Raw genomic sequence first — 222,062 nt, 5'->3', positions numbered from 1 at the left:
TCCGCACGACCGCCGAAGTACTGCCCGATCAGCTCAGCGGTGACTGCCTGTCCACCGGCGTCGGACACCAACTGCGAACACGCCCCCGCCAACGCCCGCAGATCGTGCCCGACTGCGTCAACCAGCGCCGTCGCCGCCCGCTCGTCCAAAGTCCCGCCGTGCAAGCGGATCTCACCCGCCACGAACTGCGGCAACTCCCACGCCTTCGGCGCGGTCGCCACGACCTCGTTGACTGATGCCTTCCGCAACTTGTCGAGGACGGCCTTGCCCTTCTGTCCGCCCGAGTGCACCAGCACGACGAGTACGTCGTCCGACGTGGCGCCGGCGTACTCGATCAGATGCGGCACCATCTCGCTCGGCAGATTCTCCAGCGCACGCAGCACCATGACTCGCTCGGTGGCGAACAGCGACGGCCCGGTGAGCTCCGCGAACACCCCGACATCCAGCGTGGACGCGTCGACGTCAGTCACCTCGATCTCGGCATCGCCGTTCGACGCCGCGCCTTTGGACACTGCCGCGATCGCGGAACGCACCGCGCGATCCGCCAGGAACGCCTCGGCACCGGTCACCAGCAACACATCGCCCAGCTTCGGCGCAGAACCCCTACGAGCAGCCACCCCGTCAGCATCCCACGCCCCACCGACCACCCCCGCTCCGGGGAAACTCTGTGGAGGCGTCCTGCCTCGACCAGTGAGGATGGCGGCATGAGTCGCATTGAGCGGGACAGTCTGCCGTCGCCGGTACGGCGAGAGGTCGGCGGGAGCGCGATCACTCCTGTCGACGCGCTGATCGTCGTGGACATGCAATCCGCCTCCGTCTCGGGTGAGAACGCCGTACCCGACGCTTCTCGACTTCTCGACCGCACGACCCAGCTGCTCGACCGGGCTCGGGAGGCCGGCGCGGTCGTCGTACACCTCCAGAACGACGGCCCACCCGGCGCCGACGACGAGCCCGACACCCCTGGCTGGGAGCTGTATCTCGCCGTCGAACCTGGCCCCCGTGAGCACGTGATCCGCAAACCCCGCGACGACGGCTTTGACGCCACGTCACTCGGCCAGATCTTGATCGCCGGCGGCGTGCGCTCGGTTGCCATCTGCGGAGTGATGTCCGAGATGTGCGTCTACGCGACCGCCCGCACTGCGCTCGCCCGCGGCTACCGCGTCGTCCTGCCGTACGACGCGCACGGCACCTACACCATCCCGGCGGTCCCGGGCGTCAGTGAGGAGATCCCCGCCCACGTCGTCTCCCGAGTCGCCGCCTGGTCCCTCGGCGACCAACCCGAGAACACCATCCCCACCACCGCCGTCACCTTCACCTCCTAGACCCGGACGGGTCGTCGCCCGTGGTGATGAGACCAGACCGAACACCATCCCAACCGCCGCGGTCACCTCCGTGTCCCTGGCCCGGACGGGTCGTTGCCGTAGTGATGAGACGAGACCCGAACACCATCCCAACCACCGCCCTCACCTTCACCTCCTAGGCCCGAACCCGTCGTTACCCGTGGTGGTGAGGGCCAGGTGGTTGTCGGGGTTGGTGACGGTCAGGGTCCCGGTGGTGTTGGTGGTGGCGGTTCGGGTGGATTGGTGGGACAGGAGGGTGAGGGTCCGGGGCGCGGGGTGGCCGTAGTCGTTGTTGCGGCCGGCGGAGATGAGCGCCAGGCGAGCGTTGGTTGCCGCGATGAAGGTGGGGTCTTGCTGGGCCGAGCCGTGGTGCGGGACTTTGAGGACATCGGCACGGAGGTCGTCGCCGGTGGCGAGGATGGCTCGTTGGGATTCGGGTTCGAGGTCGCCGGTGAGGAGGATTCGGAGGTCGGACAGTTCGACCATCATGGCGATGCTGGCGTTGTTCTCCGGGGAACCTTCATCGGTCGACGTCGCGGAGGACGTACCGGGCGGAGGCAGCGCCGGTACGCGCGCGGGCCAGAGGGTCGTCCAGCTGATCTGACCGACGACGCGTTTCTCGTGGTAGGTCACCGTGCGCAGGTTGATGCCGTGACGCGACGCGAGGTCGGCGACACGGTCGTACTCCGCGCGCGGCGAGAAGTACGGCGTCACCTCGATCTCGTCGATGCGCCGATCCTTCAGTACTCCGGCTAGCCCGCCGACATGATCCGCGTGGAAGTGACTCAGCACGAGAACCGGGATGTGCTCGACCCCGAGATCACGCAGGCACCGATCCATTGCGGCCGGATCCGGGCCGGTATCGACGACAACCGCCGTACGCTCGCCTGCTCGCAGTACCAAGCCATCGCCCTGACCCACGTCGCACATCACGAAGAGCCAGTCGTCCGGCGGCCAACCCAGTGAACCGACTGGACGCAGTACGACGACCGCGAGCACAACCACCGCGAGGACCATGGCGATCGGGCGGGCCAGGATGCGGTGCAGCCCGAGTACGAGCGCGAGACAGAGCAGGGTCAGTACGGCGACGCCGACCGCAGTGGCCGGCCAGGGGTTCGCCGCGCCGGGGAGACCGGCGCCTTCGCGCGCAACGAGGATGATCCACCGGGCCGGCCAACCCGCTGCCCAGCCGACGAGTCGAGCTGCCTCCGTGCTCGCGAGCGCGACGCCGGCCGCGGCGAACCCGAGGATGGTCGCCGGGCCGACGGCGGGACCGGCCAGCAGATTGGCAGCGACCGCGACCATCGACACCTGACCCGACAGCCACGCGACGACCGGCGTACACGCGAGTTGTGCGGCGAGCGGGCACGAGATCGCCTCGGCCAACCACCTCGGCAACCACTTGGCCAACGCGTCGCGCCAACCAGGACCGAGCAGGACGATCCCAGCGGTCGCGAGCACCGACAGCGCGAACCCTGCTGATCGCGCGAGCGACGTGTCGAGGAGAAGCAGGACGATGACTGCGACCGACAGACTGCGTACGGCGCGCCGCCGCGCTCCACCACTCGTCATCGCGGCCAACGCGATCAGCCCCATCGCGCCCGCCCGGAGCACGCTGGGCTGCGGTCTGGCGAGGATCACGAACACGACGACCGTCATCACACCGATCACGGTCAGCCCGCGAGCGCGTACTCCGATCAGTCGCGAGCACGGGAGGATGAATGCCAGCAGCAAGGTCAGATTGGTGCCCGACACCGCCGACAAGTGCGTGAGGCCGGTCGTCTGGAAGTCCACTGTCAGGTCGGCGGGCAGGCCGGACACGTCACCCATCACGAGCGCCGGCACCAGTCCGCGTACGTCGTCCGGTCGGCCGGCGACGGATTCACGGAGGCCGGCGCGGACCTTCTCTGCCGCGCGTAACCACCAGGGCGGCTCGTCGACGATCCGCGGTGGTGAACGGACCGAGAGCATGGCAGCGACGTCCGAGCCGGCCTCGACCGTCTCGAGGCGACCATTGGCGTCGACATGTTGGCCATACCTGACCTGTTGCCACTGCGTCGTACCGATCACGAACACCGGAGTACGCACGCGGGTCACACTCCCCCGCGCCCGCACCTCCACGATCGTTGCCTTCAGCACCACATACGGAGGCCGCCGGCCACCCGGACTCTGCCGGACCGACGGATCCCCCTCAACCTTCAGCCGCACCCCCACCGTCGCGCTGTCCGCCGCCAACCCTCGCACCGGCCCAGCCCGAAGACTCGCCACCTGCAGACCAGCCGCAACCCCCATCCCCGCAACAACAACCAGCACCCCCACACCCGCCCACCCCATGCGCGCCCACACCGCACCGCCAACCCGCGCTGGTCTGCCTGCCCGCGCATGCCAGAGCTGACCCAGGCGGGGCCACGATGGCCGGCGCGACGTGATGTGGTTGGTGGGAGCTGGTCTGCGGAGGATCAGGCCGAGTGCGCAGGCGACAGTCAGCGCAACCGCGGCCGTGATCAGGCCGGCAAGCGGGCGGTGTCCGACGAGCAGAACCGCAGCGAGCCAGCCCGCGCCGGCCGGCACCAACAACCGCGCGTCAAGCGGCTCACCACCCACCGGAGCGGGCGACTCACCACTCTCCGGCGAGGCATGCGGACCACGGACGTCCGCCGAGGCATGCGGACCATCGACCTCCGCCGAGGTAGGCGACACACCAGGCTCCGGTGCAGCAGGCGGGTCACCAGCCTTCGGCGAGGCAGGCGACTCATTGGCTTGCTCGGTGGCGGCGCGCTGAGCGTCGAGTGGATCGGCGGGATGGTCGTCGGCAACGTGCCCGTCGGAGAGGGGGTCTGCGGCGAGCCCGTCCGCGAAGGGGCCTGCGGCATGCCCGTCGGCGAACGGGTCGACGGCGTGCCCATTGGCGACGGGGTCAGAGCTGCGCCCGTCGGCGAGAGGGTCGGCGGTGGATGGCTCGGTGTGGGGGGTTGGTGGGGGGTCAGATGCGGACATGAGGTTTTAGGGATTCGAATTTCTTGGGGCCTACGCCGGGGACCTCTTGGAGTTGGTCGATGGTGGTGAAGGGGCCGTTCTGCGTGCGGTAGTCGAGGATTCGCTGGGCTAGGACGGGGCCTACGCCGGGGAGGGCGTCCAGTTGGTCGAGGGTTGCGGTGTTGAGGTTGACGGGCGAGTTGGGTGGTGCGGTGGGGGCGGATGAGGTGGTCGCGCCTGGTGCGGTGGTGGATGGAGGTGGTGCGGGTTGGCCGACGATGATTTGCTCGCCGTCGGTGACTTGGCGCGCGAGGTTGAGGGTGGTGAGGTCGACGCCGGGGAGTGGGCCGCCGGCGAGGGTTAGTACGTCGGCGACCCGCGAGCCCACCGGAGCACGGACCAGGCCGGGGCGGCGGACCTTGCCGGCGACGTCTACGACCACGACGCCTGCCGTTTGGCCAGGGACGCCAGGTGAGCTTTGGGAGGGCTGTGCGGCACCCGACGACGGCTGGCTGCTTGGCTGGCCGGAGCCGGGTGTCGGTTGTGCGGCACCTGGCGACGAGCCGGTAGTTGAGGCACCTGGTTGGGTGACGGGTGAGCCTGTGGTGGCGGTGGATGGGCGGGTGTCGGGGAGGGTCTCCGGGCGGGCGCGGAAGACGGACCAGCCGGCCCAGGACAGTCCAATGGCCAGTACGGCGGCCAGAACCATGACGTGCCGTGGGGACAGGGTCCAGCGGGCATCTCGTAGTCGCTCGGGTCGGACCGATTCGGGGATCCATCCACCTCGCACCTCCTCATCACGCTCCTCCAGGTGTTCGTCGGGTGCGTGCTCCGGTGGGCGGGCGCCGAGACGTGCCAGCGCACGCTCACGCGCGCCCGGGGCGGGCGTCGGAGCACGACGGAAGACCTTCACGCCAGAGAAAGTACGAGTCCGCGAACCTCCTGGAACTCCGAGTTGAAACCTGTGGACAACCCACTCACCGGGCGCCGAGGTTCAAGCTGGCGCCGGCGGGGTTGTGGCAGTCGTTCGGTGTGCGGTCGGCGCTGGGTGTTCACGCTGAGGCCGGGGCCGTGCGTCGGTGAGTGTCTTGCTCGCGCTACCGGGCCGAGTCCGATGGCTGGGGACACCCTCTCGGGAGCGAGGACATCTCATGACATGTCCTGGCTCTCGATTTGCTGTCCTAGGTCCCGATGGGCAGCCCAAGCCTGACGCTGCCCACTGCGGGAATCCCCGCCCGGGCCGGGCTGCGGCCGGGTGGGCTAGCGGGGGGCGATTACTACGGCGAGGAGGCCGGGGCCTACGTGGGCTCCTATTACGGCGCCTACTTCTCGGAGGACTATTTCTTCGGCTTGGGGAAGGCGGTCGGCCAGGCCGTCGGCTAGCGTTTGGGCCTTTTCGAGGTTGGCCAGGTGGTGGACGGCTACCTGGACGGGGGTGTCGCCGGCGCGTTGGACGGCTATGTCGGCGAGGCGGGCGATGGCTCGGGAGGAGGTGCGGACCTTCTCGAGGGGGACGATGCGGCCGCCACTGATGGTGAGGAGCGGCTTGACGGCGAGCGCTGTGCCCAGCAGTGCCTGGGCGGCGCCGATGCGGCCGCCACGGCGCAGGTACTCCAACGTGTCGACGTAGAAGTACGCCGAGATCGACTTCATCCGGGCGCGGGCCGCGGCCTCGACGCCGGCCTGGTCCTCTCCCGCGGCGGCTGCGGCGGCCGCTGCGAGCACCGGGAACCCGAGGCCCATGCCGAGCGAGCGGGAGTCGACCACGCGGACCGGGATCGGCGACTCCTTGGCGCCGATCATCGCGGCCTCGAACGTCCCGGACATGTCGCCGGAGAGATGGATCGACACCACCGACTCCGCCCCGTCCTTCGCGCACGTCGCGTATGCCTCGGCGAACGTGTGCGGCGCCGGGCGGCTGGTCGATACTGGCGTGAAGGTCTTGAGCGCCTCCGCGACCGCATCGGCCGAGGTGGCGCCGTCGTCGTACGACGTCCCGCCGATGACGACCTGGAGTGGTACGACGGTCAGCGGGTGGCGAAGCACCTCGAGCGTGGACAAGCCAGCCGTGGAGTCGGTGACGACGTGCACGCGGGCTGACATGCAGCGAGGTTACCGGACAGTTTAGGGCGTGTCTCCCGGTCCCACGCCGTCGCGACCAGCTGCTTGGCACGGCACCGACGCCCTTGTCGGCGCGCGGTGCCAGACTGCGGAAGATGAAGGAGACAGCGGCCGAAGTCAGCGCGTTGCAGGAGCTTCTGGATCAGGCGTACGAGCGTTCGACGGAGCATCTGCGCAATATCATCACGGACCCGCGCCGGCTGGACGCCGACGACCTGGTGCGGGTTCTGACCGGCATGTGCACGCTCAATCTGGCCACGGTCACCGCGCAGGGCGAGCCGCGGATCAGCGCGGTCGACGGGCACTTCCTGCACGCGCGGTGGGTGTTCACGACGTCCGGGTCGGCGGCGAAAGCGCGACACCTCAAGGCCAGACCGGCAGCCAGCCTCTCGTACGTCGACGGCGAGCGGATCGGCGTGTTCAGTCACGGCGACGTGGAGTTCCTGACACCCGAGCACCCGGACTTCGCGGAGATCGAGGCACATCTCGCCAACCACTACGGCAGCTCCCCGTCGAGCTGGGGTGACGACATCGTCTACTGCCGCCTCCAACCGAGCTGGATGGTCGGCTACGCCTTCGACAAGGCGGCGGTTCTGCACGACGCGGAGAAGAACTACGACGCGGAGAAGAAGTAGAACCAGCGAGGTGAAGGCCAACCCCGCCAGGGCCTTCACCTCGCTCTCGCAGTGCTGACTCCCCCTCGGCGTCAGCCCACTGTCGTCCCCACGTACGTCAGCGGACCGCCCCCCGCCCGTCAGCGTGCGACTTCCTCATGGCGCCGGAGTGCTGGCTCCCCCTTCTTGCCAGCTCGGCCGGCGTGGCTGTGTCAGGTCCCCGGCGAGCTACTCCCCGTACCGGTCCCGTGTGGACCGGCCTGACCGCGAGCTCGTCGAGGTCCCGGGAGGCCCCAGCGGCCGACCCGCCGGCGGGTGACCAAACCCGTCGGATTCCCCGTGTCAGCCGGGCTCCGGCACTCGTCCCCTGTGTCGTGTGCCTGGCCCGTTGCTGGGACCCCGCCCCGGGTGTGGTGCCCTGACGGCGCACGGCACCCGGTTCAGGCAGGACAGATCCGCACACGGCAGCACCCCGGAGCTCTCGACAGCCGATCGGCGCCCCCACCGCCCGGCCGCCGGATGCCCTCCGCGTCGCCTTCCCCAAGCTTGACGGGAGTCCGGCGCTGCACCATGGCCTCTTCATGGTTCACCACCCTTTCCCCTGCCTGTACTGCCCGGCGTCGGTCTCTGCTTCGTGGAACCTGTCCTACGGCTGTAATTCTTGGTCCGGCAGCCATGTCAGGACGAGGCAGAACAACCGGCAGTTACCCGGCAGCTTCAGCGGATCCGCGTCATGAAGGAGCAGTCAGGACGAAAGCGCGGCGAGTACGTCGTTCGCCAGCCGCTGGACCGCGGCCGCGGGATCAGGCTCCGGCCACCCATCGGCGACGGACGCACTGTCGCAGGACTCCTGCAGGACCGCCCACGCGGTCGGCAGCATCGGCGGGTCCATAGATCGCTGCCACGCCAGCAGTTGGCCGCACAACGAGTCACCCGCGTCCGCACGCCCGAGCGCGTGCAGGACGGCGACAGCCTCAGGCAGTACTTCGAGCAGGTACACGACCCGGCCTTCGACCAGCAGCCGGTTGACCGCGTCCCGGATGCACACCCGGGCCTGCTCCACCTCACCGGCGTCACGGGCCAGACGTGACCGGTAGAGCATCACCAGATAGTCGAAGTACCCGCGGTGTCCGCGGATGTCGGCGTCTGCCTCGTCGAGCAGCGCCCGCGCCTCGTCGTACCGGCCGGCCTGGTATTCGACCATGGCCAGACAGCCGGCCACCTTGGTGCGCTCCGGATCGTCTGAGGCCTGACTGTCCCGGGCAAGCAGGGCGAAGCGCCGCGCCTCGGCCAGGTTGCCCAGCTCGAGCTCTACGCGGCTGAGCGCTATGTACGCGATCTCGTCCGGATACACGCCCGGGTTGACCAGTGCGGCCTCCCAAGCGAGCAAGAGCTCCTTGGCTTCGGTCAACCGGCCCCAACGCAGCAGAGCGAGCCCACAGGTGGCCTGGACCGTCGCAGCCCGCTGCACATCGCCATGCTTACGAGCGTCCTCTACCAGCGCCGGGATCTCGGCCAGGATCTGGGCGTCCAGCAGATGCGAGCCGGACGACACCCAACCGCTCCGTGCGAGCAGCCCCATCTCGGTCTCGCCCGGGATCAGACCCCGTGCCTCGCCGTAGTTCCGGCGAGCGCCACGGATGTCACCGGTCAGGCTGGACAGCCGCCCGGCGATCGCGCGGAGTCTGCCGCTGACTTCCTTGTCCGCCACGTTGTCGGCGCACAAGGTCGCCCAGCGGATCCCACTCTCGGCCACGCTCGCCTGGTACTGCCACGCGATCCGGAAGCCCAGCACGATCCGCGCGGCCACGTCCCACTGCCCGAGCTCGGCAGCCCGCTCCAGCGCCACCTCGAACACAGCGGAGTTGGCATGGGCCGCCCGATACCGCCGATCCCGGTCCGGCGACGACCACGCGCCCTCCAGCCCAGACACGTACGTCGAACACCACGCGACCGCGCGGTCCCGGAAGGCGATCAGGTCATCGCCTTGCGAGGACAGACCGGCGTACGCGTGCTCCCGGATCGTCTCCAGCAGCTTGTAGCGAGCGCCGTACAGCTGCTCGAACTCGTTCACCGGCTGCAGCAGCGACTTCTCCACCAGCTCGGCCAGCAGCATCGGTACGTCGGCCGCGTCGATCGGATCGCCCGTGCAAACCCCGGCAACCGCGTCGAGCGTGAACGGCGAACCGAGCACCGACGCCCGATAGAGCAGCTGCCGCGCCGCATCGGACAGCGCGTCGACACTCCACGCGATCGTGTCGGCCAGCGTCCGCTGATGTGGCGCACCGAACCGCCGCGGCCCGGACAGCAAGCGGAACCGGTCGTCCAGCGCGGTCAGTATCGTCTCCACCGACAGCGACCCGGCCCGCGCGGCCGCCAGCTCCAGCGCCAGCGGCAGTCCGTCCAACCGCTGGCACAAGCGAGCCACCGTGGACGCGTTCTCCGGGGTCAGGACGAACCCGGGCCGCACCCGCGCCACCCGCCGGCAGAACATCTCCACCGCCGGACTGGCCACGATCTCGTCGAAGTCCTTGTCGTTCCTCGGTACGCCGAGCACCTGCACCCGGCGGACCACTTCGTCTGGCAGGCCGAGCGGGATCCGCGACGTGACCAGTACGCCGATACCCGGGAAGCTGCGGACCATCCGGTTCGCGACTGTGGCGACCCCGTCGAGCACATGCTCGGCGTTGTCCTCCACGATCACCAGGTCCCCCGGCCTGCGCCCGGACAGTACGTCGTCGAGGTCCGACGTACCCGGCGCGGTGCCGAAGGCGTCCAGGATGGCCGACGGTACGGCGGCGTCGCGCTGGACCGTCGTGAGGTCGACGACGACCACCGTCGTGTCGACGCCCGAGAACCGGTCGGCCGCGGCCAAGGCGAGCTCGGTCTTGCCGACACCGCCCGGACCGACGAGCGTGACGAGACGGTTCTGGCGCAGCAGCGTCTCCAGCTCGAGGAGCTCCTGCTCACGGCCGACGAGACCATCAGGGATCGGCCTGGTGCCGCGCCAGCGCAAACCCGTCGGCGCGGGATCGGCGACCGAGACGACCGGGCGTGCGACACCGTGCCCGGCCGCGGCGAGGAAGCGATCGGTATCAGCGCTCTGCAGTCCGAGCGCGGACGCGAGCAGCCGGACCGAGTCCTTCCGGGGGCGCGCTACCCGACCGGCCTCGATCTCGCGGATGGACCGCACGCTCAACCCGGCGCGATCGGCCAGCTCCTCCTGGGACAGACCCGTCTGGACCCTCAGGTCGAGCAGGAGATCGGCGAAGCTCCGCCGACCGTCAGCCCGGCCATCCGCGTCCGACACAGCCCGTCACCCCTCTTGAGGCCTCACGTTCCTGTCACAACATAGCGTGACAGCGGCCCGCGCGCGGGGCGGAACCGAGGCGCGGGATGCGGCCTGGATCACACCAAATTGTTGATGGAGGCAACAAGTTGATTCAGGATGAAATAGCTGAAAGGGCAGAAACCCCGCCCGGGGTGGACTTCGCCAAACGTTTCAAGCAGTCGCCTGAACCGAGATGGATTCATTTTCACCGGTGTAGAGAGAAAGCACCCCGGTCCAGTCGTCGATCCGGGCGCGGGTGTCCGCGCGACCGGAATCGGCATTCAGCACGCTGCCGTCACAAATGCCGCGGGTGGCGCGGATCAGGAGTTCGGTGCCGAGTCCCGCCCACTGGGCCCGAAGGGTGTCAAGCGCTGCCATGCAGGCAATTCAAGCGGAGTCGTGTTTCGCAAACGTAACGCGATCCGCAACATCACAATAAGTCACCAATGTCCGCACCAATTGAGTTACCCGGTAGTCCGTTAACCGGGGAGCCAGGAAAGGCGGACCTGCCGGCGCGGATTGTCCACATTGGTGTCGACCAGGCAGATCGACTGCCAGGTGCCGAGCATCATCCGCCCGTCGAGCACCGGAACCGACGCGTACGGCGGGATCAGCGCGGGCAGCACGTGGTCACGCCCGTGCCCCGGCGTACCGTGCCGGTGCCGCCAGCCGAAGTCGGGCGGCAGCAACTGCTCGAGCACCGCGAGCAGGTCGGTGTCGCTGCCGGCCCCGGTCTCGAGGATCGCGATCCCGGCCGTCGCGTGCGGGACGAACAGGTGCAGCAGTCCGTCGCCCTGGGCCTGATGGGCCTCGGAGGCAACGAACTGCTCGCACAAGCTCGTCAGGTCGAAGACGACCTCGGTACCGCCGGTCGCGACATCGATCAGCTCAGAGCGCATCTGTGCAGCGTAGTCCGTGGGTGGAACTCCAGCTGTCAACGAGATGCCTCACAGCCGCCGGACGCGCAGCACCCCGGTAGACATCGGGAGGGTGAACTCGCCGCGGGCAGTCTCCGGTCTGCTCGCGAGAAAGGCGCGAATCCGGCTCAGCGTGGACTCTTGTTCCTGTTCTGGCATGACCAGCACCCCCGCGCGCGTCGCGATGGTCGCAACGAGAGAGTCGGCGGTGCGGCGCTGCCCGTGCGGGAACTCGGCCTGCTCCGGCGAGCCGAATCGGGCGGCCGCACCGGTCTTCGGAAGGTGCGCGCCGGCGGTCTCGGCGCGCCAACTGGCGGGCGTGTCGCGCGGGCCGACGGCCGCGCTCCCGCTGACCCGCGCGAGCCCGGCGACCCACTCGACCCGGTCGTCCATGACGTTCCACAGGCCGGCCAGGATGCCGCTGGGTGCGAGGATCCTGGCGATCTCGGGTCCCGCGACAGCCATGTCGAACCAATGCATCGCGTTGCCGGCCAGCACGGCATCGACGGACGCGTCCGGCAGCGGTATCGCCTCGGCGCTACCAGGCAAGGCCCGGACAGCCGGCAGCGAGCGGTGCACTCGGTCAGCATCGCTGGGTCGGGCTCGACTGCAACGACTTCGGCGCCCAACGCGACCAGCGTGGCAGTCAGCTTGCCGGTTCCAGCGCCGAGGTCGAGCACGCGCGGGCCGGGTGCGGGCTCGAGCGCCCAGCGCACCGCGGCCTGCGCGTAGTCCGGACGGTGCTCGGCGTACGCGACCGCCGCTGCGCCGAACGATGACGCGTGAAGCAACCGTTCATCCTGGTTCACGCCGTCACCGTATCGGTACTCGAGTTCTAGGCGGGGACGATGTTGACCAGCTTCGGCGCGCGGACGATGACCTTCCGGGTGCCGCGGCCGTCCAGGGCCTTCTGGACCGCGTCGGACGCCAGCGCCAGCTGCTCCAGGTCGGCGTCGGAGATGTCCGGCGAGACCTCCAGCCGGTCCTTCACCTTGCCGGCGATCTGGACCACGCAGGTGACCGTGTCCTGGACCAGCAGCGCCGGATCAACCTTCGGCCAGCCGGCCTTCGCGACCGTCGGCTCGTGGCCCAGCTCCTCCCACATCTCCTCGGCCGTGTACGGCGCGACCAGGCTCAGCAGGACGGCCACCGTCTCGACCGCCTCGCGGACGGCCGGGTCGGCCGCGCCCGGGCCGGCGTCGATCGCCTTCCGGGTCGCGTTCACCAGCTCCATGATCCTGGCCACCATCACGTTGAACCGCATCGAGTCGATCAGCTCGGCCGCGTCCGCCACCGTCCGGTGGGTGATCTTGCGCAGCGCGACGTCACCGGTCGACGGATCCGAGCCCACCAGCGCCTCGACCGATCCCGCCAGCCGCCAAGCCCGCTGCAGGAACTTCAGCGAGCCGCCCGGCGACATGTCGGCCCAGTCGATGTCATCCGACGGCGGACCGGCGAACACCATGGTCAGCCGGACCGCGTCGACGCCGTACTCGTCCAGCTGGTCGCCCAGGTTCACACCGTTGCCCAGCGACTTGCTCATCGCCTTGCCCTGGTTGATCACCTGGCCCTGGTTCAGCAGCCGGGTGAACGGCTCGACCACGGTCAGCAGGCCCATGTCGTGCAGCGCCTTGACGAAGAACCGCGCGTACAGGAGATGCAGTACGGCGTGTTCCTTGCCGCCGACGTACTGGTACACCGACATCCAGCGCTCGGCCGCGGCCGGGTCGAACGGGCCCTCGACGAACTCCGGCGACAGGTAGCGCAGGAAGTACCAGGACGAGTCGACGAAGGTGTCCATCGTGTCCGTGTCGCGCTCGGCCTTGCCACCGCACTTCGGGCAGTCGACCTCGACCCACTCGCGGTCGGCCGCCAGCGGCGAGACACCCTTCGGCTGCAGGTCCGCGCCGCGCAGGTCGGGCAGCTCCATCGGCAGCTGGTCGTCCGGGACCGGCACCTCGCCACAGGACGGGCAGTGGATGATCGGGATCGGGCAGCCCCAGTACCGCTGCCGGCTCAGCAGCCAGTCGCGCAGCCGGTAGTTGATCGTCCGCTCGCCCAGCCCCTTGCCCTCCAGCCAGTCGATGATCCGCGACTTGGCGTCGGCGACGTCCAGCCCGTCCAGGCTGATCTCGTCGTTGGCGCTGTTGATGGCCGGGCCTTCACCCGTGTACGCCTTGCCGTCGAAGTCTGCCGAAGGCTCGACGGTCCGCACGATCGGCAGCTCGAACTTCTCCGCGAACTCCCAGTCCCGGGTGTCCTGGCCGGGGACCGCCATGATCGCGCCGGTGCCGTAGTCGGCCAGCACGTAGTCGGCCGCCCAGATCGGGATCCGCTGCCCGGTCACCGGGTTGATCGCGTACGAGCCCAGGAAGACGCCGGTCTTGTCCCGCTCGGTGCTCAGCCGCTCGATCTCGGTGGTCGCCTTCACGGCGGCCAGGTACTCGTCGAAGGCGGCCTGCTGGTCCGGCGTGACCAGTTCAGCGGCCAGCTTGGCGTCCGGCGCGACCACCATGAAGGTGGCGCCGAACAGCGTGTCCGGACGGGTGGTGAAGACCTTGATCGGCTCGTCGCGGCCCTCGACCTGGAAGTTCGCGAACGCGCCCTCGGACCGGCCGATCCAGTTGCGCTGCATCAGCAGGATCTCTTCCGGCCACTGCAGCAGCTCCATGTCGTCAAGCAGCCGCTGGGCGTACTCCGTGGTCTTGAAGTACCACTGGGTCAGCTCGCGCTTGGTGACCTCGTGCCCGCACCGCTCGCACCGGCCCTGGATGACCTGCTCGTTGGCCAGCACGGTCTGGTCGTGCGGGCACCAGTTCACGTACGACGCCTTGCGGTAAGCCAGCCCGCGGTCGTAGAACCGCAGGAACAGCCACTGCGTCCACCGGTAGTACTCCGGGTCGGACGTGTGCAGCCGGCGGGACCAGTCGAAGCTGATCGCGTACCGGCGGATCGACTCGGCCTGGGTCTCGATGTTGGCGTAGGTGAACGTGGCCGGGTGCTCGTTGCGCTTGATCGCCGCGTTCTCGGCGGGCAGCCCGAAGGAGTCCCAGCCGATCGGGTTCAGGACGTCGTACCCCTGCTGGAACCAGTAGCGCGACAGCACGTCGTGCAGCGCGAACACCTCGGCGTGCCCCATGTGCAGGTCGCCGGAGGGATAGGAGAACATCGTGAGCGCGTAGCGCCGCTCGGCCGTGCCGTCGTCACGCGCCTTGAACGGGTCCAGCTTCTCCCAGACCGGGCGCCACTTGGCCTGCATGGCGTTGAAGTCGTATCCGCCCCGGTCGATCGGGGCGTCATCCACCTGCTCGCTCACGGTACTACTCCCACATTCGTGTGTTGTTGAGCCTAAATGTGCCAGAAGGCGTCCCAGGACATGAAAAAGCCCCTCGCGCAGGAGGGGCTGCCGCACTGACCGGCGCATCGACGCCTCGATGCCAGTACGGCTAACTAAGGAGCAGGCTCACTCGCATGGGCCCAGGATAGCACCGGCTGTCAGGACCAACGGGCAGTCCTCCGCAGGGACAGCGCGCAGCAGGTGCCCTTCTGGACGGGCTGGTGGCTCTGGGCCGGCAGTCGTACCGTCTGGGCATGGCGGCGGTGGATGACTACTTCGACAGTCTTGATGCAGACCGGCGCGCTGCCTTCGAGCGAATCCGTGCGCTGGCACTGGATGAGGCACCAACCGCCGAGCAGGGGACGGGTTACGGCATGGCAGCGCTCAAGTACCGCGGGAAGCCACTGCTCGGCTTCCGCGCCGCCGAGCACCACCTCAGTATCTTTCCGTTCAGTCCGGCGGCGATCGATGCTGTGCGCGAGCAACTCACGGCCTTCGACGTGTCCAAGGGGACGATCCGCTTCACCGTCGGAACCTCGCTTCCGGACGACGCTGTGCGCGGCCTCATCCGTTGCCGGATGGCCGAGATCGCCGGCTCCGGCCGCTGAGCCGACGGCCGGCGCAGGTCGAAGCCTCCCTCGGCCCTAAACGAACTCAGTGCCGCCGGTACGCCGGTGTTCCCCCGGTGTGCGCCCGTAGTGTCGCCGGAACGCAGTGGAGAACGGGCGCACGTCGGAATAGCCGCAGGACCGGGCTACCTCGGTCACTGTGACGGCGGGGTCGAGTAGGAGCTGTGCGGCGAGTTCCAGCCGCAGCCGGCGCAGGGTCGACATGATCGACGCGCCGGTCTGCTGCTGGAACAGCCGCTCGGCATGGCGTTCGGACAGGTGTGCCACGGCTGCGACGTCCCGGACGGTGATCGGCCGAGACAGGTTGTCGCGGAGGTGCCGCTGCATCGCCTCGACCACCACGAGGCCGCGGTCGCGCACCACTGGTTCGACAGCGAGGTCATCGTCGAGAGCGAACGCGCGAGCGGTCTCCATCACCAGGGTGGAACCGAGAGCAGCCAGTGCAGTGCTGTAGCCGGACACAGGTGCCGCTGCCTCGGCCGCGAGTGCTGTGATCAGGGCGGGAAGTGAGCCCGTCCGCTCCGATATGACGGGTCCGTCCGGACGGGTCAGCCCCGACCACCATCCAGGTTCGTCGGTGCCGGGACGGAACGTGAAACCCCAGAAGGCGATGCCGAGGGGTGTATTGCGGCTCGACTCGATCTCGTGGACGTCGCCCGGTCGGGCGATGAACACCGAGCCGGGCTGTACGTCGTACTGCGTCGATCCGTTGTTGAAGCGGCCCTCGCCCGAATACGCGAGGCAGACCTCGTGGAACGAGTGGCTGTGCCAGTAGTTGCGCCAGTACTCCGGCCGGTAGTGACCCCAGCTGAGGAAGTCCGCGCGGAACCCGTCGACCTCGCAGGACTCCAGCAGTCCGGCGAGGTCGACGAAGCGGTCCGCAGCAGCGACATCCGCGAGGGTCAAACAGCACTCCTGCCGGTTGGGTCGACTCCTCGCAGCATCATGCCCTGCCCGAGCGACCAGTCGTGCGTCTTCACCATCGGCGGGTCCGCCGGGTCGCGGTACTGGATCAACCAGGTCGTCCGGGCCTCGTCGCTCACGTTCACCCCGGACCCGTGCACGGTCAGATAGGTGAAGAAGAGTACGTCGCCCGCCTCGGCCGGCTGCGGTGTCGCGGTGTCGAACGGTACGTCGGTCAGGTGGTACGAGCCCTCCGGGTCGTGCTCCCGCGGACCGTCCTTGTGGCTACCCGGGATCACCCGGATGCAGCCCTTCTCGACCGGCGCGTCGTCGAAGTGGAAGATCGCCGCACCGACCCGGTGGTACGTGTGCGGGAAGAACGGGTGGTCCTGGTGCAGCGGGAACGGCGAACCGTTCTCCGGCGGCTTCACGAACAGCTTGGTGTGGTGCAGTTGCACGTTGTCGACGCCCATCACCGCGGCGGCCACGTCGGTGAAGCGCGGGTCCACCAGCAGCTTGGCGAACTCGGCGTCGTAGAACTGCGCGTCGTGCAGATGCTGCAGCCGGGTCGCGCCGTCGGACAGCCCCATCGCCGACTTCCAGGTGGGGTCGTCGTGCCGGTTCAGCTGCGCCAGCAGGTCGTGGCTGCGCTGCCGGTAGTGCGCCGCTTCTTCCTTGCTGAGCAGCCCTTTCACCAGCACGAAACCCTCGTCGGCGTACTGCCGGGCCAGGGACGACAACTCGGGCTTGTCAGAGGTGATCGTCATCTCGAAGTTCCTCCTGATCGGGTACTTCGAGCGTAGGAAGATCGGCGCCCGGACGGCAGGACCGCGCCGGACGCCGATGTTCGTGAAACGGACAGGGACGATGTCAGTTACGTCCGAAGATTCGAGTCCCATGACCCACGCATCTTCGGACGCTACGCACTCAGATCCGGACCTCCGCGACGACCGGGCGGTGGTCGCTGCCGGTGGGCTTCATCACCCAGGCCTTGGTCGGGGTGACGCCGCGCACCATGATGTGGTCGATCCGCGCCATTGGGAATTTGGCCGGCCAGGTGAACCCGAACCCGTGACCGGCGGCCCCTTGAGCCGAGCGCAGTCCGGCGGTCAACGGGGCCAGGCTGCGGTCGTTCGCCGTACCGTTGAAGTCGCCCATCACGATCACGCCGGCCAGCTTCTCGTCGGCGATCTGCCGGCCCAGCGCCTTGATGGTGTCGTTGCGCTGGTTCGAGGTGAAGCCGCTGGTGCCGACCCGCACCGACGCGAGGTGGGCGACGTACACCGCGACCTTGCCCTCCGGCGTGCTGACCTCGGCCCGGAGCGCGCGCGTCCACTTGAAGCCGACGTCGACGGACTCACTCTGCGCGACCGGGTACTTCGACCACAGGGCGACCGTGTCCCGGGAGACCTCGTACGGATACTTCTTGGCGAACTCGGCCTTGTAGACCTTCATGTCCGCCGTGGTGATCTCCTCCAGCGCCATCACGTCCGCGTCGGCGGCGATCAGGTCCTGGGCGGTCGTCTTCGGGTCCGGGTTGGCCGCGTCGACGTTGTGGGACAGGACCCGCAGGTCGTACGCGCCGCCACCACCTTTACCGGGGATCAGCAGATCGCCGAACATCAGTCCCCACACCACCACGGGGACCAGCAGCGCGACTCCCGCGATGGCGGACCGTCGTACCACTGCGGCCACCGCGAGGATCGGTACGGCGACGCCGACCCAGGGCAGGAAGGTGTCGAGCAGGCTGCCGAGGTTGCCGACGGAGTTCGGGACGTAGCGGTGGAAGAGCAACGGGAGCGCGGTCAGGATCGCGAGGACGGCGATCAGCCAGCCGCGACGCCACATACTGCCCTTCCGACGGCGTCGGGAGGCGCCGCGCCGAGGCGACGGCGTGCGAGTGGCGACTGCGGTCTGGCGGTCCGGCATGCAGCGATTGTTGCGGACACTTGGCCCGGACCAAAGTCCATGCCGGGTCGAACGGGCCGATTTCATCCGTCCGAAGGACCGATCGGACCGTAATGATGAGGATTCCGTGAGATAGCTGGTGCCTTCGTGGTACAGCGCCGACAATGCCGGTATGCCGCCTGTGCAGACCACTGAGCCGTTCGTCGTGAAGCGACATGGGCTCGGCACGACGAAGACCTTGCTGTACCTCGGCACGCTGGTGTTCGGCCTGATGGTGCTGCTCACGCTGGGCATCGTCGTGATCCAGCTCATTCGCGGCGCATCGGTCCGCGCGCCACTCGAGGCGGTCTGGCTGTCCTGGGGCGGCATGCCGCTGATCTTCGCGGTCGGACTGCCGATCCTGCTGCTGGTCGGCGCGATCACCGCCCTCGAGGAACGCCGGGAGGCCGACGAAGAGGACGTTCTCCTGACGGTCGACGACACCGGGATCTACCTCGGCGGCGAGCAGCCGCAGGCCATCCCGTGGTCCGAGGTGCACGGCATCTGCCGGGTCGAGCGGCACTTCGACGGCGACGGCGGCGAGTCCTGGCATCCGTATCTGATCGTTCTCCGGTACGACGACGACGCGTTGCCCCGCAGCTCGAAGGCGTGGGGCCCGGGCCGCCCCTGGCCGGGCACCTTCGAGATCCTCGGCCGCCCGCTCCCCTTCGACGAGCTGGCCGCGGCCGTCAGCCGGTGTGCTCCTGCCGTCACGGTCACCGACCGCGGTCGCGTCCTCGACTGATCCCTCCCCCTGGGTTAGCGTCGCGACCACGACCGCCGACCGCGGACTGCGCCACGGAAGGACAGTGAGATGGCCAACCTGATCTATTCGGCGATCACCTCCCTCGACGGGTACGTCGAGGATGCCGACGGAGGGTTCGAGTGGGCGGCACCGGACGAGGAGGTGCACGCGTTCGTCAACGAGCTGGAGCGTCCGATCGCGACGTACCTGTACGGCCGGCGGATGTACGACACGATGGTCTACTGGGAGACCGCGACCGATCACTCGGGAGCGTCGCGGGAGTACGCCGAGATCTGGCGAGCGGCGGAGAAGGTCGTGTACTCACGAACACTGCACGCGGTGACGAGCGCCAGGACGCGCATCTGGCGCACCTTCGAACCCGATGCGATCCAGCGCCTCAAGGAATCCTCCGCGGCCGATCTCAGCATCGGCGGCGCCGACCTCGCCGGCCAGGCTCTGAACGGCGGCCTCGTCGACGAGTGCCACCTGTTCATCGCTCCGATCATGGTCGGCGGCGGCAAACGGGCCCTGCCGAACGACCTCCGGCTGCGCCTGGAACTCCTGGACGAACGCCGCTTCACCAGCGGCTTCGTCCACCTCCACTACCGCGTCCTCTAACTCTTCGAACCCAGCCGCTTTTCCAGGTCGGTCAGGACGTCCACCGCGCCGAGCGGGCCGAGGCCGAGGAACCACACCTCGTCGTCGACGCGCGCCACCTGGCCGTTCTTGACCGCCGGCAAGGCTTTCCAGAGGTTGCCGTTGACAACGGTGTTCTCGGCGGTGGTGTCCGGCTTGCCGTAGCTGGAGTAGAAGATCCAGTCACCGACGGCCTGCCCGATGTTCTCCTGCGACACCTCGACGGCGAGATCCTGCACGTCCTGGATCTTCGGCCGCGGCAGCCCGATGTCCTTCAGGATCACGCCGATGAACGACAGGTTGCCGTACAGCCGGATCTCGCCCGGCCGGAACCGCACCAGCGAGATCGCCGGCGACCCCTGCACCTTGGACTTCACGTCGTCGGCGCGCTTCTGGTAGTCGTTCAGGATCCCGGTGGCCTTGTCCTCCTCACCGACCGAGTCCGCGACCAGCAGGAAGTTCTCCTTCCACGGGAACCCGGGCCGGATGCTGAAGACCGTCGGCGCGATCGCGCTGAGCTTGTCGTACAGATCGTTCGCCCGCAGCTTGCTGCCCAGGATCAGGTCCGGCTTCAACGCGGCGATCGCCTCGAGGTTCAGTTCACTGATCCCGCCGACGGTCTTGATCCCCTGCGCCTTGTCGGCCAGGTACGACGGAACGCCGGCCTGACCGGCGGTCGTCGCCATCCCGACCGGCGTGATGCCGAGCGCGAGTACGTCGTCGAGCTCGCCGCTGTCCAGGACGACGACGCGCTCGGGCTTCTTCTCCAGCTTGGTCTCGCCCAGCGCGTGCTTCACCGTCCGCGGGAACTGCCCCGGCTGCGCGTCCGACCCGAGCTTGGCGGTCTCCTCGTCGGCAGTCTTGAACAACCGCCCGCCGGTCGCCACGTCCTTGTCACCGACCCCCGTGTCGGCACTCCCGGTGTCCTTGCCACCACACCCCGCCAGCACCAGCAGCGCGGCCACCACGCCAATTCCGATCAGCTTCTTCACAGCCGCTGACCCTACAACAACTTTGGTTAGGCATCCCTAACTAGGCCCACCTTGTGCACGGCTCAACCATCAGAGCGCCGCGACAATGGTCGAGCCGTGCTCAAAGTGGGGTTGAGGGGATGAGGGGGCGTTGGTCGCCGGGCGCCAGGGTGACGGTGCGGATGTCGTCGGGGGTGAGGGCGATGCGGTGAGTGCCGGCGTGGGTCGCGTGGACCGTCGCCGTCGTCAGTACGCCGTCCTGCCAGGTCACGTCGAAGGTGAGACCGCCGCGGGCACGCAGACCGTGGAACGACCCGTCCGGCCAGTCAGCCGGCAAGGCCGGCAGCACGCGGATGACGTCGGTGTGGCTCTGCAACAGAAGTTCCGGAATGCAGCCGGTCATGCCGAAGTTCGCGTCGATCTGGAAGATGTCGCCGTCGCGGTGCAACAGGTTGTCCGAGACCAGTCGGCTCAGATAGTCCTGGATGACCGCAGACGCCTTCTCGGGCTCGAGCAGCCGCGCCCAGAGCGCCACCAGCCAGGCCGCCGTCCAGCCGCCGTTCGTCGCGCCCGCGGTCCGCAACTCGAGCGAGGCACGGGCGGCCGCTGCCCAGTCCGGCGTACGCGTGGGATCGATCTCGGCGCCCGGGTAGAGACCGTAGAGATGCGATTGGTGCCGATGCTGCGGCTCGGATGGCTGCCAGTCCGTCGGCCATTCGAGCAACCGGCCGTCGGGCGTCGTACCGATCTTCGGCAGTCGCTCGCGGGCGGCCGCCGTCCGAGCGGCGAGGTCGGAGGTGATCCCCAGGACGCCTTCCGCTTCGGCCAGGTTGGCGAACAACTCCCGGATCAGCCAGATGTCGTACGTCGAGGTCAGGTCGACCGATGCCTTCTCACCGGTCGGCAGGATGAAGTGATGCTCGGGCGCGGTCGACGGGATGAACTGCAGCGTGCCGTCACCGTCTTCGACGAGCATCGACCGCACGAACTCCGCGGCGCCCGCGATCAGTGGGTACGCACGGTCCCGCAGCCAATCCACGTCCAGGCCGAAGCGGTAGTGCTCCATCAGATGCGCGGTCAGCCAGACACCACAGGTCGCACACATCGACCAGACGGGGTCGTCGCCACCTTCACCCACCGGCCAGGTCGCGCGCCAGATGTCCGCGTTGTGGTGCGACACCCAGCCAGGAGCGTCGTACAGGATCCGCGCGGTCTCCGCACCCGACTCCGCCAAGCCCTCGAGGAGATCGGTGAGCGGATCGAAGCACTCCCCCAGCCCGGTCAGGTCGGCGGGCCAGTAGTTCATCTGGGTGTTGATGTTGCTGGTCCAGTCGCTGGCCCACATCGGCCGCCGGTCCTGGTTCCAGATGCCTTGCAGGTTGGCGGCCTGCGTCCCCGGCCGCGACGACGCCATCAGCAGATAGCGACCGAAGTTGAACGTCAGGGCGACCAGGTCCGGATCGTTGCCGCCGGCAGCGACCGCCTTGATCCGCTCGTCGGTCGGCAGCTCCACCGCGTCGCCCAGGTGCAGCTCCGCGCGTTCGTACAGTCGCAGGTGATCTTCGAGGTGACGCTCCCGAAGCTTCTCGAGGGCAACCGCATCCAGCAGGGCGGTTGCCTCGCGCAACGCCACGCGCGGGTCGCGACCGGGCGGCACCGACCAGCCTTCGAACGTACTTGCCGCCGACACCAAAACGGTCAGACTGTTGGCACCACGGACGGCGACACCCTCTTCCGTCACCGACACACTGCCGCCGTCGTTCACCGCGCGCAGCGCGACACCGAATCCGATGCCGCGCCCTTCCTCGTAGCGGATCGGGTCCGGGCTCTGCCGGTACTCGATGGTGAGATCCGACGGCGCGTGCCCGACGACACCATACGATTCCTTCCCCACCCCACCGCCCCGGTCGATGCCGTCGGCCACGTCCACGCGGACCGGATGCGCCCCGGCCAACCGCAGGTCGAGGTCGATCGCACCCGGCCGATCCGCGCTGATCGTCCACACCATCACCTGGTCCGGCGCGGACACGTAGGTCTCGCGCCGGAACCGTACGCCGTCGAGGGTGTACTCGACGGCGACGATTCCGGTGCGGAGATCCAGACTCCTGCGGTACTCCTGTGGTTCCCCGGCCGAGCTGATCAAGAGGTCGGCGAGCGGCTGGTACGACTCGACGAGCGGGCCCTGCAGCGCCCGGGTCCGCTCGGTCGCCGCCAGCCGATCACCGTCGGTCAGCAACAGCCGCCGTACGTCGGCCAGCACGGCCGGACCGTCCGTCACCTCGAGCTCGCGAGGACCGTCGCCCGACCAGACGTCGTCGAGGTTGAGGGCGACCCGTTCCTCGCCGACCCGGCCGAACACCTTGGCACCGAGGTGACCGTTGCCCACCGGCAACGCCTCGAACCAGTCCGGCGCGGGCCTACGGAACCACAGTTCATGTGTCATGGGGCCTCCCGGCCTGGACTGAGGAGTGGAGGGAGCGAAGCGACCGGAACGACGAGGGAAGGCCGGGAACCAAGGCCCCATGACACGCCGGCGCCGGAGGCCCGGCCAAAAGCACCGCTACTTGCTCCCGGACTTGTACTTGTCGTAGGCCTGCTGGTTGATCTCCAGGTACCGCGGCATGCCGGTGCTGTCGAGACCCTTCACGAAGGCGTCCCAGTCGGTGTCGATGTTCTTCGAGCCGGTGATGAAGGCCAACTGGTTCTGGTTCACGTAGCTGTTCAGGTTGGTCTGCAGCGTGGCCAGCTCACCACTGAGGCTCGGGTCCGGCCACACGAAGGACTGCGGGAACCACTGCGACTTGTCCTCGTGGCCCTCGTACTGCTTGGTGGCCTCGAACAGCCGGCGCTCGAGACCCGCACCGGTGTAGATGTCCTTCGGCACGACCTGCGCGTTCCGGTAGGCCAGCGTGTTGTTGTACTGCGCCAGCGCGCCCCAGTTGATGTTCTTCGGCGCGTTCTGCACCGGGTTGTACATCGGCTTGGTGCTCGCGTCGAGCGCGATCTCACCGGCCTTGGGCTTGTTCCAGCCGACACCCTCCGGACCCATGGTGGCGGTCATCTGGCCCTCGTCGGTGAAGATGTAGTCCAGCATCTTGATCGCCGCGACCTGGGCCTCCTTGCTGGCCTTGTTGGTCAGCATGAACGTGTAGCCGGTGGAGGTCGGGTGGTTGTACCCGGTGTAGCTCTTACCCTCCGGACCGGTCAGCGGCGGCACGGAGTCGTACTGCTTGTCCCGGCCGTCCTTCGAATCCAGCTGGACGAAGATGCCCGGCCAGAGCACCGGCACCGAGCCGAGCACGACCGCCTTCGGGTTGTTGCCCTGGGCCTGCAGCGCCTGGGCGTTCTGGGTGAACGCGGCCTGGTCGATCAGGCCTTCCTTGTAGAGGGAGGCGATGTACTTCAGGCCTTCCTTCCACTGCGGCGAGGTCACCGGGGTGACCACCTTGTCGCCGTTCAGCGTGAGCAGCGAGCGGACGCCGTTGTTCGCGCCGACCGGGTCGTAGGCGAACGCGTTCATCAGGTACGCGATCAGGCTGCTGTCCTGCGGGTCGGTCGTCATCGGGATCTCGTCGGCCTTGCCGTTGCCGTTCGGGTCCTTGGTCTTGAACGCCTCGAGCACCTTGCGCAGGTCCTCGGTCGTCTTCGGTACCTGCAGGCCGAGCTTCTTCAGCCAGGCGCTGTTGATCCACAGCTTGTCCGGGTAGGTGCAGTGGTAGCAGTCGGCCCACTCGGGGAGCGCGTAGATGTGACCGTCCGGTGCGGTCGCCATCTCCTTGTACTCCTTGTTGGAGTCCAGCACCTTCTGGATGTTCGGCGCGTTCTCCTTGATCAGGTCTTCCAGCGGTACGGCGACGCCCTGCTGGCCGAGCTTCAGCACCTCGGCCTGGGTGAACGCGTCGATCCACGGGATCAGGGAGAACAGGTCCGGGTAGTCGCCACTGGCCAGCGCGATCTGCCGCTTCTCCTTGGCCGGCCCGCCGTCGTACGTCGTGGTCTGCCAGCGGAACTGGATCTTGAACTTGTCGCTGATGATCTTGGTCACCGCGTTGGTGTCCAGGTTGGTGTTCTGGTCGGCCGGGGTGAAGGTGTCGATGATCACCTTGCCGTCGGACGAGGTCTCGTTCGCCGCCCCCTTGGCCGACTTGTCCGAACTGCACGCCGCCAGGGCGAGCGCACCGGCCGCGGCCAGCGCAACGACCTTGCTCACGGATGAGCGCATTGCTGTGTTCCTCTCTGAAGTGGGCTTTCAGCCCTTGACCGCGCCGACCATCACGCCCTTGGTGAAGTGGCGGGCGACGAACGGGTAGATGATCAGTACGGGCAGACTCGAGATGACGATGAGCGCGTACTTGAGGACGTTGGCCAGCTGTTGCTGGTCGAGCTGCTGGGCCAGGTTCTGGGTGGTCGAGCCACCCGCGACGGTGTTCAGGATCAGCACGTTGCGCAGCACGATCTGCAACGGATAGAGGCTGGGGTCCTTGAGGTAGACGAGTGCGTCGAAGTAGCTGTTCCACTGGAAGATCGCGTACATCAGCGCGATCACCGCGATCACCGGCTTCGACAGCGGCAGCACGATCGACCAGAGGAAGCGCAGGTCGCTGGCCCCGTCGATGGTGGCCGCCTCGTACAGCTCGTCCGGGATGGTCGAGCGGAAGAACGTCCGCGCGATGATCACCTGCCAGACCCCGATCGCGCTCGGGATCACCATCGCCCACCGGGTGTTCAGCATGCCCAGGTCCTGCACCACCAGGTACGTCGGAATCAGGCCGCCCGAGAACAGCATGGTGAAGATCAGCACGCTCATGATCACGTTGCGGCCGAAGAAGGTCCGGCGGGACAACGGGTAGGCGATCGCGATCGTCAGCGTGACGCTGATCAGCGTGCCGCCGATCGCGTAGATGAACGAGTTCAGGTAGCCCTGCATGATCTGCGGGTCGCCGAAGGCCACCTTGTACGCCTTCAGGCTCGGCTCGATCGGCCAGAGCAGCACCCGGCCGCCACTCACCGCCGACGCGCTGCTGAACGAGTTGGCGATGATGTAGATCAGCGGGATGGTGACCACGAGCAGCGCGATCCAGAGCATGATCTTGACGCCGATCAGGAAGATCCGGTCGGTCGTCGTCTCCTCGATGGTGGTGCGCTCCGACCGCTTGTCCGCCGTACGCCGGAAGCCCTGCAATGTGATGCTCATCCACGTCCTCGCTTCGCTCCGGGCGCGGATGAGACACGAGGCGCTCTGTGCTTGATGATGAACTCACTTTGTTCGTTCATGACCACAGTCCGTTCCCTGTGATGCGCTTGGCCGCGAAGTTCACGCCAAGCAGGAGGAAGAGGTTGATCACCGAGTTGAACAGCCCGATCGCCGTCGCCATGCTGAAGTCGGCGTTCAGCAGGCCGGTCTTGTAGACGTAGGTCGCGATGATCTCCGACTGGGCCAGGTTCAGCGGGTTCTGCAGCAGGAAGGCCTTCTCGAACCCGATCGACATGATGTTGCCGACGCCGAGCACCAGGATGATCACCGCGGTCGGCATGATCCCGGGCAGGTCGACGTGCCGGATCCGCTGCAGCCGGCTGGCCCCGTCGATCCGGGCCGACTCGTGCAGCGCCGGGTCGATGCCGGACAGCGCGGCCAGGTAGATGACCGCCGAGTACCCGGTGGTCTGCCACACGTCCGACCAGACGTAGATGTGGCGGAAGTAGTTCGGGTTGCCGAGGAAGTCGACCGCGGGTACGCCGAACAGGCCGATCGCGTCGTTGACGAACCCCAACCGGGGCGACAGCACCAGGATCGTCATCGAGACGACCACCACGGTGGAGATGAAGTACGGCGCGTAGGTGACCAGCTGGGTGACCTTCTTGAACCGGCCGTTGCGGATCTCGTTCAGCGCGATGGCCAGCACGATCGGGATCGGGAAGCTGGCCAGCACGGTGTAGGCGGCCAGGAAGAACGTGTTCTTCACCAGGGTCCAGAACACCGGGTTCTGGAAGAACAGTTCGAAGTTGCGGAACCCGACCCAGTCACTGCCCCACGGGCCCTTGATGGGGCTGTAGTCCTTGAAGGCGATCACCGCGTTGGTGATCGGGATGTACTTGAAGATGACGAAGTACGCGAGCGGTACGACGATCAGCAGGTAGAGCTGCCAGTGCCGGCGCAGGCTGCGGCGGGCCGCGGTCCGGCGGCTGGTCCTGGGGATGTTCCGGGCGGTTTTCACCGCCTCCCGGGGTGCCGGTGCCGGCGGCGCCGGTTTGACCTCGTAGGTTGCGCTCACTCCGCATCCTTTCCCTCACGCGCTGGAGTGGAACCGATATCCGATAGGATCTCGGGTTTCGCTACCCCGGAGGATGACACAGAACCCCCGGCAGCGGAAGACTCTCCGGCCCCGTCGATACCGGACGGTGACCGATCGGCTCAGATCCCTTCAGTACAAGGGATTTCCCGCATTGCCATGGGCAACCAAGCGTCGGAAAACGCCGAATGATCCGATGGCACGCCACCGGATCCAGGCACATACCGATTCCGCCCGGGGTCGCTCTGAGCCACCGACACCGGACCGAACCAGAATTTATTTCCTCTGTGAACTATATTGCAGTCAACCCGGCGGAACCCGTCCATGTCAAGACCCGACATGCCCGAGCCGGCGGTCGATCGCCGGCTCGTCGAAGCGACCACTCCGCTGCCCGGTCCACAGCCTCTGTGTGCAGCAGCCGCGGTAGCGCAAGATGTTCTAGGCGTCGAAGGCGTGCAGGCCGATCAGGAGGCTGGTGGTCCTGCTCCAGGGGTACGGCGCAGTGGCGGCGCCTTCTCGTGACGGGCGGCCACGTCGATAGCCCAGTGCGCCAGCGCGTGGAGTGCGTCGGGATTGAGTTCGTGCCAGCGATGCCGGCCGACCAGGGTGGTCCGCACGAGGTCCGCGGTCTGCAGGATCTTCAGGTGCTGCGAGACGGCGGGCCGGCTGATCGGGAACAGTTCGGCCAGTTGCCCGGTCGTCGCCGGCCCCTGCGCCAGCCGCGCCACGATCCGCCGCCGCGACCCGTCCGCCACCGCGGTCAGTACGGCGCCCACCTCGATCGTCATGCCGCCCCCATCGACCCGTAAGCCAGACCTTACGCGTAAGAATCTACTTACGCAATCAGGCGAAAACCTGACCCGACCATCACGGGGGAACGGCCGGGCCAGGCACTACCGATGGTACTCCTGATCACCAGCAGTGGTCGGGTAATTCGGAGGCGGACGCGCCGGGTCTTCGCCTACGCTGAGCGCCATGCAAACCCGCTCCTGAAAGCGCACCTCCGCAGCTCGACCGCAGCATCGCCGGTGAGTCGCCGTCGTACGTAACGTCAAGCGTTTGACCCACCCCGGGGTCGCGCTTCGTCATGCCACGCACGCTTTCGGGAGCAACCCACGATGTCTCTGCCTGCCTACAGGTCCGCCGACCCTGCGCGGACCTATTTCGCCTACAACGGCGCCTGGGCGTTTCTCTCCGCGCTCACCTTCACGCTCAGCATGGTGTACTACATCCGCGACGCCGGACTGGACCCACTCCAGATGGTCCTGGTCGGGACCACCCTCGAGCTCGCCTGCTTCCTGTTCGAGATCCCGACCGGCCTCGTCGCCGACCTGTACAGCCGCCGGCTGTCCGTCATCATCGGCGTCGCCCTGATCGGCGCCGGCTTCCTGCTGCAGGGACTGGTGCCGGCGTTTCTAGCGATCCTCGCCGCCCAGGTGCTCTGGGGCCTCGGCTACACCTTCACCTCCGGCGCCGACCAGGCCTGGATCACCGACGAGATCGGGACCGAGCGCGCCGCGATGGTGTTCGTCCTCAGCCAGCAGATCAGCCTGGCTGCGAAGATCGCCGGCACGGTCACGGCCGGTGCGCTCGGCCTGATCAACCTGCCGCTCCCGATGACGCTGTCCGGCGCCGGGATGATCCTGCTCGCCCTGACCCTGGCTGTCTTCATGCGGGAGCAGAACTTCCACCGGACCCCGCCCGAGGAACGCGAGACCTTCCGGCAGATGGCCGAGACGTTCAAGCACGGACTCGGGGTCGCCCGGCGGCGTCCCGTCGTACGGACGCTGGTGGTGATCAGCCTGATCTCCGGACTGTCCAGCGAGGCGTTCGACCGGCTGTGGTCGGTGAAGATCCTGAATTTCGACTTCCCGACCGTGTTCGGCACGTCGGATCCGGCGTTCTGGTTCACGGTCCTGGCCCTGATCGGGACCCTCCTGTCCTTGGTCAGCTCGGTCGCGCTCAACCGGCTGTCGCCGGATCGCATGAGCGCCACGCATCCGAACGGCGTACTCGCGCTGCTCTCCGGCTTGCAGGTGGTCGGAGTGATCGCGTTCGCGCTGCTCGGTCACCTCTGGCTGGCCCTGGCTGCGATGTGGCTCAACACGATCGCCGGCACCCTCGCCTACCCGATCGAGTCCGCCTGGCTCAACCGGCACGTCGACTCCCGGTCTCGCGCGACCGTGATCTCGATGGTGTCCCAGGCGAACGCCATCGGCCAGGTCGTCGGCGGTCCGCCACTGGGTGCCCTGGCCGGCCGAACGTCGCTCCGCACCGCACTGCTGGCATCGGGTCTGATCCTGACCCCGATCCCGGCGCTCTACCTCCGCCTCCGCCCGGCCCCCTCCGAGCGAAGGCAGCCGGATCCGGTGTGAGGCGGACCGCCAGCACTCATCAATGTCGCTCCGGCGAGCAGGGCCCCGCTCACGACCGGCATTCCGCCGACATTGATGAGTGCTGGCGGTCCGGGCCGGCCCGGTCAGTCGTCGATGCGGACCTCGACCTGGCGGCGGTCGTACGACGATTTGATCAGGCTGGCGATCGTGGTGACGAAGAGGGTGCCGACGATGAAGCCGAGCGACGTCAGGATGCCGATGTGCGGCAGGTGGATCGCGCCGACGTCGTCGATGTGCGAACCGTGCAGCGCCTCGATGATCAGCTTCACGCCGATGAACGCGAGGATCACCGACAGGCCGACGTTCAGGTAGATGATCCGCTCCAGCAGGCCACCGATCAGGAAGTACAGCTGGCGCAGACCCATCAGCGCGAAGGCGTTCGCGGTCAGCACGATGTAGGCGTCCTGGGTGAGCCCGAAGATCGCCGGGATCGAGTCGAGCGCGAAGATCACGTTCGCCATCCCGATCGACGCGATCACGATCACCAGCGGCGTCACCAGCCGGCGGCCGTCGATCCGGGTGGCCAGCTTCGGGCCGTCGTAGTCGTGCGACAGCGGCAGGATCCGGCGCAGCGCGCGCAGGGCGGCGTTCTCCTGGAAATCGGCCTCGTCGTTCTCGCCCTCGAGCGCCAGCCGGACCGCGGTGTAGACCAGGAACGCGCCGAAGATGTAGAAGACCCAACTGGCCGCCGAGATCGCCGCCGCGCCGGCCAGGATGAAGATCGCCCGCAGGATCATCGACACCACGATGCCGATGTAGAGCACCTTGTCCTGCGCCAGGCTCGGTACGGCGAACCGCGCCATGATGATCACGAACACGAACAGGTTGTCGACACTCAGGCTGTACTCGGTGATGTACCCGGCGACGAACTCACCGCCGCTCTGCCCCGGACTGAACACGAACAGCCCGACGGCGAACAGCCCGGCTAGGCCGACGTAGAACAGCACCCAGCGGGTCGCGTCCTTGATCGTCACCGTGCGGTTGCGCCGGGCGATCACGACCAGGTCGAAGGCGACGATCGCGAGCAGCCCGATGATCGTGAGTATCCACACGGCAGGGGACATGGCTGAAACCACGATAAACCTCCGGACGACGGCGTACAGCTCGGTCCGGAGGTCTCTTCCACCCGGAATCTCCGGGCCGGCAGCACCGGTTCGGCCGCCCAGGCCTCCCGTGATGACGACACTGCCGTGGTCGGGCCGGCGGTAGCCGTGGCCCGAGAGGAATACTCCCCTCCACAAACGCACCCGAGTGTATCCGGATCCGATGAATGCCACCGTGCACCAGGTCACAACCGGCGCGCTCACCTAAATCGTATACCGCATACAGACTCCAGCGCCAGAGCCCAACCCTCGCAGCCACCTGCGCGGGGATGAACTGGTGGTGAGAAAGTTTCTGGTTTGGCTGAGGGCTGGGAGATTTCTGATCTTCGGAGTACAAAGAGGTGCTGTAGGTCTTACCGCCCCTAGACCTGGAGGAAATCGTCATGGCCGGACTCAACGGCGAAGTCTCATGGTTCTGTTGCGGAAACGCATGGGGACCCTGCGCGAGCACCGGGCACGGTGCATGCGGCACCTGTAATTCGGGGAACTTCCAGCACGCATGGCCGAACACCTCGGACGCGTGCTTCGCCATCACTCACCCCGACACCTGCGGGGTCACCGGGATGTCCCGGCGTACCTGCGGCTTCCGGCACGCCACGACCAACCGGTGCAACGGCGCACGGGTGGTCACGTCGATCGCGGACTGCGGTCCGCAGACCGACCTGTTCTGTGGTGAACGCTCCTGCTGCGGCGGGACGTGCTCATCCAACCGGATCCTCGATCTGACGCCGGCCGCGTTCTCCGCGATCGCGAGCCTCAGCGCGGGTCTGATCCCCGGTGCGATCGACGTCGGCTGAGAGGAGAGCTGAGATGACTTCCACGATGGACCGCCGCTCCCTGCTCACCCGCGCCGCACTCGGTGCCACGGGCCTGGTCGCCGCGACGGCGATGGGCTCACTCGCCCCGGAGACCGCGTTCGCCGCGGCCTCGCAGTTCCCCGAACCCGGACAACCGGACCCGAACTTCGCCGAAGGCCTGATCACCGGCCGGAACTCCGATCTCCTGCAGGTCAACGGATCCGACGGCCGGCTGCACCGGATCCAGCTGACCGGCGTGACCAGTGTCTGGAAGCTCCGGCCGACCACGATCGACCAGGCCCGGATCGGCGACGGCCTGTACGCGCGCGGCGTACTGATGCCGGACGGCACCCTGGCCGCCGAGTCGGTCTGGATCAACATCGTCAACCTCACCGTGAGCATCACCTCGATCGGGCGCTCGGCACTGCAGCTCGACCACCACGGCGAGAAGGTCGTCGGGTACGTGCAACCCGGGTTCACCGCCGCCGCCTACAACGGAACCCCCGCGGTGTCGGACCTGTCGATGCTCAAGGTCGGCCGGCACGCCCAGGTGATCGGCGCCTGGCGACCGGGGACGAACGCGATCGACATCGCGACGATCTACACGTCGAACTGAGCGGGAGGCCGCGATGTTCGCACAGCAGGTGGCGGCCGCCCAGCCGCTACTGATCGGACTACTCCTGCTCTGGTCGGCGTACGGCAAGTTCGCGGGCGCGGAGCAGGCACGTCGTACGGCGTTGCCGCGCTTGGTCGGCGAGTCACGCGCGGTCCCGGCGTACCGCTTGGTCGGTGTCGCCGAGGCCGTGATCGGTACGGCGCTGTTGGTGCCGCCGGCGTGGACCGTCGAGGCGGTCGCGGCGGTCGCGCTGGCCGTCGGCTTCACCGGGTACCTGGTCTACGCCAAGATCGTCGTCCCCGAGGCGTCCTGCGGCTGCATCGGAACGTCGGCCAGACCCGTTGGCCGGCGGGCGATCGGTCGCGCTTCGTTGCTACTAGCAACGGCCTTGGTGGCGACTACTGCCAGTGCCGGGTGGTGGTCGGCCGGGCCCGCGACGGCCGTGCTGGTGCTGGAGGCTGCCGTGTTCGTCATGCTGTCCGCCGAGCTGGATAGATATTGGCTACTGCCGTTGCGCCGGCTGCGGGTGCGGGTTTCGCATCCACTGGCCGGCACGGCGACTGACGGCGTACCGCTGGCGGCCACGCAACGGCGGCTGCTGCTCAGCCCGGCGTACCGCGCGGTCGACGGGCTGCTGCGGTCCGATATCCGCGACTACTGGGACGACGAGGACTGGCGGTTCGTCAGCTACACCGCCAGGTATGACGGCCGCTCGGCGACCGCCGTGTTCGCCGTACCGCATCACGACTCCACGCCGGAATCCGTCCGGGTCGCCGTCGTCGACGAGACGTCGGGTCAGACCCTCTACCGCCCCACGGTGCTCGCCACCGCCTAGGACGCACGCGAAGCCCTCGCGGAGCGGTCGCTCCGCGAGGGCCCTCGCGTATCCCGCGGGTGCCGGCCTTTGTCAGCGCAGGGCGTGCCGGTCCACCCAGGCGGAGATCTCGGTGCCGATCTCCTTGGGACGGTCTTCCGGCGCATGGTGACCGGCCTCGCCACCATCGACGATCTCGAGCGCGGCAATGTTGGCGGCGCACCACTCGGCCAGCTTCGCGCCGATCAGCAAGGTCGGTGAACCCTCGAAGGTGATCAGCAGCTTGGGTACTTCGGCGCTGCGGCCGAGCCAGTCGTCGTACCGGTTGATGCGCGTGATGAGTTCGGCCGGTTCGCCGCCGAGCGGCAATTGGCGGGCCCAGGCGAGGAGCGGCCGGCGGGACTCGGGCGTCGGATACGGAGCCAGGTAGGTCTGCAGATCCACGTCGCCGACCGGGGTGAGGACGCCGCCGGTGAAGGCTTGGCGGACGAAGAGGTTCTGCTCGAGGACGAGATCCTCACCGGCTCCCGGCGTACGGATCAGCTGGGATCGCTCCCGGGCCTGCGGCGTCACGTCCTCCCAGGCCATCGGCTTGACGATGCTTTCCAGGAAGGCGATCCCCAGGACGCGTTCCGGACGCCGCGACGCCCAGTCGAAGGCGAGCGCGCCACCCCAGTCGTGGCCGACCAGGATGACCCGATCGAGACCGAGCGCGTCGAACCACGCGTCCAGGTAGCGCGCGTGATCGGCGAAGCTGTAGTCGAGCTCAGGCTTGCCGGAGCGGCCCATGCCGATCAGGTCGGGGGTGAGCAGTCGCCCGCTGCCGACGTACGGCAGGACGTTGCGCCAGATGTGGGACGAGGCGGGATTGCCGTGCAGGAAGACGATCGGCGTGCCGCTGCCGGTGTCGCCGTAGTGGATGGTCGAGTCGAGTACTTCGATATCGGGCATGGTCGTCCCTTTCAGAGTTGGGTGTCGAGCAACTCGGTGAGATCCGCGACGAAGCCCTTCGTGCGCTCGCCGCGGCGACCACCGAGCGGCGCCAGGAGCTTGTCGAGCAGTGCGGCGACTTCCGCGATGGCGGGCTGGATGGTCTCGCGCCCCTTGTCGGTCAACTCGAGCCGCATCGTGCGGGTGTCGGCGGTATCGCGGGTGCGCTGGATCAGGCCGTCGGCGTCGAGACTGCGAGCCAGCTTGGAGACATACAGCGCCTCGAGCCCGGTGTGGTCGGCCAACTCCCGCTGACTCGGCACTCGCCCGGCCCGCTCCATCCCATAAAGGGATGCCAGCATCACGTACTGCGCGTGCGTCAACCCAACCGGCGCCAACGCCCGATCAACCGCCACCCGCCACTTCATGGACAACCGCCACACCAAATGCCCCGGCGTCGGCTCACTCGTCTTGCTCACACCAAATACTGTACATGGCTATTAAGTACATGGCTACTATCTGCCTCGGCCTGCCTGGCGACGGGCGGGATCACGAGTCGCGGCCGAAGTCGGCGTACGACGGGTGGCCGGTGGTCAGGGCTTGTTGGGCCAGGGCCAGGCGGCGGGTCATGGAGGGGCGGAGGCGCGGCGTTGCCTCGGTGAGGGTGAGGAACTGTGCGGTGCGGACCTCGGTGGGGTCGAGGGTGAGTTGGTCGCCGTCGAGGATGCCGCCGTCGAAGATGAACGCGAGGGCGTCGGTCCAGGGACCCAGGACGGGGACCCAGTCGACGACGAGGAGGGCGCCGATCTCGCGGTCGAGGCCGATCTCCTCCTTCACCTCGCGACGACACGCGTCGTACGGCGATTCGTCGTACTCGGCGATCCCGCCGGGGATGTCGAGGGTCGGCTTGTAGGTGGGTTCGAGGAAGAGGATGCGGCCGGCGGGGTCGCGGATCAGGGCGCCTCCGGCGACGGTCTTGCGCGGGAGGCGGGCCGCGATCCCGGGGTTGAACTCCTTCTCGGGCTCACCTTCGGCGACGAGATCATCCTGTCGGTTCACGCGCCTAGTCTCGTACAACCACTGCGAGGAGGCTGGAATGCTCCGAGGACGTACGGCGAAAACCCGGCCGGTCGTCCCTTCTGCCTCTACGCCAACGGCCGAGGCAGTCGCTCTATACCTGACCGAGGTCGCGCGTCATCCAGATCGTGTCGCCGCGCTCGGGATCCGCGGTGACACGATCGCTGCGGTAGAAGTCGAGCTTCTCCAGCACGCGGAACGACGCCGCGTTCCAGTCCCGCACCGTCGCCCAGAGCCTTTGGCGTCCCGTGTTCGCCGCGGCCTCGACGACGGCCCGGGCGGCTTCGGTGGCGTACCCGTGACCGTGGGCACGTTGGGCGAGCTCGTACGCGATCTCCGGTTCGTCGAACGATGCGCGGCCGACGGTCAGTCCGCAGTACCCGATGAACTCGCCGTTGTCCCGCCGCTCGACCGGAAGCAGCCCCAGCCCGGGCTCGGCCGCCAGTGGGTTGTCCGCCAGCCAGCCGCGGATCTCCTCCACCGTCGGGCGTCCGTCCGCGTCGATCCGGCGTAACGCACGCGGATCCCGCTCGGCCCAGAGCCCGCGATACTCCTCCGCGTCCCCTGGGCGCCACCTGCGCAGCCGCAGCCGTTCGGTCTCCAGTTCCGCCGGGAACGCTCCGAAGCTCGACACCACCTCAACCTAGCCCAGCCGGCCCTCACCAACTGACGCGGATCCAATCGATCAGTTTTCAAGAAGCGGGAGCAGTGGGCGGGTCGTAGCGTGAGGATTGTTCACACCGGAGCTCATAGACAGGACCCTCCAATGGCTGCCACGCGGAAGACCACGACAACGTCGAAGCAGAAGTCGTACGACGGCTTCACCCCCGAGGAGCGGGATGCGATGAAGGAGCGCGCCAAGGAACTCAAGGCCGCCCGCGGCAAGGCGGAAGACGAGACCGCCGTACTGGAGAAGATCGCCGAGATGAGCGACGCGGACCGCGCGATCGCCGAACGCATCCACGCCATCGTCAAGGCCAACGCTCCCGAACTCAGCCCGAAGCTCTGGTACGGCCAGCCCGCCTACGCCAAAGCCGGCAAGGTCGTCTGCTTCTTCCAGCCGGCCGACAAGTTCGGCACCCGCTACTCCACCTTCGGCTTCAACGACTCCGCCCACCTCGACGACGGCACCATGTGGCCGACCGCCTACGCCCTCACCAAGCTCACCCCCACCACCGAGAAGCAACTCACCATCCTGATCAAGAAGGCCGTCAGCTGAGCCAGTTGACCCGGTGGTAACCAGAGGACGCTACGAAGCCGTTCTGCCCTCGTCGCCTGACCCTGAGGGACGAACGCGACGTCTAGCTCAAGTCGGTCTTCGTCCAGACGCCGAACCACTGCTCTGCGTCGAACTCCTTGAAGCGCTCGACTTCGGCAAAGCCCAGGCGCTCGGCCAGCCGAACCGAGGGTTCGTTGGCGGACTGGGTACAGAGCACGACGGGCTCGCCGGGCAGAACCTCCGTCACCCACTCCAGCGCAGCGCCGACGGCCTCAGTCGCATAGCCGCGACCCCAGAACTGAGGGAGGAACGTGTAGCCGACCTCCACTTCCCCACCGTCGGCCCGCACGTGCCCGGGCCGGGTCGGGTCGCGCCGGTTGATGGTGACGGCACCGATGAAGCTGTCCTCGGTCTGGACGGCGAAGGTCCCGACGTACCTGCCCGGCACCTCGGGGACGGCCTCCTCGAGTTCGGACCGTGACCGCGCTCCGCCGAGGTAGCGCCGTACGTCGTCCGACGCGAACAGGTCGATGAAGCCGGGGCGGTCGCGGGCCTCGGTCTCGCGGAGCAGCAACCGCGCTGTCCGGATCGGCGTCGGCGGCCACGGAACGTCTGCCAGCTCAGTCACGGCGTAAACCTTAGACGCCGACCTCCCGCCGCAACCTCCTGAGGCAGCTCAGTCTGGTACCGGCCTCACTTGCCGCCGAAGGTCTCCAAGAGCTCCTGACGCTCGGCATCGGTGAGGTTCGTGTCGATGAGCTTGCTGTGCATGCCGTGGAATCGTTCGCCCACCCGGTCGAGATCGCCGTGCTCGGTGACCACGAAGAGGGCCGAGGTTCCCGGTGTCACCTCGGTGCGGATCTTCTGGAGCTGCTCCTTGGTGATGCCGCTGTCCTGGGTCATTTTGCTGATCGCGCCGATCGCGGCCCCGGCAACGCCACCGATCACGGGCACGAAGAAGAGGGCACCGAGGAGGACTCCCCAGAAAGCTCCCCACCCGGTCCCGCGCCACGTCTCTTCGTGCGATTGCTTGGTGGTCGGGTGCGAATCCTCCTTCGGCCACGAGACGACCGCGTGGTCGAGGATCTTCACCAGCCCGTCCCGCTCGCAGCCCTTGAGGACATCGGCGGCGTGCCCGGCTCCATCCGGCCCATCGAACTTCCACACCGTAAAGGCGGTCATGGTGCACTCCTTGCCTTGATCAACCTGGCGCCCCTCGACTCAGGCACCCCAGTTCCTGCCTTGTTCTCGTCCAACCCGGCCACTCACCCGCAGCCGAAGTGCGCACCCACGGCACCGCTCCCATGGTGTCCGCCAGAACGCACGGCAACGTCACCCCACCAGGATGAATCTGACAACCAGCCGCCCTCGTCGGTTCAGCGGATGGTCGAGGCCAACTGTCGGTAGGTGGTGACGAGTTCGGACCAGCGCGACTCGGTCTCGGTGGACTCCTGGTGGGCGATGTCGGCAGCGAGATTCTCGGCGTGGATCTGCCAGCCCGCGCCGAAGTACTCGATCTTGTCGAGGGGCAGGCCGCGGATCTCGATGGTCAGGACGGTCTGTGGGCCGGCGGCGGTGAGGGTGGCTTCGACGGTTTGCTCGAAGGGTGGTGGGCCGTTGCCCCGTCGCGCCGACTCGTCCGACTCCCTGGTGGTGATCCGGAGTCGCCGCGGTGGTTCGCAGGTGTCGACGCGCCCGATGCTCTCCAGGTCGGCGGACTCGAGGTACAGGGTGAAGGCCCCGCCGAGGCGCAGGTCACCTTCGACCTTGCCGTACCACCGGGCCAGTCGCTCGGGGTCGGTGATCGACGACCACAGGTCGTCGATGTCGGTGTCGTACCGGTCCTCGACGCGTACGACGCCCGTACCGTCGGCCACTCCCAGGCGGCCCAGGACGCGACTGCCCGGACCTGCATTGCTCGTCATCTGTTACTCCCTTCGCTTACCCCTGGCGATCTCGGTGTGGAGGGCGTCCAGCCGCTGCTCCCAGAGACTGCGATAACGCCCCAGCCATTCGTCGAGCTCGGCCAACGGCTCGGACCGCAAGCTGTAGACCCGCCGCTGCGCCTCCTGCCGGCTGTCCACCAGCCCGGCCTCCCGCAACACCCGCAGATGCCGCGAAACCCCGGGCCGAGCAATCGGCAGGAGCGCCGCCAACTCCCCCGCGGTAGCCGGCCCCGAAGCCAAGGCCTCTACCAAGGTCCGTCGCCCATCATCAGCCAACGCCCGCAAGACAGCTTCCACTCCTTGAATGTAACCATTGGCGTACGTAACCGTCAAGGTACATAAGTGCGCGGTTGTGTCCTCTGACAGCTCCGTCTACTCGACGAACCTCCGGCTCAGGTCACGCCAGAGGCCGGTCTCCCGATGGGAAACCGGCCTCTGCGGTCGTGATGTGCCAGCACCTTGGTGCCGCTCGTTCGGTCCACTTAGGGCTGGAACAGTTTCCATTGCCCCTCGGAGACGACCTCGACGGCGCCGTCGACCACCTTGATGGCGGTCTGGTCGTCGATCGCGTACGTCGGCGCCGGAATCCGGGCCGCCCACTTCTCTGCGTTGGCCAAGGAAGCGTCGAGATGGTGCTCGTGCTCCAGGTGCGGGATCACCGCAAAGTCGACGAGTCCCGCTCCCTGTCCCGTGACCAGGATTCTGTCGACGTCACCCTGGGGTGTGGCGAAGACGACGTCCTCCGACTTCAGCGGTCCATCGGTCCCGCGGGGCGGTTCGGTGAAGGTCTCGACGAAGGTGGAGGCAGCAGCGATGCTCCCGGCGCTCACCCCCACGTAGACCGCCTCGGAGCGCAGCGTGGGCAGGAGATCGGTCAGACCGGAGCGCCGCATCCAGTTGGCGAGAAACAGAGGGTCGCCGCCCCATACCAGCAGGGCGTCGGCGTCCCGGACCGTTGGCCCCCAGGCAGCCTCCTCGATGCTCGGCAGCACCGACAACTCGAGGAGCCCCAACGACTTCCAACCCAATGCAGCCAACGGCGATGGCCCCTTGCCGGAGATCGCCCGCCACGCCATGCCGGCGCCGCCGGGGAAGGGGTAGATGGCGGTGGGGATGAAGAGGGCGTTGGACTCGGCGATCGGTTTGCCCAGCAGGTCAACCAGTGCGTCGTGGATGCTGCTGTTGGTGATCCCGCCCGATGTGAGGAGAGCTCGCATGTTCTACCTTCCTGAGTTGCCATCTCGTGATGCCTGAAAGTGGCGGGGCCGTGCGTACCGCGTCAACACGTCTCCGTGGATCAGATCTCCGGGTCGTACATCAACTCGCGAACATCCTGCGCACAGCGGCAGGCGACCGCGAACTTCCCGGCCCACTCCAGCGCCGCCTCCCGGGCCGGTACGTCGACGATCGCAAAGCCGCCGATGAGCTCCTTGCTCTCCGGGTAGGGGCCGTCGGTGACCACCCCGTCCGTGCCCACCACGGCGGGCTTCATGGTGCCGTAGTCGAGCCCGCCGGCGAAGATGAACACCCCGGCGTCCTTCGCCTCCTGGACCACCGCGTGAGCGGCCTTGCCCACCTCGGGGACGTCCTCCTCGCGGATGTGGTCCATCGAACCGTTCTCGAACGTGATCAGGTACCGCGCCATATGGCCACTCCTTGTCCCGGCGGCCACCTCCGGCCGCCTCTCACCCCTGCAACGAACGGCTCGCCCCGGATCCGACAGGCTGCCGGCAGAAACTCCTCACGCTACGTCGATCTCTCGGCCCACCGACCAGTGAACCCGTGGATCCGCGGCGGAGTCGAGCACGAGTCAACCGGCTGGCGCAACCGAGGACCACACGCCGAACCACTGCTCAGCGCCGTACTTCTCGAACCGCTCCACCTCGGTGAACCCCAGCTTCGCCGCGAGGCGCATCGAACGGTCGTTGGCGGTCTGGGTGTACAGCACGACCGCCTCGCTGGGAAGCGCGCCGGCAAACCAGTCGAGTGCCGCTGCGCACGCCTCGCCGGCGTACCCGCATCCCCACGCCTCCGGCAGGAACATGTAGCCGAGCGCGACCTCCCCGGAATCCGGACTGACGTGAGCGGGACGCTCTCCGTCGCGCCGATCGAGCGTGACCATGCCGATCATCGCTCCGTCGAGATCGACCACGAAGAGGCCAGGGCGCCGCCTGGGCACCTCAGGCACCGCGCGCTCGAACTCATCACGCGGTCGAGCGCCACCGATGTAGGTGCCCACCTCCGGCGAGACGAACAGTTCGATAATCGCCGCACGGTCACGGGCCTCGGGCTCCCGGAGCACGAGCCGCTCGGTCCTGATCGGGGCAGGTGGCCAGGCGACGGCTCCAAGCTCCATCATGGCGGGCAACCTACCAACTGATTGGCTCCCCGCCCTCGGCGCGCTGGAGCAACTCCCGCTCATGCCGGTGGCCGCGCACCGGCCAGGCTCCCTAGCGGAAGTTCTCGGGTGGCTGGAGTCCGAAGCGTTCGCACAGCACAGCGACATCGTGTCGGTCGATCTCGCGCGGCTCGTATCCGGTGTGGTTCTGCAGGGCGAACTCGGGACGTTCGCAGTGAACTGAGATACCTGCAATCTCACCCTCACCGGAAAGATCATCGCGGGTGAACATGAACGGCGCTTTGAGACTGCCATAGTGGAGTCGGCCGTCGCTCAGAGTCTCGTACAGGTGCAGATCTACGCGACGACTGTGGCCGTCATGCAAGACGAAGTTCCAGGGACGGTCGCCGGGCCAGGGGTAGATCCGATCGACTCCTTGGTCGGCGAAGGCTGCGACGAGACCTTCGAAGTCGTCCGCGTCTACCCAGACGTCGAGATCCAGATGTTCCCGAGTCTGTTTCCCGACCAGCGCGTCGACAGCCCAACCCCCGCCGACGCATGCTGCGACTCCGTACCTTTGCAAGGCAGTAATCAAAGTGCGCACCGTTTCCGGCGGCATAGCGTATTCGGTCACGCCCCAGAGTCTCAGGCGAGGCAACTCCGCTACCGCCGTCGCACCCATCCGGTCGTGCCGCGTTTGGGAACGCTCGGCCTCTCCCGAGTCATTGCCCGCCGCAACATCTAGCCCAGCATGCTGCCCTGAGGACGGCACGGGGTCAGCCCGGGAGATCCTCCGGGCGCTTTGCGGCAAGCTCGCCGTGCAGCAGTCCGGTGGACTGGCCGACCTCGATGAGGTATCCGTCCGGATCCCGCATGTAGCAGCGGATCTCTGCTCCGCGGTCTATCGGTGGCGTGACAAACTCTGCGCCCTTGGCCTTCCACTCCTCGTAGCGGGCCTGGATATCAGCGACCCGCAGGTTGAGGAAGATCGAGGTCGTGTCGCCGGGCTGGTAGTCGACCACCGAGATCCCTGGCTTGTCGGGGGTGGGCGGCCCGCCGGGGTTCATGATGATCCACGAGTTGGCCAGCTTGACCATGCACGGGTTCTCCTCCAGGACGACGGTGCCGCCGAGGACCCGCGAGTAGAAGTCCCGGGACCGAGCGACCTTGCGGACGGTGATGAACAACGTCATCACGATGCCCTCGTCTGGCGCGGGGAGATTGGCGAAGTCGATCCGGTCCGCGGGGTCCGTCATGATTCCTCCATTCCGGCGCCATCGACTTGCCGAACGCCGGTCCTGAACACAACCCTCCCCTTGATGATCGCTGAGGCTGACGGGTTTCGGTATCTCACCGTCCTTCCAGGTTCTTGCCGACGTGCTGCCTAGGCCGCGTCACGCAGGCGGTGTAGCGTTCGACAGAGACGTGGCAACCGGCTTGATGTCGATTGCCCGCCGCCGCGGGTGTGCGATCACCCCCGGTGATCGTGCTCCAACGTCAGGAGGTGAGACCCATGGACGCAGTATCCGTAATGGGTGCTCCCGTGCGAGGCACGACCGCGCGACTGCGGTAGTCGTAGCTGGGAGCGCCCGCCAGGCAATTTGCGAAAGGCGACTCCCATGAACACAACACCTTCTTCGACTCAGCGAAGCACAACGACCACTTCCGATGGCATCGACGTGAGCCGTACGCCGGGGCACGGGAATTGGCCCATGCCCGAGCAGCATGTCGACGCCACAAGAGAGGCCGGCAACGCGAACAAGCGAGCCTTGGTTCTCGCCGGCGGCGGAGCGGCAGGCAATGCGTGGGAGCTCGGTCTCATCGCCGGCCTGTCCGATGCCGGGGTCGATCTCACCGAGGCCGATCTCATCATCGGTACGTCGGCAGGATCGACGGTGGCTGCCCAGATCACCAGCGGTACACGGCCGGCCGAACTCTATGCCGCCATCATCGCCGAGGTGCCTCCGCCACACGCCGGATCGGACCGGGGACGCGCTCCGAATCTCTCGGCGCTGAACTATCTGGAGTGGTCGAACGGAGTCATCGGTTCTGCTGAGGATGCGTCCGACATGCGCCGCAGGATGGGCGCCGCGGCGCTCGACTTGGACGCTACCGACGGCTCTGGCCAGACGCGCTGGCGCGACATCGTCGCGGCTCGGCTTCCCAGCCGGCACTGGCCGCAACAGCCTGTACTAATCACGGCTGTCGATGCGCATACTGGGGAACCGGTCGTGTTCGACCGCCGCAGCGGAATCGATCTGGTGGACGCCGTCGCCGCCAGCACCAGCAACGGCTTCGGTGCCGTCCCTCCCTACCGCATCGGCGAGAACCGATACATCAACGGCGGCTATCGACGCAGCGAGAACGCCGACCTGGCGGCTGGATACGGGCTGGTGCTGGTGCTGTCACCGTTCGGCGGCAGGTCGCGGATGCCGCTGGAGTGGGGTATGGATCTCGCAACCCAAGTCGACGAGCTGCGCGCAGGGGGCAGCAGGGTAGAGACCGTCTTTCCGGATGACGGTGCGGGTTATGTGTTCGACGCCAAGGCGACGGATCCGTCAACGCGCCCGCAAGCCGCGCGAGGAGGCTACGCCCAAGGCCAAGCCCTCGCCGAGCAGCTCGCCGAAGCCTGGCGCTGACGCCCGAAACCCTCGAGGACACTGCGGGAAGGCGTTATGTTCGGGCGGCCGTTGAGAAAGATGATCGAACGTATAGAGGTTCGCATCAGCGCGTGATTCCTCCCGCAGTCAGACGGGCGGCGTGGGCAGCCGGGCGACAGTCGCGAGGCCTCGTTGTCTCTGGGAGTGGCCGCTTAGCCTCCGCGTTTCACGGAAATTGGTGTGACACGTGAGGTAGAAAGGCGAAAGTGCCTTGTCTGTAAGGGAAAATTGGGCTTGTCGAAGGTCCAAGAGTCCCTGGCAGGAAGGCACTTTCAGGTGAAGCGTAGCAAGGGTGTGCGCCGGTTCAAGGTGTCCGCGGATGGTAAGGGGCTCGTGTCGCACGCCGGGACTGCGTTGCTGCGGGAGTTGGCGTCCGAGACCGGACTGGTGGCGGGGTGGACTGCTGCGCTGAGCGACGCCTACCGGTTGCCGCCGACACACGCACCGGGGCAGGTTCTGGTGGATCTGGCGGTCACGATCGCCGACGGCGGCGACGCGCTACGACATCTGCGGACGCTGCGGGATCAGGCCAAGCTGTTCGGTCCGGTTGCCTCCGACCCGACCGCGTGGCGGGTAGTGGACAAGGTCGACGCCGCCCGACTCGACCTGCTGCGGGCCGCACGCGCGCAGGCGCGGGAACGAGCCTGGGCCGCTGGTGCCGGACCGGATCTGGCGCAGGTGTTGCGGCTGTGTTTCGACTCCAGCCTGCTGACCGCGCACTCGGAGAAAGAGAACGCCGCACCGACGTGGAAGAAGGGGTTCGGCTTCCACCCGTTGCTGTGCTACCTGGACCGCCCAGACACCTCCGGCGGTGAGGCGCTGGCCGGGATACTGCGGCCAGGCAACGCCGGCAGCAACACCGCCGCCGACCACGTCGCGGTACTGGACCTGGCCATCGCCGCGCTACCGCCGCAGGCGCGGCCACGGCCCGGTGACGCTCACGGGCCGCGGTTGTTGGCCAGTGCCGACTCGGCCGGCGCGACCCACGTATTCGCCGCCGCGCTACGCGACCGTGGGATCGGGTTCTCGCTGGGCTTCTCGGTCGACGAGAACGTACAACAAGCGATCCTGACCGTTCCCGAGGCGGCCTGGGCACCGGCCTACAACGCCGACGGCCAGCCACGCAGGGGCGCCTGGGTCGCCGAGATCACCGACCTACTCAACCTGTCCACCTGGCCCGAGGGATCCCGGTTGATCGTCCGCCGCGAACGCCCCCACCCCGGCGCCCAGCTGACCTTCACCGACATCGATGGTCACCGGTTCACCGCCTTCCTCACCGACACCCCCCACGGCCAGCTCGCCGACCTCGAGCAGCGCCACCGCGGCCACGCCCGGGTCGAGGACCGGATCCGCTGCGGCAAGGACACCGGCATCAGGAACCTGCCCTGCCACGCATTCGCCGCCAACGCGTGCTGGCTCGAACTCGCCCTCACCGCCGCCGACCTGCTCTGCTGGACCCAGGCCCTGTGCTTCACCGGCACCCTCGCCCGCACCGAACCAGCCACCTTCCGCTACCAGATCCTGCACGTCGCGGCACTGCTCGTCCGCACCGCCCGCGGACGACACCTCCGACTCGACATCGACTGGCCCTGGGCCCGTGAACTCGCCACCGCATTCGGCCGGCTCCGCGCCGCACCCTGGCCAGCCACCTAGACACAACGACCCGCCCCAACAACCCAAGGACTCGGAACCCCGCCCACGGCGCGCCAGCCGCGCCCCACCCATGCCACCAACCCGATCAGCAACCCCAGACCACCGACACTCAGGCCCAACAGCGACACACCGAAGACCCATGAAACTTCGAGGTTAGGCCCTTCTGCCTACGCGGCGCCTGACCTCCGGCTCTACCGGCGGGTTTAGCAACCGGATCAGACTAGAAGTGGACCTTAGGAGGCAGTCATGACAACAACGATGCAAGATCAGTCTTCAGTCCGGTCCCCTCGTGGAGGCTGGGCTTCACGGATCCTTGTTCGCGAAATGTGGGCCACGCTGGCGATCGTCGCGATGTGGGTGGCCGTGCTGTTCGTTGGCGTGTATGGAGGCGATGCGACCTTCCACAGCGTCGATTCGAGTTTCAGCACCATTCCCTCAGGGGTCTTTGTCGCCCTGTTCGCCGCTATCGGCACCGGCTCCGTCGCCAAGCGAGTGTTCGGGCGCAAGTCGGAGTAGCGGCCAAGGCAGACGCAAACCGAGGCACCCGTCAGTTGGCGGTGGCTGAGTCGTCCAGCAGACCGAAGTGGTGAATCGCCCTGCGTTTCGTGGAGGCTCGGTTAGTTGCTTCCGGCCCCGGTGAGGGCGTGGTTCTCAGGGTAGTTGTTGAGCTCGTCCACTGGGAGTAGGCGTCGGAGCTTCGGCGCACCGGGTCGTGGTGAATCGCCACACAACACTGGGATTCCCCCCGGCCGGGAGGCGCCGGCGCGAGTCCCGGGGTCAGAATGTGGCGATCGGGTTGACCGGGCTGCCGGACGTACCGGCGAAGCGGACCGGCGCGACTGCGAGGTGGAAGTCCCACTGGCCGAGCTCGGCGGCTGTCGTCGCGCACGCCTCCAGGTCGCAATTGTCGAGCAGCCATAGACCCATCGCGACGAGGCTCACCGCGTGAACCGGCATCAGTACGTCGTCGTACCCCGACGGCTGAACGTCCTGGGGGGTGTCAGCGGCGATCAGCGCGACCTCCCGTTCCTGCAGCCACGGCAGGCAGGACGCGTGCCAGCCCGCCTGCGTGAAACCGCCGGCCACACCAGCCTCGTGCCGAGCGCGACCGTAGCCGGTCCGCAGGAGTACCGCATCGCCGGATCGCACCCGCACACCCTGGCGACGCTCGGCCTCCTCGAGATCGTCGGGAAACACGCCCTGCCCCGGTTCCAGCCACGGCACATCGCGGACCCTCGCAATGTCAAGGAGGACACCGCGCGTGATGATCCCGTTCGCCGCCGCCGTGACGGCCGCCCACGCCGATCCCGTTGCGGCGTCGAGCAACGAGTGCGACCGCCCGTTGTACATCGTGCCGTCCCAGAAGATGTGGCACGGCGAGTCGACGTGGGTGATCGTGTTGCCGTGGAAGAAGATGCCGAGCCGTTCGTTCGAAAAGCCCCAGCGCCGATCGTTGCGGAAGGGCGCCGGCATGTTCTCGGCGCCCGGCATGTCGGCGGCGCACGGGCACGTCGTCGTCGACCGCTCCATTTCTTCCGGTACGGCGACCTCCCATCCGCAGGACACGCTCCGGCCGTGGCGCACGGCCCGCGCCGCCGCCAGCCGGACCTCGTCGGTGATGTGGTTCAGAGTGCCGAGCTCGTCGTCGTCGCCCCACCGTCCCCAGTTCGACAGCGTGTCGAAGTACCCGAGAACTTCGTCCTGTGTGGGCATCGGTCGCCCTGCCGTCATCCCAGCATCGACTCCTCCAGTCACGCGGTTCGACGCACCGCAGGGCAGGGCATCCCGCCCTCCCTTTGACAGGCCAAGGCCCGCTGAACGGGCATGACACTACATCGATAGGCAAGCAGCCGGTCACGAGGTAGGTGCGGCACCTCTGACCTGCGGTGGAGCTTAGGGGATTCGAAATCCTGACCTCCCCCATTCTACAGGCGAGGGTCATTGTCCCGCTCGTCGCCGTGAGCCTCGTATGCCTTGTTGCGCAAGGGATTGCCGCTCCCCGGTTGGCGCTAGTCGGGACTCGTTGAGGACCGTTGTTGAGCGTGTTCGGCTCCCAAATCTCTCCCACTTGGCTGGACGATCCGGTGTCCTGCCGACACGGTTTCGAGTTCGGTGGTGGTGCGGTGGGCGGAGCGGCGGAGTTTGCGGTTGATGAGTTCGGCGAACCATTGTTCGACCAGGTTGAGCCGCGCCCGGCATGACTGGCCCATTCACACCGTGTCGGCGTACGTCTGGTCCTCGTGACGGGCCCGGGCGGCTTCGATGTCGGGGACGTGTTGTTCGGCCCAGAGTCGTACGGCGCGGAGCGGGACGAGGAGGGAGCGTCCTAGTGGTGTCAGGGCGTATTCGACATGCGGCGGGTTTTCGTCGTACTCGTGCCGGTTGATCAGGCCGTCGACTTCGAGGGAGCGGAGGGTCTCGGTCAGGACCTTCGGGGTGATGCCTTGGATGTGTGCTTTGAGGTCGGTGAAGCGGCGGGGGCCGTCGGCGAGGGCGTTGACGACGAAGACGGTCCACCGGGCGCCGATGCGGTGCAGCACGGTTCGGCTCGGACAGGTCGCCGCCATCACGTTGTACGCCTTGCCCATGGGTGCTCCCAGTTCCGTTGAAGATACCGGTATCGAATCCATACCGTGAGATCCGATCCTACGAGAGGGAGTGACGAGAGTGGAACGGATCCTGCCTGCACGGTGATCGTGTGCCGGATCGCCGCCGCCGACATTACCTTGCGGGTGCCGGTAAGGACGCGTCCCGGCTGGACCGCCCACCTTGACGCCGATTCGGGCTCTGATAGGCGCCACCAATGCTCTCGCACACCTCCCAGATTGGGTCGCCGCCCGTCTATCTAGCCCGGGACTTTCATGCCAGTTGGCTGTGAGGATGTGTCGTTGAACTGAAAGGTGCTCCTGACCAGCGACGATGTGGTTTGTCTAGGACCATGTCGTGCGGGATCGAGGAGCACCTTCCAGGTGAAGACTACCGGGTTCTACCCCTGTGTTCGGGTTGATGCGGCGGGATCGGCGGTGGTGTCGCGGGCAGGAGGTCTGCTGCTCACCGACGCGGTCCGGACCAGCGGGCTGGGCGCTGAGTTGTCGCGGGCGTTGGCGCCATGGCGCAAGCCGTTGGCAAGGCACGACCCGGCCAAGGTCGTGTGCGATCTGGCGGTTGCTCTCGCGTTGGGTGGGGACTGCCTGGCCGACGTCGCGGTGCTGCGCGGCGGGCCGGCAGTGTTCGGCCTGGTGGCCTCGGATCCGACGGTGTCGCGCACGATCGACGCGTTGGCCGCTGATGTCGAGCGGGTGTTGAAGGCGATCGGCACCGCCCGCGCCGCGGCGCGGGCGAGGGTGTGGGCGCTGGCCGGCGAGCATGCCCCGGACGCTGGGATCGACGCGGACAGCCCGATCGTGATCGATACCGACGCGACCTTGCTGACTGCCCACTCTGACAAGCAAGGTGCCGCGCCAACGTTCAAGCGGGGCTACGGGTTCCATCCCTTGTGGGCGTTCGTCGACCACGGCGCTGACGGGACCGGTGAACCGCTGGCAGTGATGCTGCGGCCTGGAAACGCCGGGTCGAACACTGCTGCCGATCACATCGCCGTGGTCCGCGACGCACTCAAGCAGTTGCCGTCGTACCGGCCGGGAACCCGGCCCGGGCGCCGGGTGCTGATCCGCGCCGACTCGGCCGGCTGCACCCACGACTTCCTCGACTGGGTGGTCTCACAGCGCATGTCGTACTCGGTCGGGTTCACCCTGCCCGACGACTTCGAGCAGGCGCTGCCGCGGATCCCGAAACGCGCGTGGACCCCGGCCTACGACGCCGACGGCAAGGTCCGCGACGGTGCCTGGGTCGCAGACGTCACCGGGCTGCTCAACCTGTCCACCTGGCCGAAGGGGATGCGGGTGATAGCGCGCAAGGAACGCCCGCACCCCGGCGCGCAACTGCGGATCACCGACATCGACGGACACCGCATCACAGCCTTCGCCACCAACACCGCCCGCGGACAGCTGGCCGACCTCGAGCTACGGCACCGCCGCCGCGCCCGCGCCGAAGACCGGATCCGGTGCGCGAAGGACACCGGGCTCACCAACCTGCCGCTGCACGAGTTTGCCCAGAACCAGATCTGGTGCGCCATCGTCTCGCTGGCCTGCGAGCTGACCGCCTGGATGCAGATGCTCGCCTTCACCGATGCCTCCGGCAACCACCACGAAGCCCGCCGGTGGGAACCCAAACGCCCACGGCTGCGGCTGTTCTCGACCGCCGCGCGGATCGCCCGCACCGGCCGCCGCACCCTCGTCCACCTCGCCCGCCACGGAGCCTGGACCGACCTCCTACTGACCGCGATCACACGACTACGCCAGCTCGCCGTCCCCGGCTGAGCAGCCGCCACACCCTGCCCACCAACGACCAAGGGACCCCCAACCGGCCGGAACCGGCGTCCACCGAGACGACACCCGGCAAACCGTCACACCCAACTGCAAGAATCACACCCAACACGGGACTCCAACACCCGCGCAGCCGAACTCATCAGGCCGATGAAAGATCCGGGCTAGTGCCGCACAGGAGCTCCGAGGCAGTAGTGATCCGCGGGTTGGCTTGACATGGCAGAACAGGTTAGACAAAGGAGAACCGTAATGACCAGAACGAGGAGAATCGTCGCTACGCTCGCGGCCGCGGCCTCGCTCACCGCAGCAGCGACGACGCTCGGGAGTAGCCCTGCGAGTGCGGCAACGGACTTCTACACCGTATGCAGGCACGATGACGACAAGAATGTGTGGCAAGCCATCGCTTACGACCAAGACGACCACTACGTCGGCCTGGCCATGTTCTACACAGACCCCTACGGCCGCAATCCGGGCGAGGCCTTGTATGCGACAGACTCGTATGCCGACGGCTGGGGCGTAGTAGCGCACCTCAGTACGGGCCGCACCGCCAGCACCCTGGGACACAGCGCCGGGTACACGACTCCACCCGTCACGGGGGATTTGCCGGAAGACCACAAGTACGGCCTGTGGGTCGAGATGGTCCATTCGGGAGGCGACACGAGGATATCCATGGCAAGTTGTGACGCCTGGTCGTAACGACTCCCACTGCATCCCTGCGCTCGCCAGGCTGACCATCCTTGGCCCGCGAGGAACTGACCGCGAAACTCCGCTGGTGTATCCACGGATCGCGCATCAGCCCGCGGACTGGCAGTCCGACGGGAGCAGAGCCGCGCAGTTGCTGCGGGTACCGGACTACGGCGGTGGCGTCGATCGCGGTGAGCAGCTCGTACCGTGACACGGCGGCACCGGCGAACACCAGCACGCCACCATCGGCCGCTGGCCAATTTCGACGTGGGCCGGCGTTGCCAGCTCGGGATCGGCCGCAGAGTTCCGCAGCTCGAGTGGGTGTAGCTGTGTTCGGTGCGCAGGTCGTCCAGCGCGCGCTGGACGACGCGGGATGTGGTCCGGTACCCGCATTGGGCATACCGCGCGTTACTCGGGGGGCGTTGGCAGCGGACCGGGCCGAGATCGCGCTTGTTCGGGGGGATCAGGTTGCGGGCTCGGCTGACTGGGTCCGGGAGAGTCGGATCAGGCGGGCGCCGAGAACTGCGATCCAGAGGAACAGCACCGTCACGAACACCCGCTGCAGCAGTCCGTTCCACGAGCCGGCGACGCCGGTGATGAACAGAACCAGCAACACGAGGCCCAGTACCGCGGTGATGAGGCAGTAGGTACGTAGGTCGCGCCACGACTGGTCGCCGCGGAAGGCACGGGCGAACACCAGAGCTGCGGCCACAAGGGCGAGGAACACCACGAGGCTGACCAGGTCGTGGGTGACGTGATGCCAAGACGCTTCGCCGGCGTCGACGCGGTCGGCGCACGCCGCTAGCTGGCTGCTGCAGTCGTTGCGGGCCAGGCCGGCGACGATGATACCGACGCCGGCGACTGCAACGAGGATCGAGCCGACCGTCGCGGGCCTGCCGTTCAACGCGCCTGCAAGTCCGGCCCCCAGCGCGACGATCCCGACGCCGAGCAGCAGAAAACCCGTGACCATGATCCATGCGTTCTGGGCGTCCAAAGCCGCTAGCGCGCTGATGTCCTCCCGCCGGAGGCTGTATTCGTCCTGCACTACAGCGCCAACTATCCACGCGATGGTGAAAGCGATCGGGCCCATCACGGCAAGCCGCCCCAACAACAGACGACTACCCACACTCCTCATGCACCGAACGCTACGCGCCTCGTATCCCCACGGCGCCCTATTGTCCGTGGCCGATCCGGTCAACCGAGGCCGACAATCCAGGGCGGGTGCGCGCATGGGGCGGAATGATGCAGATCATCCAGGCCGTGCCGCGGTATCCGCGTGGCTGGCCGGAGGGGTATGCGGCGGCCCGGGGATCAGCCGCCGCTGCCGTACGGACGGGTGATGATCTCCAGCCAGTGCCCGTCAGGACCCTGCCAGTAGAGGCCGCGGCCACCGTCCGCGTGATTGATCTCTTGCGGTTGGCGCTTGAAGGGATCGGCCCACCACTGGCGGCCGTCGTCCCGCAAGCGACCGAGGATGAGGTCGAACTCCTCCTCACTGACAAGGAAGGCGTAGTGCTGCCCGTGGATCTCGCCCTCGGTGTCCATGAAGTCCAGGCTCGCCGCGTTGTCCAACTTCAGCTCGGCGAACGGGCCGTACGCTCTCGCCTCCGGCAGACCGAGTACCTCGCCGACATCGCGAGCAGCAGCCCATCGGTCCTTCACGTGCACGATCGTGTGGTTCAGCTCGATACTCATCGGGCTCTCCTGGGGTGCCGGTCCTCAGCTGGCGCGTGCTCACCACTCTGCACCCCGAACCAGTTCTCGTGAAGACCTCCACGTTCCACGCCTCCGCAGGAGCCATGGTCCTGCCACATCGAGCGAAACTGGCCAGGACTGTCGGGGCGACAATGGTCTGCGGAGAACGGGAGGCGATCCGGGGTTCCGTCACTCGCCGGAATCCGGATCCGCGTTCGACAGGTCCGTGTCGTTCGAGCGTCCGGGCTTGCTACGTTGACACCATGACCAGGTGGGCCGCGGGGCGGGCGTGAAGGCGGTCGTCTACGACCGGTACGGGTCCCCCGATGTGCTGCAGGTCGAGGACATCCCGGTACCGTCGCCCGCCGCCGGCCAGGTGCGGGTGAAGATCGCCGCGACCTCGGTCAACCTCAGCGACTGGGAGTGCCTGCGCGGCTCGCCCGCGTACGCGCGGATCGGCGGGTTGCGTGTCCCGGCTCGCCGGACGCTCGGATCGGACATCGCCGGGCTGGTCGACGACGTGGGGGAAGGGGTGAACCGGTTCCGACCCGGAGACGAGGTGTACGGCGACAACCTCAGGCTGAAGGGTGGCTTCGCGGAGTACGCGCTCGCGCCGGAATCCGCACTCGCCCACAAGCCGGCCCAGCTCACGTTCGCTGAGGCGTCGACCATCCCGCAGGCGGGCGCGATCGCCCTGCAGGGCACGGATCGGGCCGCGCCGGGTCGCCGAGTGCTGATCAACGGCGCCGGCGGAGGGTCGGGATCGTTCGCAATCCAGCTCGCCAAGCGGCTCGGTGCCCACGTCACCGGGGTCGACAACGCCGCCAAGCTGGACTTCATGCGGTCGGTCGGCGCGGACGACGTGATCGACTACCACCGCGACGACTTCACCCGGACCACCCAGCCGTACGACGTGATCCTCGACCTGGTCGCGCACCGATCGGTGTTCGCCTACCGGCGTGCGCTGGCACCCGGCGGCACCTATCGATGGGTAGGCGGGTCTGTGCCGACGCTGCTACGCGTGCTCACCGCCGGCTGGCTGGTTGGGCGGCTCACCGGTCGCGCTATCGGGATCCTCGCCGTCAAGGAGGGTCCGGCCCAGTTCGACCCGCTGGCCGCCCTCTGCGCCACGGGGGACATAAGGATCCACATCCACCGCACGTTCACACTCGAGGAAGTTCCCGCCGCGCTTGCTCACGTCGGCGAGGGACGCGCCCTCGGCAAAGTGGTTGTCGACCTCTCCTGACGCACCTCGAACGCATCCGTACCCCGGCGCCTCGCCCGCACGCCCGCCGACCGGGCCGCCCGCCCGCCCGCCCACCGGCATGATCGCAAATCACCGTCAGCGGCAAATGAACGCGTCACAAGCGACGACCCAGCGACGCTCGTTTCTGACCTAGCATCGACCACTTGAGACTCGAATCCCTGAACGGCCACTACGTCGACCTGGCTGCGACCGGCTATCAGTTCGCTAGCGGCCAGTCGAGGTCGGAGCAGGCCGACTGGGACGCCAACTGGCTGATGATCCGCGGCAAGGTCTGGGACGGTGACCAGTCGTGGGAGTTCCACGACCCCTGCATGACCACGTGGGAAGCGCGAGAGCTCGCGTCCTGGCTGCGCGGTCTGGGCGACGCGAATCCAGCGACGGTCGCAGCCGCTGATCGCGAGGAACCGCAACTCTGCCTTACGGAACCGAATCTGATGTTCACCCTGAACGGGGCGTCTCAAGGCATCACCACGCTGGACATCTACCTCAACGCAGAATCGCGCCCGCCGTCGGGCTCGAACGACGATGACGACGGACTCGGACACCAGGTTCGGGCTAACCATCCCGCAGGCCGACATCGCGGCATCCGTGAGCGGCTGGGAAGAGGACCTCACCCACTTCCCCGTGCGGTGACGTGGCCGCGCCACTCCGTACCAGATGATGTCGGCGGCCATCCCGAAGTGCACTCATTTCGGCATGACCGTGCGGCCTGCTCGGTGGCGGAGAGCACCGGATCCTCATTCGCCGACGAACCACAGGTGACGATGAACGCGCTCCAGTGTGATGGCGACTAGTCGTTCGAGTTCGTCAGCATGGCCAGTTCCGCGTCGCTGCGAAGGTGACGGCGCGGATCGCAGCCTGAGCGGTCAGGCTATGCCGTCGGCCGGCGGCGTGACCCATCACGACGCACAGGAAGGGCGCTGGGCCACTCCGATAGCAGTCGGCGGCTATGCGGGGAAGGCCTTCCAGTGTCCTTCGGAGATGACCTCGACGGTGCCGTCGGTCACCTTGATGGCGGTCTGGTCGTCGATGGCGTATGCCGGACCTGCGATGTCGGCGGCCCATCTCTCTGCATCGGCCATGGTGTTCTGCGGCATCTGCTCGTGGTCCAGGTGCGGGTAGATCGAGAAGTCGACGACCCCGAGCGTGCGGTCGTCCAGGGCAGAAGGCCAGTTGACGAAGTCGTCACCGATCCGCGGTGTCATCACCATGCTGCCGGCACTCAGCCCCACCCAGACGGTCTCGGGCAGCGACGACATGACCTCCGACAGCCTTGACTGCCGCATCCAGTGGCACAGGTACGTCGCTTCGCCGCCGTCCACCAGCAGCACGTCGGCGTCTCGGACCCACGGCACCCACCGCTCCTCGCCGATGCTTGGCAGTGCGGTGAGCTCCAGGAGGCCCAAGGACGCCCAGCCCAGGCTGGTCATCATGTGCCACGGAGGCTCGCCGGCGACGAAGCTTCGCACCGAGGCGGGCCCCAACATCGGGTGGCCCCACTGCGCCGTAGGGATGCAGAGCGCACGGGACTCGGAGATCGGCTTGCCCAGCAGATCGACCAGCGCATCGCGGATGCTCCCGTTCGTAACGCCTCCGGATGTGAGAAGGAGCTTCACAACACCTCCCGAGTTGAGTGCGACGGATTCGGGTGGCATAGAGACCGTGGACGCGTCATCGCCTGACTCCTTGTCTTGCCTTGTCTTGTTGTCTTGCCCTGTCGTGGCGCCTCGAGTGTTCGCCTTTCACCTGTTCCACGAACGCTGCGCTCCGGATCCGACACCCTACTGTCGGATATGGGTCGCGAATCTGTTGGCAGATCACAGGAGCCACAGACTGGAACCACACCTCGGCCCGCTACCCGGCACCGCTGAACTGGCAACGCGCTGGCCGGGCAGCCGTCCGGGGCAGAGCCCACCGAGGCTCCCGTTCGGGCTGTGGTGACGACACCCGATCAAGATGCCGGGAGAGGACCGTGCACGAGGCCCATCAGCGTGACGGGAGGCGATCAGTTCTCCCACTAACGGAAACAGGTCAGGAAGCGAAGTGCTTCCTGACCTGCGATTGCTGCTGGTGGAGCTTAGGGGATTCGAAGCCCTGACCTCTTCCATGCCATTCACACATAACCCCTGGAGGGCCACGGCTGCGGGCCCGCGACCGTCCGTCAACGTCCATGGATGTCCGGCCGCACGCCGCCCCGTTGTCACTCAGTTGGTCACTCAGATTGTGATCCGCCAGTGGATCCGCGACACGTGTCCGCCACCTGATTCACGACAGGCTAGATGGCTGGCCAACGCACCTGAGTGGCTGGCCAACGCACGCACATGCCGATGTGCGGGCGTTACGACTTTGCTAGTCGCTCGACTGCACGGAGCAGACCAACGAGATGCGACAGCTCATGCCAGGCGGTCTCGGGCTCCACCTCGCCTGCCTCGCGAAGGTTCTCCAGATCGTCACTCAGTTGGCCCACCGTTAGCGACGCAGGCTCCCGGGTCATGTCGAACGCTTCGTCCACGGGGAGATGCCAGTAGTGGTCGTCCGCCAGAGCCACGTCTGCGCCAAGTCGCTCCTCCGCTGCGATCAAGGCTCGACTGAGTGCGGCGCGGAGATCTTCCATGCGGATAACGAGTGGTTCGGGCATGCCCGAAGCCTTGCAGACCACAGGTGCGCAACGCCCGCTCATGCCGATGTGGCGCAGCTGTTGTCGGTCAGTCGTCAGATGCGACTCGCGTCCTTGCCTCTGACACGAGCTCGGAGTATCGGGAATCGAAGGGCTCGCTTAGCTCCCTCTCCAGGAGCGCTGACAGGTTCCACAGCGCAACTTGCTCAGCTTTGTGCTGCGGCGCACCGACATGTTTGTCGTCCTCCCAGCGGTGGAGCAGGTCGAACAGGATCAGTGCTTCGTCGCCGATGAGCGGGAAGGCAGGAGCGTGCGCTGAGGAGGGCACGCGTGAGCCGGACCCTCGGCGCGCCGAGTCCTGTGACTTCCTGCAAGACTCTCGGGCATGACTGGTTTTGACGGCGAAGTCGCGGCGTTCCGGCGGCGATTGGAAGCCGCAGGTTTGGGCAGATTCGCGGACCCGCTCGTTCGGATGGCGCGGCCCAGCGTCCGGCTGGTCGCTGACGCTGTGCTGCCCGTTGAAGCACTCGCTGCCTCTCGGTTGGGTGGAGCGCCAGACTTGCCCCCCGCGATCACCTGGCCACGCAATGACGACGAGCCGCTGAGCTTCATCGCGCAGGTGAACCTTGCCGATGTGGCGGCGTACGATTCCGAAGGCGTCTTGCCGAGAGCTGGCCTGCTGTCCTTCTTCTACGACGCGGTCACGCAAGATGCATGGGGATTCGATCCGGCCGACCACGGCTCGGCCGCGGTCATCTACACGTCTGCACACGTCGCCACGGAACACCGCGAGCCGCCTGCCGACCTGGCGGATGACGGCGTGTTCCGGGCGCTTGGTCTGCGACCGGTGCAGAACTGACGTTCGCTCCCTGGGAGTCGTTCGACGTCGAATCGCTGGGTATGAGTCGCGCTGAAGGTTTCGCCTACGCCGATCTCTTCGACAGCGAGGACGCGACGATCCACCGGCTTCTCGGGCATGCCGATCCCGTGCAGGGCGACATGCAGGTTGAGTGCCAGCTCGTCACCAACGGGCTGTACTGCGGCGACTCAACTGGCTATCAGGACCCGCGGGCGAGTGACCTACGAGGCGGGGCGGCAGAGTGGCGGTTGCTGCTGCAAATCGACTCGCAAGACGAGGCCGAGATGATGTGGGGAGACGTCGGGCGCATCTACTACTGGATCAAGCACGCGGACCTCCTGAGCCGGGACTGGGACCTGAGTTGGCTCGTCCTCCAGTGCGGCTGAACGTACGGAACTGCCGCGATCCGCTCGCACCGATGTGCCGTGCCGGGTCAGTCACCTGGCCGTAGATTGGTGAGATGGGTAGGTCACCTCATTGGGCCAAGACGCCACAGCAGAGCGTCCAAGAGGAATGCACTCGGCGCGGCGTAGCGTCAGTCGTCGCCGGTTGCGTCGACCTGCTGAACGGAAAGCCGGCAGACGACGACCTGGTCCTGGCACTCGGCGGACCCCCTGCGGACTGGGTCCGTACCGGCGAACCTTCCGGTCCGCCGTACTGGCTGCGGGTGTGGGCCGCCCGGGGACTGTTGTACGCCTGGGACGACGCGGCCGGCCCAGCAGTTTTGAAGGCGCTTCATGATGACGCGTGGCGGGTGCGGGAGATGGCTCTGAAGGTGGTTGCCCGGCATCGTCTGCAGGCAGCGTCCGAGCAAGTCGATGAGCTCCGGAGTGACCCGTCTGCCCGAGTGCGCGCTGCAGCCTCTCGCGCAAGCCGAGCCCTCGGCGGCGATTGATCCGTACGGACACGTCGGGTCTTCGACGCAGTGACATGCCGCTGTTGGTGAGTGCTCCAGGACGGCCGTGTCCCGGCAGCGGTGCGAGCTCGGCAATGTGATCATGGGCTCGTGGGCCAGAAGAAGTCGCGACAGTTCGATGAGATCAGCGCCCGTGGTGACGGTGATCCGGAATCCAGCGGCGGTTGGCAGCCGTGGCCACGGCCGGTACATGACCGCGAGTGGGTCGACGTCGACGGGAGTGCCTGGCGGATGCGCGGCGGCCCGCTGGATGCCAAGCAGGCCAGACGGCTCATGAAGCGCCCAGACGTCCATGTCGCGCGCGGCTACGAGCTCAATGTGGCCGAGGTGCGCGGCGCCGAGCGCGATGCCTTACTGGCACGCGTGGAAGAGTTCTTTGCCGGGAACGCGCCTCCCTATAGCGAGTTCGTACTAGGCGGCTTCCGCGATCAGTACCACCGGGTCACGCTCATGGTTCAGGAGAGCTGCTGACACCAACGTCCTCATCTGCCGGCGAGAGTGATTCGATGTCATACCGATGAGCGGAGATATGAACCATGGGCCTGAAACACTCCGACGGTGACTGACGAGCGACCGTCCTCCGCGGATCCGGGTTGGACCATCCGGCACTTCTCGCAGTCGAACCCGTCCGGAAGCGGCTCTGGTGACGTAGCAGCGCTGCTGCGCAGGGTCGCCGATACCCTGGACTCGCTCGGCGATGTTCAGGTGGAGGACCTGACTTTCAAGTCGAACGTTACTGCCGATGAGGACGACCTGATCATCACCGTCTACTACGAAGCTGCACCGCGCCGGCGTTAGTCAACGGATCTTGGCGGATCTGCCGCATTCCGCGCGCTCATGCCGATGAGCGGACTTGCTGGTTGTCAGGCCTCGGGACAGAACTCGAGAGCGCGAAGGACCCGATCACCCACTTGCATCCGGTCCGCCAGGGCGAGCATGTCGGCCCGCTCATCTCTGGTCAGAGGCGCTCGTCCTCAGACAGAACGTCGGCCATCTGCTCAAGGGCTATGCCGAGTTCGTTTGCGTCGATGAACTCAGCAATCAGCGTGACGTCCTTACCTGGGAGTCGGTCATCCAGCCGGATCTGGAGGCCGTGCATCAGCCCAGCGATCTCCTCGTAGTAGGCGCGATCCATGGCGGAATGGTGTCAGACAACGCACTGACATGCCGCGACGGGCGCGCTCGCTCGCAGGGTCTACCCAGACATCGCGAACGGCTGTAGCCGGTCTTGTGAGGGCCATGACGACGGAGGCCTGTCGGTGTAGTAGACGTACTCGAGGTAGCTCAATCGCCCATCCTCGACGAACAAGATCACGTCTCCCACTGGCTCGTCTGCCAGCGGCGTCACCTGCAGTTCCGCTGGCGCAGGGCCGTCGGCGACCGGAGCCTGCGGGTGATCGCGGCTCGCGTCGAGATGGATACTCGGACATCCGCAATCGCAGCGGCCGACCACCTGAACGTCGACGACCTGGTCTCGCAGCTCCCGAACACCACGGAATTCACTGTTGAGGAGCTGATCGAGCACTGCGCGCTCAGTTGCGTCGAGCGCCCGCGACACTTGCGATTCCATACCAGCATTGTCCAGGGCCAGCGCCGGGAACGTCCGCTCGTGCCGCGATCCGCACGCGGGCATCGGCCACAATTCCGGCATGGGCTGCGAGGAGGGCGGGCTCGTCAGATGAGCGGCGGGCCTGACACTCTTATCACCGAGACGGGATCCGCATGAGCGCGTGGCTATGACCTGTGGGTTTGCGTGCAGGGGTTGCTGGATTTGCGCACTGATCGGTGAAGAGGCCCACGGTGTCGAGGTATCGCGTAGACGTTGCGTGCAAAGCAGTTCAGCGGCACATTGATTGGCAAGGGGCTTGCCTTGAGACTCGTGGATCGGTGCTCGTGATCTCGGTCTCTTCGCCTCGATCTGAATAGATCGAGCTTGCGGCGTGTGGTCAGGAGGTCACCGTGGCGTCTGCCGTCGCGTTGTCCAGTGTCGTTGGAAGTGCGTTGTGCCCCTTGGGCGGCAGGTCCCCGCCACGGAGCACATACCATTCACCCTGCAACTCGTATAGCCCGGCGTCACCTGCTACGAGATAGCGATTCGGAGCAGCATCGTCTGCACCGGTGCTTGGGACGAGAAACACTAGATACTCGCCGCCGGACTCGACTATCTTCGACGCGTTACCGCGCTGGCCGACGACGCCCAGCTGCCTAAGTTCGACATCTGAACCCGCCACCTTGCCCCAGATGACCTTGGTCACCGCGAGCTTGGTGATCGTCGTTGGAATTCCAGCGATTTTGCCGGAGCTCTGTTTCCTGGCGGTGGCCCGGACTATCGCGGTACTGACCGCGCGCAGCTCGGCGAATGTCGCAAAGGTCTGCACGTGACAGACGTAGAGCCGGTGTTCTGGCTCGTTGGTTGCACCTGACCCCACCGTCTGCGGCACCGAATTGCCTCCACTGCCAGTTGACCCTGACCGGGCGCCGTAGATCGGTGCTGTGACCGCACCGTTCGAATTCCGCGCCCGGCTCGACACATCCTCGCCGCCGAAGACCCGCTACCCACCAACCTACGCGACGCACTCGCCCAGATCACCCCTGACCACAGCGCGCACTAACCTGATAAGACTCAGGTCACGCGCGGACAAGGGACGCCAAGAATCGCGCTCTTCTGCCGCGCGGCGGACGGTCCGTCGGATAATGCTGCGCGGAGGGGGGCTCGTCAGATGACCGGCGGGCAGGGCAGTTGGCACCCCGGCGCTGGAGACTCGCGTTGCTCGTGCTCGAACTCGTAGAAGCATTCGCCACACATGCCGTCGCATTCGTTACCCGAGCCGGGATGCTCCGCCCAGGGATGGCCGCAAGCGCCACAGTCACCGAGGGCGGCGAGGCGCCTTGCGAGTTGTCGTCGTTCTCGCCAACGCTCAAAGAGTCGCGTCACAGGTTCAGGATGCCTGATCGAAACGCCCACAACTGCCGCGTTCCGCGCGCTGTCATGCCGATGAGCGTGTGCACATGAGGTCGCCCGGTTACCCTCGTCTCAGTCCCACCTTGCCTCACCGGTACGTCACCGTGATGACGATGACATGACTCAACCCGAAGTCGACGAGATCGAGCGTCGACAGGCGAACCTGCGGTACCTACTCAATCAATGGGACCCCATCGGAGTGGCCGATCTCGTCTCTGACGAGTACGACTGCCTGCTGGCGCCGCTGTGGAGGCTGCTGCTGCAAGGGGCCTCACGAGCTGAGCTCAGTGAGTTCCTTTGGTACGACCTCAAGGATCACTTCGGACTTGACCCCGAGGGCTGTGAGGTCGATCGATTCGCAGACCAGCTCGCCGCATTGCCGGCCACCTGGGTGGACCCTGTCTAACGCACTATCATGCCGCGATCCGCGCGGACATGCCGAATTGAGGACGTTCGTTGATGCGAGAAGGACTCAGCGTGAGCGTTCGGCGCGCCGGGTCAATCGTCGTAGAGCGAGTAATCCGTTGCGCTCGGCTTCGCGTCGTCGACACCGATCGCCAGTAGGTCGGCCGGGCTGAACGTCAGTTCCGCGCGGTCGCCGAGCATCGCCGTGACGAGCGCGTCGAGCATCTCCAGGTGGGTCTCCCGCGACTCGGCTGTGAGGGCATCGATGCGCTGGCTGGCCGCCATGACATGCTGGCCGTCCGACCCTGCTTCGTCGATCTTGCGGACCAGGAGGCCCGCCTCCAGGAAACCGGACCACGGAGTGCGCAGGGCGAGAAACGAGTCGGCGGTCGCGGAAAACAAGCTGAACAGCACCCGGTCGTTGAAGGTGCCGATGCCTTCCGGATGCAGGTGCAGGCCGAAGAGTTGCTGAAGCCCGTCGAGCATCGCTGCGTAGTGCGCCTTCAGCGCCGCGTTGAAGGTCGACGACTCGGGATAGTAACCACCGAATCCCCGATCCTGCGCGCCGAGGTAGACGCGGACGAGGTCACGCCGGTTGTACAACGGTCCTCCTACGATGGATCCCGAACGCTACCTCGTCCGCCGTCCGCCGTCCGCCGGGGATGCCTGCGGTGCGACCGGACACACCATCTATTCGCCCCATTGCGCCCCGCTCCTCCAGCACGAAACCGGCCGGCCCAAACGCGCGCATCTGCCGCGATCCGCGCGACTGCCCATGACCGGACGAGTCGTGCGGACACCTGGATAATCGCCCCATGGCGAAGTGGCTCTGTCCGTGCGGCAACCAGATCAGGTCCAGCGGCGCGATCCCAAACCCGCAGGAGTGGCACCTTCTTTCTGACGCCGGTCTAAGCGAACTCTTCGACGATCACGTTCAGGACGTCAGCCCCGAAGACGTCGAAAGGCGAAGCCGATACGCGTACAGATGCGATCAGTGCGGACGACTTCACGTCTTCTGGGACGGCCTTGGCGAGTGGCCGCCGACCATCTACTCACCGGAGAGCACCTGAACCGACTCCCTGGGCCAACCACCGCGGATGCCGCGCTTCGCACGTTCGGATCTGCCGCGTTCCGCGCGGTTATACCGAGATCGGGACGCCATACTCGCGCCCCCGAGCGCAGCGCTCTAAGGCCGCTGATAGCCGCTGTCGGGATGGAGGCGTCCGACCAAGCCGCGAGTACCGGCTAGCGTCGTCCACGTGTGCTACGCAGATACCTTCTGCGCTAACCAGAGGAATGACGATGACACCTGCGCACCTTGCCGTCGAGAACGAGGACCTGCCGAGGCTGCGGGAGCTGCTCGATGGCGGTGTCGACGTCGAAGAGATCGATGGTGGTCTGACCCTGCTCCAGCACGCGGTCGACGTCGAAATCGATGCACACACTCAGACGGGCGACCCGCTTCACGTCGACGTCACGGCGTACCTCCTCGCCCGAGGCGCAGATCCACTTGCGTCGCCTGTAGGCGGCGGGTTGGGCTCTGCTCTCCACATGGCTCTGCTCCGCGGTCACTGGCTTGCAGTCTCGCTGATCGAGGCCTTCGCCGCGCGCAGGGCGTAGATCCAACGCCCTCATCTGCCGCAGACAGGAAGGCGCGGTCATGCCGAGTTTAGGACGTTCCTCCGGGTCTTGATCGTCCTCCGCCGCGGCCCGGCTAGCGCGCGGTCCGGTACCGTCTGGCTATGACTGGTTGGCAGAGTTTGCGTGTGGATCTGCGCCGGTTACGTGAGGAGTCACCGGGTGCGCTCGTGGTTGGACCCAACCCCGACAGCGAGCGGCGTGAGCCGCCGATCCGCATCCAGTTGGCCGCCTGGGCAACCGACATCGCGGCCACGCTGAACGCCAAGTACGGGAGCCTCCTGGATCTAGAGGTCGGGGCAATGACCTTTCCGGCCAGACAACTGTGGCTGAGCGAGGACCTACCCCAGCTACGCGGAGCACCCGCCGAATCCGCCGGCCTCGACGTGGAACCCCTGCCTCCATTGTCGGTCCGGACCGGCCGGTCCACGCACGAGGACGTGCTGGTCACCAATCGAACCGCGCACGAGCAGGTGCTTCTCACCACCGGGGGTGCCCTGACCTCAGCGGTGACCGACACTTCCGGCAGCATCGTCGGTCTGTACGTCGGCCCACGCAACGCGTCCCGCGTGGGCTTTGCGATCGAACCTCACCAGAGCCGCCCTGTGCCCGTCTTGATCGGAACAGCCTCAATGGTTCCCGACCTGGGGTACGCCGTCCCGCCAGGACAATGGCGGCTGGTCATCGAGCTACACACCGACAGCGGCAACATGCTATCGACGCCGCTGGACATCACCATCACGCCGTAAACAGCACGCGGCGCTCTTACCAGCGCCTCACCGGGATATACGCCGCCCCCGCAGACCTTGCCCCGTCCTGGGTCGCAACCAAGAAAACGCACTGATTTGCCGCCGAGAGTGAGCCGCTCCATGCCGATGAGCGGACTTACGGGCGGTAGTCCTCGAACTCCCAGTAGCCCAACCTGCCAAGGCGTTCGCCGATCTCCGACCAGGACTCGGCTTCGACCGCCTGCACCCTCGCCGCGAGCCAGGCGCAGAGCGCACGTACGTCGAAGTCTTCGAGATTGACCACCAGATGGTGCCGTGCGTCGTAGATACCGCCGACCTCACGACATGTTTTGGCCAACCACTCCGGAGAGCAGACGGTCACGTCGAAAGACTCCTCGCTCGCCGGGCAGCGTCGAAGGGTCGGGATCAAGGTCGAGTCTCTTGAGGATCGCTCGCATGCGGCTGATCCTGCCTTACCAGACGTCCGCTCATGCCGCTGTCCGCGCTCGCTGATGCCGATGTCGGCGCGCGCCCTTGTCGTGTGCGGCGGGATTCCGGGCCTTAGGGTCATGGCCATGCCCTTCGATCTGCGTTCGCCGGTAACCGAGGGAGAGTTGGCTCGGCTCGATGGGCGACCCGAGGTGATCCAATTCAGTTCCGCGTTGACCGAAGCCGACTACGTCCTGCTGGGCGAATGGTTCGCTGACCAGCCCGCAAAGACGCTGCGCGCCTACGGTTCCTACGACGGCACGATCACGGACCTGGACTTCCTTCGCTACTTCCCATCCGTACGTTCGTTCCAAGCCGACGCGCTCTATCACTCGCTGGCGAACATTGACGGGCTCAGCTACCTACCGGAGGACGTTCGCTTCATTGGCCTCGGACAGACGAAGAAGAAGCTGTCGCTCGCGCCGCTGGCCCGCTTCCGCACGCTCCGAGGGATCTACCTGGAAGGACAGTCCAAGGACCTCGAAGTCATCAGCGACCTGCGCGAGCTTCGAAGTGTCACTCTCCGCTCGATCACGCTCCCGGACCTCTCGCTGCTCGCGCCGCTACCGAATCTCCGTGCCCTTGACTTGAAACTGGGCGGCACCAAGAACCTGGGTCTCTTGCCGGATCTCAGGGCCCTCGACTACCTCGAACTGTGGATGGTGAAGGGACTGTCTGACCTGTCGCCCATCGCCCAAATGCCGCGCCTCGAGTACCTGTTCCTTCAAGGGCTCCGCCGGGTCGAGACGCTGCCCGTCATGACAGAACTCGCGAACCTGAGACGCCTCTGGCTCGAGACAATGAACGGCCTCACCGATCTTGCGCGGATCCGTGAGGCCCCCAGGCTGCGCCAACTTGCCGTCGTCGACATGAGCCACCTGCAACCCGAAGCCTTCGTTCCCCTTGCGGGACATCCCACACTCGAATCGGTTCGCTTCGGTCTCGGCAGCAAGCGAAAGAACGATGCTGTCGAGCGGCTTATCGGCCTACCTCGGGAAGGCGACTGGCGGAAGCCACTGGCCGACTGAAAACGCCCGCATCTGCCGCAACCCGGTCGTCTCTCCCGGCGTCAGCAGGCATGCTATGCGGCGTGGATGGACTCGGCCGCGCGAAGGCAGACCTAGAGCACGGTGACGCGCGCAAAGCGCGTGACCGTCTTAAGGGGCTGGTCGTGACGTACCCCCAAAACCAGGAGGTGCGCAGTCTCCTTGCTGAGGCATATCGGCGCGACCGACAGTGGCCCGAAGCGGGGAGGTGGGGCTACCTAATCGGTCCTGCCGCCACCGATCGGGAACGTCGGGCATTCGAGAATCACAGTGCCTTCGGCTGGTACCCCCGGATCACGGAGGCGCGGCTGCGACGGCTGCTTCAAGTCGACGACCTCGCAGCGGTGGCGGACGAGACCGGTCGCGCTCTCTTGCGAGACCTTCCGCATAAGCGCAATCTGCCACGCAAGGACGGGCCGCTTGCCGCGATTCGTCGTTACCTCGCCACCCAGCGGTCGAGGCAGATCTGGCGCTAAACCGCCCTCGGACTGGTGCCCCTTGGCCCCGGTGACAGACGATGAGCGGGCCGTGAATCCAGGGCGCGACGGTCCAGGCTGCTCGCGCCATTAAAAAGGGTCCGAGCCTACGCACTCATCTGCCGCAGAGAGTGAAGCGCGCTCATGCCAGTGTCAGGATGTCCTGGAGCCTCCGGTTTACCGTGCGGCTCATGCCTACCGGGGATGGCTCAACACCCACCAAGACCTCCGAAAGGCCGCATCATCTTGGCGTGCCATCACTGAACCCGTTTCAGAAGCCGCTGATCCTGATCGGTTACTGGAGCGGCGGCTACGCAGACGGGGGTTGGCCGGACGTCAGAGACTTCGTTGATCAGGACTGGGACGAGGACGAGCGCGTTGACGTCGGCATCTACCTGAGGAATGGCTTGGTCGCGCGGGCGTGGCTGGGCTTTTCGCGATGCCGCCTCTGCGACAACGCGGCCAACGGCAACCTCGACCTGACCGACGGCATCTACATCTGGCCTGAGGGACTCGCCCACTACGTATTCGACCACCATGTGCGGCTTCCTCCTGAGTTCGTCGAACATGTACAGGCCAGAAACGAACTCGCAGACGACGTGCACGTCGACGAACGCTGGTGGCGAAGCGTAGCCCCGCCCGCTGGATGAGCCCTCACGTGAACGCTCGGATTTGCCGCGGATAGTAAGGCGCAGTCGTGCCGATGAGCGTGCGTCGACGTCCTACGCTGCTGTGTGTGGCGAACGTCCTGGCGAAAGAGATGCGCCTCCACATGGCCGAGCCCTTCCCCGACTCCGTGGAGAAGGGCCTGGACTACGGGGAAGTGGATGCCGTCATGATCGGTGCCGACATCTACGGCTGGGCAAGCGAGACCGGTTCGCTCTCCGAACTGGACCGGTCTCGCTTGTTGCAGGCCGCCGACGAACTTCAGCGCACCATTCAGGCATTTCCGCCAGACGCTTAGCCGTACTATGAGCGCATCCTCCGGATCGCCCGCCTGGCACTCGCCGTCTGACCGAACGCACGCTCATGCCGCCGAGAGTGAAACACGACCATGCCGATGATGGTCCGCGGCTGCTCGATGCACTCAGGGCGCATATCGCTACGGGTGCCGGACCGGGTTGTCAGGCAGGTCTGAGCGCTGGGCGGAGGCGGAGCAGTCCCGCGGGCAGACTGTCGGCCCATTCGGCCATCTCGGCGATGACCCGGAACAGTTCGGCCCTGATGAATGGCTGAGCCTGCGCGTCCGCGCCAGTGCCGAAGGATTCCAGGCGCCACTGCCGCCAATGGGCCTGCAGGACGTCGTTGACCTCGTCGAGTTGAGCACGGGTGAATCGGCTGGGCACCACGCAGAGCTGATCTGGCAGGTTCGGGGACAACTGCTGCGTCACCGCGTCGACGTCGGTGGTGGCGACGACGAGGACTTCCTGGTCCGCGGAGGGACGGAAGATCACCGGGTGGACGATGGCCCCGGACGATTCCAGGTCGCCGAAATCCAGGTCCCAGACCACTGCGTCGTGCCGCCAGCCGCCGGGTGGCGGCGGACACGGTAGGTCCGTCCAACCCGCACTCGGCTCCCGAGCAGAGATGTCCGGTGACTGTGCCTCGACCTCGATGCTCTCGTCGCACCATGTCCCGACCACCGAGACGTAGCCCGGGGCTCGGTTCGGTACCCAATCGGTAGGTATTGCCTCGACGTCGCCCCCGATCAGCCGAATCGAGAGGTCTGACTTCCAGCCCGGCGGTTTGGAGATCAGATCATGGGTGCGGGCCAGGTCCAGCCAATCACCGTCCGGACCGGCGACGTACTGACCCCAGGTCCGGACTCGATCCCCTGCCTCGAACACCAAATCCCTGGCCGCCATGAATCCATGGTCCTCTTCGCACCAGCTGGGTTCGGAACGACCCGAAGCCGCCAAGCCCGCCCCGCCTCTACTCGGCCGCAAAGTGACCGCAATTGCCGCGGACACTGAACGCCCGGAACTGCCGAAGAGAGGGCGTTTCTAACTTCTCGACACTCATACATGAGAGCGTTGTTTGATGAAGTGGTTCCGCCGCGCGAAGCGCCGGCCCGAGGAAGAGGGCTGGGAACGCATCCAGGACGAGGTTCGCCGGGCCAGGCAGTCTCGTTTCGAGCAGACAGTGACGCAGCACGATCTAGTCGATGCAGTGTCACAGATACTCTTCCGAGCCGATCCTGTCGAGATCAACTTCGAGACCAACACGGATGAGTACGACGCCGAGGCGGAAACCATCGTGATCGGCCTGCCGAGCACTCGTGGCCCCGACGACGTGAAGGCGCTGACGCACGAGGCCTTTGTCCACTGGTTTGACGCACAGACAGCTGGTCCCATCGACTGTTACGCCGCAGTCGCTCTGGAGATCTGGGACCTGTGGCGACGCCACCATGGCCGCTTGGACTGAAAACGGCCAATAGACGCACTAATCTGCCGCCGACAGTGCGCTCAGTGGCCGATGTGAGGGCGATCCAGCACTACGATTCTCCTGCTGTCGGAACTACGGACCGATAGTGCACGTGGTTGCGTGTCAGGCACTCCGGACCCCACGCAGCGCGACGTGCTCTCGGCCCCATCGTTGCCGCTGCGTGCATCCGCACACGCCGCGGACAGTAGTGCGGACATGCCGAGAACAGTGTGCCAAGTCCGCGGGCTCGACCGCCTAGACCGCCGACCTAGCTGCCAGGAGCGCTCTCTTCGGAATACGGGCCTTCACGCAGGGCATGGGCAAGGCGATTGAGAACCTCGGGGACGGTGAAATCCCAGCCAATCAGTCGCGGTCCCGTCCAGTTGATCCCTATCTGGTAGCCCTCATCGCTGAGTTCGGGCAGCGCCCTGCTTCTCCACGCCTCCAAAGGGAGGGAGACGGCGCGCAGGCCGCTGCCCCAGATCTCAGCCGCTCGCTGAGCTCGAGCCTGCGAGGACCAATACGGGCACCCCACCAGACAATCCGGTGACATGTAGCTCCCGGAAGAACGCCGCCGCCTGGCTTGCACTTTGACTCATGCGCAGGACGCTAGCAGCACCGAGATCGACCCTGGGATGACCTGATCCTCATCCTGCCTACGCATCGGATCTACTCGCACTCGCACTGATCTGGCCGCGATCCGCGCGCCTGACGACCTGCATCTTTCCGGCGCGCAAGCGCTCCGTTTGATCCTCGCGCGGGCGCTGGCGGCTCGGGCAGAACAGGACCAAATGCTCTGTGCGCCGGCAGCCGCGCGAGTGAGCCTGGAGCTGTCGGACGGGCCCAAGGAACGTGGTTTTGGGCGAGAACCATGGAGATGCGGCCGGCCCCGTCGCGAAGGAGAGATCAATGACGGATCGAGCAACGTCGCGGGTCGTCGGAACCTTGTTCCTCGTAGCCACCATCGCAGGCCTGATCGGGCTGCCCCTGCAAGAGTCCGTCGTGGGCGGCGACCACGACCTGAGCGCAGTATCGGCACACTCGGACCGGCTGGCCACCGGAGTGCTGCTTCAGCTCATCATGGGCATCGCGGTGGTGTCGATCGCCGTCGTGATCTACCCGGTGCTCCGCCGACACACCGAGCGCCTCGCGATGGGCTACGTCGTGGCTCGAGCGCTCGAGGCCGTGATCTACATCCTCGGCGGGGCCGGGCTGTTGGCCCTGATCACCGTAAGTGAGGAGTCTGTCGCCGCAGCCGACGGCACTCCGTACGCGGCGCTCGGCGACCTGGTGCTGGCGCAGAGGGACTGGGCTGGGCACGCGATCCTGGACGCCGCCGTGTTCAGCATCGGCGCACTCGTCCTCAACACCGCGTTCTTCCGCTCCCGCCTCGTTCCCCGGTGGCTGTCCCTGTGGGGCCTCGCTGGCGCTGCGGCCTACCTGACCGCGGGACTGATGGTCATGTACGGGCTCGAGCCGCTCTCCACTCCGCAGGTCGTGCTGGAGGCGCCCTTGGGTCTGCAGGAGATCGCCCTGGCGCTCTGGCTGATCGTCAAGGGCTTCGACACCCAGGCAGCGGCCCGCACCGTCGCCTCGAATGCCGGCCTGACCACGTACTGATCCGTTTCCACGGCGAACCGCCCTGTCATGCCGCATTCCGCTCATGCCGATGTGCGTAATGCGCAGAACCTTCTGTGGGGCGCGACCGAGGGCTCGGACGTTTGGTCACGTCCGCCACTTGATCGAGCCGCCCATGCTCGGCCGGTGTGGCTCGGGCACCGGCTCGCCGGCGAAGGTGCGCCGGATTGCGTCGGCGAGCAGTTCCCCGGTGACGCGCAGCCCATTGCCTGGGGTGGAGTCGTCGAATGCGCCGCGGTAGGCCAGCTTGCCGTCGGCGTCGTAGAGGAAGAAGTCCGGAGTGCAGGCGGCTGCGAACTCACGCCCGACCTGCTGCCTGGAGTCGACCAGGTACGGAAACTTCCATCCGGCTCGCGTGGACTGCTCTGCCGGCCGGCCGGGCGCGTCCTCGGGATAGGCAGTGATGTCGTTGGTGCAGATGCCAACCGTGTTCAGCCCAGGGAACAAAGCGACCACCCTGCCGAGCCTCGATGTGTCGGACGGAGGGGCACTGGTTGCACAGGAAACAGACGAGCGCCGGCGACCCGGACAGCTCGGTGCTGGAAGAAGGCGCACCATCGACGTCGAGGAGCGCGAACCTCGGGCGTGAGGTGCCCAGCGGCACCATGGTCGACTCGACAACCATGTCTCCAGCCTCGCTGGCGGCGAGGTCGAGAGCGGCGAGACGCTCGGGGTCGGCGGCGAGTGACTCGGGCAGCGAATGGTCGGTCACGGAGTCGGCCAGCCAGAGTCATGCGCCGTCGCCATCGCTGATGCGTAGCGTCGTAGTCCGCCAAGGTCGGTCACCACGATCTGGCGCCGGCGGGTTGCGATCAGCCCTTTGGTTCGCAACGTGCTGAGTCCACGAACGGCAGAGTCACGCGAAGTAGACATCAGGCTGGCCAACTCCTCCTGAGTCAGATGGATGCTGATGTCGATCACGGATCCGTCGGATGTGCCGTAGCGGTCCAGCAGTTCGACCAGGAAACCGGCGAGGCTGCGCGAGACTCCCATCGAGGCTGAGGCCTCGCGACGGCGATCGGCCGCCCGCAACCGGCTGATGATGACACGCACCATCACCAGCAACATCTGCGGATGCGTCTCGAGGGACGCCATGAACTCGTCGGCCGGGATCACGCGGCACTCGACGGGCAGCACAGCGACATTGCCCGCTGCCCGTTGCGGCGTTCCTTCGATCACCTCGAACTCGCCCAGAAGGTCGCCCGCCCCCAGGACGGCCAGCACGATCTCGCGACCGTCCGGCGTGTCCAGGGTGACCTTGACCAGGCCCGAAAGAGTGAGGAAGACGGTGTCGCTGTGGTCACCCTGGACGATGATCCTCGCTCCTTTGCGGAAGCGTTTCGGATGACCGAGCCGAAGCAGGAACGCTCGGTCAGCCGGTTCGAGCCCGCCGAGAAACGAGCGGTGGTCGACCACCTCCCCGCTTGCCATCCATCCAGCCTAATGCCGCAGATGCCCCGTTCGCTGTGCCTCATTTGAGGCGGACGCAGCCCGACGCCGGGAGCATCGTGGATGGGTAGTTCTCGCCGGATCCGCCTTGTAGACCGGATCCGCCCTGTAGAGAAGGTGAGAATCATGAATCGGAAGCCACACTCCATCTGGCGAACGACCACCGCGGCAATGTCGGCGGTTCTCCTCAGCGCAGCCCTTCCAATCGCACCGATCGCTGCAGACGCTCAACCCGAGGACCGCGGGCAGGGACCCCGGCCTGCCGCCGGTGGATCCCGCCCCGCCGTCCTCGCGCCCATCGCTGCAGACACTCAACCCGAGGACCGCGGACAGGGACCCCGGCCCGCCGCCGGTGGATCCGGCCCCGCCGTCTATGTCCTCGACGGCCGGGTCGTCGCCATCAGGCGGGATCCGTTGCCTCCGGGGGCATACGGCGGCCAAGGCGTCGACTATTCACCTGACATGACGGCTTGGAATCTCGGTCCCTCATGCGGCCGATGAGCGACGAAGCGACGCAACAGGAGGCGCGAGATGACAACCCAGCACATCGCATCGAGACCCTGATCACCGGAGCCGGCCAAGCCAGCTTGCACCAGATGAGCAGGGGATCGGGCAAATGAAGGAGTACGCGGTGCGGGGAGGCGGCGGCCGGCTGCACGTGCGCGAGTGGCGCAAGGCGGACGGACCACCGATCCTGTTCATCCATGGCTGGTCGCAAGCCATCTCTGCTTGCAGAAGCAGTACAAAAGTGCGCTCGCCGACGAATTTCGACTCGTTGCCTATGACCTCCGTGGTCACGGCACTTCCGAGGGATCGCTCGACAAGCACCGGGCGCGGGAGCGTCCGAGGCCGGGTCCGGATCAATCTGCGCTCACTTCTTGAGGTGGACGTGCCACCGCTCAAAGCACGACGGCGGTGAGCCTGCCCGGCGCCCTGGGCACACTGATATGCCGCGATCCGCGTCGTCATGCGATGACAGGGTGTCACTCAAGTCGGAGTTCTGACGCGGCTGCAAAGCGCAGAGGCAACGCGACCAAGTTGGCTGCCTCGCGGATGGTGCGGCCAAGTGCGGATACCTCCAGAGCGACGGTTGGCGCCGACACAAGCCCGTACGGCCCGTGGTGAACTCGCCAGTCGTAGGCGAAGAGTCCGCGCTCGCTCATCGTGAACCAGTCGGAGTAGTCGCCCGAACGGTTGCTCGGGTCCCTCCGATCTTCCGCGGCTCCTACGACGGGATGGGCATCGAGCTCCGAGACAGCGCGCTCGACGAGCGACCGCTGAGCGAGCACCCGTGCGGGTATCGGGCCGTACCCCGCACTCGACAGGAGAGCGACCGATCCGGTCGCGTCGACCGCGAGAAAGTCCCATTCAATTCCCCAGAGCGGGCCCCGCTCGTCAGTTCCGGTCATGGCCGAATGGTAGGTCCCACACCCGGGATAATGCTTCGTCGCAGACTCGGCCATTGCCTCAAACGCACTCTCATGCCGCAGACAGGGAACGCCGCAAGAGGATCCACCACCGGACAAACGGGTAACCCGTTCCCGCTGGGATGCCTTCGGGTCAGTTGGCGAGCGGCCCGCAATGAACGCCGAGCTCGGCCTGCCATACGTTAAGACCAACCGCATCTGCCCGGCGCTGCCACCCAGAACCTCACGGAAGGATCAACGCCTAGATGTCCGTGGACGAAGCACAGTTCTACCCCGACCTCGACGCTGACGCTGACGCTGACGAGCGAACCACCCTCAGCCAGTTTCTTGATCAGTATCGTCATCGGGTGCTCACCCGATTCGGGAGGCTGACGGACGAGCAGGCGCAAACCAAGTCCTTGCCGGCAACCGATCTGACACCAGGCGCTGTGGTGAAGCATCTCGCGCACATGGAGGACCACTGGTTCATCGCGCGCGTCGGCGGCGGTGATCTGCCTGAGCCCTGGGCGTCCGCGCCGTTTGACACGCAGCCGGAGTGGGACCTTGAGTCCGCGGCCGACGACACCGTCGGGGAGATCGTCGAGCTCTACCGTGCCGCGTGCTCGCGCAGCCGCGGCGTCGCAAGTCAACTTCCTAGCCTCGACACGGCCGCGCCCCGGCCATCATTCGGCAAGAGTCCGTGACGCTTCGCTGGGTGATGGTGCACATGCTGGAAGAGACCGCATGCCATGTCGGCCATTTGGACCTCTTAACCGACCCGCTATCCGCACGCGGCGCCCGATAGGCGTTCCCAACTGGACAGGACCGGCCGAACGGGCGCGAGATGTCCTTGGCCCACGGCCAGCACCGTCTCAGATAGGTGGTTCGGTGAAAGCTCGATTGTCGGGGGCTAACCGCACCCGAGGTGTGCAGCTCTCGGAGACTTAGCCTCCCGTTTTGCCTCCCAGGTCATGCAAGAGGCCGGTCTCCCCAGTGGGAAACCGGCCTCTGACCTGCGGTGGAGCTTAGGGGATTCGAACCCCTGACCTCTTCCATGCCATGGAAGCGCGCTACCAACTGCGCCAAAGCCCCGCGGTGTCTTGCGACTCCGGAAGTTTAGCGGATGAGTGGCATCGAAGAAAAATCGGGTCGGGTACGTCGGTGGCAGCCGCCGAGGGCACCTGGTAGACGGCCAGACTTGCCTGCAGTCACGTCCGTCCAGGCCGCCCATCCCGCCCCACACGCACGCCCATCCCACGCACTAGACCTCACCCGCCAACCACAGCAAGCCGGACAGCGATCCGCGGCCGAAGGATGCCAATAGGACAGCCACCGCGAAGCGGTTTCGTTTGCACACCCGACCAGGCTCCATCCCGCGCCGGCCACAACACACCGGACGAGGCTCCGCAGCAGCAGCCGCCGCAGGCGGCTGCTGCGAGCGGTCTCGCTTGCGCACACAACCACGCCTCTCCGCGCCGAACACAGCACGCCCGACACCGGTCCGCGCCAACCGCCGGAGGCAGCCAACAGTCAGCGACCGCGAAGCGGTGTCCTGTGGGTGGTCCGCTCAGCGTTGGGGGTCGTCGCTCATTACTGGTTCGGGGAGGGAGCCGGCGTTCCATTCTTCGATTCGCCAGCCGAGGCGGCCGGGGAGCAGGGAGACCCAGTTGCAGTTGGCGAGGCCGCCGAAGGCGGGCCAGTGGGCTTGGGGGATGCCGAGGAAGAGGCAGATGCCGACGCGGGCCGCGAGGCCGTGGGTGGCGATGACGATGGTGTCTTCCGCGGTGCCCTCGGCGGCGACCCGGCCCAGGGCGTCGCTGAAGCGTTGGGCGACTTCTTCGACGGTTTCGCCGGCGGTGCCGCGGCGTTGGGGTTCGCCGGAGCGGATGCGGGCGGCCGCTTCGGGGTTGATGGCGGCGAGTTCGGCCATGGTGAGGCCGGCCCAGTCGTCGACGTCGATCTCGCGGAGGGCCTCGTCGTACTCGATCTTCAGACCGGTCAGCAAGGCCAGTTCACCCGCGGTGGCGGCGGCACGCTGGAGGTCGCTGGCGAACAGCCGGGTCGGCGCCAGCGACGCCAACCGCAAGGCCGCCTCACGGGCCTGCGTCAGGCCGACATCATCCAAAGGAATGTCGGCTTGGCCCTGGATCTTGTCCTGCAGGTTCCACTCGGTCCGGCCGTGCCGCCAGACGATCAGCCGTCCCGCCGTCATTCTGAGGCAGCCCCCGGTACCGGCGACGGCAGCGGGATGACCGGGCAGTCGCGCCAGAGGCGCTCGAGGGAGTAGAAGCTGCGCTCCTCGTCGTGCTGGACGTGGATGACGATCTCCAGGTAGTCGAGCAGCACCCAGCGGCCTTCCCGGGCGCCTTCGCGGCGGACCGGCTTGGCGTCGAAGTCGACCCGGAGCTTCTCCTCGACGGCGTCGACGATCGCGCGGACCTGGCGGTCGTTGGAGGCGGACGCGACCAGGAACGCGTCGGTGATGGCGAGTTGCTCGGAGACGTCGAAGGCGAGGACGTTCTCCGCCTTCTTGTCGTGGGCCGCCTCGGCGGCCGCGGTGAGCAGCTCGATGGCGCGTTCGCTGGCTGGCATGTGGTTCCTAACGGTTGGTATAGAGCTCACGCTTGGCGATGTACTGGACGATGCCGTCCGGGACGAGGTACCAGGTCGGGTTCCCCTTGGCGACCCGCGCGCGGCACTCGGTCGACGAGATCGCCAGCGCCGGCACTTCGAGCAGGGTGATCCGATCCATCGGCAGCTGGTCCAGCGGCAACTCCAGTCCCTCGGTCCCGGGTCTGGTGCAGCCGACGAACTGGGCCAGTTTGAACATCTCGTCCACGTCGCGCCAGGTGAGAATCTGGGCGAGCGCGTCGGCGCCGGTGATGAAGAACAGTTCGGCGTCCGGATAGAGCTCGGACAGGTCGCGCAGGGTGTCGATCGTGTACGTCGGACCCGGCCGGTCGATGTCGACCCGGCTGACCGAGAACCGCGGGTTGGACGCGGTCGCGATCACGGTCATCAGGTACCGGTCCTCGGCCGCGGACACCACCCGGTCGGATTTCTGCCACGGCTGGCCGGTCGGGACGAAGATCACCTCGTCCAGATCGAAGTACGCCTGCACCTCGCTGGCCGCGACCAGGTGGCCATGATGGATCGGGTCGAACGTGCCACCCATCACGCCCAGGCGCCGGACCCGCTCGACAGAAGCCATGTCAGCCAGTATTCAGCCGCTCAGCTGTGCGGCCGGCCCTTGCCCATGATGACGGTGACGAGCAGCAGCAGGACGAGCACGGTCAGGGCGAACCCGCCGTACCACCACGGCGAGATGTGCGAAGCCTGAACGGCTTCTTCGAGAGCCGCCACCTGCGGCACGAGGAGCGAGAGCATGAGGCAGAGCCTATCTCGTGACCACCTGGAGAACAGCGACCGGTGGCCTCAGGAATGACACTGGAGGCACACCGGCCGCATTGTTGAGGTCAGCTGTGGCGGATGTGACGGGTCAGCAGCCGGCGCCAGACGGACGGCCCGGCGTGGGCGCGCCGGGACTGCGCGGCGACGCGGTGCAGCTCATCGATGTGGGCACGGGCAACATCGGGGGTGATCATGATTCCTTCACTGGGTTGGTACGTCGAGGTCGGGGCGGGCTGTCCCCGACACTTGAAATTATACGGTTTGCCTTACACTCTCACAAACGAATTAAAGGTCCACAAGATTCCCCGCCTTCGAATCTGTGGCAAACGGGAGGATTCATGGACGCGATCGATCGGCAGCTGATCGAGGCACTCCGGCTGAACGGACGCTCGAGCTGGGCCGAGCTCGGCCGGGTGGTCGGGCTGTCCGGGCCGAGCGTCCAGGAACGGGTGAGACGGCTGGAGGAGCGCGGCGTACTGCTCGGCTACCGCGCGGTGGTCGCGCCGGCGCAGGTCGGGCTCGGCACCAGCGCGCTGATCGGGCTGTTCCAGCGTGACGATGTGGAGACCGACGACATCGTCGAGCAGGTGCGGGAGATCGTCGCGGTCGAGGACTGCTGGTTCGTCGCCGGCGATCAGGAGCTCGTGGTGAAGGTCCGGGTCGCCGACGTCACCCAGCTCGAGGCGGTGGTCGGCTCGCTGCGCAGGGTGAACGGCGTGGTCAGGACGCGGACGACTGTCGTGCTGTCGACTCGCTGGGAAGGCCGGCCCGCTCCCCTGCCGGACTGATCACGAGTACGGCGCCTGCCGCGAGGGCGAGCGCGGCCGCCACCGGGAAGAGCAGCCCCGGGGTATGCTCATACGCGGCGCCACCCAGGGCGGGAGCGAGGAACATCCCGCTGATCGACGCGGCGGCGTACAGGCTGGAGTAGCGCCCGACCATGCCGGCTGGGGCTGCGTCGGCGACATGCGCGGTGGCGGTCGGCTTGTAGAGCATCTCCCCCGCCGTGATGACCACGATCGCCAGCGTCGCCCCGACGAGCGCCGGCCAGATCCCGAGGACGGCCAGCCCCACGCCCACCAGCGCGAACCCGACCGCGATCACCCGGGTCGAGCGGTGACCTCGCAGGCGGACGGCCAGCGGTGCCTCACAGCACACGATGACCACGGAGCTCAGCCCGATCAGTACGCCGTACGCGACCGCCGGCGCACCGGCGTCCCGCAAGAGCAACGGCATGGTCGCGAACACCTGGCGGTACACGGTGTCGACGACCACGATCGTTGCCAGCAACACCAGCACGGTCCGGTCCCGGAGCAGCACACGCCAGACGCCCACTCCCGCGGGTGACGACGTACGGCGAACGCCCGGCACCCACCGCCAGATGACGGCCGCGAGGACCAGGCTGGAGACTGCATCCACCACGAAGACGAGCGAGAAGTCGTACGTCGCCAGCAGTCCACCGAGCGGCGGCCCGATGGTGAAGCCGGCGTTGCTCGCAGTTCGAGACAGGGCGATCCCTTCGCGGCGGCGCTCGGACGGGAGTGCGGTAGCGACGAGGGCGCTCAGGTTCGGGCGACTCGCGCCACCACAGAGTCCGGCGAGTGCAGCGACCACACCGATCCATCCAGCGGGGACGAGCGGCAGGGTCAGACAGGTCACGGCCCAGGCCAGTTGGCTCGCGACGGCGGCCGTACGCAGGCCGAAGCGGTCGCCGAACCACCCACCGCCCAGATTGCCGCCCAGCAGACCCACGCCGTACGCCGCTGCCGCGAAGCCGGCCTGTTGCGCCGACATCCCGCGATCCTCGACCAGGTACAGCGTGAGGTAGATCCACGCCAGCGCGCCGGCCGAGCTGACCACCTGGCCGACCATCACCGCCTGGAGCCACCCGGGTAGTTCGGCGATGCGACGCCAGTACATATCAGCCCCCCAGGTAGAGTGAGTTCCTATTAGGAACTTATAAGCCCGGCTAGCGTGGTGGCAACCGGATTGGGGGGCGACGTGCGGCGGAGCAGCTTCTCACCCGAGCCGGACTGTGCGATCGCGCAATCCCTCGGCGTCATCGGCGACGGCTGGGAACTGCTGATCGTCCGCGACCTGGCCCGCGGTCTTGACCGGTTCGATCAGCTCGCCGACTCGTTGCACATCTCCCGCAAGGTCCTGACCGAGCGACTGACCGGCCTGGTCGACACCGGGATCGTCGAGCGATCGGCGTACCAGGACCGTCCGGCCCGCTATGCCTACCGCCTCACCCCGCGCGGCCGGGCACTGCTGCCGGTCCTCGTCGCGCTCCAGGACTGGGGCGACCGCTGGCTGCTCGGCGACGGCTCACTCACCGGCACGAACGACGCCGACGAGCCGCCCGCCCACCGGATCCACGAGCTCGTCGGACAGCGCGTCCCCCAGCTCAGCCTGCCTTCGATCGCGGGTACGGCGCTCGACGTGATCGACCCGGATTCCCGCGCGACCGTCCTGTTCGGGTACCCGGCGACCGGCCGGCCGACGCCGCTGCCGGACGGCTGGAGCGAGATCGCCGGCGCCAGCGGCTGCACGCTGGAGAACCGCCTCTTCGCCGCCCGGTACGACGAGTTCGCTGCCAACGGAGTCGCGGTCCGCGGGGTCAGCACGCAACGCACGGACGAACAGCAGGCGTTCGCCAACGCCGAGGAGATCCCACACCCGCTGCTGTCCGACCTCGAACTGGAGCTGACCGCCGCGCTGCGGCTGCCCACCTTCCGCGCCGGTGGGTACGAGCGACTCAAACGCGTCGTACTCGTGATCGGCGACGACCGCGTCGTCAAAGCCGTGCGGTATCCGGTCACGGACATCGCGGACGCGGTCGACTGGGCACTCAAGACTGCCTGAAGAACGCCTTGACCTCGGCCGCCACCCGCTCGACCGCCTTGGCGCTGCCGCTCGGATTGATTCCACCCGGGTCGCTGGACGAGCCGTGGTCGAGGCCGTCGAACTCGATCCGCCGGCAATGCGGAAGCACCTTCTCCAGGGTGTCCCGCCACGGCTTCAACGCCGGCAACCCCTTGCTCCCACCCATCAACAGCACATCCGCGGACACCGAGCGGAAATCCTCGAAGGTCCCGGCGAGTTCGGCGATCAGCGTGCCCTCGTAGTGGATGGTCGGCGCGAGCTTGCGCATCGTGATGGCATCCGCGCCGGCCTGCCGCTCATCCTTCACCAGCATCTTCTCGGTGATCCGCGTCATCAGCGGCCGCGGGATCACCTTCAGGAACGCCGGCGCCAGCTGCAGCCCGTACATGCTGGTCACCATCGCGCCGGCAAGGTTGCCCTCGGCAACCTCACGGTCGAACCGGACGAGCCACTCGCGATGCGGCGTCGGATTGTCGACAATCGCAGGCTCATACACTGCGATCTTCTGCAGGCTCGGCAGCGTGCGAGCCGCTTCCAGCACGACCGCGCCACCTGCGCTCACGCCGAACGCCTGCTCGGCGCCGGCGGCAGTCAGCACTGCCTCGAGGTCTTCCACCTCGGTCCGCACGGTGTGATCCGGCCGATGCGGACCGGACAGGCCGCGGCCGCGCCGATCCGGGAGGTAGACGGTGAAGTCGCCGGCCAGCGCCTCGGCGAACAACGTGTGGCTGCGCGCCGACTCCATGCTGCCGTGCAGTACGACGACCGCCGGTCCGTGCCCCGTCTTCCAGTAGCCGATCTCGGTGCCGTCGCGGGACTCCACCGCACCCTGGCTCAGTTCTGCTGTTCTCATGAGATCGATAGTCACACATCATCTAGTTTCATTGCAACTAGTATCTCTGAACCCGTATGCTGACACCATGACCATCCGACGCTCACCACTCGCCCTCGCGATCCTCGGACTGCTCGAGAACGGGCCGATGCATCCCTATGGGATCCAGCGGCTGATCAAGCAGTGGGGCAAGGACCAGGTGGTCAACGTCGGTCAGCGGACCAGCCTGTACCGGATGATCGTGCGTCTCGAGGAGGAGGGCATGATCACCGCCGGCGCGACCGAGCGGGACGAACGCTACCCGGAGCGCACCGTGTACCACCTGACCGAGGACGGGCGGACGATCTGCCGGGAGTGGCTGGCGGAGATCCTCACCACCCCGCGCAACGAGTTCCCCGAGTTCCCGGCCGCGCTGTCGTTCGTGATGCTGGTGACGCCGGAGACGGCCGGTGAACTGCTCGGCGAGCGCCGCGATCACCTGTCCGAGCGGATCGCCGTGCTCGACGCCGAGCTGGTCCTGGAGGGCGAGCCCATCCCCCGGTTCGCCCTGCTCGAGACCGAGTACCAGCGGGCGATCGCGGTGGCCGAAGCGGAGTGGATCGATCGGATTGTCGACGATCTGACCACCGGAACGTTGACCTGGAAGCCCGGACCGGTGTGACCGTCGAGGTGTGGTGGGCCCGGATCGATCAGGCCCGCGACGAGTTCGCCGTTGATCTCGACGAGGACGAGCAGCGGCGGTTGGCGGCGTACCGGCGGGACGAGGACAAGGCGCGGTTCCTGCTCGGCTGCACGATGGTCCGGCGGTTGCTGGCGGCACGGTTTTCGTTGCCTGCGGCAAAGGTACGGCTGGATCGGAGCTGCCCGGACTGCGGGAAGCCGCACGGCAAGGTCCGCGCTGACGGCGTCGAGCTGTCGGTGACGCATTCCGGCGGGCTGGTCGGCGTCGCGATCGGCGATCACCCAGTCGGACTCGATGTGGAGAAGGTCGACCCCGGTATCGACATCGACGCGGTCGGCCCCCTGTGCCTGGCTCCTGAGGAAGTGCGGGGGCTGGCGCAGTACGACGGGATCGCACGAGCAAAGGCGTTCACGCAGGTGTGGACGCGGAAAGAAGCAGTGGTCAAGGCGACCGGAGTCGGGGTCCGGGCGGACCTACAGACAGTTGTCGTCGGTCCGCTGGACCAGCCGGCGGAGGTGTGGGAGTGGGCCCAGCACACTGGGCAGCTGACCGACCTCGAGGTTGGCGCCGACCACGCTGCGGCGCTGGCGGTACTTCGCGCCGAGCCGCTCGTTGTCCGGGTGAACGACGCGACTCAGGTCCTGATCTGACCTTCGCCGGTGACGACGTACTTGGTCGACGTCATCTCCGGGAGGCCCATCGGGCCGCGGGCGTGGAGCTTCTGGGTCGAGATCCCGATCTCGGCGCCGAAGCCGAACTCGCCGCCGTCGGTGAAACGCGTGCTGGCGTTGACCACGACCGCGGCCGAGTCCACCGCCTGCACGAACCGGCGGGCGGCGGCCTGCGAGCGGGTGATGATCGCGTCGGTGTGACCCGAGCTGTAGCGGCGGATGTGCTGCACCGCGGCTTCCAGCGAGTCGACCACTGCCGCGGACAGGTCCAGCGAGTTGTACTCCAGGCCGAAGTCGTCCTCCGTCGCGGCGACCACATCCTTGCCAGCGGCAACTACCGCCGGGTCACCGTGCACGGTCACGCCGGCCGCGGTCAGCGCCGGCAACGCGGTGGCCAGGAACTCGTCGGCCACGGACGCATGCACCAGAAGGGATTCGGCCGCGTTGCAGACACTCGGCCGCTGGGTCTTGGAGTTCAGCAAGATCGCCAGCGCGAGCCCCAGATCCGCGTCGGCGTCCACATAGACATGGCAGTTGCCGACGCCGGTCTCGATCACCGGCACGGTCGACTCGGTGACCACGGTCTGGATCAGCCCGGCACCACCGCGCGGAATCAGTACGTCGACCAGCCCGCGTGCCTGCATGAGCTCCTTCACCGCGGCCCGATCCGTCGGCACGCCCTGAATCACATCGGCCGGCAGACCAGCTTCGGTCGCAGCGTCCCGCAGTACGGCGACGATCGCCTCGTTGGACGCGGCGGCGGAGGATGAACCGCGGAGCAGGACCGCGTTGCCGGACTTCAGGCAGATGCCGGCCGCATCGGCGGTCACGTTCGGGCGGGCCTCGTAAATGATCCCGATCACGCCGAACGGGACGCGCACCTGGCGGAGCTCCAGACCGTTCGGCAGGGTGTAGCCGCGGACGACCTCACCGACCGGGTCGGTCAGCCCGGCCAGCTGCTCGAGTCCGGCAGCCATTCCGTCAACCCTGGCAGGGTTCAGCGCCAGGCGGTCCACCGTGGACTCCGGCGTACCGGCTTCCCGGGCCGCTGCGACGTCCTTCGCGTTCGCCGCCACGACCGTGTCGGTGTTCGCTCGCAGGGCTGCCGCCATCGCGTGCAGCGCCGCGTCCTTGGTCGCCCGCGAAGCGTCCGCCAACGCGTACGACGCCTCCCGCGCCCGCCGGGCCAGCTCGATGATCTCACTCACACCCTCATCGTATGGCCCCGGCCGTCGTCGCTGCCCCGACCTCGCCAGATAGCGGACTCCCGCGTCAGGGCTGTTTCGGGACCGTCGGGCCGGCCTCGCGGCGGGCCATCCGGCGGCCGATGATCTTGAACAGGGCACGGAGGGTCAGGAGCGCGACCACGCCGACCAGTTGTCCGCCCAGGATGACTCTGGTGACGTCGACGGCCGGGGACCAGGAGACTTTGCCATCACGGATGACGTACACCCCGACCGGCCGGGCCGACAGACCGAGGCCGCCACCGGCGCCTTCGGCTTCACGCCCGCCGGCGTCCTGGCCCTTGCCACCGCCTCCGCCGCCGCTGATGCGCGCTACCGGCAGCACCGTCACGCCATCCTTCTCGATCGGCTGGCCGAAGACCGTTCCGGCTTTGACTCCGTCGATCACTCCTTGCAGGATTTCGAGGACACCGGTGTTCTCGGCCGATTTGGCCATGTCGTCCACCTCCAAGCGGGACAGCTGCTTCAGCGGTGCAGGAACTTGAGTAGGTCGTAGAAGACGAAGGCCGGCCAGACCAGGGCCTGGAGGATGCCGACGATGACTCCCCAGAAGCTGTCGGCTTGTTGGATGTAGTACACGAGGGCGCCGATCAGACCTAGTCCGTACACCGCGTCTCCGCCACCGGCGCCCCGGTTGCCTTTTCCGCTCATACGATCGAGCTTTGTGAACATCTGCCCGCCGGGCCAGGGTCGACCGTCACAAATGGGCAGGACCTTTGGGCTACAGCAACACCAGGTCGTCGCGGTGGACGACCTCGCGTTCGTAGGCGGCGCCCAGTTCGCGGGCCAGGTCTCGGGTGGAGCGGCCGAGGAGGTCGGGGAGTTCGGTGGCGTCGTAGTTGACCAGGCCGCGAGCGATGACGGCGCCGGACGGGGAGACCAGGTCGACCGGGTCACCGGCGGAGAAGGTGCCTTCGACGGCGGAGATTCCGGCCGGGAGGAGCGACGTACGGCGTTCTGTCACGGCTCGGACCGCTCCTTCGTCCAGGCGCAGTACGCCCTGGCCGGAAGTGGCGTGGGCCAGCCAGAGCAGGCGGGTCTTGCGGCGGCGGCCGGTCGGGTGGAACAAGGTGCCGACGGGCTCGCCACGCAAGGCCTCGCCGACGCGAGCGGCCGACGTCAGGACAACCGGAATGCCTGCCTCGGTGGCGATCGCGGCCGCCTCGACCTTCGTCTGCATGCCGCCGGTGCCCACTCCGGACGACCCGTTCCGGCCGATCCGCAGCGGCGCGAGATCCGCGGGGCCACGGACCTCCGCGACCATCGACGTACCGGGCTTGCGCGGATCCCCGTCGTACAGTCCGTCGACATCCGACAGCAGCAACAACAGATCGGCGTGGACGAGATGACTCGTGAGCGCCGCCAACCGGTCGTTGTCGCCGAAGCGGATCTCGGTGGTGGCGACCGTGTCGTTCTCGTTGACGATCGGTACGACGCCCAGCTCGAGCAACCGGGCGAACGTCCGATAGGCGTTGCGGTAGTGGCTCCGCCGGGTCACGTCATCGACCGTCAGCAGCACCTGACCGACACGCAGACCATGCTCCGCGAAGGCATCGCTGTACCGCGCCATCAGCAGGCCCTGGCCGACGGATGCCGCCGCCTGTTGCGTCGCCAGGTCGCGCGGTCGCGACCGAAGACCCATCGGAGCCATACCGGCGGCGATCGCGCCGGATGAGACGAGGACGACCTCGGTGCCCTCCACCCGCCGCGCCGCGACGGCGTCGACGAGCAACTGGAGCCGCACAAGGTCGATCCTGCCGCGCTGGGTCAGCGACGACGAGCCGACCTTCACGACGATCCGCGTGGCCTTCACGGCCTCCGCGCGAGGTTTCATCAGGCGTCCTGATCTATGTCCCTGGCTTCGAGCTCGCGTGCTTCCTTGCGCGCCAGCTTCGCCGCCTTCTCCGCTGCTCGTTTCGCCTCGGCCGGGGACAGGTCGACCTCGTCCTCGACCCAGCCCTGCCCGTACTCGGACCGATCCCCCGACGCCCGGTGGGCGTGGTATTCGGTGTCCTTCGCCCGCCGCCGCTGCACCGCGGGACGGGGCTCCTCCAGCCGGTGGTCCTCACCGCGCCGGGCCAGGATCTCGGCCCCGGCCTGGACCTCGGGCGCGAAGTCGAACACGATCGCGTTCGGTCCGTCACCGATGACGACCGCGTCACCCTCCATCGCGCCGAGCTCCAGCAACTCCTTCTCCACGCCGAGCCGGTTCAGCCGGTCGGCCAGGTAGCCGGTCGCCTCCGCGTTCGCGAAGTCGGTCTGCCGGACCCAGCGCTCGGGCTTCTCGCCCTGCACCAGCCAGCCGCCGTCCTCCGGCAGCTTCTTCACCTTGAACTCGGGTCCGCCCTGCACCTGCGGCCGGATCACGATCCGCGTGGTGTCGGGCTTCTCCTCCTCCGCACGCCGCCGTACGACGATCTCCGCCATCGCGAACTTCAAGGCCTCCAGGCCTTCGTGCGAAGCGGTCGAGATCGGGAACACCCGCAGCCCGCGCTGCTCCAGCTCGGCCTGCACCATCTCGGCGATGTCCCGTGCGTCGGGTACGTCGATCTTGTTCAGGGCAACGAGTCGCGGCCGGTCCTCGAGCCCACCGTGCGCCTGCAACTCGGCCTCGATCGTGTCCAGGTCGCTGAGCGGGTCGCGGCCCGGCTCGTACGTCGCGCAGTCGATGACATGTACGAGCGCCGCACACCGCTCCACGTGCCGCAGGAAGTCGTACCCGAGCCCGCGTCCCTCGCTCGCCCCTTCGATCAGGCCGGGTACGTCGGCCACCGTGAAGGTGACGTCACCCGCGACCACGACGCCGAGGTTCGGGATCAGGGTGGTGAACGGGTAGTCGGCGATCTTCGGCCGGGCCCGGCTGATCGACGCGACCAGCGAGGACTTGCCGGCACTCGGGAACCCGACCAGGCCGATGTCGGCGACCACCTTGAGCTCGAGGACGAGCGTACGCTCCTCGCCGTCCTCACCGAGCAGGGCGAAGCCGGGGGCCTTCCGGGCGCTGCTGGCCAGGGCCGCGTTACCGAGGCCGCCCTTGCCGCCCTGCGCCGCGACGAACTCCGCGCCGGGTCCGACGAGGTCCGCGAGTACGACGCCGTCCGCCGTACCGATGACCGTGCCGTCGGGGACGCCGAGTACGACGTCGCCACCGTTGCTGCCGGCCTGGTGATCACCCTTGCCCTGGGCACCGTTCGTGGCGGTGCGGTGGCTGGAGCGGTGGTAGTCGACGAGCGTGGTGACGTCGGGGTCGACGCGCAGGATCACGCTGCCGCCGTCGCCGCCGTTCCCGCCGTCCGGGCCGCCGAGGGGCTTGAACTTCTCCCGGTGCACCGAGGCGCAGCCGTTTCCGCCGCGGCCCGCGGTGACGTGCACCGTGACCCGGTCGACAAAGCTGGGAATCGCCATCGGTGTTCTCTACTTCCTGTTGGATGTTACTAACACAGCAGAAGGGCGGGTCCGCGGTATTCCGCGACCCGCCCTTCTCAGAGCTTCGACTACGTCCGGGTGGCGGTGTTACTCCGCCGGGGCCGGGACGATGTTGACGACGCGACGACCGCGCCGGGTGCCGAACTCCACCCGGCCCTCGGCGAGCGCGAACAGCGTGTCGTCGCCGCCACGGCCGACCAGGTCGCCCGGGTGGAAGTGCGTGCCGCGCTGACGGACGATGATCTCGCCGGCGTTCACCAGCTGGCCGCCGTACCGCTTGACGCCGAGCCGCTGCGCGTTGGAGTCGCGCCCGTTACGGGTGGACGCGGCGCCCTTCTTGTGTGCCATTTCTGATCAGCTCACTTCTTCTTCGCGTCGATCGCGGTGACCTTGACCTGGGTGTAGTGCTGACGGTGACCCTGGCGCTTGCGGTAACCGGTCTTGTTCTTGTACTTGAGGATGTGGATCTTGGGACCCTTGGTACGGCCCAGGACCTCGGCCGACACGGCCACCTTGGACAGCGCCGCGGCGTCGGTCGTCACGGTGTCGCCATCGACGACCAGGACCGCCGGCAGGGACACGGTGTCGCCCACCGCGTCCGTCAGGCTGTCGATCTCGATGACATCGCCGACGGCGACCTTCTGCTGGGTGCCGCCACTGCGCACGATCGCGTACACCGTGGATCTCACTCTCTGCTGGTTCGGAAGTTCTTACGGGGGCCTGCACAGACCTGCTCGCGGCCCACACAAACATGGCACGCGGAACGCGCGCCGAAGCTCAAGTTTACGGGTCCCCTCACAGGCGGGTCAAACCGGGTCATCCGCCTGCTCAGGGACTCGTGTCACATCTGCTCAGCTGCTGGTCGTAACGAGTTCCGGAGCGTCGGCTCCGGGGCTGCCGGCGTCACCCTCGCCGGCGGACTCGCCACCGGCGGCCTGGGCGCCCTTGCCCCGGCCGCGGCTGCTGCGCCGCCGCCGCGTGCTGCCGGACTTGGCGGACCCGTTCGGGGCCGCCTCGGCGGGCTCTGCCGCGTCGGTGGGGACAGTCGTGGCCGTGTCGGCGGGCGCCGGGAAGCCGGTTGCCTCCGGGCTGGCCTGCTCATCGGCCCTGGCGGACACCGGGTAGCCGGTCGGCTCCGGCGTACCTGCTCCGGCTTCGGCCACCGCGCCCTCGTCGGTCCCGGTCGCTTCTTCGTCCTTCTTGGCGGAGGCGGCAGCGATCTGGGCGAGGCGGTGGGCGGCGTCGCCGTTGTGCTGCGACGCCTCCTCGGTGTGCTCGTCCTCGGCGCGGCCCTTGCCACGGCCGCGGCGGCGGGACGACTTGCGGGGCTCCTCGGCCTGCGCGGCGGGCTTGTTGTTGTCCTGGCCGTTGCGGCTGTCGCGGCGGCGGGACTCCTTCGGCTCGTCGTGCAGGATCAGGCCGCGGCCACCACAGTGGTCGCAGTTCTCGCTGAACGCCTCGAGCAGACCGGTGCCGATCCGCTTCCGGGTCATCTGGACCAGGCCGAGCGAGGTGACCTCGGCCACCTGGTGCTTGGTCCGGTCGCGGCCCAGGCACTCGACCAGCCGGCGCAGCACCAGGTCGCGGTTCGACTCCAGCACCATGTCGATGAAGTCGATCACGATGATGCCGCCGATGTCGCGGAGCCGGAGCTGCCGGACGATCTCCTCGGCCGCTTCCAGGTTGTTCTTGGTGACGGTCTCCTCGAGGTTGCCGCCGGAGCCGGTGAACTTGCCGGTGTTCACGTCGACGACCGTCATCGCCTCGGTCCGGTCGATGATCAGCGAACCACCCGACGGCAGCCAGACCTTACGGTCCAGCGCCTTCTTGATCTGCTCGTCGATGCGGTAGTTCGAGAAGACGTCCCCGTCGCCCGACCACTTCTCGACCCGGTCGGCCAGGTGCGGTGCGACGTCCGAGACGTACTCGCGCACCTGGTCGTACGCGTCGTCACCGGAGATCACCAGCTTGGTGAAGTCCTCGGTGAACAGGTCGCGGACCACCCGGATCAGCAGGTCCGGCTCACCGTGCAGCAGCTGCGGTGCCTGGCCGCTCTTCGACTTCTTGTCGATGTCGTTCCAGTACTTCTGCAGCCGGCTGACGTCGGCGGTCAGCTCTTCCTCCGACGCGCCCTCGGCCGCGGTCCGGACGATCACGCCGGCCTCGTCGGGGACGATGTCCTTGAGGATGCCCTTCAGGCGGCTCCGCTCGGTGTCGGGCAGCTTGCGGCTGATGCCGCCGTTGCCGCCGCGCGGCACGTAGACGACGTACCGGCCGGGCAGGCTGATCTGGTTGGTCAGCCGGGCGCCCTTGTGGCCGATCGGGTCCTTGGTCACCTGGACCAGCACGGCCTGGCCGGACTTCAGCACCTGCTCGATCTTGCGCGGCCCGTTGGCCCCGCCGAGCGTGGCCCAGTCGACCTCACCGGCGTACAGGACCGCGTTGCGGCCCTTGCCGATATCGATGAACGCGGCCTCCATGCTGGGGAGCACGTTCTGCACCCGGCCGAGGTACACGTTGCCGATCAGCGAGACCTGCTCCTCCTGGGCGACGTAGTGCTCGACCAGGACGTTGTCCTCGGAGACGGCGATCTGGGTCAGGTCGCCACGGGCGCGGATCACCATGGTCCGCTCGACCGACTCGCGCCGGGCCAGGAACTCGGCCTCGGTGACGATCGGGGCCCGGCGGCGTCCGGCGGCGCGACCCTCGCGGCGGCGCTGCTTCTTCGCCTCCAGGCGGGTCGAGCCCTCGACCGCGGTGATCTCGTTGACGGTGTTCTTGCTGCGCGGCTCGCGGACCCGTACGACGGTCTCGTCGGGGTCGTCCGCGGCTCCGGCGCCCTCCTCGCCCTTGCGGCGGCGGCGACGCCGACGGCGCCGGGACGAGCTGCCGCTGGCGTCGCCGTCCTCGTCGGAGTCGGCGGAGCCGTCGTGCTCGTCATCCGAGCCGGCCTCGGCCTCGGGCTCGTCCTGGTCGTCCTCGTCGGACTGCTCGTCGGCGGTGTCCTCGGCGTCGGTGTCACCGGACTTGCGGCGGCGACGGCCGCCACGGCGCCGGCGGCGACGACGTGTGCCCTCGCCACCGTCCTCGCCGTCCTCGGACTGCGCGTCGGCGTGCTCGTCGGTCTGGACCGCCTCGGCGGTCTCGTCCTCGTCGGTGACCTCGACCGTTCGCTGACCCGAACCGGTTGCCGCGCTGCCCGCGCGGGAACGCCGGCTCGGCTCGGCGGGAGCCTGGTCGCCCTCGCGGGGCTCGTCACCCTGTGCTTCGGCGTCGCGGGCCTCGGTGTCGCGGCCACGCCGGCTGCGGCGACGGCGAGTCGTCGTCGGCTGCTCGTCGGCGCTCGGCTCGGCACCGGTGGTCTCGACAGCCTCCGGCGTTGCCTCGACCGGGCTGGTCGCGGCGGCCTGCGCGGGGGCCTGAGCCGGCACGTCGACCGGCGCCTGGAACAGCACCGGAGCAGCGGCCGGCGCGCGGCGGCGCGTACGGCGGGTGGTCGGCTCGTCGGCCTGGTTGGTGTCCTGGCCGGCGGTGTTGTCGGTGGACGGGGTGCTCGGGGCCTCGTCGGTGGAGGCGGACGGGGCGTTCGAGCCGCGACGCCTGGAGCCTGACCGCGTCGCAGCGGGCGCCGCGCCGGGCTCAGCGTTGGTGTCAGCGTGCGCAGTGTCGGTGCCAGCGGTCGCGTCGCTCTCAACGGCGGCGGAGCCGGCGCCCGTGTCGGCCTGACCGTCGGCCGTGCCGGTCTGGCCGGAGGCTGTCGTGGTCTGGCCGGAGGCTGTGGTGTCGGTGGAACGTCCGCGGGAGCGGGTGCGCCGGGAGGAGCGGGACTCGCTCGGCGCGGAGGCGGCGGCCGGGGTTTCCGCGTCGGCGACCGGGCCGTCGGTGACAGGGCTGTTCTCAGTCCGGAGATCGGTCTGCGTGGCCTTCTTCGCGGTGCGCTTGCGGGTGGTCCTCTGCGCGGTCGCCGGGGCGTTCTCGACGACCGGGCCGCCGTCGGCCAGGGTGGTCTCCGGCGCGTCGGTCTCGATCAGCTCCGGGAACGCGTCCTGCGCGGCGGCCTTCTTGGCCGGGCGCTTGGTGACGGTCTTCTTGGCGGCGGTCTTCGCCGCGGCCTTCTTGACCGTGGTCTTCTTCGCGGCAGCCTTCTTGGCAGCCGTCTTCCTGGCCGTGGCGGGCGCCGGATCGGCGACCTCGCCGTCGGACTGGGTGGGGACCTCCGCGGCGGTCTTCTTGACGGTGCGCTTCGCGGTGGTCTTCTTCGCAGCGGCCTTCTTCGCGGTCTTGCGCGCTCCTGGCTGCTGCTGGGCGGTGGCAGCCGGATCGGCTGCTTCGGTAGTCGGCTCGCTGTCGAGCATGTAGTGCGGGTCTCCTCAAGCCCTCCGACGCATCCTGCGACCCCTGTCACGGGTCCGGCGCGGCCACAGAGCGGTCACGGTTCGCCGTCCGGCACAGTTTTCTCGGTGCCGGCGCGGCGGAAGCCTGCTGGATCCGCTCCGCCCGTGCTCAGGGCTCGGAGGGAGCGGCGGCGTCGCCCTCCGCTGTGTGCGTCTGGTGGTCTTCCGCCTGGCCGGTCGCGGTCGCCTGGGTGGCGTCGCGGTCACGAGCGAGCGGGTCGTCCACCGTGCCGGAGGCCGCGATGAGCGGGCCCTGGGCGAGCCTGGTCAAAAGAGCCGGGCCCGTCACCGGGAGCGTCGCTACGTCGAGCACGCCGGCGAGAACGTCGTCGGGTCTCACGGCCGGGGTTCCGTGCCGTAACACCACTTGCAGTATCGCACACGTCGCAACCGACCCCGGTTCGTGCGCGACGGTGAGTCGCAGAACGGCGTCTCGACAGTCGAACGAGCGAAGCCCGCGTTTGGTCATGCGCTCGACCAGAATTTCCTCCCGGGCCAGGAACGCCGCCACTGCCTCGGCAGCCGCCTCCGGATCCACACCGGGCAACGCGATCAGCCACTCGCTCGCCTCCAGCCGGTCGGCCAGCGACCCGGGGCCGGCGACAACCACCTCGAGGACGTCGAGACCGGGTGGCAGCGCCTCGTCCAGGGCGGCCCGGACCTGCCCGGCGTCCCGCTCCTGTGTGAGCGAGATCTCCAGATACTCCGCCTCGGACGCGGCTCCGGTCGGCGCGGCACCGGCGTACGAGATCTTCGGGTGCGGGCTGAAGCCGTGCGAGAACGCCACCGGCAGCTCCGCCCGGCGGACGGCGCGCTCGAACGCCCGCTGGAAATCGCGGTGTGAGGTGAATCGCAGCCGTCCGCGCTTGGCGAACCGGACCCGCAGTTTCTGGACCGCGGGGAGCTGCTGCGACGGCGGAGCTTGAACAGGTGGCACCCGGGCATTGTCTCAGGCGGCGGATGTGCCGGTGAGGTAGAGGGCCCAGCCGAGGAGGCCGAAGGAGAAGGTGGCGAGGATGGTGCGGATCAGGTTGAACATGCGCCACTTGGACTCGTCGAAGGCCGCCCGAGCGGCGGCCACATCGATGGTGTTCGGGTCACCGGCCGCCCTGAGCGCGTCATTGAGCGGGACGTTGACGGCGATCGTCAGGATCATCGTGATCAGGTAGAGGACGAAGGCGACCGCGATCCACGGCAGCGCCTTCTCCTTCAGGCTGAGCAGGCCGGCCAGCAGCGTGAACAGCAACGCGCCGACGAACCCGAGCCCGAGGAACAGCGGATTGACGATGGCCCGGTCGACCGCCTGGAACGCGCCGACGAAGGTCTTGTCGTCGGTCTTCGCCAGCCCGGGCATGAAGGCGTTCGCGTAGATCGCGTACACCCCGGCCACCAGCCCGGTCGTCATCGTGGCCAGCAGCAGGGACGCCACCCGCAGTCCGTTCATCTCGCTCCTTCCAGTACGGCGGGACCTCCCCGCACCGGAAACCTAAGGGACCGAAACGTGCACGGACATGTCAGCGAAACTCACGCCCATGTCCGCGCAACTCACAACCCCACACACTGACCGGACCGCGGTCCGGATACCTGGTTCTGCGCCTGCAAATCAACCGGCGCAGGCGTGTTGCCAGAGCAATTCAGCGGTCCCGTCACCGCGTTCCCGGCCAGTACGGCGGCCTCCGTCGTACTGGACCTGGTCACGGACACCAGGCCCTGGACCGTGGTCCCGACGACCACGACGCTCCGGGTCACCCCGTCGATGCTGACCGGTCCCCCGATCGTGCTCCGCAACAACTGGAGGTCGGCCGCCCGGTCCGCCCGGACCGGGCCGACGACACGAGAGTCGGTCGCGACCACCGACGCGCCGGCACCGACCAGGACCGGGCCGTTGATCGTGGCACCGGCCAGGCAGGTGACCCCGGATCGCACGTACAGCGGCCCGTTCCGGACACCCGTCACGGTCGTCATGCACTTAGGGGCCGGGCGCAACAACGTGACCGCGAACCGGCGCGGTGTCCCGATGTTGCCGGAGGCATCGATCGCCCGGTACTCGACCTGATGCCGGCCATATCCGGGCGGTACGTCGTCCCACGGCACCACCCGCGGTACGCCGAGCTTGCCGTAGACGAGCTGATCGATCTCGGTCCCCTCGGCGGTGAATCGGAACGGCGCGGACGCATCGGTCGGCCAGCCGTAGTAGTTGTACCAACCGTCCCCGTCCACCCGGAACTCGGGAACGACGTACCCCGGGCTGTCGTCTGTCGCGGCCAGGCCCATGGTGAACGTGTCGTTGTAGATGTACTCCGGGCCGGTCGCCTTCTGCACAGTCAGGAGCGGTTTGGACATCGTCGACTGCACCACCGGCTCGACCCCGTCAACCTGCCACGTCAGGGTCTCCGCACCCACCTGGGCCGTGAGCGTGTGGCGGCCGGTCAGCTTCAACGACTCCGGATCGAGGTCCCGGTCATTGCCGGCGGTGGCCATCTCGGCTCCATCCAGCCGCCATGCGATCCCAGGCTGCGCGGTGTCGGACTGCGTCGTCTCGGCGTACACCACCTCGTCGGCGCTGACCGGATGCTCGGTCGAGGTCGACCCGGTGAACCGCACCGGCTCGGTGGAGGGCTTCGCGGACAGCGTCGTGTTGACCGTCCACGAGCGAGCGGCCGTCGGACGTACGGCGGGATCTCGTATGAACGTCGTATTGTCGACAATCGACGCCGTCAGCGTGTGCAGGCCCGGTGCGAGCTCGAGAGTCGAGAGGTCGACCGCACGGCGGTTCGCGGTCGGGAGCGCCGTACCGTCCAAGGTCCAGGTCACGTCGAGCTCGTGGTCCACCGGATGCAGGGTCTGCAGCCAGACGACCTGGTCGGCGGCGACTTGCCCGACCGGCGTACTGCTTTGGAAGAGCGACGCACGGGCCGAGATCCGCTGCGTCATCCGTTCCCGGGAGATCTGGTCGAAGTAGTACCCGAGTGCCTTCATCATCGAGTGCGCGCTGGGTCGCCACACCCCGGAGCCGGCGTACATGCCGCCCTCGTAGCGACCGATCGTGCCGCCGGACTCGGACGGCTCGCCGAGCCACCGGAACCACTTCTGCTGCTGGTCCCGCATCTGCTGCTCGGTCAGCAAAGTGTGATGGATCGAGGCAGGCTCAAGCCCTTCGTACGGAGCTCCGCGCTCACCGCGGGCGTAGTAGTCGTACTCGTCCTGCAGGCCGCCGAGCGAGTGGCCGAGCTCGTGCGGCGTGATCAGAGCGGACAATGCGTTGCCGCCCGACGCCGTGGCATACGTCCCGCCGGCGCCGCCGTACGTGTTGCTGTTGCCGATAGCAAGGATCTGCCGGTTGGCGGACGTGGTGCCGGGGACGAGATCGGCGTACTGCGTCGCCGCGGCCGAGCTGACCGTGAGCAGTCGCTGGACGCTGCCCGGGTTGCAACCGCCCCAGAAGCCCATCTGCAACGGGGTGTCGACCTTGGGCGAGGTGAGGCCGGGATCGCAGTCGACGCCGCTCTCGGGGGAGGCGATCTCGACGGCGTACACGTTGACGTAGTTGCGGTACGACTTGAACGGCTCGATGCTCCAGAGGATGTTCAGGTGCTTGCCGACCTGCTCGCGGAACTTCGGCAGCTCGGCCGCGGTGTAGCCGTCGCCCATCACGACCAGGTTGAACCTGGACGCCGCCGGGCCGGTCACCTGGATCGGGACCACGGTCGCCGCCGGGGCGTCCGCCGTACCGGATCCTTGCGCGGCTGCCGTCGTACCGGCGCCGGCGAAGACCGCCGCCAGCAGCCCGAGCATCGCTGTCAAAGCCTTGGTCCGCACAAGTCCTCCCCAGCCGGGCGACGCTGCCGTCAGCAGCTTACGAAGGTCGGCCGCCGGGTGTGAGGAGTTCCCGCGTGGCGACCAGCGAGCCAACCGTGCCTTTGTGCGGCATCATGAAGGCTCGGGGAACTGTGAGGAGAGGACATCGATGACGGAACCGGCGCAGTCGCCGCGGCCCGAGCCGGGCCGGGTCCACCCGGTGGACGACTCCGGTGAGGGCGACGGCAAGGGCATCTACTTCCTGCTGAAGAACGTGCTGCTCGGCCCGCCGGTCAGGCGCATCTTCCGGCCGATCGTGGTCGGCGCCGCGAACGTCCCGGAGACCGGCCCGGCGATCATCGCCAGCAACCACCTTTCGTACTCCGACTGGATCTTCATGCCGCTGGTGGTCCGGCGCCGGGTCACCTTCGTGGCGAAGTCCGACTACTTCACCGGCGCCGGGATCAAGGGCCGGTTCCAGCGCGGGTTCTTCAAGGGCACCGGCCAGGTGCCGATCGACCGGTCCGGCGGGTCCGCGTCCGAGGGCGCGATGCGGGCCGGGATGAAGGTGCTGGAGCGTGGCGAGCTGTTCGGCATCTACCCCGAGGGCACCCGGTCGCACGACGGCCGCCTCTACAAGGGACGTACGGGCGTCGCCCGGCTCGCGCTCGAGGCCAAGGTGCCGGTGATCCCGTGCGGCGTGATCGGCACCGACGTGGTCGCCCCACCCGGCAAGGTGGTCGCCTCGTTCGCCTCCCCCACGATCAAATTCGGCGAGCCGCTGGACTTCTCTCGCTATGAGGGGATGGAGAGCGATCGGCTGATTCTGCGGGCCGTCACCGACGAGATCATGTACAAGATCATGGAGCTGTCCGGCCAGGAGTACATCGACATGTATGCCACCAAGGCCAAGTTGCTGGAGGGTCGGGCGGTCACCGGCGCACCGAAGAAGGTCCGCAAGACGGACACCTGATCCGTCTGCTGAGATGTCCGGGGTCTAGGCTGGTAGACCGTGGACGGACCGATCGCATACCAGGGTGAGCCAGGCGCCAACTCGGCAATGGCGTGCACCGAGATGTTCCCCGACCGCGAGCAGCTGCCGTGTACGACGTTCGAGGACGCGCTCGAGGCGGTCAGCAGCGGTCGCGCCGGGCTCGCGATGATCCCGGTGGACAACTCGATCGCCGGCCGGGTGGCGGACATCCACCACCTGCTGCCGGAGTCCGGGCTGCACATCGTCGGCGAGCACTTCCTGCCGATCCACTTCCAGCTCCTGGCCGTCCCGGGTACGTCGCTCGACCAGATCCGGACCGTCCGCAGCCACGTGCACGCGCTCGGCCAGTGCCGCAAGATCATCCGCGAACACGGCTGGTCCACAGTGGTCGCGGACGACACCGCCGGCGCCGCCCGCGAGGTCGCCGAACTGGCCGACCCGACCGTCGCGTCGCTGTCCCCCCGGGCCGCCGCGGAGCTGTACGGCCTCGAGACGCTGGCCTCCGACGTGGAGGACGAACACCACAACACGACGCGATTCCTGGTGTTGTCGCGGGAGCCGGAGATTCCGCCGGTCGGCTCGGGCCCGATCATCACCAGCTTCGTCTACCGCGTCCGCAACGTGTCGGCCGCGCTGTACAAGGCGCTCGGTGGGTTCGCCACCAACGGCGTCAACATGACCAAGCTGGAGTCATATCAGCTCGGCGGCATGTTCTTCGCGACGCAGTTCTACGCCGACATCGAAGGGCACCCGGAAGAGCCGAACGTGGCTCTCGCGCTGGAGGAACTCGCGTTCTTCTCGGTCGAGGTCCGGATCCTCGGCGTCTACCCGTCCCACCCCTTCCGCGCCCAAATCGCCGAACCCGCCGCCAACCGCGCCCTCCGCCCCCACCACTAAGCCTGCTGGGGGTCTGACCCACGGGCGCATCGGCTGGGAGTGCGACGTAGGGTGCGCGGGTGCAGATCGTCAGCGTGGATGGGCGTAATCCTGAGGTCTTCCGGCGGTTCTTCGAGGTGCGGGACGCCGTACGGCGGGAGGAGCTCGAGTTTCCGGTAGGGCTCGGGCTACAGGAAGCCCGGGTGCTCTTCACCGGTGATCACTCGGCCGCGCGGTCGGACGGGTTGGGGCTGGTCGACGGTGACACGTGGGCCGGGATCGCATGGCTCGACTGGTGGTTGCTCGACAACACCGACACCGTCGACGTGGAGCTCGCGGTGGTTCCCGCGTACCGGCGGCGTGGTGTCGCGACCCGGCTGCTGGACGCGGTGATCGAACGAGTCCAGGCCGACGGGCGGCGGGTGCTGTCCGGGATGAACTCCGCGGGTGATCCGGTGACGGGTGAGAGTGTTGGTACGGCGTTTGCCGCGGCGCGGGGGTTTGTCCGGAAGCACGCGGAGCTGCAGCAGGTGCTCGAGCTTCCGCTGCCTTCCGAGCAGTTGGCGGCGTTGGACCGGCCGGTGCCGGGGTACGAGCTGGTGCAGTGGCGCGAGCACATGCCTGACGAGTGGCTGGAGCAGTTTGCCGTCCTGCTGACGGGGATGACGGAAGATGTGCCGACCGGCGATCGGACGATCGAGTCGACTCGCTGGACGCCCGCGCTGATCCGCGAGGCCGAGGCCCGGCGCGTTGCCCAAGGCCGCTTCGCCTACACGACGGCCGCCGTCCACACCGCGTCCGGCGAGCTGGCGGCGTACACCCAGATGGGCGGTACGCCGGAGACGCCGGACCGGCTGAGCCAGTACGACACCTACGTCCACCCGACTCACCGCGGCCGCCGCCTAGGTATCGCGGTCAAGGTCCCCAACCTCCGCGCCCTCCAGTCCGGCCTGGACCACTCCGCCGTACTCCACACCTTCAACGCCCCCGAAAACACCCCGATGATCGCCGTCAACGAAAAGCTCGGCTTCCGCCCCGCCGCCCAACGCACAACCTGGGAACGCACGCTCTGACTCCCGGGGGTTGGGACACCTGCTGGGGTACTGAGACAAGGAATAACCTGTCGCAGCCCACCATCACCTGTCCCAACCCCCGACGACAGCCTGTCGGTGCGGCCGGCGTGTGAGTCCTCGGGCGCCACTTGAGGATTCAAGCAAATCTTCAACGCTCACAGGGGTTTCGACGGATTTCACTGTCCGCAGCGCGAAGGGGTTGTGCGCGGGCGGTGATGAGAGCAAGGTAAATAGTGAGCAGTGACTTGGGGGCCGACTGCTCGGTGGGGGAGGCGGGACGTGCCGCCTTCGATCGAAAAGGGCGGGCTGGGGGAAGAACCTCTTCGGTCCGGGACCGTGCGCGGTTCCGACCTGCTCGTGCGCCCCCGCTGGAAGGGGGAGAGATGCCGAGAAAGGCCAACGGGCGAGCGGACAAGCACCGCGATGACGACCACCGGATGCCGGGTGAGGTGCCGGCCGCCGAGCAGGTCGCGAACGGACAGCCCGCGGCGAACGGCATGCCGATGTCCGGAATGACCGGAGCACCGGCCTCGGGCGCCGCCGACATGAGCGGCGGCCAGCCCAGTGGAGCAGGAATGTCGGGCGGCGGCCAACCGGCCGGCGACGGCATGAGTGGCGGCGGCAAGGCCGGTGGTGCCGGCATGAGTGGCGGCGGCCAGGCCGGTGGTGCCGGTATGAGCGGCGCGGACGGGCGCACCGAGTTCCCGACCCAGCGGCAGTGCGGTGTGATGGACGTGCACCGGCGGCTGCTGACGACGTCACCGGAGTACGCTGCGGCCCGGTCGGCCATCGAGACCGCGACGATCGCCTACGTCTCCGGACCGGACCGTTTCAGCGGGATCGCCCGCATCCCGTGTGTCGTGCACGTGGTCTGGAACACCGCGGCCCAGAACATCTCGCAAGCCCAGATCGACAGCCAGATCGACGTCCTGAACCGCGACTACCGGGCCACCAACCCCGACACGAGCATCGTGCCGTCGGTCTTCAGCGGCCTGATCGCGGACACCCGGGTCGAGTTCTTCCTGGCGACCGAGGACCCGAACGGGAACCCGACCACCGGTGTCACCCGGACCCAGACCAGTACGGCCAGCTTCGGCACCGACGACAAGGTGAAGTCGTCGGCGACCGGCGGTATCGACCCGTGGCCGGCCGACCGGTACCTGAACCTCTGGGTCTGCCCGCTCGGCGGCGGCCTGCTCGGGTACGCCCAGTTCCCGGGCGGTCCGGCGAACACCGACGGCGTGGTCATCCTGCACAGCGGGTTCGGCGCCAACGGTACGGCGGCGGCGCCCTTCGACCTGGGCCGGACCGCGACCCACGAGGTCGGCCACTACCTGAATCTGCTCCACCAATGGGGCGACGACGGCACGGGCTGCAGCGGCAGCGACGAGTGCGCCGACACCCCGAACCAGGCCGGCCCGAACTTCGGCGTACCGACGTTCCCGCACGTGACCTGCAGCAACGGGCCGAACGGCGACCTGTTCTACGACTACATGGACTACACCGACGACCGCGGCATGGTGATGTTCACCAACGACCAGGTGGCCCGGATGCAGGCCTGCCTGGACACCGTGCGCAAGGGTCTGCCGATCTTCGGCAGTGGCTCCAGTACGCCGGAACCGGCCGGCTCGGTGGTGGCGTGGGGCGCGAACCGGCTCGACGCGTTCGTCCTCGGCACCGACCTGGCGATGTATCACAAGTGGTGGAACGGATCGGCCTGGGGACCGTCCGTCGCCGGTTACGAGTACATGGGTGGTATCTGTATGAGTGCTCCTGAAGTCGCGTCCTGGGCGCCGAACCGGCTGGACGCCTTCGTCCTCGGCACCGATCACGCGCTGTACCACAAGTGGTGGGACGGCTCGAACTGGGGACCGAGCGTCACCGGCTACGAGTACCTCGGCGGCGTCTGCATGAGCCCGCCGCGGCTGGCCACCTGGGGCCCGAACCGGCTGGACGCGTTCGTCCTCGGCACCGACCGCGCGCTGTACCACAAGTGGTGGGACGGCTCGAACTGGGGACCGAGCGTCACCGGCTACGAGTACATGGGCGGCATCTGCATGAGCCCGCCCGAAGTCGTTGCCTGGGGCAAAGACAGGCTGGACGTCTTCGTGCTCGGCACCGACAACGCGGTCTACCACAAGTGGTGGGACGGGGCGAACTGGGGACCGTCGGTCACCGGCTACGAGTACCTCGGTGGCGTCTGCGCTTCGCCACCGCGGGTCGTCGCCTGGGGCGAGAACCGGCTCGACATGTTCGTCATCGGCACCGATTCCGCGCTGTACCACAAGTGGTGGGACGGCTCGGCCTGGTCGGGCTGGGAGTACATGGGCGGCGTGTGTACGACGGCGCCGACGGTCGTCTCGTGGGGCTCGGACCGGCTGGACGTGTTCCTGCTCGGCACCGACTCCGCGCTGTACCACAAGTGGTGGGACGGGTCCGCGTGGGGACCGTCGGTCACCGGCTACGAGTACATGGGCGGTGTCTGCACCGACGAGCCACGTGTGGTCTCGTGGGACCAGAACCGGCTGGACGTCTTCGTCACCGGCACCGACAAGCAGCTCTGGCACAAGTGGTGGGACGGCTCGAACTGGGGACCGTCGGTCACCGGGTACGAACCGCTCGGCGGCGTCATCAGCGACTTCAGGGTGACCATCCCCGAGTCGATGCCGGCGACGACACCCAGCGGACAGGCGGTGGGAGTCTGAGCACCGAACCGGTCGGGCGGTGGACGCACTCGTTCGAGGAGGACCACGACGGGATCAGCGTCTATCGCCGCGACGACTTCGCCTTCCCGCCGGCCCGCGGCCGGCGGGGGGTGGAGTTCGGCCCCGACGGGACGCTGATCGAGTACGCGATCGGCCGGGGCGACGCCCCCGAAGCCCGCCCGGCCGGCCGCTGGGACGCCAGTGGCCGGCTGGACCGAAGCTCCGGGGGCACCGGCCAAATCGTCAAGTCCGAGCCCGACCGCCTAGAGATCACCTGGCAGAACTGACATGACTACAGCACCTGTGCGATATCTCGTCGTACCGACTGCCGATGCCGCCGATGGGGCGCAGTCGGCGCGGTTCGGCGACAAGACCATCCTCTGGGTGCCGGCCGAGCAACGCCTCGGCCGGGCCTCGCGGACCGCACCCGGCCTGCTGCTCGTCACGCAGGTGGGCCGGAGCTTCCAGGACGACTACCCCGATGTCACGCCGCTGCTCGACCGCGGCCGGCACCTGGTGATCTCGTCCGCCGACAAACCCCGCCGCCGGTCGAACCACTGCTGGCGGGTCGAACACCTCCGCGCCGGTACGACGATTGTCGACAATCCGATCGTCTCCGCGGCCCGGGCCGATCCGGCCGTCGCGGCGCTCGTCGGTGAACTGTCGCCCGCGTCGTACCAGTCGGACCTGACGTGGTTGGCGAGTCTGCCGACCCGGCACTCGCTGAGTACGACGTTCACGCAGGCGATGGACTTCGCGGCCGACCGAATGGTTGCCCTCGGCTACACCGTGAGCCGGATGCCGATCACCGTGGGCGCGGGCCATTCGGCGAACCTGATCGGCGATCGGGCCGGGGCCGGATCCACCCGTGGACTCGTGATCGTCACGGCCCACCTGGACTCGATCAACATCGCCGGCGGTCCGGCCGCGGCCGCCCCTGGCGCGGACGACAACGGGAGCGGCTCGGCCGGCGTGCTCGAGCTCGGCCGGCTGTTGTCGACGCGGTCGTGGCAGCACGACATACGACTGATCCTCTTCGGTGGCGAGGAGGAGGGACTGTTCGGCAGCAAGCAGTACGTCGCCGCGCTGCCGCCGGCCGAGCGATCCCGCGTCCGGGCCGTGCTGAACATGGACATGATCGCGACCCGGAACACCGCGATGCCGACCGTGTTGCTCGAAGGTGCGCCCGTGTCGTCGAGTCAGATGACGGCCCTGGCGACGGCGGCCGCGACGTACACCGGGCTGAAGGTGGAGACGTCGCTGAACCCGTTCGCGAGCGACCATGTGCCGTTCATCAACGCCGGGGTCCCGGCCGTGCTGACGATCGAAGGCGCGGACAGCGCGAACGGCCACATCCACTCGGCGAACGACACGCTGAACTTCATCGACTGGTCGCTGGCCGCCGAGATCCTCCGGATGAACATCGCCGCGTTGGCCGGCTGGCTCGAACTGGCGGCCGCGGTTCGGCCCAGACCAGCCGGCTCAGTGGTCTCCTGGGGCCCGGACCGGCTCGACGTCTTCGCGGTCGGGATGGACTCGGCCCTGTACCACAAGGCATACGACGGTAGCTGGCACGACTACGAGTCCCTAGGAGGTGTTGTCCTAAGCTGACACGCGTGTGGAGTCCGAATGCGCGTGACCTTGGCGGCCTTCCGACCCGATACGGCGTACCGACCCGCGAGCGGGCGCTGTTCCGTTCGGAATCGCTCGACGACCTGGAGGCCGACGGTCGGGCTGCTTTCGATGCCGTAGGTGCCGGACTGGTTCTCGATCTGCGCTCCGATGGGGAGATCAGGCAACCACATCTGCTCGACGGCTCATCGTCGTACCAGCGCATTCCCTGGATCGATCCGGTCGCCGATGCGGCCCGCGACGCGTCCGCCGAGGCGGGCATCGCGGACATCTACCGTGGGAGCCTCACGCGCAACAAGGAGCACATCGCACGGGCCTTCCGGGCCGTTGCGGAGGCGCCGGCCGATCGGCCGGTCGTGGTGCATTGCCGCGCGGGCAAGGACCGCACCGGCTTGATGATCGCCATCCTGCTCGACCTGGTCGGTGTGCCGCGGGCCGTCATCGCCGAGGACTACGCGCTCAGTGAAGCCCGGCTCGGCCTGCAGAACGGCCCCGAGATGTCCCGCTCCCGGCCGGAGACCATCCTCGCCTCGCTCGACCACCTCGATCGCGAGTACGGCGGCGTCCGCGGGTATCTGACCTGGTGCGGGCTGACCCAGGCCGAGATCCACCGGCTCGCGACCCGGCTGATGCCGGTCGACGTTCGGGCTGTGGTGTTCGACTTCGACGGGCTGTTGATGGACACCGAGACGACGATGGTGGAGAGCTGGCGGGCCGAGTGGGCGCATCACGGGCTCGAGCTGGAGCTCGAGGAGTTCTGGCCGGGGCACGGCGGTGACATCACCGAGGACCGGTACGCCATCCTGGCGGCCGCGGTCGGCTCCGGCTTCGATCGTGCCGCGAGCCACGCCCGCCGCACCGCCCACCGGAACGCGATGCACCAGGACCTCGACTTCCGGCCCGGGATCCGCGAGTGGGTGATGACGGCGCGGGAGCTGGGTCTGAAGGTCGCGATCGCGAGCAGCTCACCGCGTCCGTGGGTGCAGGGTCATCTGGAGCGCGTGGACGCGGTCGAGCTCTTCGATCTGGTCGTTACCGGGGACGAGGTCGAGGCCCACAAGCCCGATCCGGCGATCTATCTGCTGGCCTTGCGTCGTCTCGGCGTACCGGGTGACGAGGCGATCGCGGTCGAGGACACCGCGCACGGGGTCGCGGCGGCGCAGGCGGCCGGGATGGTGGCGGTCGCGATCCCCAACCCGTTCGTGGATGCGGTCGCCGTCGCGGCGGCCGACCTGGTTCTGGGCAGCGCTGACGAGGTGTTGCTCAGCGAGCTGCTTCTTTCCGTGGGATCGAAAGGGGTCGACCGCGCGGTAACCGAGTGACCTATTCTGCTGACACTCTGTAAATTTCCAACCGGAGGGATATACGGATGCGGAAGCTTGTTGGGGCTATGGCGGCCACGGCGGCGGTTGCGGCCGGGATGGTGATGGGGACGCCGGCCCAGGCGTCGACCGCGGGGACGCAGGCCTGTGACCTGGTGACGGCGCAGTCCGTCGGGTACAGCGCGCTGATGCTGTACGTCGCGGTCGGGCTGGAGGGCTGTTCGAACAGCGTCACCGAGGTCCGGGTCGAGCTGCAGAAGGGCCCGAGCGCCACCGGCCCGTTCACCACGGTCGCCGAGACGTACGCGTACTCAGGTGGCGGCGCCTGGTTCGACGAGGGCACCGGCTGCGGCTACTACGTCGGCGTAGCTCACTGGCAAGACCAGACCGAGACGACCCCCACTCCGGCGTACTACTGCAACTGACGGGTCGAGTTTGATGGGGTTGACGTCCGAGTTTGTGGGTTGGCACCTCGTATTTCGGGGCGCCAACCCACAACTTCGGACGTCAACCCACCAAATGCGGTGGGGCGTCGACCCGTGAAAGGCGGGTTAGACGACGGACAGGGGCAGGAGTTTCTTGCCGGTGGGGCCGATCTGGATCTCGGTGCCCATCTGCGGGCAGACGCCGCAGTCGAAGCACGGGGTCCAACGGCAGTCCTCGACCTCGATCGCGCCGTCCTCCTCGAGCGAGTCCTGCCAGTCCTCCCACAGCCAGTCGCGGTCCAGGCCTGAGTCGAGGTGGTCCCAGGGCAGGACTTCGGCGTACTCGCGCTCTCGCGTGGTGTACCAGGACAGGTCGACCGGCTCGTCGGCCAGCGCCTTCTCGGCGGACTCGACCCAGCGCTCGTAGGAGAAGTGCTCGCTCCAGCCGTCGAACCGGCCGCCGTCGCGCCAGACCGCCTCGATGATCCGGCCGACCCGGCGGTCGCCGCGAGACAGCAGGCCCTCGATGATGCCGGGCTTGCCGTCGTGGTACCGGAAGCCGATCGCCTTCGCGTACTTCCGGTCCGACCGGATCGCCGCGCCCAGCTTGGCCAGGCGGGCGTCGGTCTCCTCGACGCCAAGCTGCGAGGCCCACTGGAACGGCGTGTGCGGCTTCGGCACGAAACCACCGATCGACACGGTGCAGCGGATGTCGTTGCGGCCGGAGACCTCACGGCCGGTGGCGATCACCCGCTTGGCCAGGTCGGCGATCGCCAGCACGTCCTCGTCGGTCTCGGTCGGCAGGCCACACATGAAGTACAGCTTCACCTGCCGCCAGCCGTGGCTGTACGCCGCCGCGACCGTGCGGATCAGGTCCTCCTCGCTGACCATCTTGTTGATCACCTTGCGCATCCGGTCCGACCCGCCCTCGGGCGCGAAGGTCAGGCCGCTGCGCCGGCCGTTGCGGGAGAACTCGTTCGCCAGCGTGATGTTGAACGCGTCGACCCTTGTCGAAGGCAACGACAACGAGACGTTGCTGCCCTCGTACCGGTCGCCCAGCCCCTTCGCCACTTCGGCGATCTCGCTGTGGTCGGCCGAGGACAGGCTGAGCAGGCCAACCTCCTCGAACCCGGACTGCTTCAGCCCGTTCTCCACCATGTCGCCGATCGTGGTGATGCTGCGCTCGCGCACCGGCCGGGTGATCATGCCGGCCTGGCAGAACCGGCAGCCGCGGGTGCAGCCGCGGAAGATCTCCACCGAGTACCGCTCGTGCACGGTCTCGGCCAGCGGAACCAGCGGCTTCTTCGGGTACGGCCAAGCGTCGAGGTCCATCACGGTGTGCTTGGCCGTCCGCCACGGGACGCCGTGACGGTTCGGGGCGACCCGCTTGATCCGGCCATCGGTCAGGTACTCGACCGTGAAGAACTTCGGGATGTAGACGCCACCGGACGCGGCCAGCCGCATCAGCACCTCGTCGCGTCCGCCCGGGCTGCCCTCGTCTTTCCACTCCCGGATCACGTCCGAGATGGCCAGCACGATCTCCTCGCCGTCACCGAGGACGGCGGCGTCGATGAAGTCGGCGATCGGCTCGGGGTTGAACGCGGCGTGCCCACCGGCCAGCACGATCGGGTCCTCGTCGGTCCGGTCGACGGCGTACAGCGGGATCCCGGCCAGGTCGAGCGCGGTCAGCATGTTGGTGTAGCCGAGCTCGGTCGAGAACGACAGCCCGAACACGTCGAACGCCCGGACCGGCCGGTGACTGTCCAGCGTGAACTGCGGGATCTTGTGGTCCCGCATCACCTGCTCCATGTCCGGCCAGACGGAGTACGTCCGCTCGGCCAGGATGTGGTCGCGCTCGTTCAGCACCTCGTAGAGGATCTGGACGCCCTGGTTCGGCAGGCCGACCTCGTACGCGTCCGGGTACATCAGCGCCCAGCGCACGCTGACCGCGTCCCAGTCCTTGCTGACCGAGTTCAGCTCACCTCCGACGTACTGGATCGGCTTCTGCACGCTAGGCAGTAACGCCTCCAGGCGCGGGAACAGCGATTCGACAGTCATCGGGCACTTCCGGTCGAGGAGCAGAGCGCCTACCAGACTAACGCCGCCCCTCCCGTACGCCGGAATCGCGCTCAGCCGAGGTGAGTGAGCAGCAGCGGGTTGATGACGACCGGGTGGGAGTAGGTGACGAGGTGGGCGGCGTTCTCGATGATCTCGAGGTGGGCGCCGGGGATCTGCGTGGCGAGGGGTACGACGGTCTCCGGCGGGATGGACGTGTCGGAGTCGGTCGTGATGAGGAGGACCGGAGCCGTGATGTCGGCCAGGCCCGGCAGGAGGTTGGTCGACCCCAGTGCCTCGCAGCAGGCGGCGTACCCCTCATCAGGAGTGTCGAGCAGCATCTGGCGGACGGGGGCGAGGTCGGCGAACTCGGGCAGGAACCACCGCCCCAGCGTCGCGTCGGTGATCGACTTCGTCCCCTCGGCCCGGACCTGCGCCGCACGGTCGGTCCACATCTGCGCGTTCGCGGCCGGGTTCGCCGGCGGGCACAACAGCACGAACCGATGGAACCGCTCGGGCGCGTTCTGCGCGAGCCACAGCCCTACCGCGCCGCCCAGCGAGATCCCGACGTACGACGCCTGCTCGACCTCGAGGCTGTCGAGCAACTCGATCACGTCGCCACCGAGATCGTCGATCGTGTACGGCCCAGTCGGCACCTCGGACTTGCCGTGCCCGCGGTGGTCGAACGCCACCACCCGGAATCGCTGTGACAGGACCTCGAGCTGCGGCGCCCACATCGCGGTCGTCGCCCCGAGTGACGGTCCCAGCAGGACCATCGGTGCGTCGGCGGGGCCTGTCGCCTCGTAGTTGAGTCGCATACCCCCACCTTACGGAGGATGGACCGATTCCTTTCCGCATCCCGACCGGTCGATACACGCAAACCGTTCACGGAAAGGCTGCCATGACCAGCTTCAGTGTGTTCCTGCCCTCCGGATTCGCCGGCGAGCTCGCCGGACTCGACCCCACCGACGGATTCCGCCGGATCACCGCGGTGGCCCAGGCCGCCGACGAGCTCGGGTTCCACGCCGTCTACGTTCCCGACCACCTGCATCCGATCCCGCCTTCGCAGGCACCGGTGTTCGAGGCCTGGACGATGATCACCGCGCTCGCGGCCGCGACCGACCGGATCCAGCTCGGCCCGTTGGTGACCTCGAACAGCTACCGCAACCCCGCGCTGCAGGCGAAGATCGCGTCCACGATCGACATCGTCAGCAACGGACGGGTGATCTTCGGGATCGGCGCCGGCTGGTACGAGCCGGACTACCTCGGCTACGGGTTCGAGTTCGGCTCGGCCGGGGACCGGTTGCGCCGACTGGACGAGGCGGTGCAGTTGATCCGCCGGTTCTGGACCGAGGAGTCGGTCGACTTCGAGGGCAGGTACTACCGCGCCTCCGGCGGACTCAATCAGCCGAAGGGGATCCAGCAACCGCACATCCCGGTCCTGGTCGCGGGCGCTGGTGAGCAGAAGACCCTACGGACCGTGGCGCGCTGGGCCGACGCGTCGAACATCATCGACTCCCCCAAGGTCCTGCGGCACAAGTACGACGTACTGCGCAAGCACTGCGCCGACGTCGGACGCCCGTACGACGACATCCGGCGGACCGCGACGACGTCGTACATCCTGGGCGCCTCGGACGCGGAGGCCCGGGCGAGAGTCCCCGCCGGAGCCGAGTTCGCGTTCCCCGGCGATCTCGCCTCGTACGGCCTGATCGGCACCGAGTCGACGATCCGGGAACGGATCGCCGCCTACGAGGACGCCGGGGTCCACGAACTCGTCGTGGGGTTCGAGCACGGCTTGGACGTGGACGAACTACGGCGCTTCGCCGACCTCTTCTTCTGAGTCGGCCGAGTCCGCTAGCGATAAAGCGGCAGCGCGCCCGTGAGGGAGTCGACGACCGGGCGCGCTCCGTACAGGGCGACGCCGAGGTACTCGATGTCTTCAGGCTTGGTGCCACTGAGGGTGGTGGACATCTGGTCGTAGGTGCGCGCTTGCTGGGCGATCTGGTGCATGTCGTGCACGGTGACCCCGTCGCGCGCGGCTGCCTGGGTGCGGAGGTCGTGGAGTTGCTCGGCGGCGGCCCCGCAGTACGGGGATCGGGTGGGCGCACATCCCGGAGTGCGGCTCGCCGGAGGCGTCCGCGGTGTCCGAGCCGACCACGTTGTCGTGGTGGTGGCCGAGGCCGACCCCGAGCAGGGCGGCGGTGTTGAGGGCGACGCCGACCGGCGCCTCGGCCGCGATCACCACGACCATCTTGTTCGTCTGCACGGCGGTAAAGCTAGCCTGCCGCACGGGCATCCGCTCGCTGGTCCGAACATCGTTCGGCAGATCTGGGAAACTTCCCCCCATGGACGAACTTGATACGGCGCTGCTGCGGATGCTGCAGAACGACGCCCGCCGGACCAACCGCGACATGGCGGCCGAGCTCGGGATCGCGCCGTCGACCTGTCTGGAGCGGATCCGCGGCCTGCGCGACCGCGGCGTGATCAGCGGGTACCACGCGGAGGTCGATCTGACTGCGATCGACCGGTCCACCCAGGCGATCATCTCGATCAAGCTGCGCCCGCAGGCGATGGCCGTCGCCGTCGCCTTCCAGGACTACGTCAACGAACTGCCCGAGACGCTGGCGATGTTCATGGTGTCCGGCGCCTCCGACTTCCTCGCCCACGTCGCGGTCAAGGACACCCAGGCACTGCGCGACCTCGTCCTCGCGCTGGCCAAACGCCAGGAGATCGCCGACATCCGCAGCTCGGTGGTCTTCGAACATCACCGCCGTACGACGATCATGCCGCTGCCGGACCGCTTGTCCGGGTGAGAGACGGCGTGGTGGCGGTCAGGCGGCCTTGAGGACCTGTTGGGCCTTGGTGACGGCGGCTTCGGTGGCGGCGTCCAGTTCACCTTGGCCGGCCAGGACGCCGACCGAGACGACGACGTCGTTGACGCCGGTGGTGGCGGCCGTGTACTCGAGACCGCGCTTCGGGCCGCTGGTGCCGGTCAGGCGGAACGCAAACGGGCCGGTGCCGAACTGGGGCGCGCTGATCTTCTCGACCTTCATCGACGTACTGCCCACGCCCTCGGTCTTGAGCGTGACCTTCGAGCAGGAGTCCACGGCATCCTCGTAGGTGCCCTGAAGGTCGGCGACCTTGTCCGCGGTGCCCATCGAATCCAGTCCGAAGTCGATGTACGGGCCTTCCTGGCTGCCGGAGAACGACCGGGTCACGCTGGCTTTCGACCCGGGGGCCTTGGTGGCGTTCAGGTATTTGATCAGGGTCTTGCAGCGGCTGCTCGGCGACGAGAACGGTTTCGCGTTGTCGTCCGGCTCGTCCTTCTGCTGTGTGAACCCGGTCGGGAGATCGCTCAGCACGAGCAGGGCCTTGGTGAGCTCGGCAGCCGTCCGGGTGACCGACTCGCCGGGTGTACCGCTCGGTGCCGACGAGGTCACGCTCGGTGCCGGTGTCGTTCCGGCCGGAGTCGAGGCGGCCGATCCGCTCTTCTTGTCAGCTCCACCGCAGGCGGTGAGGGACAGGGCGAGGGCGGCAGCCAGAGCGAGCGGGAACGACACAAACCTGGTCATGGGGCCTCTCGGACTGGACTGAGGAGCGCAGGGAGCGAAGCGACCGGAGCGACGAGGGAAGGCCGAGAGGCAAAGCCCCATGACCCGCCGCGCCGGAGGCGCGGCATTCAGCAGAGTCATGGGGCCTCCCGGACTGGACTGAGGAGCGCAAGGAGCGAAGCGACTGCAGCGACGAAGGAAGGCCGGGAACCAAGGCCCCATGACCGCGCGGCGCCGAACACCCGGCCATCGGCAGAGTCGGGCAGGCAGCAGAGTAGCTGACATGTCAGCTCTGTCTGGGGAGGCTGGTCAGAAGCGGTGTGAGCGGAGGTGAATGTTCTGCAACAGGCCGACGGCCAGCAGGCAGGCGAACATCGACGAACCGCCGTACGAGACGAACGGCAGCGGCAGGCCGGTGACCGGCATGATCCCGAGCGTCATCCCGATGTTCTCGAACGCCTGGAACGCGAACCAGCAGACGATCCCGGTCGCCACCAGCCGGCCGAACGCGTCCCGCGCGTTGATCGCGATCCGCAGCCCGCGGAACAGGATCACCGCGAACAGCACGATGATCGTGCCGGCGCCGATCAGCCCGAGCTCCTCCCCTGCGACCGTGAAGACGAAGTCGGTGTGCTGCTCGGGGACGAACGCGTTCTGCGTCTGGCTGCCGTGGAACAGCCCCTGGCCGAAGACCCCGCCGTTGCCGATCGCGATCCGGGCCTGGTTCACGTTGTACCCGATCCCCTGCGGGTCCGAGGACGGGTTCGCGAACGCGATGAACCGGGACAGCTGGTACTGCTTCAGCACCTGCAGCTTGATCGCGATCGCCGCGACCACCACCCCCGCGGTGAGCAGGCAGAGCATCCATCGCTTCGGTACGCCGGACACCGCGACGATCCCGAACACGATCGAGCCGAGCACCATCACCGTGCCGAGGTCGGGCTGCAGCATCACCAGCACCACCGGTACGGCGGCGACCGCGATCGCCTGCGCGACGTCGATCGTCCGGGCGGTCTCGTTGCGGTCGGTCTCCCCCTTCTCCGCGATCAGCAGTGCCATCCCGACGATCACCGCGAGCTTGGCGAACTCGCTCGGCTGGATCGACATCCACGGCAATTGGATCCACGACCGCGATCCGTTGATCACCGCGCCGACCCCGGGCACCAGGACCAGGACCAGGCCGACGATCGAGGCGGCGTAAAGGACCGGAGCGAGGATGCGGACGCGGCGGTGGTCGGTGATCGCGGCGCCGATCGCGAGCATCAGGCCGATGGCGAAGTTCATCGCGTGCCGGACCAGGAAGGCGTACTGGTTCCCGTCGGTGAGCGACGTCCGGGCGTGCGTCGCGGACCAGATCAGCATCGCGCCGATGAACGACAGCGCGACGACGGCGAGCACGAGGACCCAGTCCACCTGCCACACGGTCGACCGGCGGTCCATCCGCGGCCGGGTCCGGATCGGGGTCAGCAGCGCCATCTCATGCCCTCACTGCTTCGGCTTGGTCTGGCCGGCGGGCGGCACCGGCTTGATGTTGTACAGGGTCTCGTAGATCTTGCGGACCGCGTCACCGCCGGCGCCCGAACCGGTGCCGGCCTGGCTGATCATCATCACCACGGCATAGCGATCCGTGTACGACGCCAGCCACGAGGTGGTCTGCTTGCCGTAGACCTCCGCCGTACCGGTCTTGGCCCGGACCGGCACCTGGTCGACCGGGAAGCCGACGAACTTCCACGCCGCCGTACCGGTCTTGACCGTCTGCTGCAGCGCGCGGTCGATGTAGGTCAGCGTGCTCTTCGGGACCGGCAGCTTCGTCTTCACCGTCGGCTTGATCTCGTGTGACTTGCCGTTCGCGCCGATCCAGGACTGGACCACGCGCGGCTCGTACACGGTGCCGCCGTTCGAGAGGGCCGCGTAGACCGTCGCGAGTTGCAGCGGGGTGACCGTGGTGTCGCCCTGGCCGATCGCGAAGTTCACCGCGTCACCAGCGCGATACTTGTAGCCGTCGACACAGAACTCGCGGGAGAACTGCTTCAGGAACGCCGATGTTCCGGCCGGCGGTTTGCTCGCCAGCTTGCAGTAGTAGTCCTTCTGCGAGTCGTAGTAGGTCTTCTTCCATTTCCGGTCCGCGATCCGGCCGCTCACCTCGCCGGGCAGGTCGACCCCGGTCGGCCTGCCGAGGCCGAACTTCTGCGCCATCTCGACCAGCGGGTCGTGCGTGCTGATGTCGCTCGAGTTGCCGCCCTCTTTGAGCCAGAGCGCGTAGGCGATCCGGTAGAAGAACGTGTCGCACGACAGCGCGAGCGCCTGGTCGAAGCCGATCATCCCGTACGACGCGGACTCGTAGTTCTTGAAGCGGCGGTTGCCGACCTCGAAGTACGGCGAGCAGTCGAGCCGGGTCTTCGGGCTGTACCCGGCGCCGAGTGCGGCCGAGGTGGTGATCGGCTTGAACGTCGACCCCGGGGCGAGCTGAGCCTGCAGTGCGCGGGAGACCAACGGCGTGCCCGACTTGGTTGAATACAGCGCATCCAGCTCGCGCTGGCTGATGCCGCCGACCCAGACTCCCGGGTCGTAGCTCGGGTAGCTCGCCATCGAGACGATCCGGCCGGTTTTGGTGTCCATCACGACCGCGGCACCGGAGTCGGCGACGTACTTCTTCTTGGTGATCGGGTCGTACTGCTTCCGCGCGGTCATGATCGCGTTCTTCAACTGGGTCTCGACGGACGCCTGGATCCGCGCGTCGATCGTGGTCACCAAGGTCGCGCCTGGCACCGGAGCGGTCTGCTTCTGGATGCCGGTGGTGTATCCGACCGCGTCGACGATGACGTCCTTCACGCCCGGCGTCCCGCGGAGCAACTGGTCGTACGTGCGCTCGACACCGGCCCGGCCGACGAGGTCCGAGCGGTGCGGGACCGAGTCCTGACCGGCCTTGTCCAGGCCCTCGAGCTCTTCGGTCGTGATCGGCGACAGATAGCCGAGGATGTGGGCCGCGTTCACGTGGTACGGCGCCGGGTACGCGCGCAGCGTCTGCGATTCGGCAGCGATCCCGGGGAAGTCCTCGCGGCGCTCCATCACCTCGATCGCGACCTGCTCGCTGACGTCCTTCGCCACCGGGATCGGCTGGTACGGCGTCCCGTTCCAGCAGGCGGGCGGTTTCGACGCGCCGGGCTCGCCGCACAGCATGGTGCGTGCTTTGAGGTCCTTCGGCTTCTGCTTGAGCACTTTCGCGAGCCGCGTGATCACGACGTTCTGCTGGCTGTCCGGGAGTTTTGCGAGCACCGATCGGTCGACGGTGATGACCAGCGACACCCGGTTGCCGACCAGCGTCCGGCCCTGCGAGTCCACGATCGTGCCGCGCGGCGCGGGCACCAGCACCTGGCGGGTGTGGTTCTGCGTCGCCGCCTGGCTGTAGTCCGCGTTGGACATCACCTGCATGTACCAGAGCCGCCCGAACAGCGTGCACAGCAAGGAGAAAACCAGCACCCCGATCACGAACAACCGCAGCCGTGCCTTGAGCGGAGCCTCGAACCCGTCCCAACTCATGGCACCACTCGTCTGCTGCGTTCGCGCGCTGGAACCACGCGACCCAGAACCCACATGACGAGCGGGATCACCACGATCGCGCCGACCACGTCGTACCCGGCGGCGATGCCGAGGCGGACGCCGAACTCGCCCCAGACGACGGACGGGTCATGCAGCAGCGAACCCGTGGCCGAGTACAGGAACAGGGAGACCGCGGTGCCGAGTACGACGGTCAGCGCGACGGCGAGCGGCCCGACCGGACCGGTGGACGTCTCACGGCGGATCAGACCCGCGACGTACCCGGCGATCGCGAGGGACAACGCCCAGCGCCCCGCCGTGTGATCGGCCGGTGGTACGACGTCCAGCAGCAGACCCCCGGCGAAGCCGGCGATCGCTCCCCATTCCGGCCCACGCGACAACCCCAGCGCGATCACGACGATCAGCGTGAGGTCGCAGGTGACGCCGGCGACCGCGATGTTGGACAGCACCGAGGTCTGCACGGTCACGGCCAGCATCAGGAAGAGGGCGGCCAACCCGATACGTACAGCGATCACGTCAGTTCCCCTTTCCTGCTGGAGGTTTGAGTTGGGTGCGCGGTGCCCGGGCCGGTGGTCCGGTCACCACGCCGACCGTGTCGATCCGGGTCGGATCGACGTACGGCTTGATCGTCGCGGTGGACCCGAGGGAGCCCTCGTTCGGCGTGACGGAGGTGACGACACCGATCGGGACCCCCGGCACGTACGGCGCGTTGCCGCTGGAGCCCCAGGTGACGATCCGGTCGCCGACCTTCGGCCGCGCTTTGAGGTCGACCAGCTTGTAGTCGAGGGTGCCCGCCACCTCGCCGCGGCCGGAGACGAAGCCGAGCGCCATCGTCGCGTTCAGCCGGCCGCCCACGGTCGAGTTGCGGTCGCCGATCAGCAGCACGGTCGCGGTCCCCTGGGTGGTCCGCACCACCCGGCCGACCAGACCGGTCCCGTTCAGCACGGTCATGTCGACGTGCACGCTGTCCGCCGTACCGGCGTCGATCGTGACCGTGTGGTTGAAGCTCTGGGCACTGCCGATCCCGATCACCCGGGCCGGCGTCATCGCGTACGCCGGCGCGAGCTTGAGCAGCTGGTCCAGCTCCGTGGCCCGGTTGCGGGCGTAGTCGGAGGTGTTCAGCTCCCGGGTCAGGTCCTCGTTGTCCTTCTTCAGTTTTTCGTTCTCTGCTTTCAACCTATCCATTTCCGCGAACCGGTCGCGGAGGTTGTCCACAGGCTGCCGGGCCGAGGTCGCGGTCGACTCGAGCGGGCCGAACACGCCCGCCGCGACCTCGCGCAGCGGCTCCACCGGCGAGCCGGCCGAGCGCCGGGCGTCCAGCACGATCAACGTGAAACAGGCCAGTACGACCAGGACCAGCACGGTCCGGCGGCGGCGGACCCCGCGCGGCGTGCCGGCTGAGCGGAGCGGTGCACCGGCCGAACGGAACGCGCTCCGGGCCGGAGTACCGAGGTCTTTGAGCATCGGTGGAACCTCAGCGCCGGTTGTCAGTTACCAGAATGCGGTTCAGCGTCTCGATGTTGTCGACGCACTTGCCGGCGCCGAGCACGACGGCGTCCAACGGGTTCTCCGCCACGTGGATCGGGATACCGGTCTCGTGCCGCAGCCGCTCGTCCATGCCCTTCAGCAGTGCGCCGCCGCCGGTCAGCACGATGCCGCGGTCGACGATGTCGCCGGCCAGCTCCGGCGGGGTCTTGTCCAGGGTGGCCTTGACCGCGTCGACGATCGCGGTGATCGGCTCCTCGATCGCCTGCCGGATGTTCGACGACGAGACCTTCACGGTCCGCGGCAGGCCGGACACCATGTCCCGGCCGCGGATCTCGCTGTCCGGCCCGTCGGTGGTCGGGAACGCCGACCCGATCGTCATCTTGATCTGCTCGGAGGTCGCCTCGCCGAGCATCAGCGAGTACTCCTTCTTGCAGTAGTTCACAACTGCCTTGTCGATGGCGTCACCGGCCACCCGGATCGACTGACTGGTGACGATGCCGCCGAACGAGATGACCGCGACCTCCGTCGTACCGCCGCCGATGTCGACCACCATGTTGCCGGTGGCGTCGCGGACCTCGAGGTTGGAGCCGAGCGCGGCGGCCATCGGCTCCTCGATGATGTAGACCTTGCGGGCCCCGGCCATGTACCCGGCGTCGCGGACCGCGCGCTGCTCGACCGCGGTGATCCCGGACGGCACGCAGACCACGATCCGCGGCTTGGCGAAGTACCGGCGCCGATGCACCCGCTGGATGAAGTAGCGCAGCATCTGCTCGGCGGCGTCGAAGTCGGCGATCACGCCGTCCTTCAGCGGGCGGATCGCGGTGATGTTGCCGGGCGTCCGGCCGATCATCTTCTTCGCCTCGTGCCCGAACGCGACCGCCTCGCGCGGTTCGTCGGTCCGGGTGGCCACCACCGAGGGCTCGTTCAGTACGACGCCCCGACCGCGGACGTAGACGAGTGTGTTCGCCGTCCCGAGATCGACCGCCATGTCGCGGCCGAGCATGCTGTTCGCCACCGCGGCACCTCCCACTCGGTCCCCGATCAGGCTAAGCGCCGCCCGCGCCCAGCCCATGGACCGACACGACCCGTCCGCCCAGGCACGTATCGTATCCGTTTCTTCACCAGCAGTCCCCAGCGGGCCGCGGACCCCTTAGATCATGGGAGGTCGGGGAACCAGATCTTGATCTCGCGGGCGGCGGACTCCTCGGAGTCGGAGCCGTGCACGAGGTTCTCGCGGTTGGACAGCGAGAGGTCGCCGCGGATGGTGCCAGGGGCGGCCTTGCGGCCGTCGGTGGCGCCGTTCAGGGCGCGGACCACCTCGATCGCCTCGTCTCCTTCGAGGATCAGAGCGACCAGCGGGCCGCTGATGACGAAGTCGCGCAGCGGCGGGTAGAACGCCTTCTCGACGTGCTCGGCGTAGTGCTGGTCGGCCAGCTCAGCGTCGATCGTGCGCTGGTCCATCGCGACGATCCGGAGCCCCTTGGCCTCGAACCGGCCCAGCACCTCGCCCACCAGGCCACGGCGGACCGTGTCGGGCTTCAGCAGGACCAGGGTGCGCTGCGACATCTGTCAACTCTTTCTCGAAGTAGGTCGGGGCGCCGAGCCTAACCGCTCTGTGCTTCCTGTGCCTTCTTGGCTTCCTCGATGCGGCGGCCGAGGACGATGGCGGCCACCCAGAAGCCCGCAAAGGCGAGCCCCAGCACGAACATCACCGGTACGACGAAGCCGAGGCCGACCGCGCCGACCTGGACCACCGACCCGAGGATGTAGCCGAGCTGGAAACGCAGCAGACCGGCGGCGATGATCGCCAGTACGGCGAGCCCGATGCAGACCGGCACCGCCACCCCGGGCCGGACGTCGGCAACCGAGATCATCACCGGAGTGACCAACGCGAGCAGCAACGCCTCGAAACCGAGCACGATCGAGGCGAGCGACCTCATTGCTCGTCCTTCGGTTTGCGGACCAGCAGGGTGCGCGCTTCGCCGGCGGTGATGACGGATCCGGTGATCAGTACGCCGCCCGTCCCCATGGCGATCGCGTTCTCCTCGGCCAGCCGGATCGCGTCGTCGATCGCGTCGATCAGATGCGGCCGGACCAGCACCCGGTCCTCACCGAAGATCTCCATCGCCAGCTCTCCCAGCTCCTCGGCCGGCATCGAGCGTTCGACGAAGCTGTTCCGGGTGCACACGACCGTCTCCATGATCGGCTCGAACGCCTCCAGAACGCCGTACACGTCCTTGTCCTTCATGCAGCCGAGGACGCCGATCAGTGGCTGGAACGCGAACGCCTCGGAGACCGTGGCCGCGGTCGCCTCGGCGCCATGCGGGTTGTGCGCGGCGTCGACGATGATCGTCGGGCTGGTGCGGACGACCTCCATCCGGCCGGGGCTGGTGACCTGGGCAAAGCCAGCCTGGAGCAGTTCGGTGGTGACGCGGCCTTCAGCCTGCGGGCCGGCGCCCAGCAGCGCTTCGACGGCAGCGACCGCGGTAGCCGCATTGTGCGCCTGGTACTCACCGTGCAGGGGGACGTAGATCTCGTCGTACTCTCCGCCCAGGCCCTTGATGTCGATCAGCTGGCCGCCGACCGCGACCGAGCGGCCGGTGACGCCGAACTCGATCCCTTCGCGGGCGACCTGCGAACCGACCTCGGCGGCCTTGGCCAGCAGCACCTCGAAGACGTCCAGGCTCTGCTGCGACATCACCGTCGTACCGCCGGGCTTGATGATGCCGGCCTTGTCCCGGGCGATGGTGACCGGATCCGCGCCGAGGATGTGCGCGTGGTCGACCGCGACCGGGGTGATCACCGAGACGGTCCCGTCGGCGACGTTGGTGGAGTCCCAGGTGCCGCCGAGGCCGACCTCGATGACGGCCACGTCGACGGGCGCGTCCGCGAAGACCGCGAACGCCATCGCGGTCATCACCTCGAAGAACGACAGCGGATGTTCCTGCTCGGCGTCGACCACGTCCAGGTACGGCGCGATCTCGGCGTACGCGTCGACGAAGAGTTGCTCGCTGATCGGTTCGCCGTCCAGGGTGATCCGCTCCCGGACCGACTCCAGGTGCGGGCTGGTGAACCGGCCGGTGCGCAGGCCCGCCTCGCGGAGCAGGGTGTCGATCATCCGCGCGGTCGAGGTCTTGCCGTTGGTCCCGGTCAGATGCACCACGGGGTAGGCCTTCTGCGGGTCGCCGAGCAGCTCGACCAGCCGTTGGATCCGGTCCAGCGTGGGCTCGATCTTGTGCTCCGGCCATCTTTGCTGAAGCCGTGCCGATACCTCGGCGTAGGAAAGGTCGCTCATCAGAACACCGAGTCTAGTGAGCGCTGTGGATAACCGGTCGGAGCACCCCTTGACAACCACTACGATTGTGCGCATGAGCCTGACGTCCCGTGTTCCAGACAAGCCCAGCCTCGAAGGTCTCGAGGAGAAGTGGGCTGCCGTATGGAAGGAGCAGCAGACCTACGCCTTCGACCGCACCGCCGAGCGCGCCGATGTGTACTCCATCGACACGCCCCCGCCGACGGTCTCCGGGTCGCTGCACGTCGGGCACATCTTCAGCTACACCCACACCGATCTGGTCGCCCGCTTCCAGCGGATGCGCGGCAAGAAGGTCTTCTACCCGATCGGCTGGGACGACAACGGCCTGCCCACCGAGCGCCGGGTCCAGAACTACTACGGCGTCCGGTGCGACCCGTCGCTGCCGTACGACCCCGACTTCACCCCGCCGGCGAAGCCGGACCCGAAGCGTCAGCTGCCGATCTCCCGGCAGAACTTCGTCGACCTGTGCGGTGAGCTGACCCACATCGACGAGCAGGCGTTCGAGGCGATGTGGCGGCAGGTCGGCCTGAGCGTCGACTGGTCGTACCTCTACACCACGATCTCCGAGGACTCCCGCCGTACGTCGCAGCGCGCCTTCCTGCGCAACTTCGCCCGCGGCGAGGCGTACCTGTCCGAGGCGCCGACAATGTGGGACGTCACGTTCCAGACCGCGGTCGCGCAGGCCGAGCTGGAGGCGCGGAACTATCCCGGCTTCTTCCACCGGATCGCGTTCCACGCGCCGCACGGGCCGGTCTATATCGAGACGACCAGGCCGGAGCTGATCCCGGCCTGTGTCGCACTGATCGCGCACCCGGACGACGAGCGGTACCAGGGCTTGTTCGGCAAGACCGTGACGTCGCCACTGTTCGGCGTCGAGCTGCCGGTCCTCGCACACGAGGCGGCCGAGCCGGACAAGGGAGCCGGCATCGCGATGTGCTGCACGTTCGGCGACCTGACCGACGTCCAGTGGTGGCGCGAGCTGCAGCTTCCCACCCGCACGGTCATCGGCCGCGACGGCCGACTGCTCCGCGAGACGCCGCCGTGGCTGGAAGGCTCGGAACTGTACGGCGAACTGGCCGGCAAGACCGTGTTCAGCGCGCGTGAGCTGATCGTCGCGAAGCTGCGCGAGAGCGGCGACCTGGACGGTGAGCCGACGCCGACCCAGCGGATGGCGAACTTCTACGAGAAGGGCGACAAGCCGCTGGAGATCGTCTCGACCCGCCAGTGGTACATCAAGAACGGCGGCCGGGACGCCGAGCTCAAGCAGGAGTTCATCGACCGGGGCAACGAACTGGCCTGGGTCCCGGACCACATGCGGCACCGATACCTGAACTGGGTCGAGGGGCTGAATGGTGACTGGCTGATCTCCCGCCAGCGCTTCTTCGGCGTCCCCTTCCCGGTCTGGTATCCGCTCGACGCCGAGGGTGAGCCGGACTACGACCACCCGCTAATGCCTTCAGAGGCGGAGCTCCCGATCGACCCGACCTCGCAGGCACCGCGTGGGTACGACGAATCCCAGCGCGGCAAGGCCGGTGGGTTCGTGGCGGACCCGGATGTGATGGACACATGGGCCACGTCGTCGCTGACGCCGCACATCGTCTGTGGCTGGGAGCGGGACGAGGACTTGTTCCGCCGGACGTTCCCGATGGACCTGAACACGCACGCCCACGAGATCATCCGGACCTGGCTGTTCTCCCGGATCGTCCGGGCCCACTTCGAGAACGGCTCGCTGCCGTGGGCACGGTCGATGATCTCCGGCTTCGTCGTCGACCCGGACCGCAAGAAGATGTCCAAGTCCAAGGGCAACGCCGTCGTTCCGTCGGAGATCCTGGAGAAGTTCGGCTCGGACGCGGTCCGCTGGCGGGCCGCGATGGCCCGGCCGGGGCTGGACTCGCCGTTCGACGAGTCGCAGATGAAGGTCGGGCGCCGGCTGGCGATCAAGGTCCTGAACGCGTCGAAGTTTGTCCTCGGGTTCGGCGCGACGACGGTGGACGCGTCCGCGGTCACCGAGCCGGTCGACCTGGCGATGCTGCAGCGGCTGCGGTCGGTGGTCGCCGACGCGACGGCCGCCTTCGAGCGCTACGACTACACCGGCGCGCTCGAGGTGAGCGAGCGATTCTTCTGGACCTTCTGCGACGACTACGTCGAGCTGGTGAAGGAGCGCGCGTACGGCGGTCAGGGTGAGGCCGCCGCGGCGTCGGCGAAGGCGGCACTGGCCGTTGCGTTGTCGGTTCAGTTGCGGCTGCTCGCGCCGTACCTGCCGTTCGCGACCGAAGAGGTGTGGTCGTGGTGGCAGGAGGGCTCGATCCACGTGGCTTCGTGGCCGACGCCGGACGCCGATCTCGTGGTCGCCGATCAGGAGCCCGAGGTCCTGGATGCGGTCTCCGAGGTGCTCGCGGGGATCCGCGGCGCCAAGTCGGAGGCGCAGGTCTCGATGAAGACCGAGGTCAGCAAGGTCGAGGTCACCGGGCCTGCCGCCCGGCTGACGCTGGCCGAGCGGGCCGAGCCCGATCTGCGGGCGGCCGGGCGGATCACCGGCGAGATCATCTGGCACCCGGACAGCACCGACGCGATCAAGGTCGTCGCCGCCCTCTGAGCGCACCCGTTTCGCCCGGTGCCCGCCCCCTTCCGGGGAGGTGGGCACCGGCCGTTCGGCGCCACGAGAGATGCTGGACTAGTCCCCTGCTCTTGAAGAGCCAGGGCCGAAGACCGCGAACCGAACGACTACGCTACGGAGCGGATTTGTCTCGATGTGGAACCATCGGGTCCGAACCGCGCGACCGCACGTCCGAGGAGCCAGCCCCATGAGCGACCCCACCACCCCGGCCCGCCCAACCCCCGAGGCTCCCGCCACCCACGCTTCCGAACCCGCGGACAGCACCACAACGAACGCGAAGCCGGCAGACGAGACCACCGCGACGGCTGCGGAGATCACGACCGAGCTGGCGCCAGTTCCCGCGTCGGGGAACGCCGGGGACGAGACGGCAGCAGCCGAGCCGGCCGCCGGGAAGGCAGGGGCGACCGGGAGCAGAGAGACGGTCACCGGCGAGTCGAGCGCCCTGTCGGTCTCGCTCGGATTCTCGTGGAGCCGCTTCAGGGTGAAGAAGCAGGTCGAACGACAGCTGCCGGAGAACCCACGCAAGGCGTCGCCTGCTGGCGCCAAGGCCGAGGCTGAAGAACTCCCTGCCAGGAAGCCCGAGGGTGGCGATACTGATGCGCCGAAGAAGAAGTGGTGGCAGCGTATTCGACTGCGGGGGCCTTGGCTGACGGTCGGTGTCGCGCTGGTCGCGATCATCGTGCTGGCATTGCTGGGGTACGTGTGGGGTCTGGGGCCGCTCAACCGGCTGAACACGGCGCGCGGGATCACCCCGCCGGCGAAGCTCGCGGGGCTGGACCGGATCACCGATCAGGAGATCCGCGGCCAGTTGCAGCTGGATCAGACCCGGCAGGCGTTGAGCCGGATCAACGACGGGAAGCAGGCGACGGTCGAGGCGTACGGGACCATCGACGGCAACCGGATGTTCGTGGTGATCGCGCTCCGCGGCAAGGTCGACATCAACAAGACCGTCGCGGACTCCGGCGCGACCCCGGACAAGGTCAAGAAGGTCGGCAACTCCACCTGCGTCGAATCCACCGGCAACCTCCCCACCCAGTGCTACCGCGGTTCGAACACGCTGACCGTCATCGCCCAGTCCGCCAACGAGGGCGTCGCCGTGGATCAGGTCGCCCCGGTGGCCGAGGAAGCCTTCGACGCGATGAAGTGAGTCAGCCCAGCAGGCCTGCGATGGCGATCATGATCGGGATGGACAGCAGCGTGCTCAACAGGACCACACTCCGTGCGAGCGTGCGGCTGCTGCGGTAGTGAACGGCGTACACATAGACGTTCTGCGCGGTCGGTAGCGCGGCAAGCAAGGTCGGCGCCAGCAGGGCCGCGCCGTGGAGGTCGAGCACCCAGCGCCCAACGGCGTACGCCGCAAGCGGCTGCACCATCGTCTTCAGGAGCACGGCCAGTACGACGTCCCGCTGCAGCGTGATCGAGTCCTTCGTGCCGGCGCTCAGGCTGAGTCCATAGGCAACCAGAGCGACGGGCACGGCCGCAGCGGCGATGAGGTCGATCGGGCGCATCACGAGGGTCGGGAGGTGCACCCCCAGCGCGGCGCACAGCAGCCCGAGCAGGGACGCAACAGTCAGCGGATTGCGGAACGGACGGGCCACCACGGTCCGCAACGACACCCGCCGGCCGGTCCCCTGCCGATCACCGTCGAGTACGGCGAACGCGATCGGCGCCATCACCAGCAACTGGAACAACAGGATCGGCGCGACCACCGCGCCCACCCCGAGCACGTACGCCGCCACCGGTACGCCGAGGTTGCCCGCGTTCACGTACGACGACGCGAGTACGCCGATCGTCGCCTCGGATCTCGTCCGTCGCCAGATCAGCGCGGCCACCAGCAGGAAGATCACCTGGACCACGAACAGGCTGGCCACGTTGGTCACCAAGACGACCGAGAAGATCGAATGCAGGTCCGCCCGGGCGACGGTCGTGAACAGCAACGCCGGCGTCGCCACGAAGAACGCCAGCCGGGACAGCACCAGCTCGTCCTGAGCCCGCAGTACGCCGAGCAGCCCGACGACGTACCCGAGCACGGCCACCGAGACCAGCGCAACGAAGGCACCGACGACGGCGGACACTTCAGGCGCTCAACGGCTTCGGCACGGCTGGATCGTATAGGAACGGTTCACCCCGAACCCGGGGCCGGTTTCACCGGTTGGACCCTCAGCACGCACCGTGTCCGGACCGGCACGTGTCGATGATGCCGGCCATGGTCGCGCGGAAGTGTTCACGGTCGGGAGCCCCGAGTGGCTCGAGCAGCTGGTTCAGCGCGTCGCTGACGTCGGCATGGAAGGCCGTCGCCGCGCGGTGGCCGGCGTCGGTGAGCGTCACCTGAACGGCCCGCCGGTCGCCGGGAACCCGCGAACGCTCGGCCAGCCCACGCTTCTCGGCCCTGTCCATCAAGCCGGTCAGCGCGGCCTTCTCGACGCCGAAGCACTGCGCCAGCTCGGCCATTCCCTTCGGACCACCGAGCAGGACGCAGAGCAACCTGGCCTGGACCGGCGTCAGGTCGTGCCGTTCGGAGAGGCTCGCGTAGATGCCCTGCACCACGCCCGTCAGCTGCAGCAGCCCCGCGGCGGCATCCATCCGGTCCGCATCCAGGTCGACCGCGTGCAGCAGCGGCGCAGCCGGGCGCAGGTCCCTCGCGGCGCGAGCCCGCACCGGACCGCCGGGCGTCTCCGTCTCACTCACATCCACTAAGGTACATGGCATGTATAGTTAACATTGCGTACAGTACGCGGCGTTAACTATCGAGGAGAAGCGATGTCTTTCAGCGACGAGGAGCTCGCCTACCTGCGATCCCAGCAGCTGGCCCGGATCGCAACCGTCTCCAGCGACGGCCAGCCGGACGCCGTACCGGTCGGGTTCGAGTACGACGGGACCCACCTGTTCATCGGCGGCATGGACCCCGCCAGGACCCGCAAGTTCCGCAATGTCCGCGACGGGAACACCAAGGTCGCGGTCATCCTGGACGACCTGGCGTCCGTCACCCCGTGGGTCCCGCGCTACCTGCGCATCTACGGCAACGCCGAACTCGTCGAACGCGAAGGCCGCTTCGGCCCTGGCGCCTACCTGCGCATCACGCCGACGGTGTCGTGGAGCTTCAACCTCGAAGGCAAGCCGTTCACTCACGACAACCGCGTCACCACGACCCGCACCGTCCACGCAGCCGAGGCGGTGAACGGCCGATGAGCTTCGACACCCAACCAGGCACGCGCGGCGCCCGCCAGCCGAAGGGGCGCATGATGAGCTGGATGAACCGCCTGATGGCTCGGCGGGTCCGTCGGCGCGGCGCCAAGTTCCTGGGCTTCAACGCGATGGCCCTGACCACAGTCGGTCGCAAGAGCGGTCTCGAGCGGACGACGCCGGTCGGCTGGTTCCCCGGGACCGACGGGAGCTGGCTGGTGGTGGCCTCCGCGGCCGGCGCACCAGGCAACCCTGACTGGTACTACAACCTCGCCGCCCACCCCGACCAGGTCCGGATCGACGTTGACGGCAAGACCGTGGACGTACGCGCGGAACAGTTGCACGGACCGGAGCGCGCGCAAGCGTGGGACCAGATCACGACCGCCGCACCGCGGTTCGCGCAGTACCAGGTGAAGACCGACCGCGAGCTTCCGGTCATCCGGCTGGTTCCGCGGCACTGATCCATCGCCTGGCACGATCCGACGAGTCCATGAGGAACTCCGGGGGCGGCCGAGGTTGACAACGAGGGCGAAGCGCCGTGCGTGCAAGGAATTCTGCACCTTTGAGGCCAGCTGGTCCTATCGGCACGGCACTTCGTTGCCGCCGAGGCTCAAACAGCGTAGGTGCAGTGTTCGGCCGCGCCTGCGAAGTTCAGATGGAAGCATGCCCGCGCGAGATAACCGGGTCCGTCCCAGTATTCGCCCGTACTGGCCAGGTCCGCGGCCCCGGACAGGTTTTGGAGGATGGCGGTTCCCGCGACCGACGACCAGGTCGCGCCGTTGGTGGTCGAACGCTCGAGCACCATGGTGCAGTTCCAGCCCGCGTGGTCGTTGTAGTAGAACGCTCGAGCATAGTTGTTGGAATACAGCTGCACCTCTGCGCGGCAATAGCCGGCAGCAGTGTCCTGCTGAACCTCTTGCCACGTGCTGGTGCCGCCGCGAGTCTCAGCCTGGGCAGCGGTCTGGGTGCCGACCAGGATGGCTGTCACGCCGACGGCGACGGACGAGGTGCGAAGTACTCGTCTACGCATGCGGTACGAACTCCGTTTCTCTGACGTCCATCGTCTCTCTCCCACGAGAGAAACTTTGAGATTCGGATTGTACGGATCCCGTAGGGTCACCCGACTGGCCGGGTTCGAGGACACATCGTCCGGCTCACGCCGAGGCACTGAACCGTAACCTGTCAGATGCTGCCCAGTCAGCGGCTGGAGTGGAAAGATTCCACCACCGGACCCGACGATGGACAGCATGACTACTTCCGCTCGAGTATTCCGGGCTGCGCTGGGTGCGGCCGCGGTGTTGGGTGTGGTGACGGCCGCGATGGTGCCGTCCGCCGGTGCGGCTCCGATCGATGGGGTTGGTACGGCGGCTGTGCTGGTGCCGGCCGGGCAGGGGCTGCCGATCGGGGACGCGGATCTGGTGGAGACCCGGACCAGCCAGGTGCTGGCTCGCGGGGTCACGCTGACGCGGATCGTGCGTGGGACCGACCCGGCGCCGGCCGACCAGATCAACACCACGCCACGCGGCCCGTGGGTCGTCAATGTGCTCACCATCGACCCGGCGAAGTCGAAGGGCCACCTCAAGACGACGTACGGTCCCGACCTGGCCCGCGTCGAGAAGACCTCGGACCTGGTGAAGTCGGCGGGCGCGCTCGCCGGGGTGAACGCGTCCTTCTTCACCTTCACGGCGGACCCGCTGTACCCGGGTGACCCGGTCGGCCTCGGCATCTCCGACGGCAAACTGCTGAGCGAGCCCCTGACCGACCCGACCGAGGCCAACCTTCTGATCGATGCCAAAAGCAACAAGGTGGTCATGGGCCACCTGAGCTGGTCCGGCACGATCCGGAACCGCTCCACCGGCGCCGAACTCCCACTCGAGTTCGTCAACCACCCGCCGGTGATCCCGGCCGCCTGCGCCACGCTGCCCGACCAGACCACGTGCACCACACCGGGTGATGTCGTACTGTTCACCCCCGAATTCGCTGCGGCGACTCCGGCCGGCGCTGGCGTCGAGGTGGTGCTGGATCGGCGTGGATGCGTCGTACGGACGGCGACCGCGCGCGGCACGACCCTGACTCCGAGCCAGACCTCACTCCAGGCGACCGGCCAGGACACGGTCGCGCTCCTGAAGGTCAAGGGCTGCGTCCGCACCGACCTGAAGGTGTCGAACGAGAACGGCGACAAGGTCCCGCTCCACAACGGCCTGTACGGCGTGACCGGTCGCTACCGCTTGACGGCGAACGGCGAGATCGTCGTACCGGGCGGCACCGGCAGCTTCTTCGACCGCAACCCGCGCACGATCGCCGGTACCACGTGGGACGGCAAGGTCGTGCTCGCGACGATCGACGGCCGGCAGACGACGAGCGTCGGTACGACGATGAACGAGACGGCCGCGGTCGCGAAGGCGCTCGGTCTGCGGAACTCGATCAACCTGGACGGCGGCGGCTCCACCGCGATGGCGCTGCAGGACGGGACGGTGGTCAACCACCCGAGCGGCACCGGTGGCGCCGAACGCGCCGTCGGCGACGCGATCGTCTTCGTCCCCGGCCGGTAACACCAGTACCTTGAAGGGGTGCGACTACGGCTCGGGCTGTGGACGACCGTCCTCTTCGTGACGGCCGGGTGCGGTGGTGGCCAGGCGAAGGAGCCCGCCACCACCGCCCCGGCCAACATCACCGTGACCAGTACGGCGTTCCGCGACGGCGGCCCGATCCCGCGCAAGTACACCTGCGAAGGCGACGGTGTCTCTCCACCGCTCGCGTGGACCGGGCTGCCCGCCGGCACCGGCGCGCTGGCGATCGTGGTCGACGATCCGGATGCACCACGCGGCACCTTCACCCATTGGGTCGTGCTCGACCTCGAGCCCACGACCGCGTCGATCGCCGAAGGACAGCTACCGCCCACCGCGAAGCAGGCCGCCAACTCAGCCGGCAAGTCCGCGTACTACGGTCCCTGCCCACCGAGTGGAACTCATCACTACCGCTTCACGATCTACGCGTTGTCCCAGGCAACCGGACTGCCCGATGGCACCAAGCTCGACGAGGCACTCAAGGCGATCGACTCCAAGTCCATCGCCCGCGGCCGCCTCACCGCGCTGTTCGCCCGCTAGTAGCCGTAGCCCCCACCACCCGTGGATGACGGCGCCTGCGTCGGCGCCGCGGCCGTGGTGGTCGCCGCGTGCCAGGTGAAGGCGGTGCCGGCGAACGCGTCCTGCACGTTGTTTCCCTTGCCTTGCCCCGGCCCGTTGTCCAGGTTGAACGTGTACAGCGGCTTGCCTTGGTACGTGAGCTGGTCGTTCCCAGTGTCGGTCCGCTTGACCACTCCCAGTCCGGGCATCTCCTTCGCCGCATCAGCGGATCCGGCGACCGGCATCCAGAAGCTCAAGCAGCCCGCCGTGCATCTGATCGTGCCGCCGGCCTCCTGGTCGGCGAAGTACAGCGTCTTCCCGGCCGAGTCGACCAGGGTCTGACCGACGCCGTCGACCGCCCGCACGGAGACGGCGCCGCTCTCGGCGGGCGGCGGGTTCCCGGCCGCCTGGTTCGCGCCGCCACCCCCGCACGCGGTCAGCGTCGCCAGTCCGACTATTGCTCCAAGCAACAATTTCCCAGATTTCATCCGAGGTCACTCCTCTCCCTGACGAGTACGCATTCGAGGGCCGGGAGGTTCAGTTGAACCCTTGACGGCTTTTCCGCGTATCTGTCGGGTGTGGATGACGACACGGTGATCCGCGCGCTGTACGACAGGTACCGGCGTCCGTTGTTCGGCTACGTCCTGCGTTCGGTGGGCGGAGATCGCCAGTACGCCGAGGACATCGTGCAGGAGACGATGACGCGGGCGTGGAAGCACTCGGCCGACCTGGATCCTGAGCGGGCCGGCCGCTGGCTGTTCACGGTCGCGCGCAACCTGGTCATCTCCGGACAGCGCAAACGCGTCGCCCGGGTGACCGAGGTACCGATCGAGGACCGCGAGTTCCCGGCGCTCGGTGACGACATCGACCGCGTGCTGCAGGTCTGGCAGGTGGTCGAGGTCCTGCACGGCCTCAGCCACGACCACCGGCAGGTGATCATCGAACTGTTCTACCGGCGGCGCACCGTCGCCGAGGCGGCGGTCGTCCTCGGGGTTCCGCCCGGGACGGTGAAGTCGAGGAGCTACTACGCGCTGCACGCGTTGCGCGCCGCCCTGGAGGAGCGAGGAGTGACCGGCCCATGACGTGCCCGGAGACCATCACGATCGGCGCCTACGTCCTCGGTGCACTCGATGCGGCGGAACGGCGTACCACCGAGCAGCACCTCGAGACCTGCGCCGCTTGTCGCGAGGCCCTCCTCCAGTTCGCCCAGCTGCCCGGACTGCTGCACGTCGTACCTGTCGAAGACATCGAGTCGCACGAGCCGGAGCCGCCACCACTGCAACTGCGGAAGCGGCCGGTCCGTCGCAGGTGGCTGCTGGCGGCCGCAGCCGCGGTGATCGTCGGCGGTGCGCTCGGATGGCAGGTGATCGACCACCCGGACTCGACGACCTGGACGGCGACGAACGGCGTGGGCGGCATCGACACCACGGCCGAGCTGACCAGTCATGGCTGGGGCACCGACATCGAACTCCGAATGACCCACCTCAAGCCCGGTGAACACTGCATGCTGATCGTGCACGGCCGGGACGGGACCGTCGAGACGGCCGGCTGGTGGGCGGCCCCGAGCAACTACCGGGCCGACGTGCCGGCCAGTACGTCGATCCCGCTGCACGACATCGACCGGCTCGAGGTGGTCACGGCCGGGGACGCCGTGCTGAGCACGGTGTCCCCGGCGACGCGGTGATTCACCAACTGTTGTTGGAGATTCCAGTGCCCAGGACGACCTGGTCGTAGGTGTTGCCGTCGTTGTCGTCGGTGTAGGCGACGGCCACTTCGGCGTACGGCGAGACCGCAACCGTCATCTGCTCCTGGCGGCCGGCCGTGACGGAGCTGAGCTGCTGGGACGACAAGCGGCCCGTGTCAGTGCCGTCCGTACCGAAACCGCGGACCCAGACATCGAGGTCGGCGGCCTGGATGGTCCAGCCGACGACCGACTGAGACTGATCGTCGATGCCGACCGACGGCGCCTCGCCGCCGACCGCCACTTCGACATCGGCGTACCGAGCGGCGCCGGTGGAGTCGAAGGAGCGTGTCCACACCCCCGCCGTACCGGTGTGGTCCGACTCCCACGCGACCGCGAAGTCGCCGTTGAAGTTGGCCGCCACCGCAGCGTGCGTCTGCTGGCCACCGCCGTTGAAGTTCGCGATCCGGCGCGACAGGGTGGCCGCACCGTTGGTCCGGCCCAGCCGGATCAGCCCGATGTTGTACGCCGCATTGGCGTCCCCGTCCTCGTCCCACACCACAACCGCGTCACCGGACGCCGACACGGCCACGTCCGGGTTGTGATGCTGTCCGGTTGTCTGCGATGCCGTGACCTCCCAGGCCCGGGTTGTCGGCCCGGTGTACCCGGCCGCCTTGACCATGGCCTGCGCACCAGTCTGGATGTCCTCCCACACCACGGTGAACGCGACCGCGGCACTGGTCGGCGCACCATCAGGGTCGACAGCGACGCGCGGGTTGATCTGTTGACCATCGGCGCTGGTGTTGGCGTTGCCGGTTGCGGTCACCGTGCCAGCGGTATTCACGACGCGGTACGGGATGTTGTAGAAGCCGTTGCCGTCCGGGTCGTCCTGCCACACCACGACTGCGTTGCCTTTGTCATCCAGTCCGACGTCGGGGTGCAAGTGACGCCAGTTGGTCACACCACTACTGCCTCCGGCCGACAGCTTGACCTCGTACAGCGACGTCCCGTTGTGGAACACGCGAAGGAATATCTCGCTGTGTACGTTGTCGGTCGCGTTGTCGGTGTCGCGGTCGTCCTCCCACGCCACGGCCACGTAGCCGTTGCGGTTGGTCGCAACCGACGGAGCGTCCTGGTCGCCGGTGGCCACGCTGTTGGCGGTCACCCAGGTCGGTGTGGCGATGTGGGCGTCCGCAGTGGTGGCGGTGAAGGTGAGAGTCGTCGCCGCCAGCGCGGTGATGGCCAGTGTCTTCTTCATCATCGCCTCACACCGCCTGCAGGCCGGGCTGGCCCTCTTGGACGACGAACGACTTGAGCGTCGAGGCCACGGCGCCGTGCTCCGACACCTTCGCCACCGCACGGAAGTCGGCGTTCAGCTGCGTCGGGCTGACCGTCGCACGAATGTAGCCGCGCCGGTTGCTGTAGAACTTCAACCACGGGTTCGTCCCCACGTCCGGGATCGCGGTGGTCACGTCGCCGTCGCCGCTGGACGTCACCGAGCTCGTCACCAACTCGCTGCCGATGGTTGCCGAGTTCGCGTTGTTGTAGTCGGCCTTCAGGTCGTTGCCCCAGGCACGGTGTACGTCGCCCGTGAGCACGACGGGGTTGCGGACGGCACGGTCCACCCAGCCCTGCTGGATCCGGGCCCGGGACGCGCGGTAGCCGTCCCAGGAGTCCATGCTCGCACCGGTCGAGTTGAACCGCCGCGCGAAGAACACCTGCTGGCCGATGATGTCCCACGTGCCGAGGTGCTGCCCGAGGCCGTCCAGCAGCCAGGTCTCCTGCGGGTTGCCCGGCAGGCTGCGCGTCGCCAGATCCGCGTCGGAGCAGATCTTCCACCCGTCACCACAGGCCTGGTCGTCGCGGTACTGCCGGGTGTCGAGCATGTGGAACGTCGCGAGACTCCCCCACCGCAACCGCCGGTAGAGCTGGATGCTGTTGCCGCTGTTCACCTGTGCGGGCCGCAGCGGCATGTTCTCGTAGTACGCCTGGTACGCCGCGGATCGACGGGCAGTCCATTGCGCGGCGGTCAGCGCAGGAATGTTGTTCTCGCGGATCGTGCCGGCGTAGTTGTTCTCCACCTCATGGTCGTCCGGTACGAGGATCCACGGCGCGACCGCGTGCGCGGCCTGGAGATCCGGGTCGGTCTTGTACTGCGCGTACCGACGGCGGTAGTCCGCAATCGTCACAACCTCGTTGCCGAGGTGCAACCGCGGGCGTCCGGCCGTGGGGCCGTACTCGTAGATGTAGTCACCCAGGTGCAGGATGACACCGGGATTCTCCTCGGCCATCCGCCGGTAGACGGTGAAGTACCCCTCCTCGTAGTGGGAGCAGGAGGTGAAGGCCATCACCAGGTCGCGGCCGTTCGTGCCGACCGCCGGGGTGGTGCGGGTGCGGCCGACCGGTGAGAGCTGGCCCTGCGCGCGGAAGCGGTAGTAGTAGTCGGAGTCCGGGTTGAGGCCGCCCGCGACGACGTGCACCGAGTGGGCGGCGGCGTACTGCGCGGTCACGGAACCGAACGCGACGAGGGTGCTGAAGGTGTCGGTGGTCGACACCTGCCAGTCGACGACGACGTCGGCGTTCGCCATCCCGCCCTGGCCGTCGGCGTTCAGGGGCGACGGGGCCAGCCGGGTCCAGAGGACGACGCTGTTCGCGTCGGGTTCGCCGGAGGCGATCCCGAGCTGGAACGGGTACGGAACTGCCGCGGTCGCTGCGATCACGGCCGAGCGGACCGGGACGGCGCTGACGCCGGCCGCGGCAAGTCCGCCGAAAACAAGGGTCCTGCGACTGATTGGGCTCATGGGCCTCACCTTCACTGCTACTCAGGGCGGCAGGCACCCGGACCGTGGAAACTGTCGGTGACATTCCGGGAACCTTGAGTGTGCATGGTGCTCGATGCCCATGGTGGCGCAGACTGTGTAACTTTCCTACAGCTGGCGCCGTTCTGCTCAGTTGAGGGCGAGGATGAGCAGGACCGCGGCGGGCACGCCTTCCATCAATGAGTTGAGCCAGAGCTTTGGCTGCGAGATGACCAGCACGACAGCCATGAACGTGTGCTGAGCGGCGGTGAACACGATCAGCGCCTGGCCCTGCGCGAGGTGATCGGTCTGCACCAGGACGACGCCCGCGACCAGAGCGGCCGCGGTGGTCAGGTTGTACCAGCCCAGGTTGACCGTCCACATCCGGACCGCGTCGAGATCGCCCGGCTTGGTGAGGAACATCGGGTAGAGACTGGGGTTCCGGTAGAGGATCGCCTCCATCACGAACACCACGGTCAGCACCACCGCGATGAACACGGCCAGCACCTGCGCCGCCGTACTCATGCTGTCGCTCCTGAAGCGAGGGTGACGCCGTGGCGGCCCGAGATCTCTCCCAGCGCGGCGCCGTCCGTCGGGTCGACGGTCGCGAGGTCGGCGAAGAAGGCGCCCATCCGGCCGGTCTGGCTGACGGCGAGGAACTTCGCGGCCGGCGTCAGTACCGAGAACGTGTTCAGCGTGCCGGCCGGAATGCTGATCGAGGCGCCGGGCCCGAGGTCGTAACCCTGATCGCCTGCCTGGACCAGGATCCGGCCTTGCAGCACGTAGAACGCCTTGCTCCAGGACTCGCTGTGCGGCGGCGAGGCCGGTCCCCGCGGTGCGTCGATCTCGAAGATCTCGTACTGCTCACCCGTGTGCTCGGCGCCGATCTTCACGGTCACGGTCGCATCCGGAGCGACGTACTCCGCGCCGGTGCCCGCCGTGCTGAGGTGCACTGATTCCTTCATGATGTCCTCCCCTTGTCGGTAGTCCTGGCTGCGACGCTACGAAGCGGCAGACCGCCTTTGAATCCCGCCGCAGTGGGCTCAGGAAGGGCCTGGAATCCCCATATTTCCGGGATAGGCGGCACCGGTACGGCGGCGCATACTGAGCCCATGTGGGAGGGCCGGGCGCGAGCCGCGCGCCGGGACATCGCGGCACTCGCGACGTCGGGACTGGGCGTCGTGGACCTGCATGCGGCCGCGATCGAGGTGGTCGAGCAGGTCATCGGCAGTGAGCTGACCTGCTGGGCCGGCATGGATCCGGGCACGCTGGTGATCAGCTCGATGACGAGCGGCCGCGCCCGCATCCCGCCGGAGTACGAGCCGCGGCTGGCCGAGACGGAGTACGGCGGAACCGACCCGAACTCGTTCGCCGAGCTGGCCCGGCACTCACGCTCCGTGGCACGTCTGTCCGATCTGCCCTATCGCGAGGTCGTCGGGCACCGGCGGCTGAACGAGGTGTGGCGGCCGCTCGGGATCGAGCACGAGGTGCGGGCGACGTTCACGGTCGACGGGGACTGCTGGGGTGCGGCCGGGTTCGTCCGCAGCGGGCCGGACTACAGCGATCGCGAAGTGGAGTTCCTGGGCTCGGTGGCGCCGGTGATCGGCGCGGCCACCCGCGTCGCTGTACGGACGGACGCGCACGGGTACCGCGGCGGGGTCGGCCCGTCGATCGTCGTCACCGGGCCAAGCGGCAAGCCACGCGCGATCACCGCGGCGGCCCGGACCTGGCAGGACGAGCTGAACGAGATCGCGCCGGGGCGGTTCGAAGTCCTGCTTCGGGCAGTCGTGACCGGCACCCGGGCCGCCCCGGCCGGGACGTTCCAGGCCCGCGTGCAGACTGCGTCGGGTGGCTGGGTCGTCTTGCAGGGCAGCCGATTGATCGGGGACGAGGAAGAGGTCGTCGTCACGATCGAGCCCGCCTCGGGCCATCACCTGGTCGGCATGTTGCTGGCGGCGTACGGACTGACCACGCGGGAACGGGAGATCTGCCTCGAGGTCATCTCCGGGCACACCACCGCGGGGATCGCCGATCGGCTCTCGATCTCACCGCACACCGTCCAGGACCATCTGAAGGCCGCGTTCGGCAAGGTCGGCGTACGCAGCCGCGGCGAACTGGTCGCCACGCTCCGGCCCGACGACCTGACGGTCAGGCGAGGGTGAGCTGCCGGCGGTAGGTCCCGGGCGGGATGCCGAAGTCCCGCTTGAAGGCCTTGGCGAACGCGAACTCCGACGTGTACCCGATCTCCTTCGCCACCGTCGCGAGCGGCCGATCGTGATCCCGCAGCAGCCGGGCCGCCGTCGTCATCCGCCACCGCGACAAATAGGTCAGCGGCGGCTCGCCAACAGCCTCGGTGAATCTCCTGGCGAAGGCGGCCCGCGACAGACCGACTCTCGACGCGAGCTCGGCGACGGTCCACGCCGCGCCGGGCTCGGCGTGGATCAGCTCGAGGGACTGCGCCACGGCGGGATCGGTCAAGGCCCGGGACCAGTCGCTCTCGGTCGGGCAGTCGCGATCCTCGAACCAGGCCCGCAGGATCAGCACCAGCAGCGCATCGACAAGCGGCGGTACGACGGCCGCGGCGCCGGGGCGCTGGGCGTCGAGCTCCTCGCCGAGAATGCCGATCGCGGTGTGCAGCGTGCGATGCCGGCCCGGGTCCGCGGGGACATGGACGACATCGGGCAGCCTGCTCAGCACCGGATGCGGCCGCTCACGATCGAGCCGGTAGGTGCCGCACAGCAGGAGCGAGCGCGCCCCGTCGCCTTGGACGGGCTTCTCGACCGCTGGATCGAAGTCGACCAACGGAGACTCGGGATGATCCGCCAGCGCGTGCTCGAGGCCGCGGGGCATCAGCACCACGTCGCCCGGACCCATGGCAACCGGCGTCCCGCCCGGCGGCAGCAGCCACGCCGTCCCCTGCAGGACAAGATGGAAGGTCGCGCCGAACGAGTGCGCGAAGCGCAGGCCCCACGGCCCGCGGACATCAGTCCGGCCGGACGTGGCCGGCCCGGTCCGGAGCGCGGAGACGACGTCGGCAAGAACATCCATGATTGGAATCATACGCTACGCGGTTGAGACGATTAGACATAGATCAGCGCTTCGCTGACATAGATCCGCTCGTGACAGCTGCCTAGGCTCGGTGACACAAACCAACGACAAGGAGTACGGATGAGCATCGTCGTCACCGCCGCCACCGGTCATCTGGGCCAGCTCGTCATCGACGAGTTGCTGGAACGCGTTCCGGCCGACCAGGTCGTCGCGGTCGCGCGGAACGCCGCGAAGGCTGCGCCCCTCGCGGCTCGCGGCGTCGAGGTCCGGGTTGCCGACTACAACGACCCGGCCGCGCTGGCCAAGGCTTTCGGCGCCGGCGACACGGTCCTGCTGATCTCCGGTCTCGAGGCCAACCGGGTCGCCCAGCACCAGGCCGTGATCGACGCGGCCAAGGCGGCCGGCGTCGAGCGGATCGCGTACACCAGCGTGCTCGGCGGTCCGGAGGCCGACTTCGACCTGGCCGCCGACCACATCACCACCGAGCAGGCGATCCTCGACTCCGGCCTGCCGTACACCTTCCTCCGCAACGGCTGGTACCACGAGGTCTACACCGAGCAGATCGCCGTACAGCTCGAACACGGTGTGATCGGCAGCGCGGGCGATGGCAGGATCGGATCGGCAAGTCGGCGCGACTACGCCGCTGCGGCCGCCGTCGTGCTGACCGGTCAGGGCCACGAGAAGACGGCGTACGAGCTGAACGGCGACACGGCGTGGACGCTGACCGAGTACGCCGCGGAGCTGTCGAAGCAGTCCGGCAAGGATGTTGCCTACAACAACGTTCCGGCCGAGACGCACGTCGGCGTCCTCACTGGTGCCGGACTCCCCGAGCCGCTGGCCCGGATCTTCGTCGACGTCGACAACGCGATCGAACGCGGCCGCCTGGCCGGCCGCGGCTCCGATCTCACCCGCCTGATCGGCCGCCCGACCACACCCCTACCCGACGCCATCGCCACCGCTCTGCAGAAGTAACGGTTTGTCCGGTACGACGTGCGCGCGTACGTCGTACCGGCATCCGTCTGCTTAGCGGAACGACAGCGTGCGATCCCCCGGCTGCCAGTCGAAGGTGATCACGTCCGAGATCCGAGTCCCCGGCTGAAGCCGCTCGGCGACTGGGATCATCCGCGTGGAGTTGATGATGCGCGCGGGGTTGACCGTCGCCATCGTGAGTGCGTCGGCCAACGAGAACGCTCCGGCTGCCCAGGCGACCCCGTCCGCGAGTGGCGCGGCCGCCCCCGCGAGGTACGGCGTACCCCGCACGAGTAGCCGTCCGTCGTCTGTGAGCTCCACATCTCCGCCGGTCGTCGACGAATAGTTGCCCGGCGCTTGGCCTCCGACCGCGACGGAATCGGACACCAGAAACGACCGCTCGATGCCCTTCGCCCGGACCATCGCGACGAACGTATCCACCGGCAGATGGTGGCCATCGGCAATGAACCCGGCCTGCAGCCGATCCTCCGCCAACTGCGCCCACAGGTAGTTGGGATGCCGCGGCAACTGAGCATGCGCACCATTCCCAAGATGCGTCGACAAGCTCGCACCCGCATCCACCGCGGCACGCAGCTGCGCCGCGTCAGCATGCGTATGCCCGATCGCCACCCGAGTGCCGGAGGCAACCACCGCAGCAATGAACTCCGCACTCCCAGCCCAATGCGGCGACACCGTGATCAACCCGACCAGCCCACCCGACACCTGCTGACACAGCTCGAACTCAGCCAGATCAGGCGCCCGAACCTCAGCCACATCGTGACACCCCCGCGGCCCCTCCTGATCCGAGATGTGCGGCCCCTCAAGATGCACAAACGGAATCGCCGCCGCAACCTCCGCATGCCGCCGCCGAGCCTCAGCGACAACGCTCACGGCCCGCCGCATCCGCTCACCGCTCGCGGTAATCACCGTCGGCACAAACGTCGTGACCCCAACTCCCCGCAACGCCTCCCGCAACCCCACAACGGTCTCGACCGACACCCCCTCCCCATTCAGGTCGAACCCCCCAAACCCATTGACCTGCAAATCAACAAGCCCAGCACTGATCCACGGCGCCTTCCCCGCACCACCCCCACGGTGGGGCGGCTCGACCTCGGCGGGGCCGGGCCCGTGTGGCTCGCGGTGGATGGTGGTGATGCGGCCGTCGGCGTGGTCAAGGTGCAGGAGGTCTCCTGACCACGGGTCGCGCCCGGACAGCGTGCCTACAGCCACCGGACTCGCCCCCGGAATCGGCCGATGAAGGCCGCGTTGGCCTCGTCCCCACCCGGCGCGTTGCCACTCCGCCACACCGGCGGTACGACGTCCCGTTCGATCAGCAACTCGATCGTCCGCATCACCAGCGTGTTGAGCGCGAACGCGTTGGCAAACGTGGAGACCGCGCCGACCCGCTCAGGCATTCCGTCGACCTCGAGCACCGCATCGCCGATCGGGACCTTGGTATCCACGGCCACGTCCACCACGTCATGCAGGTTGGCCGCGGACGGATGCCGAGCCGGGTGATCCTTCGCCGTCTTCTCCGCATGCTCGCGCGAACTCACCCCGATCGTCCGCACACCCCGCTCCCGCGCAGTTAGCGCCGCGTCGATGAGCGCTGCATTGATCCCATACGCGTTCACCAGTATCAGCAGATCATCCGGACCGAGCCCGGCATTCTCGATCACGATGCGACCGTACCCAGGCGTACGCTCCACCGCCATCGAACGCAGCGCCCCGTTCGACAGCAGCGTCCCTTCATCCAGGATCGCCGACACATGCATCAGCCCGCCGGCCCGGAAGAACACCTCCTGCGCCGCAAGATTGGAATGCCCGCCCGGCCCGTAGACCTGAATCAGCCGATCAGCCGCCACCTGATCAGCCATCATTCGCGCCGCTGCGCCGATCGACTCGCCCTCTTCACCCTCTATCCGGCCGAGCAGCTCCGTGATCGCGGCCAGGTACTCACTCATCGCCAAACGCCTCCCGATCGACGAACAACCGAGCCCGCGAATGTGTACGGAGCACACTGGCCGGCACCGCCGGATCCACAGCCCCCTGCAGAGTTCGCCGTACGGCGTCCCGCTTCGCCACCCCTGACACCATGCAAAAGACCTCCCGCGCCGACAGCAGACAAGGCACGGTCAACGTCCAAGCATGCGTAGGTACGTCGTCAATTCGCGCGAACAAACCTTCATCCACCTGCTGCCGCCGACTCGTCTCGTCGAGCGCGACGACCTGCACGATGTCCGTCGTACCGAAGTCCGCCGGTGGATCGTTGAACGCCAAATGCCCGTTCACTCCGATCCCCGCCAGCACCACATCGATCGGCGCTGCCGAGACCAAACCCGCATACCGAGCAGCCTCGGCCTCCGGATCGGCACCACCCTCCGGGTCGAACACCGTCAACGGCGCCGGCGTCGTGAAGTGCCGACGCAACCACAGGCCAAACCGTTGCTCCGCGTCAACCGGCAGGCCGACGTACTCGTCCATGTGAAACGCCTGGACCTTCGACCAATCGATGCCCTCAGCAACGGACAGTGCGGCAAGGGTCTGCGTCTGGCTCGGTGCGGCGGCCAGGACCAGCCGGGCCGCGCCTCGCTCGTCGATCGTCCGGCGCAGGGAGTCCGCCGCCGCAGCCGCAGCGGCGGCACCCAAGGCACTCGGATCAGGAAAGACCTCGACAGCGAGCTGGTCGACGATCATCAGACCAGCCTCGAGTGCTGCTCGCCCAGGCCGTCGGCCCAGACTCGGAGGACGTCGCCCGCGCGAAGGAAGCGCGGCGGCTGCTGCCCGGAGCCAACACCGGCCGGCGTGCCGGTGCTGATCACGTCGCCCGGATAGAGCGTCATGAACTGGGAGATGTAGTGCACCAGATGCGCGACCGAGAAGATCATCTGCGCGGTCGAGCTGTCCTGCACCGCATCCCCGTTCACCTCGAGCCCGAGCTTGATCGCCTGCGGATCAGGAACCTCATCGGCGGTCAGCACCCACGGACCGAGCGGACAGAACGTCGCCGAGTTCTTCCCCTTGTCCCACTGACCGCCGCGCTCCAGCTGGAAATGCCGCTCCGACACGTCGTTGACCAAGACATAGCCCGCGACATGCTCCAGTGCATCCGCCTCGTTCTCGAGATAGGCCGCCGTACGCCCGATCACCACCCCGAGCTCGACCTCCCAGTCGGTCTTCTCGCTGCCCCGCGGAATGACGATGTCGTCGCGCGCACCGACCACCGTGTCCGGCGCCTTCAGGAACAGAATCGGCTCGGTCGGCGCCTCGTGACCACCCTCGGCCGCGTGGTCGGCGTAGTTCAGGCCGACACACACGATCTTCCCGGGACCGAGCGGCGCGGCCAGCCGCACGTCCTCGAACGCGGCGACCGTCTCCACATTCGCGCCGGCGGCACGCTCCCGCCACCGGATCGCGTCAAACGCCTCGGCCTCACCCGGCAGCGTCACCACCCGACCGTCTTCGGCCAGTACGGCGTCCCGTAGCCCGACGTCGGTGTGGACACGTAGCAATCTCACTTATTCCTCCAGGGAGCTTGTTTGGCCCAGTTCAAGTACGCAATACCCAATGCATGGGACCCTTGCACCGGCACGAGATGCACCGCGTCGTAGACACGCAGGGACTGCTGGTAGACGACCGGGTCATGCTCGGCGTACGCACCCCACCGCGCACACTGCACCGCGTTGGCCGGCACAGCGTCCGCCGTACCGTCGACGCGTAACCACACCTCGGTCGCCGACCGGATCACCTTCTTCGTGAACGTCGCGGTGAACCGCTGCACGTCCGCCGCGAGTCCAGTATCGATCCCCGCCTCGTACGCCGCGTGGACGAACTCGAGACTGATCGCGGCGTGACTGATGTCCTCGATCTGCCGCGAGGCCGGGTACGACGGCGTGTACTCGGAGATGCCCGCGGTCTTCGGGTACCCGGCGTACAACTGGCTGTAGGGCGGCCAGTAGGGCCAGACATACGCCCCGTCGGCCCCGAGGGTCAGGCCAGCTCGGTACTGGTTGAGCATGGCGACGATCTTGGTGCGGGAGCGCTGCTCCCCTGTCGCGCGGTAGAGCTCGACGATCACCTGGCCGAGACCGTGACTCTGGTTGTACGGCTGGATGGCGCCGTCGAACGGAATCGGCGCACCCTTCGGCCAGACATAATCGCCGCTCGCCGCGTACTCCTCGTCATGGAAGGCGACGGCCTCGCGCGCGGCCTCCAGCAGCTCGACCGCCCGCCGACGACGGCCGCCCTTCTTCAGTCTCGGTGACTGCATTACCACGCGGGCGTAGCGAGCCAAGGGGAACGCGATCATCCCGGTGTGCACGGCGAACACGTAGTACTGCGGCTGGAACCTGATCGTCGTCGCCACGGGAGCTGGCGCTGACTCGGGCGAGGTCCTGAGATCGACCGCAGTCCACCGGAGCGCTGCTGTGTAGGCGTTGTTGACCGCGGTGACAACGTACGACGCGGCCGACGGATCGAACGAGACTCCACGCAAGGTGACCATCCCGGTGATACCAGGGTTCCTGAGGACAAGGTCGAACATGCTGCCGGACACGTTCGAGACCTCGGCCGTCGACTCGGCGGAGCGCGCCCCGGACCACCGGAGCTGGACGGCCGGCGTGCCGTTGCCGTCGGGGAGCACGCCGTGGCCGGCCGTGTAGTTGCCCGCGCTGCGCCAGACCGTGCCCGACCGCCCGCGGTAGTCCGTCACGCCGCGCGCCTTGTCGGTAGTCGCGAGTACGTAGGCGGCGCGTTGCTCGAAGGTCTGTAAGTACTTGAGATCCTGATACGCCTCGTACATCCGGAGCAGGCCCAACATGAAGTACGACTCACCCCACGCATACAGCCCGACCTCGTTGTTGGTGGGATTGGTCGCGAGGTATGCCGCCTGGGCCGCATCGAAGGCCTCGGGCGAGTCGTAGACGAGGGCGTCGGCGAAGGCCGGGACGGCGGAAGTGCCGGCCCAGGCGAGGGCTCCGGTGGCAGCGGAGCCCAGGAGCAATGTGCGGCGGGTGATGTGTGGAGTCATCTCGTGGCCTCACTGTGTCGTCGGGGGCGTGTGGTGGGGGTCAGCCTTTGACGGCGCCGCCCATGCTGTTGAGGATGCGTTTCTGCAGGAGGAGGAAGACCATGACGACCGGAACCAGCGAGATCACCGTGCCCGCGGCCAGGCCGCGCACATCGGTCCCGCTGACACCGCTCAGATACGCGATACCGAGCGCGATCGGGAACTTGGACTGACTGGTGAGCGTGACCAACGGCCAAATGAAGCTGTTCCAGACCGAGACGAAGCCGAGGATCGCGAGCACCGCCAGGGTCGGCCCGACGATCGGTACGGCGATCCGCCAGAAGATGGCGAACTCGTTGGCCCCGTCCACCCGGGCCGCCTCGATGATCTCGTCCGGGATCTGCGAGAACGCCTGGCGGAGCAGGAAGATGCCGAGCGAGGAGAGGATGGCCGGCAGGATCACCGACGCGAACGTGTCGGTCAGCCCGAGCTGGCTCATCACCAGGAAGCGCGGGATCAGCATCAGCTCGCCCGGCAGGAACATGATCGACAGGAAGAGCATGAAGAACAGACCACGGCCGCGGAACGCGATCCGGGCCAGCGGATAGGCGGTCAGCGCGGACACCACGAGGTAGATCGGGACGGTGATGCCCACATAGATCAGTGAGTTCACCAGGAAGCGCGCGTACGGGATCGTCGTCCAGGCCTCGCGGAACCAGTCGGTCACCGGCGGACGCGGGATGAGGTCCGGCGGGAAGCCGAACACGTCCTGGCCGGCCGGTTTGGTGGCCGAGCTCAGCAGGATCAGGAACGGCCCGATGAACAGTGCTGCCACCGCGATGAGCACGACATACACTGCGATCCGCCGTACTGTGCGGCCGGGGATCCGTGGCTGCGTCGACGAACGGCCGAGGATCCGGGTCAGCGAGGGCGAGCGGCCGAGTCGGCGCCGGGCCGCCATCAGACGTCCCTCCGTCGAGTGACGAGAAGGTTGAAGCCGGCCAGGACGATCATGATCGCCCACAGCAACAATCCGACGGCGCTCGCGTAACCCATGTCGTAGTCCTCGAACGCCTTCGACCAGACGTAGTAGCCGAGGGTCAGGGTGGAATCGAGCGGCCCGCCCCGGGTCATCACATAGACCGACTCGAACGCCCGCATCGCCTCGAGCATGCTGAGGATCAGCGTCACCGCGAACGTCGGTCGCAACGAGGGGACGACGACGTGCCTAAGCCGCTGCCAGCCGTTCGCTCCGTCGATCGTGGCCGCCTCGACCTGCTCGGACGGGACCGCCTGCAAGCCGGCGAGGTAGATCATCATGAACAGGCCCGCGTTCTTCCAGGCCTCCAACAGGACGACGGTCGGCAGTGCCCAGTGCCGGTCGAGGAGGAAGTCGATCGGGCCGGCGTCGACCAGGCCGAGCAGCCAGTTGACGACGCCTTCGCGGTTGAAGACGTACCGCCAGGCGACGGCCACCGCGACCATCGAGGTGATCACCGGTAGGTAATAGAGCATCCGGAACGCCTGGATCGCGCGGAGCTTGACGTTCACCAGCATGGCCAGGAACAGCGGAGCGACCACGGTGAGCGGCACGAACATGACCACGAACAGCAGCGAGTTGCGCAGCGCGATCCACACTCTGGGGTCGTGCAGCAGCCGGGCGAAGTTGTCCAGGCCGGAGAACCGGACCGGACTGACGATGTCGTAGTCGGAGAACGCCAACTGGATCGCGATCACGGCCGGCCAGGCGAACATCGCGGCGTACATCAGCAACCCGGGCAGCATGAACACGTACGGCGTGTACCAGCGCTGGCCGACAGTACGGCCACTGAGACCCGGCATCGCGCTCACCCCTTCGTGTCGGAAACCTGGCTTTTAGATTTACGATTGGAGGAACCGTAGCTCACTGCGAGCGTCGTCGGAAGCGACAATTCACAGAAACTCTCGGAGGTTCCGCGCCTGTGCACAACAGATTGCCAAACGGCGAAGTGTCTGTAAGTCTTGTTTAGGACATCCGAATCTGCCCCCGAGGAGCTCGCGATGACGCGACGCACACGATCCTTGCTGCGGAGCCGTCTGGTCCCCGCCGTGGCCCTGGCGCTCGCTCTGCCACTGACCCTGGCCGCTTGCGTCTCCGGCAGCCCGGCCGCCGGCGACGAGCCGAAGCAGTCCGGTGAGGCCTACGCCGGCGACGTCGAGTGGTGGACGATCAACCTGCAGAAGAACTACGGGCCTGACATCCAGAAGTGGATCGACGCCTACCAGAAGGAACACCCCAAGGTGTCCATCAAGTGGGTCGACGTCCCCGGCCAGGACATCACCACCAAGCTGCTGGCCGCGCTCGCGTCCGGCAAGGTGCCGGACGCCGTCAACATCACGTCCGCGACCACCGGGCTGTTCGCCGGCTCGATGGCCGATCTGAACTCCCTGTTCAGCAAGGACGACCTGGCCGCCTACGCGCCCAACCTGTCCGATCCCTTAGTTGCCGATGGCAAGCGCATCGCGATCCCCTGGTACAACGGCGGCACGTCGCTGGGCTTCTACAACAAGGACCTGCTCGCCAAGGCTGGTTTCGATCCGGCGAAGCCACCGGTGACGTACGACGACGCCCTCGCGCTGGCCAAGGCGTACCACGACGCGACCGGGAAGTCGGCGACGAACTTCATGGCCTACTCCAGTGTCGTCCAGGCCGACGGCATCCCGCTGCTTTCTGAGGACAAGAAGAAGGCGGTCTTCAACACACCGGAGACCCTCGCGCTGATGGAGAAGTTCAAGGCCGAGTTCGGCTCGGGCGCGATCGCTCCCGGCAGCCTCGGCGCCAACCAGCGTGACCTGCCGCAGTCCCTGGAGAACAAGCAGATCGCGTTCAACCCGGTCGCCGTCTCCAGCAGCCTGCTCAACATCCAGAAGAACTCCCCCGCCGTCTACGGCTCGATCGTCGTCGGTCCGCCGGTCGCCGGTAGTGACGGGAAGTACTACATGTCCGGTCAGCAGATCATCGGCATCCCGGCCAGGTCCGACAACCAGGCCGCGGCTGCCGCATGGATCAAGTACGTGACCGCTCCCGAGCAGCAGCTCGCGCTGTGCAAGCTGGTGCCGATCTACCCGTCGTCCGTCAAGGCGCTCGCGGACCCCTTCTTCACCGACATCTCCGGCAACACGCCGGCGGACGAGGCCCGGAAGATCCTGCTCAAGACGTTCACCAACAGCGTCGACGCGTCGCTTGGTTCCGGGAACGACGAGCAGTTGCGGCAGCTGTTCGACGATCAGATCCGGGCGTACATGTCGGGCACGAAGACCGCCCAGCAAGCCTTGGACGCCGCCGAACAGGCATGGAACGACACTCTCGCGAAGGGCCGATGAGTTGATGACCAACGGGGTGCGGATCGGGATCGTCGGCGCCGGGACCATGGGACGAGGCAATGCCTTGTCCCTGTCCGGGCTGCCCGATGTCGAGGTTGCGGCGGTGACCAGCCGCTCGGCGGACTCCGCCGTACGACTGGCTGACGAGATCGACGGGCGAGGTGCCAAACGGCCGACGATCCATCCGGATCTGGAGGCACTCCTTCGAGACGACTCGGTGGACGCCGTCGTACTGACCACGCCGGATCACCTGCACGGCGAGATGATGGTGCAGGCCGCGTCGGCGGGGAAGCACATCCTCGTCGAGAAGCCGTTGACCACTTCGGTTGCCGAGGCGGACGCCGCGGTCAAGGCGATCCGAGCGAACGGCGTCGTGGCGATGTGCTTGTTCAACCATCGCTGGGTTCCGGCGTACGCGCAGGCCCATGAGTTGCTCGCGGATCTTGGCGAAGGCGCGGTTGCCTATGCGCGCAAGGACGACACGATCTTCGTGCCGACCGAGATGCTGTCCTGGGCGGATCGGACGACGTGTGCGTGGTTTCTGTCCAGTCACGACATCGACCTGGTCTCCTGGCTGCTCCGCGATCAGGTACGGCGGGTCTACGCGACGGCTCGCTGGGGGAAGCTGCGATCGCTCGGAATCGAGACGCCGGACGCGATCCAGATCCAGGCGGAGTACTCGCGGGGCGCGGTGGCGACGTTCGAGTCGGCGTGGATCTATCCGAACACGTTCCCGACGACGGTCGACTCGTATGTCTCGGTGATCACCGACGACGGCGTGGTCCAGCTGGATCGCCAGAAGGAGAGTGTCGTCCTCGCTCGCGCGGACAGTTACACCTACCCGCGGAACATGCTGCAACGGGTGATGCACGGGATCCCGGCCGGTGCGTACGCCGACGCGATCGCGCACTGGGTCTCCTGCTGCCGCACCGGCAAGCAGCCGCTCATCACCATCGAGAGCAGCCGGAACGTGACCGCCGTACTCGAAGCCGCCCACACCTCGATCGAGAGCAGGCAGCCCGTCGAAGTCTCGATGTTGCCTGACCCAGGGAACGCATGAACGCCACATCAGGCCCGGAGAAGCCGCGGCACATCGACCATCGGATCAACCGGATCGGGACCGACGACCTGATCAAGGCGTTCGGCTCGCCTCCTGGTGTCCACGATCTCGGCACGCTGCGTTCGTTTGTGGCGGACCACATGCAACGACCGGCCTGGCCGTTGCGGGAGTGGGTCGAGGCGATCCGGTCGACGCCTGCGGCTGAGGCTGTCCTGACCGAGGCTGCACCACTGCTCACCGGTGTGGACGTGACCGGAAGCGAGCACGGCAGGTCGCGGCGCTACGGGTTCCACTACCTGGGTTGGTTGTCACCTGGAGTCCCCGCGTGGCTGCTGACCGGCGATGATCGGTACCTGTATGCCTTCGAGAAGCATCTCGACGAGTGGGTGGAGCGGCGCGACTCCGTGACCGGTGAGTGGCCGGGGCTGGACGTCATCTGGTATTCGCTGGGCACGTGGGCGCGGTGCCGGAATCTCCTGCCCACGTTGGCGGTTCTGACCGACTCGGCCTTATCGGACCAGGCTTGGGGCCGGCTGGTCGCCACCCTGGTCGGCGGGGCTCGGTGGGCGCATGACGAGCACGACGTCTTCCGGCACGGCAACTGGCAGTTGGTGTGTGCCACCGAACTGCTGCACATCAGCACCGTGCTGCCCGACCTGGTCGAGGCTGGTGTCTGGGCGTCGCGAGCCCGCGCACGGATCGACGAGCACTTGCTGCTCGATGTCTACGCCGACGGTGGGCACTACGAGCGTTCGCCCGGGTACCACAAGATGTGCCTGACGGCGCTGCAGACGGCGGCGGTGATCGACGCAGACGTGGCGGCGCACCCGAAGGTGGCGGCCATGCACGACTGGTTGGGCGCGCTGGTCTCCCGCGGTGGCTGGATTCCGCACCTGCAGGACAGCCATATCGAGTGGCCGGCGACCTCTCTCCTCCGCGGCAGCTATGTGCTCGACGATCCGACCCTGGCACGGATCGCGGCCCTGTGGCTGACGCCTGACGAGTTCGCGTCGGAGGCCGCAATGCTGCCCGCTTGGGAAGACGCGGCCAGGCAGCAGCGCTGGACGGATACGCTCGCCGCAGCGCGCGAGGGACTGCAGGAGATCCAGCCCGCACTGCCGCGGAGCACCGTGCTGCCCGACTCCGGCTACGTGATTCTGCGCGGCGACGACCTGCGGGCGGTGATCAACTACGGCCCGCACATCGAGCACGAACTCGAGTCGCACTCGCATCGCGCCGTACTCGATCTGGTTCTGGATGGCTGGCAGCAACCGCTGCTGTGGGAGGCAGGTGGTCCGCCGAGCTATGACGATCCGGAGTACCTGACCTGGTACCAGTCGGGTCGGGGCCACAACACCGTGCTCGTGGACGATCGCGAGCTCGGCACGGACCGCGGCGTGACTGTCGATCCACTCGTCGACACCGAGAAGCTCGCGGTCTTCTCCGGCCACCACCGCGGCAACGGGTTACCTCAGTCCCGCACCATTGCCATGGTCCGTGAGGAGCCTGCCTTCGTGGTGGTCTCCGACAGCAGTGCCGCGGAATCACACATCTTCCGATCCTGCTGGCATTCCCTCTACCCGTGGCGTGAGGTAGAACCACTGACGTACGACGCCTCGGCCGCTGACGGGCCGGGCTTGCTCCTCCTCGAGGTGGGCAACCCGTCGACGACCGCCGCGGAGACGTCCGAGGGCACGGCCCGGCGTCCACTGGTAGATCGCCGTATTGCGGAGTACGGATCGCTGCACTCGCTCGTGCTGAAGCGCGACACAGGCGTCTTCACTACAGTCCTTGTACCACACGCCACCGCGGAGGAGCCCAACGTTCGCGTCACCCGAGACGACGGCGAGCTCACGATCGACCACGGCCACACTGTCGACCGAGTCGGTCCCTCCGCGTGGGTCCGCACCAAGCGGACACATCTCCTGGTGGAAATGTTGTCCTGGGCAACAGGTTGGCGGGTGCGGTCGCTCCTCGATCGCGGGCGCCCGTTGCTGCGGACTTCAGAGGATGTAGACGCAACAGCCACGGTCGTCGACGGTGCGCTGCAGTTGGAGGTGACCTGCACCGGGCGCTGCGGACTCTGGATCCGGCCGACGGGCGACATCCGGCTCGACGGCGTACTCGTCACCCCGGAACCGGCAGACGACGGTTGGGCACACCTCACCCTGCCCTACACCGGCCGCTGGACCGTCCAAGGGGCGCGCCATGGCTGACGAGGCCACCACCGGATGGTTCGACGCCCGCATCGTGACCGGTGCGCATCCGTCCTCCTTGGTCCCACCGACAGACCGCGATGCGATCGCGGCTCACCTCGATACCTACCGCATGTCAGGTGCTCTGGTCAGTGCCATGGCCTCCTGGCTACACGATCCCTTGGCCGGGAACGCTGAGGCCAGCTCGGTGGCGCATAGCCTGGCAAACCGTGGTGTGCTGGCCTGTTGGACTGCGGTGCCTCGCACTCCGGGTGAGCTGGAGTCGCTGGAGAAGCTGGTTGATCAGGCCATGGCGGAAGGTGTCGCGGCCTTCAGAGTTCATCCGCACTCCCACGGGTACTCGCCGGCCCTACTCGGGGATCTGTACGGCGCGCTCGAGGCGAACGGGCTTCCGCTCTGTGTCGATGCCGGCGAGATCGGCTGGACTGACATCGAAGCGATCGCCCGGCGCTTTGCCGGTCTGCCGATCGTCGTCTCGAGCGTCGGTTACCGGCAGCTTCGCTCACTGTGGGCGGTGCTGAGCGACCACGACAATGTGTTCGTCGATCTGGTCGACTTCGCCGCACACCAGGCAATCGAGTGGCTGGCTGCGAACGGGCTCGCTGATCGGCTGCTGTTCGCGACCGGGCTCGGGCTTCGCGATCCCGGTGAGTGCATCATGCGGCTCGCTTGGTCGGGTCTGGATGACGACACCGTCACCCGAATCGGTTCGGGTACTGCGGCTCGCTTGTTCGGCGCACGGCGTACCGGAGAGCTCAGAGTGGGGGGACAGTCATGATCGGGCGGCGTCCGAAGCACAGGGTTGTGGATGTCCACGCGCACCTCGGCCCGTACTCCCTGTTCCACATCCCCGACCCGGACGCCGCGACGATGGTCGACGTGATGGACCGGACCGGGACCGAGGTCACTGTCCTCTCCGCGAATCGCGCCATCCAGCAGGACGCACACCTGGGCAACTCGCAGGCGCTGGCTGCCGTCGACGCCCATCCCGGCCGGATCGCGGCGTACGCGGTGATCAACCCGTGGCAGGACCCGAAGCGCGAACTCGAGCGCCTCGCCGGCGACGAACGGTTCGTCGGGATCAAGGTACACCCGACCCTGCACCGTTACCCCGTGACCGGCGCACGGTACGCGGCGGTCTGGGCGTTCGCGGAGGAGACCGGGTGTCCGGTGCTCAGTCACTCCGAGCATCGGTCGGCGTACGACGCTCCGTCACTGTTCGAGGCGGTTGCGGAGAAGTACCCGCGCGCGTCGGTGATCCTCGGGCACGCGGGCATCACGCCGGCCGGTGTCGACGAGGCGATCGAGGCCGCGGTACGGCATGAATCGCTGTGGCTGGAGGTGTGCGGCTCGCAGATGACCGGGCCGCTGATCATGGGGATGATCGAGCGGGTTGGTGGACACCGGGTGTTGTTCGGCTCGGACTTCCCGTTCATCGACCAGCGCATGTCACTCGGGCGAGTGGTGTGCGCGCCACTGACAGAGAGTCAACGCCAAGATGTTCTGAGCGGGAACGCGCGCAGACTGTTCCGGTGGCGTCCGCTGCCGGAGAACGAGGGGTTGACCGATGAGTGACTTGATCCAGCCGACCGAGCCGCCGACGGCCGGGGAGCGTCTGCCGGCTGTCACGGTGGGGCTGTTCGGGCCGCGGAAGCTGGTGCGGACGATGGCGGAGGTCGGGCTGGATATAGCCCTGCGTTCGGCGGGCCGGGTGCGGTTCCTGAGCGGAGGTTACGACGACCAGGCCGACGCGGAGGAGCGGTACCTGAAGTTCCGGGACCGGATCGATTCGGCGGTGTTCCCTGGCCCGTGGGTGTTCGACATCGCCACCGACGGGCACTGGCTGACGGTCCCGTCGACCCACCTCCCGCTCACCGGCGCCGCGCTGTACGCCGCCCTGTTGCGCGCCTCGCTGACTATCGAGGACGTCGACCTGAGCAGGGTGAGCATCGACTCGCTATCTACGGCCGACGTCGAGGAGGCGTACGCCGAGATCGGTCTCGACACCACCGACGTGTACGACATCCCGTACGAGGGTCCGGACTCGGTGGCCGGGTTCGCGGCTTTCCATCGGGAGAAGTGGGAGCAGCAGCACACTACGGTCGCGCTGACGACGATCCTCTCGGTCGAACGTGAACTACGGGCGCAGGGCATCCCGGTACTGCGGATCGCCCCGACGCGATCGAGTGTGCGCGACGCTCTCGAGACCGCGATCCTGCTCGGGCGGGGCACCCGGATGGGCGCGCATCAGCTCGCGATGATCGCTGTACAGCTCATCCCGGCCGGCTTGTCCCGGGGCGAATCCGGCGACTACTGGCAGCAGGAGCTCGCCCTGATGACACATCAGAAGCTGCTCTCCGAAGCCCGACAAGTGGGCGCCACCGTCGCACGCCGCTCGGACACGCTGTTCCTCGTCACGACCACGCACGGTGCCCTGGTCCGACTGACCGAGCAGTTCACCATCGCTCCGTTCCTCGGTGGGTTGACGGCACAGCTCGGCGTACCGGTGGCGATCGGGGTCGGCGCCGGCCAGACCGCGCGGGATGCGGAAGGCAACGCTCTGATCGCGGTGGAGGAGTCGGTCAGCCGCGACGGCAAGTTTGCGGTGTACCTGGATGACACGAGTACGCGGACCGAGCTCCCGCCTGCGCCGGCGGTCACGGAAGCGACGCCGCCCGACAGTACGTCGCCGATCGACCCGCGAGCACTCGAGATCGTCACCTCGATCGCCGCCGCGACCACGCCGGCCGCCGGCCAACAGGTCGTTGTCGACGTCGAGAGCGTCGCCGACATCATGCAGGTCACCCAACGCACCGGCCTCCGCATGCTCAAGGAACTGGTCGAAGCCGGCCTCGCCTGGCCCCTCCCCCCAGCCCGCTCAACCGCCGGCGGCCGCCCTCGCCAACAATTCCGCCTCCTAACCGAAAAACTCGACTAACCCCGTCCGCACCTCCCGCACCACCCACCCCAACCAATCCCACCCCTCCGGCCCCTTCCCCATCCACTCCCTCGACGGCTCTCGCGACTGATCCCGTCCTCGACCTTCCGTCCCCAACCACCACCCCGTCCGATCCGCCCCGAACCTCCCTTCCCGTCCACATCCCTCGACTGGTCTCGGCCTGATCTCATCCTTGACCGATCTGCCTGGAGGTAGTTGTGAAAACCGTTGCCCGCGGCTACGAACGCAGCGCTCGGCTGTACGAGCGTGCCCGGCATGTCATCGCCGGTGGTGTGTCCAGCGACGCCCGGCGGGCAGACCAGCCTCTGTTCGTCGATCACGCCCGCGGCGCTGAACTCTGGGACGTGGACGGCAACCGGTACCTGGACTACGTGCTCGGGCAAGGGCCCAATCTCCTCGGCCACGCCGCACCGCTGGTCGCTGAGGCAGTCTCGGCCCAAGTCAGCCGAGGCGTCGCGTACGCCGCTCAGCACGAACTGGAAGCCATCGTCGCCGAACGCGTGTGCAACATGGTTCCGGCGGCAGAGCTGGTCCGCTTCAACAGCGTCGGCTCGGAAGCCGTGCACGGCGCGATCCGGCTCGCCCGTGGGCACACCGGTCGGCCCAAGATCGTGAAGTTCGAAGGCAACTACCACGGCTGGCTCGATCCGGTCCTCTACAGCGTGCACCCCGACGTCGCCCTGGCCGGCGACGCCCGTCACCCCACGGCGGTCGGCGGCTCGGCGGGCCAGCCTCGGCACGACGCCGACGACCTGATTGTGCTGCCGTACAACGACCTGTCCGCGGTCGCCAAGGCGCTCGGCGACCACAGCGGAGAGATCGCCGCCGTGATCCTCGAGCCCTTGCTCTGCAACACCGGCTGCATCACCCCGCAGCCCGGCTACCTCGAAGGCCTCCGTGAGCTGACCAAGCAGTACGGCGTAGTGCTGATCTTCGACGAGATCATCTCCGGCTTCCGGGTCGCCCCCGGTGGCGCTCAGGAGCTGCTCGGCGTCGTACCCGATCTGGCGGCGTTCGGGAAGGCGATGGCCGGCGGCATGCAGGTCTCGGCGCTGGTCGGCTCGCGCGAGGTGATGGAATCGATCGCTGACGGCAAGGTCGCCCACGCCGGCACGTTCAACTCGCACCCGGTCGCGATGGCTGCGGCAGACGCGGTGCTACGCCAACTCGACGAGCACCGCGACGCCGTCTACCCGCCGCTGAACGCGGCAGGCCGGCGCTTGATGGCCGGCCTCCGCGAGTTAGCCGAGCGGCACGGTGTGCCGCTGTTGGTGGATGGTCCAGGGCCTGTGTTCCAGACGTACGTGACCGATCAGACCGACGTGACCGACTACCGCTCGTTCGCCGCGTGCGACCGGGCGACGATGGCGCGGTTCCATGCCGGACTCTTCGCGGCCGGGATCAACATCGTCCCGCGCGGCCTGTGGTTCCTGTCCACCGAGCACACCGAGGACCAGATTGACGAGACTATTGCGGTAGCAGACGCAGTGCTGGCTTCCCTTTAGGCAACGGATCGAACGCCTTCCGATCCTGGGCACAGGTCGAGGCGTCCGCCGAAGCCTTCAACTGGGGGAGGTAGCTGGTGATCATCTGGCTTCACCTCACCGACCGTGGCGGCTACCCGCTCCCGTTGCGTCCACCACGAGAAGGAGGCCGGAATCCGCGTACTGCGGATCCCGGCCTCCTTCTGTGGACTGCGTCAGGCGGTCTTCTCGCGCCGGTCGCGCTTGCGGTCGATCTGGTCGCGCGGGATCAGCGTGGGGTTCACGTTCTCCAGCACGACCTTGCCGGTGACGACGACCTTGGCGACGTCCTCACGGCTCGGCACCTCGTACATCACGTTGAGGAGAACCTCTTCCATGATCGCCCGCAGGCCGCGGGCGCCGGTGCCGCGCAACAGCGCCTGGTCCGCGATCGCCTCGACCGCGTCGTCGCTGAACTCCAGCTCGACGTTGTCGATCTCGAACAGCCGCCGGTACTGCTTGACCAGCGCGTTCTTCGGCTCGGACAGGATCTTGATCAGCGCGTCACGGTCCAGCGGGGACACCGTCGTGATGACCGGGAGCCGGCCGATGAACTCGGGGATCAGGCCGAACTTGAGCAGATCCTCCGGCATCACATCCGCGTACCCGCCGGCTTCCTTCGGCTTCTCCGGCTCACGCGAGGTGTTGAAGCCGAGCGTCTTCTTGCCGACCCGCTGCTCGACCATGTGGTCCAGGCCGGCGAACGCGCCGCCGACGATGAACAGCACGTTGGTCGTGTCGATCTGGATGAACTCCTGGTGCGGGTGCTTCCGGCCACCCTGCGGTGGCACCGAAGCCGTCGTACCTTCCAGGATCTTCAGCAGAGCCTGCTGCACACCCTCGCCGGAGACATCGCGGGTGATCGACGGGTTCTCGCTCTTGCGGGCGATCTTGTCGACCTCGTCGATGTAGATGATCCCGGTCTCGGCCTTCTTGACGTCGTAGTCGGCCGCCTGGATCAGCTTGAGCAGGATGTTCTCGACGTCCTCACCGACGTACCCGGCCTCGGTCAGCGCGGTCGCGTCGGCGATGGCGAACGGGACGTTCAGCATCCGGGCCAGCGTCTGCGCGAGGTAGGTCTTGCCGCAGCCGGTCGGGCCGATCAGCAGGATGTTCGACTTGGCCAGCTCGACGGCCTCGTCCTTGGCATGCCGACCGGCGGTCGACCCGCCCTGACCGTCCCGGACCCGCTTGTAGTGGTTGTACACCGCCACCGCGAGAGCCTTCTTGGCCACGTCCTGTCCGACGACGTATGCGTTGAGGAAGTCGTAGATCTCCCGCGGCTTCGGCAGCTCGGTGAGTCCGACCTCGGAGCCCTCGTTCAGCTCCTCCTCGATGATCTCGTTGCAGAGATCGATGCATTCGTCGCAGATGTAGACGCCGGGACCGGCGATGAGCTTCTTGACCTGCTTCTGGCTCTTCCCGCAGAACGAGCATTTCAGCAGGTCGCCGCCGTCACCTATGCGTGCCACCGGGACAGATCCCTTCTATGCGAAGTCGAACCAAGGGCCGAGGGGGCGTGGGCCGCTCGGGCCGGGGCGCCGAGGCTACCCCGATCCCGATTTCGACGGTACCCCGTCCGGGGCCGAAACGCCGCGCCCGCCGCCGGGTTGTGACTACGCCGGTGGCGAACGCGCCTCGCCCTTGACAGCCCCATCTCAGCCACACCGTCACCCCGCCAGAGCGGGGCAGCGACGTCAGACGCCGGCCGGGACCGGGGTCTTGAGCGACTGCAGGACGTCGTCGATCAGGCCGTACTCGATGGCCTGGTCGGCAGTCAGGAACTTGTCCCGCTCGATGTCACGCGAGACCTCCTCCAGCGACTTGCCGCTGGCGTCGGAGATCATCTTCTCCAGCAGAGCGCGCAGGCGGAGGATCTCGTTCGCCTGGATCTCGATGTCGCTGGACTGCCCGTAGGTGCCCTCGGTGGCCGGCTGGTGAATGATGATCCGGCTGTTCGGCAGCGCGAGCCGCTTGCCCGGCGTACCGGCCGCGAGCAGCACCGCGGCGGCCGACGCGGCCTGACCGAGGCAGACCGTCTGGACGTCCGGCTTGATGTAGCGAACCGTGTCGTAGATCGCGGTCAGCGCGGTGAACGAGCCGCCCGGGGAGTTGATGTAGATGCTGATGTCGCGGTCGGAGTCCATCGACTGCAGGCACAGCAGCTGGGCCATCACCGCGTTCGCGATCTCGTCGGTGATCGGCGTACCGAGGAAGATGATCCGGTCCTCGAACAGCTTGGTGTAGGGGTCGATCCGGCGCATGCCGTACGACGTGCGCTCCTCCCACTGCGGGATGAAGTAGTTCATAGGTGCGTCCTTTGACTGACGGAGTGGGAGATCAGGAGTTCGGGCTGCCGGAGGTGAGCTGCGCGGCGCTGGCGACCACGTGGTCGATGAAGCCGTAGTCCTTGGCCGCGTCGGCGGTGAACCAGCGGTCGCGGTCCGCGTCGTTCTCGACCTGCTCGAGCGGCTGGCCGGTGTGCTCGGCGATCAGCTTGAACAGCTGCGCCTTGATGTGCAGCGACTGCTCGGCCTGGATCTTGATGTCGGACGCCGTACCGCCCATACCGCCGGAGGGCTGGTGCATCATGATCCGCGCGTGCGGCAGCGCGAACCGCTTGTCCTTCGCGCCGGCGCAGAGCAGGAACTGGCCCATCGAGGCGGCCAGGCCCATCCCGACGGTGGCCACGTCGTTGGAGATCCACTGCATCGTGTCGTAGATCGCCATGCCGGAGTCCACCGAGCCACCCGGCGAGTTGATGTACAGCCAGATGTCCTTGTTGGGGTCCTCGGCGTTGAGGAGCAGCATCTGCGCGCAGATCGCGTTCGCGTTGTCGTCGCGAACCTCGGACCCCAGGAAGATGATCCGGTTCTGCAGCAGGCGCTGGTAGATGTGGTCGTCGAGTCCGCCGGATCCGTTGCCGCCCGCGGCGGTGGGGCTGGCTGCAAATGTCTCGTTCACGAAGCCGACATTACTGGGCACCGGCGACAGACCTAAGGCTGGGCCACAGGTGTTCGCTCACGGCGCACCCCACAGCGCATTTCATCTGCTTTGAGCGAATTCCGCGGCTGTGATTCGGACCGCCCGGCACACGCTTCCAGGTCAGGTACTTCGCATCCCGCCACGACTCACGACCGGCCGGAAACGCGCGAGCGGCCCGGAACCACAGTGGTTCCGGGCCGCTCGTCGTACCACTCAAGCCTTGGCGGGCTCCTCGGCCTCGGCCGGCGTCTCCTCGGCGGCAGTCTCCGCCTCGGCGTCGGCGTAGCTGCCGTCCGGCTGCAGGGTCTTCAGTTCGACCTCGTTACCGGAGGCGTCGGTGACCTTGGCGTTCTCGACCAGGTGGGCGAGCGCCTTGCCGCGGACGACCTCGGACACCAGGCTCGGGACCAGGTTGTTCTCGACCGCGTGCTGGGCGAACTGGTCCGGGCTGACGCCGGAGCGCTGCGCGTGCCGGACGATATGCTCGGTCAGCTCCTGGTCGTTGACGCTCAGCTCCTGCTGCTCGGCCACCAGGTCGAGCACGAACTGCGCCTTGATCGCGTCCTCGGAGCGCTTCTTCAGGTCCTCGTCGAACTCTTCCTGGGTCTGCTCCTCGCCCTCCAGGAACTGCTCGAACGTCATCCCGGAGTACCCGAGCTGCTGCTCCAGGTTCTCCTTGCGGGCGGCGAGCTCGTCGATCAGCAGACCCTCCGGCACCGGCACGTCGACCAGGGTGAGGATCTTCTCGAGTACGGCGTCCCGCGCCTCGCCGGCCTGCTCGAGCCGCTTGCCGCGCTCCAGCCGGCTGGTGACGTCGGCCTTCAGCTCCTCGGCAGTGTCGAACTCCGACGCGGTCTGCGCGAACTCGTCGTCGAACTCCGGCAGCTCCTGCTCCTTGACCGCGGTCACGGTCACCTCGACGTCGACGTCCTCGCCCTTCAGCGCGCCGCCGACCAGCTGGGTGACGAAGGACTTGCTCTCACCGGCGTTGAGCCCGGTGACGGCCTCGTCCAGGCCGTCCAGGAGCTGGCCGCTGCCGACCTGGTAGGACAGGCCGGTCGCCTGGGCCTCCTCGACCTTCTCGCCGTCCTTGCTGGCCGACAGGTCGAGGGTGATGAAGTCCTTGTCCTGCACCGCGCGCTCGACCGGGTTCAGCGAGCCGAACCGCTGCCGCAGCGCCTCGATCTGCTCGGTCACATCGTCGTCGCTGACCGCGATGTCCTCGACCTCGGCCTCCAGGCCCTCCAGGTCGGGCAGCGTGATCTCGGGGCGCACCTCGACCTCGGCGGAGAACTGCAGGCTCTCCTTGTCGTTGAACTCGGTCACGTCGACCTCGGGCCGGCCGATCGCCTTGACCTGGTTGTCACTGACCGCCTGCGAGTAGAGCTTCGGGAGGGCGTCGTTGATCGCCTCCTCGAGCACCGGCCCGCGACCGACCCGCTGGTCGATCACCTGCGGCGGGACCTTGCCCTTGCGGAACCCCGGAACGGTGATCTGCGAGGCGATGCTCTGGTACGCCGCGTCGAGGCTCGGCTTGAGTTCCTCGAACGGCACCTCGACGATGAGCTTGACCTTGGTCGGGCTCAAGGACTCGACGGTGCTCTTCACGGTGGCGGTTCTCCTTGAATCGATGACATTCACAGCACGGTGACAGCCCGCACTGCACCGGTGCTGCAGGGGGTTTGTCGGGGCGACAGGACTCGAACCTGCGGTCTCCTGCTCCCAAAGCAGGCGCGCTAGCCACTACGCTACGCCCCGCAGTGACCGGATGAGTCTAGTCGACCGGAACCAGTGCTCGCGCCACCACCCCGGTCACCTACCGTTTTGAGTCCAGCCCAGGGAATGTGGAATCATGTCCGAGCACCGCGGGTGTAGCTCAATGGTAGAGCCCCAGTCTTCCAAACTGGCTACGCGAGTTCGATTCTCGTCACCCGCTCGAACAGCAGAAGGCCCCTAGCCACAGGGAATTCGAGGCTAGGGGCCTTCTCTCACGTCCAGGCCGGATCTGGCCGCGTGCGATTAGCCGGCGATCAGGTCGTCGGCATCAGCACCGCCGTCGCCCCATCGTCGTCATCGCGCTTGCTCTCGCGAGCGACCACCTCGTTCAGCCGAACCGCGATCTCCCGAGCCCGCTGATCGGTCTTGTGCTGGTAGATCAGCGCCGCACGCATCGATCCGTGCCCCATCCGGTGCATCAACTCCCTGGTCGAAGCGCCACTCTTCGAGCCAGGTGATTACCGGTGTGACGTAGGTCATGGAAGTGGAACCCGGCAGGCAGACCAGCTTCCCGACCTTCGCCGTCCACTTGACGGTGCCGTCGCAAGTCTCCCGCGATCAGACGTCGTCGGGGTGTCACCCCCGCCTGGCAACCTCACGGAGCAGCGCGTCTGTTTCGGGGTCGGGCATGAGCTCCCGCACCTCTTGCGCACAGCGACAAGCGGCGGCGATCTTGGCAGCCCACGCCAGCGCCTCCTCGCGGGTGGTCACGTTGACGACCGAGAACCCGCCAACGACCTCCTTGGTCTCCGGGTAAGGCCCGTCGGTGACCACCCCGTCCGTGGCTACGACGCTCGCCCGCTGCCTCTCGAGCCCGCCGCCGTACACCCACACGCCGGCGTGCACGGCCTCCTCGACCACCTCGTGCGAGGCCTTGCCCACGTCGGGCCAATCCTCGGCGGGGATGTGGTCCATCGCGCCGTCATTGAACGAGATCAAGTACTCCGGCATCCCATGACTCCCTTGTCCCGGCGGCCTCTCAGACCGCCTCTTGCCTGTTCTACGAACGACTCGTCCCGGATCCGACGCTATGCCAGAAGAAATTCTCACGGGATCTCCGCCGCTCAGCGCTCGTCATGTCGCCTCTGTTCGCGGATCATCGCCGCCGCCACCGGCTACGAACAGTTCCACACACTCATCTGCCCGCGATCCGTGCTTGTCGCAGATCACTGACGGACGAGTGTCGCGCATCACCCGACGGAGGACAGCAGCTCCGCGGGCTCTCCGAGCGGCCGCTGATTGAACGGGCCTTCAGGCAGTCTCGGGGGCCGGCACGTACTGGAAACGTCGCACCTCCTGCGGCCAACCGCAGGCCACCGCGATCTTTCCCGCCCACAGCCGCGCAGCCTCCTCGTCGGCCACGTCGACGACGGCGAAGCCGCCGAGATGCTCCTTGGACTCGACGTACGGGCCGTCTGTGAACACCGGAGAGCCGCTCGACGCATCGACACTGAACACAGGGGCAGCGTCGTCCAGGCCGCCGGTGAAGATGAGGACCCCGGCCGCTGTCATCTCTACCCTCAGCGCGCGGACAGCCTTGGAGGCATTGCGTAGATCCTCGTCCGTGAGATCCGGCAACCACTCTTCGTTGAATGCGATGAGGTACTCGGCCATGTCTCCTCCTCTGCGGGTGACCCCTGCGGCCACCCTCCACCTTCTCCACGAACAGCAGCACCCCAATCCGACACCGAGTCCGGATCTCACACCTCACCTGGCGGACGAGTCTCGCGGATCACCCAACGGACGACAATCACCTTCGCCGGGCTCTCCGGAGTTCGGCTCCTACGGATCAAAGGGAGCCTGGCGCCCGATCCGTACGGCGACCACCGACCTCGACCGCGCTCCGCGGACGTTCGTGGGAGGGTTACTCCTCGCCGGAGAAGCGTTCCCAGGCTGATTGGCGGCTGATGCCGAGGGCTTCGCCGATTCTGGCCCAGGTGACGGACCGGGAGCGGAGACGGAGAACGCGATCCTGTACAGCTGTTTCGACCTGTCCTCGGGTTGCGTAGAGCCGCGCCATATCGGCGAGTAGCTCGTCGTCGCTCTTGCCGTCCAGGGGTGGGAATGACGGCATCAGCCGGCCGCTGAGCAGCTGTTCGCAGAGGCCGACGCACTCGTTGCAGATGAAGACCCCGGGACCAGCGATGAGCCGGTCCACCTCACTCTTGTCCTTTCCACAGAACGAGCAACGCATCGCGGTGTCCGGCATCACGACTCCGATCCTGTCAGGGTTTCCCTGACACGCTTGTCAGGCTATCCCTGACAGAATCGGAGCGTCAAGACCGTTGCGGTCAGCGGAGGGTTGGGAGCCAGGGGTGGTTGGGGTAGCGCGGGGCGATGCGGTCGTGGAGCCAGCGGCGGCGACCTGGGTCGAGGAGGTGCGCGACGTCGTCGAAGTCGGCGTGGTCCTTCGGGCGGCCGCCGCGTGACTTGAAGAGGAGCACGACCTCCGGTGCGAGGTACGGGATGCCGTCGGGCGACCTGAGGGTGATCTCGGCGAGTGGCTTCCGGATCGTGCCTCGGCCGCGGTGGTAGACCCATTCGTCGGCGTCGGACGCGGCGAACAGGATCTGGATCGGGGACGGATTCGGGTCGTCGGGAAAGACCAGAGCATGCGGACCTGGCGTCAGTACCTCGCCGGGCGCCCAGGAACGACGTACGCCCGTCTCCGGAAGCTCGACCATGGGTCGCGGGCTGGTGAACGTCTTGGCGACCTCGTCGAGATCACGGGCGAGCACAATGACATCCACGTCGCCATGGGATCGCCTGAGGCGATCGGCGAACAGGTCGAGCGCCCAGCCGCCGGCGACCCAGTACGGATACGGATAGGCGTGGAACAGAGTGCGAACTGCTGTTAGAGCCGGGGATCGATCGATCGGACTCAAAGGGACTCCTCGCAGGGGTTCGATGCGGTGAGCCCCGAGGAGGGTCAGAGCGGCTGGTAGAACCAGCGAGGCGGCACCACGCGGAAACGACGCATGTGAACCACCTCCCTTGTGCTCTGACGCAAACCGCAGCCTAGCAAGACGAGGGAGCGTTCAGGACGGTCAGCAACTCGTCGACCACCTGCGTCACGTGCCGCTGCCGTCAATCAGTACGGCGCCGTAGCGAGGCCCACGGACTGTCGTTCGACGACCCTGCGTACTGCGACTAGGAGTCGCTTGGAGGGACGACCGCCAGGGTGGATCGTCTACTCGGTGGCACGTCATCGTCGTCGTCCGCATCTGCGAAGACGATGGTGAAGTGGCCGCGGTGGATGGCGTCGGACTCGACTTCGCTTTCGAACGTGACCGCTATGACCTTGTCCATGCTGAGGGGAGCGTCCTCGGCGAGGGTGTTGGCGACATGCTGGAAGAGAGCCGTGAGCGACTGGTCTTCGGCGGCGGTGGGGAGGCCGATCGAGAAGTGCTTGCAGTCCCAGCCTGTAGACATTGGCCAGTCCTCTCAGTTCACGCGGAGGAAGGCTATGGCGTCGATGGTGGCGGGGGCGGTGCTGGTGGAGACGATCTTGACGGCGCCGGTGCGGAGCGGCGTGACGGGCAGGTAGGTGACGACGCGGGAGGTGGTGGTGGCGGCGAGGTTGACGGTGCCGACCTTGATGTTGGCGTGGTAGATGTCCACGCGGCCTTGGCCCGGGCCGTGGATGGCCACCAGGGCTATCCGAGCGGCGGCCTCGGTGGCCTTGGTGAGGTAGGCACCGTTCGCGCGAAGGATCGTGGTGGTCCCCTGGAACGCCAGGGTGCTGGTCGAACGGGTGACGGTGCCGGCGGAGGTCAGGGCACGGTCGTCCTGCGGCGCTACGGAGCAGAGCTGCGCCGACCACGCGGACAGGTTGCCGAGGTAGTCGCGGGACCGGACCATGAAGCACTCGTCCCAGCCGAGCCGTGGAGCCCAGGAGATCGATGTGATCTTGGTGTTCTGCCACGTGGCCGGATAGATCCACTTGCCCAGGGCAACACCCGGTGCGGCGACCTTGTAGACGACGTCGTACGACGCGATGTCCGTGTCGTCCTTGTAGGCCCACCGCACGGTCGCCGGCGATCCCAGCTGGACCCGGTCCCCGATCCGCCAGGTAACGAGCGACGGCGCCGTACCGTCGACCTCACTGCAGTACGACGCGGTCCACGCGCTCACGTTCGCCGCATAGTCGCGCGCCCGCACCTGCCAGCATGTGTCCGTGCCGATCGGAGCGTCCAGGCTCGCACCGGTCGTTTTGAGCCCTTGCCAAGCGGCCGGCTGGACCCACGCGCCGTACGCCGTGGTCCGGTTGGGCCTCTGCTGATAACGCAGGTCGTAGCTGTTGACGCCGGTCGCGGGCGAGTTCGGGTCCTGTGGGTCGGTGAAGGCCCACTCGAACGACAGGCTCGTGTTGTCCCGGATCCGGGCACCCGCGGACGCACTGGTCAGCACCGGAGCCACGGTGTCGCGATGCTGCTGCGGATCAGCGGCGAGCCAGCTCAGGCTGATCACGCGCGGCTTGCTGTCCGGATCGGCGTACACGATCTTCGTCGCGCCAGACCCGTCCGCACGGAAGCTGCCAGGCAAGCGGCTCGGGCCGTAGCGGCGCTGGCCGAGCGACTGGTCGTTGAGGTCGGTGACGAGCAGATCGGAGCCAGACGCCTGAACGGTGAAGCCGTTGCCGACCTGAGCGTCCGCGGCCACCGTCAGGTTCCGCGGAGCCTCCGGGCCTTTCACGTCGACCACCTGGTTGCAGCCGCTCAGCAGCGCCCAACGGCCGTTCACGCGATCCGGACCGACCGCGCACGCGCTCGCGACCAGGACTGTCTTCACAACACCTGTGGTCAGGTCCTTGCCGTCCAGATGGCCGGGCTCGGTCACCTTCCACACCGTGCTGTCGGCCATGGCGAACGGCGGTGCGTAGTCGGCCAGTTTGGTCTTCGTAGCGACCTCGTATACCTCGGCGGTGGCCGCGTTCGGCGCGCGGTGGGATACCAGCTTGCCGCCCTTGCCCAGCACGACCTCATCCGCCGCGGGGAACGTCAACCCGCCGACCGTCGCCGTACCGCCCGAGAAGGTGAGCAGTGAGGGCCCCTCCACCTGCAGCGGTTTGGTGTCGTTGGTCCCACCGGACGCCGTCCAAGTGGTGCCGTTGGTGCTCGTCTCGTAGACGGTGTGATCCTGCGGGTCCGACACGACCACCCGAGCCCCGGACATCCCCACGTCGGCGGCGGCGTGCCCCGGGACCAGCGTGCCCTCCCCCAGGTGCACAGGCGGGTCGGCCGCCATCACCTGACTCGCCGCCAGCGGCACTAATACGACGGCGCACGCAACCGCGGCCACCTTGACCCGAAGACCCAGCACAAGAAACCCCCCACTACGCGCTTACGACACCGGCCGCACCCTAGCCAGTAACCACCAGTAACGGAAGCCGCCCCCGAAAACCACCTGACACGGCCGGCGGTCGAAGAGGATCCTGAAGGGCTGGCCACGACGGAAGGAACAGATGCAGGCGGGGATCACGGTATCGGCGGCAGAGCTGCCCGAAGTGCTGCTGCACGTGGCTGTCGTACGCCCGGTCTTCCTCTGGGGCGCACCAGGGATCGGGAAGAGCAGTCTGGTACGCGCGTTCGCCGACTCGCTCGGTCTGGAGTGTGTGACCCTGCTCGGGACCCAGCTCGCGCCGGAGGACCTGATCGGCGTACCGCAGATCGTGGACGGGCGCAGCCGCTTCGCACCGCCGGTAGCGATCGCAAGGGACGAGCCGTACTGCCTGTTCCTTGACGAGCTGAACGCATCATCCGCAGAAGTGCAGAAGGCGTTCTACTCGCTCATCCTGGACCGCCGGATCGGTGAGTACGAGCTCCCCGAGGGGTCCGTCGTCATCGGCGCCGGCAACCGCGCGACCGACAACGCACTGGCCCGCCCGATGGCGAGTGCACTGGTCAACCGGCTCGTGCACGTCCACCTGCCCTTCACCGCGAGGGGTCCGGTGTTTCGCGTGCAGTGAACACGCTCCGCCGCGGGCGAACAGCCGTAGTCGAGTGACTCTGGTGAGTGACAGGTTCCTAGGCATGGCATGGGTCGTGAGAGGCGAGTTCCGCAAGCTATGGCTCGGACAGCTGGTGTCAGCGTCCGGCAGCGCCATCACTACGGTCGCCCTGCCACTCGTAGCCGTCGTCACCTTGCAGGCATCGCCGGTGCAGATGGGAGCGTTGGCTGCGTTGACCATCGCACCGCATCTGGTCTTCGGACTACTGGCCGGCGTCTGGGTGGACAGGTGGTCGCTGCGTCGTGTGCTGATCTGGACGGACATCGGACGGCTGGTGTTGCTCAGCTCCGTCCCGGTGGCCGCGGCTCTCGACTCCTTGCGGATCGAGCAGCTGTACGTGGTCGCCGTACTGACCGGAGTGCTCACGTTGCTCTCCGACACGGCCTCCCAGACGCTCACCCCGTCCCTCGTGCCGCGCGAGGACCTCATGCGGGCGAACAGCGCGGCCCTGCTGAACCTCAACCTCGCCTCCACGGTCGGTCCATCCATGGCCGGGTTTCTGGTGCAGGTGCTGAGTGCGCCGTTCGCGATCATCGTCGACGCGGCGTCGTACGTGGTGTCCGCGGTGGCGTCGTACCTGATCCGTGAGCCGGCCCGAGCGCCGGTGCCCGAGCGGTCCGAGGTTCGGCTGTCGGCCGGGCTGCGGGTGATCTTCGGTGATCGGGTGCTCACGCCACTCGCCATCTCAGCCGCAGTCGCGGCGACGGCCGGCGCGATGCAGGGGCCGTTGATCGTGCTCTACCTGATCCGGGGGCTGCACCGGTCGGCGACGTTCGTCGGGGTCACACTCACCGCCTTCGGAGTGGCTGCGGTGCTCGGGACGTTCGTCGCCAGTGCGTGGTGCCGCCGGGTGGGCATCGGGCGCGCATACGTCTCGGGGGTATTCCTGGCCTCCCTGTCCGGCGCCGCGCTGTTCACCGGGCTCATCCCGCTGATCCTGCTCGGCCAGGCCCTCGCCGGCCTCGGCATGTCGCTGTTCGGCGTCCCCCAACGCACCCTGCGCCAATACCTCACCCCACCCCACCTGATCGGTCAGGTCACCGCCACCTGGCGCACCCTGGTCATCGGCGGCCAGGCCTTCGGCGCCGCCGCCTCCGGCCTCCTCGCCTCCGCGATCGGCATCCGTCCGACCCTCCTGGTGGCCACCGCCGGCATGCTCCTCGGCGTCCTGATCGCCCTCCTCTCCCCGCTCCGCAGCTTCCACACCCTGCCGGCCGATCCATCCAGCCGACGATCGATGGCGCGGGAGTGATTGCGGAACGCAATGACTGCGACACCGGTCGCCGCGTGGGCGTGGAGTTGGTCATTGCAACAAGTGGTAATTCATCGGCGGGGAATGGAATTCGGGGGACAAGCGCTTACCTAGTGAGCGATACTGGAAAGTGCGCCGTTTTCCGGTCGCGAGCCCCTTGAACCGAGCATGATGGGAAGTGCGCCCGTCCAGATGCCCTCAGAGCACCCTGCCCACGCGCCGTCGATCGCTGCCCCTACCAACCGAGCCCCCGAACGCAGCCGCAATCTCTGGCGGCTCCGCCCCTATCTCCGGCCACACCGTTGGCGCCTTGCGGTGATGTTCTCCACCGCCATGCTGGGCGTCGCGGTCAGCCTCACCGTTCCCCTTGTCACCCGGGCCATCATCGACGGTCCGGTCACCCAACACGAGCTGAGCCTGCTGGTCCCGCTCGCCCTGCTGGCCCTCGGGCTGAGCATCGCCGAGGTCCTGCTGGTCTGGGCTCGCCGGTGGGCCCAGTCCCGTGCCGTCAGCGACCTCGAGGCGGCCCTCAGGCAAGATTTGTACATCCGGCTGCAGTCGCTGCCGATGGAGTTCCACACCCGCTGGCAGAGCGGTCAGCTGCTGTCCCGGGTCACCACGGACCTGTCCATCATCCGGCGCTTCATGGGCTTCGGCCTGCTGTTCCTGGTGATGAACATCCTCCAACTGGTCGTGGTGACGATCCTGCTGCTGCGGTTGTACTGGCCGCTCGGCGTGGTCGTCCTGCTGGCCGCGGCGCCGATCATCCTGGTCTCACTGAAGTTCGAGCGGAAGTACCTGCTGATCTCCCGCAAGGTCCAGGATCAGCAAGGTGACCTGGCCACCCGGATCGAGGAGTCGGCGCTCGGCTTCCGGGTGATCAAGGCGTTCGGCCGGCGGGCGCACGTCCAGGGTCAGTTCGACGACGAGGCGATCAACCTCTACGACACCTCGGTGGACAAGGTCCGGCTGTCATCCCGGTTCTGGAGCTTCCTCGGCGTGATCCCGAACCTGACCCTGGTGATCGTGCTGCTGCTCGGTGCGCTCGCCGTCGGCCGGGAGGCGATCACGCTCGGCACACTGGTCGCGTTCATCACCCTGATGCTGTCGCTGATCTGGCCGGTCACGTCACTCGGCGGGATCCTCGCGATGGCTCAGGAGGCGATGACGGCGGCCGACCGGATCAGCGAGATCCTCGACACGCACTCGGTCATCCAGTCCGGCTCCGAGGACCTGGTGAACTCCCACGGCCACCTGCGCTTCGAGCACGTCGGCTTCCGGTTCTCAGCCGACTCACCCGAGATCCTGCACGACATCAACCTCGACCTGACCCCGGGTACGACGCTCGCCCTGGTCGGCGCGACCGGATCCGGCAAGACCACCCTCACCGCTCTGGTCCCCCGCCTGTACGACGTAACCGCCGGGCGGATCACCATCGACGGGCACGACCTCCGGGACCTGAGCCTGACCTCGTTGCGGACCGCGGTCGCGTCCGCGTTCGACGACCCGACACTGTTCTCGATGAGTGTCCGGGAGAACCTGACCCTCGGTCGGCCGGACGCCAGCGAGGCCGACGTCCAGCAGGCCCTTCAGGTGGCTCAGGCCGAGTTCGCCAACGACCTGCCCTGGGGCCTGGAGACCCGGGTCGGTGAGCAGGGCATGTCGCTGTCCGGTGGTCAACGGCAGCGGCTCGCACTCGCCCGGGCAGTACTCGCCAAGCCGGCCGTCCTCGTGCTCGACGACACGCTCTCCGCGCTCGACGTGCACACCGAGGCGTTGGTCGAGGAGGCGCTGCGCAATGTGCTCGCCGACACCACCGGCATCGTGGTCGCGCACCGCGCGTCGACCGTGATGCTGGCCGACAAGGTGGCCCTCCTCCAGGGCGGCACAGTCACCCACGTCGGTACCCATCAGGAGTTGCTCGCGGAAGTTCCGGCGTACCGGCAACTGCTCGCAGCCGAAGAAGAGGAGGTGCACGCATGACGACGACCCAGCAAACACCTCCCGAAGACGAGACGCGGGACAACGAGCAGGAGGCCCCGGAGCAGTCGTGGCGGGGAGTCTTCGAGGACGACCCCGACCGGGAGTTGTCGAGGGCAACGACCGTTCGGCTCAAGGAGGACTCCCGCAAGCTGCTCGGTGAGCTGCTCCGCCCGCACCAGAAGATGATCTGGCTGCTGGTGGTGATCGTCGTGGTCGAGAACGCCGCCCGCCTCGCGATCCCCTACCTGGTCCACCTCGGCATCGACAACGGCATTCCGCCGATCCTGGCCGGCGAGGGGTCGCGGCAACTCATCACGGTCGTGGCTGTCGTGCTGGCGATGGCCCTGCTGCAGGCGTGGGCACGGCAGCTGTTCCTGATGCGGTCCGGCAAGCTCGGCCAGACCATCCTGCTCGGTCTGCGCCGCCGGGTGTTCGACCACTTCCAGCGGCTCAGCCCGTCGTTCCACGACAAGTTCACGTCCGGCAGGGTGATCTCGCGGCTGACGTCCGACGTCGGCGTGATCGACGAGATGCTGGCGACTGGCTTCGACGGTCTGGTCACGGCTCTGCTGACCCTGATCGGTACGTCGATCCTGCTGCTCGTGCTGGACGTCAAGCTCGGTCTGCTCGCGCTGCTGTCGTTCCCCGCGCTGCTCGTGCTGACCGCATGGTTCCGGAAGCGGTCGGCCGTCGTGTACCGGCAGACCCGCGAGGCCGTCGTACTCGTCATCGTGCACTTCGTCGAGTCGATGACCGGGATCCGCGCGGTGCAGGCGTTCCGCCGCGAGCCGCGCAACGAGGAGATCTTCCACGGCGTCAACGACAAGTACCGGAAGGCGAACCTGGAGTCGTTCCAGCTGAACGCGATCTTCATGCCGTCGATCAAGGGTGTCGGCAACATCACCATCGTCGCGATCCTGGCGTACGGCGGTTACCAGGCCTACCACGGTCACGTCACGGTCGGCGTACTGACCGCGTTCCTGCTCTACCTGCGGCAGTTCTTCGAGCCGCTGCAGGACATCACGCAGTTCTACAACACCTTCCTGTCCGCGAGTGCAGCGCTGGAGAAGCTGTCCGGCGTCCTCAACGAGACGCCCGACGTACCGGAACCGCTCGAGCCGGCCAAGCCGGGCCGCGCCCGAGGTCACCTGGAACTGCGGAACGTCGAGTTCCAGTACGTCGACGGCGTCAAGGTACTGCCCGGCCTCCAGCTCGACGTTCCGGCCGGTCAGACCCTCGCCCTCGTCGGTACGACGGGAGCCGGCAAGACCACGATCGCCAAGCTGGTGGCGCGGTTCTACGACCCGACCGGCGGCCACGTGCTGCTCGACGGCGTGGACCTGCGGGACCTCACCGAGGACGATCTGCGCGAGCGGGTCGTGATGGTGACGCAGGAGAACTTCCTGTTCACCGGGTCGGTCGCCGACAACATCCGGTTCGGCAAGCCCGGCGCGACGCTGGACGAGGTGGTCGAGGCGGCCAAGGTGATCGGCGCGCACGACTTCATCATGGCGCTGCCGAACGGGTACGAGACCGCGGTGGAGAAGCGCGGCAGCCGGTTGTCCGCGGGACAGCGCCAGCTGGTCGCGTTCGCCCGGGCGTTCCTCGCGGATCCCGCCGTACTGATCCTGGACGAGGCGACGTCGAGCCTGGACATCCCCAGCGAGCGGCTGATCCAGCGCGCGCTGCGGACCATCCTGGCCGACCGTACAGCGATCGTCATCGCCCACCGGTTGTCCACGGTCGAGACGGCCGACCGGGTCATCGTCCTCGAATACGGCCGCATCATCGAGGACGGCGCCCCCGACAGCCTCGTCACCACCAACGGCCACTACGCCGGCCTGCACCAAGCCTGGGAAGACTCCCTGGCCTGACCTCAACGTGGTCGCGGGCGCGTGGGGTTCGTTCTTCCCCACGCGCCCCGTCCCCGGCCGCGTGCCAGTCTGATCGGCTCGGTTGTGTCCGACCAGGTGGGTAGCGTGGCCGTCATGCTGACCACGCTGGCGGTGGAGAACTACCGGTCGTTGCGACGGGTCGTGATGCCGCTGCGCGGGCTGAACGTGGTGACCGGAGCGAACGGGACCGGCAAATCCAGCCTGTATCGGGCGCTCCGGCTGCTCGCGGATGCCTCGCGGAACGGCGCAGTCGCCGCCCTCGCTCGCGAAGGCGGCCTGCAGTCGACGCTGTGGGCCGGCCCGGAACATGTCCGCAAAGACCGCCCGATCCAAGGCACCGTGCGGACTGGTCCGGTGGCACTGCGGATGGGTTTCGCGTCCGACGACTACGGCTACGCGGTCGACTTCGGGATGCCGGTGCCGACGCTCGGCGTGCGTGGTGAGCCCTCAGCGTTCAATCTCGACCCCGAGATCAAGCGGGAGTCGCTCTGGGCCGGGCCGTTCCTGCGACCTGCTGCTCTGTTGATGGAGCGAGGAGGCGGTGGAGCGCGCATCCGGGATGACGGCGGCCGGTGGCAGGACGGCGGGCATGTGCTGCAGCCGTTCGACAGCATGCTCAGCGAGTTCGCCGATCCGCAGCGCGCGCCGGAGTTGCTCGCGCTGCGCGAGCGGATGCGGGCCTGGCGGTTCTACGATCACCTGCGCACCGACGCGGACGCTCCGGCCCGCCGAGCACAGATCGGCACCCGGACGCCCATCCTCGGCCCGGAGGGTGGCGATCTCGCCGCCGCACTCCAGACGATCCGGGAGATCGGCTCGAAGGGCGCCCTCGACGACGCGATCGAGCTCGCGTTCCCGGGCAGCAGGGTGGAGATCGTCAACGCCGGCGGCCGATTCGAGCTCGCCTTCCGGCAGCACGGTTTGCTCCGGCCGTTGTCGGGCGCCGAGTTGTCGGACGGGACGCTCCGATACCTGCTCTGGGTGGCGGCGCTGCTGACTCCACGACCGCCGGAGCTTCTGGTGCTCAACGAGCCCGAGACGAGCCTGCATCCGGATCTCCTGCCCGCGTTGGCAAACCTCGTCATCACCGCGGCCAAGGAGGCTCAAGTTATAGTCGTCACCCACTCCCGCCCGTTCGTCGCCTCCCTCGAAGCACTCGCCGACGACGTCCACACCATCGAGCTGATCAAAGACCACGGCGCCACCACGATCGCCGACCAACGTCCCCTCGACGAACCACCCTGGAAGTGGGCCTCGCGTTAGGCCGCGTGGGCTAGGTGGGTTGGGGGTCCTTGACTGATTCGAAGCGGACCAGGATCAGGGAGCCGACGGCCGAGAGGGCGAAGCCGGCTATTGCGCCGGGCCACCAGCCGGCGCGGACGGCGTCGTCGAGGACGAAGACGCCGACGATGGCCGGCGTGATGGTTTGGAGGGAGATCATCGGCGTGGTTGCCAGCGTCACCGAGCCGCGTTGCAGCGCCAGCGAGTACAAGAGGAAGGCCAGCGCGCCACTGATCGGCAAGGTGTACGCCGTGGGGCTGCGGAGCAACTCGCCGATCGAGCCGTCCTGCAGGAGCCGCGCCGAGATCGCGACGCCGGCGTACCCGAGTCCGGCGAGCATCCCGAGCAGAGCTGTGGAGACGCCGTGCTGGGAGCGGCTCGCGAGGGCGCCGAGGGTGGCGATGGTGATGAGGCCGATGACGAGGCCGACGGTCAGCCCGTGATGCTGGGCGCTGTCCCCCGCCGAACCCGCAGATACCGCCAGCAGCCCGAGGCCGACGCAGACTGCGATCACGGCAGACCATTCGAGCGCACTGAGCTGATCCGACATCAAGCGGGTGGCGAGCAGAGCGGTCACGACCAGGCTGGCCGCGATGCCGGCTTGGGCGAGGTAGAGCGGAAGGAGGCGCAGGGCAACGAAGTGCAGTCCGAAGCCGGCCAGATTCAGCACCAGGGCGCCGACGAACGCGGGCTGTCTGAGCAGCGCCGCCACGAACCCACCGAGTCGCCGCGGATCCAGCTCCGACTCGGTCGGGACCTTGCGCGAGCCGACCGCCTGCAGAATCGAGGCGACGCCGAACAGCACCGCGGCACCGAGCGCCGCGCCGAGACCTAGGACCACTCAGGCGACCTTGCGCCGAGGCACCCAGAACGTCAGGTACAAGCTGAGGACTCCGTAGTACAGGAGGTAGGCCAGCGAGACCGCGACCACGATCGCGTTCGGGTCAGGCATCTGCGTGAGGAGTACGGCGTACGACGCGAGCCAGATCGCGGTCGTGATCAGGTTCATCGTCCGGAACGCCTTGGTCCGCGAGGGGTAGACGTACTTCACCGGAATGAAGACCAGCACCGAGCAGACGACCAGGATCACGCCGGTGGCGAACGGGCTGAGGCTGAGGACCACGACGTAGAATGCGACCACGTTCCAGTAACTGGGGAAGCCCAGGAAGAAGTGGTCGTCGGTCTTCGCGTCGACCCGGCAGAACTGGTAGCTGGAGGCAAGCAACGGCAACGCCGCCAGCACCGCGCCCCACGCTCCGTTGGGTAGGTAGTCCCCGGTCCAGAGCAGCACGATCGGGGCGAACGCGTAGGTCAGGTAGTCGACGATGTTGTCCAGCATCGCGCCGTCGAACCACGGGATGGTCTCCTTCACCCGCAGCCGGCGGGCGAGCATCCCGTCCGTCCCGTCGATCACCAGGGCCGCGAGGCCGAGCCAGAGTGCGCGGACGGCGTCCCCGTCGATGGCGGCGATGACGATCAGCAGCGCGAGCACCGTTCCGCTCGCGGTATAGGCATGCAGTGCCAGTCCGGCCAGACGCAACCGCGTCGACCCGACGAACGGTTCCTGCACCGCGTCGTGTGTGGTCAGGACGACTCCCAGAACTCCGTCGACGCAACGCGCCGGGCCGGATCCATTCGACCCCGCCGTCGCCAGCGTCTCACAGGCCTGGGCCCGACCCCGCGACCGGTCGTCGTCCCACGCCGGATCTGTGCGCGGTCTTAACCCGGCCGCGCACTCCTGGTCGAACGCTTACTTGACCGGGTCGAGCAGAAACAGCGGGATCTTCCGGGTGGTCTTGGTCTGGTAGTCCGCGTACGGCGGGTAGGCGGCGACGGACCGCTGCCACCACTCGTCGTACTCCGCGCCCTCGATCTCGCGGGCGACGTACTCCCTGGTCACGTCACCGTCCTGGAGAGTGAGCTTCGGGTCGGCCTTCAGGTTGTAGTACCAGACCGGGTGCTTCGGCGCACCGCCGAGCGACGCGACCGCGGCGTACACACCGTGGTGCTCGACCCGCATCAGCGGGACCTTCCGGATCTTGCCGGACCTGGCACCACGCATGCTCAGCAGCACCACCGGCAGTCCGATGATGTCGGCGACGTCGGTGGTCCCGGCGTCCTCGATCTTCTCGACCATGGTGCGAACCCAGTCGGTCGGGCTCGGGGCGTACTCGTCAGTGTTCGAGGTCATAGCACCAAGTGTAATGGTGACGCGTCAACATCAACAATTCATGGCGTGTCGGGAGTCGTCGCGATCTCCTGGATGATCTTGAGGCGGCCGTCCCAGGCAGCGGCGACGTCCGCTATCCAGGCCGCGGTCGCCGTCAGCGCCGTAGGCCGCAGCTCGAAGCGGACCTCGCGGCCCTCGCGGCGACTGTCGACCAGGCCGGCTTCGCGCAGAACGGCGAGATGCTGCACGACGGCCTGTCTGGTGACCGGGAGCTCGCCCGCGAGCGAGGTCGCGGTCCGCCCACCGCCGGCGGCCAGCAACTCGACCACGATCCGGCGGGTGGGATCGCCCAGCGCCTCGAGCACCCCGTCGACACGGACGACGGCGCTCCCGGCATCGGCAGACGAGGGCTTCCCACCGGTTGTCACAGCGTCGGCGCCAACTCCGTCAGCGCCGCGAGCGCACTGTCCCACCCCCGCGCGGACTCCTCGGCCCGCCTGACCTGCTCATCCGGCGACACTTCCAGCCGCTCGAACCCCGACTCCACCACCCGCAACCGAGTCCCCTCACCCTCGGGCGTCAGTGTGAACTCCACGAGGTTCGAGTTCCCCGGCGCGGGCTCCACGCCCGGCTCGACGGCGTACCGATAGGCGAACCGCCGCCCCGGCTCGACCTTCTCGACGAAGCCGAGATACTCCCCGTGCTCGTCCCACCGCATCACCAGCCGCCCACCCGGCCGCAGATCGATCTCCGCCCCACCGAACGCGTACCACCGGGCGAAGCCCTCTGGCTGAGCCACCGCCGCCCACACGACCTCCGGCCGCGCCTCGACGTACACCTCACGCTCCACGCTCTCCATGCCCACCACCCTGCCAACTCCAGAGTTGATGTGCAAGTCGCCGCTTGCACCTCAAGGAGCGCAGGACTGGAGCTGGGTGGCAGTGGCGATGGTGGCCTCGATCCAGCGACGGCGCAGGAAATGGCCCTTGAGGAGCCGATGGACCCCGTCGAGGACAACCAGGCGGCCGCGGTACGCGACCAGGTTGATCGGGTGATCGAGATCGGCATCCATCACCCGCTGGTAGTGGGCGCGGAAGTTCATCGGAGTCGCGGCAACCTGGTTCGGGGTGACCTTGAAGCGTTCGCCGTCCAGCTGCCACAGCGGCAGGTCGAACATCCAGACCAGATCCGCGATCTCGACCGGTTCGACCTTCAGGTCGAGCGCCCACAGCTTCTCCAGCTGCCACCTGGCCGGCGGGAACACTTCGCGGATCGCGTCCGGCATCAGCGCGACCAGTTCCTCGAACGACACCTCCGGCGCCCCTCGATCCCCCTCCGCCGCCGTGGACACCGCCTGGTCGAGGGAGTCGCCCAACCGATCGATCGTCACGACCGAGCAGGCTACGCCATCGGCTGGGCGACCACGACCACGTTGCTGAGGTACACCTCGCCGTTCCAGTCCTCACACGTGACCAGCACAAGCCGGCCGCGGACACTCTGATCGAACAATTGCGCCGCACGCTTGGCGAGGGTGGCTTTCCGGTACGTCGCCACCGTCGCGACCCGGTAGCGCAACGAACCGCGGACCGTCGACACCGCCACCACGGATCCCGGCTCGAGCTTGTCGAGATTGTCGAACGCTCCTCCCCCGTCATGCACCGTGTGCCCGGTGATGATGGCCGAGCCGCGCACGGCACCAGGCTGAGCACCGGCCGTCCACCAGCCGACGGTCGATGGATCGGACGGCGGGGTGAGGGCGCCACCGGCGGCCTTGATGCCGACCACCGGCGCGACCACGTCCAACTGTGGGATGGCGATCCAGTTCGGCCGGCCCGGACCCGTCGCCGGGCGTCGGGCTGACGGCGAGGTGGCGCCGGTCGACGGTGCGCCGGTCGAGGCCGTCGTACGGCGTGGCGTGGTGCCGGCCGGGGCTCGACCGGCCGATGCCTTCGTCGAAGGCCTGGTATCGGAGGGTGGCGAGCCCGGCGACGACGAGGCGCCGGCGCGGTCGCCATACTGCAGGTATGCGCCGACGGCAATGACGCACACTCCTGCCAGCGCGACCGCCCCACTCCACCGCAGTGGAGCCGGGCGGCCGCGACGTCGGGCGAAGCTCACGTCAGACGCTGTGCCTTCCACGTCGCCGGAGTGCGACGACCGCTCCACCGGCCAGCATCAATCCACCGGCGGCCAGCAGCAGACCGCCGGCCAGACTGAACGGACTGTTGCCACCCGCAAGCGAATTTGTGCCACCGCCGCCACCCTCGCCGGCGTTGACCTCTGTCGGCACGCCAGGCGTCGGCGAGGTCGACTCCGACGGTACGACGGATGCGGGCGTCGATGTGGTCGCCGACGGCGAAGTCTCCGACGGCGTACCGCTCGGGGTGCCCGGCGGGGTCGCCGGAGGCGTGGCAGGCGGAGTCGCCGGCGTCGTGGCAGGCGGAGTCGCCGGCGTCGTGGGCGACGTAGTCGGCGGGCTGGTCGGCGACGTGGGCGGGGTGGTGGGCCGGATGGTCGGCGACGTGGGCGGGGTGGTGGGCGGGGTGGTGGAACCGTTGCAGCCCTCGACCCAGAACACCTTGTGCTTCTTGGTGGCGCCGATCGAGCCAGGCGCGTCCACGGTGAGCTTCACGTGGTAGCCCTGCTGCGGCTGCGGCTGACCCGTGAACGTCAGGGTGTACGTCTCCTTGGCGTCCAGGTCGGTGCCGCCGCCGGCCGCGTCCTCGCCGATGAACGGGTGCAGGTTGCCGGACGCCACCTTCAGGCCGGCGTCCGCGGTCGGCGCCTGGTCCTCGAACGTCACGGTGGCGAAGTAGTTGTCGTTCTGGTCGTAGTTGTAGAACTCGACCACGAACGAGCAGCCTTGGTGCGGGTTGTTGTCCGGAGGGCCACTCTGGATATCCACGCCCTCGATCTTGACGGTGCCGTTGTTGCCTGGCGGGTTGCCTGTGTGGCCGTCGGCCACAACCGACTGGTCGGCGCTGGCCGCCGGTGCGAGTGCGAGAGCCGCGGCTCCCAGCATCAGCGAAAGCGTTCCTGCCGCGGCGACGAAACCCGCGGCCCGGGAGCGCACACCCGTGTGGGACATGTCCATCCTTGAGCGGTTGAGAATGATCCATTAGAACTACGGGGGCGCGGTTGCCGCCGTCAACAACGCCCGGTAACGATTGGCTGCGCAAAGGCGGTCGATCGTGCCCGAGCCTGTGGACAACTGCCGAGCACGCGTTTCCCGGTGACTCCGCAGTCACCGAAGGTGCTCGAGTGCTGACCAAGAGCGCCCGGCGTCGTCAATGGAGTCGCCAAGCGGCGTCAACAGCTCCTGACAACGGCGGACTAGTTGCCTCAGGCATGCGCCATGCGGTGGATGATGACGATCGCCGAGTCGTCTCCGGGGCCGCCGGCGGATGCGACGAGCTCGGCTGCACCGCCCTGGAAACCCTGTGCCACAAGGCGTTCCGCGTGCCCGACGAGGCGGTCGGTGCCGCGACCGATGTCACGTCGCGGGGTCTCGACCATGCCGTCGCTGTACAGGAAGAGCGCGTCGCCCAGCTTCAGCTGCCCATGGTTGGCCGGGAACTCCGGCGCCTCCATCAACCCGAGCAACGGCCCGTCCGCGTCCCGCGTCTGCCACCGCCCCGACCAGGCGTCGAAGTGGATCGCCGGCGGATGTCCGGCCGTGCGTACGTCGAACTCGCCGGTCTGCATGTCGATCACGACATGGACGACCGTGGCGAAGTCGTCGTCCCAGTCCTGCCGGCGGATGTAGCGGTTCGCCGACGGCAGGAACTCCTCGACCGGTACGACGCCGAGCAGTCCACCGAACGCACCCGACAACAACAGTGCCCGCGTCCCCGCGTCGATTCCCTTGCCCGAGACATCGACCAGCGCGACCTCGAGCAGATCACCGCGGGTCGTCGACACCACGAAGTCGCCGGAGAACGACGACCCACCGGCGGACTGGATCGCCACGTCGACCAGCCAGCCGGCCGGCAGGTCCGGCAACTCGCCCTGCGCGGTGAGGATGTCGCGCAGCTCCATCAGCATCGACTCGCCACGGGTGCCCGGCACCCCGAGCCGGCTGCGTACCTTCGCGCTGGTGAGCATGATCCAGCCGACGATCACGAGGACCAGCACGAAGCCGACCCGTGGCAGCGTCGGTCCGCGTGACAGGACGACGTCCGCGCCGAACGTCACCGTGATCACGGTGAGCGCCACCAGCTCCCGGAACCTCAGCAGCAGGCCGCCGACCACCAGCGGGATGATCAGCAAGGAGGGCGGCACGGAGGTCTGCCAGACGAGACCGGAGACGGCGATGGCGATCGACGTCAGCGTCAGCACGACGAAGGCGAGCCGATGCGACCGGCGGGCACGCCTCCCCAGCGACTCGACCCGGCGGCCGATTCGTCGTACCTCAGCGAGACCGCCGCTCGTCCTCATGGTGTGAAGAAGATACGGCACTACCTGGTCCGCGCATCAATCCGTAACCCAACTGATGAATGTCAGCTCTTGCGAGTGAGACCGGTTCGCTGGCATTTGGGGCACCAGAACAAGTTGCGCCCGGCCAGGATCTCGGTCCGGATCACCGACTGGCAGACGTAGCACCGCTGTCCCTGCCGCCGGTACACGTAGACCTCGCCACCATGATCGTCGCGGCGCGGGTCACGGCCCATGGCCTCCGGGGTGTGATCGTCCGTCACTGTGTCGATCCGGCCGGTCTCGACGCCGTACTTCATCAGCTGGAGCAGGTCGTCCCACATGCCCTGCCACTCACGTTTCTTGACCAGGTGCCCCGGCGTCATCGGGTGCAGCTTCGCCCGGAACAGCACTTCGGCCCGGTAGACGTTGCCGACGCCGCTCAGCACCTCCTGGTCCATCAGCAGCCGGCCGATCGGCAGCTTGCTGCGATGGATCCGCTTCCACGCCAGCTCGGGGTCCGCGTCGTCACGTAGCGGATCCGGGCCGAGCCGGGCGATCAGGCTCTCGCGTTCACCGTCGGTCAGCACCTCGACCACGGTCGCTCCGCGCAGATCGGCGTACGACGTGGCGTTCTGCAGACGGAGGCGGACCTGGCCGACCGGTTCGGGCACCGGCGCCGGAAAGATGTCCATCTTGCCGATCAGGCCGAGGTGGATGTGCAGCCAGCCGGCGCCCTCGAAGTCGGCGAGGAAGTGCTTGCCGTGCGCCTCGGTCTGGCGCAGCACGTGTCCGTTCAGCAGCGCGGCGCCGTCGACGAACCGGCCCTGCGGGCTGGTCGCCAGCACCGGACGGCCGCCGAACGCGTCCCAGACGTCGTTCGCCAGCCGGTGCAGGGTGTGACCTTCAGGCATGATTCCTCATATGGGGATAACTGGTGGAGCCAAGGGCCGGAGTGGTCCACCCACTCCGGCGGTGGTCGGCATCGGCCGGTCGATGCGGGCCCGGGACGTCTCCCGCCCGCGCCAGCCGGTCAACCGCCGGCCGGTGCAACCGAAGAAGGACGCGGACACCGACAAGCCGGAGGGTCAGGAGACCGGCGGGAGCTCGCCGGTCGACTCGTAGGCCGACAGCATGTCGATCCGGCGGGTGTGCCGCTCCTCGCCGGAGTACTCGGTGGCCAGGAACGTGTCGACGAACCCGGTCGCCTCCGCCGCGGAGTGCATCCGTGCCCCGACGCTGATCACGTTGGCATTGTTGTGCTCGCGGCCTAGCCGTGCGGTGTCGGTGCTCCAGGCCAGGATCGCCCGGACCCCCTCCACCTTGTTGGCGGCGATCTGCTCACCGTTCCCCGAGCCACCGATCACGATGCCGAGGCTGCCCGGCTCCTGGATCACCGCCTCACCGGTCCGCAGGCAGTACGGCGGGTAGTCGTCGACGGCGTCGTACACGGCCGGGCCGTGGTCCTCGACGTCGTGCCCGGCAGCTGTGAGGTGCTGGACCAGGTGGTTCTTCAGTTCGAAGCCGGCATGGTCGGAGCCGATGTGCACTCGCATGGCCAGAAGTGTTGCATCTCCTACCGACGGTCCGGCACGCCGGGCACGGTCAGCGCCGCGGTCAGCCGGGTGACCTCCGCGTAGGCCTTCTCGTACTCCGTTCCCGCCGGATGCAGCGTGAACACGGCCACGATGCTCCGGTCGTCCAGCCCGACGGTCCCAGTGGTGTGCAGGGCCTCGCTGACCAGGTCCACCGGCACGTCCGTCGGCTTGGCCTTGTCGGAGCGATAGCCACTCGAGCCTTGGAAACCGGACCAGCCCTGTTTGATGCTGAAGTCCCGTTCGAAGACCGATGCGATCCCGAAGTACTGGTCGAAGCCGTCGGTGCCGTGACGGGTCGGCCGGTGCAGCAGATCCATCACGTACTCGCGCACCGGCGACGGAGCCTGGTCGAGGATGTACCGATAGATCCGGACCGTGTCTGCGGCCGTGATAGCGACGTACCCCCAGAAGCCCGGATGGGTGGCCGGCGGGCCGGCCGTGTGGGTCAGGCCGAGCCGGGCCACCATCCGGTCGACGATCGCCGCGCCGCCGAGGTGGTCCCAGTAGTAGCTCGCGGCGTGGTCATCACTGCTGCGCAGCATCACCTCGAGCCGGGTCCGGTCCGCGGCCGGCACGGCGTACGCCGGACCGCGGTCCCAGAGGAAGTCGAGCACGATCAGTAGCTTCACCACGGACGCCGACCGGAACCGATGATCGGCGTTCACCTGCTGCACGAACTGCCCGGTCCGGCGGTCGAACACGGCGATGCCGGCCGTCACTCCCGGAGGTACGGCGACATCGTCCGCACCGAGTGCGGGCAGTTCATCACGCAGGGTCATCTGAAACCTACCCACCACTTGACGGATTCCTTGGTGAGCAACCTTCACCGGCCCGGACGGCGGAATTCAAGCCCTGAACCACAGACCGAAGGGCACGCCCCTAGTCGAAGATCGGGCCGCGATCCCGGGTGCGCTTGATCTCGAAGAAGCCTTCGGTGCCGGCGACCAGGCGGACGCCGTCCCAGAGCTTGCCGGCCGCCTCGCCCTTCGGTGCGGGCGTCACGACCGGACCGAAGAACGCCGTGCCCTCGACCGAGATGACCGGCGTGCCGACCTCCATGCCGACCAGGTCCATGCCGGCGTGGTGCGACTTCTTCAGCGCGTCGTCGTACTTGTCGGACTTGGCGGCCTCGATCAGCGACGCCGGCAGACCGACCTCCTCGAGCGCCTCCTTGACCACGTCGCCCTTGCCGTCGCCGATGCCGCGGCCGGCGACATGGATCCGCTGACCGAGCGCGGTGTAGAGCGGCAGCAGCACCTCGTTGCCGTGCGCCTGCTCGGCAGCGATCAGCACCCGGACCGGACCCCACAGGTTGCGCAGGTTCTGCTTGTACTTCTCGTCCAGGTTGTCGCGTCCATCATTCAGGACGGCCAGGCTCATCACGTGCCAGGTCGTCGTCACATCTCTCACTTGCTCGACCTCGAGCATCCAGCGAGAGGTCATCCAGGCCCAGGGGCAGGCCGGGTCGAACCAGAAATCGGCAGAGGCAGTCATGTTCCCAATCATACAAAGTTGAAGAATCGTAGGTACCGGCTTGGTATCCAATACCCACTGTCGAGGGGAAACCCTCAGCCAAGCCGACTGCCAGGTGCATAGGATGCCGACATGCCTGGAACCAACCTGACGCGCGACGAGGCGCGTACCCGTGCCGGCGTGGTCAGCGACGTCAGCTACTCGATCGAGCTGGACCTGACCGCCGCCCCGAGCGGCGCGCCCAACTTCCCGTCCGTGACCACCGTCACGTTCGCGGCCGAGGCCGGCGCGAGCACCTTCGCCGACCTGATCGCCGACAAGATCCGCGAGGTGACGCTGAACGGCAGGGCGCTGGATCCGGACACGGTGTACGACGGCGCCCGCATCCAGCTGGACGGGCTGGCCGAACGCAACGAGCTCCGGGTGGTCGCCGACTGCCTGTACTCGCGCACCGGCGAGGGACTGCACCGATCGGTCGACCCGGCCGACAAGGAGACCTACCTCTACACGCAGTTCGAGGTGCCGGACGCCCGCCGGGTGTTCACCACCTTCGAGCAGCCGAACCTCAAGGCCCCTTTCACCTTCACCGTGTCCGCACCGGCCCGCTGGGTCGTCATCTCGAACGCACCGACTCCCGAGCCCACGCCGTACGCCGGTGAGAACGGTGAGGAGCTGGCCCGGTGGGAGTTCCCGCCGACCGAGCGGATCTCGACGTACATCACCGCTGTGGTGGCCGGGCCGTACCACGTGGTCACGGACACCTACGAAGGTGCACACGGGTCCTACCCGCTGTCGCTGCTGTGCCGTCCGTCGCTGAAGGAGGCGCTGGACGTCGACGACCTGTTCGAGGTGACCAAGCAGGGCTTCGAGCTGTTCGAGAGCGCGTTCGGTACGCCGTACCCGTTCCACAAGTACGCCCAGGCGTTCGTGCCCGAGTACAACATGGGCGCGATGGAGAACGCGGGCTGCGTGACGCTCCGGGACGAGTACCTGTTCCGCAGCCGCACCACCCACGCGGAGATGGAAGCCCGCGCCAACACCGTGCTGCACGAGCTGGCGCACATGTGGTTCGGCGACCTGGTCACGATGACCTGGTGGGACGACCTGTGGCTGAACGAGTCCTTCGCCGAGTGGGCCAGCCACTGGGCGCAGGCGGTCGCCACGACCAAGTACGCCGGGGCCTGGACGACGTTCTGCAACGCCCGGAAGAACTGGGCCTACCGGCAGGACCAGCTGCCCTCGACGCACCCGATCGCGGCCGACATGGTCGACTTCCACGCGGTCGAGGTGAACTTCGACGGCATCACCTACGCCAAGGGCGCATCCACGCTGCGGCAGCTGGTCGCGTTCGTCGGTGAGGACACCTTCATCACCGCGCTGAAGGAGTACTTCGCCGACCACGCGTTCGGCAACACCGAGCTGACCGACCTGCTCAAGCCGCTGGAGAAGGCGTCCGGTCGCGACCTGGACGACTGGACCGAGCGCTGGCTGCGGACCGCCGGCGTCAACACGCTGCGGGCCGACTTCGCCGTCGACTCCTCCGGTGCCTTCACGTCGTTCGCGATCGAGCAGACCGCGACCGAGAAGTTCCCGGTCCTGCGGCCGCACCGGCTCGCCGTCGGGCTGTACGGCCGTACCGACGAGGGCCTGGTCCGGACCGAGCGGTTCGAGGTGGACATCGACGGGCCGCGCACCGAGCTGCCCGAGCTCACCGGCGCCTCCCAGCCGGACCTGGTGCTGCTGAACGACGACGACCTCACCTACGCCAAGATCCGGCTCGACGAGCGCTCCCGGGCGACCCTGGTCGAGTCGATCGACCAGCTGACGGAATCGTTGCCCAGGGCCTTGGCCTGGGGCGCGGCCTGGGACATGACCCGGGACGCGGAGATGCCGGCCAGCCAGTACGTCGGCATCGTGCTGCGCGGGATCCGGGCCGAGACCGACCTGACCGGCGTACGGTCCCTGCTCGGGCAGGCGACCAGCGCGATCAACCTGTACTCCGCGCCCGCCAACCGGCCGGCCCTGCGGGCACAGTTCGAGGCGGCGGTGGCGGGCCTGCTCGCCGACGCCGAGCCGGGCAGTGACCACCAGCTCGCGTTCGCCCGCGCGTACAGCTCGGCGGTGTTCTCCGCGGCCGGCGCCGACCGGCTCGTCGCCTGGTTGGACGACCGCGAGCTGCCACCAGGTCTGGTCGTCGACACCGATCTGCGCTGGACGCTGATCGTGGCGCTCTCCCGGCTCGGCCGGATCGGCGCCGCCGAGATCGACGACGAGCTGACCCTGGACACCACGATCACCGGACAGGAGCGGGCCGCACAGGCCCGCGCCGCCCGGCCGACCGCCGAGGCCAAGGAAGAGGCCTGGCGGATCGCGGTGGAGTCCGAGGACACCCCGAACGAGACGCAGTTCCGGACCATCCTCGGCTTCCAGCAGCCGGGCCAGGAGGACCTGCTGCGGCCGTACGTCGGGAAGTACCTGAACGCGGCCAAGGACGTGTACTCGCGCCTCGGCTCGTCGATGGGTGAGAACGTGCTGGTCTACCTGTCGCCGCGCAACCTCGCGGACCAGGCGGCGCTGGACGCCCTGACCGATTGGCTGGCCACGGAGTCCTCGTCGGTGGACGCGCCGACCCTGCGTTACGTCACCGAGGCGCAGGCCGACCTCACCCGGGCGATCGCCGCCCAGGCGCAGGACACCGTCGCCTGAGCTTGTCCAACCACTGCCGGTCTCAGTTATGCCTGAGACCGGCAGTGTCGCGTTGAGCCCAAGTGCGGTAAGACTGGGTCGGTGCCTGCCTCTGATCCCGCCTTGGCCGGTGCGGCAGCTGTTGCGCTGACCGGACTGGCAGGGGCGTACCGACCCCGCCCTGTCACTCCGCTGATGCCGTGGCGCTATCCGCACCGCCTGGTGAAGCCCTACATCATCACTGCTCGCGGACGGCACTGGGACGACCAGATGGTCGAGGTCGCCCGCGCCACCGCGACCCGGCAGCTCGAGTTCGACGACGCGATGGGGGCGGTCGGACTGGCCGTAGTCGTACTGCATCTCGGCGACGACGGCATCTATCTGGTCGTGCAGAGCTGGGCGAAGGACTTCCAGTCCCGCCTCAGCATCTTCAGCGGGATGGACGTCGACGACCTGCGCCCGGCCCCGATCGGTGCGGCCCCCTGCGTGTGGGAACTCGAGGTGCTCAGCCACGAGCGGACGGCGTACGTCGGGCACATCCTCGGCGCGGGTGTCGACGTCGACGCCTGGCTGGACGACGCCCTCGACACCCGGCCGCACCCCAAGTACGACGGCATCCCCTCCGGGACCTAGTCGTTGTGTCCGGCTGCGTCGAGCCGCTGCCGCTGATCCTCGCTCAACTCGAGCTCGGCCGCGGCCAGGCTCTCGTCGAGCTGGGCCACCGACGACGCACCGACCAGCGGGATGATCGGCAGCTCGCCGCCCATCAGCCACGCGAGGACCACTTGATTCGCCGTAGCGCCCGTCTCCCGGACGACCTGGTCCAGCACGACCCGGCGGGCCCGGGTGCCGGCGTGATCGTAAAGGGCCTCGAGCGGTTTGTCGGCGCGAACATAGCCGCCACTGAGCAATGGCGTGTACGCGACCAGGGTCAGGCCGGGCTCCGCGCGCAGATAGCTGAGCAGCTGCCCGTCCACCACGCCGATGCTCCCGTCGCGCGAACGGAGTCCGCCCTCGTCAGTCCGTGCCCGGAAGTAGGTGTGGTGATGCTGGAGCACCTCACACCCCGGCAAACCGGCCGCAGCGGCCATCGTCCGGGCGCGTTCGATCTGCCAGGACCAGAAGTTGCTCAGGCCGACCATCCCGACCGTCCCGTCGGCCACCAGGGTGCCGAACGCCTCGACCTGTTCCTCCAGGGGTACGGCGGGATCCGGGACGTGGGCGTAGTACACGTCGATGCGGTCGCGGCCCAGTTGCTCCAGACTCCGGGCCACGGATTCCTTGATGACGCCGGGCGAGAGACCTTCGAGGTCCTCCGTGAGCTGGGTTGCCGGACGCGGCGGGCGTCCGCCGACCTTGGTCGCGATCGTGAGCTCGTCGCCGATCCCCCGGCTGCGGAGCCAGCGGCCGAGTAACTGCTCGCTCTCCCCACCCTGGGTGCCGTTGATCCAGAACGCGTAGTTGTTGGACGTGTCGATGAAGGTCCCGCCCGATTCGACGTACCGATCGAGGATCGCGTACGACGTCGACTCGTCGGTGACCGTGCCCATCAGCATCGCGCCGAGGGCGATCTGGCTCACCCTGCGACGACGAATGGGGTCTGTTCCGATCGTCAGATAGCGCATGCAGCCAGCGAACCAACTAGAGCGCTGTCTAGGTCAAGGACATCGCCGCGGGCATCGGACAGTGATAGCGCGAATGCTGCCGGTGAGGGTCAAACGATTGCTCGTCTGCTCATGGTGATGGGGCGATTGCGGGCCGCGATTCCCTTGCAGGGAAAGAGATTCTCACCACCTGAAGAGGACTCACTTCTTCGTTCGCTCGGTTTAAGCTGCACGCGAACCATCCGCACAGGGAATCTTGGGGAGGGGCCCTTGCCGTGACTGTGGATCACCGAAGGCCGCCCGCCCGGGTCGCTCGGAGACAACAGAAGTCTGCCGCCCGCCGTGACGATGCCCCGCCGCGGCGCCCGCGGAAGGTTCAGCGCTCGCACAGCGCGGTCGGTGCGGCGATCGTGGCCGCCGCCGCGCTGGTGGCGGTATTCGGGTTCATCCTGACCAACGGGTCGTCGTCGGCGCCCACGGACGACGGCTTGCGGCTGGGCGACGTACCCGCGGGTGGAGCGGCGGCCCCGGCCGCACCCGTGGCGGGTGACGACGCGAGCACCACGAAGGCGGATCGCAAACCGCCGGCGACGTCCACGGCGCCGACGACCGTCCCGAAGACGAGTGCACCGCCGGTGAACACCGGCGCGGATTCGCCGGCGTTCAAGCGTGGCCAATGGATCGTCCAGATCGACAAGTACCCGACCGACGCCGGCATGGACGCGGACCAGGTCGCGAAGGCCCTCGCCACCAGGCTGATCAAGGCGGGCGTACCGGCCAAGGCGATGCTGGTCAACGGGCAGTACCCGGGGATCGCGAACAGCAGCATGGAGCCGGTCACCGACACCTGGCTGGTCTACCTCGGTCCCGGCACCTCGTCGGAGCAGATGCTCAACCTGTGCTCGGCGCCGAAGACACAGAGCGCCTACCAGAGCTCGGCCTGCCCGACCTACGAGCCCGCAGTCGCTCCGGGGCACTGACCCACTGGGTCTGTCGCCAGCCGCGAGTGCAGGTGCGAGTCGTGCCGCTCCCCGGTCGGCTCGAGGTAGTAGTCGCGCATGGTGCCCTCGAGCTGGAAGCCGGCCCGTACGGCGACGCGGCAGGAGCCCTCGTTGATCAGTGCGTGGTCCAGCGACAACCTGTGCAGTCTGAGACCATCCGGCGCGAAGGCCCAGCGGGCGGCCGCGTCGAGTGCGCGGGCTGCGAGCCTGCGACCGCGGGCGGCCGGGCTGACCCAGTACGCGACGACAGCCTGATCCGGGACTCGGTTCACGTCGCGGACCGACACGGTGGCGAGCACGTAGTCGGTCGCGGCGTCGGCGACGGCGAAGACCGCGCTACCGCGAGCCCAGCCGTCGATGCGCGGCTCCAGCCACTTCCGTGCCCGCTGATCCGCGGGCGTGCGGATGACCGCCGTACCCGCGGTCCAGCGGAGGATGTCCGGATCCCGCAGCGCCTCGGCCACCGCAGCCTCGTCGCGGGCCACGAAGGGGCGCAGTACGACGTCGTCCAGCTCGATGCGGTGTGGCTGCAGGATCTGGGTCACTGCTGGTGTGGCTCGTTGGCGTGCAGCAGCGGCGCCTGGTGCGCGTGCTCGCCCAGCTGCTGAACGCCGGTGACCAGACCGCCGGTGAGGTCACCGGTCGCGAACGACGTCTGCATGGTCAGTGCGGCCAGTCCGGCCGAGCTGTCCGAGAGCTGCCGCCGCGCCAGGGAGCCGGTGACGATCTCCAGCCGGCGTCCGGCCGGGTCGACATACACCAGGACGCTGTGGTCGGGGTCGTCGAGCTCGTTCAGCAGCTCGATGGCGAACGGACGGGTCTCCTCGTCGGCACCACCGACGTACACCGAGAAGTGCAGGCCGGAGACCTCCTCGGCGTGCCGGACCGCGCGCTCGAGGTCGTAGAGCTGGTCCGGCGTGAATGCGTCACCAGCTGGCACTTGCGCCTCCGGTCGTGCGGGCGACGCCGGTGCCGGCGGTCGCGGTGGTCCCCGGCGCGCCGGGCAGCTCGGGCAGGTTGGCCGGGTCGGGCTTGGTCGCGACCGGACCGTTGATCCAGACCGGCGGAGCCCACCAGGACAGACCCGGACGGTAACGCGGCCCGTGCGCGATCGACGGCGCGAACACCAGCAGCGCCACCACCGCGACGACCAGTAGGGGGATACCGACGAACACCAGCACGGTGTGGCCGGACAACTCAGCAATCACACCGCGCAGCCTAGTACTTCGTGCCTGCGTCCACTCCAGTGCCTCACCCAGAGCGGACGCAGGCGTCGCGACGCCCAGCAGCCGCGGCGGTTGCCTCTGTCCTGCCCGCGCGGAGCCCGGTTGTTGGTTAGCAGCCGCCGCAGTTGTAGTAGGTGATGTCCCAGTGGCTGCCTTCGTCGGCGTAGATGTTGCCGGAGCCGGAGCGCCACTGCGGATAGCCGTCACCGCGGTCCGCGATCCGGGTGAAGTAGGTGTGGATGTAGTTGCCGACACACGTGTACTTCGAGATGTCGATCTTGTAGCCGTTCCAGTGGCTGTAGGTGCCGCTGGCGTGGCCGGTCTCGGTTCCGCCGGTGATGTTGATCGCACAACCGCTGGCGGTCTTCAGCGTGCGAGCGCCGTACACGGTGGTGTCGTTGATCTGCGCGAACGACGTGCAGGTCGAGATGTTTCGGTTGGTGCAGCCGCCGCTGGACGACCAAGTGATGCCGACCGCACGGAACAAGGATTCGGCCTGGGCCTGGGTCAGCTTGGTCAGGGCGGAGGCCTGGTCGACCATGACCACGCCGGGCAACAGGCCGGCGAGGACGGCGACGACAGGGATGAGGACACGTCGGAGAACGGATTTCATAGGGACACTCCTCGAAATACGGGGCGGATATTTCACAGAGTGCACTTCCCGCGAAAGATATTTCCGAAACCTCCGGTTGAATCAGAAATTGACATCCGAACACTGGTAGAAGGCGTTCCCCGTGTCATTGATCGTCCAGCCGGCCAGGATCATGTGCCGCCCGGTCCCATCAGGCCCGAGATCCGCAGACCCCGATGACCTCTCCTCCGTTGCTGACGCGGCACTAGATGTTGAGTGCGCCGATCAGCCGGCGCAGGCGGTGGTTGTTCGGCAGGTCCTCGATCAGCACCGGCTGGCCGTCCGGTCCGCCCAGCGGGATCCGCCAGTTCGGATACTCGTCGGTGGTGCCCGGCTGGTTCTGCGTACGACGCTCCCCGACGGCATCCGTGAGTGCCACACCGACCAGCTTCGCCGGCGTGTGAGCGACGTACTGATGCAGGGACTCGACGATGCGCTCGACGTCGCCGTCGGTGTTGCTGAGCAGGTGCCGCCCCCGCAACGCGTTGAGCCAGGAGTCGCGCTCGGCCTCGTCCACCGCGAGCTCCTCGGCAACCGGCCGGGTGAGCAGGCCCAGCTGGTTGCGTAGTTCGACGTGGTCGCCCGCGAGGTAGCCGGCGGTCGGCGGCAGGTCGTGGGTGGTGACGGTGGCCAGGCAGAGTTCGCGCCAGCGCTCCGGCGGCAGCGGACGGCTTTGAGCATCGCGCTCGAACCACAGCACCGACGTGCCGAGGATGCCGCGCTCGGTCAGGTAGTCCCGCACCCATGGCTCGACCGTGCCCAGGTCCTCACCCACCACTGTCACGCCGGCCCGCGTGGCCTCGAGCACGAGGATGCCAACGAGCGCCTCGTGGTCGTAACGGACGTACGTGCCTTCGGTCGGCCGCTCCGGCGACGTCACCCACCAGAGCCGGAACATGCCGAGGATGTGGTCGATCCGCAGCCCACCGCCGTGCCGCATGACTGCCCGGACCAGATCCCGCCAAGCGGCGTACCCGGTCTCGGCCAGCGCGTTCGGCCGCCATGGGGGCTGCGACCAGTCCTGACCCTGCTGGTTGAACGCATCCGGCGGCGCACCGACGTGGATGCCGGGCGCCAGCACGTTCTGCAGGGCCCATGCATCCGCACCGTCCGGGTGGACGCCGACCGCCAGGTCGTGGACGACGCCGAGCGACATGCCGGCCGCCTTCGCCCGGGCCTGGGTGCGGGCGAGCTGCTCGTCCAGCTGCCACTGCAGCCAGCAGTGGAACTCCACCGCGTCCGGATTCTCGTTGCGGAAGGCAACGACCGCGGAGGACATCGGATCCCGCAGTTCCTCGGGCCACTTGCTCCACTCCGGCCCGTGGACGTCGGAGATCGCGGCCCAGGTGGCGAAGTCGATCAGCCCCTGGCTCTCGCGGTCGCAGTAGGCGCCGTACTCCGCGATCCGGCCGATCGACGGTCGCACTCCGAACAGCAACTGCAGAGCCTCGCGCTTGGCGGCCCAGACGGTGTCCCGGTCCAGTGCGGTCCAGTCCTCGCTCAGTGCGCGCGCCTGCAGGCTGAGGGCCCGGACCCGATCCCGCTCCGCCGGCGCGAGGTCGCCGTACTCGTCGATGTCCTCGATGCGGAGGTAGATGGGGTTGTTGAAGCGCCGTGAGGCCGGGAGGTACGGCGAGGGCTCCATCCGGCCCGCGGTCTCCGCAGCGTGCAGTGGGTTCACCAGGACGAACCCGGCACCAAGATCATGGGCAGACCAGGCAGCCAGGTCGGCCAGGTCGTGCAGATCGCCGATGCCCCAGGACCGGCGAGAGCGGACTGAGTACAGCTGCAGCACCCAGCCCCAGGTGCGGTGCAGCTTCTCAGGGTGCAGTTTGCGCGGAGTCACGATCAGCGTGCTGACCGAGATCTCCGGACTGCTGCCGATCCGCGCGCACAGCCGGTGATAGCCGAGCGGCAGGTCACCCGGCAGCTGGAACGTCGCCTCACCGACCTGTACACCGTCGACCCACTCCGGCTCGACCCAATGCTCCTGCTGCGGGATGTCACGCCGCTGACCGCCATCCTCCATGTCCACCCAGACCTCGGCGGTGGACCCGTGCGGCAGATGGACGGCGAACCATGGCGTCCAGCCCTCGCGCATCACCACAGTGGCGGGCAACGTACGACGCCAGCGGGTCTGCTGGTGCTCCGCCAGGGCATCGGCGGCCTTGTCCGGTGTGGACGCGTCCACACCGAGCGCCGCGAGTACTGCGGACACCACCTCACTGGAGACGACCACATGCTCGCCCTGCCAGTTCCAGTACTCCGTCGCCACGCCATGGGCAACCGCTAGCTCGACAAGGGCCGGAGTAGGAGCAGTCACCTCAGCGAGTCTGCCGTATCAACGGCGCCAACGCGTAACGCAGCGCGCCGTGTCACTCATTCGAGCGGCGCCGGCTCAGCATCAGTACGGCGAGCAGCAGCACGCCACTGGCGACGACCAGGCCGATGGCCACGCCGGCCATGTCATCAGTCAGCTGATAGAGCGCCGTCGGCCAGATGACCAGCAGGATCGAGCACGCGACCACTGCGTACGCCGAATGGCGCCGGCGACCGTACGCGACCAGGAGGGCCGCGGGTCCCGCCGTACCGACGGCCAGGGCCATGATCTCGCCGCGCTCCTGGATCAGCCAGCAGATCGACGAGCTGAACATCGCGGCGCCGGCCAGCGACCACGCGGTCACCTGATCCCGGACCAGGCCGAGCATCGCGAGCACGAACGCCACCAGGATGAAACCGGTCCCGGCGATGCCCGCGCTGTTGACCGCCGAGCCCGCGTCCGGAGAGAGGACGTCCGACGTGATTACCAGCACACCCACTCCGAGGATGCCAAAAGTTGCCGCCAGCAACGAAGAGCCGGACAGCCACCACAGCCCGACCCCGGCCAGCGCGAGCGCGACCGACACCCCTGCGACGCGCCCGGTCTCTCCTTCGATCGCGACGTAAGTGGCGAAGCCGGCCACACAGCAGCCCAAGGACGCAAGCGCCGAGCTCACCTGCGCACGGCGCCGCAGCAGCGCGAGGACGACGGCTGCCCCGAGCAGGATGACCGCGGCACTGGTGCCGGTGGAAACCCGCGCGGCACGCCCCATCTCGCCCCAGTTCGCGAGGGTGAGCAGCGCGACCGCGCCGAGGAGCAGCGCACCGCCGATGTAGCCGAGCACCTCGATCAGGGCGTTCGGGTGGGTCGCCGTCGGTGGTGTCCGCGGCTTGGCCGGCGGCTCACCGGGCGTGGGCTGCGGCCGCGGCCGCCCGGGGTCCGACAGCGCCGCGTCGATCTCCGCGTCAGCGGCGTCGCGGAGCGAGTCGGCCTGGTACTGGCGCAGCACGCCCGCGCTCACGAGCCTGGACAGCTCGTCATCCAGCCGGCTGGGCATGCGATCGTCTCCCTTGCCTTCCTTCACTAAGATCGGGCGGCGAGATGCCTTATTTGACCAGCTACCTTACGTCCGCAGTCAGTCACCCCCTGTTTTCACCGCCCGGGACCTTTCCGACCTTCTTCCGGATGGGTAACGACGGCAAGCTGGAGGTGACCGACCAGATCATCGTCGTCCCGGCCCGGATCGCCGGGCTGATCATCGGCTTCCTCGTGCTCCGGTGGGTCCTGCACAAGCTGATCCGCAAGTTCGCCCGCCGGACCGGGAACGGCGCCGTCGCCGGCGTGCTGTCGAAGTCCAAGATCGGCCAGGGGTTCGTCGAGAACACGCTGGCCAACGAGCGCCGGACCCAGCGGGCCGAGACGATCGCCTCGCTGCTCTGCAGCACCGTGACGATCGTGCTGACCGCCGTCCTGGTGGTGATGGTGCTGGCCGAGCTCGGCTTCAACGTCGTGCCGGTGGTCGCGTCGGCGAGCATCATCGGTGTGGTGCTCGGTTTCGGCGCGCAGACGCTGGTGAAGGACTTCCTGGCCGGCGTGTTCATGATCTTCGAGGACCAGTACGGCGTCGGCGACCTGATCGACATGGAGAAGGCGACCGGGGTCGTGGTGGAGGTCGGCCTGCGGATCACGACGCTCCGCGGCGAGGACGGCACCACCTGGTACGTCCGCAACGGCGAGGTCGTCCGGGTCGGCAACCTCGCCACCCGCGACCCGTCCAGCAGCGCGTCCTCGGGCGTCGGCAGCGCCACGGCGAAGGCCGAAGAGATCAAGGACGACGAAAGTGCGGCGACCGGAACGCCGCACGAAACCCAAGCTTGAGATAGAGCCGCTCGGCGTCCGACCCCTCCACCACCTGCAACGTTAGCCGCGGCGCGCCTTCGCTAGTTGCGGCTCGTGCCGCCTCAGCGGCATCCCACCTCGCTTGGGCGAGCAGCGCTGAGGCAAGCCCCCGCCCTCGGTATGCCGGCTTCGTCGCGACCGCGTAGACCCCGAAGACGGCCCCGGTCCGCAGCAGCAGCGTCACCGAGACCGGATCACCGTCGACCCTGAGCAGGTAGAGCGACTGATCCGGCGCTCGGTAGTTCCGGACCGCCAGCTCCAGGAACTTCTGCCGCCACCAGTCGTAGTCCGGCTCGTCCTCGTCGAGAAACGCCGCACTCTGCACCTCGGCAAACCCCGCCGCATCCTCGTCCGTCTCGATCGCTGCCACCACCCCGGCCACCGGCGAGTCCACGGTCGGTTCCACGGGCGCTTCCATGTGCACGAGCACCTCGGCCGGCTGGAAGCCCGCCGCGGTCAGCCGCTCAACCCAGCCGTCACCGCTCCACGGCACCAACCGGACCGTCGCCGTACCGGCCGGGAGCTCGGCTGACGGGGAGAGCGGGATCCACGCCGAGAACTCGGCCGACTCCCCGACCACCTCGATCCCGGCGGCAGAGCGGCGTACCGCACCGCGATGGGCGGCCAGGAACGCGAGGTGGTTGTCGAGCAAGGCGGCGTCGGGCATGAGAGCAGTCTGACCGGCTCCACCGACAGGAACGACAGCGTCCGGCGAACCCACAGGGCTCGCCGGACGCTGTGTGAAGCGGTCAGGCTCAGGCGGTGAAGGTGACGTCCAGGGTGATCGGGACGGCGGCCAGCGCCTGGGAGACCGGGCAGTTCTTCTTCGCGCCCTCGGCGAACTCGGCGAACTCGTCGGCGGTGATCCCGGGGACCTTGCCGTTGACGGACAGCTTGATGCCGGTGATGCCCTCACCCGGCTGGAAGGTCACGTCGGCCTGGGTGTCGATCGCCTCCGGCGCGTTGCCGGCACCGGCGAGCGCGTGCGACAGCGCCATCGAGAAGCAGGTCGAGTGCGCGGCGGCGATCAGCTCTTCCGGGCTGGTCCTGCCGTTCGCCTCGTTCGCCCGGGAGGCCCAGGTCACGTCGTAGGTGCCGACGCCGGACGACTCCAGGGCGACCTGGCCGGCGCCCTCCATCAGCGAGCCTTCCCAGTGGGCCTTGGCCGTACGCGTGGTTGCCATGCTCGTGTTGTCTCCTTCGAGAGAGATGGAGTGCCTCGTCAAGAACCGTTCGGCACGCCTAGCGGCCGGACACGTCGATCGCGCCCGGGTACTGCGGTTCGTCGGTGTTCACCATGCTGTGCGCCGCCATCACCATGTACTTCCAGATCTGTTCGTCCTGATCCGGCGCCAGGGCGATCTCGTCCAGCGCGGCACGCATGTGGCCCAGCCAGCGGTCCCGGGCGGTCCGCGTCACGGCGAACGGGGCGTGCCGCATCCGTAGCCGGGGGTGCCCGCGCTGCTCGGAGTACGTTTTGGGGCCGCCCCAGTACTGCTCCAGGAACATCCGGAAGCGCACTTCGGCCGGACCGAGGTCCTCCTCCGGGTACAGCGCGCGCAGTTCCGGGTCGTCGGCCACGCCGCGGTAGAAAGCCGCCACCAGCTTGTGGAACGTCTCGGCCCCACCGACGGCGTCGTAGAAACTCTGCTGCTCAGTCATGTCGGTTCTAGTGTCTCAAGCCGCTGCAACGTGCTTGAGGAGGGCTGCCCGTTCGGACTCCGACAGCGGCCGCTTGGCGTGCGTCTCGGCGTCGGTGGCGACGATGACCGAGACCGCCTTGGCGTAGATGTCCTCGGTCTCCCCACTGCGGTCGACGATCCGGGAGCCGAGCGTGTACGACGTCGTACCGACCGAGTCGATCCACACGTCCACGTCGTACGGCGGATGCCTCAGCAGGATCGGGCGCAGATAGTCCACGGTCTGGCTGACCAGGGCACACGGGTGCTCGGCGAACAGATCCCCCGTCTCGAGGACCTCGGACAGGAATGCGATCCGGGCCTCCTGCAGATAGTCGAAGTACCGGACGTTGTTGACGTGGTCATACGAGTCGATGTCCGACCAGCGAACCAGGACCGGGTGCGTGTACATCAAGCGCCCACCAGCTTCGACAGGGCCTCGCGTTCGACCGGGCTGATCCGGCGGAGGCGGTTGGCGGCGAAGTCGAACGGGACCAGCCTGGTCCGCGCCTCGACATAGGTACGACGATCGGGGTCGGCGTCGAGGATCTCGTAGTCCACGGTGAACGAAGCGGCCCTGATCTCGCTGATCCACAGCTCGATCCGGACCGGCTCGGGCCGGAAGTACAGCGGCCTCCGGTACTGCACCTCGTGCCGAGCCACCAGCAGACCCGTCTCCAGGTCGTCCGCGCCGAGCTCCTTGGCGGTCCGGAACAGGAAGTCGACCCGGGCGTCCTGCAGATAGTCGACGAACCGGCCGTTGTTCACGTGGCCGAGGGCGTCCAGGTCACCCCACCGCAACGGGCAGTAATAGACATGGCGGTTGTGATGATCCACACGGCGATCATCGCATCCTGGGTACTCCCGGCGTGACTGAGCGTGGGTAATGTCATCCCCGGCAGCAGCACTGACCGAAGGAGCGCGGATGAGCGAGCAGCGGGTGGCGATCGTTACCGGGGCGGCCCGGGGAATCGGTGCGGCCGTGGCACAGCGGCTCGCCCAGGACGGGAACGCGGTTGCCGTCCTGGACCTCGACGAGGGCGCCTGCGCTGGGACCGTGAAGGCGATCACCGAGGCCGGCGGCCAGGCCGCCGCGGTCGGCTGCGACGTCAGCAAGTCCGACCAGGTCACCGCCGCGGTCGACCGGGTGGTCGCCGAGCTGGGCGCGCCGACGATCCTGGTGAACAACGCCGGCGTGCTGCGCGACAACCTGCTGTTCAAGATGTCCGAGGACGACTGGGACACGGTCATGTCCGTGCACCTGCGCGGCAGCTTCCTGATGTCGAAGGCCTGCCAGGCGCACATGGTCGAGGCGGGCTACGGCCGGATGGTCTTCCTGTCCTCGACCTCGGCGCTGGGCAACCGCGGCCAGGCGAACTACGCGTCCGCGAAGGCCGGGCTGCAGGGGCTGGCGAAGACGCTGGCGATCGAGCTGGGCAAGTTCGGCGTCACCGCGAACGCGATCGCCCCCGGCTTCATCGAGACCGACATGACCGCCGCCACCGCGGCGCGGGTCGGGGTCGACTTCGAGGAGTTCAAGAAGGCCACCGCCGCCACCATCCCGGTGAACCGGACCGGCAAGCCGGAGGACATCGCCGCGGCGGCGTCGTTCTTCTGCAGCGAAGAGGCCGGCTTCGTCTCCGGTCAGGTCCTGTACGTCGCCGGCGGACCCCGGAACTGAGGGCAGACGGGATGACGCAGTCGTTCAACGGCATCGACGAGGTCGTGCACGCGGTCGGCACCCACCTGGGTGAGACCGAGTGGCTGGAGATCACCCAGGAGCAGGTGAACACGTTCGCCGACGCGACCGGTGACCACCAGTGGATCCACGTCGACGTCGAGCGCGCGTCGAAGGGCCCGTACGGCGGGACGATCGCGCACGGTTACCTCACGCTGAGCCTGATCGCGCGCTTCGGTGACGAGCTGTTCTCCATCGACGGCGTCACCGCCAAGCTCAACTACGGCGTCAACAAGGTCCGCTTCCCGGCTCCCGTCCCGGTCGGCACCCGGGTCCGCGCCGGCGCCTCGATCGCCAACGCCGTCGAGACCCCGGCCGGCGTCCAGGTCTCGCTCAACTGGGTCATCGAGCTCGAGAACTCCACCAAACCCGCCTGCGTCGCGGAGACCGTCGTACTGCTCGTCCCTTAGAGGGGGCAGATCAGGACGGCGTGGGTGGTCACGCGGTCGTAGCCGAGCCACTCGTTGACGGCGAGCATCGGCGCGTTGCCGTCGTAGTTGGCGGTGTACGCGCCTCGCACCCCTGCGCCGGCGGCACGGTGCAGTGCGGCGGACTTGACCAGCTTGGCCAGACCGCGGCCGCGGTACTGCGGCAGCGTCGCAGTCATCTTGGACCAGATCCGGTTCCGATCGCCGTGGCCGAGCGTGAACGCGACCAACTGGTCCTGGTACAGCGCGGCCACGCTCAGGTCGAGCACCATGTCCGGCGATCGCCAGATCGCGGCGAGCCAGTCGTCGTACGGGCGTGAGGTGATGTTCGCGTCGCCGGGTTTGGTGCGCTGGGCAACTTGATCGGCCTCGTACAGCTGCTGCGGATCGACGTCGATCAGTGCGACCAGTTCCACGCCGGTCGGGATCCCGGGCACCTCCGGCGCCTTGCGGGGGTCGATGCCCGCGTAGTGCACCTGCCGGGTCTGCCGGTAGCCGCGCCGGGCTGCCCACTCCACCGTGGCGGGATCGGCGAACACCCGCGCGCTGGTCGCGCCGGCCGACCGCAGATCCTCGTGCGTTGCCTCCAGCAACTTCGAACCGATACCCCGGCCCCGGTGGTCCGGCCGGACCAGCAACCGCAACTGTCCGTCCAGCGGTTCCGACCCGGCGATCAGCTCGGTCGTTGCCCACCCGACCACTTCACCGGCATCCACCGCGGCGAACGTTCCGTTGCCCGCGACGGCGGGCGAGGCCAGTCTGCGCGTCACCGCGCCCCGGGTGACCACCAGGTACGGCGCCAACGCGTCGTGCAACGCGATCGCGCCTTCGACATCCCCCGTTGCGGCCGCCCTGATCTCCATGCAATCTCCTTGCGAACTCCCTCAACGAGTCCTCCGGAACATAGCGCGCATTCAGGTGCAGACCAATGACAGCTCTGTTTCAGAGCCGCGGCGCGAGGATCATCCAGGCACCGGAGACGTCGAAGGACAGACGGTAGCGCTCGAGGTAGTCCGCGCCCACCAGCCCGTCGTGGATGATGTCCTGGAACTGCACCCGCGGCGCCTGCTGCGCGGTCTCCGGTGCGGCGGCCAGGTGCACGCTGCCGCCGATCGAGACCCAGTGCCGCGTCCATACATAGCCGGTCTCGTCCGTACCGGCCCGCGTCGTCACGTCCGGGCTGTCGAGATCGACCCCGCAGTCGGACACGTAGCGCGTGTCGAGGATGAGGCTGGCCGACCCGGTGTCCACCTCGACGGAGATCTCGCGCCCACTCGGCAACACTAGCTGGACGAAGGGATCCCCCGACACCGACTCCCGCCGGATCTCGAGCGGAATCTCGTACCCCTCGACGGCGAAGTCCGCCCGAGGGCGGACGGTCAGGGTCGACGCAACCGGGTCGGTGGTGACCACGTAGTGCTCGAAGAACGCCGGACCGAGGATCCCCGCGAATCCGTTCGGGCCGTCGATGTCGCCAAGGTCCGCGACTCCCGCGACATGCGCGTCGACGGTGTAGTCGCCGAACACGACCGTCGGCAGCCGGACCAACGGTGTCTCGACGGACTGACCGGACATCCGCCGGCCGGTGAACGTCTCAGCGCTCGGCTGCACGTCGGCACGCGCCGCGAGCGCCGACGACACGACGGTGATCCCGATCCCGGTGTCGACCAGGAACCTGTACTCGTCCCCACCCACCGTCACCGGGACCCGGACCAGGTGCTGGACACGGTCGAACCCGACGGTCGTCATCTAGCCGGCCAGTGTGCGCAGGAGACCGAACTCCGTCTGGACGCGCTGATAGCCCAACCAGTTGTTGACGGCAAGCATCGGGCCGTTCTCGTCGTCGTTCGACGTGTACGCCGCGGTGATGCCGGCCGCGGCGGCCCGGCGGAGGGCGACCGACTTGACCAGCTTGGCCAGCCCCCGGCCGCGGTACGCCGGGATCGTGCCGGTCATCCCCGACCAGGCCCGGTCGGCGTCGGTCTCGACCACGGTGAAGCACACCATCTCGTCACCCACCATCGCGGCGACGCTCAGCGACTTGTCCAGCGCGGGACCCTGCCAGATCTCCTCCAGCCATCGCTCGTAGTCGATCGAGTCGATCGGCGAGTCGCTCGGCTCGTCCAGCGAGGCGATCGAGTCGGCGGTGTACGCCTGTCGCGGGTCGACCTGGTCGAAGGTCACGAGCTCGATGCCGTCCGGGGTCGTCGGCTGCTCGGGCAGCGACCGTACGTCGACGCCGGAGTAGTGCATCTGCCGCGTCCCGTCGTACCCGAGGTTGTGGGCGAACTCGAGACCGTCCGGGTGCACGAACGCCCGCACGCGGATCGCGCCGACCTCGGTCAGATGCTGGTGCAGCCGGTCGGCGAGCGCGGTGCCGATGCCCCGCTTGCGCTGGTCGGGATGCACGTAGATGGACAGGTGGCTCTGGCCCGGTTCGCTGGTCCAGACATTCAGGCCGGCCGATCCCCAGGCAACCAGTTCGCCGTCGGCCTCCGCGACCAGTGGAAGGAACCGCTCCCCCGGCGTCTGCACGGTGATCATGTGCCTGGTGGCCGCCGGCGACATCACCTTGTACGAGTAGACCGCCCGGCGCACTGCCGCGATCGCGTCGGCGTCATCGCCGACGGCCGACCGGATCACCACCCCTGTCGTCATGGCGGGACCTTAGCCACGACGCCTGCCACACGCCATGCATTAAGAACAGCAACGTGATCGCAACGGCTGCGCGCGTCTTGTGATTCTGCTGTGCGGTCGACTGGCACTACAGTTACCCGGTGCTGTCGGACTGATCGCCCCGACCACCGGAAGTGCCATCGTGCTGGGACACGACGGGGTCACCGGTGGCGGGGCGTCCGCGGGGCTCACCCTTGTCGGCCCGCCCGCGACTGCGCATGCTGGCGGAATGAGCCGGACCCGGCGGATCGTCGTACGCTGCCTGGCCGGCGTCTACGCACTGCTCTGGCTCCTCCCCGGTTTCGCCATCATCGATCTGACGGTGACCTGGGATCGGTCCTGGCCAGTCATGCTGGAGGCCGGCTGGGGCCTGCTGTTCGGAGCCCTGGTGGCCGCTCCGTTCGCGGCTCTCGTCGTCGTGCCGGATACCCCCGGTGCCGTCCTCCAGTTGATCACCGTGTGCCTTTCGATCGCGCTGGCAGCGACGCTCTCACTGGCGTGGGCGGCAGCGGTCCTCGCCGCCGTACTGGCCGCTCAGATCGCAACAGTCATGCTCGGCGGCCCGCGGCGACCATGGCGTGCACTGGGACCACGCCAACTGTCGTGGCCCCTGCTCACGGTTGCCGTTGCGGGCAGCGGGCCCTGGCTCACCTACGCGTTCAGAATGTTCGCGGCCGACCGCGCGAACCGGCCGGACAGCGACGTCACGCTCGGCGTGGACCACTACGCCATCCAGGGAGCGCTCGCGCTGGCACTGGTCAGTCTGACGTACCTCGGCGCGTTGTGGCCGGATCGGTTGTGGGCGGCCATGTGCGGGGTCGCGGTGTCGGCCGCCTATCTAGGCATCGTTTCACTGGCGCACCAAGGTACCGCCGGTGGCTTCAGTTCGGGCTGGTCGTGGGCGGCCATCGCCTGGGGCGCGGCTGCCGTGGTTGCCGCCTCGTTCAGCCGGCTCCGCCGATCTGTCTGAAAGGGCTTGACCTCAAGAGTTGTCAGGAGTAAGTAGCTCTTATGCAGATTACAGATGGAGCGGCTGCGGCTAGTGTGCTGGCCGGGTTGATGGTGTCCGACGGGCCGCGGGCGGAGTTCGTGGAGGCGTTCCGGCCGTTCGCGCCGTTGATCGGCAGCTGGGAGCTCGACGTCGCCTGGTACGACGACGACGGCAACGTCACCCGGGAGACCAAGGGCGAGTGGCACTTCGCCTGGGCCCTCGACGGCCGCGCGGTCGCCGACATCTGGATCACCCCGAGCCGCGCCGCCCGCGGCACCGACGGCGACGGCGAGTGGGGCCTGTCGATCCGCATCCACGACCCCGAGCTGAACGCCTTCCGCTCGACCTGGCTGGGCCCGAAGGCCGCGTTCGTCATGCCATTCATCGCGCGGGCCGACGGCGACTCCATCACCCTCACGTCGCAGACCGCCAACACCCGCTGGGCGTTCACCGGCATCACCGAGACCAGCTTCCACTGGCGCAACGAGGACCAGGCGGACGACGGCCGTGTCATCCTCCGCCAGACGTTCGAGGCAAAGCGTCAGCTGTAGACCGCCACAGCGGCCTCGGCGAGCCGCAACATCCTGGACCGTAGGTCGACCGGCTCCAGCACCTCGACATCGCCCGCGAAGCCGAGCAGTACACCACATGCGGCCTCCTGGACCCGGAAGTGCAGGCGCAGATGCGGCCACTCGTCATCCGCCGGCACGTCCCGGGCGACAGACCCTTTGGCCAGCATCGGTGTGGCGATCCGCCGTACCAGCTCGACCCGCTCTGGTCGCACCCGGATCAGCACATCGACCCCGACGGGCATGTTCTGCTCGAGTCCGGACCGCAGCCGGTCCCACTCCGCGCGGACGTCCAGTCCGTCAGGCCGTACGGCGGCGGCCTCGAGCACATCCACCTGCTCTACCCGCGAGACCCGGTACATCCGCGCCGTCCCGCGATGCGCCGCGACGAGATACCACCGGCCGGCCTGCTCGACCAGCCCCCACGGATCGACGGTACGACGCTGAAGCCCCGCACTCGCGGACGCATAACGCAGTCGCACCCGGCGCTGCGCCACCACCGCCTGCCGCAGCACCGGCAGTGCACCGTGATCCTCGGCCTCCGCGAACCACCGCCGACGATCCACCACGATCGCACCCGACAGCGCATCCGCATCGTCCTGCAGTGCCAGCGGCAGCGTCGACGACAGCTTGCCCATCGCGGACTGCAGCGCATCCCGCAGCCCCAGCTCCTCCGACAACGCGGCCCGCCCCGACCACGCGAACAACGCCTGCGCCTCGCGCGGCGTCAGCCCACTCACGTCGGCCCGATACCCCGGCAGCAGCACACAGCCCCCGTTGCGCCCGCGCTCGCTGTAGACCGGTACGCCGGCCGCCGACAGCGCCTCCATATCCCGCAGGACCGTCCGCGTCGACACCTCCAGCCGCTCGGCCAGTTCCCGCGCACTCAGCCGCGCATGCCGCTGCAGCAACAGGATGATCTGCAACAACCGGTCCGCTCGCACGGTCTCCACAATATGCGACAGAAGATGTCACATATACCCCGCGAGGCTGTCTCCATGAACAACCTCGTGAACGACCCCCGTCCGATGCTCGTCCTCGCCCTGGACCAGACCCAGGCGATGATCGACACCATCGGCGCCGACGAACTGACCCTGCCGACCCCGTGCCCGGAGTACGACGTACGCACCCTGCTCGGCCACCTGATCACCGTGATCGGCCGGATCGACCTCGCCCTCACCGGCGGCAACCCGTTGGACCTCCCAACGGTCACGACCGGTGTGGACGACGTCCCGGCCGCCTGGAAGGAACGCCGTACGACGCTCGACGCCACGCTGGCCGACGACGCCGTACTGACGCAGATCTGCACACTGCCGTGGGGAACACTGCCCGGAGCCGCCTCGATCGGCGCCTACACCGGCGAGCTCACCACCCATTCCTGGGATCTCGCCAAGGCCACCAACCGCACCGACCTGCTGGACGACTCACTCGCCGTCTACTGCCTGCCGCTGGTCCGACGGGCGATCCCGGCCGAGCCGCGTGGCGGACATGTCCCGTTCGGCTCCGTCGTACCGGTTGCCGACGACGCGTCGCCGTACGACCGGCTGGCCGCCTGGCAGGGACGTCAGCCCTAGACGATCCCGCCGTTCAGGGTGAGGCCGCCGTCGATCGTGATGGTCTGGCCGGTGATCCACGACGCCTCGTCGGACAGCAGGAACCACACCAGCGAGGCGACGTCCTCCGGCCGGCCCAACCGCTGCAGCGGGTAGGTCGACGCGACCTTGTCCTCACGGCCTTCGTAGAGAGCTCCGGCGAACTTGGTCTTCACCACCGCGGGAGCCACCGCGTTGACCCGGATCTCCGGAGCCAGCTCGACCGCCAGCTCCGCCGTCACCCGGGACAGCATCGCCTTGGTCGCGCCGTACCAGCCGATGCCGGGTGACGGCGCCAGGCCGGCCACCGAAGAAAGGTTCACCACGGCGCCACCGTGCTCACGCATCCAGGCGTCTCGGCAGGCCTTCACCCACGCGATCGCGGCGAGCACGTTCGTGTCGACCATCTTGGCCGCGACCGTCTGGTCGACGTCGAGCAGCTTGCCGTAGATCGGGTTGATGCCGGTGTTGTTCACCAGCAGATCCACCGACCCGTACGTCGCCACCGCCGCGGCCACCACCGCACCGCGATGCGTCGGATCGGCGGCGTTGCCGGCGACGCCCAGCGCGTGCTCGCGGCCGCCGAGGGACTCGACCGCCTGGTCGAGGGTCTCCCGGGTCCGGCCCGTGATGACCACCCGCGCGCCGTCCGCGACCAGGCGCTGCGCGATCGCCAGCCCGATCCCCCGGGACGCTCCGGTGACGATCGCCGTACGGTTCTCCAGGCCCATCAGCTCAGGCGCTCGAGCACGATCGCCATGCCCTGCCCGCCGCCGACGCACATCGTCTCGAGCCCGAACTGCTTGTCCTCGAACTGCAGCCCGTTGACCAGCGTGGTCATGATCCGCGCGCCGGTCGAACCGAACGGGTGCCCGAGCGCGATCGCGCCACCGTGCACGTTCAGCTTGTCCTCGTCGATGCCGAGCTCGCGCGCCGACCCGATCACCTGGACCGCGAAGGCCTCGTTGATCTCGACCAGATCGATGTCGTTGATGCTCATGCCGGCTCGGGCCAGCGCCTGCTTCGACGCCTCGACCGGACCGAGGCCCATGATCTCCGGCGACAGACCACTCACGCCGGTCGACACGATCCGGGCCAGCGGGGTGAGGCCGAGCTCGCGCGCCTTGGTGTCGCTCATGATCACGACCGCCGCAGCGCCGTCGTTCAGCGGGCAGCAGTTGCCGGCCGTGACCGTCCCGTCCGGGCGGAATACCGGCTTGAGCCCGCTGACACCCTCCAGCGTCGTCCCCGGCCGGGGGCCGTCGTCCTTGCTGATCACAGTCCCGTCCGGCAGCGTCACCGGAACGATCTCGCGCTCGAAGAAGCCGTTGCCGATCGCCTTCTCGGCCAGGTTCTGCGAGCGGACGCCGAACACGTCCTGCTCGGCCCGGCTGATGCCCCTCAGCGTCGCCACGTTCTCCGCGGTCTGGCCCATCGCGATGTAGATGTCGGGGATCTGGCCGTCCGCGCGCGGGTCGTGCCAGGTGTCGTTGGTCTCGGCGTACTTCTCGGTCCGCTGCACCGCGTCGGTGAAGACCGGGTTGAACGACGTCGGGTCGCCGACCCCGGCGGAACCGAAGTTCTTGTACCGCGACACGCACTCGACCCCGGCGCTGACGAAGATGTCACCCTCGCCGGACTTGATCGCGTGGAAGGCCATCCGCGCGGTCTGCGTCGACGACGCGCAGAACCGGTTGACCGTCGTCGCCGGCGTGTTGTCCCAGCCGAGCTGCACCGCGACCCGGCGAGCCATGTTGCCACCGTGCTCGTCGTGCGGCTCCGCGCACCCCAGCGCGAGGTCCTCGATCTGGTCGCCGGTCAGGCCGACCTTGCCGACCGCCGCCTCGATCATCTGTACGGCGAGGTCGTCCGGCCGGATCGTGGTCAGCGACCCCTTGTACGCGCGGCCGATCGGCGAGCGGGCCGTGGACACGATGACTGCTTCAGGCATTGTGGTCCTTCCTAGAGGCCGAGGTCGCGGCCGATGAGTTCCTTCATGATCTCGTTCGAGCCGGCCCAGATCTTCGTCACCCGGGCGTCCCGCCAGGCCCGCGCCACCCGGTACTCGTTCATGTACCCGTAGCCGCCGTGCAACTGGACACACGCGTCCAGGATCTCGTTCTGCACCTGGGCGCTCCACCACTTGGCCTTCGCCGCGTCGACCGCGGTCAGCCGGTCCTCGTCGTGCGCGACGATCGCGTTGTCGACGTACGCCTGGGTGACCTCGGCCTTGGTGACCAGCTCGGCGATCACGAACTTGTTGTACTGGAACGAGCCGACCGGCTGGCCGAACGCCTTGCGCTGCTTCACATAGTCGATCGTCTCGGCCAGGATCTGGGTCGCCTGCGCGATGTTCGACACCGCGGCGCCGACCCGCTCCTGTGCCAGCCGCTCCATCATGTGGATGAAGCCGCGGTCCACCTCGCCGAGCACGTTGTCGTCACTGACGAACACGTCCTCGAAGAACAGTTCCGACGTACCCGACTCGCTCTGGCCGACCTTGTCCAGCTTGCGGCCGCGGGCGAAGCCCTCCATGCCCTCCTCGATCACGAACAGCGTGATGCCCTTCGCGCCCTTGGCGGGATCGGTGCGCGCGGCGACGATGACGAGGTCGGCCATGTCGCCATTGGTGATGAAGGTCTTCGACCCGTTCAGCACCCAGCCGCCGTCGGTCTTCTTCGCACTCGTCTTCAGCGCGGCCAGGTCCGACCCGCCGGAAGGCTCGGTCATCCCGATCGCGGCGACGTACTCACCGGAGCAGAACTTGGGCAGCCAGCGCTGCTTCTGCTCCTCGGTGCCCAGGTCCACCAGGTACGGCGCGGCACAGTCGAAGTGGATGCCGAAGCAGCTGGACAGCGACGCGGAGACCTTCGAGACCTCCTCGGCGAACACCGCGTTGAACCGGTAGTCGCCGACGCTCGAACCGCCGTACTCCTCCGGCACGTCGAGGCCGAGGAAACCCTGCTTGCCGGCCTCCAGCCAGGCGGCCCGGTCGATCGTCTTCTCGTCGAGGAACTGCTCCATCCGCGGCACCAGCGAGCGGTCGCAGTACTCCTTCGCGATGGCCCGGAAAGCGTGGTGGTCCTCGGTGAAGATGACGCGCTCCATGGGGCCTCCCGAGAAGTGAGATCAGTGGGGCTGTGTTGCATTTATCGCTTCACTAAGCGCTTGCTTAGCTTCACGCTTTCGGTGCATGGTGTCAACGTGTCCGCAGTCACCAGTCCCCTGGTTTGGGAGCACGTCCAGCCGGCCGCCGCCCGCCGGCTGCTCACCGGCGCCGTCGACGCGTTCGCCGAGCGCGGCTTCCAGGCCACCACCACCCGCGACATCGCGTCCCGCGCGGGGATGAGCCCGGCGGCGCTCTACGTGCACTACCCGTCCAAGGAGCGCCTGCTCTTCGAGATCAGTCTGTACGGCCACAACGCGGCTCTCGACGTACTGCGCTCAGCCGACAGCGGCTCCACGCCCGCCGACCGGCTCCGCTCTCTCGTCTCCGCCTTCACCGCCTGGCACGCCGAGCACCACACCATCGCACGGGTTGTGCAATACGAGCTCGCAGCACTCAGTCCGGATCACCTGGCCGAGGTGGCCACGATCCGGCGGGCCATCTCTGCCCAGATCGAGCAGGTGCTGTCCGACGGCGTACAGGACGGCTCCTTCGCCGTCTCCGACCTGCCCGGCACGACTCTCGCCGTACTCTCGCTCTCGATCGACGTGGCCCGCTGGTACACCCCCAACCGCGGCGACCCAGATGCCCTGGGCAAGCTGTACGCCGACCTCGCCCACCGGATGGTGCAGGCATAGCAAAGACCCCGCACCTGATGGTGCGGGGTCTTTCGCGTACTGGCGTCAGGCCTGGAGGGCGGCCTGGACGTCGAGGTGGATGTCCACCTTGTCACCGATCAGCAGCTTGCCGCCCTCGAGCGGCACGTTGAAGTCGATGCCCCAGTCCTTGCGGCTGATCGAGGTGGAGGCCTCGAAGCCGATGATGGTCTGGCCGTAGGCGTTCTGGTCGACACCGAGGAACTCGACCGCGAGCTCGATGCTCTTGGTCACGTTCTTGATGGTCAGCTCGCCGGCCAGGACGTAGTCGTCGCCCTCCGGCTTGAAGGCGGTGCTGACGAAGGTCATCTTCGGGCTGTTCTCGGCGTCGAAGAAGTCACCGGAGCGCAGGTGCCCGTCGCGCTGCTCGCTGCGCGTGTGGACGGAGGCCAGCTCGACGGCGACGTTCGCGGTCGACTCCTCGAGGGAGTCCTTGACGATGATCTCGCCGGCGTACTCCTGGAAGGTGCCGCGGACCTTGGTCATCAGGTGACGTACAGTGAAGCCGATCTCGCTGTGCGCGGTGTCGATCGCATAAGTACCGGCGACCAGGCCGGGGATGGTGCTGGTCGGGGTCGTGCCGGTAACGGCAGTCTCGCTCATGGGTTCCTCTCGGGAAAGTGTTCCTACTGGTCGGGGGGCGACGCAGCCGGGGACTGAAAGTTCAATTTTCAACCTCTGACCACGACAGTAGGCTTCAACGGTTTAAAAGTCAACTACATTCCCGGTACACTGTTCCCGTGACGATGACGACTGAGACCCGGTGGTTGGACGCCGAGCAGCAGGTGGCGTGGCGTGCGTACCTGCTCGGAACCGCACGCCTGATGGCCAAGCTGGACGACGACCTGCGCCGGTTCGGCATCGGTATCAATGACTACGAGATCCTGGTCCGGCTCTCCGAGGCGCCCGACCGGCGGCTCCGGATGGCCGATCTGGCCGACCGGCTGCACCAGAGCCGCTCCCGGCTGACCCACACCGTCGGCCGGCTCGAGGCCGCCGACCTGGTCCGCCGTACGTCGTGCACGAGCGACAAGCGGGGGGTCTGGGCCGAGCTGACCGAGTCCGGACTCGAGTTGCTCGAGCAAGCGGCGCCGTACCACGTCGAAGGCGTTCGGGAGAACCTCGTCGACCTCGCCACCCCGGAGGACTTCGCCGCGGTGGGCCGCGTGTTCGACTCCGTGTCGGAGCACATCGGCCAGCGCTGACGCCGGCCCGGGCAGTCACCTCGGGCCGGATGGTCACTGCCCCGATCCCGCCGGGGTGATCTCCAGCGTCAGCTCGTCCCGGTCGGCGCCGCGGTAGGCCATCATCGAGTCGCGCATCCGCCGCTTGACCGGTGGCAGGTGGTTGACCGTGCGCATCGCGGTCCGCATCCCGGCCAACGCCAGCCGCCCGATCACGGGCTTGTGCACCGGGTCGTCGGACGTCATCTGAGCCCGCGACTTGAGCACCGCGTCGAAGCCGTACTCGATCATCTTCGCCTCGTACTCGTGCACGGCCGGGATCAGTTGCTGTCGCCCGTCACGCACCTCGATCAGCGTCCGGCACAGGTTCACAGCGTCGCGCAACGCGGTGTTCGCCCCGACGCCACGGCCCGGCGTCATGGTGTGGATCGCGTCACCGAGCAGGGTCACTGTCGTCGACTCCCAGGGCTCGAGCGGGACCGACGTCCAGATGTTCACCGGGAAGCAGGTGCCGGGATCGGTCAGCTCGAAGAGGCGGCGCAGGTTCGGGTGCCAGCCCGGCGTGACCTGGAGAGCGGTGTCGATCAGTTCCTGGCCGCGCAGCTCCATGATGTTCGCCGGCAGCTTGTCCTTGGTTGCCGACAGCCCCCAGTTGATGTAGTCGCGGGTGTTGTCGAACTGCAGTCCCGGCCACTGCCGGATCAGCTCCTCGGTGTTGCCACCGATCCCGCTCTTCACCCGACCGTCCCGGTCCCACTGGAACTCCATCACGTGCACGATGCAGGCGAGCCCTCGCGGTGCACTGACGATCGAGATCCCCTCGAACACCTTGGGCGAGACGAGCTTCGCGCTCTCCTCGGTGATCGGGAGCTTCCCGGCGATCGCGATGATGCCGGTCTCCTCGGTCTCCGCCTGCGGCAGGTACTGACGCCGTACCCGGGAACCCGAGCCGTCGGCGGCGACCAGCAGATCGCCGGTGGCGTGCGTGCCGTCGGCGAAGTACGCCGTGACCTGATCGCCGTGCTGCTCGAACCGGGTGAACTCCTTACCGAACTCGACCACGTCGTCGAGACCGGTCAGCAGTACCTGGCGCAGCGTCATCCGGCTGATCGACTTCTCACTCTCGACCGGGTCCGTCGACTCCGGAAGGTCCATCGAGAGAACCTCCTTGAGGTCCTCGGTGAGCAGGTTGAAGTACTTCGGGTCGCGAGCCTTCGTCGCCACGAACGTGTCGTAGAGCTCCGTCGGCAGCAGCGCGTGCAGCGCCCGGCTGCCATCGGGGTCGATGCCGACCCGGTAGCCGTGCAGGCCGTCCGTGCGCAGCGCGTCCCGTTCGAACACGGTCACGCCGATCCCGGCCCGCTGCAGGCCGTGCGCCAATGCCAGTCCGCCGGTCCCGCCACCGATCACCAGTACCTTCATCGCCGTCCCCTTTATCTCGGATCTTCAAGTATCTCGGTAATCCGAGTATCTTGGATATCCGAGAGAAATGCAACCCCTATGCTGAGGTGGACCATGACCAGTTCCCGAGACGAGCTCACCGGCGAGATCCAGCAGCGGATGATCCGGTTCATCGCCGGCGTGATCCTCTACAACCACGCGGTCTCCGCGAAGGTGGGACTGGGCGCCAGCGACTCGCAGTTCATGACGCTGCTGCAGACCTACGGCCCGCTCACGCCGCGCCAACTCGCCGAGCACACCGGCCTCACCTCCGGCACGATCACCGGCGTGATCGACCGCCTGGAATCCCACGGCTTCGTGACCCGCGAACACGACCCGGCCGACCGCCGCAAGGTCGTCGTCACGCCGTCGATGCAGGCGATCCAGGACAAGCTGGTCCCCCTGTACGCCGAGCAGGGCCAGAGCATGCAGGCCGTCCTGGCCAGCCGCTCCGTGGCCGAGCTCCGCGTCATCTCGGACTTCCTCGCCGACTCGGTCAGCTCCAGCGAGGCCCACTCGTAGTACCGCGGTACGACGGCCATCCGGCAAATCAGTCCGCGGTACCACGGATCGGGCGTCGGGCGTTCCTAGCGTGGTCACCGAGGCGCCGGGAGATCCGGCTCCCGTGATCGAGGGACCAACGCGAATGATCGAGGCACACCAACTGACGAAGCGGTACGGCGAGACGACCGCGGTCGACCGGCTGGACTTCACGGTCAAGCCGGGAACCGTGACCGGATTCCTCGGCCCGAACGGTGCGGGCAAGTCCACCACCATGCGGATGATCATCGGGCTCGACGCACCGACCAGCGGCACGGTCGTCGTGAACGGCCGCCGGTACGCCGAGCACAGTGCTCCACTCCAGGAGGTCGGAGCGTTGCTGGAGGCGAAGTCGATCCACCCGGGGCGGTCCGCGTTCGACCACCTGATGGTGCAGGCCTACACGCATGGCATTCCACGCCGCCGGGTAGACGAGGTGATCGAGCTGACCGGCCTGCAGTCGGTGGCCAAGAAGCGCGCCGGTGCATTCTCTCTCGGAATGGCTCAGCGCCTGGGGATCGCGGCCGCGCTGCTGGGCGACCCGGCCACGGTGATGCTGGACGAGCCGGTCAACGGCCTGGATCCCGAGGGTGTGCTGTGGATCCGGAACCTGCTCACCGGGCTGGCCGCCGAAGGCCGGACCGTCTTCGTCTCGTCGCATCTGATGAGTGAGATGGCCCTGGTCGCCGACCACCTGATCGTCGTCGGACGCGGCCGGCTGCTGGCCGATACCAGTGTGCACGAGCTGGTTCGCCAGACCGCCGGAGAGACCGTGACGGTGGCGAGCGCCGATCCTGGCCGGCTGCGCGAGGTGCTGGCCGGACCGGGCATCGAGATCACCGGGCGGGCCGGCTCCGAGCAACTGCAAGTCACCGGCCTGGCGGCCCGGGCGATCGGGCTCAAGGCGGCAGAGGCGGGGATCGCGTTGTTCGAGCTCACCGCCAAGGCGATCTCGCTCGAGGAAGCGTTCATGGAACTGACCAAGGACTCCGTCGATTACCACGGCACCACCGAGGTCTCCGGGAGGGCCGCATGAGCGTCGTCACCTCACCCAGGACCCCTGACAGCGGTACTCCGGTCGCGCGACCGGCGTACCGGGTGACCGGCCGGCGCGTACTGCGTTCGGAGTGGGCCAAGCTGTGGTCACTGCGCTCGACCTGGATCACTTTGGGACTCGGTCTGCTGTTTCTGGTGGGCTTCGGCGTGATCGCTGCCGCGCGGTACAAGTCCAGCGTCACGTCCGGCCGGCAACTGGATCCGGACTTCGCCGACGCCACCGCGGTCAGTCTGTCGCTGTTCGGTGTCGTGCTGGCGCAACTGGCATTGGGCGTGCTGGGGGTGCTGGTCACCGCCGGTGAGTACTCCACAGGGATGATCCGGTCGACCTTGGCCGCCGTACCGCGGCGTCTGCCCGTCCTCTGGTCCAAGGCTGCTGTGTTCGGGCTGGTCGCGCTGGTCTTGGGTGCGGTGGGCGCGTTCGTCACCTTCCTGATCGACAGTGGCATCCTGTCCGGCACCCAGGCAGCGCTGACGATGTCGGATGGCGGGGTCGTGCGCAGTCTGCTCGGTGCCGCGCTCTATCTGGGCCTGGTAGGCGTCATCGGCGCCGCTCTGGGGTCCCTGCTGCGCTCCGTGGCGGGCGGTATCTCGGTGCTGGTAGCCGCGCTCATGATCCTGCCGGGTCTGATTTCGCTGCTGCCGACTTCCTGGCACAACGCCGTTCAGCCCTACCTGCCGAGCGTTGCCGGCGAGTCGATGTTCAGCCTGCACCATGGCGCCCACACGCTCTCCCCCGGCGCAGGTCTCCTGGTGTTCCTCGCCTGGACGGCACTGGCTCTGGCCGGTGCCGCCTGGCGCCTGGTTCGAAGCGACGCCTGACAGCGGCCGTCCGCCGGCCCCGCTCCGACGGACGGCTCGGAGTCGGCGGCAACAATGGACAGGTGGCGACGATGAGCAGGATCCGGATGGGACCTGCCGGCCGGCCGGCGGACTCCGATCCGCTGTGGCGACACCCACTGGTCGTCCGGTTCAGCCGGATCGGCCAGCGGCTCCGGCAGGTGGATGTGAAGCGACCGTGGGTGCTGGACACCTTCGTGGTGGCCGGTGCCTTCCTGGTCCTCTGCCTGCCCGACCTGATCCACCAGGGCGACCGCCGTAGGTTGGCTGACGTGTTCCCCGTTCTGCCGACCGGGGTGATGCTGGCTCTGCAGGCCGGCCTGATCCTGCCGCTGATCCTGCGCCGTCGCGCGCCCTTCGCGGCGTTCGTCGCCATCGCGGCGGTCTTCTGCCTGCAGTGGTCACAGAGCGCCTTCCTGCGCGCCGACGCCGCGATCCTCGTCGCGCTCTACAGCCTGACGCTGCACGGCCGGCTGCGCCAATTGCTCTGGGCCTGCGGAATCATGGTCGGCGCCATTGCGCTGGTCGCCGTCCAGGTTTCCGCCGTCACGTCGTTGCCAGAAGCGCTGTTCTTCCTTATCTGCGCTGTCACCGCAGCGGTTGCTATGGGGCTCGTCGTACGCATCAGAAGGTCGCAGTTGGCCGGTCTGCGGGAACGCGCCGCTCAACTGGAGATCGAACGCGATCAACGCAGCATGCTCGCGGCTGCCGCCGAACGGACCCGGGTCGCACGGGAGATGCACGACATCGTCGGCCACAACTTGTCGGTCATGATCACCCTCGCGGACGGTGGAGCGTACGCCGCCGGCGTGACACCCGATCGAGGTGCCGAGGCACTGCGGCTGATCGGTGAAACCGGTCGTGAGGCCATGGGCGAACTGCGCCGCATGCTCGGCGCGCTGCGCGAACATACGGACGCTCCCCAGCTGAGCCCGCAGCCAGGCATCGCGGACATCGACGCGCTCTGCGGTCGCATCCGGGCCGCCGGGCCACAGGTCGTCTACCGCACGGCGGGCCGCGTCGACACCCTCGACCGGGGAGTCCAACTGGCGGCGTACCGCATCGTCCAGGAGGCCCTGACCAACTCCCTCAAGCACGCGGGAGCCGAGACCGAGGCGCTGGTCTCGCTGGGCATCGCGGACCACCGGCTGCGGATCCGGGTACAGGACAGCGGACCGTCGATCGGTGCCGACCACTCGGTCGAGCCGGCCGGGGACGGTCACGGGCTGATCGGCATGACCGAACGCGCGGCCTTGTACGGCGGCACCGTCAGCGCGGGCCCGGGCGCCGGCGGCGGCTGGATCGTCCAGACCGAACTCGACCTGACCGCACCCAGAAACCACCTCGAGACCGCCTCATGACGACCGTACTGATCGTGGACGACCAGCCTCTCCAGAGGCTCGGGTTCCGCATGCTGCTGGAGTCCGTTCCGGAGACCCAGGTGGCCGGTGAGGCCGCGAGCGGCTCCGATGCGGTTCGCCAAGCCGCCGAGCTCAGGCCGGACGTGGTCCTGATGGACGTCCGGATGCCCGGCATGGACGGCATCGAGGCGACCCGGCAGATCGTCGCCAACGGCGGCCGGTCCCGGGTGCTGGTGCTGACCACATTCGACCTCGACGAGTACGCCCATGCCGCATTGCGCGCCGGCGCGAGTGGCTTCCTGCTGAAGGACGCCCGGCCGGAGGAGCTTCTCGCCGGGATCCGCGCGGTCGCCGCCGGTGACGCCATCATCGCCCCGGCCCTCACCCGGCGGCTGCTCGACGCGTACGTGCATCATCTGCCCACCCGTACCGTGGCGCCGGAGGACAGCCCGAAACTCCGCGCGCTGACCGACCGCGAACGCGAGATCCTGGTCGCGGTCGGCCGCGGCTGGACCAATGCCGAGATCGCGGACAGGCTCTCGCTGTCCGAGTCCACCGTCAAGACCCATGTCGGCCGGGTCCTGGCCAAGATCGGTGCCCGCGACCGGATCCAGGCAGTGATCCTCGCGTACGACCTGCAGCTGACCTATCCGAACTCGGCGTCGATGTAGCGATCAGCTAAAGCCTTTGAGTCCGTCGCCCCGTTTCGGGGAACCTTTGCGGCGTGACGGAATCTCACCAGGACGGCCGGGCCGGTATCGACGCGGCACTCGTACGGCGAATGATCGCGCAGCAGTTCCCGCAGTGGGCCGACCTGCCGGTGACGCCGGTCAAGATCGACGGCTGGGACAACCGGACGTACCGGCTGGGCACCGAGCTCACAGCACGGTTGCCCACGCACGAGACCTACACGGCTGCCATCGACAAGGAACACGAATGGCTGCCGGTCCTCGCGCCGTACCTGCCGGTGGCGATCCCTGAGGCGGTGGCAAAGGGTTCACCGGGTGAGGGGTATCCGTACCACTGGGCGATCCGCCGCTGGATCGACGGCGAGACGGCGACGTCGGAGAACATCGCCGACCTGGACGAATTCGCCCGGTCGATCGCCGAGTTCATCCTTGCCCTGCAGAGTCTCGACGCCACTGGCGGACCGGTCGCCGGCGCGCACAGCTTTTACCGTGGCGCGCCGCCGGAGTATTACCACGACGAGACCGTCGAGGCGCTCGCCGTACTGAAGGGGCGGATCGACACCGACCTGGCCCGCGAGGTCTGGGACGCCGCACTCGCGACCTCGTGGGACCGGACGCCGGTGTGGTTCCACGGCGATATTGCCTCTGGCAACCTCCTGGTCCGCGACGGCCGACTCTCGGCGGTCATCGACTTCGGCACCTCCGGAGTCGGTGACCCGGCGTGCGACCTGGTGATCGCGTACACGTTCTTCGCCGGCGAATCCCGCGAGACCTTCCGCGCGGCGGTCGGCCAGGATCGCGACACGTGGGCCCGCGCCCGCGGCTGGGCCCTCTGGAAGGCCCTCATCACCACAGACCTTCCCGTCGTCGAACGCGTCCTCGCCGACCACCAGCTCCACAGCTGACCTACTGGCCGTCCGGACCCGCGGCAAGCACCTGCCGACCTGCCGTGATCACGCTGCGTCCTCACCCCTGTGGGGTGAGGCGCTCCGCTCCGTGACGAGGTGAGATCAGTTGCGTACGCCGCCGCCGGCCCGGTGGCGGCTTGCGCAGCGAGAAAGGGAGTAGCAGATGGCTGCAAAGGGAAGTGGGGCTTGGGCGGGCTGGGTCCTGTTCGCCGGCACGATACTTCTGGTCACCGGGCTGATCAACGTCTTCCAGGGCATCGTCGCGCTGGTCGACGACGAACGGCTGGCGCTGACGCCGAACAAGCTGGTCATCGTCGACGTGACCGGGTTGGGCTGGACGCTCCTGATCGCCGGCCTGCTGATGATCGGCGCCGGTGCCGGGCTGCTGATGGCGCAGACCTGGGCCCGGATCGTCGCGATCATCCTGGTCTCGCTGCACCTCATCATCCAGATCGCCTGGTTGGGCGGGTACCCCGTCTGGTCGTTGCTGATGATCGGGCTCGACGTCGTCATACTCTTCGCGCTCACCGCGCGCTGGAGCGACGCACGAGAGAACCTCGGGATGGACGAGGTACCGACGAGTGCCCCGAAGGCAGCCGGGCACCGAGCCACCTCGGCGAACTGAGCGAGTAGGAACGCCGTCATCAACGTCGACCGGCAGCTCGGCCTCACTCGTCAGGAGTGAGGCCGGCTGCCGGAGTCGAGTCCTGGAGTCTCAGCTGGCGATCATCTCGCGGAGCGCCGCCTCCTGCTCGTTCGACAGGTTGGACTGAATGAGTTCGGGCTTGAACCCGCCACCCTCCTCGAACGCCGCCTTCACCTTGTCGGTCACCACATCGCTCGACATCAGGAACAACGCCGACGTGCCCGGCGTGATCTTGTCGCGGGCGGACTTGATGAAGCTGTCGTCGATCCCGACGTCTGTCAGCGATCCCGCGATCGCACCGGTCGCGGCCCCGATGGCGGCACCGAGCAGCGGCACCAGGAAGATCAGCCCGAAGAGCATGCCCCAGAACATGCCACCCAGCGCACCTGCACCCGTCAGGCTGTTCAGCCGCCTGGTCTTGGGCTTCTTCGGGGTCAGTCGCGGGTGAGCTTGCGGTAGGTGACCCGGTGCGGACGGGCCGCCTCCGGCCCCAGCCGCTCGACCTTGTTCGCCTCGTACGACGCGAAGTTGCCCTCGAACCAGAACCACTTGGCCGGGTCCTGCTCGGTGCCCTCCCAGGCCAGGATGTGCGTCGCCACACGGTCCAGGAACCACCGGTCGTGGGACACGACCACCGCACAGCCGGGGAACTCCAGCAGCGCGTCCTCCAGCGACTGCAGGGTCTCCACATCCAGGTCGTTGGTCGGCTCGTCGAGGAGCAGCAGGTTCCCGCCCATCTTCAGCGTCAGCGCCAGGTTCAGCCGGTTGCGCTCACCTCCGGACAGTACGCCGGTCGGCTTCTGCTGGTCCGGGCCCTTGAAACCGAACGAGGCGACGTACGCCCGGCTCGGCATCTCGAAGTTGGCGACCTTGATGTAATCGAGCTCGTCCGAAACCTGCTGCCAGACGGTCTTCTTCGGGTCGAGGCCGCCGCGCGACTGGTCGACGTACGAGACCTTGACGGTGTCGCCGAGCCTGAGCGTGCCCGCGTCCGGCGTCTCCTCGCCGACGATCATCCGGAACAGCGTCGACTTGCCGACACCGTTCGGACCGACGACGCCGACGATGCCGGCCCGCGGCAGCGAGAAGCTCAGGCCGTCGATCAGCTTGCGGCCACCGAAGCCCTTCTCCAGCTTGCTGACCTCGAGCACCGTGCTGCCCAGGCGCGGACCCGGCGGGATGTTGATCTCGTCGATGTCCAGCTTCTTGGCGCGCTCCGCCTCGGCCGCCAGCTCCTCGTACCGCTGCAGCCGCGCCTTGCTCTTGGACTGCCGGCCCTTCGCGTTCGACCGGACCCACTCGAGCTCGCGCTCCAGGATCTTCTGCCGCTTGGCGTCCTTGCGGCCTTCGACGACGAGCCGCTCCTGCTTGGTCTCCAGGTACTTCGAGTAGTTCCCCTCATACCCGTAGGTCTTCCCGCGATCCATCTCCAGGATCCACTCGGCCACGTTGTCCAGGAAGTACCGGTCGTGGGTGATCGCCAGGACGGCGCCCGGGTACTTCTGCAGGTGCTGCTCGAGCCACAGCACGGACTCCGCGTCCAGGTGGTTGGTGGGCTCGTCGAGCAGCAGGAGGTCGGGCTGTTGCAGCAGCAGCTTGCACAGCGCGACCCGGCGGCGCTCACCACCGGACAGCTTGTCGACGAGCGCGTCGGCCGGCGGGCACCGCAGCGCGTCCATCGCCTGCTCCAGCTGAGCGTCGACGTCCCAGGCGTTGCGGTGGTCGAGCTCGGTCTGCAGGTCACCCATCTCGGCCAGCAGCGCGTCGTAGTCCGCGTCCGGGTCGGCCAGCTCGGCGGTGACCTCGTTGAAGCGGTTCAGCTTCTGCTTGGTGTCGCCGACGCCTTCCTCGACGTTCTCCAGGACCGTCTTGCCCTCGGTCAGCGGCGGCTCCTGCAGCAGGATCCCGACCGTCGCGTCCTCGGCCAGCCGGGCCTCACCGTTGGAGGGCTGATCGAGCCCCGCCATGATCTTGAACAGCGAGGACTTGCCGGTGCCGTTCGGCCCGACCACGCCGATCTTCGCGCCGGTGAGGAAGTTCAGCGTGACGTTGTCGAGAACGACCTTGTCGCCGTGCGCCTTCCGGACGTTGCGAAGCGTGTAGATGAATTCCGCCATACCCCAGAGCCTATGTGCTCGGACCCACCTGTCCCAATCGGCCCTCTCGGTTGTCCACAGATCAGGAATCGATCCGGCGGACGGGCTCTCCAGGCGTGCATCTTCTCCGGTGACAGCGGATTCGCGACCAAAGGAAAGGCGACGATCATGAGCCTCAGCGAGACCTACGTGACGGTGCAGGGCTGGGTCGGAAGTGATCCGGACTTCAAGGAGATCGGTGGGCAGGTGCCGCATGCGACGTTCCGGATCGGTTCCACGCCACGACAGTTCGACCGCGCCCTCAATACGTACGTCGACAAACCGACGACCTGGTTCAGCGTCGAGTGCTGGCGCAACCTGGCCCAGAACGCCTTCGAATCGGTGCGTGTCGGGCAGCCTGTCATCGTCACCGGCCGGCTGCGCACGCACGAGTGGACCGACGATGCCGGCGAACCACGCAGCCGGGTCGTCCTCGAGGCGTTCTCCCTCGGTCACGATCTGAGCCGAGGCACGACCACGTTCACGAAGAGTGCACCTCGCTCCGGCTCGGCTCCGGGCGAGCTCACGGCTGTCCCGTCTGCCGGCCCGGCCGATGCATCCGCCTCGCCGTACCCGGCCGATGAGTACTCCGCCACCGCGCTGCCCCTCACCGCCGACACCGAGGCACCGGAAGCGGCGGCGGCGTGACTATCTCAGTATTGACTTATATAAGCCCTGCCCGGCATTCTGGGCTCCAGCCGACCTGCTCACGACGAGAGGGAACCATCCGTGATCGACATCCTCGAGCACATCAACGCCGTCCAGCGGGAGGTCAGCCGCACCGGGGAGACGGTGACCGTGCGGATGCGCCGCTCGTACCAGGCCGAGCCGGAGGAGCTGTGGGACGCGCTCACGGATCCCGAGCGGATGCGCCGCTGGTTCTGGCCGGTCACCGGCGACTTCAAGGTCGGCGGCACCTTCCAGCTCCAGGACAACGCCGGCGGCGAGGTCCTGGAGTGCGAGCCGCCGAAGCGTTTCAAAGTCACCTTCGGCGGTCCCACGAGTGTCCTAGAGCTACGGTTGCTGCCAGGCTCGGGGGCTTCGACCGAGCTGGAGCTCGAACACTCGATGGGCGAGCCACCGGCTCCCGGCGGCTCCGGCGCTCTCTGGGTCGGGCCCGGCTGGGACGGCGGCTTCCTCGCCCTCGCGCTGTACGTCTCCGGCGACCTCCCGGAAGGCACCAACCCGGTCGAGATGGCCGACTCCCCCGAGGTCGTCAGGTACAACGTGCAGTCGGTCCGCGCCTGGATCGAGGCCGTCCGCTCCTCGGGCACCACTTCCGAGGAAGACCTCGCCGAAGCCGCCAAGATCTCCATGGCCCAGTTCGCCCCAGGCACCGAGGTCTGACCTACCCGCTTGATCTCCCGAGCGCGCGCCCAGGCATCGCACGGCGCGCGCGTGGCATCGGAGGGCTACTGACGAGCGGTGGCGAGGTTGTCCCGGCAGGTGGTGTAGGCGTCCAGCTCCTCGCGGGCCGGCGCTACAACGTGGCTCTCGGCAACTTTCTCGAGCTCCGTGCGCAGCGCCTTGCCCACCAGGCGAGAGCGACGGACGGCTCCACTGGCCGCGAAGAGGCGGCAGACGAAGGAGAGCGCGAGTCCGAGGACAGCACCGCCGACGAGCATGATCCAGGCGTACGGGATCCCGTTCCATTCCGGCAGCGGCGGGTCGTCCAAGCCTGCGATCCCGGCCACGAGCAGCGCGGCGAGCCACAGACCGCCGCCCAGCATGATCAGGAAGAGCAGCCACTGGACGAAGCGAGCAGCGCCCCACCAGCCGGGGTTGTTGGTCGCACCGAGGTCGGTCCGCGCGACCGCCTGGTCGAGCTCGTCGCCGAGCGACTCCTCCCGGCGGCGGATCGCCGTCCGCACCGAGTCGGCCCACGGACGCGACAGTCCTTCCGCGGCCTTCGTGGTGATCGTGCGTACGGCGGTGTCCATCCGGGCCCGCTGCACTGGAGTTGCCGCAGGCAACGAAGAGCGGGCGATCGCGACCTCGTTGGACGCGGACTTCCGCAACGCCTTGCCCTGCTGGCGCGAGACCTGGTCGACGTGCAGCCGCCGCAACGGATCGGGCCGGAATCGTCCGAGCCACTTGGTGACCGGCCATCCCGTCGCCGCCCGGGCACGCTGCAGGTACGAACGTCGTACGGCGTCGACCACGACCGGGAGACCGCTTGCGTCGGACAGCGCTTCGACGAGCTCGGTGATGTCGCTCTGGGCGATCTCCGGGGTCTTGGCGTTGCCACACTGGCTCGCCATTCGGTCCGCGATCCGGTCGACATCCGCGGAGAGCCGTTCGCGTGCGGAGCGTTTGTTGCTGACCCGCTTGACCAGCAGGGCCCGCACCTCGTCCAGCCCGTCACCGCTGACAGCGGAGGTCGCGACGACCGTCGGCGACTTGAGGCCGTCCGACTTGAGCAGCCGGTCGAGGTCGTTGAGGCAGCTCTTCTGCTGGTCCGGTGTCAGTTTGTCGATGTGGTTCAGCGCGAACACCATCACCCCGGAATGCGAGGCGAACGGCTTGATGTACCGGTTGTGCAGCGCGGCATCGGCGTACTTCTGCGGATCCACCACCCACACGAGCAGGTCGACCAGCTCCACGAGCCGGTCGACGATCAGGCGGTGCTCGACCTCGGTCGAGTCATGGTCGGGAAGGTCCAGCAGGACCAGCCCGTCCAGGTCGTCGGACTGCGCCTCCTCCAAGGAGCTGCGATGCTGCACCTGGTGCCGGCGCGGGATGCCCAGCCAGTTCAGCACTTCGCCGGCCGGCTCCTCTCCCCAGACACAGGCGAGCGGCATCGAGCTGGTCGGCCGGCGCGTGCCGATCGCGGCCAGGTCGAGCCCGGTCAACGCGTTGAACAGCGACGACTTGCCGGAGCCGGTCGCACCGGCCAGCGCGACCACCGTCAGCTCGCCGGACATCCGCATGCGCTGCCCGGACCGGTCCACGATCTGCGTGGCCTCGGTGAGCACCACCGGATCCAGCCGGCCCTGGCCGGCCTTCGCGGCTGCCTCGACGGCGTCGATCTTCTTCAGGACATCGGTCGCACCCCGCAGTGGCGCCTCGACCGTATCCACTGTTTCCGTCACGTGCAGTCCTCCACCGCGCGCGCGGCCTCCGTCAGTTGCCTGGCCGTCTCGGGGTCGACCGGATGCTGGTCAAGGACAGCCAGATAGCGGGCGAATTCGGCATCCATCAGGGCATGAACCTTACCGTCAAGGTCTTCACGCGCCTTGTCGACCAGGGTACGTACGGACGTGTCGCCGAAGACAGCCTCCAGCAACTTCTGCCCGACGACCGCACTTCCGGCGCCGGCGCTTGCCTCGGCCGCCTTCGGGATGCCCGTACCGCTGGCGAAGATCACCACCATCAGCGAGAGTCCCAGGCTGTTGACGCCGTACTCCAGGATGCGGGCGGTCGAGCGCTTGTCGGCGCCTTCCTTGCGGACCAGGTCGAGCACGTAGGCCTGCCACTCGCGGACCGTGCGGCCGGCGGCGGCCGGGAAGTCCTCGGACAGCGCGCCGATCTCGGGGCCTCCAGCGGCGAGCAATTGGCGTCCGGCTGCACTCGCCTGCCAGGCCTTCTCGGCCCGTTCGGCAGCGGCCGCTGCCTGCTCGCGCAGCAGCGACTCAAGGCCGGACTCGATCGCGTCGCTGACGTCGCGGGTCTGCGCCGGCTGGTTGACGAGCGACTTCTTCACCTTGTCGCGCATCCGGCCGACGTTGGTCTGCAAGCCCTTCAGTAGTTCGCCCGTGCCGACGAACTCCTGCCAGCGGGCGAGCACCTCGCCCCGCAACAGCGTTCCGTCCTGCGTGGCCTTGGCGATGTCCTTGACAGCCTGGTCGTACGCCGACTCGGCCGTCGACCGCAGTTCGATCGCGGTGTCGGCCTGAGCCCGGACCGCGGCCGCGAACGGCGGCGTCGTCTTCACCATCGCGCTGACCGCGCCCTGCAGGGTACGGCGGACAACGGCCGCCCGGGCCTCCGCGTCGGCGGCCAGGTCGATCAGCCAGTCCTTGATCGAGGCAACGGTCTCGGCCGGCAGCATCCCGTTGCCGTCGACAACTGTCTCCTGGATCGAGAACAGCGGCGAGTCGCCGAGCCCGCGCTCGAGCAGCATCTGTGCGAGGTGCCCGGTGATGTCGTCGATCGTCTCCCCGGGAGCCCGGTCGAGGACGACGGCGATCGCCGTACCGCGGTCCGACGCACTCTGGAGGAAGTCCCACGGGACCGCGTCGGAGTACCGGGCGGCCGTGGTCACGAACAGCCAGAGGTCGGCTGCCGCGAGCAACTGGGTCGCGAGATCACGGTTCGCCTCGACGACCGAGTCGATGTCAGGCGCATCCAGGATCGCCAGCCCCTGCGGAACGGTGTCAGCGGCAACCAACCGCAACTGGCCCGCATCCTCGGTCCCACCCGGACTCTCGGAACTCGTCCGCGCCATCCCCGGCAGCACCCGGTCACCCACGAACCAGTCCGCGTCGGCCGGGTGATGAATCAACACCGGCGATCGCGTAGTCGGCCGCAACACACCCGGCTCGCTGACAACCTTCCCAATGACAGTGTTGACCAGCGTCGACTTCCCCGCTCCGGTCGAGCCACCAACCACCGCCAGCACTGGCGCTTCCAACTGCACCAGCCGAGGCAGCAGGTAGTCATCCAGCTGATCCAACATCGCCTTCTGCTGCTGCCGAGCCTCGTCAGCCCCCACCACATCCAACGGCAACTGACTACCAGCCAGCGCACCCCGCAACTTCATCAGCGCCGTAATCAAAGCCATAGCAGCCTGCTCAGCTGCCAACCGCTCAGCCAACTCCTCCGCAGTCAGCTCCCGAACTTCCTCAGCCTCCTGGGCAGCCTCCTGCCCGGCGTCGCGCTGCGCGGCATCGCTCTGCGCGGCATCGCCCTGCCTCGCATCGCCCTGCGCGGCGGCGTCCTGCCCAGCGCCCTTCTGCTCGCCATCGTCGTGCGTCGCGTCGCTCTGCGCAGCATCGTCCTGCTCGGCCGCAGGCTCTTCCGAGCTGTCGCCTGTGGCATCCGCAGCAGCATCTTCCGCCGCAGGCTCTTCAGAGGCCTCCGCGCTGTCGCCGGCCTCAGCGTGGCCACCGTCCGCAGCCTCGTCAGCGCTCCCAACCGCAGCAGCTACCTCCGAGGCACCGTCGGCGTCCTCAGCTGCCGACGAGCTCTGCGAGTCCCGCTCAGGCGCAGTCTCGTCAGCTTCAGCGCGCCCAGCGGGCGAACCCTCAGCCTGCTCGTCACCGGAGCCTTCACCGGCGTCCTCAGCCGCAGCGTCCCCAGCCCCGCCCGAGCCCTCCGCCGCGGCGCCCACAGCCTCACTCGAACCCCCTGCCACAGCATCGGCAGCCTCGCTCGAATCCTCGGCCCCCGGGGCGACAGCCTCGTCAGCAGCCCGACCCCCCACAGCAGACGCGTCGGCAGTAGTCCCGGAGGGCACCTTCTCAGCCGCCGCACCAGTCTCGGCTGCTGCGTCGGCCGCTGCCGCTGCCGCACGCTTCTTGTTCTTCTTCGGTGCGGACTTGGCACCCTCGGCCTGAGCAGCACCACCGGCCACGTCGGAGCCCTCAGCGTCAGCCGCGTCCGCCTCGCCGCCATCCTCGGCTGCAGGGTCGGCAGCCTCGTTGGAGGCCTCAGCTACAGCATCGGCAGCGTCGCCTGCGGCGGCAACTCCATCGCCTGCCCCCGGCGCCTCTGCCGAGATCCCGGTGGACTTCTCACCGGCGTCTGCGTCGGTCTCGGCGTTCGGCGCGCTCTCGGAAGACTCCTCGGCGAGCTGTTCGCTCTTAGGCGCCTGCTCCGCGGCTGGGGTGTCTTCTGTGGACAGCTCCGAGGAGGTGCCGTCCGAGTCGGCCGCCGGGCCGTCTCCCGCAGGCTCGTTCGAAGACTGCTCGTCGGCGCCTTCTGCGGACTGCCGGGGGGATGTCTCGGCTGCATTGGTGGCCGGGGTTTCGGGGGTTGCCTCGGTGGAGTCGTCTGACTTCTCGGCTTTGGGGAGGCCGACGATGATGTTGCCGTATTCGAGGGGGAAGCCGTCCGGGGACTCGTCCGGCTCGTAGATGACGCCCACCGTGGAGGATGCAGGTACGGCGGGTGAGTTTTCGGCAGAGTTGGCGACAGGTGCAGCGTCCGCCTCGGCAGGCGTCGCGTCGGCCGCATCCGGCGCTGGCTCGTCCGCTGCCTTCGGCTGCTGCTCCTTGGCCGCTTCAGACCCCGCCCTGTCGGCTGCCTCGGACGACTGGCCGTCAACTCCCTCGGCTGCCACATTGCCGGCCGGATCGGACGACTGGCCGTCAGCTGCCGCAGACGAGTCGCCGTCGGCCGCATCGGACGACTGGTTGTCGGCTGCCGGCTTGTCGGTGGCTGGGGCCTGCCCTTCGGCGGCTGACGTCGGCTCGTCGGTGGTTGCGGCGGGCGTCTCGTCGGAGGCCGGCTTCTCGGCTTCCGGCGTACTGGCCTTGGCGGCGGACTCAGACCGTGCCTCGGGCTGCTTGACGCCAGCGTCGGGGGTGAGGCCGGCCGCCGTCGGCGTGGCTGCGGAGTCGGGCGTGCTCGGAGGTTCGGGTGGGGTGGCGGACTTGCGGCGACGGCGGCGCCAGAAGCCTTTGCCTTTGGCATCGGACTGCGCGCTCGACTGGGCGATCAGGTTCGCCAGCTCCTGGGCAGGCTGATCCTGGTTCGGAACCCGCGGCTCCGAACCTTCACCAGCTGCTGACCTGATGTCAGCCACGGCGTCCGCCCACGAGCACAGAGTGCCCGGTCGGACAGCGCAGAAGCAAAGTCATCGTGTTCCCGTTTGGCGGCGTGGACGGGTGGCAGTCACTGCGACGGTGGATACGGACCGTATCCTCCCGGCGGTCCTTGCTGACCAGTGGGTCCCGGTGGGTAACCAGGTTGGCTCGCTGGGTAACCGGGTTGCCCGGAGGGATACCCCGGCTGAGCCGGAGGATACCCACCCTGCGGAGCCGGCTGCCCAGCACCGGGATACGGCCCACCAGGCACCGGCCCACCAAGCTGGCCACCGGGAACAGGCCCCGGCATGGGCCCGCCCGGTCCCCCGGGTGGGCCCTGGAACTGCGGCGCCGCCTGGGCGAACGCCGGCATCGGCGGGAACGGCACGCTCGGGCGCCGTTCGCGCAGTTCGTCGAGCAGCTGCTTCTCGGTCTCCAGCGCGTCCGGGCCGATGACCTGCCGGACGATCTTGTCCCGCAGGTACGCCAGCTCGGTCGCGTTCTGCTGGAACGCCTTCGCGGCGGCTTCGGCCTGCGGACCATACCGTTTCGCGTTCTGCCGGAGCGCCTTACGCCCGCGCAGCGTCGCGATCAGCGGTACGTCCTGTGGAACCAGCCAGCCGAACCGCACATAGTCGTACAGCCGGGACGCGATCATCTGTCCCTCCCGGGATCGCATCACCAGGGCGAACACGACCATGCCGATGAAGATCGGCACCATCAGGAACAGGTAGACGGTGATGAAGCCGCCGCCACCGGCCCAGCTGGCGCCACCGTTCCAGAGTCCGTGGGCCAGCACTGCGGCCAGGTACCCGACGACAGGGGCGAGGAAACGGACCGCCGTACTTCGGCTCCGGATCGCGACGCCGATCCCGATCGCGGTGAACGACGTGAAGAGTGGATGGGCGAACGGCGAGATCAGCCCGCGGATCACGAACAGCACGAACGCGCCGCGCAGACCCGCGTCGCTGCCGGACTCCTCGGACAGCGTGTTGAAGATGCGCCCGTAGTAGAGGATGTTCTCGGTGAAGGCGAACCCGACGCCGACCATCCCGGCGTACACGAGGCCGTCGATGATGCCGTCGAACTCCTTGCGCCGTACGAGCGCCAGCAGCAGGATCACGGATCCCTTGGCGAACTCCTCCACCGGCGGCGCGACGAACACGGCCGACCGGTCACCGCCGACGCCGGTCTCGGCCAGCCGGTGCGACACCTCGGTGTTGATGAAGATCGCGACCAGGGTGGCGATGAAGGCCCCCCAGCACAGCGCGAACAGGATGTACTTGGTCGGCTCCGGCTCGTAACGGTCCAGCCACAGATACAGCGCGATCACCGGGATGACGGGGACGAACGCGAACACCAGCCCCCAGGTGAAGCCGCCCGCGCCGGTCGACTTGGCCACGATGCCGAAGATCACCAGGCCCGCGATCGCGAACACCACCGCGACCACGATGCCGATCAGGATGCCCTGGTTCCGCCGCTGACCCGGGATCGGGTGGGTGCCACGCACGTTCGGCTGCGGGTACGGACCGCCGGGCGAGTACGCCGACCCCGCCGCGGGTTGCGGCGAGCCGGCCGGGCCTGGTGAGGGGTAACTCATGCCCGAAGCCTAGTTGGGGAGCCCATCCCGTGGCAGAACCACCCACTCAGCGTTACCGGGATGGAACGACAACCCTGTATTTTTCACCCCGTACGGCGCTCGTCGCCGCGACATACCCGAGAACCCAGAGGCGCGATCACCCGCCCATCTGAGAGACTCTTCCGTGCCGTGTGCCCCCGTAGCTCAGCTGGATAGAGCGTCGGACTTCTAATCCGTTGGTCGCAGGTTCGAGTCCTGCCGGGGGCGCCCCACGAATCCGCAGGTCAGCGGCCTGATGGGCCGGAGTGACCTCATCCCGGACCGCTTCCCGTGGGGCTACATGTGGTGCGAACCAGGGATGAATGCAGTCAAATGGCGCGGTCCAGTCCCGTCCGAGGCGGCCGGGTGACAACTAGCAACTCGGCGCGCAGGAGTGGGCGACAGCAGACCAAGATCAACTGGCATTTGGCGAGCGATCCGAGCACCATTCGCCGTGCTCATCACTGCGAGCGGCCTCTGGCTGGTGTTCACCTACGTCGTTTCAGATGCACGACTCGCACTTGAGCACCTCCGGGCCTTCCTGTGGCCAGCGGTCGTTGTCACAGTCCTGTACTGGTTCCGTGCACCGCTCCAGGACAAGCTCCGCGAATTGCTGAAGCCCTCGCCGTGTTCGCACCCCGACCACATATCCCACATGAGTTGACACCACTTCGCACCACGAACGCGACCATGCTGGCGGAGGCGGATCGACGTGCCGAGCCAACCGGGTCGACCAGCTTGATCAATCCGAGCAGCACCACCGGGTCACCGGCGAAGTAGCAGCTCTCCGGGGAGACAACCTTGCAGGATGCCGCGTCCAGCGCGTCACTTGCAGGAGCGTCAGCAGTCGAGCTCGAAGATCAGTAGCGTGTGGCCAGTAGGGTCTGTCCATCGGTGGGCGTCAGTCGGCAAGCTGCCGCATAACCGGCTTGGAAGCATTGACCGAGGACCAGGAGCCGGCCCGCCGAGCACGATCGGTGGTCTGTCTCGGCCCGCCGAGTAACCAGCGTTGACCTCATCCAATTGCACGTTAGTTGCACGGCATCTACCGGGCTGAGCAGTCTGTTCGCGTGTGGAGTGGGTGCGCTGCTTGCTGTGCGCGGGCGGGGTTGAGATTAGGCGGGTTGCCCTGGCCGGCCGAGTGGGCGACGCTGCGCGCACCGAGCACGAATGACTACCGCCGAACTCAGATCGCGCATTGATCAGTTTCCTGCGCCGAGCCGATCTAGACTCCCGAGACCGGCCCATACCCGGAGTCCAAGCAGCTCATCGGCGCAGGCCCGAGCAAGTGCCACTGCCGTGTAGGCGCCGACTAGAAGCCTCGTGAGAAGACCTGTCGGATCCGGAGTGAGGCGTTCGTAGTAGGGGTGACGGGCGGCCGGAGAAAGGTCGCCGGACTGACAGAAAGGCATGGCGCCATGCGAAAACTGATCTACGGCATGAACCTGTCCCTGGACGGCTACATCGCCGCGCCCGGCGACGACATCGGCTGGGGCGCGCCGAGCGACGAGCTGTTTCAGTGGTGGCTCGACCAGGAGTTGGCGATCGGGCTGTTGATGTACGGGCGCAAGCTGTGGGAGGCGATGAGTTCCCACTGGCCGACCGGCGACCAGCAGCCCGACGCCACCCCAGCGCAGATCGAGTTCGCGCGGAACTGGCGGGACACGCCGAAGGTAGTGTTCTCCTCGACGATCGACAAGGTCGACTGGAACACCCGCTTGGTCACCGGCGACGCTGTAGCGGAGATCACCCGGCTCAAGGCCGACGACGGCGAGCCGATGAGGGTCGGTGGCGCCACGCTCGCTGGGGCGGCCATGCGGGCCGGGCTGGTCGATGAGTACGAGATCGTCACCCATCCGGTGCTGGTGGGCGGCGGCACACCGTTCTTCACCGCGCTGGACAGCTGGGTGAACCTGAACCTGG

General features: G+C 67.8%; 234 protein-coding genes, 4 tRNA genes and 4 pseudogenes (2 of these 242 only partly in view). 94 read left to right on the top strand and 148 right to left on the bottom strand.

The window, feature by feature from the left end; genetic code table 11:
* A protein-coding gene (gene holA, locus OG558_RS26245; protein WP_405065393.1) for a DNA polymerase III subunit delta crosses the window boundary here: on the bottom strand, positions 1-617 show its 5' portion. It extends 382 nt beyond the left edge of the window; 617 of the gene's 999 nt are visible here — the first part of the coding sequence; the start codon lies at positions 615-617; its stop codon lies off the left edge, out of view.
* An 87-nt stretch (positions 618-704) separates the two neighbouring features.
* Between holA and OG558_RS26240 the strand changes: the two genes are divergently transcribed.
* Positions 705-1,322 (top strand): isochorismatase family protein, encoded by a 618-nt coding sequence (locus tag OG558_RS26240; protein WP_405065392.1) that lies wholly within the window; start codon positions 705-707, stop codon positions 1,320-1,322.
* 147 nt (positions 1,323-1,469) lie between these two features.
* Here OG558_RS26240 and OG558_RS26235 read toward each other — a convergent pair whose 3' ends face one another.
* The 3 genes from OG558_RS26235 to OG558_RS26225 form a co-directional block, all read right to left on the bottom strand.
* Positions 1,470-4,337, bottom strand: a complete 2,868-nt coding sequence (locus OG558_RS26235; protein ID WP_405065391.1) for a ComEC/Rec2 family competence protein — start codon at positions 4,335-4,337, stop codon at positions 1,470-1,472.
* Positions 4,324-5,229: a helix-hairpin-helix domain-containing protein gene (locus tag OG558_RS26230; RefSeq protein ID WP_405065390.1), complete on the bottom strand. Its 906-nt coding sequence runs from the start codon at positions 5,227-5,229 to the stop codon at positions 4,324-4,326. The genes OG558_RS26235 and OG558_RS26230 overlap by 14 nt, the downstream gene beginning before the upstream one ends.
* Before the next feature lie 347 nt (positions 5,230-5,576).
* Positions 5,577-6,419: a DegV family protein gene (locus OG558_RS26225; protein ID WP_405065389.1), complete on the bottom strand. Its 843-nt coding sequence runs from the start codon at positions 6,417-6,419 to the stop codon at positions 5,577-5,579.
* Positions 6,420-6,532: 113 nt separating this feature from the next.
* On the opposite strand from OG558_RS26225, the gene OG558_RS26220 reads away from it, so the two are divergent.
* Positions 6,533-7,072, top strand: coding sequence for a pyridoxamine 5'-phosphate oxidase family protein (locus OG558_RS26220; protein WP_329475261.1), 540 nt, complete (start codon positions 6,533-6,535; stop codon positions 7,070-7,072).
* Positions 7,073-7,796: 724 nt separating this feature from the next.
* Here the strand turns inward: OG558_RS26220 and OG558_RS26215 are convergent.
* From OG558_RS26215 to leuS, 5 genes and pseudogenes are all read right to left on the bottom strand, one after another.
* On the bottom strand, positions 7,797-10,361 hold the full coding sequence (locus OG558_RS26215; protein WP_405065388.1) for an ATP-binding protein: 2,565 nt from the start codon (positions 10,359-10,361) through the stop codon (positions 7,797-7,799).
* Between the two features lie 192 nt (positions 10,362-10,553).
* The gene (locus tag OG558_RS26210) at positions 10,554-10,760 is read right to left on the bottom strand and encodes a hypothetical protein (RefSeq protein ID WP_328522377.1); all 207 of its coding nucleotides are present in this window, start codon (positions 10,758-10,760) and stop codon (positions 10,554-10,556) included.
* Positions 10,761-10,861: 101 nt separating this feature from the next.
* Positions 10,862-11,281: a YjbQ family protein gene (locus OG558_RS26205; protein ID WP_405065387.1), complete on the bottom strand. Its 420-nt coding sequence runs from the start codon at positions 11,279-11,281 to the stop codon at positions 10,862-10,864.
* A gap of 48 nt (positions 11,282-11,329) precedes the next feature.
* A pseudogene (locus OG558_RS26200) lies at positions 11,330-11,979 on the bottom strand (class I SAM-dependent methyltransferase).
* Positions 11,980-12,134: 155 nt separating this feature from the next.
* Complete coding sequence (gene leuS / locus OG558_RS26195; RefSeq protein ID WP_405065386.1) at positions 12,135-14,615, bottom strand: leucine--tRNA ligase; 2,481 nt, start codon at positions 14,613-14,615, stop codon at positions 12,135-12,137.
* A 275-nt stretch (positions 14,616-14,890) separates the two neighbouring features.
* Between leuS and OG558_RS26190 the strand changes: the two genes are divergently transcribed.
* On the top strand, positions 14,891-15,244 hold the full coding sequence (locus OG558_RS26190) for a DUF1801 domain-containing protein (protein ID WP_329475257.1): 354 nt from the start codon (positions 14,891-14,893) through the stop codon (positions 15,242-15,244).
* A 36-nt stretch (positions 15,245-15,280) separates the two neighbouring features.
* Here OG558_RS26190 and OG558_RS26185 read toward each other — a convergent pair whose 3' ends face one another.
* The 3 genes from OG558_RS26185 to OG558_RS26175 all read right to left on the bottom strand — a co-directional run bounded on the left by OG558_RS26185 (position 15,281) and on the right by OG558_RS26175 (position 18,097).
* Positions 15,281-16,171: a helix-turn-helix domain-containing protein gene (locus tag OG558_RS26185; protein WP_405065385.1), complete on the bottom strand. Its 891-nt coding sequence runs from the start codon at positions 16,169-16,171 to the stop codon at positions 15,281-15,283.
* On the bottom strand, positions 16,168-16,935 hold the full coding sequence (locus OG558_RS26180; protein WP_405065384.1) for a phytanoyl-CoA dioxygenase family protein: 768 nt from the start codon (positions 16,933-16,935) through the stop codon (positions 16,168-16,170). Before OG558_RS26180 ends, OG558_RS26185 begins: the two co-directional genes overlap by 4 nt.
* A 160-nt stretch (positions 16,936-17,095) precedes the next feature.
* Complete coding sequence (locus tag OG558_RS26175; RefSeq protein WP_405065383.1) at positions 17,096-18,097, bottom strand: endonuclease/exonuclease/phosphatase family protein; 1,002 nt, start codon at positions 18,095-18,097, stop codon at positions 17,096-17,098.
* A gap of 151 nt (positions 18,098-18,248) precedes the next feature.
* Between OG558_RS26175 and OG558_RS26170 the strand changes: the two genes are divergently transcribed.
* Together OG558_RS26170 and OG558_RS26165 are read left to right on the top strand one after the other, a co-directional pair.
* Positions 18,249-18,860, top strand: coding sequence for a hypothetical protein (locus OG558_RS26170; RefSeq protein ID WP_329475253.1), 612 nt, complete (start codon positions 18,249-18,251; stop codon positions 18,858-18,860).
* Between the two features lie 69 nt (positions 18,861-18,929).
* Positions 18,930-19,478 (top strand): dihydrofolate reductase family protein, encoded by a 549-nt coding sequence (locus OG558_RS26165; protein WP_405065382.1) that lies wholly within the window; start codon positions 18,930-18,932, stop codon positions 19,476-19,478.
* On the opposite strand, the gene OG558_RS26160 is transcribed toward OG558_RS26165, so the two are convergent.
* The 6 genes from OG558_RS26160 to OG558_RS26135 form a co-directional block, all read right to left on the bottom strand.
* Positions 19,475-20,488, bottom strand: coding sequence for an ABC transporter substrate-binding protein (locus OG558_RS26160; RefSeq protein ID WP_405065381.1), 1,014 nt, complete (start codon positions 20,486-20,488; stop codon positions 19,475-19,477). The two genes, OG558_RS26165 and OG558_RS26160, sit on opposite strands and share 4 nt — an antisense overlap.
* A gap of 100 nt (positions 20,489-20,588) precedes the next feature.
* Positions 20,589-22,910 carry a glycosyl hydrolase family 95 catalytic domain-containing protein gene (locus OG558_RS26155; protein ID WP_405065380.1) on the bottom strand — a complete coding sequence of 774 codons (2,322 nt, stop codon included), beginning with the start codon at positions 22,908-22,910 and terminating at the stop codon, positions 20,589-20,591.
* Positions 22,911-23,027: 117 nt separating this feature from the next.
* Positions 23,028-24,689, bottom strand: coding sequence for an ABC transporter substrate-binding protein (locus tag OG558_RS26150; protein ID WP_405065379.1), 1,662 nt, complete (start codon positions 24,687-24,689; stop codon positions 23,028-23,030).
* A gap of 27 nt (positions 24,690-24,716) precedes the next feature.
* Positions 24,717-25,661: a carbohydrate ABC transporter permease gene (locus OG558_RS26145; protein ID WP_405065378.1), complete on the bottom strand. Its 945-nt coding sequence runs from the start codon at positions 25,659-25,661 to the stop codon at positions 24,717-24,719.
* 76 nt (positions 25,662-25,737) lie between these two features.
* Positions 25,738-26,739, bottom strand: a complete 1,002-nt coding sequence (locus tag OG558_RS26140) for an ABC transporter permease subunit (protein WP_329475247.1) — start codon at positions 26,737-26,739, stop codon at positions 25,738-25,740.
* A gap of 482 nt (positions 26,740-27,221) precedes the next feature.
* Positions 27,222-27,545, bottom strand: coding sequence for an ArsR/SmtB family transcription factor (locus OG558_RS26135; protein ID WP_405065377.1), 324 nt, complete (start codon positions 27,543-27,545; stop codon positions 27,222-27,224).
* A gap of 330 nt (positions 27,546-27,875) precedes the next feature.
* On the opposite strand from OG558_RS26135, the gene OG558_RS26130 reads away from it, so the two are divergent.
* Positions 27,876-29,132 (top strand): MFS transporter, encoded by a 1,257-nt coding sequence (locus tag OG558_RS26130; protein ID WP_405065376.1) that lies wholly within the window; start codon positions 27,876-27,878, stop codon positions 29,130-29,132.
* Positions 29,133-29,236: 104 nt separating this feature from the next.
* On the opposite strand, the gene OG558_RS26125 is transcribed toward OG558_RS26130, so the two are convergent.
* A complete protein-coding gene (locus OG558_RS26125; protein ID WP_405065375.1) occupies positions 29,237-30,217 on the bottom strand; it encodes a TerC/Alx family metal homeostasis membrane protein in 981 nt (326 codons plus the stop codon).
* Between the two features lie 602 nt (positions 30,218-30,819).
* Between OG558_RS26125 and OG558_RS26120 the strand changes: the two genes are divergently transcribed.
* From OG558_RS26120 to OG558_RS26110, 3 genes are read left to right on the top strand one after another with little or no spacing between them, the layout of a single operon-like run.
* Entirely contained in the window at positions 30,820-31,053 is a 234-nt protein-coding gene (locus OG558_RS26120) for a hypothetical protein (protein WP_329475243.1), read from the top strand.
* A 13-nt stretch (positions 31,054-31,066) separates the two neighbouring features.
* Positions 31,067-31,669, top strand: a complete 603-nt coding sequence (locus tag OG558_RS26115; protein WP_405065374.1) for a cell wall protein — start codon at positions 31,067-31,069, stop codon at positions 31,667-31,669.
* Between the two features lie 13 nt (positions 31,670-31,682).
* On the top strand, positions 31,683-32,504 hold the full coding sequence (locus OG558_RS26110) for a MauE/DoxX family redox-associated membrane protein (RefSeq protein ID WP_405065373.1): 822 nt from the start codon (positions 31,683-31,685) through the stop codon (positions 32,502-32,504).
* A gap of 72 nt (positions 32,505-32,576) precedes the next feature.
* Here OG558_RS26110 and OG558_RS26105 read toward each other — a convergent pair whose 3' ends face one another.
* The 4 genes from OG558_RS26105 to OG558_RS26090 all read right to left on the bottom strand — a co-directional run bounded on the left by OG558_RS26105 (position 32,577) and on the right by OG558_RS26090 (position 35,124).
* On the bottom strand, positions 32,577-33,434 hold the full coding sequence (locus OG558_RS26105; RefSeq protein ID WP_405065372.1) for a haloalkane dehalogenase: 858 nt from the start codon (positions 33,432-33,434) through the stop codon (positions 32,577-32,579).
* An 11-nt stretch (positions 33,435-33,445) separates the two neighbouring features.
* Positions 33,446-33,892 carry a MarR family winged helix-turn-helix transcriptional regulator gene (locus OG558_RS26100; protein ID WP_405065371.1) on the bottom strand — a complete coding sequence of 149 codons (447 nt, stop codon included), beginning with the start codon at positions 33,890-33,892 and terminating at the stop codon, positions 33,446-33,448.
* Positions 33,893-33,962: 70 nt separating this feature from the next.
* Positions 33,963-34,472, bottom strand: coding sequence for an NUDIX domain-containing protein (locus OG558_RS26095; protein ID WP_405065370.1), 510 nt, complete (start codon positions 34,470-34,472; stop codon positions 33,963-33,965).
* Between the two features lie 112 nt (positions 34,473-34,584).
* Entirely contained in the window at positions 34,585-35,124 is a 540-nt protein-coding gene (locus OG558_RS26090; RefSeq protein WP_405065369.1) for a GNAT family N-acetyltransferase, read from the bottom strand.
* A 132-nt stretch (positions 35,125-35,256) separates the two neighbouring features.
* Here OG558_RS26090 and OG558_RS26085 point away from each other — a divergent pair, with 132 nt between their 5' ends.
* Entirely contained in the window at positions 35,257-35,709 is a 453-nt protein-coding gene (locus OG558_RS26085; protein WP_405065368.1) for an iron chaperone, read from the top strand.
* Positions 35,710-35,791: 82 nt separating this feature from the next.
* On the opposite strand, the gene OG558_RS26080 is transcribed toward OG558_RS26085, so the two are convergent.
* The 9 genes from OG558_RS26080 to OG558_RS26040 form a co-directional block, all read right to left on the bottom strand.
* Entirely contained in the window at positions 35,792-36,337 is a 546-nt protein-coding gene (locus tag OG558_RS26080; protein ID WP_405065367.1) for a GNAT family N-acetyltransferase, read from the bottom strand.
* Between the two features lie 65 nt (positions 36,338-36,402).
* Positions 36,403-36,891, bottom strand: a complete 489-nt coding sequence (locus OG558_RS26075; RefSeq protein WP_329475234.1) for a DUF1269 domain-containing protein — start codon at positions 36,889-36,891, stop codon at positions 36,403-36,405.
* Positions 36,892-37,085: 194 nt separating this feature from the next.
* Positions 37,086-37,634 (bottom strand): SRPBCC domain-containing protein, encoded by a 549-nt coding sequence (locus OG558_RS26070; protein ID WP_405065366.1) that lies wholly within the window; start codon positions 37,632-37,634, stop codon positions 37,086-37,088.
* Between the two features lie 3 nt (positions 37,635-37,637).
* Positions 37,638-37,952: a metalloregulator ArsR/SmtB family transcription factor gene (locus tag OG558_RS26065; protein WP_329475232.1), complete on the bottom strand. Its 315-nt coding sequence runs from the start codon at positions 37,950-37,952 to the stop codon at positions 37,638-37,640.
* 185 nt (positions 37,953-38,137) lie between these two features.
* Complete coding sequence (locus OG558_RS26060) at positions 38,138-38,872, bottom strand: Type 1 glutamine amidotransferase-like domain-containing protein (protein WP_405065365.1); 735 nt, start codon at positions 38,870-38,872, stop codon at positions 38,138-38,140.
* 80 nt (positions 38,873-38,952) lie between these two features.
* A complete protein-coding gene (locus OG558_RS26055) occupies positions 38,953-39,300 on the bottom strand; it encodes a YciI family protein (protein WP_405065364.1) in 348 nt (115 codons plus the stop codon).
* Positions 39,301-39,465: 165 nt separating this feature from the next.
* Positions 39,466-40,014: a GNAT family N-acetyltransferase gene (locus tag OG558_RS26050; protein WP_405065363.1), complete on the bottom strand. Its 549-nt coding sequence runs from the start codon at positions 40,012-40,014 to the stop codon at positions 39,466-39,468.
* 91 nt (positions 40,015-40,105) lie between these two features.
* Positions 40,106-40,627 (bottom strand): nucleotidyltransferase domain-containing protein, encoded by a 522-nt coding sequence (locus tag OG558_RS26045; protein WP_329475227.1) that lies wholly within the window; start codon positions 40,625-40,627, stop codon positions 40,106-40,108.
* A 142-nt stretch (positions 40,628-40,769) separates the two neighbouring features.
* Entirely contained in the window at positions 40,770-41,249 is a 480-nt protein-coding gene (locus OG558_RS26040; protein ID WP_405065362.1) for a VOC family protein, read from the bottom strand.
* A 456-nt stretch (positions 41,250-41,705) separates the two neighbouring features.
* Here OG558_RS26040 and OG558_RS26035 point away from each other — a divergent pair, with 456 nt between their 5' ends.
* The 3 genes from OG558_RS26035 to OG558_RS26025 all read left to right on the top strand — a co-directional run bounded on the left by OG558_RS26035 (position 41,706) and on the right by OG558_RS26025 (position 44,822).
* Positions 41,706-42,632 (top strand): patatin-like phospholipase family protein, encoded by a 927-nt coding sequence (locus tag OG558_RS26035; protein ID WP_405065361.1) that lies wholly within the window; start codon positions 41,706-41,708, stop codon positions 42,630-42,632.
* Between the two features lie 297 nt (positions 42,633-42,929).
* Positions 42,930-44,306, top strand: a complete 1,377-nt coding sequence (locus tag OG558_RS26030; RefSeq protein ID WP_405065360.1) for an IS1380 family transposase — start codon at positions 42,930-42,932, stop codon at positions 44,304-44,306.
* Between the two features lie 246 nt (positions 44,307-44,552).
* Entirely contained in the window at positions 44,553-44,822 is a 270-nt protein-coding gene (locus OG558_RS26025; RefSeq protein WP_405065359.1) for a hypothetical protein, read from the top strand.
* A gap of 261 nt (positions 44,823-45,083) precedes the next feature.
* Here the strand turns inward: OG558_RS26025 and OG558_RS26020 are convergent, their stop codons facing one another.
* Together OG558_RS26020 and OG558_RS26015 are read right to left on the bottom strand one after the other, a co-directional pair.
* Entirely contained in the window at positions 45,084-46,019 is a 936-nt protein-coding gene (locus tag OG558_RS26020) for a cyclase family protein (protein ID WP_405065358.1), read from the bottom strand.
* A gap of 497 nt (positions 46,020-46,516) precedes the next feature.
* Positions 46,517-46,894 carry a winged helix-turn-helix transcriptional regulator gene (locus OG558_RS26015; RefSeq protein WP_405065357.1) on the bottom strand — a complete coding sequence of 126 codons (378 nt, stop codon included), beginning with the start codon at positions 46,892-46,894 and terminating at the stop codon, positions 46,517-46,519.
* Positions 46,895-47,275: 381 nt separating this feature from the next.
* On the opposite strand from OG558_RS26015, the gene OG558_RS26010 reads away from it, so the two are divergent.
* The 3 genes from OG558_RS26010 (at position 47,276) to OG558_RS26000 (ending at position 49,586) form a co-directional block, all read left to right on the top strand.
* On the top strand, positions 47,276-48,685 hold the full coding sequence (locus tag OG558_RS26010; protein WP_405065356.1) for an IS1380 family transposase: 1,410 nt from the start codon (positions 47,276-47,278) through the stop codon (positions 48,683-48,685).
* Positions 48,686-48,940: 255 nt separating this feature from the next.
* Entirely contained in the window at positions 48,941-49,387 is a 447-nt protein-coding gene (locus tag OG558_RS26005) for a hypothetical protein (RefSeq protein ID WP_405065355.1), read from the top strand.
* A 76-nt stretch (positions 49,388-49,463) separates the two neighbouring features.
* Entirely contained in the window at positions 49,464-49,586 is a 123-nt protein-coding gene (locus tag OG558_RS26000) for a hypothetical protein (RefSeq protein WP_405065354.1), read from the top strand.
* A 252-nt stretch (positions 49,587-49,838) separates the two neighbouring features.
* Here OG558_RS26000 and OG558_RS25995 read toward each other — a convergent pair whose 3' ends face one another.
* On the bottom strand, positions 49,839-50,510 hold the full coding sequence (locus OG558_RS25995; RefSeq protein WP_405065353.1) for a DUF998 domain-containing protein: 672 nt from the start codon (positions 50,508-50,510) through the stop codon (positions 49,839-49,841).
* A gap of 176 nt (positions 50,511-50,686) precedes the next feature.
* Positions 50,687-51,070, bottom strand: coding sequence for a VOC family protein (locus tag OG558_RS25990; RefSeq protein ID WP_405065352.1), 384 nt, complete (start codon positions 51,068-51,070; stop codon positions 50,687-50,689).
* A 271-nt stretch (positions 51,071-51,341) separates the two neighbouring features.
* Here OG558_RS25990 and OG558_RS25985 point away from each other — a divergent pair, with 271 nt between their 5' ends.
* Both OG558_RS25985 and OG558_RS25980 read left to right on the top strand, forming a co-directional pair.
* Positions 51,342-52,316, top strand: coding sequence for an NAD(P)-dependent alcohol dehydrogenase (locus OG558_RS25985; RefSeq protein ID WP_405065351.1), 975 nt, complete (start codon positions 51,342-51,344; stop codon positions 52,314-52,316).
* 164 nt (positions 52,317-52,480) lie between these two features.
* Positions 52,481-53,131: a hypothetical protein gene (locus OG558_RS25980; protein ID WP_405065350.1), complete on the top strand. Its 651-nt coding sequence runs from the start codon at positions 52,481-52,483 to the stop codon at positions 53,129-53,131.
* 153 nt (positions 53,132-53,284) lie between these two features.
* On the opposite strand, the gene OG558_RS25975 is transcribed toward OG558_RS25980, so the two are convergent.
* Positions 53,285-53,953, bottom strand: coding sequence for a Type 1 glutamine amidotransferase-like domain-containing protein (locus tag OG558_RS25975; RefSeq protein WP_405065349.1), 669 nt, complete (start codon positions 53,951-53,953; stop codon positions 53,285-53,287).
* A gap of 722 nt (positions 53,954-54,675) precedes the next feature.
* Positions 54,676-54,975 carry a hypothetical protein gene (locus OG558_RS25970; protein ID WP_405065348.1) on the bottom strand — a complete coding sequence of 100 codons (300 nt, stop codon included), beginning with the start codon at positions 54,973-54,975 and terminating at the stop codon, positions 54,676-54,678.
* 364 nt (positions 54,976-55,339) lie between these two features.
* Between OG558_RS25970 and OG558_RS25965 the strand changes: the two genes are divergently transcribed.
* The 5 genes from OG558_RS25965 (at position 55,340) to OG558_RS25945 (ending at position 57,527) form a co-directional block, all read left to right on the top strand.
* Complete coding sequence (locus OG558_RS25965; RefSeq protein WP_405065347.1) at positions 55,340-55,813, top strand: DUF1963 domain-containing protein; 474 nt, start codon at positions 55,340-55,342, stop codon at positions 55,811-55,813.
* Between the two features lie 41 nt (positions 55,814-55,854).
* Entirely contained in the window at positions 55,855-56,199 is a 345-nt protein-coding gene (locus tag OG558_RS25960; RefSeq protein WP_405065346.1) for a DUF1963 domain-containing protein, read from the top strand.
* A gap of 74 nt (positions 56,200-56,273) precedes the next feature.
* Positions 56,274-56,708, top strand: coding sequence for a HEAT repeat domain-containing protein (locus OG558_RS25955; RefSeq protein ID WP_405065345.1), 435 nt, complete (start codon positions 56,274-56,276; stop codon positions 56,706-56,708).
* Between the two features lie 111 nt (positions 56,709-56,819).
* Entirely contained in the window at positions 56,820-57,200 is a 381-nt protein-coding gene (locus OG558_RS25950) for a hypothetical protein (protein WP_405065344.1), read from the top strand.
* A gap of 87 nt (positions 57,201-57,287) precedes the next feature.
* Positions 57,288-57,527, top strand: coding sequence for a hypothetical protein (locus tag OG558_RS25945; protein ID WP_405065343.1), 240 nt, complete (start codon positions 57,288-57,290; stop codon positions 57,525-57,527).
* A gap of 160 nt (positions 57,528-57,687) precedes the next feature.
* Here OG558_RS25945 and OG558_RS25940 read toward each other — a convergent pair whose 3' ends face one another.
* The 3 genes from OG558_RS25940 to OG558_RS25930 all read right to left on the bottom strand — a co-directional run bounded on the left by OG558_RS25940 (position 57,688) and on the right by OG558_RS25930 (position 59,170).
* Complete coding sequence (locus OG558_RS25940) at positions 57,688-57,864, bottom strand: hypothetical protein (protein ID WP_405065342.1); 177 nt, start codon at positions 57,862-57,864, stop codon at positions 57,688-57,690.
* A 60-nt stretch (positions 57,865-57,924) separates the two neighbouring features.
* Positions 57,925-58,380 carry a hypothetical protein gene (locus tag OG558_RS25935; protein WP_405065341.1) on the bottom strand — a complete coding sequence of 152 codons (456 nt, stop codon included), beginning with the start codon at positions 58,378-58,380 and terminating at the stop codon, positions 57,925-57,927.
* Between the two features lie 295 nt (positions 58,381-58,675).
* Complete coding sequence (locus tag OG558_RS25930; protein ID WP_405065340.1) at positions 58,676-59,170, bottom strand: hypothetical protein; 495 nt, start codon at positions 59,168-59,170, stop codon at positions 58,676-58,678.
* A gap of 639 nt (positions 59,171-59,809) precedes the next feature.
* Between OG558_RS25930 and OG558_RS25925 the strand changes: the two genes are divergently transcribed.
* Positions 59,810-60,097, top strand: a complete 288-nt coding sequence (locus OG558_RS25925; RefSeq protein ID WP_405065339.1) for a hypothetical protein — start codon at positions 59,810-59,812, stop codon at positions 60,095-60,097.
* A gap of 92 nt (positions 60,098-60,189) precedes the next feature.
* Here the strand turns inward: OG558_RS25925 and OG558_RS25920 are convergent, their stop codons facing one another.
* The gene (locus tag OG558_RS25920) at positions 60,190-60,699 is read right to left on the bottom strand and encodes a hypothetical protein (RefSeq protein ID WP_405065338.1); all 510 of its coding nucleotides are present in this window, start codon (positions 60,697-60,699) and stop codon (positions 60,190-60,192) included.
* 699 nt (positions 60,700-61,398) lie between these two features.
* Between OG558_RS25920 and OG558_RS25915 the strand changes: the two genes are divergently transcribed.
* Positions 61,399-61,716 carry an ankyrin repeat domain-containing protein gene (locus tag OG558_RS25915; protein ID WP_405065337.1) on the top strand — a complete coding sequence of 106 codons (318 nt, stop codon included), beginning with the start codon at positions 61,399-61,401 and terminating at the stop codon, positions 61,714-61,716.
* A gap of 122 nt (positions 61,717-61,838) precedes the next feature.
* Positions 61,839-62,483, top strand: coding sequence for a hypothetical protein (locus tag OG558_RS25910; RefSeq protein WP_405065336.1), 645 nt, complete (start codon positions 61,839-61,841; stop codon positions 62,481-62,483).
* A gap of 136 nt (positions 62,484-62,619) precedes the next feature.
* Here the strand turns inward: OG558_RS25910 and OG558_RS25905 are convergent, their stop codons facing one another.
* The gene (locus OG558_RS25905; RefSeq protein WP_405065335.1) at positions 62,620-63,033 is read right to left on the bottom strand and encodes an Imm8 family immunity protein; all 414 of its coding nucleotides are present in this window, start codon (positions 63,031-63,033) and stop codon (positions 62,620-62,622) included.
* Positions 63,034-63,037: 4 nt separating this feature from the next.
* Here OG558_RS25905 and OG558_RS25900 point away from each other — a divergent pair, with 4 nt between their 5' ends.
* The 4 genes from OG558_RS25900 (at position 63,038) to OG558_RS25885 (ending at position 65,437) form a co-directional block, all read left to right on the top strand.
* On the top strand, positions 63,038-63,979 hold the full coding sequence (locus OG558_RS25900; RefSeq protein WP_405065334.1) for a hypothetical protein: 942 nt from the start codon (positions 63,038-63,040) through the stop codon (positions 63,977-63,979).
* Between the two features lie 50 nt (positions 63,980-64,029).
* A complete protein-coding gene (locus OG558_RS25895; protein ID WP_405065333.1) occupies positions 64,030-64,473 on the top strand; it encodes a DUF6584 family protein in 444 nt (147 codons plus the stop codon).
* A gap of 191 nt (positions 64,474-64,664) precedes the next feature.
* Positions 64,665-65,123, top strand: a complete 459-nt coding sequence (locus OG558_RS25890) for a hypothetical protein (protein WP_405065332.1) — start codon at positions 64,665-64,667, stop codon at positions 65,121-65,123.
* Between the two features lie 86 nt (positions 65,124-65,209).
* Positions 65,210-65,437: a hypothetical protein gene (locus tag OG558_RS25885; RefSeq protein ID WP_405065331.1), complete on the top strand. Its 228-nt coding sequence runs from the start codon at positions 65,210-65,212 to the stop codon at positions 65,435-65,437.
* 160 nt (positions 65,438-65,597) lie between these two features.
* Here OG558_RS25885 and OG558_RS25880 read toward each other — a convergent pair whose 3' ends face one another.
* A complete protein-coding gene (locus OG558_RS25880) occupies positions 65,598-66,338 on the bottom strand; it encodes a hypothetical protein (protein WP_405065330.1) in 741 nt (246 codons plus the stop codon).
* Positions 66,339-66,513: 175 nt separating this feature from the next.
* On the opposite strand from OG558_RS25880, the gene OG558_RS25875 reads away from it, so the two are divergent.
* Entirely contained in the window at positions 66,514-66,897 is a 384-nt protein-coding gene (locus OG558_RS25875; RefSeq protein WP_405065329.1) for a hypothetical protein, read from the top strand.
* Between the two features lie 268 nt (positions 66,898-67,165).
* Here OG558_RS25875 and OG558_RS25870 read toward each other — a convergent pair whose 3' ends face one another.
* Positions 67,166-67,450: a DUF2750 domain-containing protein gene (locus tag OG558_RS25870; RefSeq protein WP_405065328.1), complete on the bottom strand. Its 285-nt coding sequence runs from the start codon at positions 67,448-67,450 to the stop codon at positions 67,166-67,168.
* A 356-nt stretch (positions 67,451-67,806) separates the two neighbouring features.
* On the opposite strand from OG558_RS25870, the gene OG558_RS25865 reads away from it, so the two are divergent.
* Positions 67,807-68,517: a DUF4386 domain-containing protein gene (locus OG558_RS25865; protein WP_405065327.1), complete on the top strand. Its 711-nt coding sequence runs from the start codon at positions 67,807-67,809 to the stop codon at positions 68,515-68,517.
* Positions 68,518-68,622: 105 nt separating this feature from the next.
* On the opposite strand, the gene OG558_RS25860 is transcribed toward OG558_RS25865, so the two are convergent.
* From OG558_RS25860 to OG558_RS25850, 3 genes are all read right to left on the bottom strand, one after another.
* Positions 68,623-68,991, bottom strand: a complete 369-nt coding sequence (locus OG558_RS25860; RefSeq protein ID WP_405065326.1) for a hypothetical protein — start codon at positions 68,989-68,991, stop codon at positions 68,623-68,625.
* Positions 68,992-69,243: 252 nt separating this feature from the next.
* Positions 69,244-69,966, bottom strand: a complete 723-nt coding sequence (locus tag OG558_RS25855; RefSeq protein ID WP_405065325.1) for a Crp/Fnr family transcriptional regulator — start codon at positions 69,964-69,966, stop codon at positions 69,244-69,246.
* A gap of 1,001 nt (positions 69,967-70,967) precedes the next feature.
* Entirely contained in the window at positions 70,968-71,393 is a 426-nt protein-coding gene (locus OG558_RS25850; RefSeq protein WP_405065324.1) for a hypothetical protein, read from the bottom strand.
* Positions 71,394-71,656: 263 nt separating this feature from the next.
* Here OG558_RS25850 and OG558_RS25845 point away from each other — a divergent pair, with 263 nt between their 5' ends.
* Positions 71,657-72,094, top strand: a complete 438-nt coding sequence (locus tag OG558_RS25845) for a DUF664 domain-containing protein (protein ID WP_405065323.1) — start codon at positions 71,657-71,659, stop codon at positions 72,092-72,094.
* 14 nt (positions 72,095-72,108) lie between these two features.
* Positions 72,109-72,195, top strand: coding sequence for a hypothetical protein (locus OG558_RS25840; RefSeq protein WP_405072217.1), 87 nt, complete (start codon positions 72,109-72,111; stop codon positions 72,193-72,195).
* Between the two features lie 214 nt (positions 72,196-72,409).
* Here OG558_RS25840 and OG558_RS25835 read toward each other — a convergent pair.
* The 6 genes from OG558_RS25835 to OG558_RS25810 form a co-directional block, all read right to left on the bottom strand.
* Positions 72,410-72,482, bottom strand: a tRNA-Ala gene (locus tag OG558_RS25835).
* 475 nt (positions 72,483-72,957) lie between these two features.
* Positions 72,958-73,602: a histidine phosphatase family protein gene (locus OG558_RS25830; protein ID WP_329475195.1), complete on the bottom strand. Its 645-nt coding sequence runs from the start codon at positions 73,600-73,602 to the stop codon at positions 72,958-72,960.
* The gene (gene rsfS, locus OG558_RS25825; RefSeq protein ID WP_328522431.1) at positions 73,599-73,982 is read right to left on the bottom strand and encodes a ribosome silencing factor; all 384 of its coding nucleotides are present in this window, start codon (positions 73,980-73,982) and stop codon (positions 73,599-73,601) included. Before rsfS ends, OG558_RS25830 begins: the two co-directional genes overlap by 4 nt.
* Before the next feature lie 7 nt (positions 73,983-73,989).
* The gene (gene nadD, locus OG558_RS25820; protein WP_405065322.1) at positions 73,990-74,601 is read right to left on the bottom strand and encodes a nicotinate-nucleotide adenylyltransferase; all 612 of its coding nucleotides are present in this window, start codon (positions 74,599-74,601) and stop codon (positions 73,990-73,992) included.
* Positions 74,602-74,621: 20 nt separating this feature from the next.
* The gene (locus OG558_RS25815) at positions 74,622-74,777 is read right to left on the bottom strand and encodes a hypothetical protein (protein ID WP_329475194.1); all 156 of its coding nucleotides are present in this window, start codon (positions 74,775-74,777) and stop codon (positions 74,622-74,624) included.
* Between the two features lie 89 nt (positions 74,778-74,866).
* Positions 74,867-74,995, bottom strand: coding sequence for a hypothetical protein (locus OG558_RS25810; protein ID WP_329475193.1), 129 nt, complete (start codon positions 74,993-74,995; stop codon positions 74,867-74,869).
* A gap of 144 nt (positions 74,996-75,139) precedes the next feature.
* Between OG558_RS25810 and OG558_RS25805 the strand changes: the two genes are divergently transcribed.
* Complete coding sequence (locus OG558_RS25805; RefSeq protein ID WP_329475192.1) at positions 75,140-75,589, top strand: Lrp/AsnC family transcriptional regulator; 450 nt, start codon at positions 75,140-75,142, stop codon at positions 75,587-75,589.
* Here the strand turns inward: OG558_RS25805 and OG558_RS25800 are convergent.
* Positions 75,522-76,721 carry an MFS transporter gene (locus tag OG558_RS25800; RefSeq protein WP_405065321.1) on the bottom strand — a complete coding sequence of 400 codons (1,200 nt, stop codon included), beginning with the start codon at positions 76,719-76,721 and terminating at the stop codon, positions 75,522-75,524. The genes OG558_RS25805 and OG558_RS25800 overlap by 68 nt on opposite strands.
* Before the next feature lie 81 nt (positions 76,722-76,802).
* On the opposite strand from OG558_RS25800, the gene OG558_RS25795 reads away from it, so the two are divergent.
* Positions 76,803-77,666: a winged helix-turn-helix transcriptional regulator gene (locus tag OG558_RS25795; protein WP_405065320.1), complete on the top strand. Its 864-nt coding sequence runs from the start codon at positions 76,803-76,805 to the stop codon at positions 77,664-77,666.
* On the opposite strand, the gene OG558_RS25790 is transcribed toward OG558_RS25795, so the two are convergent.
* Positions 77,653-78,540 (bottom strand): alpha/beta fold hydrolase, encoded by an 888-nt coding sequence (locus OG558_RS25790; RefSeq protein WP_405065319.1) that lies wholly within the window; start codon positions 78,538-78,540, stop codon positions 77,653-77,655. The genes OG558_RS25795 and OG558_RS25790 overlap by 14 nt on opposite strands.
* Before the next feature lie 67 nt (positions 78,541-78,607).
* Here OG558_RS25790 and OG558_RS25785 point away from each other — a divergent pair, with 67 nt between their 5' ends.
* The gene (locus tag OG558_RS25785) at positions 78,608-79,180 is read left to right on the top strand and encodes a PadR family transcriptional regulator (protein ID WP_405065318.1); all 573 of its coding nucleotides are present in this window, start codon (positions 78,608-78,610) and stop codon (positions 79,178-79,180) included.
* Complete coding sequence (locus OG558_RS25780; protein WP_405065317.1) at positions 79,177-79,851, top strand: 4'-phosphopantetheinyl transferase family protein; 675 nt, start codon at positions 79,177-79,179, stop codon at positions 79,849-79,851. The genes OG558_RS25785 and OG558_RS25780 overlap by 4 nt, the downstream gene beginning before the upstream one ends.
* Here OG558_RS25780 and OG558_RS25775 read toward each other — a convergent pair.
* The 11 genes from OG558_RS25775 to OG558_RS25725 form a co-directional block, all read right to left on the bottom strand.
* Entirely contained in the window at positions 79,836-81,080 is a 1,245-nt protein-coding gene (locus tag OG558_RS25775; protein WP_405065316.1) for a glutamate-5-semialdehyde dehydrogenase, read from the bottom strand. The two genes, OG558_RS25780 and OG558_RS25775, sit on opposite strands and share 16 nt — an antisense overlap.
* A gap of 64 nt (positions 81,081-81,144) precedes the next feature.
* A complete protein-coding gene (locus tag OG558_RS25770; protein WP_329475185.1) occupies positions 81,145-81,552 on the bottom strand; it encodes a spore germination protein GerW family protein in 408 nt (135 codons plus the stop codon).
* Between the two features lie 29 nt (positions 81,553-81,581).
* Positions 81,582-81,767, bottom strand: coding sequence for a hypothetical protein (locus tag OG558_RS25765; RefSeq protein ID WP_329475184.1), 186 nt, complete (start codon positions 81,765-81,767; stop codon positions 81,582-81,584).
* Between the two features lie 70 nt (positions 81,768-81,837).
* On the bottom strand, positions 81,838-82,950 hold the full coding sequence (gene proB / locus OG558_RS25760; protein ID WP_405065315.1) for a glutamate 5-kinase: 1,113 nt from the start codon (positions 82,948-82,950) through the stop codon (positions 81,838-81,840).
* Positions 82,950-84,521, bottom strand: a complete 1,572-nt coding sequence (gene obgE / locus OG558_RS25755; RefSeq protein ID WP_405065314.1) for a GTPase ObgE — start codon at positions 84,519-84,521, stop codon at positions 82,950-82,952. Before obgE ends, proB begins: the two co-directional genes overlap by 1 nt.
* A gap of 108 nt (positions 84,522-84,629) precedes the next feature.
* On the bottom strand, positions 84,630-84,890 hold the full coding sequence (rpmA, locus tag OG558_RS25750) for a 50S ribosomal protein L27 (RefSeq protein ID WP_328522445.1): 261 nt from the start codon (positions 84,888-84,890) through the stop codon (positions 84,630-84,632).
* Between the two features lie 11 nt (positions 84,891-84,901).
* Positions 84,902-85,219 carry a 50S ribosomal protein L21 gene (rplU, locus tag OG558_RS25745; RefSeq protein WP_329484872.1) on the bottom strand — a complete coding sequence of 106 codons (318 nt, stop codon included), beginning with the start codon at positions 85,217-85,219 and terminating at the stop codon, positions 84,902-84,904.
* A gap of 174 nt (positions 85,220-85,393) precedes the next feature.
* Complete coding sequence (locus OG558_RS25740) at positions 85,394-88,897, bottom strand: Rne/Rng family ribonuclease (protein ID WP_405065313.1); 3,504 nt, start codon at positions 88,895-88,897, stop codon at positions 85,394-85,396.
* Between the two features lie 148 nt (positions 88,898-89,045).
* Positions 89,046-89,873: a TIGR03936 family radical SAM-associated protein gene (locus OG558_RS25735; RefSeq protein WP_405065312.1), complete on the bottom strand. Its 828-nt coding sequence runs from the start codon at positions 89,871-89,873 to the stop codon at positions 89,046-89,048.
* 12 nt (positions 89,874-89,885) lie between these two features.
* Positions 89,886-90,380 (bottom strand): DUF1772 domain-containing protein, encoded by a 495-nt coding sequence (locus tag OG558_RS25730; RefSeq protein ID WP_405065311.1) that lies wholly within the window; start codon positions 90,378-90,380, stop codon positions 89,886-89,888.
* A 101-nt stretch (positions 90,381-90,481) separates the two neighbouring features.
* Positions 90,482-92,755, bottom strand: coding sequence for a M64 family metallopeptidase (locus OG558_RS25725; protein ID WP_405065310.1), 2,274 nt, complete (start codon positions 92,753-92,755; stop codon positions 90,482-90,484).
* Between the two features lie 148 nt (positions 92,756-92,903).
* On the opposite strand from OG558_RS25725, the gene OG558_RS25720 reads away from it, so the two are divergent.
* From OG558_RS25720 to OG558_RS25685, 8 genes are all read left to right on the top strand, one after another.
* The gene (locus tag OG558_RS25720) at positions 92,904-93,707 is read left to right on the top strand and encodes a lysophospholipid acyltransferase family protein (protein WP_329475177.1); all 804 of its coding nucleotides are present in this window, start codon (positions 92,904-92,906) and stop codon (positions 93,705-93,707) included.
* A 39-nt stretch (positions 93,708-93,746) separates the two neighbouring features.
* Positions 93,747-94,625 carry a prephenate dehydratase gene (locus OG558_RS25715; RefSeq protein ID WP_405065309.1) on the top strand — a complete coding sequence of 293 codons (879 nt, stop codon included), beginning with the start codon at positions 93,747-93,749 and terminating at the stop codon, positions 94,623-94,625.
* 59 nt (positions 94,626-94,684) lie between these two features.
* Positions 94,685-95,677, top strand: a complete 993-nt coding sequence (locus OG558_RS25710) for a GNAT family N-acetyltransferase (protein ID WP_405065308.1) — start codon at positions 94,685-94,687, stop codon at positions 95,675-95,677.
* Positions 95,678-96,060: 383 nt separating this feature from the next.
* A complete protein-coding gene (locus OG558_RS25705; RefSeq protein ID WP_405065307.1) occupies positions 96,061-98,382 on the top strand; it encodes a M43 family zinc metalloprotease in 2,322 nt (773 codons plus the stop codon).
* Between the two features lie 110 nt (positions 98,383-98,492).
* Positions 98,493-98,669: a hypothetical protein gene (locus OG558_RS25700; protein ID WP_405065306.1), complete on the top strand. Its 177-nt coding sequence runs from the start codon at positions 98,493-98,495 to the stop codon at positions 98,667-98,669.
* A 1-nt stretch (position 98,670) separates the two neighbouring features.
* Positions 98,671-99,993 (top strand): M20/M25/M40 family metallo-hydrolase, encoded by a 1,323-nt coding sequence (locus OG558_RS25695; RefSeq protein ID WP_405065305.1) that lies wholly within the window; start codon positions 98,671-98,673, stop codon positions 99,991-99,993.
* Between the two features lie 5 nt (positions 99,994-99,998).
* A complete protein-coding gene (locus tag OG558_RS25690; RefSeq protein ID WP_405065304.1) occupies positions 99,999-101,336 on the top strand; it encodes an HAD-IA family hydrolase in 1,338 nt (445 codons plus the stop codon).
* Positions 101,337-101,383: 47 nt separating this feature from the next.
* Positions 101,384-101,761: a hypothetical protein gene (locus tag OG558_RS25685; protein WP_405065303.1), complete on the top strand. Its 378-nt coding sequence runs from the start codon at positions 101,384-101,386 to the stop codon at positions 101,759-101,761.
* 126 nt (positions 101,762-101,887) lie between these two features.
* On the opposite strand, the gene OG558_RS25680 is transcribed toward OG558_RS25685, so the two are convergent.
* Together OG558_RS25680 and pcaD are read right to left on the bottom strand one after the other, a co-directional pair.
* The gene (locus OG558_RS25680) at positions 101,888-103,819 is read right to left on the bottom strand and encodes a TIGR03960 family B12-binding radical SAM protein (RefSeq protein ID WP_405065302.1); all 1,932 of its coding nucleotides are present in this window, start codon (positions 103,817-103,819) and stop codon (positions 101,888-101,890) included.
* Between the two features lie 71 nt (positions 103,820-103,890).
* Complete coding sequence (pcaD, locus tag OG558_RS25675; RefSeq protein WP_405065301.1) at positions 103,891-104,634, bottom strand: 3-oxoadipate enol-lactonase; 744 nt, start codon at positions 104,632-104,634, stop codon at positions 103,891-103,893.
* A gap of 83 nt (positions 104,635-104,717) precedes the next feature.
* Here pcaD and OG558_RS25670 point away from each other — a divergent pair, with 83 nt between their 5' ends.
* Positions 104,718-105,656: a TIGR03560 family F420-dependent LLM class oxidoreductase gene (locus tag OG558_RS25670; protein WP_405065300.1), complete on the top strand. Its 939-nt coding sequence runs from the start codon at positions 104,718-104,720 to the stop codon at positions 105,654-105,656.
* Positions 105,657-105,670: 14 nt separating this feature from the next.
* Here OG558_RS25670 and OG558_RS25665 read toward each other — a convergent pair.
* Both OG558_RS25665 and OG558_RS25660 read right to left on the bottom strand, forming a co-directional pair.
* Positions 105,671-105,886, bottom strand: a pseudogene (locus tag OG558_RS25665) (DUF2000 family protein); the annotation flags it as partial.
* Positions 105,887-105,911: 25 nt separating this feature from the next.
* Positions 105,912-106,067 (bottom strand): annotated as a pseudogene (locus OG558_RS25660) (DUF2000 family protein); the annotation flags it as partial.
* Between the two features lie 94 nt (positions 106,068-106,161).
* Here OG558_RS25660 and OG558_RS25655 point away from each other — a divergent pair.
* On the top strand, positions 106,162-106,629 hold the full coding sequence (locus tag OG558_RS25655; RefSeq protein ID WP_405065299.1) for an Lrp/AsnC family transcriptional regulator: 468 nt from the start codon (positions 106,162-106,164) through the stop codon (positions 106,627-106,629).
* An 18-nt stretch (positions 106,630-106,647) separates the two neighbouring features.
* Here OG558_RS25655 and OG558_RS25650 read toward each other — a convergent pair whose 3' ends face one another.
* The 9 genes from OG558_RS25650 to OG558_RS25610 form a co-directional block, all read right to left on the bottom strand.
* Positions 106,648-107,388 carry a hypothetical protein gene (locus OG558_RS25650; protein ID WP_405065298.1) on the bottom strand — a complete coding sequence of 247 codons (741 nt, stop codon included), beginning with the start codon at positions 107,386-107,388 and terminating at the stop codon, positions 106,648-106,650.
* A gap of 288 nt (positions 107,389-107,676) precedes the next feature.
* Complete coding sequence (rodA, locus tag OG558_RS25645) at positions 107,677-108,843, bottom strand: rod shape-determining protein RodA (RefSeq protein WP_405065297.1); 1,167 nt, start codon at positions 108,841-108,843, stop codon at positions 107,677-107,679.
* 9 nt (positions 108,844-108,852) lie between these two features.
* On the bottom strand, positions 108,853-110,907 hold the full coding sequence (gene mrdA / locus OG558_RS25640) for a penicillin-binding protein 2 (protein ID WP_405065296.1): 2,055 nt from the start codon (positions 110,905-110,907) through the stop codon (positions 108,853-108,855).
* On the bottom strand, positions 110,904-111,440 hold the full coding sequence (gene mreD / locus OG558_RS25635) for a rod shape-determining protein MreD (RefSeq protein ID WP_329475163.1): 537 nt from the start codon (positions 111,438-111,440) through the stop codon (positions 110,904-110,906). Before mreD ends, mrdA begins: the two co-directional genes overlap by 4 nt.
* Before the next feature lies 1 nt (position 111,441).
* Entirely contained in the window at positions 111,442-112,389 is a 948-nt protein-coding gene (gene mreC, locus OG558_RS25630) for a rod shape-determining protein MreC (RefSeq protein ID WP_405065295.1), read from the bottom strand.
* Between the two features lie 10 nt (positions 112,390-112,399).
* Positions 112,400-113,416: a rod shape-determining protein gene (locus OG558_RS25625; RefSeq protein WP_328527032.1), complete on the bottom strand. Its 1,017-nt coding sequence runs from the start codon at positions 113,414-113,416 to the stop codon at positions 112,400-112,402.
* A 152-nt stretch (positions 113,417-113,568) separates the two neighbouring features.
* On the bottom strand, positions 113,569-113,979 hold the full coding sequence (gene ndk, locus OG558_RS25620; protein WP_405065294.1) for a nucleoside-diphosphate kinase: 411 nt from the start codon (positions 113,977-113,979) through the stop codon (positions 113,569-113,571).
* A 38-nt stretch (positions 113,980-114,017) separates the two neighbouring features.
* On the bottom strand, positions 114,018-114,353 hold the full coding sequence (locus tag OG558_RS25615; RefSeq protein WP_329475160.1) for a DUF4233 domain-containing protein: 336 nt from the start codon (positions 114,351-114,353) through the stop codon (positions 114,018-114,020).
* Positions 114,350-115,708 carry a bifunctional folylpolyglutamate synthase/dihydrofolate synthase gene (locus OG558_RS25610; RefSeq protein WP_405065293.1) on the bottom strand — a complete coding sequence of 453 codons (1,359 nt, stop codon included), beginning with the start codon at positions 115,706-115,708 and terminating at the stop codon, positions 114,350-114,352. The genes OG558_RS25615 and OG558_RS25610 overlap by 4 nt, the downstream gene beginning before the upstream one ends.
* 73 nt (positions 115,709-115,781) lie before the next feature.
* Between OG558_RS25610 and valS the strand changes: the two genes are divergently transcribed.
* Together valS and OG558_RS25600 are read left to right on the top strand one after the other, a co-directional pair.
* Positions 115,782-118,322, top strand: a complete 2,541-nt coding sequence (gene valS / locus OG558_RS25605) for a valine--tRNA ligase (RefSeq protein WP_405065292.1) — start codon at positions 115,782-115,784, stop codon at positions 118,320-118,322.
* A gap of 208 nt (positions 118,323-118,530) precedes the next feature.
* Positions 118,531-119,490: a hypothetical protein gene (locus OG558_RS25600; RefSeq protein ID WP_405065291.1), complete on the top strand. Its 960-nt coding sequence runs from the start codon at positions 118,531-118,533 to the stop codon at positions 119,488-119,490.
* Position 119,491: 1 nt separating this feature from the next.
* Here OG558_RS25600 and OG558_RS25595 read toward each other — a convergent pair whose 3' ends face one another.
* The gene (locus OG558_RS25595) at positions 119,492-120,418 is read right to left on the bottom strand and encodes an AEC family transporter (RefSeq protein WP_405065290.1); all 927 of its coding nucleotides are present in this window, start codon (positions 120,416-120,418) and stop codon (positions 119,492-119,494) included.
* Positions 120,419-120,503: 85 nt separating this feature from the next.
* Positions 120,504-121,031, bottom strand: a complete 528-nt coding sequence (locus OG558_RS25590) for a MarR family winged helix-turn-helix transcriptional regulator (RefSeq protein ID WP_405065289.1) — start codon at positions 121,029-121,031, stop codon at positions 120,504-120,506.
* 72 nt (positions 121,032-121,103) lie between these two features.
* Here OG558_RS25590 and OG558_RS25585 point away from each other — a divergent pair, with 72 nt between their 5' ends.
* Both OG558_RS25585 and OG558_RS25580 read left to right on the top strand, forming a co-directional pair.
* Positions 121,104-121,532 (top strand): PPOX class F420-dependent oxidoreductase, encoded by a 429-nt coding sequence (locus tag OG558_RS25585; RefSeq protein ID WP_405065288.1) that lies wholly within the window; start codon positions 121,104-121,106, stop codon positions 121,530-121,532.
* On the top strand, positions 121,529-121,987 hold the full coding sequence (locus tag OG558_RS25580; protein ID WP_405065287.1) for a nitroreductase/quinone reductase family protein: 459 nt from the start codon (positions 121,529-121,531) through the stop codon (positions 121,985-121,987). Before OG558_RS25585 ends, OG558_RS25580 begins: the two co-directional genes overlap by 4 nt.
* A gap of 149 nt (positions 121,988-122,136) precedes the next feature.
* On the opposite strand, the gene OG558_RS25575 is transcribed toward OG558_RS25580, so the two are convergent.
* On the bottom strand, positions 122,137-122,514 hold the full coding sequence (locus OG558_RS25575) for a hypothetical protein (RefSeq protein WP_405065286.1): 378 nt from the start codon (positions 122,512-122,514) through the stop codon (positions 122,137-122,139).
* Between the two features lie 259 nt (positions 122,515-122,773).
* On the opposite strand from OG558_RS25575, the gene OG558_RS25570 reads away from it, so the two are divergent.
* Both OG558_RS25570 and OG558_RS25565 read left to right on the top strand, forming a co-directional pair.
* Positions 122,774-124,078, top strand: coding sequence for a phosphodiester glycosidase family protein (locus OG558_RS25570; protein WP_405065285.1), 1,305 nt, complete (start codon positions 122,774-122,776; stop codon positions 124,076-124,078).
* A gap of 18 nt (positions 124,079-124,096) precedes the next feature.
* Entirely contained in the window at positions 124,097-124,633 is a 537-nt protein-coding gene (locus OG558_RS25565) for a YbhB/YbcL family Raf kinase inhibitor-like protein (protein ID WP_405065284.1), read from the top strand.
* Here the strand turns inward: OG558_RS25565 and OG558_RS25560 are convergent.
* A complete protein-coding gene (locus OG558_RS25560; protein ID WP_329475148.1) occupies positions 124,630-125,139 on the bottom strand; it encodes a hypothetical protein in 510 nt (169 codons plus the stop codon). The genes OG558_RS25565 and OG558_RS25560 overlap by 4 nt on opposite strands.
* Positions 125,140-125,229: 90 nt before the next feature.
* On the opposite strand from OG558_RS25560, the gene OG558_RS25555 reads away from it, so the two are divergent.
* Both OG558_RS25555 and OG558_RS25550 read left to right on the top strand, forming a co-directional pair.
* Complete coding sequence (locus OG558_RS25555; RefSeq protein WP_329475147.1) at positions 125,230-125,733, top strand: sigma-70 family RNA polymerase sigma factor; 504 nt, start codon at positions 125,230-125,232, stop codon at positions 125,731-125,733.
* Positions 125,730-126,335, top strand: coding sequence for an anti-sigma factor family protein (locus tag OG558_RS25550; RefSeq protein WP_405065283.1), 606 nt, complete (start codon positions 125,730-125,732; stop codon positions 126,333-126,335). The genes OG558_RS25555 and OG558_RS25550 overlap by 4 nt, the downstream gene beginning before the upstream one ends.
* Position 126,336: 1 nt before the next feature.
* On the opposite strand, the gene OG558_RS25545 is transcribed toward OG558_RS25550, so the two are convergent.
* From OG558_RS25545 to OG558_RS25530, 4 genes are all read right to left on the bottom strand, one after another.
* Positions 126,337-127,593 (bottom strand): hypothetical protein, encoded by a 1,257-nt coding sequence (locus tag OG558_RS25545; protein WP_405065282.1) that lies wholly within the window; start codon positions 127,591-127,593, stop codon positions 126,337-126,339.
* A gap of 4 nt (positions 127,594-127,597) precedes the next feature.
* Positions 127,598-129,133, bottom strand: coding sequence for an alkaline phosphatase D family protein (locus tag OG558_RS25540; protein WP_405065281.1), 1,536 nt, complete (start codon positions 129,131-129,133; stop codon positions 127,598-127,600).
* A 147-nt stretch (positions 129,134-129,280) separates the two neighbouring features.
* Positions 129,281-129,655, bottom strand: a complete 375-nt coding sequence (locus OG558_RS25535) for a DUF1304 family protein (RefSeq protein ID WP_405065280.1) — start codon at positions 129,653-129,655, stop codon at positions 129,281-129,283.
* Positions 129,652-130,095: a cupin domain-containing protein gene (locus OG558_RS25530; protein WP_405065279.1), complete on the bottom strand. Its 444-nt coding sequence runs from the start codon at positions 130,093-130,095 to the stop codon at positions 129,652-129,654. The genes OG558_RS25535 and OG558_RS25530 overlap by 4 nt, the downstream gene beginning before the upstream one ends.
* A gap of 147 nt (positions 130,096-130,242) precedes the next feature.
* Here OG558_RS25530 and OG558_RS25525 point away from each other — a divergent pair, with 147 nt between their 5' ends.
* Positions 130,243-131,292, top strand: a complete 1,050-nt coding sequence (locus OG558_RS25525; RefSeq protein WP_405065278.1) for a helix-turn-helix transcriptional regulator — start codon at positions 130,243-130,245, stop codon at positions 131,290-131,292.
* On the opposite strand, the gene OG558_RS25520 is transcribed toward OG558_RS25525, so the two are convergent.
* Positions 131,279-132,178, bottom strand: coding sequence for an AraC family transcriptional regulator (locus OG558_RS25520; protein ID WP_405065277.1), 900 nt, complete (start codon positions 132,176-132,178; stop codon positions 131,279-131,281). The genes OG558_RS25525 and OG558_RS25520 overlap by 14 nt on opposite strands.
* Before the next feature lie 120 nt (positions 132,179-132,298).
* On the opposite strand from OG558_RS25520, the gene OG558_RS25515 reads away from it, so the two are divergent.
* Positions 132,299-133,150 (top strand): SDR family oxidoreductase, encoded by an 852-nt coding sequence (locus OG558_RS25515; RefSeq protein ID WP_405065276.1) that lies wholly within the window; start codon positions 132,299-132,301, stop codon positions 133,148-133,150.
* Between the two features lie 51 nt (positions 133,151-133,201).
* Here the strand turns inward: OG558_RS25515 and OG558_RS25510 are convergent, their stop codons facing one another.
* From OG558_RS25510 to OG558_RS25480, 7 genes are read right to left on the bottom strand one after another with little or no spacing between them, the layout of a single operon-like run.
* A complete protein-coding gene (locus OG558_RS25510; protein WP_405065275.1) occupies positions 133,202-134,377 on the bottom strand; it encodes an N-acetylglucosamine-6-phosphate deacetylase in 1,176 nt (391 codons plus the stop codon).
* Complete coding sequence (locus tag OG558_RS25505; protein WP_405065274.1) at positions 134,368-135,111, bottom strand: sugar isomerase domain-containing protein; 744 nt, start codon at positions 135,109-135,111, stop codon at positions 134,368-134,370. Before OG558_RS25505 ends, OG558_RS25510 begins: the two co-directional genes overlap by 10 nt.
* Positions 135,104-135,844, bottom strand: a complete 741-nt coding sequence (locus tag OG558_RS25500) for a 6-phosphogluconolactonase (RefSeq protein WP_405065273.1) — start codon at positions 135,842-135,844, stop codon at positions 135,104-135,106. The genes OG558_RS25505 and OG558_RS25500 overlap by 8 nt, the downstream gene beginning before the upstream one ends.
* Positions 135,844-136,665: a fumarylacetoacetate hydrolase family protein gene (locus OG558_RS25495; protein ID WP_405065272.1), complete on the bottom strand. Its 822-nt coding sequence runs from the start codon at positions 136,663-136,665 to the stop codon at positions 135,844-135,846. The genes OG558_RS25500 and OG558_RS25495 overlap by 1 nt, the downstream gene beginning before the upstream one ends.
* Positions 136,662-138,176, bottom strand: coding sequence for a hypothetical protein (locus tag OG558_RS25490; RefSeq protein WP_405065271.1), 1,515 nt, complete (start codon positions 138,174-138,176; stop codon positions 136,662-136,664). The genes OG558_RS25495 and OG558_RS25490 overlap by 4 nt, the downstream gene beginning before the upstream one ends.
* Positions 138,177-138,216: 40 nt before the next feature.
* Complete coding sequence (locus OG558_RS25485; RefSeq protein WP_405065270.1) at positions 138,217-139,116, bottom strand: carbohydrate ABC transporter permease; 900 nt, start codon at positions 139,114-139,116, stop codon at positions 138,217-138,219.
* Positions 139,116-139,997 carry a carbohydrate ABC transporter permease gene (locus OG558_RS25480; protein WP_405065269.1) on the bottom strand — a complete coding sequence of 294 codons (882 nt, stop codon included), beginning with the start codon at positions 139,995-139,997 and terminating at the stop codon, positions 139,116-139,118. The genes OG558_RS25485 and OG558_RS25480 overlap by 1 nt, the downstream gene beginning before the upstream one ends.
* A 198-nt stretch (positions 139,998-140,195) precedes the next feature.
* Between OG558_RS25480 and OG558_RS25475 the strand changes: the two genes are divergently transcribed.
* The 7 genes from OG558_RS25475 (at position 140,196) to OG558_RS25445 (ending at position 149,258) form a co-directional block, all read left to right on the top strand.
* Positions 140,196-141,518 (top strand): extracellular solute-binding protein, encoded by a 1,323-nt coding sequence (locus tag OG558_RS25475; RefSeq protein ID WP_329475134.1) that lies wholly within the window; start codon positions 140,196-140,198, stop codon positions 141,516-141,518.
* Between the two features lie 4 nt (positions 141,519-141,522).
* A complete protein-coding gene (locus OG558_RS25470; protein WP_405065268.1) occupies positions 141,523-142,578 on the top strand; it encodes a Gfo/Idh/MocA family protein in 1,056 nt (351 codons plus the stop codon).
* Positions 142,575-144,794, top strand: a complete 2,220-nt coding sequence (locus OG558_RS25465; protein WP_405065267.1) for a heparinase II/III family protein — start codon at positions 142,575-142,577, stop codon at positions 144,792-144,794. The genes OG558_RS25470 and OG558_RS25465 overlap by 4 nt, the downstream gene beginning before the upstream one ends.
* On the top strand, positions 144,787-145,572 hold the full coding sequence (locus OG558_RS25460; protein WP_405065266.1) for an amidohydrolase family protein: 786 nt from the start codon (positions 144,787-144,789) through the stop codon (positions 145,570-145,572). Before OG558_RS25465 ends, OG558_RS25460 begins: the two co-directional genes overlap by 8 nt.
* Positions 145,573-145,598: 26 nt before the next feature.
* A complete protein-coding gene (locus tag OG558_RS25455; protein WP_405065265.1) occupies positions 145,599-146,369 on the top strand; it encodes an amidohydrolase family protein in 771 nt (256 codons plus the stop codon).
* Positions 146,362-147,732 (top strand): hypothetical protein, encoded by a 1,371-nt coding sequence (locus tag OG558_RS25450; protein WP_405065264.1) that lies wholly within the window; start codon positions 146,362-146,364, stop codon positions 147,730-147,732. The genes OG558_RS25455 and OG558_RS25450 overlap by 8 nt, the downstream gene beginning before the upstream one ends.
* 218 nt (positions 147,733-147,950) lie before the next feature.
* Positions 147,951-149,258: an aspartate aminotransferase family protein gene (locus OG558_RS25445; protein WP_405065263.1), complete on the top strand. Its 1,308-nt coding sequence runs from the start codon at positions 147,951-147,953 to the stop codon at positions 149,256-149,258.
* 194 nt (positions 149,259-149,452) lie between these two features.
* On the opposite strand, the gene clpX is transcribed toward OG558_RS25445, so the two are convergent.
* The 5 genes from clpX to OG558_RS25420 form a co-directional block, all read right to left on the bottom strand.
* Positions 149,453-150,748 (bottom strand): ATP-dependent Clp protease ATP-binding subunit ClpX, encoded by a 1,296-nt coding sequence (gene clpX, locus OG558_RS25440; RefSeq protein ID WP_405065262.1) that lies wholly within the window; start codon positions 150,746-150,748, stop codon positions 149,453-149,455.
* A 225-nt stretch (positions 150,749-150,973) separates the two neighbouring features.
* Positions 150,974-151,585 carry an ATP-dependent Clp protease proteolytic subunit gene (locus OG558_RS25435; RefSeq protein WP_329475126.1) on the bottom strand — a complete coding sequence of 204 codons (612 nt, stop codon included), beginning with the start codon at positions 151,583-151,585 and terminating at the stop codon, positions 150,974-150,976.
* A 31-nt stretch (positions 151,586-151,616) separates the two neighbouring features.
* The gene (locus tag OG558_RS25430; protein WP_131349683.1) at positions 151,617-152,240 is read right to left on the bottom strand and encodes a ClpP family protease; all 624 of its coding nucleotides are present in this window, start codon (positions 152,238-152,240) and stop codon (positions 151,617-151,619) included.
* Between the two features lie 234 nt (positions 152,241-152,474).
* Positions 152,475-153,869 (bottom strand): trigger factor, encoded by a 1,395-nt coding sequence (tig, locus tag OG558_RS25425; RefSeq protein ID WP_405065261.1) that lies wholly within the window; start codon positions 153,867-153,869, stop codon positions 152,475-152,477.
* A gap of 77 nt (positions 153,870-153,946) precedes the next feature.
* Positions 153,947-154,019, bottom strand: a tRNA-Pro gene (locus OG558_RS25420).
* Positions 154,020-154,126: 107 nt separating this feature from the next.
* Here OG558_RS25420 and OG558_RS25415 point away from each other — a divergent pair.
* Positions 154,127-154,197 (top strand) — tRNA-Gly (locus OG558_RS25415).
* Positions 154,198-154,291: 94 nt separating this feature from the next.
* Here OG558_RS25415 and OG558_RS25410 read toward each other — a convergent pair.
* The 7 genes from OG558_RS25410 to OG558_RS25380 form a co-directional block, all read right to left on the bottom strand.
* The gene (locus OG558_RS25410; protein ID WP_405065260.1) at positions 154,292-154,447 is read right to left on the bottom strand and encodes a hypothetical protein; all 156 of its coding nucleotides are present in this window, start codon (positions 154,445-154,447) and stop codon (positions 154,292-154,294) included.
* Between the two features lie 166 nt (positions 154,448-154,613).
* Positions 154,614-154,988, bottom strand: a complete 375-nt coding sequence (locus OG558_RS25405) for a YciI family protein (protein WP_405065259.1) — start codon at positions 154,986-154,988, stop codon at positions 154,614-154,616.
* A gap of 300 nt (positions 154,989-155,288) precedes the next feature.
* A complete protein-coding gene (locus OG558_RS25400; protein WP_405065258.1) occupies positions 155,289-155,651 on the bottom strand; it encodes a YciI family protein in 363 nt (120 codons plus the stop codon).
* A 250-nt stretch (positions 155,652-155,901) separates the two neighbouring features.
* Positions 155,902-156,246: a ClpX C4-type zinc finger protein gene (locus OG558_RS25395; protein WP_405072216.1), complete on the bottom strand. Its 345-nt coding sequence runs from the start codon at positions 156,244-156,246 to the stop codon at positions 155,902-155,904.
* A gap of 82 nt (positions 156,247-156,328) precedes the next feature.
* A complete protein-coding gene (locus OG558_RS25390; RefSeq protein WP_405065257.1) occupies positions 156,329-156,922 on the bottom strand; it encodes a nucleotidyltransferase domain-containing protein in 594 nt (197 codons plus the stop codon).
* A gap of 265 nt (positions 156,923-157,187) precedes the next feature.
* Positions 157,188-157,469: a hypothetical protein gene (locus OG558_RS25385; RefSeq protein ID WP_329475119.1), complete on the bottom strand. Its 282-nt coding sequence runs from the start codon at positions 157,467-157,469 to the stop codon at positions 157,188-157,190.
* Positions 157,470-157,481: 12 nt separating this feature from the next.
* Positions 157,482-159,359, bottom strand: coding sequence for a hypothetical protein (locus OG558_RS25380; protein ID WP_405065256.1), 1,878 nt, complete (start codon positions 159,357-159,359; stop codon positions 157,482-157,484).
* 142 nt (positions 159,360-159,501) lie between these two features.
* On the opposite strand from OG558_RS25380, the gene OG558_RS25375 reads away from it, so the two are divergent.
* From OG558_RS25375 to OG558_RS25355, 5 genes are all read left to right on the top strand, one after another.
* Positions 159,502-160,005 carry an ATP-binding protein gene (locus OG558_RS25375; RefSeq protein ID WP_405065255.1) on the top strand — a complete coding sequence of 168 codons (504 nt, stop codon included), beginning with the start codon at positions 159,502-159,504 and terminating at the stop codon, positions 160,003-160,005.
* Positions 160,006-160,069: 64 nt separating this feature from the next.
* The gene (locus OG558_RS25370; protein ID WP_405065254.1) at positions 160,070-161,299 is read left to right on the top strand and encodes an MFS transporter; all 1,230 of its coding nucleotides are present in this window, start codon (positions 160,070-160,072) and stop codon (positions 161,297-161,299) included.
* Positions 161,300-161,617: 318 nt separating this feature from the next.
* Positions 161,618-163,282: an ABC transporter ATP-binding protein gene (locus OG558_RS25365; protein WP_405065253.1), complete on the top strand. Its 1,665-nt coding sequence runs from the start codon at positions 161,618-161,620 to the stop codon at positions 163,280-163,282.
* Entirely contained in the window at positions 163,279-165,156 is a 1,878-nt protein-coding gene (locus tag OG558_RS25360; RefSeq protein ID WP_405065252.1) for an ABC transporter ATP-binding protein, read from the top strand. The genes OG558_RS25365 and OG558_RS25360 overlap by 4 nt, the downstream gene beginning before the upstream one ends.
* A 114-nt stretch (positions 165,157-165,270) precedes the next feature.
* A complete protein-coding gene (locus tag OG558_RS25355; RefSeq protein WP_405065251.1) occupies positions 165,271-166,440 on the top strand; it encodes an AAA family ATPase in 1,170 nt (389 codons plus the stop codon).
* Between the two features lie 10 nt (positions 166,441-166,450).
* On the opposite strand, the gene OG558_RS25350 is transcribed toward OG558_RS25355, so the two are convergent.
* From OG558_RS25350 to OG558_RS25305, 10 genes are all read right to left on the bottom strand, one after another.
* A complete protein-coding gene (locus tag OG558_RS25350; RefSeq protein WP_405065250.1) occupies positions 166,451-167,299 on the bottom strand; it encodes a hypothetical protein in 849 nt (282 codons plus the stop codon).
* Positions 167,300-168,028, bottom strand: coding sequence for a CDP-alcohol phosphatidyltransferase family protein (locus tag OG558_RS25345; protein WP_405065249.1), 729 nt, complete (start codon positions 168,026-168,028; stop codon positions 167,300-167,302).
* Between the two features lie 180 nt (positions 168,029-168,208).
* The gene (locus tag OG558_RS25340) at positions 168,209-168,649 is read right to left on the bottom strand and encodes a nitroreductase family deazaflavin-dependent oxidoreductase (protein WP_329475111.1); all 441 of its coding nucleotides are present in this window, start codon (positions 168,647-168,649) and stop codon (positions 168,209-168,211) included.
* Positions 168,650-168,687: 38 nt separating this feature from the next.
* On the bottom strand, positions 168,688-169,056 hold the full coding sequence (locus OG558_RS25335) for an ArsR/SmtB family transcription factor (RefSeq protein WP_405065248.1): 369 nt from the start codon (positions 169,054-169,056) through the stop codon (positions 168,688-168,690).
* Positions 169,053-169,487 (bottom strand): SRPBCC domain-containing protein, encoded by a 435-nt coding sequence (locus OG558_RS25330; RefSeq protein WP_405065247.1) that lies wholly within the window; start codon positions 169,485-169,487, stop codon positions 169,053-169,055. Before OG558_RS25330 ends, OG558_RS25335 begins: the two co-directional genes overlap by 4 nt.
* A 51-nt stretch (positions 169,488-169,538) precedes the next feature.
* Positions 169,539-170,018, bottom strand: coding sequence for a hypothetical protein (locus OG558_RS25325; RefSeq protein ID WP_405065246.1), 480 nt, complete (start codon positions 170,016-170,018; stop codon positions 169,539-169,541).
* A gap of 11 nt (positions 170,019-170,029) precedes the next feature.
* Positions 170,030-170,746: a class F sortase gene (locus OG558_RS25320; protein ID WP_405065245.1), complete on the bottom strand. Its 717-nt coding sequence runs from the start codon at positions 170,744-170,746 to the stop codon at positions 170,030-170,032.
* A 1-nt stretch (position 170,747) separates the two neighbouring features.
* On the bottom strand, positions 170,748-171,716 hold the full coding sequence (locus OG558_RS25315) for a hypothetical protein (protein ID WP_405065244.1): 969 nt from the start codon (positions 171,714-171,716) through the stop codon (positions 170,748-170,750).
* Positions 171,717-171,970: 254 nt separating this feature from the next.
* The gene (locus OG558_RS25310; protein WP_405065243.1) at positions 171,971-173,065 is read right to left on the bottom strand and encodes a PP2C family protein-serine/threonine phosphatase; all 1,095 of its coding nucleotides are present in this window, start codon (positions 173,063-173,065) and stop codon (positions 171,971-171,973) included.
* 62 nt (positions 173,066-173,127) lie between these two features.
* The gene (locus tag OG558_RS25305) at positions 173,128-173,955 is read right to left on the bottom strand and encodes an Fpg/Nei family DNA glycosylase (protein ID WP_405065242.1); all 828 of its coding nucleotides are present in this window, start codon (positions 173,953-173,955) and stop codon (positions 173,128-173,130) included.
* 10 nt (positions 173,956-173,965) lie between these two features.
* Here OG558_RS25305 and OG558_RS25300 point away from each other — a divergent pair, with 10 nt between their 5' ends.
* Positions 173,966-174,166 carry a hypothetical protein gene (locus OG558_RS25300; RefSeq protein WP_329475102.1) on the top strand — a complete coding sequence of 67 codons (201 nt, stop codon included), beginning with the start codon at positions 173,966-173,968 and terminating at the stop codon, positions 174,164-174,166.
* Here the strand turns inward: OG558_RS25300 and OG558_RS25295 are convergent.
* From OG558_RS25295 to OG558_RS25285, 3 genes are all read right to left on the bottom strand, one after another.
* Positions 174,130-174,597, bottom strand: a complete 468-nt coding sequence (locus OG558_RS25295) for a ribose-5-phosphate isomerase (RefSeq protein WP_329475101.1) — start codon at positions 174,595-174,597, stop codon at positions 174,130-174,132. The two genes, OG558_RS25300 and OG558_RS25295, sit on opposite strands and share 37 nt — an antisense overlap.
* 20 nt (positions 174,598-174,617) lie before the next feature.
* Complete coding sequence (locus tag OG558_RS25290) at positions 174,618-175,418, bottom strand: hypothetical protein (RefSeq protein WP_405065241.1); 801 nt, start codon at positions 175,416-175,418, stop codon at positions 174,618-174,620.
* Between the two features lie 100 nt (positions 175,419-175,518).
* A complete protein-coding gene (locus tag OG558_RS25285; RefSeq protein ID WP_405065240.1) occupies positions 175,519-176,133 on the bottom strand; it encodes a DsbA family protein in 615 nt (204 codons plus the stop codon).
* A 111-nt stretch (positions 176,134-176,244) separates the two neighbouring features.
* On the opposite strand from OG558_RS25285, the gene pepN reads away from it, so the two are divergent.
* The gene (gene pepN / locus OG558_RS25280; protein WP_405065239.1) at positions 176,245-178,818 is read left to right on the top strand and encodes an aminopeptidase N; all 2,574 of its coding nucleotides are present in this window, start codon (positions 176,245-176,247) and stop codon (positions 178,816-178,818) included.
* Between the two features lie 81 nt (positions 178,819-178,899).
* Positions 178,900-179,430, top strand: a complete 531-nt coding sequence (locus OG558_RS25275; RefSeq protein WP_405065238.1) for a hypothetical protein — start codon at positions 178,900-178,902, stop codon at positions 179,428-179,430.
* Here OG558_RS25275 and OG558_RS25270 read toward each other — a convergent pair.
* Positions 179,427-180,422 (bottom strand): aldo/keto reductase, encoded by a 996-nt coding sequence (locus OG558_RS25270; RefSeq protein ID WP_405065237.1) that lies wholly within the window; start codon positions 180,420-180,422, stop codon positions 179,427-179,429. The genes OG558_RS25275 and OG558_RS25270 overlap by 4 nt on opposite strands.
* Positions 180,423-180,676: 254 nt before the next feature.
* Here OG558_RS25270 and OG558_RS25265 point away from each other — a divergent pair, with 254 nt between their 5' ends.
* The gene (locus OG558_RS25265; RefSeq protein WP_405065236.1) at positions 180,677-181,381 is read left to right on the top strand and encodes a hypothetical protein; all 705 of its coding nucleotides are present in this window, start codon (positions 180,677-180,679) and stop codon (positions 181,379-181,381) included.
* On the opposite strand, the gene OG558_RS25260 is transcribed toward OG558_RS25265, so the two are convergent.
* The 7 genes and pseudogenes from OG558_RS25260 to OG558_RS25230 form a co-directional block, all read right to left on the bottom strand.
* The gene (locus OG558_RS25260) at positions 181,351-181,947 is read right to left on the bottom strand and encodes a GNAT family N-acetyltransferase (protein ID WP_405065235.1); all 597 of its coding nucleotides are present in this window, start codon (positions 181,945-181,947) and stop codon (positions 181,351-181,353) included. The two genes, OG558_RS25265 and OG558_RS25260, sit on opposite strands and share 31 nt — an antisense overlap.
* Positions 181,944-182,342, bottom strand: a complete 399-nt coding sequence (locus OG558_RS25255) for a DUF5130 family protein (RefSeq protein ID WP_329475093.1) — start codon at positions 182,340-182,342, stop codon at positions 181,944-181,946. The genes OG558_RS25260 and OG558_RS25255 overlap by 4 nt, the downstream gene beginning before the upstream one ends.
* Positions 182,329-182,610, bottom strand: a complete 282-nt coding sequence (locus OG558_RS25250) for a hypothetical protein (protein ID WP_329475092.1) — start codon at positions 182,608-182,610, stop codon at positions 182,329-182,331. Before OG558_RS25250 ends, OG558_RS25255 begins: the two co-directional genes overlap by 14 nt.
* A 127-nt stretch (positions 182,611-182,737) precedes the next feature.
* Positions 182,738-183,241: a hypothetical protein gene (locus OG558_RS25245; protein ID WP_329475091.1), complete on the bottom strand. Its 504-nt coding sequence runs from the start codon at positions 183,239-183,241 to the stop codon at positions 182,738-182,740.
* An 81-nt stretch (positions 183,242-183,322) separates the two neighbouring features.
* A pseudogene (locus tag OG558_RS25240) lies at positions 183,323-183,433 on the bottom strand (lytic polysaccharide monooxygenase); the annotation flags it as partial.
* Positions 183,434-183,464: 31 nt separating this feature from the next.
* A complete protein-coding gene (gene malQ, locus OG558_RS25235; RefSeq protein ID WP_405065234.1) occupies positions 183,465-185,582 on the bottom strand; it encodes a 4-alpha-glucanotransferase in 2,118 nt (705 codons plus the stop codon).
* Between the two features lie 52 nt (positions 185,583-185,634).
* Complete coding sequence (locus OG558_RS25230) at positions 185,635-186,636, bottom strand: hypothetical protein (RefSeq protein ID WP_405065233.1); 1,002 nt, start codon at positions 186,634-186,636, stop codon at positions 185,635-185,637.
* A 128-nt stretch (positions 186,637-186,764) separates the two neighbouring features.
* Here OG558_RS25230 and OG558_RS25225 point away from each other — a divergent pair, with 128 nt between their 5' ends.
* Complete coding sequence (locus OG558_RS25225) at positions 186,765-187,457, top strand: mechanosensitive ion channel family protein (RefSeq protein WP_405065232.1); 693 nt, start codon at positions 186,765-186,767, stop codon at positions 187,455-187,457.
* Here OG558_RS25225 and OG558_RS25220 read toward each other — a convergent pair.
* From OG558_RS25220 to OG558_RS25200, 5 genes are all read right to left on the bottom strand, one after another.
* The gene (locus tag OG558_RS25220; protein ID WP_405065231.1) at positions 187,405-188,145 is read right to left on the bottom strand and encodes a GNAT family N-acetyltransferase; all 741 of its coding nucleotides are present in this window, start codon (positions 188,143-188,145) and stop codon (positions 187,405-187,407) included. The two genes, OG558_RS25225 and OG558_RS25220, sit on opposite strands and share 53 nt — an antisense overlap.
* Positions 188,146-188,233: 88 nt before the next feature.
* On the bottom strand, positions 188,234-188,662 hold the full coding sequence (locus OG558_RS25215; RefSeq protein ID WP_329475086.1) for an OsmC family protein: 429 nt from the start codon (positions 188,660-188,662) through the stop codon (positions 188,234-188,236).
* A 58-nt stretch (positions 188,663-188,720) separates the two neighbouring features.
* The gene (locus OG558_RS25210; RefSeq protein ID WP_405065230.1) at positions 188,721-189,140 is read right to left on the bottom strand and encodes a globin; all 420 of its coding nucleotides are present in this window, start codon (positions 189,138-189,140) and stop codon (positions 188,721-188,723) included.
* Positions 189,141-189,155: 15 nt separating this feature from the next.
* Positions 189,156-189,569 (bottom strand): acyl-CoA thioesterase, encoded by a 414-nt coding sequence (locus OG558_RS25205; protein ID WP_329475084.1) that lies wholly within the window; start codon positions 189,567-189,569, stop codon positions 189,156-189,158.
* Positions 189,569-189,994, bottom strand: a complete 426-nt coding sequence (locus OG558_RS25200) for a thioesterase family protein (protein ID WP_329475083.1) — start codon at positions 189,992-189,994, stop codon at positions 189,569-189,571. The genes OG558_RS25205 and OG558_RS25200 overlap by 1 nt, the downstream gene beginning before the upstream one ends.
* 88 nt (positions 189,995-190,082) lie before the next feature.
* Between OG558_RS25200 and fabG the strand changes: the two genes are divergently transcribed.
* Together fabG and OG558_RS25190 are read left to right on the top strand one after the other, a co-directional pair.
* Positions 190,083-190,838, top strand: a complete 756-nt coding sequence (gene fabG, locus OG558_RS25195; protein WP_405065229.1) for a 3-oxoacyl-ACP reductase FabG — start codon at positions 190,083-190,085, stop codon at positions 190,836-190,838.
* 11 nt (positions 190,839-190,849) lie between these two features.
* Complete coding sequence (locus OG558_RS25190) at positions 190,850-191,305, top strand: MaoC family dehydratase (RefSeq protein ID WP_405065228.1); 456 nt, start codon at positions 190,850-190,852, stop codon at positions 191,303-191,305.
* Here OG558_RS25190 and OG558_RS25185 read toward each other — a convergent pair.
* The 3 genes from OG558_RS25185 to OG558_RS25175 form a co-directional block, all read right to left on the bottom strand.
* Positions 191,302-192,186, bottom strand: a complete 885-nt coding sequence (locus OG558_RS25185) for a GNAT family N-acetyltransferase (RefSeq protein ID WP_405065227.1) — start codon at positions 192,184-192,186, stop codon at positions 191,302-191,304. The genes OG558_RS25190 and OG558_RS25185 overlap by 4 nt on opposite strands.
* A gap of 79 nt (positions 192,187-192,265) precedes the next feature.
* The gene (locus tag OG558_RS25180) at positions 192,266-193,072 is read right to left on the bottom strand and encodes a retropepsin-like aspartic protease (protein ID WP_405065226.1); all 807 of its coding nucleotides are present in this window, start codon (positions 193,070-193,072) and stop codon (positions 192,266-192,268) included.
* Entirely contained in the window at positions 193,073-193,981 is a 909-nt protein-coding gene (locus OG558_RS25175; protein WP_405065225.1) for a GNAT family N-acetyltransferase, read from the bottom strand.
* A gap of 247 nt (positions 193,982-194,228) precedes the next feature.
* On the opposite strand from OG558_RS25175, the gene OG558_RS25170 reads away from it, so the two are divergent.
* Together OG558_RS25170 and OG558_RS25165 are read left to right on the top strand one after the other, a co-directional pair.
* On the top strand, positions 194,229-194,969 hold the full coding sequence (locus tag OG558_RS25170) for a hypothetical protein (protein ID WP_329475077.1): 741 nt from the start codon (positions 194,229-194,231) through the stop codon (positions 194,967-194,969).
* 41 nt (positions 194,970-195,010) lie between these two features.
* Positions 195,011-195,541, top strand: a complete 531-nt coding sequence (locus OG558_RS25165) for a hypothetical protein (protein WP_405065224.1) — start codon at positions 195,011-195,013, stop codon at positions 195,539-195,541.
* Here OG558_RS25165 and OG558_RS25160 read toward each other — a convergent pair.
* Positions 195,532-196,503 carry a helix-turn-helix transcriptional regulator gene (locus OG558_RS25160; RefSeq protein ID WP_405065223.1) on the bottom strand — a complete coding sequence of 324 codons (972 nt, stop codon included), beginning with the start codon at positions 196,501-196,503 and terminating at the stop codon, positions 195,532-195,534. The genes OG558_RS25165 and OG558_RS25160 overlap by 10 nt on opposite strands.
* 54 nt (positions 196,504-196,557) lie before the next feature.
* On the opposite strand from OG558_RS25160, the gene OG558_RS25155 reads away from it, so the two are divergent.
* On the top strand, positions 196,558-197,133 hold the full coding sequence (locus tag OG558_RS25155) for a TIGR03086 family metal-binding protein (protein WP_405065222.1): 576 nt from the start codon (positions 196,558-196,560) through the stop codon (positions 197,131-197,133).
* On the opposite strand, the gene OG558_RS25150 is transcribed toward OG558_RS25155, so the two are convergent.
* From OG558_RS25150 to OG558_RS25140, 3 genes are read right to left on the bottom strand one after another with little or no spacing between them, the layout of a single operon-like run.
* The gene (locus tag OG558_RS25150) at positions 197,130-197,882 is read right to left on the bottom strand and encodes an SDR family oxidoreductase (protein WP_405065221.1); all 753 of its coding nucleotides are present in this window, start codon (positions 197,880-197,882) and stop codon (positions 197,130-197,132) included. The two genes, OG558_RS25155 and OG558_RS25150, sit on opposite strands and share 4 nt — an antisense overlap.
* Complete coding sequence (locus OG558_RS25145; protein ID WP_405065220.1) at positions 197,882-199,102, bottom strand: acetyl-CoA C-acetyltransferase; 1,221 nt, start codon at positions 199,100-199,102, stop codon at positions 197,882-197,884. The genes OG558_RS25150 and OG558_RS25145 overlap by 1 nt, the downstream gene beginning before the upstream one ends.
* Positions 199,103-199,113: 11 nt before the next feature.
* The gene (locus OG558_RS25140) at positions 199,114-200,259 is read right to left on the bottom strand and encodes an acyl-CoA dehydrogenase family protein (RefSeq protein WP_405065219.1); all 1,146 of its coding nucleotides are present in this window, start codon (positions 200,257-200,259) and stop codon (positions 199,114-199,116) included.
* A 96-nt stretch (positions 200,260-200,355) separates the two neighbouring features.
* Between OG558_RS25140 and OG558_RS25135 the strand changes: the two genes are divergently transcribed.
* Complete coding sequence (locus OG558_RS25135; protein ID WP_405065218.1) at positions 200,356-200,955, top strand: TetR/AcrR family transcriptional regulator; 600 nt, start codon at positions 200,356-200,358, stop codon at positions 200,953-200,955.
* 45 nt (positions 200,956-201,000) lie between these two features.
* Here OG558_RS25135 and OG558_RS25130 read toward each other — a convergent pair whose 3' ends face one another.
* A complete protein-coding gene (locus OG558_RS25130) occupies positions 201,001-201,576 on the bottom strand; it encodes a YceI family protein (protein ID WP_405065217.1) in 576 nt (191 codons plus the stop codon).
* Between the two features lie 143 nt (positions 201,577-201,719).
* Here OG558_RS25130 and OG558_RS25125 point away from each other — a divergent pair, with 143 nt between their 5' ends.
* Positions 201,720-202,178 carry a MarR family transcriptional regulator gene (locus OG558_RS25125; protein ID WP_329484870.1) on the top strand — a complete coding sequence of 153 codons (459 nt, stop codon included), beginning with the start codon at positions 201,720-201,722 and terminating at the stop codon, positions 202,176-202,178.
* A gap of 33 nt (positions 202,179-202,211) precedes the next feature.
* Here the strand turns inward: OG558_RS25125 and OG558_RS25120 are convergent, their stop codons facing one another.
* Entirely contained in the window at positions 202,212-203,579 is a 1,368-nt protein-coding gene (locus tag OG558_RS25120) for an FAD-dependent oxidoreductase (protein ID WP_405065216.1), read from the bottom strand.
* Between the two features lie 93 nt (positions 203,580-203,672).
* Here OG558_RS25120 and OG558_RS25115 point away from each other — a divergent pair, with 93 nt between their 5' ends.
* The 7 genes from OG558_RS25115 (at position 203,673) to OG558_RS25085 (ending at position 209,616) form a co-directional block, all read left to right on the top strand.
* Positions 203,673-204,119, top strand: coding sequence for a MarR family winged helix-turn-helix transcriptional regulator (locus tag OG558_RS25115; RefSeq protein WP_405065215.1), 447 nt, complete (start codon positions 203,673-203,675; stop codon positions 204,117-204,119).
* A gap of 124 nt (positions 204,120-204,243) precedes the next feature.
* On the top strand, positions 204,244-205,173 hold the full coding sequence (locus OG558_RS25110) for an ATP-binding cassette domain-containing protein (protein WP_405065214.1): 930 nt from the start codon (positions 204,244-204,246) through the stop codon (positions 205,171-205,173).
* Positions 205,170-206,015, top strand: a complete 846-nt coding sequence (locus OG558_RS25105) for an ABC transporter permease (RefSeq protein ID WP_405065213.1) — start codon at positions 205,170-205,172, stop codon at positions 206,013-206,015. The genes OG558_RS25110 and OG558_RS25105 overlap by 4 nt, the downstream gene beginning before the upstream one ends.
* Before the next feature lie 71 nt (positions 206,016-206,086).
* A complete protein-coding gene (locus OG558_RS25100; RefSeq protein WP_405065212.1) occupies positions 206,087-207,394 on the top strand; it encodes a sensor histidine kinase in 1,308 nt (435 codons plus the stop codon).
* Complete coding sequence (locus OG558_RS25095) at positions 207,391-208,065, top strand: response regulator transcription factor (protein ID WP_329475063.1); 675 nt, start codon at positions 207,391-207,393, stop codon at positions 208,063-208,065. The genes OG558_RS25100 and OG558_RS25095 overlap by 4 nt, the downstream gene beginning before the upstream one ends.
* Before the next feature lie 53 nt (positions 208,066-208,118).
* Positions 208,119-208,988: an aminoglycoside phosphotransferase family protein gene (locus OG558_RS25090; protein WP_405065211.1), complete on the top strand. Its 870-nt coding sequence runs from the start codon at positions 208,119-208,121 to the stop codon at positions 208,986-208,988.
* 166 nt (positions 208,989-209,154) lie between these two features.
* Positions 209,155-209,616 (top strand): hypothetical protein, encoded by a 462-nt coding sequence (locus tag OG558_RS25085; RefSeq protein WP_405065210.1) that lies wholly within the window; start codon positions 209,155-209,157, stop codon positions 209,614-209,616.
* Between the two features lie 90 nt (positions 209,617-209,706).
* Here OG558_RS25085 and OG558_RS25080 read toward each other — a convergent pair whose 3' ends face one another.
* Complete coding sequence (locus OG558_RS25080) at positions 209,707-210,009, bottom strand: DUF1269 domain-containing protein (RefSeq protein ID WP_405065209.1); 303 nt, start codon at positions 210,007-210,009, stop codon at positions 209,707-209,709.
* Between the two features lie 62 nt (positions 210,010-210,071).
* The gene (gene ettA, locus OG558_RS25075; RefSeq protein ID WP_405065208.1) at positions 210,072-211,754 is read right to left on the bottom strand and encodes an energy-dependent translational throttle protein EttA; all 1,683 of its coding nucleotides are present in this window, start codon (positions 211,752-211,754) and stop codon (positions 210,072-210,074) included.
* 147 nt (positions 211,755-211,901) lie between these two features.
* Here ettA and OG558_RS25070 point away from each other — a divergent pair, with 147 nt between their 5' ends.
* Positions 211,902-212,420 carry a single-stranded DNA-binding protein gene (locus OG558_RS25070; RefSeq protein ID WP_405065207.1) on the top strand — a complete coding sequence of 173 codons (519 nt, stop codon included), beginning with the start codon at positions 211,902-211,904 and terminating at the stop codon, positions 212,418-212,420.
* An 81-nt stretch (positions 212,421-212,501) separates the two neighbouring features.
* A complete protein-coding gene (locus tag OG558_RS25065) occupies positions 212,502-213,119 on the top strand; it encodes an SRPBCC family protein (protein WP_405065206.1) in 618 nt (205 codons plus the stop codon).
* Positions 213,120-213,184: 65 nt separating this feature from the next.
* Here OG558_RS25065 and OG558_RS25060 read toward each other — a convergent pair whose 3' ends face one another.
* The 3 genes from OG558_RS25060 to OG558_RS25050 form a co-directional block, all read right to left on the bottom strand.
* The gene (locus OG558_RS25060; RefSeq protein WP_405065205.1) at positions 213,185-214,864 is read right to left on the bottom strand and encodes a GTPase; all 1,680 of its coding nucleotides are present in this window, start codon (positions 214,862-214,864) and stop codon (positions 213,185-213,187) included.
* Positions 214,861-218,520, bottom strand: coding sequence for an AAA family ATPase (locus OG558_RS25055; RefSeq protein ID WP_405065204.1), 3,660 nt, complete (start codon positions 218,518-218,520; stop codon positions 214,861-214,863). The genes OG558_RS25060 and OG558_RS25055 overlap by 4 nt, the downstream gene beginning before the upstream one ends.
* A gap of 89 nt (positions 218,521-218,609) precedes the next feature.
* Positions 218,610-220,121 (bottom strand): PrsW family intramembrane metalloprotease, encoded by a 1,512-nt coding sequence (locus tag OG558_RS25050; RefSeq protein WP_405065203.1) that lies wholly within the window; start codon positions 220,119-220,121, stop codon positions 218,610-218,612.
* 172 nt (positions 220,122-220,293) lie between these two features.
* Here OG558_RS25050 and OG558_RS25045 point away from each other — a divergent pair.
* Both OG558_RS25045 and OG558_RS25040 read left to right on the top strand, forming a co-directional pair.
* A tRNA-Arg gene (locus OG558_RS25045) sits at positions 220,294-220,367 on the top strand.
* 1,190 nt (positions 220,368-221,557) lie between these two features.
* A protein-coding gene (locus tag OG558_RS25040) for a dihydrofolate reductase family protein (protein WP_405065202.1) crosses the window boundary here: on the top strand, positions 221,558-222,062 show its 5' portion. Its footprint extends 59 nt past the window's final position; only the first 505 of its 564 coding nucleotides appear in the window; it begins with the start codon at positions 221,558-221,560; its stop codon lies off the right edge, out of view.

The sequence above is a fragment of the Kribbella sp. NBC_01510 genome, from assembly GCF_045040325.1.
GTDB lineage: Bacteria > Actinomycetota > Actinomycetes > Propionibacteriales > Kribbellaceae > Kribbella.
Note: the sequence above shows the minus strand (reverse complement) of the source record. Positions and strands in the feature narration are given on the sequence as shown.

Excerpts from the sequence above, each read along its gene's own strand:
- OG558_RS26240 (WP_405065392.1), top strand. The coding sequence starts at position 705 with ATGAGTCGCATTGAGCGGGACAGTCTGCCGTCGCCGGTACGGCGAGAG.
- OG558_RS26235 (WP_405065391.1), bottom strand. The coding sequence starts at position 4,337 with ATGTCCGCATCTGACCCCCCACCAACCCCCCACACCGAGCCATCCACC.
- OG558_RS26225 (WP_405065389.1), bottom strand. The coding sequence starts at position 6,419 with ATGTCAGCCCGCGTGCACGTCGTCACCGACTCCACGGCTGGCTTGTCC.
- OG558_RS26220 (WP_329475261.1), top strand. The coding sequence starts at position 6,533 with ATGAAGGAGACAGCGGCCGAAGTCAGCGCGTTGCAGGAGCTTCTGGAT.
- OG558_RS26210 (WP_328522377.1), bottom strand. The coding sequence starts at position 10,760 with ATGGCAGCGCTTGACACCCTTCGGGCCCAGTGGGCGGGACTCGGCACC.
- OG558_RS26205 (WP_405065387.1), bottom strand. The coding sequence starts at position 11,281 with ATGCGCTCTGAGCTGATCGATGTCGCGACCGGCGGTACCGAGGTCGTC.
- OG558_RS26190 (WP_329475257.1), top strand. The coding sequence starts at position 14,891 with ATGGCGGCGGTGGATGACTACTTCGACAGTCTTGATGCAGACCGGCGC.
- OG558_RS26180 (WP_405065384.1), bottom strand. The coding sequence starts at position 16,935 with ATGACGATCACCTCTGACAAGCCCGAGTTGTCGTCCCTGGCCCGGCAG.
- OG558_RS26175 (WP_405065383.1), bottom strand. The coding sequence starts at position 18,097 with ATGCCGGACCGCCAGACCGCAGTCGCCACTCGCACGCCGTCGCCTCGG.
- OG558_RS26170 (WP_329475253.1), top strand. The coding sequence starts at position 18,249 with ATGCCGCCTGTGCAGACCACTGAGCCGTTCGTCGTGAAGCGACATGGG.
- OG558_RS26165 (WP_405065382.1), top strand. The coding sequence starts at position 18,930 with ATGGCCAACCTGATCTATTCGGCGATCACCTCCCTCGACGGGTACGTC.
- OG558_RS26155 (WP_405065380.1), bottom strand. The coding sequence starts at position 22,910 with ATGACACATGAACTGTGGTTCCGTAGGCCCGCGCCGGACTGGTTCGAG.
- OG558_RS26150 (WP_405065379.1), bottom strand. The coding sequence starts at position 24,689 with ATGCGCTCATCCGTGAGCAAGGTCGTTGCGCTGGCCGCGGCCGGTGCG.
- OG558_RS26145 (WP_405065378.1), bottom strand. The coding sequence starts at position 25,661 with ATGAGCATCACATTGCAGGGCTTCCGGCGTACGGCGGACAAGCGGTCG.
- OG558_RS26135 (WP_405065377.1), bottom strand. The coding sequence starts at position 27,545 with ATGACGATCGAGGTGGGCGCCGTACTGACCGCGGTGGCGGACGGGTCG.
- OG558_RS26130 (WP_405065376.1), top strand. The coding sequence starts at position 27,876 with ATGTCTCTGCCTGCCTACAGGTCCGCCGACCCTGCGCGGACCTATTTC.
- OG558_RS26125 (WP_405065375.1), bottom strand. The coding sequence starts at position 30,217 with ATGTCCCCTGCCGTGTGGATACTCACGATCATCGGGCTGCTCGCGATC.
- OG558_RS26120 (WP_329475243.1), top strand. The coding sequence starts at position 30,820 with ATGTCCCGGCGTACCTGCGGCTTCCGGCACGCCACGACCAACCGGTGC.
- OG558_RS26115 (WP_405065374.1), top strand. The coding sequence starts at position 31,067 with ATGACTTCCACGATGGACCGCCGCTCCCTGCTCACCCGCGCCGCACTC.
- OG558_RS26110 (WP_405065373.1), top strand. The coding sequence starts at position 31,683 with ATGTTCGCACAGCAGGTGGCGGCCGCCCAGCCGCTACTGATCGGACTA.
- OG558_RS26105 (WP_405065372.1), bottom strand. The coding sequence starts at position 33,434 with ATGCCCGATATCGAAGTACTCGACTCGACCATCCACTACGGCGACACC.
- OG558_RS26085 (WP_405065368.1), top strand. The coding sequence starts at position 35,257 with ATGGCTGCCACGCGGAAGACCACGACAACGTCGAAGCAGAAGTCGTAC.
- OG558_RS26075 (WP_329475234.1), bottom strand. The coding sequence starts at position 36,891 with ATGACCGCCTTTACGGTGTGGAAGTTCGATGGGCCGGATGGAGCCGGG.
- OG558_RS26070 (WP_405065366.1), bottom strand. The coding sequence starts at position 37,634 with ATGACGAGCAATGCAGGTCCGGGCAGTCGCGTCCTGGGCCGCCTGGGA.
- OG558_RS26060 (WP_405065365.1), bottom strand. The coding sequence starts at position 38,872 with ATGCGAGCTCTCCTCACATCGGGCGGGATCACCAACAGCAGCATCCAC.
- OG558_RS26055 (WP_405065364.1), bottom strand. The coding sequence starts at position 39,300 with ATGGCGCGGTACCTGATCACGTTCGAGAACGGTTCGATGGACCACATC.
- OG558_RS26050 (WP_405065363.1), bottom strand. The coding sequence starts at position 40,014 with ATGATGGAGCTTGGAGCCGTCGCCTGGCCACCTGCCCCGATCAGGACC.
- OG558_RS26040 (WP_405065362.1), bottom strand. The coding sequence starts at position 41,249 with ATGACGGACCCCGCGGACCGGATCGACTTCGCCAATCTCCCCGCGCCA.
- OG558_RS26035 (WP_405065361.1), top strand. The coding sequence starts at position 41,706 with ATGCCCGAGCAGCATGTCGACGCCACAAGAGAGGCCGGCAACGCGAAC.
- OG558_RS26025 (WP_405065359.1), top strand. The coding sequence starts at position 44,553 with ATGACAACAACGATGCAAGATCAGTCTTCAGTCCGGTCCCCTCGTGGA.
- OG558_RS26020 (WP_405065358.1), bottom strand. The coding sequence starts at position 46,019 with ATGCCCACACAGGACGAAGTTCTCGGGTACTTCGACACGCTGTCGAAC.
- OG558_RS26015 (WP_405065357.1), bottom strand. The coding sequence starts at position 46,894 with ATGGGCAAGGCGTACAACGTGATGGCGGCGACCTGTCCGAGCCGAACC.
- OG558_RS26005 (WP_405065355.1), top strand. The coding sequence starts at position 48,941 with ATGACCAGAACGAGGAGAATCGTCGCTACGCTCGCGGCCGCGGCCTCG.
- OG558_RS25995 (WP_405065353.1), bottom strand. The coding sequence starts at position 50,510 with ATGAGGAGTGTGGGTAGTCGTCTGTTGTTGGGGCGGCTTGCCGTGATG.
- OG558_RS25990 (WP_405065352.1), bottom strand. The coding sequence starts at position 51,070 with ATGAGTATCGAGCTGAACCACACGATCGTGCACGTGAAGGACCGATGG.
- OG558_RS25970 (WP_405065348.1), bottom strand. The coding sequence starts at position 54,975 with ATGCCCGAACCACTCGTTATCCGCATGGAAGATCTCCGCGCCGCACTC.
- OG558_RS25965 (WP_405065347.1), top strand. The coding sequence starts at position 55,340 with ATGACTGGTTTTGACGGCGAAGTCGCGGCGTTCCGGCGGCGATTGGAA.
- OG558_RS25960 (WP_405065346.1), top strand. The coding sequence starts at position 55,855 with ATGAGTCGCGCTGAAGGTTTCGCCTACGCCGATCTCTTCGACAGCGAG.
- OG558_RS25955 (WP_405065345.1), top strand. The coding sequence starts at position 56,274 with ATGGGTAGGTCACCTCATTGGGCCAAGACGCCACAGCAGAGCGTCCAA.
- OG558_RS25940 (WP_405065342.1), bottom strand. The coding sequence starts at position 57,864 with ATGGATCGCGCCTACTACGAGGAGATCGCTGGGCTGATGCACGGCCTC.
- OG558_RS25935 (WP_405065341.1), bottom strand. The coding sequence starts at position 58,380 with ATGCCGGAATTGTGGCCGATGCCCGCGTGCGGATCGCGGCACGAGCGG.
- OG558_RS25925 (WP_405065339.1), top strand. The coding sequence starts at position 59,810 with ATGACTCAACCCGAAGTCGACGAGATCGAGCGTCGACAGGCGAACCTG.
- OG558_RS25915 (WP_405065337.1), top strand. The coding sequence starts at position 61,399 with ATGACACCTGCGCACCTTGCCGTCGAGAACGAGGACCTGCCGAGGCTG.
- OG558_RS25910 (WP_405065336.1), top strand. The coding sequence starts at position 61,839 with ATGACTGGTTGGCAGAGTTTGCGTGTGGATCTGCGCCGGTTACGTGAG.
- OG558_RS25905 (WP_405065335.1), bottom strand. The coding sequence starts at position 63,033 with ATGACCCTAAGGCCCGGAATCCCGCCGCACACGACAAGGGCGCGCGCC.
- OG558_RS25900 (WP_405065334.1), top strand. The coding sequence starts at position 63,038 with ATGCCCTTCGATCTGCGTTCGCCGGTAACCGAGGGAGAGTTGGCTCGG.
- OG558_RS25895 (WP_405065333.1), top strand. The coding sequence starts at position 64,030 with ATGCTATGCGGCGTGGATGGACTCGGCCGCGCGAAGGCAGACCTAGAG.
- OG558_RS25890 (WP_405065332.1), top strand. The coding sequence starts at position 64,665 with ATGCCTACCGGGGATGGCTCAACACCCACCAAGACCTCCGAAAGGCCG.
- OG558_RS25880 (WP_405065330.1), bottom strand. The coding sequence starts at position 66,338 with ATGGCGGCCAGGGATTTGGTGTTCGAGGCAGGGGATCGAGTCCGGACC.
- OG558_RS25875 (WP_405065329.1), top strand. The coding sequence starts at position 66,514 with ATGAAGTGGTTCCGCCGCGCGAAGCGCCGGCCCGAGGAAGAGGGCTGG.
- OG558_RS25870 (WP_405065328.1), bottom strand. The coding sequence starts at position 67,450 with ATGTCACCGGATTGTCTGGTGGGGTGCCCGTATTGGTCCTCGCAGGCT.
- OG558_RS25865 (WP_405065327.1), top strand. The coding sequence starts at position 67,807 with ATGACGGATCGAGCAACGTCGCGGGTCGTCGGAACCTTGTTCCTCGTA.
- OG558_RS25855 (WP_405065325.1), bottom strand. The coding sequence starts at position 69,966 with ATGGCAAGCGGGGAGGTGGTCGACCACCGCTCGTTTCTCGGCGGGCTC.
- OG558_RS25850 (WP_405065324.1), bottom strand. The coding sequence starts at position 71,393 with ATGACCGGAACTGACGAGCGGGGCCCGCTCTGGGGAATTGAATGGGAC.
- OG558_RS25845 (WP_405065323.1), top strand. The coding sequence starts at position 71,657 with ATGTCCGTGGACGAAGCACAGTTCTACCCCGACCTCGACGCTGACGCT.
- OG558_RS25840 (WP_405072217.1), top strand. The coding sequence starts at position 72,109 with ATGGTGCACATGCTGGAAGAGACCGCATGCCATGTCGGCCATTTGGAC.
- OG558_RS25830 (WP_329475195.1), bottom strand. The coding sequence starts at position 73,602 with ATGACGGCGGGACGGCTGATCGTCTGGCGGCACGGCCGGACCGAGTGG.
- rsfS (WP_328522431.1), bottom strand. The coding sequence starts at position 73,982 with ATGCCAGCCAGCGAACGCGCCATCGAGCTGCTCACCGCGGCCGCCGAG.
- nadD (WP_405065322.1), bottom strand. The coding sequence starts at position 74,601 with ATGGCTTCTGTCGAGCGGGTCCGGCGCCTGGGCGTGATGGGTGGCACG.
- OG558_RS25815 (WP_329475194.1), bottom strand. The coding sequence starts at position 74,777 with ATGCTCTCGCTCCTCGTGCCGCAGGTGGCGGCTCTCGAAGAAGCCGTT.
- OG558_RS25810 (WP_329475193.1), bottom strand. The coding sequence starts at position 74,995 with ATGATCACCCCCGATGTTGCCCGTGCCCACATCGATGAGCTGCACCGC.
- OG558_RS25805 (WP_329475192.1), top strand. The coding sequence starts at position 75,140 with ATGGACGCGATCGATCGGCAGCTGATCGAGGCACTCCGGCTGAACGGA.
- OG558_RS25800 (WP_405065321.1), bottom strand. The coding sequence starts at position 76,721 with ATGTACTGGCGTCGCATCGCCGAACTACCCGGGTGGCTCCAGGCGGTG.
- OG558_RS25790 (WP_405065319.1), bottom strand. The coding sequence starts at position 78,540 with ATGAGAACAGCAGAACTGAGCCAGGGTGCGGTGGAGTCCCGCGACGGC.
- OG558_RS25785 (WP_405065318.1), top strand. The coding sequence starts at position 78,608 with ATGACCATCCGACGCTCACCACTCGCCCTCGCGATCCTCGGACTGCTC.
- OG558_RS25770 (WP_329475185.1), bottom strand. The coding sequence starts at position 81,552 with ATGGCCAAATCGGCCGAGAACACCGGTGTCCTCGAAATCCTGCAAGGA.
- OG558_RS25765 (WP_329475184.1), bottom strand. The coding sequence starts at position 81,767 with ATGAGCGGAAAAGGCAACCGGGGCGCCGGTGGCGGAGACGCGGTGTAC.
- proB (WP_405065315.1), bottom strand. The coding sequence starts at position 82,950 with ATGAAACCTCGCGCGGAGGCCGTGAAGGCCACGCGGATCGTCGTGAAG.
- obgE (WP_405065314.1), bottom strand. The coding sequence starts at position 84,521 with ATGGCGATTCCCAGCTTTGTCGACCGGGTCACGGTGCACGTCACCGCG.
- rpmA (WP_328522445.1), bottom strand. The coding sequence starts at position 84,890 with ATGGCACACAAGAAGGGCGCCGCGTCCACCCGTAACGGGCGCGACTCC.
- OG558_RS25740 (WP_405065313.1), bottom strand. The coding sequence starts at position 88,897 with ATGCTCGACAGCGAGCCGACTACCGAAGCAGCCGATCCGGCTGCCACC.
- OG558_RS25730 (WP_405065311.1), bottom strand. The coding sequence starts at position 90,380 with ATGAACGGACTGCGGGTGGCGTCCCTGCTGCTGGCCACGATGACGACC.
- OG558_RS25720 (WP_329475177.1), top strand. The coding sequence starts at position 92,904 with ATGACGGAACCGGCGCAGTCGCCGCGGCCCGAGCCGGGCCGGGTCCAC.
- OG558_RS25705 (WP_405065307.1), top strand. The coding sequence starts at position 96,061 with ATGCCGAGAAAGGCCAACGGGCGAGCGGACAAGCACCGCGATGACGAC.
- OG558_RS25695 (WP_405065305.1), top strand. The coding sequence starts at position 98,671 with ATGACTACAGCACCTGTGCGATATCTCGTCGTACCGACTGCCGATGCC.
- OG558_RS25685 (WP_405065303.1), top strand. The coding sequence starts at position 101,384 with ATGCGGAAGCTTGTTGGGGCTATGGCGGCCACGGCGGCGGTTGCGGCC.
- OG558_RS25680 (WP_405065302.1), bottom strand. The coding sequence starts at position 103,819 with ATGACTGTCGAATCGCTGTTCCCGCGCCTGGAGGCGTTACTGCCTAGC.
- pcaD (WP_405065301.1), bottom strand. The coding sequence starts at position 104,634 with ATGCGACTCAACTACGAGGCGACAGGCCCCGCCGACGCACCGATGGTC.
- OG558_RS25670 (WP_405065300.1), top strand. The coding sequence starts at position 104,718 with ATGACCAGCTTCAGTGTGTTCCTGCCCTCCGGATTCGCCGGCGAGCTC.
- OG558_RS25655 (WP_405065299.1), top strand. The coding sequence starts at position 106,162 with ATGGACGAACTTGATACGGCGCTGCTGCGGATGCTGCAGAACGACGCC.
- OG558_RS25650 (WP_405065298.1), bottom strand. The coding sequence starts at position 107,388 with ATGACCAGGTTTGTGTCGTTCCCGCTCGCTCTGGCTGCCGCCCTCGCC.
- rodA (WP_405065297.1), bottom strand. The coding sequence starts at position 108,843 with ATGGCGCTGCTGACCCCGATCCGGACCCGGCCGCGGATGGACCGCCGG.
- mrdA (WP_405065296.1), bottom strand. The coding sequence starts at position 110,907 with ATGAGTTGGGACGGGTTCGAGGCTCCGCTCAAGGCACGGCTGCGGTTG.
- mreC (WP_405065295.1), bottom strand. The coding sequence starts at position 112,389 with ATGCTCAAAGACCTCGGTACTCCGGCCCGGAGCGCGTTCCGTTCGGCC.
- OG558_RS25625 (WP_328527032.1), bottom strand. The coding sequence starts at position 113,416 with ATGCTCGGCCGCGACATGGCGGTCGATCTCGGGACGGCGAACACACTC.
- ndk (WP_405065294.1), bottom strand. The coding sequence starts at position 113,979 with ATGTCGCAGCGCACCCTGGTCCTGCTGAAGCCCGACACGGTCCGCCGT.
- OG558_RS25615 (WP_329475160.1), bottom strand. The coding sequence starts at position 114,353 with ATGAGGTCGCTCGCCTCGATCGTGCTCGGTTTCGAGGCGTTGCTGCTC.
- OG558_RS25610 (WP_405065293.1), bottom strand. The coding sequence starts at position 115,708 with ATGAGCGACCTTTCCTACGCCGAGGTATCGGCACGGCTTCAGCAAAGA.
- valS (WP_405065292.1), top strand. The coding sequence starts at position 115,782 with ATGAGCCTGACGTCCCGTGTTCCAGACAAGCCCAGCCTCGAAGGTCTC.
- OG558_RS25600 (WP_405065291.1), top strand. The coding sequence starts at position 118,531 with ATGAGCGACCCCACCACCCCGGCCCGCCCAACCCCCGAGGCTCCCGCC.
- OG558_RS25585 (WP_405065288.1), top strand. The coding sequence starts at position 121,104 with ATGTCTTTCAGCGACGAGGAGCTCGCCTACCTGCGATCCCAGCAGCTG.
- OG558_RS25580 (WP_405065287.1), top strand. The coding sequence starts at position 121,529 with ATGAGCTTCGACACCCAACCAGGCACGCGCGGCGCCCGCCAGCCGAAG.
- OG558_RS25570 (WP_405065285.1), top strand. The coding sequence starts at position 122,774 with ATGACTACTTCCGCTCGAGTATTCCGGGCTGCGCTGGGTGCGGCCGCG.
- OG558_RS25560 (WP_329475148.1), bottom strand. The coding sequence starts at position 125,139 with ATGAAATCTGGGAAATTGTTGCTTGGAGCAATAGTCGGACTGGCGACG.
- OG558_RS25550 (WP_405065283.1), top strand. The coding sequence starts at position 125,730 with ATGACGTGCCCGGAGACCATCACGATCGGCGCCTACGTCCTCGGTGCA.
- OG558_RS25545 (WP_405065282.1), bottom strand. The coding sequence starts at position 127,593 with ATGATGAAGAAGACACTGGCCATCACCGCGCTGGCGGCGACGACTCTC.
- OG558_RS25540 (WP_405065281.1), bottom strand. The coding sequence starts at position 129,133 with ATGAGCCCAATCAGTCGCAGGACCCTTGTTTTCGGCGGACTTGCCGCG.
- OG558_RS25535 (WP_405065280.1), bottom strand. The coding sequence starts at position 129,655 with ATGAGTACGGCGGCGCAGGTGCTGGCCGTGTTCATCGCGGTGGTGCTG.
- OG558_RS25530 (WP_405065279.1), bottom strand. The coding sequence starts at position 130,095 with ATGAAGGAATCAGTGCACCTCAGCACGGCGGGCACCGGCGCGGAGTAC.
- OG558_RS25525 (WP_405065278.1), top strand. The coding sequence starts at position 130,243 with ATGTGGGAGGGCCGGGCGCGAGCCGCGCGCCGGGACATCGCGGCACTC.
- OG558_RS25520 (WP_405065277.1), bottom strand. The coding sequence starts at position 132,178 with ATGGATGTTCTTGCCGACGTCGTCTCCGCGCTCCGGACCGGGCCGGCC.
- OG558_RS25515 (WP_405065276.1), top strand. The coding sequence starts at position 132,299 with ATGAGCATCGTCGTCACCGCCGCCACCGGTCATCTGGGCCAGCTCGTC.
- OG558_RS25505 (WP_405065274.1), bottom strand. The coding sequence starts at position 135,111 with ATGAGTGAGTACCTGGCCGCGATCACGGAGCTGCTCGGCCGGATAGAG.
- OG558_RS25500 (WP_405065273.1), bottom strand. The coding sequence starts at position 135,844 with ATGATCGTCGACCAGCTCGCTGTCGAGGTCTTTCCTGATCCGAGTGCC.
- OG558_RS25490 (WP_405065271.1), bottom strand. The coding sequence starts at position 138,176 with ATGACTCCACACATCACCCGCCGCACATTGCTCCTGGGCTCCGCTGCC.
- OG558_RS25485 (WP_405065270.1), bottom strand. The coding sequence starts at position 139,116 with ATGGCGGCCCGGCGCCGACTCGGCCGCTCGCCCTCGCTGACCCGGATC.
- OG558_RS25480 (WP_405065269.1), bottom strand. The coding sequence starts at position 139,997 with ATGCCGGGTCTCAGTGGCCGTACTGTCGGCCAGCGCTGGTACACGCCG.
- OG558_RS25475 (WP_329475134.1), top strand. The coding sequence starts at position 140,196 with ATGACGCGACGCACACGATCCTTGCTGCGGAGCCGTCTGGTCCCCGCC.
- OG558_RS25470 (WP_405065268.1), top strand. The coding sequence starts at position 141,523 with ATGACCAACGGGGTGCGGATCGGGATCGTCGGCGCCGGGACCATGGGA.
- OG558_RS25465 (WP_405065267.1), top strand. The coding sequence starts at position 142,575 with ATGAACGCCACATCAGGCCCGGAGAAGCCGCGGCACATCGACCATCGG.
- OG558_RS25460 (WP_405065266.1), top strand. The coding sequence starts at position 144,787 with ATGGCTGACGAGGCCACCACCGGATGGTTCGACGCCCGCATCGTGACC.
- OG558_RS25450 (WP_405065264.1), top strand. The coding sequence starts at position 146,362 with ATGAGTGACTTGATCCAGCCGACCGAGCCGCCGACGGCCGGGGAGCGT.
- OG558_RS25435 (WP_329475126.1), bottom strand. The coding sequence starts at position 151,585 with ATGAACTACTTCATCCCGCAGTGGGAGGAGCGCACGTCGTACGGCATG.
- OG558_RS25410 (WP_405065260.1), bottom strand. The coding sequence starts at position 154,447 with ATGGGGCACGGATCGATGCGTGCGGCGCTGATCTACCAGCACAAGACC.
- OG558_RS25405 (WP_405065259.1), bottom strand. The coding sequence starts at position 154,988 with ATGCCGGAGTACTTGATCTCGTTCAATGACGGCGCGATGGACCACATC.
- OG558_RS25400 (WP_405065258.1), bottom strand. The coding sequence starts at position 155,651 with ATGGCCGAGTACCTCATCGCATTCAACGAAGAGTGGTTGCCGGATCTC.
- OG558_RS25395 (WP_405072216.1), bottom strand. The coding sequence starts at position 156,246 with ATGCCGGACACCGCGATGCGTTGCTCGTTCTGTGGAAAGGACAAGAGT.
- OG558_RS25385 (WP_329475119.1), bottom strand. The coding sequence starts at position 157,469 with ATGTCTACAGGCTGGGACTGCAAGCACTTCTCGATCGGCCTCCCCACC.
- OG558_RS25375 (WP_405065255.1), top strand. The coding sequence starts at position 159,502 with ATGCAGGCGGGGATCACGGTATCGGCGGCAGAGCTGCCCGAAGTGCTG.
- OG558_RS25370 (WP_405065254.1), top strand. The coding sequence starts at position 160,070 with ATGGCATGGGTCGTGAGAGGCGAGTTCCGCAAGCTATGGCTCGGACAG.
- OG558_RS25365 (WP_405065253.1), top strand. The coding sequence starts at position 161,618 with ATGTTCTCCACCGCCATGCTGGGCGTCGCGGTCAGCCTCACCGTTCCC.
- OG558_RS25360 (WP_405065252.1), top strand. The coding sequence starts at position 163,279 with ATGACGACGACCCAGCAAACACCTCCCGAAGACGAGACGCGGGACAAC.
- OG558_RS25355 (WP_405065251.1), top strand. The coding sequence starts at position 165,271 with ATGCTGACCACGCTGGCGGTGGAGAACTACCGGTCGTTGCGACGGGTC.
- OG558_RS25340 (WP_329475111.1), bottom strand. The coding sequence starts at position 168,649 with ATGACCTCGAACACTGACGAGTACGCCCCGAGCCCGACCGACTGGGTT.
- OG558_RS25330 (WP_405065247.1), bottom strand. The coding sequence starts at position 169,487 with ATGGAGAGCGTGGAGCGTGAGGTGTACGTCGAGGCGCGGCCGGAGGTC.
- OG558_RS25315 (WP_405065244.1), bottom strand. The coding sequence starts at position 171,716 with ATGTCCCACACGGGTGTGCGCTCCCGGGCCGCGGGTTTCGTCGCCGCG.
- OG558_RS25310 (WP_405065243.1), bottom strand. The coding sequence starts at position 173,065 with ATGAGGACGAGCGGCGGTCTCGCTGAGGTACGACGAATCGGCCGCCGG.
- OG558_RS25305 (WP_405065242.1), bottom strand. The coding sequence starts at position 173,955 with ATGCCTGAAGGTCACACCCTGCACCGGCTGGCGAACGACGTCTGGGAC.
- OG558_RS25300 (WP_329475102.1), top strand. The coding sequence starts at position 173,966 with ATGGGGATAACTGGTGGAGCCAAGGGCCGGAGTGGTCCACCCACTCCG.
- OG558_RS25295 (WP_329475101.1), bottom strand. The coding sequence starts at position 174,597 with ATGCGAGTGCACATCGGCTCCGACCATGCCGGCTTCGAACTGAAGAAC.
- OG558_RS25290 (WP_405065241.1), bottom strand. The coding sequence starts at position 175,418 with ATGACCCTGCGTGATGAACTGCCCGCACTCGGTGCGGACGATGTCGCC.
- OG558_RS25285 (WP_405065240.1), bottom strand. The coding sequence starts at position 176,133 with ATGACTGCCTCTGCCGATTTCTGGTTCGACCCGGCCTGCCCCTGGGCC.
- pepN (WP_405065239.1), top strand. The coding sequence starts at position 176,245 with ATGCCTGGAACCAACCTGACGCGCGACGAGGCGCGTACCCGTGCCGGC.
- OG558_RS25270 (WP_405065237.1), bottom strand. The coding sequence starts at position 180,422 with ATGCGCTATCTGACGATCGGAACAGACCCCATTCGTCGTCGCAGGGTG.
- OG558_RS25245 (WP_329475091.1), bottom strand. The coding sequence starts at position 183,241 with ATGAAATCCGTTCTCCGACGTGTCCTCATCCCTGTCGTCGCCGTCCTC.
- OG558_RS25230 (WP_405065233.1), bottom strand. The coding sequence starts at position 186,636 with ATGCCCAGCCGGCTGGATGACGAGCTGTCCAGGCTCGTGAGCGCGGGC.
- OG558_RS25225 (WP_405065232.1), top strand. The coding sequence starts at position 186,765 with ATGGGTAACGACGGCAAGCTGGAGGTGACCGACCAGATCATCGTCGTC.
- OG558_RS25220 (WP_405065231.1), bottom strand. The coding sequence starts at position 188,145 with ATGCCCGACGCCGCCTTGCTCGACAACCACCTCGCGTTCCTGGCCGCC.
- OG558_RS25215 (WP_329475086.1), bottom strand. The coding sequence starts at position 188,662 with ATGGCAACCACGCGTACGGCCAAGGCCCACTGGGAAGGCTCGCTGATG.
- OG558_RS25210 (WP_405065230.1), bottom strand. The coding sequence starts at position 189,140 with ATGACTGAGCAGCAGAGTTTCTACGACGCCGTCGGTGGGGCCGAGACG.
- OG558_RS25205 (WP_329475084.1), bottom strand. The coding sequence starts at position 189,569 with ATGTACACGCACCCGGTCCTGGTTCGCTGGTCGGACATCGACTCGTAT.
- fabG (WP_405065229.1), top strand. The coding sequence starts at position 190,083 with ATGAGCGAGCAGCGGGTGGCGATCGTTACCGGGGCGGCCCGGGGAATC.
- OG558_RS25190 (WP_405065228.1), top strand. The coding sequence starts at position 190,850 with ATGACGCAGTCGTTCAACGGCATCGACGAGGTCGTGCACGCGGTCGGC.
- OG558_RS25185 (WP_405065227.1), bottom strand. The coding sequence starts at position 192,186 with ATGGAGATCAGGGCGGCCGCAACGGGGGATGTCGAAGGCGCGATCGCG.
- OG558_RS25180 (WP_405065226.1), bottom strand. The coding sequence starts at position 193,072 with ATGACGACCGTCGGGTTCGACCGTGTCCAGCACCTGGTCCGGGTCCCG.
- OG558_RS25175 (WP_405065225.1), bottom strand. The coding sequence starts at position 193,981 with ATGACGACAGGGGTGGTGATCCGGTCGGCCGTCGGCGATGACGCCGAC.
- OG558_RS25170 (WP_329475077.1), top strand. The coding sequence starts at position 194,229 with ATGAGCCGGACCCGGCGGATCGTCGTACGCTGCCTGGCCGGCGTCTAC.
- OG558_RS25165 (WP_405065224.1), top strand. The coding sequence starts at position 195,011 with ATGCAGATTACAGATGGAGCGGCTGCGGCTAGTGTGCTGGCCGGGTTG.
- OG558_RS25155 (WP_405065222.1), top strand. The coding sequence starts at position 196,558 with ATGAACAACCTCGTGAACGACCCCCGTCCGATGCTCGTCCTCGCCCTG.
- OG558_RS25150 (WP_405065221.1), bottom strand. The coding sequence starts at position 197,882 with ATGGGCCTGGAGAACCGTACGGCGATCGTCACCGGAGCGTCCCGGGGG.
- OG558_RS25145 (WP_405065220.1), bottom strand. The coding sequence starts at position 199,102 with ATGCCTGAAGCAGTCATCGTGTCCACGGCCCGCTCGCCGATCGGCCGC.
- OG558_RS25140 (WP_405065219.1), bottom strand. The coding sequence starts at position 200,259 with ATGGAGCGCGTCATCTTCACCGAGGACCACCACGCTTTCCGGGCCATC.
- OG558_RS25130 (WP_405065217.1), bottom strand. The coding sequence starts at position 201,576 with ATGAGCGAGACTGCCGTTACCGGCACGACCCCGACCAGCACCATCCCC.
- OG558_RS25125 (WP_329484870.1), top strand. The coding sequence starts at position 201,720 with ATGACGACTGAGACCCGGTGGTTGGACGCCGAGCAGCAGGTGGCGTGG.
- OG558_RS25120 (WP_405065216.1), bottom strand. The coding sequence starts at position 203,579 with ATGAAGGTACTGGTGATCGGTGGCGGGACCGGCGGACTGGCATTGGCG.
- OG558_RS25115 (WP_405065215.1), top strand. The coding sequence starts at position 203,673 with ATGACCAGTTCCCGAGACGAGCTCACCGGCGAGATCCAGCAGCGGATG.
- OG558_RS25110 (WP_405065214.1), top strand. The coding sequence starts at position 204,244 with ATGATCGAGGCACACCAACTGACGAAGCGGTACGGCGAGACGACCGCG.
- OG558_RS25105 (WP_405065213.1), top strand. The coding sequence starts at position 205,170 with ATGAGCGTCGTCACCTCACCCAGGACCCCTGACAGCGGTACTCCGGTC.
- OG558_RS25100 (WP_405065212.1), top strand. The coding sequence starts at position 206,087 with ATGAGCAGGATCCGGATGGGACCTGCCGGCCGGCCGGCGGACTCCGAT.
- OG558_RS25095 (WP_329475063.1), top strand. The coding sequence starts at position 207,391 with ATGACGACCGTACTGATCGTGGACGACCAGCCTCTCCAGAGGCTCGGG.
- OG558_RS25085 (WP_405065210.1), top strand. The coding sequence starts at position 209,155 with ATGGCTGCAAAGGGAAGTGGGGCTTGGGCGGGCTGGGTCCTGTTCGCC.
- OG558_RS25080 (WP_405065209.1), bottom strand. The coding sequence starts at position 210,009 with ATGTTCTGGGGCATGCTCTTCGGGCTGATCTTCCTGGTGCCGCTGCTC.
- ettA (WP_405065208.1), bottom strand. The coding sequence starts at position 211,754 with ATGGCGGAATTCATCTACACGCTTCGCAACGTCCGGAAGGCGCACGGC.
- OG558_RS25070 (WP_405065207.1), top strand. The coding sequence starts at position 211,902 with ATGAGCCTCAGCGAGACCTACGTGACGGTGCAGGGCTGGGTCGGAAGT.
- OG558_RS25050 (WP_405065203.1), bottom strand. The coding sequence starts at position 220,121 with ATGAGTTACCCCTCACCAGGCCCGGCCGGCTCGCCGCAACCCGCGGCG.